The organism is Cytobacillus sp. QJM3NY_8, assembly GCF_056173585.1.
The window spans coordinates 1-172,500 of sequence record NZ_CM149681.1; the positions used below are offsets into that span (position 1 = coordinate 1).

Annotated in this window: 159 protein-coding genes, 16 tRNA genes, 13 rRNA genes, 1 other RNA gene and 3 other annotated features (1 of these 192 only partly in view); of the genes, 178 read left to right on the forward strand and 11 right to left on the reverse strand. The window is 44.6% G+C overall.

The genetic code is table 11. The annotated features are described in order from the left end of the window. The 13 genes from dnaA to rrf (AC0VZ9_RS00065) all read left to right on the forward strand — a co-directional run bounded on the left by dnaA (nucleotide 1) and on the right by rrf (AC0VZ9_RS00065) (nucleotide 16,205). On the forward strand, nucleotides 1-1,347 hold the full coding sequence (gene dnaA / locus AC0VZ9_RS00005) for a chromosomal replication initiator protein DnaA (RefSeq protein WP_009332490.1): 1,347 nt from the start codon (nucleotides 1-3) through the stop codon (nucleotides 1,345-1,347). 176 nt (nucleotides 1,348-1,523) lie between these two features. Next, complete coding sequence (gene dnaN, locus AC0VZ9_RS00010) at nucleotides 1,524-2,660, forward strand: DNA polymerase III subunit beta (RefSeq protein WP_009332491.1); 1,137 nt, start codon at nucleotides 1,524-1,526, stop codon at nucleotides 2,658-2,660. A gap of 253 nt (nucleotides 2,661-2,913) precedes the next feature. Continuing rightward, on the forward strand, nucleotides 2,914-3,123 hold the full coding sequence (gene yaaA / locus AC0VZ9_RS00015; RefSeq protein ID WP_019382471.1) for a S4 domain-containing protein YaaA: 210 nt from the start codon (nucleotides 2,914-2,916) through the stop codon (nucleotides 3,121-3,123). Nucleotides 3,124-3,319: 196 nt separating this feature from the next. After that, nucleotides 3,320-4,438, forward strand: coding sequence for a DNA replication/repair protein RecF (gene recF / locus AC0VZ9_RS00020; RefSeq protein WP_019382470.1), 1,119 nt, complete (start codon nucleotides 3,320-3,322; stop codon nucleotides 4,436-4,438). 9 nt (nucleotides 4,439-4,447) lie between these two features. Beyond that, nucleotides 4,448-4,696 carry an extracellular matrix regulator RemB gene (remB, locus tag AC0VZ9_RS00025; protein ID WP_009332494.1) on the forward strand — a complete coding sequence of 83 codons (249 nt, stop codon included), beginning with the start codon at nucleotides 4,448-4,450 and terminating at the stop codon, nucleotides 4,694-4,696. 135 nt (nucleotides 4,697-4,831) lie between these two features. Continuing rightward, on the forward strand, nucleotides 4,832-6,754 hold the full coding sequence (gene gyrB / locus AC0VZ9_RS00030; protein ID WP_019382469.1) for a DNA topoisomerase (ATP-hydrolyzing) subunit B: 1,923 nt from the start codon (nucleotides 4,832-4,834) through the stop codon (nucleotides 6,752-6,754). Nucleotides 6,755-6,983: 229 nt separating this feature from the next. Then, nucleotides 6,984-9,509 carry a DNA gyrase subunit A gene (gene gyrA / locus AC0VZ9_RS00035; protein WP_009332496.1) on the forward strand — a complete coding sequence of 842 codons (2,526 nt, stop codon included), beginning with the start codon at nucleotides 6,984-6,986 and terminating at the stop codon, nucleotides 9,507-9,509. 87 nt (nucleotides 9,510-9,596) lie between these two features. Next, nucleotides 9,597-10,679 (forward strand): HD-GYP domain-containing protein, encoded by a 1,083-nt coding sequence (locus tag AC0VZ9_RS00040; RefSeq protein WP_475396958.1) that lies wholly within the window; start codon nucleotides 9,597-9,599, stop codon nucleotides 10,677-10,679. A 337-nt stretch (nucleotides 10,680-11,016) separates the two neighbouring features. After that, a 16S ribosomal RNA gene (locus AC0VZ9_RS00045) occupies nucleotides 11,017-12,566 on the forward strand. Nucleotides 12,567-12,655: 89 nt separating this feature from the next. Then, nucleotides 12,656-12,732: transfer RNA gene (locus AC0VZ9_RS00050), tRNA-Ile, on the forward strand. A gap of 11 nt (nucleotides 12,733-12,743) precedes the next feature. Further along, nucleotides 12,744-12,819, forward strand: a tRNA-Ala gene (locus AC0VZ9_RS00055). A 254-nt stretch (nucleotides 12,820-13,073) separates the two neighbouring features. Beyond that, nucleotides 13,074-16,009, forward strand: a 23S ribosomal RNA gene (locus AC0VZ9_RS00060). Nucleotides 16,010-16,088: 79 nt separating this feature from the next. Then, a 5S ribosomal RNA gene (gene rrf, locus AC0VZ9_RS00065) occupies nucleotides 16,089-16,205 on the forward strand. The 16S, 23S and 5S rRNA genes sit together here with 2 tRNA genes alongside, the layout of an rRNA operon. 478 nt (nucleotides 16,206-16,683) lie before the next feature. On the opposite strand, the gene AC0VZ9_RS00070 is transcribed toward rrf (AC0VZ9_RS00065), so the two are convergent. After that, nucleotides 16,684-17,643, reverse strand: a complete 960-nt coding sequence (locus tag AC0VZ9_RS00070; RefSeq protein ID WP_019383450.1) for a YaaC family protein — start codon at nucleotides 17,641-17,643, stop codon at nucleotides 16,684-16,686. 112 nt (nucleotides 17,644-17,755) lie between these two features. Here AC0VZ9_RS00070 and guaB point away from each other — a divergent pair, with 112 nt between their 5' ends. The 6 genes from guaB (at nucleotide 17,756) to AC0VZ9_RS00100 (ending at nucleotide 24,295) form a co-directional block, all read left to right on the forward strand. Beyond that, nucleotides 17,756-19,219: an IMP dehydrogenase gene (gene guaB, locus AC0VZ9_RS00075; protein WP_009336762.1), complete on the forward strand. Its 1,464-nt coding sequence runs from the start codon at nucleotides 17,756-17,758 to the stop codon at nucleotides 19,217-19,219. Nucleotides 19,220-19,549: 330 nt separating this feature from the next. Further along, nucleotides 19,550-20,854: a D-alanyl-D-alanine carboxypeptidase family protein gene (locus AC0VZ9_RS00080; RefSeq protein WP_226280800.1), complete on the forward strand. Its 1,305-nt coding sequence runs from the start codon at nucleotides 19,550-19,552 to the stop codon at nucleotides 20,852-20,854. A gap of 161 nt (nucleotides 20,855-21,015) precedes the next feature. Continuing rightward, entirely contained in the window at nucleotides 21,016-21,897 is an 882-nt protein-coding gene (gene pdxS, locus AC0VZ9_RS00085) for a pyridoxal 5'-phosphate synthase lyase subunit PdxS (RefSeq protein WP_009336764.1), read from the forward strand. Nucleotides 21,898-21,909: 12 nt separating this feature from the next. Continuing rightward, nucleotides 21,910-22,497, forward strand: coding sequence for a pyridoxal 5'-phosphate synthase glutaminase subunit PdxT (gene pdxT / locus AC0VZ9_RS00090; RefSeq protein WP_009336765.1), 588 nt, complete (start codon nucleotides 21,910-21,912; stop codon nucleotides 22,495-22,497). Nucleotides 22,498-22,558: 61 nt separating this feature from the next. After that, nucleotides 22,559-22,783 (forward strand) — a binding site (T-box leader). Nucleotides 22,784-22,835: 52 nt separating this feature from the next. Continuing rightward, entirely contained in the window at nucleotides 22,836-24,113 is a 1,278-nt protein-coding gene (gene serS / locus AC0VZ9_RS00095) for a serine--tRNA ligase (protein WP_071157667.1), read from the forward strand. 89 nt (nucleotides 24,114-24,202) lie between these two features. Further along, nucleotides 24,203-24,295 (forward strand) — tRNA-Ser (locus AC0VZ9_RS00100). A gap of 211 nt (nucleotides 24,296-24,506) precedes the next feature. Here AC0VZ9_RS00100 and AC0VZ9_RS00105 read toward each other — a convergent pair. The 4 genes from AC0VZ9_RS00105 to AC0VZ9_RS00120 all read right to left on the reverse strand — a co-directional run bounded on the left by AC0VZ9_RS00105 (nucleotide 24,507) and on the right by AC0VZ9_RS00120 (nucleotide 27,911). Continuing rightward, nucleotides 24,507-25,175: a deoxynucleoside kinase gene (locus AC0VZ9_RS00105; RefSeq protein ID WP_009336768.1), complete on the reverse strand. Its 669-nt coding sequence runs from the start codon at nucleotides 25,173-25,175 to the stop codon at nucleotides 24,507-24,509. Beyond that, on the reverse strand, nucleotides 25,172-25,813 hold the full coding sequence (locus tag AC0VZ9_RS00110) for a deoxynucleoside kinase (protein ID WP_009336769.1): 642 nt from the start codon (nucleotides 25,811-25,813) through the stop codon (nucleotides 25,172-25,174). The genes AC0VZ9_RS00105 and AC0VZ9_RS00110 overlap by 4 nt, the downstream gene beginning before the upstream one ends. A 189-nt stretch (nucleotides 25,814-26,002) precedes the next feature. Further along, nucleotides 26,003-27,289 carry a LysM peptidoglycan-binding domain-containing protein gene (locus AC0VZ9_RS00115; protein ID WP_009336770.1) on the reverse strand — a complete coding sequence of 429 codons (1,287 nt, stop codon included), beginning with the start codon at nucleotides 27,287-27,289 and terminating at the stop codon, nucleotides 26,003-26,005. A gap of 46 nt (nucleotides 27,290-27,335) precedes the next feature. Continuing rightward, the gene (locus AC0VZ9_RS00120; RefSeq protein WP_009336771.1) at nucleotides 27,336-27,911 is read right to left on the reverse strand and encodes a cysteine hydrolase family protein; all 576 of its coding nucleotides are present in this window, start codon (nucleotides 27,909-27,911) and stop codon (nucleotides 27,336-27,338) included. A 77-nt stretch (nucleotides 27,912-27,988) separates the two neighbouring features. Here AC0VZ9_RS00120 and tadA point away from each other — a divergent pair, with 77 nt between their 5' ends. The 12 genes from tadA to rrf (AC0VZ9_RS00180) all read left to right on the forward strand — a co-directional run bounded on the left by tadA (nucleotide 27,989) and on the right by rrf (AC0VZ9_RS00180) (nucleotide 37,866). Further along, a complete protein-coding gene (tadA, locus tag AC0VZ9_RS00125; protein WP_009336772.1) occupies nucleotides 27,989-28,525 on the forward strand; it encodes a tRNA adenosine(34) deaminase TadA in 537 nt (178 codons plus the stop codon). A 79-nt stretch (nucleotides 28,526-28,604) separates the two neighbouring features. Then, an RNA gene (gene ffs / locus AC0VZ9_RS00130) (signal recognition particle sRNA large type) lies at nucleotides 28,605-28,869 on the forward strand. A gap of 138 nt (nucleotides 28,870-29,007) precedes the next feature. Then, on the forward strand, nucleotides 29,008-30,705 hold the full coding sequence (gene dnaX / locus AC0VZ9_RS00135) for a DNA polymerase III subunit gamma/tau (RefSeq protein ID WP_009336773.1): 1,698 nt from the start codon (nucleotides 29,008-29,010) through the stop codon (nucleotides 30,703-30,705). Between the two features lie 22 nt (nucleotides 30,706-30,727). After that, entirely contained in the window at nucleotides 30,728-31,051 is a 324-nt protein-coding gene (locus AC0VZ9_RS00140) for a YbaB/EbfC family nucleoid-associated protein (RefSeq protein WP_009336774.1), read from the forward strand. 161 nt (nucleotides 31,052-31,212) lie between these two features. Next, complete coding sequence (recR, locus tag AC0VZ9_RS00145; protein WP_009336775.1) at nucleotides 31,213-31,809, forward strand: recombination mediator RecR; 597 nt, start codon at nucleotides 31,213-31,215, stop codon at nucleotides 31,807-31,809. A gap of 17 nt (nucleotides 31,810-31,826) precedes the next feature. Then, nucleotides 31,827-32,045, forward strand: coding sequence for a YaaL family protein (locus tag AC0VZ9_RS00150; RefSeq protein ID WP_009336776.1), 219 nt, complete (start codon nucleotides 31,827-31,829; stop codon nucleotides 32,043-32,045). 121 nt (nucleotides 32,046-32,166) lie between these two features. Then, on the forward strand, nucleotides 32,167-32,430 hold the full coding sequence (locus AC0VZ9_RS00155; protein WP_009336777.1) for a pro-sigmaK processing inhibitor BofA family protein: 264 nt from the start codon (nucleotides 32,167-32,169) through the stop codon (nucleotides 32,428-32,430). A 272-nt stretch (nucleotides 32,431-32,702) separates the two neighbouring features. Then, nucleotides 32,703-34,252 (forward strand): 16S ribosomal RNA (locus AC0VZ9_RS00160). Nucleotides 34,253-34,341: 89 nt separating this feature from the next. Next, a tRNA-Ile gene (locus AC0VZ9_RS00165) sits at nucleotides 34,342-34,418 on the forward strand. Nucleotides 34,419-34,429: 11 nt separating this feature from the next. Beyond that, a tRNA-Ala gene (locus tag AC0VZ9_RS00170) sits at nucleotides 34,430-34,505 on the forward strand. Nucleotides 34,506-34,735: 230 nt separating this feature from the next. Further along, nucleotides 34,736-37,671 (forward strand): 23S ribosomal RNA (locus tag AC0VZ9_RS00175). A 79-nt stretch (nucleotides 37,672-37,750) separates the two neighbouring features. Beyond that, a 5S ribosomal RNA gene (gene rrf, locus AC0VZ9_RS00180) occupies nucleotides 37,751-37,866 on the forward strand. Nucleotides 37,867-38,264: 398 nt separating this feature from the next. On the opposite strand, the gene AC0VZ9_RS00185 is transcribed toward rrf (AC0VZ9_RS00180), so the two are convergent. Further along, on the reverse strand, nucleotides 38,265-38,468 hold the full coding sequence (locus AC0VZ9_RS00185; protein WP_009336685.1) for a sigma factor G inhibitor Gin: 204 nt from the start codon (nucleotides 38,466-38,468) through the stop codon (nucleotides 38,265-38,267). A gap of 266 nt (nucleotides 38,469-38,734) precedes the next feature. Here AC0VZ9_RS00185 and AC0VZ9_RS00190 point away from each other — a divergent pair, with 266 nt between their 5' ends. From AC0VZ9_RS00190 to rsmI, 10 genes are all read left to right on the forward strand, one after another. Then, complete coding sequence (locus AC0VZ9_RS00190) at nucleotides 38,735-40,171, forward strand: aminotransferase class I/II-fold pyridoxal phosphate-dependent enzyme (RefSeq protein WP_217027684.1); 1,437 nt, start codon at nucleotides 38,735-38,737, stop codon at nucleotides 40,169-40,171. Between the two features lie 20 nt (nucleotides 40,172-40,191). Continuing rightward, entirely contained in the window at nucleotides 40,192-40,818 is a 627-nt protein-coding gene (gene tmk / locus AC0VZ9_RS00195; RefSeq protein WP_009336683.1) for a dTMP kinase, read from the forward strand. 165 nt (nucleotides 40,819-40,983) lie between these two features. Further along, on the forward strand, nucleotides 40,984-41,313 hold the full coding sequence (locus tag AC0VZ9_RS00200; protein ID WP_009336682.1) for a cyclic-di-AMP receptor: 330 nt from the start codon (nucleotides 40,984-40,986) through the stop codon (nucleotides 41,311-41,313). A gap of 42 nt (nucleotides 41,314-41,355) precedes the next feature. Then, complete coding sequence (locus tag AC0VZ9_RS00205) at nucleotides 41,356-41,796, forward strand: YaaR family protein (RefSeq protein ID WP_009336681.1); 441 nt, start codon at nucleotides 41,356-41,358, stop codon at nucleotides 41,794-41,796. A gap of 13 nt (nucleotides 41,797-41,809) precedes the next feature. Next, nucleotides 41,810-42,817 (forward strand): DNA polymerase III subunit delta', encoded by a 1,008-nt coding sequence (gene holB / locus AC0VZ9_RS00210; RefSeq protein WP_009336680.1) that lies wholly within the window; start codon nucleotides 41,810-41,812, stop codon nucleotides 42,815-42,817. After that, complete coding sequence (locus tag AC0VZ9_RS00215) at nucleotides 42,810-43,637, forward strand: PSP1 domain-containing protein (RefSeq protein ID WP_009336679.1); 828 nt, start codon at nucleotides 42,810-42,812, stop codon at nucleotides 43,635-43,637. Before holB ends, AC0VZ9_RS00215 begins: the two co-directional genes overlap by 8 nt. Before the next feature lie 12 nt (nucleotides 43,638-43,649). Continuing rightward, on the forward strand, nucleotides 43,650-44,024 hold the full coding sequence (yabA, locus tag AC0VZ9_RS00220; RefSeq protein WP_009336678.1) for a DNA replication initiation control protein YabA: 375 nt from the start codon (nucleotides 43,650-43,652) through the stop codon (nucleotides 44,022-44,024). A gap of 75 nt (nucleotides 44,025-44,099) precedes the next feature. Further along, nucleotides 44,100-44,840, forward strand: a complete 741-nt coding sequence (locus AC0VZ9_RS00225) for a tRNA1(Val) (adenine(37)-N6)-methyltransferase (RefSeq protein WP_009336677.1) — start codon at nucleotides 44,100-44,102, stop codon at nucleotides 44,838-44,840. Further along, entirely contained in the window at nucleotides 44,830-45,114 is a 285-nt protein-coding gene (locus tag AC0VZ9_RS00230; RefSeq protein ID WP_009336676.1) for a GIY-YIG nuclease family protein, read from the forward strand. Before AC0VZ9_RS00225 ends, AC0VZ9_RS00230 begins: the two co-directional genes overlap by 11 nt. Next, nucleotides 45,092-45,970: a 16S rRNA (cytidine(1402)-2'-O)-methyltransferase gene (gene rsmI / locus AC0VZ9_RS00235; RefSeq protein ID WP_009336675.1), complete on the forward strand. Its 879-nt coding sequence runs from the start codon at nucleotides 45,092-45,094 to the stop codon at nucleotides 45,968-45,970. Before AC0VZ9_RS00230 ends, rsmI begins: the two co-directional genes overlap by 23 nt. Nucleotides 45,971-46,011: 41 nt before the next feature. On the opposite strand, the gene AC0VZ9_RS00240 is transcribed toward rsmI, so the two are convergent. Beyond that, a complete protein-coding gene (locus AC0VZ9_RS00240; RefSeq protein WP_009336674.1) occupies nucleotides 46,012-46,296 on the reverse strand; it encodes an AbrB/MazE/SpoVT family DNA-binding domain-containing protein in 285 nt (94 codons plus the stop codon). 710 nt (nucleotides 46,297-47,006) lie between these two features. Between AC0VZ9_RS00240 and metG the strand changes: the two genes are divergently transcribed. The 26 genes from metG to AC0VZ9_RS00370 all read left to right on the forward strand — a co-directional run bounded on the left by metG (nucleotide 47,007) and on the right by AC0VZ9_RS00370 (nucleotide 74,219). Then, nucleotides 47,007-48,971 (forward strand): methionine--tRNA ligase, encoded by a 1,965-nt coding sequence (gene metG, locus AC0VZ9_RS00245; protein WP_475396959.1) that lies wholly within the window; start codon nucleotides 47,007-47,009, stop codon nucleotides 48,969-48,971. Nucleotides 48,972-49,184: 213 nt separating this feature from the next. Continuing rightward, complete coding sequence (locus AC0VZ9_RS00250) at nucleotides 49,185-49,952, forward strand: TatD family hydrolase (RefSeq protein ID WP_206845878.1); 768 nt, start codon at nucleotides 49,185-49,187, stop codon at nucleotides 49,950-49,952. 635 nt (nucleotides 49,953-50,587) lie between these two features. Beyond that, the gene (locus AC0VZ9_RS00255; RefSeq protein WP_026041721.1) at nucleotides 50,588-51,781 is read left to right on the forward strand and encodes a G5 and 3D domain-containing protein; all 1,194 of its coding nucleotides are present in this window, start codon (nucleotides 50,588-50,590) and stop codon (nucleotides 51,779-51,781) included. Nucleotides 51,782-51,990: 209 nt separating this feature from the next. Next, on the forward strand, nucleotides 51,991-52,551 hold the full coding sequence (rnmV, locus tag AC0VZ9_RS00260; RefSeq protein ID WP_019382040.1) for a ribonuclease M5: 561 nt from the start codon (nucleotides 51,991-51,993) through the stop codon (nucleotides 52,549-52,551). Next, nucleotides 52,544-53,422 carry a 16S rRNA (adenine(1518)-N(6)/adenine(1519)-N(6))-dimethyltransferase RsmA gene (gene rsmA / locus AC0VZ9_RS00265; protein WP_009336669.1) on the forward strand — a complete coding sequence of 293 codons (879 nt, stop codon included), beginning with the start codon at nucleotides 52,544-52,546 and terminating at the stop codon, nucleotides 53,420-53,422. Before rnmV ends, rsmA begins: the two co-directional genes overlap by 8 nt. Before the next feature lie 297 nt (nucleotides 53,423-53,719). Continuing rightward, nucleotides 53,720-54,604 carry a sporulation peptidase YabG gene (yabG, locus tag AC0VZ9_RS00270; RefSeq protein ID WP_019382042.1) on the forward strand — a complete coding sequence of 295 codons (885 nt, stop codon included), beginning with the start codon at nucleotides 53,720-53,722 and terminating at the stop codon, nucleotides 54,602-54,604. Nucleotides 54,605-54,922: 318 nt separating this feature from the next. Beyond that, nucleotides 54,923-55,186: a biofilm formation stimulator Veg gene (veg, locus tag AC0VZ9_RS00275; RefSeq protein ID WP_009336667.1), complete on the forward strand. Its 264-nt coding sequence runs from the start codon at nucleotides 54,923-54,925 to the stop codon at nucleotides 55,184-55,186. A gap of 251 nt (nucleotides 55,187-55,437) precedes the next feature. Continuing rightward, nucleotides 55,438-55,611 carry a small, acid-soluble spore protein, alpha/beta type gene (locus AC0VZ9_RS00280; protein ID WP_026041722.1) on the forward strand — a complete coding sequence of 58 codons (174 nt, stop codon included), beginning with the start codon at nucleotides 55,438-55,440 and terminating at the stop codon, nucleotides 55,609-55,611. 305 nt (nucleotides 55,612-55,916) lie between these two features. Further along, nucleotides 55,917-56,786 (forward strand): 4-(cytidine 5'-diphospho)-2-C-methyl-D-erythritol kinase, encoded by an 870-nt coding sequence (gene ispE / locus AC0VZ9_RS00285; RefSeq protein WP_019382044.1) that lies wholly within the window; start codon nucleotides 55,917-55,919, stop codon nucleotides 56,784-56,786. A 59-nt stretch (nucleotides 56,787-56,845) separates the two neighbouring features. Next, a complete protein-coding gene (purR, locus tag AC0VZ9_RS00290) occupies nucleotides 56,846-57,664 on the forward strand; it encodes a pur operon repressor (protein ID WP_009336664.1) in 819 nt (272 codons plus the stop codon). 24 nt (nucleotides 57,665-57,688) lie between these two features. Next, on the forward strand, nucleotides 57,689-58,063 hold the full coding sequence (gene ridA / locus AC0VZ9_RS00295; RefSeq protein WP_009336663.1) for a 2-iminobutanoate/2-iminopropanoate deaminase: 375 nt from the start codon (nucleotides 57,689-57,691) through the stop codon (nucleotides 58,061-58,063). Nucleotides 58,064-58,249: 186 nt separating this feature from the next. Continuing rightward, entirely contained in the window at nucleotides 58,250-58,540 is a 291-nt protein-coding gene (gene spoVG, locus AC0VZ9_RS00300) for a septation regulator SpoVG (protein WP_009336662.1), read from the forward strand. A 272-nt stretch (nucleotides 58,541-58,812) separates the two neighbouring features. Continuing rightward, nucleotides 58,813-60,186: a bifunctional UDP-N-acetylglucosamine diphosphorylase/glucosamine-1-phosphate N-acetyltransferase GlmU gene (glmU, locus tag AC0VZ9_RS00305; RefSeq protein ID WP_475396960.1), complete on the forward strand. Its 1,374-nt coding sequence runs from the start codon at nucleotides 58,813-58,815 to the stop codon at nucleotides 60,184-60,186. Between the two features lie 44 nt (nucleotides 60,187-60,230). Next, nucleotides 60,231-61,187, forward strand: a complete 957-nt coding sequence (locus AC0VZ9_RS00310; protein WP_009336660.1) for a ribose-phosphate diphosphokinase — start codon at nucleotides 60,231-60,233, stop codon at nucleotides 61,185-61,187. A 162-nt stretch (nucleotides 61,188-61,349) separates the two neighbouring features. Beyond that, a complete protein-coding gene (locus AC0VZ9_RS00315; RefSeq protein WP_019382046.1) occupies nucleotides 61,350-62,000 on the forward strand; it encodes a 50S ribosomal protein L25/general stress protein Ctc in 651 nt (216 codons plus the stop codon). A 262-nt stretch (nucleotides 62,001-62,262) separates the two neighbouring features. Then, a complete protein-coding gene (gene pth, locus AC0VZ9_RS00320; RefSeq protein WP_251157483.1) occupies nucleotides 62,263-62,823 on the forward strand; it encodes an aminoacyl-tRNA hydrolase in 561 nt (186 codons plus the stop codon). A gap of 129 nt (nucleotides 62,824-62,952) precedes the next feature. Next, a complete protein-coding gene (locus AC0VZ9_RS00325) occupies nucleotides 62,953-63,183 on the forward strand; it encodes an anti-sigma-F factor Fin family protein (protein WP_217027691.1) in 231 nt (76 codons plus the stop codon). Between the two features lie 479 nt (nucleotides 63,184-63,662). Next, complete coding sequence (gene mfd, locus AC0VZ9_RS00330; protein ID WP_475396961.1) at nucleotides 63,663-67,202, forward strand: transcription-repair coupling factor; 3,540 nt, start codon at nucleotides 63,663-63,665, stop codon at nucleotides 67,200-67,202. 414 nt (nucleotides 67,203-67,616) lie between these two features. Continuing rightward, nucleotides 67,617-68,153: a stage V sporulation protein T gene (spoVT, locus tag AC0VZ9_RS00335; protein ID WP_009336655.1), complete on the forward strand. Its 537-nt coding sequence runs from the start codon at nucleotides 67,617-67,619 to the stop codon at nucleotides 68,151-68,153. A 369-nt stretch (nucleotides 68,154-68,522) separates the two neighbouring features. Continuing rightward, nucleotides 68,523-70,130 carry a putative polysaccharide biosynthesis protein gene (locus tag AC0VZ9_RS00340; RefSeq protein ID WP_475396962.1) on the forward strand — a complete coding sequence of 536 codons (1,608 nt, stop codon included), beginning with the start codon at nucleotides 68,523-68,525 and terminating at the stop codon, nucleotides 70,128-70,130. 8 nt (nucleotides 70,131-70,138) lie between these two features. Beyond that, nucleotides 70,139-71,593 carry a bifunctional methyltransferase/pyrophosphohydrolase YabN gene (gene yabN, locus AC0VZ9_RS00345; RefSeq protein WP_071157154.1) on the forward strand — a complete coding sequence of 485 codons (1,455 nt, stop codon included), beginning with the start codon at nucleotides 70,139-70,141 and terminating at the stop codon, nucleotides 71,591-71,593. A 17-nt stretch (nucleotides 71,594-71,610) separates the two neighbouring features. Beyond that, nucleotides 71,611-71,871 carry an RNA-binding S4 domain-containing protein gene (locus tag AC0VZ9_RS00350; protein WP_251175678.1) on the forward strand — a complete coding sequence of 87 codons (261 nt, stop codon included), beginning with the start codon at nucleotides 71,611-71,613 and terminating at the stop codon, nucleotides 71,869-71,871. Nucleotides 71,872-72,134: 263 nt separating this feature from the next. Then, complete coding sequence (gene yabP, locus AC0VZ9_RS00355; protein WP_009336651.1) at nucleotides 72,135-72,437, forward strand: sporulation protein YabP; 303 nt, start codon at nucleotides 72,135-72,137, stop codon at nucleotides 72,435-72,437. After that, nucleotides 72,434-73,066, forward strand: a complete 633-nt coding sequence (gene yabQ / locus AC0VZ9_RS00360; RefSeq protein ID WP_071157151.1) for a spore cortex biosynthesis protein YabQ — start codon at nucleotides 72,434-72,436, stop codon at nucleotides 73,064-73,066. Before yabP ends, yabQ begins: the two co-directional genes overlap by 4 nt. A gap of 15 nt (nucleotides 73,067-73,081) precedes the next feature. Next, nucleotides 73,082-73,492 carry an FtsB family cell division protein gene (locus AC0VZ9_RS00365; RefSeq protein WP_019382053.1) on the forward strand — a complete coding sequence of 137 codons (411 nt, stop codon included), beginning with the start codon at nucleotides 73,082-73,084 and terminating at the stop codon, nucleotides 73,490-73,492. 271 nt (nucleotides 73,493-73,763) lie between these two features. Next, on the forward strand, nucleotides 73,764-74,219 hold the full coding sequence (locus AC0VZ9_RS00370; protein WP_019382054.1) for a S1 domain-containing RNA-binding protein: 456 nt from the start codon (nucleotides 73,764-73,766) through the stop codon (nucleotides 74,217-74,219). 314 nt (nucleotides 74,220-74,533) lie between these two features. Here the strand turns inward: AC0VZ9_RS00370 and AC0VZ9_RS00375 are convergent. Both AC0VZ9_RS00375 and AC0VZ9_RS00380 read right to left on the reverse strand, forming a co-directional pair. Continuing rightward, nucleotides 74,534-74,605 (reverse strand) — tRNA-Glu (locus AC0VZ9_RS00375). Between the two features lie 61 nt (nucleotides 74,606-74,666). After that, nucleotides 74,667-74,740, reverse strand: a tRNA-Met gene (locus AC0VZ9_RS00380). Nucleotides 74,741-75,096: 356 nt separating this feature from the next. On the opposite strand from AC0VZ9_RS00380, the gene spoIIE reads away from it, so the two are divergent. From spoIIE to AC0VZ9_RS00920, 108 genes are all read left to right on the forward strand, one after another. Then, entirely contained in the window at nucleotides 75,097-77,577 is a 2,481-nt protein-coding gene (gene spoIIE, locus AC0VZ9_RS00385; protein WP_475396963.1) for a stage II sporulation protein E, read from the forward strand. 271 nt (nucleotides 77,578-77,848) lie between these two features. After that, nucleotides 77,849-78,586 carry a VWA domain-containing protein gene (locus tag AC0VZ9_RS00390; protein ID WP_206845852.1) on the forward strand — a complete coding sequence of 246 codons (738 nt, stop codon included), beginning with the start codon at nucleotides 77,849-77,851 and terminating at the stop codon, nucleotides 78,584-78,586. After that, a complete protein-coding gene (locus AC0VZ9_RS00395) occupies nucleotides 78,555-79,532 on the forward strand; it encodes a serine/threonine protein kinase (RefSeq protein WP_475397489.1) in 978 nt (325 codons plus the stop codon). The genes AC0VZ9_RS00390 and AC0VZ9_RS00395 overlap by 32 nt, the downstream gene beginning before the upstream one ends. 212 nt (nucleotides 79,533-79,744) lie before the next feature. After that, a complete protein-coding gene (gene tilS / locus AC0VZ9_RS00400; protein WP_019382056.1) occupies nucleotides 79,745-81,133 on the forward strand; it encodes a tRNA lysidine(34) synthetase TilS in 1,389 nt (462 codons plus the stop codon). 23 nt (nucleotides 81,134-81,156) lie between these two features. Then, complete coding sequence (gene hpt, locus AC0VZ9_RS00405) at nucleotides 81,157-81,702, forward strand: hypoxanthine phosphoribosyltransferase (protein WP_175609168.1); 546 nt, start codon at nucleotides 81,157-81,159, stop codon at nucleotides 81,700-81,702. A 143-nt stretch (nucleotides 81,703-81,845) separates the two neighbouring features. Next, complete coding sequence (ftsH, locus tag AC0VZ9_RS00410; protein WP_009336638.1) at nucleotides 81,846-83,837, forward strand: ATP-dependent zinc metalloprotease FtsH; 1,992 nt, start codon at nucleotides 81,846-81,848, stop codon at nucleotides 83,835-83,837. 413 nt (nucleotides 83,838-84,250) lie between these two features. Beyond that, the gene (locus AC0VZ9_RS00415) at nucleotides 84,251-85,030 is read left to right on the forward strand and encodes a type III pantothenate kinase (RefSeq protein ID WP_026041723.1); all 780 of its coding nucleotides are present in this window, start codon (nucleotides 84,251-84,253) and stop codon (nucleotides 85,028-85,030) included. A 217-nt stretch (nucleotides 85,031-85,247) separates the two neighbouring features. Next, the gene (gene hslO, locus AC0VZ9_RS00420; RefSeq protein ID WP_009336636.1) at nucleotides 85,248-86,126 is read left to right on the forward strand and encodes an Hsp33 family molecular chaperone HslO; all 879 of its coding nucleotides are present in this window, start codon (nucleotides 85,248-85,250) and stop codon (nucleotides 86,124-86,126) included. Between the two features lie 210 nt (nucleotides 86,127-86,336). Next, nucleotides 86,337-87,203, forward strand: a complete 867-nt coding sequence (locus AC0VZ9_RS00425) for a peptidyl-prolyl cis-trans isomerase (protein WP_009336635.1) — start codon at nucleotides 86,337-86,339, stop codon at nucleotides 87,201-87,203. Nucleotides 87,204-87,397: 194 nt separating this feature from the next. Then, nucleotides 87,398-88,327: a cysteine synthase A gene (cysK, locus tag AC0VZ9_RS00430; RefSeq protein ID WP_009336634.1), complete on the forward strand. Its 930-nt coding sequence runs from the start codon at nucleotides 87,398-87,400 to the stop codon at nucleotides 88,325-88,327. A gap of 559 nt (nucleotides 88,328-88,886) precedes the next feature. After that, nucleotides 88,887-90,302, forward strand: a complete 1,416-nt coding sequence (gene pabB, locus AC0VZ9_RS00435) for an aminodeoxychorismate synthase, component I (RefSeq protein ID WP_475396965.1) — start codon at nucleotides 88,887-88,889, stop codon at nucleotides 90,300-90,302. Beyond that, complete coding sequence (pabA, locus tag AC0VZ9_RS00440; protein ID WP_009336632.1) at nucleotides 90,299-90,892, forward strand: aminodeoxychorismate/anthranilate synthase component II; 594 nt, start codon at nucleotides 90,299-90,301, stop codon at nucleotides 90,890-90,892. The genes pabB and pabA overlap by 4 nt, the downstream gene beginning before the upstream one ends. 2 nt (nucleotides 90,893-90,894) lie before the next feature. Continuing rightward, nucleotides 90,895-91,752 carry an aminodeoxychorismate lyase gene (gene pabC / locus AC0VZ9_RS00445; protein WP_475396966.1) on the forward strand — a complete coding sequence of 286 codons (858 nt, stop codon included), beginning with the start codon at nucleotides 90,895-90,897 and terminating at the stop codon, nucleotides 91,750-91,752. Between the two features lie 11 nt (nucleotides 91,753-91,763). Further along, entirely contained in the window at nucleotides 91,764-92,600 is an 837-nt protein-coding gene (folP, locus tag AC0VZ9_RS00450) for a dihydropteroate synthase (RefSeq protein ID WP_009336630.1), read from the forward strand. Next, nucleotides 92,593-92,955, forward strand: a complete 363-nt coding sequence (folB, locus tag AC0VZ9_RS00455; RefSeq protein WP_009336629.1) for a dihydroneopterin aldolase — start codon at nucleotides 92,593-92,595, stop codon at nucleotides 92,953-92,955. The genes folP and folB overlap by 8 nt, the downstream gene beginning before the upstream one ends. Continuing rightward, nucleotides 92,952-93,479 carry a 2-amino-4-hydroxy-6-hydroxymethyldihydropteridine diphosphokinase gene (folK, locus tag AC0VZ9_RS00460; protein ID WP_009336628.1) on the forward strand — a complete coding sequence of 176 codons (528 nt, stop codon included), beginning with the start codon at nucleotides 92,952-92,954 and terminating at the stop codon, nucleotides 93,477-93,479. The genes folB and folK overlap by 4 nt, the downstream gene beginning before the upstream one ends. Then, nucleotides 93,431-93,646 carry a helix-turn-helix domain-containing protein gene (locus AC0VZ9_RS00465; protein WP_009336627.1) on the forward strand — a complete coding sequence of 72 codons (216 nt, stop codon included), beginning with the start codon at nucleotides 93,431-93,433 and terminating at the stop codon, nucleotides 93,644-93,646. Before folK ends, AC0VZ9_RS00465 begins: the two co-directional genes overlap by 49 nt. Nucleotides 93,647-93,682: 36 nt before the next feature. Then, on the forward strand, nucleotides 93,683-94,684 hold the full coding sequence (gene dusB, locus AC0VZ9_RS00470) for a tRNA dihydrouridine synthase DusB (RefSeq protein ID WP_009336626.1): 1,002 nt from the start codon (nucleotides 93,683-93,685) through the stop codon (nucleotides 94,682-94,684). 201 nt (nucleotides 94,685-94,885) lie between these two features. Next, nucleotides 94,886-96,385 carry a lysine--tRNA ligase gene (gene lysS, locus AC0VZ9_RS00475; RefSeq protein WP_475397490.1) on the forward strand — a complete coding sequence of 500 codons (1,500 nt, stop codon included), beginning with the start codon at nucleotides 94,886-94,888 and terminating at the stop codon, nucleotides 96,383-96,385. 386 nt (nucleotides 96,386-96,771) lie between these two features. Beyond that, nucleotides 96,772-98,321, forward strand: a 16S ribosomal RNA gene (locus AC0VZ9_RS00480). A gap of 307 nt (nucleotides 98,322-98,628) precedes the next feature. After that, nucleotides 98,629-101,564, forward strand: a 23S ribosomal RNA gene (locus tag AC0VZ9_RS00485). Nucleotides 101,565-101,642: 78 nt separating this feature from the next. Then, nucleotides 101,643-101,759 (forward strand): 5S ribosomal RNA (gene rrf / locus AC0VZ9_RS00490). Nucleotides 101,760-101,768: 9 nt separating this feature from the next. Beyond that, nucleotides 101,769-101,844 (forward strand) — tRNA-Val (locus tag AC0VZ9_RS00495). Between the two features lie 8 nt (nucleotides 101,845-101,852). Next, nucleotides 101,853-101,928 (forward strand) — tRNA-Thr (locus tag AC0VZ9_RS00500). A 143-nt stretch (nucleotides 101,929-102,071) separates the two neighbouring features. Then, a tRNA-Lys gene (locus tag AC0VZ9_RS00505) sits at nucleotides 102,072-102,147 on the forward strand. 15 nt (nucleotides 102,148-102,162) lie between these two features. After that, nucleotides 102,163-102,247 (forward strand) — tRNA-Leu (locus AC0VZ9_RS00510). Nucleotides 102,248-102,255: 8 nt separating this feature from the next. Then, nucleotides 102,256-102,330, forward strand: a tRNA-Gly gene (locus AC0VZ9_RS00515). Between the two features lie 7 nt (nucleotides 102,331-102,337). Further along, nucleotides 102,338-102,426, forward strand: a tRNA-Leu gene (locus AC0VZ9_RS00520). Nucleotides 102,427-102,441: 15 nt separating this feature from the next. Further along, nucleotides 102,442-102,518 (forward strand) — tRNA-Arg (locus tag AC0VZ9_RS00525). Between the two features lie 5 nt (nucleotides 102,519-102,523). Next, nucleotides 102,524-102,600 (forward strand) — tRNA-Pro (locus AC0VZ9_RS00530). An 8-nt stretch (nucleotides 102,601-102,608) separates the two neighbouring features. Further along, nucleotides 102,609-102,684: transfer RNA gene (locus tag AC0VZ9_RS00535), tRNA-Ala, on the forward strand. A 163-nt stretch (nucleotides 102,685-102,847) separates the two neighbouring features. After that, nucleotides 102,848-104,397, forward strand: a 16S ribosomal RNA gene (locus AC0VZ9_RS00540). Nucleotides 104,398-104,603: 206 nt separating this feature from the next. Next, nucleotides 104,604-107,539, forward strand: a 23S ribosomal RNA gene (locus AC0VZ9_RS00545). Nucleotides 107,540-107,617: 78 nt separating this feature from the next. Continuing rightward, nucleotides 107,618-107,734: ribosomal RNA gene (gene rrf / locus AC0VZ9_RS00550) — 5S ribosomal RNA — on the forward strand. Between the two features lie 509 nt (nucleotides 107,735-108,243). Next, nucleotides 108,244-108,705, forward strand: coding sequence for a CtsR family transcriptional regulator (locus tag AC0VZ9_RS00555; protein ID WP_009336509.1), 462 nt, complete (start codon nucleotides 108,244-108,246; stop codon nucleotides 108,703-108,705). Nucleotides 108,706-108,728: 23 nt separating this feature from the next. Further along, complete coding sequence (locus AC0VZ9_RS00560; protein WP_009336510.1) at nucleotides 108,729-109,277, forward strand: UvrB/UvrC motif-containing protein; 549 nt, start codon at nucleotides 108,729-108,731, stop codon at nucleotides 109,275-109,277. A 2-nt stretch (nucleotides 109,278-109,279) separates the two neighbouring features. Continuing rightward, nucleotides 109,280-110,359, forward strand: a complete 1,080-nt coding sequence (locus AC0VZ9_RS00565) for a protein arginine kinase (RefSeq protein WP_009336512.1) — start codon at nucleotides 109,280-109,282, stop codon at nucleotides 110,357-110,359. 4 nt (nucleotides 110,360-110,363) lie between these two features. Further along, nucleotides 110,364-112,814: an ATP-dependent protease ATP-binding subunit ClpC gene (gene clpC / locus AC0VZ9_RS00570; RefSeq protein WP_071157973.1), complete on the forward strand. Its 2,451-nt coding sequence runs from the start codon at nucleotides 110,364-110,366 to the stop codon at nucleotides 112,812-112,814. A gap of 313 nt (nucleotides 112,815-113,127) precedes the next feature. Then, entirely contained in the window at nucleotides 113,128-114,507 is a 1,380-nt protein-coding gene (gene radA / locus AC0VZ9_RS00575; protein ID WP_009336516.1) for a DNA repair protein RadA, read from the forward strand. A gap of 2 nt (nucleotides 114,508-114,509) precedes the next feature. Then, on the forward strand, nucleotides 114,510-115,583 hold the full coding sequence (disA, locus tag AC0VZ9_RS00580; protein ID WP_009336517.1) for a DNA integrity scanning diadenylate cyclase DisA: 1,074 nt from the start codon (nucleotides 114,510-114,512) through the stop codon (nucleotides 115,581-115,583). 227 nt (nucleotides 115,584-115,810) lie between these two features. After that, entirely contained in the window at nucleotides 115,811-116,899 is a 1,089-nt protein-coding gene (locus AC0VZ9_RS00585; RefSeq protein ID WP_019382775.1) for a PIN/TRAM domain-containing protein, read from the forward strand. Nucleotides 116,900-116,984: 85 nt separating this feature from the next. Next, a complete protein-coding gene (ispD, locus tag AC0VZ9_RS00590; protein ID WP_019382776.1) occupies nucleotides 116,985-117,671 on the forward strand; it encodes a 2-C-methyl-D-erythritol 4-phosphate cytidylyltransferase in 687 nt (228 codons plus the stop codon). A gap of 13 nt (nucleotides 117,672-117,684) precedes the next feature. Continuing rightward, on the forward strand, nucleotides 117,685-118,170 hold the full coding sequence (gene ispF / locus AC0VZ9_RS00595) for a 2-C-methyl-D-erythritol 2,4-cyclodiphosphate synthase (protein WP_009336523.1): 486 nt from the start codon (nucleotides 117,685-117,687) through the stop codon (nucleotides 118,168-118,170). 278 nt (nucleotides 118,171-118,448) lie between these two features. Next, the gene (gene gltX, locus AC0VZ9_RS00600) at nucleotides 118,449-119,906 is read left to right on the forward strand and encodes a glutamate--tRNA ligase (RefSeq protein WP_071157969.1); all 1,458 of its coding nucleotides are present in this window, start codon (nucleotides 118,449-118,451) and stop codon (nucleotides 119,904-119,906) included. Nucleotides 119,907-119,949: 43 nt separating this feature from the next. Continuing rightward, nucleotides 119,950-120,178: a binding site (T-box leader), on the forward strand. A 127-nt stretch (nucleotides 120,179-120,305) separates the two neighbouring features. After that, on the forward strand, nucleotides 120,306-120,974 hold the full coding sequence (cysE, locus tag AC0VZ9_RS00605; RefSeq protein ID WP_009336526.1) for a serine O-acetyltransferase: 669 nt from the start codon (nucleotides 120,306-120,308) through the stop codon (nucleotides 120,972-120,974). Further along, the gene (gene cysS, locus AC0VZ9_RS00610; RefSeq protein ID WP_009336528.1) at nucleotides 120,955-122,358 is read left to right on the forward strand and encodes a cysteine--tRNA ligase; all 1,404 of its coding nucleotides are present in this window, start codon (nucleotides 120,955-120,957) and stop codon (nucleotides 122,356-122,358) included. The genes cysE and cysS overlap by 20 nt, the downstream gene beginning before the upstream one ends. A 3-nt stretch (nucleotides 122,359-122,361) precedes the next feature. After that, entirely contained in the window at nucleotides 122,362-122,787 is a 426-nt protein-coding gene (locus AC0VZ9_RS00615) for a Mini-ribonuclease 3 (RefSeq protein WP_019382778.1), read from the forward strand. After that, entirely contained in the window at nucleotides 122,784-123,527 is a 744-nt protein-coding gene (gene rlmB, locus AC0VZ9_RS00620; protein ID WP_009336532.1) for a 23S rRNA (guanosine(2251)-2'-O)-methyltransferase RlmB, read from the forward strand. Before AC0VZ9_RS00615 ends, rlmB begins: the two co-directional genes overlap by 4 nt. A gap of 2 nt (nucleotides 123,528-123,529) precedes the next feature. Further along, nucleotides 123,530-124,039 (forward strand): NYN domain-containing protein, encoded by a 510-nt coding sequence (locus AC0VZ9_RS00625; RefSeq protein WP_009336534.1) that lies wholly within the window; start codon nucleotides 123,530-123,532, stop codon nucleotides 124,037-124,039. A gap of 70 nt (nucleotides 124,040-124,109) precedes the next feature. After that, nucleotides 124,110-124,766: an RNA polymerase sporulation sigma factor SigH gene (gene sigH / locus AC0VZ9_RS00630; protein WP_009336536.1), complete on the forward strand. Its 657-nt coding sequence runs from the start codon at nucleotides 124,110-124,112 to the stop codon at nucleotides 124,764-124,766. A 99-nt stretch (nucleotides 124,767-124,865) separates the two neighbouring features. Beyond that, the gene (rpmG, locus tag AC0VZ9_RS00635; RefSeq protein WP_009336538.1) at nucleotides 124,866-125,009 is read left to right on the forward strand and encodes a 50S ribosomal protein L33; all 144 of its coding nucleotides are present in this window, start codon (nucleotides 124,866-124,868) and stop codon (nucleotides 125,007-125,009) included. Between the two features lie 135 nt (nucleotides 125,010-125,144). Next, complete coding sequence (secE, locus tag AC0VZ9_RS00640) at nucleotides 125,145-125,327, forward strand: preprotein translocase subunit SecE (RefSeq protein ID WP_009336541.1); 183 nt, start codon at nucleotides 125,145-125,147, stop codon at nucleotides 125,325-125,327. 132 nt (nucleotides 125,328-125,459) lie between these two features. After that, nucleotides 125,460-125,993, forward strand: a complete 534-nt coding sequence (gene nusG, locus AC0VZ9_RS00645) for a transcription termination/antitermination protein NusG (RefSeq protein ID WP_009336543.1) — start codon at nucleotides 125,460-125,462, stop codon at nucleotides 125,991-125,993. Nucleotides 125,994-126,202: 209 nt separating this feature from the next. Beyond that, nucleotides 126,203-126,628 carry a 50S ribosomal protein L11 gene (gene rplK / locus AC0VZ9_RS00650; protein ID WP_009336545.1) on the forward strand — a complete coding sequence of 142 codons (426 nt, stop codon included), beginning with the start codon at nucleotides 126,203-126,205 and terminating at the stop codon, nucleotides 126,626-126,628. A gap of 236 nt (nucleotides 126,629-126,864) precedes the next feature. Beyond that, nucleotides 126,865-127,608 (forward strand): 50S ribosomal protein L1, encoded by a 744-nt coding sequence (gene rplA / locus AC0VZ9_RS00655; protein ID WP_026041788.1) that lies wholly within the window; start codon nucleotides 126,865-126,867, stop codon nucleotides 127,606-127,608. Between the two features lie 50 nt (nucleotides 127,609-127,658). After that, nucleotides 127,659-127,798: a sequence feature (ribosomal protein L10 leader region), on the forward strand. 33 nt (nucleotides 127,799-127,831) lie between these two features. Further along, complete coding sequence (gene rplJ, locus AC0VZ9_RS00660; RefSeq protein WP_009336549.1) at nucleotides 127,832-128,332, forward strand: 50S ribosomal protein L10; 501 nt, start codon at nucleotides 127,832-127,834, stop codon at nucleotides 128,330-128,332. Between the two features lie 57 nt (nucleotides 128,333-128,389). Next, complete coding sequence (rplL, locus tag AC0VZ9_RS00665; protein ID WP_009336551.1) at nucleotides 128,390-128,755, forward strand: 50S ribosomal protein L7/L12; 366 nt, start codon at nucleotides 128,390-128,392, stop codon at nucleotides 128,753-128,755. A gap of 301 nt (nucleotides 128,756-129,056) precedes the next feature. After that, on the forward strand, nucleotides 129,057-129,659 hold the full coding sequence (locus AC0VZ9_RS00670; protein WP_009336553.1) for a class I SAM-dependent methyltransferase: 603 nt from the start codon (nucleotides 129,057-129,059) through the stop codon (nucleotides 129,657-129,659). 373 nt (nucleotides 129,660-130,032) lie between these two features. After that, nucleotides 130,033-133,587, forward strand: coding sequence for a DNA-directed RNA polymerase subunit beta (gene rpoB / locus AC0VZ9_RS00675; RefSeq protein WP_386850234.1), 3,555 nt, complete (start codon nucleotides 130,033-130,035; stop codon nucleotides 133,585-133,587). Between the two features lie 130 nt (nucleotides 133,588-133,717). Continuing rightward, complete coding sequence (gene rpoC, locus AC0VZ9_RS00680) at nucleotides 133,718-137,317, forward strand: DNA-directed RNA polymerase subunit beta' (RefSeq protein WP_019382782.1); 3,600 nt, start codon at nucleotides 133,718-133,720, stop codon at nucleotides 137,315-137,317. Nucleotides 137,318-137,473: 156 nt separating this feature from the next. After that, nucleotides 137,474-137,722 carry a 50S ribosomal protein L7ae-like protein gene (locus AC0VZ9_RS00685; RefSeq protein WP_475396968.1) on the forward strand — a complete coding sequence of 83 codons (249 nt, stop codon included), beginning with the start codon at nucleotides 137,474-137,476 and terminating at the stop codon, nucleotides 137,720-137,722. 103 nt (nucleotides 137,723-137,825) lie between these two features. Further along, nucleotides 137,826-138,248 (forward strand): 30S ribosomal protein S12, encoded by a 423-nt coding sequence (gene rpsL / locus AC0VZ9_RS00690; RefSeq protein ID WP_009336562.1) that lies wholly within the window; start codon nucleotides 137,826-137,828, stop codon nucleotides 138,246-138,248. Between the two features lie 42 nt (nucleotides 138,249-138,290). After that, nucleotides 138,291-138,761, forward strand: coding sequence for a 30S ribosomal protein S7 (rpsG, locus tag AC0VZ9_RS00695; RefSeq protein ID WP_009336565.1), 471 nt, complete (start codon nucleotides 138,291-138,293; stop codon nucleotides 138,759-138,761). Nucleotides 138,762-138,812: 51 nt separating this feature from the next. After that, a complete protein-coding gene (gene fusA / locus AC0VZ9_RS00700) occupies nucleotides 138,813-140,891 on the forward strand; it encodes an elongation factor G (RefSeq protein WP_009336567.1) in 2,079 nt (692 codons plus the stop codon). Nucleotides 140,892-141,010: 119 nt separating this feature from the next. Then, nucleotides 141,011-142,198, forward strand: coding sequence for an elongation factor Tu (gene tuf, locus AC0VZ9_RS00705; protein WP_009336569.1), 1,188 nt, complete (start codon nucleotides 141,011-141,013; stop codon nucleotides 142,196-142,198). Nucleotides 142,199-142,732: 534 nt separating this feature from the next. Beyond that, nucleotides 142,733-143,041, forward strand: a complete 309-nt coding sequence (rpsJ, locus tag AC0VZ9_RS00710; protein ID WP_009336571.1) for a 30S ribosomal protein S10 — start codon at nucleotides 142,733-142,735, stop codon at nucleotides 143,039-143,041. 40 nt (nucleotides 143,042-143,081) lie between these two features. Beyond that, nucleotides 143,082-143,708 carry a 50S ribosomal protein L3 gene (gene rplC, locus AC0VZ9_RS00715; RefSeq protein ID WP_009336573.1) on the forward strand — a complete coding sequence of 209 codons (627 nt, stop codon included), beginning with the start codon at nucleotides 143,082-143,084 and terminating at the stop codon, nucleotides 143,706-143,708. A 28-nt stretch (nucleotides 143,709-143,736) separates the two neighbouring features. After that, nucleotides 143,737-144,360: a 50S ribosomal protein L4 gene (gene rplD / locus AC0VZ9_RS00720; protein WP_009336574.1), complete on the forward strand. Its 624-nt coding sequence runs from the start codon at nucleotides 143,737-143,739 to the stop codon at nucleotides 144,358-144,360. Further along, nucleotides 144,360-144,644 (forward strand): 50S ribosomal protein L23, encoded by a 285-nt coding sequence (rplW, locus tag AC0VZ9_RS00725; RefSeq protein WP_009336576.1) that lies wholly within the window; start codon nucleotides 144,360-144,362, stop codon nucleotides 144,642-144,644. Before rplD ends, rplW begins: the two co-directional genes overlap by 1 nt. Nucleotides 144,645-144,676: 32 nt before the next feature. Then, nucleotides 144,677-145,507 (forward strand): 50S ribosomal protein L2, encoded by an 831-nt coding sequence (gene rplB / locus AC0VZ9_RS00730; protein WP_009336578.1) that lies wholly within the window; start codon nucleotides 144,677-144,679, stop codon nucleotides 145,505-145,507. Nucleotides 145,508-145,567: 60 nt separating this feature from the next. Further along, nucleotides 145,568-145,846: a 30S ribosomal protein S19 gene (gene rpsS / locus AC0VZ9_RS00735; RefSeq protein ID WP_009336580.1), complete on the forward strand. Its 279-nt coding sequence runs from the start codon at nucleotides 145,568-145,570 to the stop codon at nucleotides 145,844-145,846. Nucleotides 145,847-145,864: 18 nt separating this feature from the next. Further along, nucleotides 145,865-146,206 carry a 50S ribosomal protein L22 gene (gene rplV, locus AC0VZ9_RS00740; protein ID WP_009336582.1) on the forward strand — a complete coding sequence of 114 codons (342 nt, stop codon included), beginning with the start codon at nucleotides 145,865-145,867 and terminating at the stop codon, nucleotides 146,204-146,206. Between the two features lie 3 nt (nucleotides 146,207-146,209). After that, nucleotides 146,210-146,866, forward strand: coding sequence for a 30S ribosomal protein S3 (gene rpsC / locus AC0VZ9_RS00745; RefSeq protein WP_009336585.1), 657 nt, complete (start codon nucleotides 146,210-146,212; stop codon nucleotides 146,864-146,866). Between the two features lies 1 nt (nucleotide 146,867). Then, on the forward strand, nucleotides 146,868-147,302 hold the full coding sequence (rplP, locus tag AC0VZ9_RS00750; protein ID WP_009336587.1) for a 50S ribosomal protein L16: 435 nt from the start codon (nucleotides 146,868-146,870) through the stop codon (nucleotides 147,300-147,302). Then, complete coding sequence (rpmC, locus tag AC0VZ9_RS00755) at nucleotides 147,292-147,492, forward strand: 50S ribosomal protein L29 (RefSeq protein WP_009336588.1); 201 nt, start codon at nucleotides 147,292-147,294, stop codon at nucleotides 147,490-147,492. The genes rplP and rpmC overlap by 11 nt, the downstream gene beginning before the upstream one ends. A 21-nt stretch (nucleotides 147,493-147,513) precedes the next feature. Beyond that, nucleotides 147,514-147,777, forward strand: coding sequence for a 30S ribosomal protein S17 (gene rpsQ, locus AC0VZ9_RS00760; RefSeq protein ID WP_009336589.1), 264 nt, complete (start codon nucleotides 147,514-147,516; stop codon nucleotides 147,775-147,777). A 40-nt stretch (nucleotides 147,778-147,817) separates the two neighbouring features. Continuing rightward, nucleotides 147,818-148,186, forward strand: a complete 369-nt coding sequence (rplN, locus tag AC0VZ9_RS00765; protein ID WP_009336590.1) for a 50S ribosomal protein L14 — start codon at nucleotides 147,818-147,820, stop codon at nucleotides 148,184-148,186. 37 nt (nucleotides 148,187-148,223) lie between these two features. Then, nucleotides 148,224-148,535, forward strand: coding sequence for a 50S ribosomal protein L24 (gene rplX, locus AC0VZ9_RS00770; protein ID WP_009336591.1), 312 nt, complete (start codon nucleotides 148,224-148,226; stop codon nucleotides 148,533-148,535). 26 nt (nucleotides 148,536-148,561) lie between these two features. After that, entirely contained in the window at nucleotides 148,562-149,101 is a 540-nt protein-coding gene (rplE, locus tag AC0VZ9_RS00775; RefSeq protein WP_009336592.1) for a 50S ribosomal protein L5, read from the forward strand. Nucleotides 149,102-149,126: 25 nt separating this feature from the next. Beyond that, complete coding sequence (rpsN, locus tag AC0VZ9_RS00780) at nucleotides 149,127-149,312, forward strand: 30S ribosomal protein S14 (RefSeq protein WP_009336593.1); 186 nt, start codon at nucleotides 149,127-149,129, stop codon at nucleotides 149,310-149,312. A 29-nt stretch (nucleotides 149,313-149,341) separates the two neighbouring features. Continuing rightward, complete coding sequence (gene rpsH / locus AC0VZ9_RS00785) at nucleotides 149,342-149,740, forward strand: 30S ribosomal protein S8 (protein ID WP_009336594.1); 399 nt, start codon at nucleotides 149,342-149,344, stop codon at nucleotides 149,738-149,740. A gap of 31 nt (nucleotides 149,741-149,771) precedes the next feature. Beyond that, entirely contained in the window at nucleotides 149,772-150,308 is a 537-nt protein-coding gene (gene rplF, locus AC0VZ9_RS00790; RefSeq protein WP_009336595.1) for a 50S ribosomal protein L6, read from the forward strand. A gap of 32 nt (nucleotides 150,309-150,340) precedes the next feature. Continuing rightward, nucleotides 150,341-150,703, forward strand: coding sequence for a 50S ribosomal protein L18 (rplR, locus tag AC0VZ9_RS00795; RefSeq protein ID WP_009336596.1), 363 nt, complete (start codon nucleotides 150,341-150,343; stop codon nucleotides 150,701-150,703). A gap of 24 nt (nucleotides 150,704-150,727) precedes the next feature. Then, nucleotides 150,728-151,228, forward strand: a complete 501-nt coding sequence (rpsE, locus tag AC0VZ9_RS00800; protein ID WP_009336597.1) for a 30S ribosomal protein S5 — start codon at nucleotides 150,728-150,730, stop codon at nucleotides 151,226-151,228. Nucleotides 151,229-151,241: 13 nt separating this feature from the next. Beyond that, on the forward strand, nucleotides 151,242-151,424 hold the full coding sequence (gene rpmD / locus AC0VZ9_RS00805; protein ID WP_009336598.1) for a 50S ribosomal protein L30: 183 nt from the start codon (nucleotides 151,242-151,244) through the stop codon (nucleotides 151,422-151,424). 32 nt (nucleotides 151,425-151,456) lie between these two features. Beyond that, nucleotides 151,457-151,897, forward strand: coding sequence for a 50S ribosomal protein L15 (gene rplO / locus AC0VZ9_RS00810; RefSeq protein ID WP_009336599.1), 441 nt, complete (start codon nucleotides 151,457-151,459; stop codon nucleotides 151,895-151,897). Beyond that, complete coding sequence (gene secY / locus AC0VZ9_RS00815; protein ID WP_009336600.1) at nucleotides 151,897-153,192, forward strand: preprotein translocase subunit SecY; 1,296 nt, start codon at nucleotides 151,897-151,899, stop codon at nucleotides 153,190-153,192. The genes rplO and secY overlap by 1 nt, the downstream gene beginning before the upstream one ends. Nucleotides 153,193-153,251: 59 nt before the next feature. Continuing rightward, nucleotides 153,252-153,902, forward strand: a complete 651-nt coding sequence (locus tag AC0VZ9_RS00820; protein WP_009336601.1) for an adenylate kinase — start codon at nucleotides 153,252-153,254, stop codon at nucleotides 153,900-153,902. Beyond that, the gene (map, locus tag AC0VZ9_RS00825) at nucleotides 153,899-154,645 is read left to right on the forward strand and encodes a type I methionyl aminopeptidase (RefSeq protein ID WP_009336602.1); all 747 of its coding nucleotides are present in this window, start codon (nucleotides 153,899-153,901) and stop codon (nucleotides 154,643-154,645) included. Before AC0VZ9_RS00820 ends, map begins: the two co-directional genes overlap by 4 nt. A 16-nt stretch (nucleotides 154,646-154,661) precedes the next feature. Next, nucleotides 154,662-154,997: a KOW domain-containing RNA-binding protein gene (locus tag AC0VZ9_RS00830; protein ID WP_009336603.1), complete on the forward strand. Its 336-nt coding sequence runs from the start codon at nucleotides 154,662-154,664 to the stop codon at nucleotides 154,995-154,997. After that, nucleotides 154,975-155,193 carry a translation initiation factor IF-1 gene (gene infA, locus AC0VZ9_RS00835; RefSeq protein WP_009336604.1) on the forward strand — a complete coding sequence of 73 codons (219 nt, stop codon included), beginning with the start codon at nucleotides 154,975-154,977 and terminating at the stop codon, nucleotides 155,191-155,193. The genes AC0VZ9_RS00830 and infA overlap by 23 nt, the downstream gene beginning before the upstream one ends. A gap of 35 nt (nucleotides 155,194-155,228) precedes the next feature. Continuing rightward, nucleotides 155,229-155,342 (forward strand): 50S ribosomal protein L36, encoded by a 114-nt coding sequence (rpmJ, locus tag AC0VZ9_RS00840; protein ID WP_000868344.1) that lies wholly within the window; start codon nucleotides 155,229-155,231, stop codon nucleotides 155,340-155,342. Between the two features lie 23 nt (nucleotides 155,343-155,365). After that, nucleotides 155,366-155,731 (forward strand): 30S ribosomal protein S13, encoded by a 366-nt coding sequence (gene rpsM / locus AC0VZ9_RS00845; protein ID WP_009336605.1) that lies wholly within the window; start codon nucleotides 155,366-155,368, stop codon nucleotides 155,729-155,731. Between the two features lie 21 nt (nucleotides 155,732-155,752). Further along, nucleotides 155,753-156,142 (forward strand): 30S ribosomal protein S11, encoded by a 390-nt coding sequence (gene rpsK, locus AC0VZ9_RS00850; protein WP_009336606.1) that lies wholly within the window; start codon nucleotides 155,753-155,755, stop codon nucleotides 156,140-156,142. Between the two features lie 173 nt (nucleotides 156,143-156,315). Then, nucleotides 156,316-157,260 (forward strand): DNA-directed RNA polymerase subunit alpha, encoded by a 945-nt coding sequence (locus AC0VZ9_RS00855; RefSeq protein WP_009336607.1) that lies wholly within the window; start codon nucleotides 156,316-156,318, stop codon nucleotides 157,258-157,260. A gap of 78 nt (nucleotides 157,261-157,338) precedes the next feature. Beyond that, nucleotides 157,339-157,701, forward strand: coding sequence for a 50S ribosomal protein L17 (gene rplQ / locus AC0VZ9_RS00860; protein WP_009336608.1), 363 nt, complete (start codon nucleotides 157,339-157,341; stop codon nucleotides 157,699-157,701). A gap of 593 nt (nucleotides 157,702-158,294) precedes the next feature. After that, nucleotides 158,295-159,134, forward strand: a complete 840-nt coding sequence (locus tag AC0VZ9_RS00865) for an energy-coupling factor ABC transporter ATP-binding protein (RefSeq protein WP_071157961.1) — start codon at nucleotides 158,295-158,297, stop codon at nucleotides 159,132-159,134. After that, the gene (locus AC0VZ9_RS00870; protein ID WP_071157959.1) at nucleotides 159,110-159,979 is read left to right on the forward strand and encodes an energy-coupling factor ABC transporter ATP-binding protein; all 870 of its coding nucleotides are present in this window, start codon (nucleotides 159,110-159,112) and stop codon (nucleotides 159,977-159,979) included. Before AC0VZ9_RS00865 ends, AC0VZ9_RS00870 begins: the two co-directional genes overlap by 25 nt. After that, nucleotides 159,976-160,773, forward strand: coding sequence for an energy-coupling factor transporter transmembrane component T family protein (locus AC0VZ9_RS00875; protein ID WP_009336611.1), 798 nt, complete (start codon nucleotides 159,976-159,978; stop codon nucleotides 160,771-160,773). Before AC0VZ9_RS00870 ends, AC0VZ9_RS00875 begins: the two co-directional genes overlap by 4 nt. A 12-nt stretch (nucleotides 160,774-160,785) precedes the next feature. Beyond that, nucleotides 160,786-161,523 (forward strand): tRNA pseudouridine(38-40) synthase TruA, encoded by a 738-nt coding sequence (gene truA / locus AC0VZ9_RS00880; RefSeq protein WP_019382786.1) that lies wholly within the window; start codon nucleotides 160,786-160,788, stop codon nucleotides 161,521-161,523. A 234-nt stretch (nucleotides 161,524-161,757) separates the two neighbouring features. Further along, nucleotides 161,758-162,195: a 50S ribosomal protein L13 gene (gene rplM / locus AC0VZ9_RS00885; RefSeq protein ID WP_009336613.1), complete on the forward strand. Its 438-nt coding sequence runs from the start codon at nucleotides 161,758-161,760 to the stop codon at nucleotides 162,193-162,195. A gap of 20 nt (nucleotides 162,196-162,215) precedes the next feature. Continuing rightward, complete coding sequence (gene rpsI / locus AC0VZ9_RS00890; RefSeq protein ID WP_009336614.1) at nucleotides 162,216-162,608, forward strand: 30S ribosomal protein S9; 393 nt, start codon at nucleotides 162,216-162,218, stop codon at nucleotides 162,606-162,608. A gap of 361 nt (nucleotides 162,609-162,969) precedes the next feature. Continuing rightward, a complete protein-coding gene (gene proC, locus AC0VZ9_RS00895; RefSeq protein WP_019382788.1) occupies nucleotides 162,970-163,812 on the forward strand; it encodes a pyrroline-5-carboxylate reductase in 843 nt (280 codons plus the stop codon). Nucleotides 163,813-163,848: 36 nt separating this feature from the next. Continuing rightward, nucleotides 163,849-164,967 carry a glutamate 5-kinase gene (gene proB, locus AC0VZ9_RS00900; protein WP_009336616.1) on the forward strand — a complete coding sequence of 373 codons (1,119 nt, stop codon included), beginning with the start codon at nucleotides 163,849-163,851 and terminating at the stop codon, nucleotides 164,965-164,967. An 18-nt stretch (nucleotides 164,968-164,985) separates the two neighbouring features. Further along, nucleotides 164,986-166,254, forward strand: coding sequence for a glutamate-5-semialdehyde dehydrogenase (locus tag AC0VZ9_RS00905; RefSeq protein ID WP_019382789.1), 1,269 nt, complete (start codon nucleotides 164,986-164,988; stop codon nucleotides 166,252-166,254). Nucleotides 166,255-166,481: 227 nt separating this feature from the next. Continuing rightward, complete coding sequence (locus tag AC0VZ9_RS00910) at nucleotides 166,482-166,925, forward strand: YbaK family protein (protein ID WP_071157943.1); 444 nt, start codon at nucleotides 166,482-166,484, stop codon at nucleotides 166,923-166,925. A 100-nt stretch (nucleotides 166,926-167,025) separates the two neighbouring features. Next, on the forward strand, nucleotides 167,026-167,748 hold the full coding sequence (cwlD, locus tag AC0VZ9_RS00915) for an N-acetylmuramoyl-L-alanine amidase CwlD (RefSeq protein WP_071157975.1): 723 nt from the start codon (nucleotides 167,026-167,028) through the stop codon (nucleotides 167,746-167,748). A 138-nt stretch (nucleotides 167,749-167,886) separates the two neighbouring features. Further along, nucleotides 167,887-168,945, forward strand: a complete 1,059-nt coding sequence (locus tag AC0VZ9_RS00920; RefSeq protein WP_071157941.1) for an Mrp/NBP35 family ATP-binding protein — start codon at nucleotides 167,887-167,889, stop codon at nucleotides 168,943-168,945. Between the two features lie 50 nt (nucleotides 168,946-168,995). Here the strand turns inward: AC0VZ9_RS00920 and gerD are convergent, their stop codons facing one another. Continuing rightward, nucleotides 168,996-169,637: a spore germination lipoprotein GerD gene (gene gerD / locus AC0VZ9_RS00925; RefSeq protein ID WP_217027636.1), complete on the reverse strand. Its 642-nt coding sequence runs from the start codon at nucleotides 169,635-169,637 to the stop codon at nucleotides 168,996-168,998. A 147-nt stretch (nucleotides 169,638-169,784) separates the two neighbouring features. Between gerD and AC0VZ9_RS00930 the strand changes: the two genes are divergently transcribed. Next, on the forward strand, nucleotides 169,785-170,417 hold the full coding sequence (locus tag AC0VZ9_RS00930) for a KinB-signaling pathway activation protein (protein WP_019382795.1): 633 nt from the start codon (nucleotides 169,785-169,787) through the stop codon (nucleotides 170,415-170,417). A 111-nt stretch (nucleotides 170,418-170,528) separates the two neighbouring features. Here the strand turns inward: AC0VZ9_RS00930 and pdaB are convergent, their stop codons facing one another. Continuing rightward, nucleotides 170,529-171,281: a polysaccharide deacetylase family sporulation protein PdaB gene (gene pdaB / locus AC0VZ9_RS00935; protein ID WP_009336623.1), complete on the reverse strand. Its 753-nt coding sequence runs from the start codon at nucleotides 171,279-171,281 to the stop codon at nucleotides 170,529-170,531. A gap of 144 nt (nucleotides 171,282-171,425) precedes the next feature. Between pdaB and AC0VZ9_RS00940 the strand changes: the two genes are divergently transcribed. Both AC0VZ9_RS00940 and AC0VZ9_RS00945 read left to right on the forward strand, forming a co-directional pair. Next, nucleotides 171,426-171,656, forward strand: a complete 231-nt coding sequence (locus AC0VZ9_RS00940; RefSeq protein WP_019382796.1) for a hypothetical protein — start codon at nucleotides 171,426-171,428, stop codon at nucleotides 171,654-171,656. Between the two features lie 265 nt (nucleotides 171,657-171,921). Beyond that, nucleotides 171,922-172,500 (forward strand): 16S ribosomal RNA (locus AC0VZ9_RS00945) (it continues 971 nt past the right edge of the window).

Below are 172,500 nucleotides of genomic sequence, written 5' to 3' on the forward strand. Positions count from 1 at the left end.
TTGGAAAACATTGCGGATCTTTGGAATAATGCTCTGGCCAATATTGAGAAGAAAATCAGCAAACCAAGTTTTGATACATGGCTAAAATCGACAAAAGCGCATTCTCTGCAGGGAGACACTTTAATCGTTAAGGCCCCGAATGAGTTTGCCCGTGACTGGCTTGAAGAGCGTTATTCCCAGCTGATCTCCGGAATTCTTTATGACATTACCGGTGAAGAATTAGGAGTAAAATTCATCATTCCGCAAAATCAAAGTGAAGAAGAAGTCGATCTTCCTCTTCCGCCAAAAAAGAAAAAGCCGGAGGAAGAACAGCCTGAACTGCCATTAACGATGCTGAATCCGAAGTATACATTCGACACGTTTGTCATCGGGTCCGGAAACCGCTTCGCCCACGCAGCTTCACTTGCTGTAGCCGAGGCACCGGCCAAGGCATACAATCCTTTATTTATTTACGGGGGAGTTGGACTCGGAAAAACTCACCTTATGCATGCAATCGGCCATTATGTATTAGATCATAATCCATCAGCTAAAGTCGTATACTTATCTTCCGAGAAATTTACAAATGAATTCATTAACTCGATCCGAGATAACAAAGCGGGTGATTTCCGCGATAAATATCGAAATGTGGATGTTCTTCTTATCGATGATATTCAGTTTTTGGCTGGAAAAGAACAGACGCAGGAAGAATTTTTCCATACTTTTAATACATTGCATGAAGAAAGCAAGCAGATCATCATCTCAAGTGACCGTCCTCCAAAAGAAATTCCGACATTGGAAGACAGGCTTCGCTCCAGATTTGAATGGGGCCTTATTACAGATATAACTCCGCCGGACCTGGAAACGCGAATCGCGATTCTCCGCAAAAAGGCCAAAGCGGAGGGACTTGATATTCCTAATGAGGTTATGCTGTACATTGCCAATCAGATTGATTCCAACATCCGTGAGCTTGAGGGCGCTCTGATTCGTGTAGTAGCTTATTCCTCTTTAATAAATAAAGATATTAATGCAGATCTTGCGGCAGAAGCATTAAAGGATATTATTCCAAGCTCCAAACCGAAGGTCATTACGATCCATGAAATTCAAAGGGTAGTTGGGGAACACTTTAACGTAAAGCTTGAGGACTTTAAGGCGAAGAAACGAACAAAGTCTGTCGCATTCCCCCGTCAGATTGCCATGTATCTCTCAAGGGAATTAACCGACTTTTCTCTTCCAAAAATAGGGGAGGAATTTGGCGGAAGGGACCACACGACCGTCATTCATGCCCATGAAAAAATTTCAAAGATGCTTCAGGCAGATTCACAATTTGAGAAGCAGCTGAAAGAAATCAATGAAATGCTCAAGGTATAATGTGTATAACTTGACCAAACTTACACACAGTCTGTCCACATTTGGATAGGCTGTGTTTCCTTTCAAAAAATGCAGTTATCCACATACTAACAGGCCCTACTAGTACTTCTACTATTTTTTTATAAAAAATATATATATTCAATACGCCATTAAAATATGCTTGGAGGATTTAAAAAATGAGATTTATTATCCAGCGCGACCGTTTGGTCCAAAGCGTCCAGGATGTTATGAAAGCTGTAACAAGCAGAACGACTATTCCCATCTTAACGGGAATTAAAATCGTTGCATCTGAAGAAGGGGTCACATTAACGGGAAGCGACTCTGATATTTCAATCGAATCTTTTATACCTAAAGAAGAAGCCGGAGATGAAATCGTCGAGATCAAACAGGCTGGTGCTATTGTGCTCCAAGCGAAGTTCTTCAGCGAAATCGTTAAGAAGCTACCGACTGACACTGTAGAGATCAGCGTTGAAAACCATTTGCAGACAGTCATCCGTTCAGGTAAATCCGAATTCAATCTTAATGGTCTGGATGCTGAGGAATATCCTCATCTGCCTCAAATCGAGGAAGAGAATGTGTTTAAAATTCCTACAGACTTATTAAAAGCAATGGTTCGCCAAACGGTATTCGCAGTGTCCACCTCAGAAACACGCCCTATCTTGACAGGTGTAAACTGGAAGGTGGAAAACGGGACATTAACCTGTATTGCAACAGATAGTCATAGGCTAGCCCTAAGAAAAGCTCAAATCGAAACAAATGCCAGCGAAAGCTACAATGTAGTCATTCCAGGAAAAAGCTTAAGTGAGTTAAGCAAAATTCTTGATGACAACAATGATTTAATCGATATCGTTATTACCGAAAACCAGGTTCTCTTTAAGGCCGAACATCTGCTGTTCTTCTCAAGGCTGCTGGAAGGAAATTACCCAGATACATCCAGATTGATCCCTTCAGACAGCAAAACAGATGTTATCGTCAATACAAAGGAGTTCCTGCAGGCTATTGACCGTGCATCTTTATTGGCGAAAGAAGGCCGAAACAATGTGGTCAAACTATCAACAATTGATGGCGGTGTAATCGAAATTTCATCCAACACTCCTGAAATTGGAAAAGTTGTCGAAGAAGTGCAGAGCAAATCCATAGAAGGCGAAGAATTAAAAATCTCCTTTAGCGCGAAATTCATGATGGATGCCCTAAAAGCACTTGAAGGCTCTGAAATTACAATCAGCTTCACCGGCGCTATGAGACCATTTATCATCAAACCTTTAAACGATGAATCAATACTGCAATTGATCCTGCCAGTAAGGACGTATTAAGAAAAAAAGCTGCCGGTTGTGCCGGCGGCTTACTTTTTTTGGTGAAGCAGATATCTAAAACTGTCCCCCTGTCTGCAAGAATATTGGCCAATTGCAGGGGAATAATGAAAATAACCAGCTGCAGGCGAGTTTTCTTTGTGTATCTGTGATTTATTTAGTAAAATAGAATATTAGATACCATTCTGAAATTGTTTTGCCAAAGTGCAGAAATCACTGCAGCACTTTAAGTCGGACAATGGAAAAGAGTGAAAATATGACGGAAATTCAAATTGATACAGAATATATTACGCTGGGCCAATTTTTAAAAGCCGCTGATGTGATTCAAACAGGCGGGATGGCCAAATGGTTCCTGAGTGAATACGAAGTCTTCGTCAATGGGGAACAGGATCAAAGACGGGGAAGAAAGCTAAGAACCGGGGATAAAATCGAAATTCCGGATGTGGGTGAATTTACGATCGTCTAGCCCGCTAAGTAAATTAATTAAAAAGTTTATAATTTTGAATTTCGATAACTGTCTAGCTCCGGCGCCTACCCCCTCGAGGTCACAAGCCAATCCTCCCAAAAAGGCAAAGAACGCCTTTTCTAGAGGCTCGTCTTGTGCTTGTCGTGGGTGGCAAGGCGGCTCCGCTTTTCTTATTATCTAAAAGGATGTAGCGTCTATGCATATAGAGCAGTTGCTATTAAAAAATTACCGGAATTACGAAGAGCTTGAAGTTAATTTCGAAAATAAAGTGAATGTAATTTTGGGAGAGAATGCCCAGGGAAAAACAAATGTCATGGAATCGATCTATGTCCTGGCCATGGCAAAGTCCCATCGGACATCAAATGACAAAGATCTTATTCGCTGGGATCAGGAATATGCTAAAATAGAAGGAAGGGTCCAAAAAAGGCAAGGATCCCTGCCCATGCAATTAGTCATCAGCAAAAAAGGCAAAAAAGCCAAATGCAATCATATAGAGCAGCAGAAATTAAGCCAGTATGTCGGCAATATGAATGTTGTGATGTTCGCGCCTGAAGATCTCCACCTTGTGAAAGGGAGCCCTCAAATAAGGCGTCGTTTTATTGATATGGAGATTGGGCAGGTTTCACCTGTCTATTTGCATGATATCAGCCAGTATCAGAAAATCCTCCAGCAGCGCAACCACTACCTGAAAATGCTCCAGATCAAAAAGCAGACCGACCATACCATGCTTGAGATTTTAACAGAGCAATTTATTGAAATGGCTGCAAAGATTGTTTCAAAGCGTTATGAGTTCCTCAGACTCCTCGAGAATTGGGCACAGCCGATTCATGAAGGAATTTCAAGAGGGCTTGAAACCTTGAAAATTGAGTACAAGCCTTCTGCCGAGGTATCAGAAGAACAAGATTTGTCGAAAATGGTTAAAGTATACCAGGATAAATTTGCGAAAGTGAAAAACAGGGAAATAGACCGCGGTGTCACCATGTTTGGACCGCATCGCGATGACCTGATTTTCCATGTGAACGGGCGAGATGTGCAAACATTCGGTTCACAGGGGCAGCAAAGAACGACAGCTTTGTCGGTTAAGCTTGCCGAAATCGAACTGATCCATTCTGAAATTGGAGAATATCCCATTCTGCTGCTGGATGACGTCCTCTCGGAATTGGATGATTATCGCCAATCCCATTTATTAAATACCATTCAAGGAAAAGTACAGACGTTTGTCACTACTACGAGCGTTGATGGAATAGACCACCAGACGCTTAAAGAAGCAGCAGCGTTCAGTGTTGAGGCAGGGAGAATCAAGAAGATTCAGTGAGGTGATCGCATGTACATCCATATAGGTGAAGATGTGTTGGTCCGGGCAAGGGATATTGTCGCCATTATTGATAAAGAAACAGCCCTTGCTTCCGAGTATGCGGAAGAACGTAAGGAGGACCTGGAGGAGTCAGTAGTGAACCTCGCAAAAGGTTCCTATAAATCTGTGGTTGTCACAACAGAAAAGATCTATTTTTCTCCGCTATCCTCAGGTACATTAAAAAAACGATCCCATAAATTAAGTGTTCACGAATTTTAAAGAAATGCAGGACTGCCGGAAGAACTTCCCTGATGGAACGAAAGGCAAGTCAGTGAAAACTACAGTTTGGCTCATCTTAAAGCCAGGCTTTTTTATAGATTAGTGAAATGGAAAGTGTAGGTGACCGATGTGGCAATGGAGCAAAAGGCAGTGCAGGAACAATCCTATGATGAGAATCAGATACAGGTACTGGAAGGTCTGGAAGCAGTTCGGAAGCGTCCGGGAATGTATATCGGTTCAACAAGTGCCAAAGGGCTTCACCATCTTGTTTGGGAAATAGTCGATAATAGTATTGATGAAGCACTGGCAGGCTACTGTTCTGAAATCAATGTGATTATCGAAAAGGATAATAGTATTACGGTAGTGGATAACGGACGCGGTATTCCAGTCGGAATCCACGAAAAAATGGGACGACCGGCAGTAGAAGTCATTATGACGGTTCTGCATGCAGGCGGTAAATTCGGAGGCGGAGGATATAAGGTTTCCGGTGGTCTGCATGGTGTTGGTGCTTCTGTAGTTAATGCTCTCTCAACTGTGCTCGAAGTATTTGTTCATCGTGATGGACAGAAATATTATCAGAAGTTTGAGCGCGGAGTCCCTAGTGCCGATCTGGAAGTGATTGGGGAAACGGATCATACTGGAACAACCATCCATTTTAAGCCGGACAGTGAAATCTTCACTGAAACGCTTGAATATGATTATGAAACACTTGCAAATCGAATCCGTGAATTGGCATTCCTAAACAGAGGATTAAAGATCACGATTGAGGACAAGCGTGAAGAAAACAAGAAAAGTGAATATATGTACGAGGGTGGAATTAAATCGTACGTTGAGCATTTGAACAGAACGAAGGAAGTTCTTCATGAAGAGCCTATCTACATTGATGGTGAACGTGAAGGCATCACTGTTGAAGTATCCATCCAGTATAATGATGGATTTACAAGCAATATCTATTCTTTTGCCAATAATATTCACACCTATGAAGGCGGTACGCATGAATCCGGCTTTAAGACAGCCTTAACAAGGGTTATCAACGACTATGCACGCAAGAATGGCGTCTTTAAAGAGAGTGACGCAAACCTTTCCGGTGAAGATGTCCGTGAAGGCTTAACGGCTATTGTATCCGTTAAACATCCTGATCCTCAGTTTGAAGGGCAGACGAAAACGAAGCTTGGAAACTCAGAGGTGCGTGCAGCAACCGATACAATTTTCTCTGAAGCTCTTGAAAAATTCATGCTCGAAAATCCGACGGTAGCCAGAAAAATTGTCGAAAAAGGGCTTATGGCAGCACGAGCAAGACTGGCCGCCAAAAAAGCAAGGGAGCTTACAAGAAGAAAGAGTGCTCTTGAAGTATCCAGCTTGCCTGGTAAACTCGCTGACTGTTCATCTAAAGATCCTTCTATAAGCGAACTTTATGTGGTTGAGGGTGACTCTGCGGGCGGATCTGCCAAGCAGGGGCGTGACCGTCATTTCCAGGCGATCCTTCCCCTAAGAGGAAAGATCCTGAACGTAGAAAAAGCCCGCCTGGATAAAATCCTGTCCAATAATGAGGTCCGTGCGATTATTACCGCAATCGGAACCGGGATAGGCGAAGATTTTGATATCTCCAGGGCCCGCTATCATAAAATTGTCATCATGACGGATGCAGATGTCGATGGTGCACATATCCGCACGTTATTATTAACGTTCTTTTACCGTTATATGAGGCAGATTATTGAAGCTGGCTATATCTATATTGCCCAGCCGCCTCTTTACAAGATCCAGCAGGGCAAAAAGATTGAATATGCCTATAATGACCGCGAGCTGGATAAGATTCTTGGTGAACTTCCGAGCCAGCCTAAGCCGGGAATTCAGCGTTATAAGGGACTTGGGGAAATGAACCCGGGCCAGCTTTGGGAAACGACAATGAATCCGGAATCAAGAACCCTTCTCCAGGTAAATCTTGAGGATGCCATCGAAGCTGACGAAACGTTTGAAATCCTAATGGGTGACAAAGTAGAGCCTCGCCGGAACTTTATCGAAGAAAATGCGGTTTATGTAAAGAATTTGGATATTTAATTGTAAAAGCAAACCTAAAGCACGGCAGCGCGCCTTCGCTTTCTTTCAGGATAGAGGTTCTCTATCCTGCTTTTACATAATTGGTTTATTCTTTTTATTTAATGCCCCAAGTGCGTCTAATTTATGAAAAAAGCAGAAGCTGTATGGAAAGACCATACAGGTTTCAGCTAAACGAAGTGACAAACGGATGACAGTTCATCCTGCGTCTCTTTAAAGGAGGTTCCTTTAAATGGCCGATACACCGAATTCTCAAGTAAAAGAAATTAATATTAGCCAGGAAATGCGTTCATCATTCCTGGACTATGCCATGAGTGTAATTGTTTCACGTGCCCTTCCGGACGTACGGGATGGTTTAAAGCCGGTTCACCGAAGAATCTTATATGCAATGCATGATTTAGGAATGCATTCTGATAAACCATTTAAAAAATCAGCCCGTATCGTTGGGGAAGTAATCGGTAAATATCACCCGCACGGTGACTCCGCAGTATATGACACGATGGTGCGTATGGCTCAGGATTTCAACTATCGCTATATGCTTGTTGATGGACACGGAAACTTCGGGTCTGTCGATGGTGACGCTGCAGCTGCGATGCGTTATACTGAGGCGCGCATGTCCAAAATCTCTATGGAGCTTTTGCGCGATATTAATAAAGACACGATTGATTACCAGGATAACTATGATGGTGCTGAGAAAGAACCAGTTGTTATGCCTGCGCGTTTCCCAAACCTTCTCGTAAACGGAACGTCTGGAATTGCAGTTGGTATGGCGACCAATATTCCGCCACATCAGCTTGGCGAAGTAATTGATGGAGTCCTTGCCATCAGCCAGGAGCCGGATCTCACTGTTCAGGAACTCATGGAAATCATTCCAGGTCCAGACTTCCCGACTGCCGGTCTCATTCTTGGACGGAGCGGCATCCGCAAAGCTTACGAAACAGGCCGCGGTTCCATTACATTAAGGGCCAAAGTGGAAATTGAGCAGAAGTCCAACGGAAAAGAAGTTATCATTGTTAATGAAATTCCTTACCAAGTGAATAAAGCTAAACTGATTGAAAAAATTGCCGAACTGGTTCGGGATAAACGAATTGATGGCATTACCGACCTGCGTGATGAATCAGATCGAAACGGTATGCGCATTGTGATCGAGGTCCGTAAAGATGCGAATGCCAATGTTCTGCTGAACAACCTTTATAAACAGACGGCTCTGCAGACAAGCTTCGGGATAAACCTGCTTGCGCTTGTAGATGGCCAGCCTAAGGTTCTGAATCTCAAACAGTGTCTGCAGCATTATCTGGATCACCAAAAGGTTGTAATCCGCCGCAGAACAGAATTCGAATTGAAAAAGGCAGAAGCCCGTGCACACATTTTGGAAGGTTTAAGGATTGCCCTTGATCATCTGGATGAAGTAATCAACCTTATCCGCAGTTCTCAAACAACCGATATCGCACGTGAAGGCTTAATGACCAAGTTCAATCTTTCTGAAAAGCAGGCCCAGGCGATCCTAGATATGCGTCTCCAGCGTTTGACTGGCTTAGAGCGCGAAAAGATTGAAGACGAATATTCAAGCCTTGTCGCATTGATTGCCGAATTAAAAGCTATTTTGGCTGATGAAGAAAAAGTATTGGAAATTATCCGAGAAGAGTTAACCGAAGTAAAAGAGAGATTCAACGATAAACGCCGTACAGAAATAGTTGCCGGCGGCATCGAACAAATTGAAGACGAAGATCTAATTCCGCGTGAGAATATTGTTCTTACTTTAACTCATAAGGGATACATCAAGCGTCTTCCTGTCTCCACTTACCGTGCCCAAAAACGCGGAGGGCGGGGAATCCAGGGAATGGGAACCAATGAGGATGACTTTGTTGAACACCTCATTACCACTTCCACACACGATACCATCCTTTTCTTCACGAACAAAGGGAAGGTGTATCGCGCTAAAGGGTATGAAATTCCTGAATTCAGCCGTACTGCGAAAGGAATACCAATCATTAACCTTCTTGGAGTGGACAAAGATGAGTGGGTAAATGCAATTATTCCTGTTGAAGAATTTGCCGATGATTGGTTCCTGTTCTTCACCACTAAACAAGGGATTTCCAAGCGTTCACCATTATCATCCTTTGCCAATATCCGTAATAATGGCTTAATTGCCCTGAATCTTCGCGAAGATGATGAATTGATTTCGGTGCGTCTGACAGATGGCAGCAAGGAGATCATTATTGGAACCAGCCATGGCATGCTGATCCGATTCCCAGAAGAAGATGTTCGTTCAATGGGAAGAACAGCTACTGGTGTTAAAGGAATCAGCTTAAGTGCCGGTGATGAAGTTGTTGGGATGGAAGTCCTTGAGGATGACAGCCAGATCCTGATCGTAACCAAAAACGGTTATGGAAAACGCACTCCTGCCGGAGAATACCGTGTTCAGGGAAGAGGCGGTAAAGGAATCAAGACCTGCAACATCACAGATAAGAACGGAAGCCTCGTTTCCATGAAAGCTGTCACAGGAGAAGAAGACGTTATGCTTATTACAACAGGCGGCGTACTAATCCGAATGGCAGTGAACGATATTTCCACTATGGGAAGAAACACGCAAGGTGTCAGACTCATCCGTATAAATGAAGATGCTGACGAAGCGGTATCCACTGTAGCAAAAGTTGAAAAAGAAGAGGAAAAAGATGAAGAAGAATTAACAAAGCCTCTTGAAGATGCCAATTCACTTCCTGAAGAAGAAGTAAATGGAGATAATAGCGAAGAATAAATTTTAAGGAACACAGATTTGTGTTCCTTTTTTTTGTCCAAATAATGTAAAATGGTATAAAAGACTCATTACATATGGGGTGTAGAAATGGTGCGAGTACCTATACAGGAATTAAGAGAGGGCTGTATTTTAACAGAGGATGTTTTCAGTTTGACGAATCGCCCTATTATCAGCCAAAAAACAGTGCTGACGAAGGAACTGCTGGATATTATGAAAATATTCCTGATTGATGAAGCGGAAGTTGAAACCACCATGGTTAACGGAAAGCCTTTTGCTTCTGCAGGAAGCTTGGAAGAAGCTGAGGAACTGACAGAATCAAATGAATTAGGTTTTTTAAATACATTCTTAACAGGTGTTCAAAACTTCAAAAGAGAATTTGTGTCCTGGCAATCAGGTCTTCCGGTGGATATTGCAAAAATAAGAAATATTATGATTCCGCTGATTGAAAAAATGGAGAAAAGCCCCTCCGGAATCTTCTCCCTGCATCACCTTTCTACGAATGAAGATTATTTATATCAGCATTCTGTAGCCGTGGGAATGATCAGTGCCTTTATAGGGAAAAAACTGAGTTTGAATAAGGGGGAAATTGTCCAGCTTGCCCTGGGAGGCTGCCTGGCAGATGCAGGTATGGCGAAGATAAACCCATCCATCCTGCATAAAAGCACTTCATTAAACTCCGAAGAATTTGAAGAAATAAAAAGGCATTCAACCCTTAGCTTTAAAATGGTTCAGAATATATCTCTATTAAGAGAAAGCACTAAAATCGGCATTATCCAGCACCATGAGCGGCTGGATGGCAGCGGCTATCCGTTTGGAGAACAAAGCAGCAAAATCAATCAGGCTGGGAGAATCATTGCCGCAGCGGATGCATTTCATGCTATGACCTCTCAAAGACTCTACAGACGGAAACAATCTCCATTTAAAGTGCTTGAAATGCTGATTCAGGATAGCTTCGGCAAATATGACATCCCATCCATTCAAGCTCTGGGTTCCGGCATCATGAACTTTTCCATTGGCAGTATGGTGAAGCTCTCAGATGGCCAGACGGCAGAAATACTTTTTATAGAAGGTAAATCACCTACGAGACCGCTTGTGAAACTGGTAGAAACCGGCGAAATAATTCAATTAGAGAAAAACCGCCAGTTATATATTGATGAAGTATTAAAATGACTGCATACCGCGGTCTTTTTTATTTGGCTCTGCTAAGACTCGATGCTGAATACAACAGACAAATTAAACAGACCTTACTTTTGAAAAAAGATATAGATTCTATTAAAAAGTGCTTGCAATTAATAGATAAGAGCTGGTATACTAATTCAAGTCAGCAAGAGATGAACATCATCATTTGATGAGATAAAAAAACTTGTTGACATTGATTATCAGAAATGATATATTAATTAAGTCGCCTCAAGCGGCAGATTGATCTTTGAAAACTGAACGAACAAAAACGTCAACGTTAATTCTTTAGTCTTTTTTGAAAAGACAACTTATGAGCTTAATCAACTCTTATATGGAGAGTTTGATCCTGGCTCAGGACGAACGCTGGCGGCGTGCCTAATACATGCAAGTCGAGCGGACAGATGGGAGCTTGCTCCCTGAAGTCAGCGGCGGACGGGTGAGTAACACGTGGGCAACCTGCCTGTAAGACTGGGATAACTCCGGGAAACCGGGGCTAATACCGGATAATTCTTTCCCTCACATGAGGGAAAGCTGAAAGATGGTTTCGGCTATCACTTACAGATGGGCCCGCGGCGCATTAGCTAGTTGGTGAGGTAACGGCTCACCAAGGCAACGATGCGTAGCCGACCTGAGAGGGTGATCGGCCACACTGGGACTGAGACACGGCCCAGACTCCTACGGGAGGCAGCAGTAGGGAATCTTCCGCAATGGACGAAAGTCTGACGGAGCAACGCCGCGTGAGTGATGAAGGTTTTCGGATCGTAAAACTCTGTTGTTAGGGAAGAACAAGTACCGGAGTAACTGCCGGTACCTTGACGGTACCTAACCAGAAAGCCACGGCTAACTACGTGCCAGCAGCCGCGGTAATACGTAGGTGGCAAGCGTTGTCCGGAATTATTGGGCGTAAAGCGCGCGCAGGCGGTTCCTTAAGTCTGATGTGAAAGCCCCCGGCTCAACCGGGGAGGGTCATTGGAAACTGGGGAACTTGAGTGCAGAAGAGAAGAGTGGAATTCCACGTGTAGCGGTGAAATGCGTAGAGATGTGGAGGAACACCAGTGGCGAAGGCGACTCTTTGGTCTGTAACTGACGCTGAGGCGCGAAAGCGTGGGGAGCAAACAGGATTAGATACCCTGGTAGTCCACGCCGTAAACGATGAGTGCTAAGTGTTAGAGGGTTTCCGCCCTTTAGTGCTGCAGCAAACGCATTAAGCACTCCGCCTGGGGAGTACGGCCGCAAGGCTGAAACTCAAAGGAATTGACGGGGGCCCGCACAAGCGGTGGAGCATGTGGTTTAATTCGAAGCAACGCGAAGAACCTTACCAGGTCTTGACATCTCCTGACAACCCTAGAGATAGGGCGTTCCCCTTCGGGGGACAGGATGACAGGTGGTGCATGGTTGTCGTCAGCTCGTGTCGTGAGATGTTGGGTTAAGTCCCGCAACGAGCGCAACCCTTGATCTTAGTTGCCAGCATTCAGTTGGGCACTCTAAGGTGACTGCCGGTGACAAACCGGAGGAAGGTGGGGATGACGTCAAATCATCATGCCCCTTATGACCTGGGCTACACACGTGCTACAATGGATGGTACAAAGGGCTGCGAGACCGCGAGGTTAAGCGAATCCCATAAAACCATTCTCAGTTCGGATTGCAGGCTGCAACTCGCCTGCATGAAGCCGGAATCGCTAGTAATCGCGGATCAGCATGCCGCGGTGAATACGTTCCCGGGCCTTGTACACACCGCCCGTCACACCACGAGAGTTTGTAACACCCGAAGTCGGTGGGGTAACCTTTTGGAGCCAGCCGCCTAAGGTGGGACAGATGATTGGGGTGAAGTCGTAACAAGGTAGCCGTATCGGAAGGTGCGGCTGGATCACCTCCTTTCTAAGGATATTTACATGAAACGTGACGCGTTTTGTTCGTTCAGTTTTGAGAGTTCAACCTCTCACATTTTAATACTTTACCTATTATGTGGGCCTATAGCTCAGCTGGTTAGAGCGCACGCCTGATAAGCGTGAGGTCGATGGTTCGAGTCCATTTAGGCCCACCATCTCATATAATGGGGCCTTAGCTCAGCTGGGAGAGCGCCTGCTTTGCACGCAGGAGGTCAGCGGTTCGATCCCGCTAGGCTCCACCAACCATAACGAATCCATTCGTTATTTTTTGTTCCTTGAAAACTAGATAATGTTAATGAAGAAGCAATAACCGAGTAATCGCCATCTTAGTTTTTTTCTCTTATTTTGAAAATAAGTAAGAGCACAAACCATGAGGACGATGAGCGGCAAGGAGATCAAGGAAGCGACCGAGTGAGCACCGGAGCGTACTTCAGTACGTGAGGAGCGGAGCGAGAGAGCTGACGCAGAGATCCGCAGTCGATCAGCGGCCGAAGTAGGTTAAGTTAGAAAGGGCGCACGGTGAATGCCTTGGCACTAGGAGCCGATGAAGGACGGTACTAACACCGATATGCTTCGGGGAGCTGTAAGTAAGCTTTGATCCGGAGATTTCCGAATGGGGAAACCCCCTATCCGTAATGGGATAGGATCTTTACCTGAATACATAGGGTATAGAAGGCAGACCCGGGGAACTGAAACATCTAAGTACCCGGAGGAAGAGAAAGCAAACGCGATTCCCTGAGTAGCGGCGAGCGAAACGGGATTAGCCCAAACCAAGAGGCTTGCCTCTTGGGGTTGTAGGACACTCTACACGGAGTTACAAAGGAACGAGGTAAATGAACAGGTCTGGAAAGGCCGGCCAGAGAAGGTAAAAGCCCTGTAGTTGAAACTTCGTTCCCTCCAGAGTGGATCCTGAGTACGGCGGGACACGAGAAATCCCGTCGGAAGCAGGGAGGACCATCTCCCAAGGCTAAATACTCCCTAGTGACCGATAGTGAACCAGTACCGTGAGGGAAAGGTGAAAAGCACCCCGGAAGGGGAGTGAAAGAGATCCTGAAACCGTGTGCCTACAAGTAGTTAGAGCCCGTTAATGGGTGATAGCGTGCCTTTTGTAGAATGAACCGGCGAGTTACGATTACATGCGAGGTTAAGTTGATGAGACGGAGCCGCAGCGAAAGCGAGTCTGAATAGGGCGAATGAGTATGTGGTCGTAGACCCGAAACCAGGTGATCTACCCATGTCCAGGGTGAAGTCCAGGTAACACTGGATGGAGGCCCGAACCCACGCACGTTGAAAAGTGCGGGGATGAGGTGTGGGTAGCGGAGAAATTCCAATCGAACTTGGAGATAGCTGGTTCTCTCCGAAATAGCTTTAGGGCTAGCCTCATGTAGTAAGAGTCTTGGAGGTAGAGCACTGTTTGGACTAGGGGCCCCCATCGGGTTACCGAATTCAGACAAACTCCGAATGCCAAAGACTTATCCATGGGAGTCAGACTGCGAGTGATAAGATCCGTAGTCAAGAGGGAAACAGCCCAGACCACCAGCTAAGGTCCCAAAGTATACGTTAAGTGGAAAAGGATGTGGAGTTGCTTAGACAACCAGGATGTTGGCTTAGAAGCAGCCACCATTTAAAGAGTGCGTAATAGCTCACTGGTCGAGTGACTCCGCGCCGAAAATGTACCGGGGCTAAACGTATCACCGAAGCTGTGGATTGACATCTTACGATGTCAGTGGTAGGAGAGCGTTCTAAGGGCGTTGAAGCCAGACCGCAAGGACTGGTGGAGCGCTTAGAAGTGAGAATGCCGGTATGAGTAGCGAAAGATGGGTGAGAATCCCATCCACCGAATGCCTAAGGTTTCCTGAGGAAGGCTCGTCCGCTCAGGGTTAGTCGGGACCTAAGCCGAGGCTGAAAAGCGTAGGCGATGGACAACAGGTTGATATTCCTGTACCACCTCTTTACCGTTTGAGCAATGGGGGGACGCAGGAGGATAGGGTAAGCACGCTGCTGGATTAGCGTGTCCAAGCAGTTAGGCCGGTAACGAGGCAAATCCCGTTACCACATAGGCTGAGCTGTGACGGCGAGGGAAATTTAGTACCGAAGTTCCTGATTCCACACTGCCAAGAAAAGCCTCTAGCGAGGGAAAAGGTGCCCGTACCGCAAACCGACACAGGTAGGCGAGGAGAGAATCCTAAGGTGAGCGAGAGAACTCTCGTTAAGGAACTCGGCAAAATGACCCCGTAACTTCGGGAGAAGGGGTGCTCATTAGGGTGAATAGCCCTGATGAGCCGCAGTGAATAGGCCCAGGCGACTGTTTAGCAAAAACACAGGTCTCTGCGAAGCCGCAAGGCGAAGTATAGGGGCTGACGCCTGCCCGGTGCTGGAAGGTTAAGAGGAGAGGTTAGCGCAAGCGAAGCTTTGAATCGAAGCCCCAGTAAACGGCGGCCGTAACTATAACGGTCCTAAGGTAGCGAAATTCCTTGTCGGGTAAGTTCCGACCCGCACGAAAGGCGTAACGATCTGGGCACTGTCTCAACGAGAGACTCGGTGAAATTATAGTACCTGTGAAGATGCAGGTTACCCGCGACAGGACGGAAAGACCCCGTGGAGCTTTACTGTAGCCTGATATTGAATTTTGGTACAGCTTGTACAGGATAGGTAGGAGCCTGAGAAGCCGGAGCGCCAGCTTCGGTGGAGGCGTCGGTGGGATACTACCCTGGCTGTATTGAAATTCTAACCCGCGCCCCTTATCGGGGCGGGAGACAGTGTCAGGTGGGCAGTTTGACTGGGGCGGTCGCCTCCTAAAAAGTAACGGAGGCGCCCAAAGGTTCCCTCAGAATGGTTGGAAATCATTCGCAGAGTGTAAAGGCACAAGGGAGCTTGACTGCGAGACCTACAAGTCGAGCAGGGACGAAAGTCGGGCTTAGTGATCCGGTGGTTCCGCATGGAAGGGCCATCGCTCAACGGATAAAAGCTACCCCGGGGATAACAGGCTTATCTCCCCCAAGAGTCCACATCGACGGGGAGGTTTGGCACCTCGATGTCGGCTCATCGCATCCTGGGGCTGTAGTCGGTCCCAAGGGTTGGGCTGTTCGCCCATTAAAGCGGTACGCGAGCTGGGTTCAGAACGTCGTGAGACAGTTCGGTCCCTATCCGTCGTGGGCGCAGGAAATTTGAGAGGAGCTGTCCTTAGTACGAGAGGACCGGGATGGACGCACCGCTGGTGTACCAGTTGTCTTGCCAAAGGCATCGCTGGGTAGCTATGTGCGGAAGGGATAAGTGCTGAAAGCATCTAAGCATGAAGCCCCCCTCGAGATGAGATTTCCCATAGCGTCAAGCTAGTAAGATCCCTGAAAGATGATCAGGTTGATAGGTCAGAGGTGGAAGCGTGGCGACATGTGGAGCTGACTGATACTAATCGATCGAGGACTTAACCAAGTTATATGGTTAATACTCGGCAAATACTTCTTCATACATTATCTAGTTTTGAGGGAACGAAGTTTCTTCAACCAAATAGTCCGGTGGCGATAGCGAGAAGGTCACACCCGTTCCCATACCGAACACGGAAGTTAAGCTTCTCAGCGCCGATGGTAGTTGGGGGCTGTCCCCCTGTGAGAGTAGGACGCTGCCGGGCATATGAAAGAGCACCTGATGGGTGCTCTTTTTTTGTATGTGGATGATTTATTAATCCAAATATCTTCTTACTCATCTTTTTATGAAAAATGCATATATGCGTCATTTCAGCTAAAAAAATGCGCCACTTTCACTCATATATGTGCCAAAATTAAATGATATGCGCCACTCTTTATTCCGCCGTCTGTTTTAAAAGTCAAATCTGTTTTCAGCAAAGATGAAGTGTGCCAAATGTGAAATAAAAATCAAAACATGCGAGATAAAATCGAATTCCTGCTAGTTAAATCAAAAACCTGTTACATAAAATCCAATACATGATGGATCAAATCCGATTCATGCCAGATAAGCCCTACGGAATGCCTCAGATAAATCCCCAGTCTACAAGTAAGCATCCTTCCACTCCGCTATCCCTAAATTGCCCGCAAAAATCAGGTTACACATGCACAAGAAATCCGCGATCACTATCATCTTCCAGCTGCTTAGTGTTTCTTATCAGCCAAATATTGATAAATCAGATATGGCCCCTTTGAGGATGTAATCTGTAGAAAAGTCTGAATAAAAGGATAGTCTTTATTAGGCATCATTTTGATGAGTTCGCTCCACCATTCTGTTTCGTAGCGGGCAATCATGCTTAAATTATACAGCAGCAGGAAATGAATAAGAAGTTCAGGAAAATCAATCAGACCGTCTTTAGCAAGCGGAAAGAAAAACTTTCCGGCATCAAGACTATATCTTAAGGGCTTATAATTATATGTATTCAAGTTTTTTGCAGAAAATTTAAGGTCTAATCCCGCTGACTCCTGAAAGCATATATTAAAGTCTGATTTTGACTGCAGGTATTCAACAAAGCGGGACTCGGTCATATGAAAGCGATCGAGGATCATTCTTGGCAAAATGAATACATCCTTTTCCAGCTCTGCTTCAAGAAAAGTAGTTCGGCCCTCTGTCTGGCTGTACAAATAGTTAAGCTCGGGAATTTGGCCAAATAACTCTCCCATCGTTGTTTTTTCGCCTTCCAAATGTTTCATGTGGAACAATTTTTCTCCCATATAGGGGAAAAGCCCGCTTTTTTGAAATTTCACTTCGTCCTGAAAAAAATTATATTGCTGCTTTTTTCTTTTCCTGGTGGAGACCCCGTGTGCCAAAACAGAAGTGGTTTCCGGATAATTAGGGTCTACTGTCAGAATGCAGGCCTTGACAAGGTGAACAAGTCCATAAAAAAAGAGAATCGGCTTGATAACCAATGGTGCCTTCTCTGCCTGCTCGTAGTATACTTGTCCGTGTTCTAGATAGTATATAAAAGGGTAACTGTTTTCATAGCTCTTTTGTTCAGCCTGATCCAGGTTTTGCTTTTGGTAGCATTTCTTTAAAAATTCCTGTGAAGTGTTCGCAGAAAAGAAGTATAAAAAGGAGTTTTTAAGGTCAAATGAATGTATCACAGTGAAACCTCCGAATCTTTTGAAAAATCCAACATATTAATCCGTCCTTGACAGTATTTTGTCCAATTGATAACCTACTAATAATATTTTCGAGTCCAGGAGGTCAAAAAAGATGTGGGAAACTAAGTTTGCAAAAGAAGGTTTAACTTTTGATGATGTTTTACTGGTTCCATCGAAATCAGAGGTGCTTCCTCGTGATGTCAGCCTTAAAGTAAATTTGACTGAAAAGATTGCACTCAACATTCCAGTAATCAGTGCCGGAATGGATACGGTAACTGAAGCTGAAATGGCGATCGCTATGGCTCGCCAGGGCGGTTTGGGGGTTATCCATAAGAACATGTCCATTGAACAGCAGGCTGATCAGGTGGATAAAGTAAAGCGTTCAGAAAGCGGCGTTATTACTGACCCATTCTTTCTAACTCCAGAACAGCAGGTATTTGACGCAGAGCATTTAATGGGCAAGTACCGGATTTCCGGTGTGCCAATCGTTAATAATAATGAGGAACAAAAGCTTGTCGGCATTCTGACTAACCGTGACCTCCGATTCATTCAGGACTATTCGATAAAAATTTCCGATGTGATGACAAAAGAAAATCTTGTAACAGCTCCAGTTGGTACCACTTTGGATGAGGCAGAAAAAATTCTGCAGCAGCATAAAATTGAAAAATTGCCGCTAGTGGATGATGAAGGTGTTTTAAAAGGTTTAATTACCATTAAGGATATTGAAAAAGTAATTGAGTTTCCAAACTCGGCAAAAGATGAGCGCGGACGCCTGCTGGCAGGTGCAGCGGTCGGCGTAACCGGCGACACGATGAAGCGTGTTGAAATGCTAGTTAAATCACATGTAGATGTCATCGTAGTGGATACAGCACATGGACATTCAAAAGGGGTGCTTGATACCGTACGCGAAATCCGGAACGCTTATCCGGACCTGGCCATTATTGCCGGTAACGTGGCAACAGCTGAAGCGACAAAGGATTTGATTGAAGCAGGCGCAGATATCGTGAAAGTGGGAATCGGGCCTGGATCCATTTGTACAACACGTGTTGTTGCAGGTGTAGGTGTACCGCAAATTACAGCTGTATATGATTGTGCAACAGAAGCACGCAAGCATGGCAAATCAATCATCGCCGATGGCGGAATCAAATATTCAGGAGATATCGTGAAAGCATTGGCAGCAGGCGGACATGCCGTTATGCTTGGAAGCCTTCTTGCAGGAGTTTCTGAAAGCCCTGGCGAAACGGAAATTTTCCAGGGACGCCGATTCAAGGTATACAGAGGAATGGGTTCTGTTGCAGCCATGGAAAAAGGTTCAAAAGACCGTTACTTCCAGGAAGATAATAAAAAGTTTGTTCCAGAGGGAATCGAAGGGCGCATTGCTTATAAAGGGCCATTAGCCGATACCATCTACCAGCTTGTCGGCGGTATCCGTTCTGGCATGGGCTATTGCGGAACAAAGGATCTTCACGACCTCCGTGAAAATGCCCAATTTATTAAAATGACTGGTGCAGGCCTAAGAGAAAGTCATCCTCATGATGTGCAGATCACAAAAGAGGCGCCAAACTACTCACTATAATCAATACAAAGCAGAAGAGGGAAACCTTTTCTGCTTTTTTTTCGTCTCTGATAAAGATGATGGCAGTTTTTTAGCATCCTGCAGCGGAAATCATAGCCAGTTTAACAGAGTCATTTTATCCTAAAATATCCTGGGATCAAACCTAGGAAAATACTAATGCATAACTATGGGACAATCATGCCACGGGGCAGGCAGGAATAGGTAATTACTCTATCTATTCTTTGCACCAGAGTTATGATAAAATAACAAAAGTGTATTAAAACGTTGGAGGGCAGTAAATTGAAGAAAACATTTTACCGTAAGTCTATCGCTGGATTCCTTGCCTTGGTCATGATATTAGGTCTTTTACCTGGTATACATAAAGCTCATGCAGAAGATATCTTAAACATTAATGCAGATGCTGCTATTTTAGTAGATGCAGAGACCGGAAAAATTTTATATCAAAAAAATGCGGATAAAGTACTGGGCATTGCCAGTATGACTAAAATGATGACAGAATACCTGCTTCTTGAAGCCGTTGAAGAAGGCAAAGTGAAGTGGGACCAGGAATATGCAGTAAGTGAATATGTGTGGAAAGTTTCACAGGATCGCAATTTATCAAATGTCCCACTAAGAAGAGACGGAAAATACAATATCCGTGAATTGTATGAAGCAATGGCGATCTACTCTGCAAATGGTGCAACCATCGCAATTGCAGAAACGATTGCCGGTTCTGAGACAAACTTTGTTAAAATGATGAACGAAAAAGCTGCAGAGCTTGGATTAAAGGATTATAAATTTGTCAATTCCAGCGGTTTAAACAACCGTGATTTAAAGGGATCTCCTCCTGCAGGAGGCCCTGAAGAAGAAAACGTGATGTCAGCAAAAGATACAGCGATGCTGGCCAAGGAATTGATTAACCGATTCCCTGAAGTATTGGAAACAGCAAGTACCCCTAGAAAGACGTTCAGAGAGGGTACAGATGATGAAATTAAAATGGAAAACTGGAACTGGATGCTTCCAGAGCTAGTATATGGCTATGAAGGTGCAGATGGCCTTAAAACAGGTACGACTGACTTTGCCGGATACTGCTTTACCGGTACAGCCATGAGAGATGGCAACCGCTACATCAGTGTTGTCATGAACGCTAAAGGTGCGAATGGTCAGGCTACTTACAAATCCAGATTCGATGAAACAAAAAAAATGTTCGACTTTGGTTTCAGCAACTTCACGAAAGAAGAAATCGTTCCTGCCAACTATCAGGTGAAAGGCCAGAAAACAGTGCCTGTTACAAAAGGCAAAGAGGACAAAGTAAAGATTTCTTCTAAAGATGCAATCGAAATGGTTGTAAGAAACGGGGAAAAAGAAAACTATAAGCCTGTTCTTGTTCTTGATAAAGAGAAATTAAATGAAAACGGCGAATTGACAGCTCCTATTAAAAAAGGAGAAAAAATCGGCTATCTAACGATTGAATCGAAAGAGGACGGGAAGATTGAGTTCTTGTCCGATAAAGGCAAAGGCAATATTCAAGTGGATGTCGTAGCCGCTGAAAGTGTTGAAAAAGCAAACTGGTTCGTGCTGACTATGCGCAGCATCGGAGGTTTCTTCGGGGATGTTTGGGGAAGTGTTTCCTCAACTGTAAAAGGTTGGTTTTAAGAAAAAGGGCTTTCCTGTCTTGACAGGAGCCCTTTTTCATTGCATATTTTCAATAGGGAAAATTCCTAGTAAAATAATCTATTTTCCTTTTTTTGAAAAATGATTTTTATCATAATATTTAACCCATCCAAAGCAGATGGTATTTACGAAGGGGGATAAACATGAAGACAGGTACAGATCGTGTTAAACGGGGAATGGCAGAAATGCAAAAAGGCGGCGTTATTATGGACGTTGTTAACGCCGAGCAGGCAAAAATCGCAGAAGAAGCTGGTGCAGTAGCAGTTATGGCACTTGAACGCGTTCCTTCTGATATCCGTGCAGCCGGCGGTGTGGCACGCATGGCAGATCCGCGTATTATGGAAGAAGTAATGGGTGCAGTTTCAATCCCGGTAATGGCAAAAGCGCGTATCGGCCATATTGTAGAAGCTCGTCTGCTTGAAGCGATGGGTGTCGATTACATAGATGAGAGTGAAGTTTTAACTCCTGCTGATGAAGAATACCATCTTAATAAAAGAGACTACACAGTTCCATTCGTTTGCGGATGCCGTGACTTAGGCGAAGCAGCACGCCGTATTGGTGAAGGTGCTTCCATGCTTCGCACAAAGGGTGAGCCTGGAACTGGAAACATCGTTGAAGCTGTCCGCCATATCCGCAAGGTGAATGCACAGGTGCGCAAGGTTGTCGGCATGAACGAAGATGAATTAATGACAGAAGCTAAGCTTCTGGGAGCGCCATATGAGCTTCTTTTGGAAATCAAGAGCCTTGGACGCCTTCCAGTCGTAAACTTCGCAGCAGGCGGCGTTGCAACACCTGCAGATGCAGCTCTAATGATGGAGCTTGGTGCTGATGGAGTGTTCGTAGGATCAGGCATCTTCAAATCTGAAAACCCTGCGAAATTTGCACGTGCCATTGTGGAAGCAACTACACATTACCAGGACTACAAATTAATTGCTGAACTTTCAAAAGAACTAGGCACACCGATGAAGGGAATTGAAATTTCTTCATTGGCTCCTGAAGCTCGTATGCAGGAGCGCGGCTGGTAAGGAGAATTGAACATGATAAAGGTTGGAGTATTAGGGCTGCAGGGCGCGGTCAGAGAGCATGTTCTTTCTGTAGAAGCATCCGGCGCCGAAGCTGTAGTCATCAAACGCAAAGAGCAGCTTGACGAGGTAGACGGGCTTATCTTGCCTGGCGGCGAAAGCACGACCATGAGACGCTTGATTGATAAATATGATTTTATGGACAGCCTTAAGGAGTTTGCGCAATCAGGAAAGCCGATGTTCGGGACATGTGCAGGCTTAATTCTTCTTGCGAATAATATCATTGGCTATGATGAACCGCATATCGGTGTGATGGACGTCCAGGTGGAAAGAAATTCATTTGGCCGCCAGCGCGAAAGCTTCGAGGCGGATGTTGATATTGCCGGAGTGGCAGAAGATTTTGCAGCTGTATTCATTCGTGCACCGCATATTGTGGAGGCTGGAGAGAATGTTGAAATCCTGGCCAAGCACAATGGCCGGATTGTGGCGGCGCGCGAAGGCAGATTCCTCGGATGCTCATTCCATCCGGAACTAACGGATGACCATCGCCTGACAGGCTATTTCGTTGAAATGATCAAAGAGTCCAAGCAATTAACAATTTGAATATTTTGGTTGCAAATGGAACATAATTGTAGTACATTATGAATTACAAAATTCTTATAGCTGAAAAGCAATGAGAGGAACTAGTAACAGGACTTTGTTCTAAAAGAGAGCCGGTGGCTGGTGGAAACCGGTGAATAAACCCTGTGAATCCATCCTCGAGCAAAGCATGGAACACCCGGTACTACTCGGGAAAAGTAAATGCTTTCGGTTAAAACCGTTATGGATTTAAGGTGGAAAGCTCATGCTTTCAACTAGGGTGGCAACGCGGGTAACTCTCGTCCCTTTTTTGGGGACGGGAGTTTTTTGTGTTTTAAACTATTTTCAGGAGGTACTAAAAAATGCTGGACATTAAGTTTTTAAGAGCCAATTTTGAAGAAGTGAAAAACAAGCTTCAGCACCGTGGCGAAGATTTAACCGATCTTGGAAAATTCGAAGATCTGGATGTAAAAAGACGTGAGCTAATTGTAGAAGCAGAACAGCTGAAGAGCAAAAGAAATGAAGTATCCCAGCAGGTGGCTGCCTTAAAGCGCGAAAAGCAGGATGCAGACCATTTAATCGCTGAAATGAGAGAAGTCGGCGATAAAATCAAGGCATTGGATGAGGAGCTCCGTACAGTCGAGGAAGAATTGGACCAATTGCTGCTGAGCATTCCGAACATTCCGCATGAAAGTGTGCCTGTCGGCGAAACAGAAGATGATAATGTGGAAATCCGCAAATGGGGAGAAGTCCGTGAATTTGATTTCGAGCCAAAGCCGCACTGGGATGTTGCGACAGATCTTGATCTCCTTGATTTCGAACGTGCGAGCAAAGTAACAGGCAGCCGCTTTGTATTCTACAAAGGCCTTGGTGCCCGCCTTGAGCGAGCCTTATTCAACTTCATGCTTGATTTGCACACAGACGAGCATGGCTATAAGGAGGTTCTTCCTCCGTACATGGTTAACCGTGCAAGCATGACAGGAACAGGACAGCTTCCGAAATTCGAGGAAGATGCATTCCTAATTGAAAGCGAAGATTATTTTCTGATTCCAACCGCTGAGGTGCCTGTCACCAATATGCATAGGGAAGAGATTCTGAATGCAGACGAGCTTCCGATAAACTATGCGGCATTTAGTGCATGCTTCCGTTCTGAAGCGGGTTCTGCCGGCCGTGACACTCGCGGGCTTATCCGCCAGCACCAGTTTAACAAAGTCGAGCTTGTGAAATTTGTTAAGCCAGAAGAGTCTTATGAGGAACTTGAAAAGCTGACAGGACACGCGGAAAAAGTCCTTCAGATGCTTGGCCTTCCATACCGTGTGATGAGCATGTGTACGGGCGATCTTGGATTCACAGCTGCGAAGAAATACGATATCGAAGTTTGGATTCCAAGCTATAACACGTATAGAGAAATATCTTCTTGCAGTAACTTTGAAGGATTCCAGGCAAGACGTGCAAATATCCGCTTCCGCCGCGAGGCAAAAGGCAAGCCGGAGCATGTGCACACACTGAATGGATCTGGCCTTGCGATCGGCCGCACGGTGGCAGCTATTCTAGAAAATTATCAGCAGGCTGACGGAAGTGTCATCATTCCGGAGGTATTGCGTCCGTATATGGGCAATCGCGAAGTTATAAAGCCTTAATTGAAGAGCGGGTTTTGATCCGCTCTTTTTTTTATAAAAATAATGTTGACATGCCTATTTAGAAATGATATAGTATTTCTTGTCGATGCGGAGGAATACCCAAGTCTGGCTGAAGGGATCGGTCTTGAAAACCGACAGGCGGGTCAAACCGCGCAGGGGTTCGAATCCCCTTTCCTCCTCCATTTTAATTGACATCTAACACGCGCATAAAAATTGGAGATACATAAAACCGCTGATGATCAGCGGTTTTTTTGTTATATAATTTCATTCTGTTGAAATTGACAGATAAAAATATTTTTTGGAGGACCGGGGAAAGAATTTCGTCAGCGATTCTCATTTCTGCTAAGTACTCGGGGCCATTAATCAAACAGCAAAAAACCGCCTAAATGGCGGTTATTTTTTTAATAATTGAGTTTGTCTTAAAAAGTAAGAAATGCGCTCTACAATCGGCTCAATGGATTGCTCATTCTGAATGATGTCATAGTCATTGATATTCAGGCGCAGGACCGGGCATGCGTTAAAGCTGTTAATCCAATTTTCATAGCGCTGGTGCATTTCTTCCCAGTAGGAAATAGGTGTCTGCTGCTCCATCGGACGGCCGCGCTCCTGGATGCGGGAAAGAATATCATCAAGGGATCCTTCCAGATAAATAAGCAAATCAGGGTGCGGGAAATAAGGTGTCATCACCATCGCATCAAATAAGCTGGTGTAAGTTTCGTAATCTACCTTTGACATGGTGCCTTTTTCATAATGCATTCTCGCAAATATGCCGGTGTCTTCATAAATGGATCGGTCCTGAACAAAGCCGCCGCCATATTCGAAGATGCGCTTCTGGTCCTTGAACCGTTCCGCCAGGAAGTATACCTGCAGGTGGAAGCTCCAGCGGTTGAAATCTGCATAGAATTTATCCAGGTAAGGGTTCGTATCAACCTTTTCGAAAGAGGTTCGGAACCCCAGTGCGTCCGCAAGCGCATTGGTCATCGTTGATTTTCCGACTCCGACGGTTCCGGCAATCGTGATCACTGCGTTCGAAGGAATCTCGTATTTTTGCCTTAGATTCATAAGTGTATGCTCCTCTTTTTTAATGATGTCGACAATGTATCGAATATATGCATTAAGTCTGATTCATTTTTCACAAAATCCAGCTGATCTCCATTGAAACGGATCACTGGAATATCCGGGTGCTGCCTCTCGAACTCATTCATAGCCGTTTCATAATCAAGGGATAATTGCTCGAGATATAATGGACTGATATTCTTTTCAATTTCACGGCCCCGCAGCTCGATTCGATCGAGCAGTGTTTCAAGGCTTGCATTGAGATAGATAATGACATTCGGCTTTGGCATATCACCTGTCAGAATGTCATAGATCTTCAAATACTTCTGATACTCATTCTGATTTAATGTGCGCTGGGCAAAAATAAGATTCTTGAAAATATGATAATCAGCCACAACAGGCTTTTTTTGAGCAAGGTAGTGATTGTTGATATCAACCAGCTGTTTGTAGCGGTTGCAGAGGAAAAACATTTCAGTCTGAAAGCTCCATTCCTCAATGTTTTCATAGAATTTACCCAAAAAAGGATTTTCATCAACAATTTCTTTTAAGAGTGCATACTGAAATTTTTCAGAAATCGCTTTAGCGAGAGATGTTTTCCCAACGCCAATCGGCCCCTCTACTGTAATAAAAGGTATTCCCCCCATATTGATCGCCCTCCTGCATTGCTTATTTATCTATAGAAACCATTTATAGGTACGTTCCAAAATGACACAAAGCTTATTTTATCACAGTATGGAGTGGATGGGATATGGAATTTAAGCTGGAAATAAGAAAATAAGAGCATATAGTCTGAAAAATAAAAAAGCTGCCTGTAAGCGGCAGCTGCTGAGAGATCAAGCTCTTTTTGTCACGTTGAAGTTTTCTGTAATCAGAAGCCAATTTTGCGGGAAAGAAAGGCCAAGTTTCCAGTAGCTCATTCCCCGCAGCTTCAGTTCCTTGATTAAATCAAATTTGGCCTGGATGGAGCGGGCATCCTCAAACCAGACCTCGTGCCTTTTGCCGTCAGGTGCTGTGTAATTGAAAAATGGCGCCTGCGCCTGGTAATCATATTGAATGGCTGCATTATTTTCTGCAGCGATTTGTATGGCCTGCTGCGGGCTGACTGCTCTTGCAGTGGTGCCCTGAACAAAAGGAAGCGTCCAGTCATAACCATATAGGTTCTGGCCCATCATAATTTTGGAAGAAGGCATCTCACTAATGGCATATTCTAAAACCTGCCGCACTGGGCCAATCGGGGAAACAGCCATTGCAGGGCCTCCACTGTAGCCCCATTCATAGGTCATGATCACGACAAAATCAACAATCTCCCCATGGGCTTTATAATCATGGGCCTCATACCAGAGGCCTTGCTGTTCTGCACTTGTTTTCGGAGCCAATGCTGTAGAAATCAGCCAGCCTTCCTGCTCGAATCTTGCCTTCGCTTTTCTGAGAAAATTGTTATAGGCTTCCCGGTCAGCGGGGCGCAGAAACTCGAAATCAAAATGAATATCCCTGAAGTCATATTTTTTTGCTGTGGCTGTAATGTTATCCAGGAATTTATTCTGAATCGCCATATCATTTAACAATATCCTGCCGAGTTCATCACTGAACTGATCGTTTTCCTGATTGGTAATAACCATCATCAATACATTATTATTGGCTCTCGCTATGGCCGGGAAATCATTCAGAAGCGGCTCCTTCAAAGAACCATCTCGAAGGGCCTGGAAACTGAAAGGTGCCAGATAGGTCAAATAAGGCGCAGCCTCTCTTGCGCTTTCTACCAGTTCAGGGGCGACTGTATCGCCTCTTGGCTCCACATAGGCATTGAACTCTGCGTTCGTTTTCGGGCGTGGCGGGATATAAAGGCGGAACCCCACCTGCAGCGGCTGGCTCACCGAAATCCCATTGACAGATGCGAGCTGCTGATAAGAAATGCCGAACCTTCTTGAAATTGAGTAAAGGCTGTCTCCGGGCTGAACCCAATAAAAGCGTCCTATTATCGGAATAACAAGTGTCTGGCCGATCACCAGATTATTTGGATTGGGAATTTCATTTGCCTCTATCAGATCTTCAACCGTCGTTCCATATGCCTGGGCAATGCCGAACAAAGACTGGTTTTGCTGAACCACATGAATCTGCAATCTATCTCCCTCCCTGAAAAACACGTCTTAGAACACTACTGCCATTTTATGAAGGAAACATAGAAGAAATGTTATAATTGTTTTCAGAGAAAGAAGATATATTGGCCTTTAATACTTTTTCCATCATCTTTAAGGTATTTTCATTATCGTGGTCATCATTAGAAGCGGTGCAGTCATGCGGTATATGTAAATGATATTCTCTCATATAGGCATCATTGGCCGAAAATAGGACACAGATATTGCCAGCGATGCCTGTCATGACAAGCATATTGACGCCGAGCTGGTGCAGAAGGGTATTTAAGGCAGTGCCATAAAAGGCGGAATGCTTAGGCTTTATTAAAAAATAATCATCCGGCGATGGGTGCATCTCATGAAGGATAGGTGCACTGATAGGATTGCGGCAATGAGTCGTAATTGTATCCAGATCAGCCTGCCAGAGATTATAATGATCATTCACATAAATGACAGGGAGATCCTGCTCATAGAAAGCGGTCTTTAATGTATTGATGGGTTTTGCGATATTCAAAGCTTTGTCAGCAAGGATCCTTCCATGGTGGAAATTAAAGTCGTTAATCATGTCAATAATGATAAGAGCCGGTCTATAGGCTTGCGGATTTTTCATGGTATCGCTCCTTTAAGGTTATTTTTTGTAAAAGGGGCGGCTTTTACACAGATGTTAAGAGAAGGAATGAAGATATAATGAGGCAAGCATCATTCACTGAAGATGAACTGTATATGCAGGAGGCCATTAAAGAAGCAAAGCTGGCGGAAGGTCTGGAAGAAGTTCCAATTGGGGCAGTCATTGTTCTGGAAGGGGAAATCATTGCCCGGGCACATAATCTGAGAGAAGTGAATCAGACTGCGATTGCGCATGCAGAACTGCTTGCCATTGATCAGGCATGCAAAAACCTCGGAACCTGGCGGCTGGAGAATGCTGTTCTTTATGTTACCTTAGAGCCTTGTCCGATGTGTTCGGGATCCATTATTCTCTCGCGCATCAAAAAGGTGGTGTATGGGGCTAAGGATCCAAAGGGAGGCTGTGCCGGGACGCTTATGAATCTATTGCAGGATGAGCGGTTCAATCACCAGAGTGAAGTTGTGCCAGGGGTGTTGGAAGAAGAATGCGGCGAGATGCTTTCGAGCTTTTTCAGAGGGTTGCGAAAGCGCAAGAAAGAAGAGAAAAAAAGAAGGCAATTGCTGCAGATGGAACTTGATACAGGAATTGACAATGGTTAGGCATTGCTTTTTCACCTAAATGTTAGTATACTTATAAATGCGTCGGACAAAGACGCAACTAAATATGGTATCAACTTTGCCGTGCTAGGCGGGGAGGTAGCGGTGCCCTGTACTCGCAATCCGCTCTAGCGAGGCTGAATCCCTTCCCGAGGCTGATGTCCTGTAGGGCCTGCCTTAAGTAAGTGGTGTTGACGCCCGGGTCCTGCGCAATGGGAATCCATGAATCATGTCAGGTCCGGAAGGAAGCAGCATTAAGTGGAAGCTCCCATGTGCCGCAGGGTTGCCTGGGCCGAGCTAACTGCTTAAGTAACGCCTATGGGCGTCAGTCGACGGAAGGTGCACGGCAGTTTATATTGTAAATAAAACTCATCCTTTTGCAGGATGGGTTTTTTGTTGTAATTTATTTCGCTCTAGGTTTTGTAAAAAGGAAAATAGATACGTTATAATAGATAAAGGACTATACATAGGAAGGGGGCGTGTCAGTGAGTTATCAAGCTTTATATCGTGTTTGGCGTCCGCAGCAGTTTATCGATGTCGTCGGACAGGAACATGTGACAAAGACTTTGCAAAACGCCCTGCTTCAGGAGAAGATATCACACGCCTATCTGTTTTCCGGCCCCCGCGGAACAGGTAAAACAAGTGCAGCTAAAATTCTCGCAAAGGCTGTTAACTGCGAGAAGGCTCCGGTTACTGAACCGTGCAATGAGTGTGCTGCCTGCAGAGGCATTACAGACGGTTCTATTCCTGATGTCATTGAAATTGATGCTGCATCCAATAATGGTGTAGAAGAAATCAGGGATATCAGGGACAAAGTGAAATATGCCCCGAACGCTGTAAAGTATAAGGTTTACATCGTCGATGAGGTACATATGCTTTCCATTGGCGCTTTCAATGCCCTGTTAAAGACGCTTGAAGAGCCGCCTAAGCATGTCATATTTATTTTAGCCACTACAGAGCCTCATAAAATTCCACTGACGATAATTTCCCGGTGCCAGCGATTCGATTTTAAACGGATTACGGCTCAGGCGATAACAGGGAGAATGAAGCTGATTGCGGATGAAACAGGTGCAGCATATGAGGACCAGGCACTGCAGATCATTGCGAGAGCCGCAGAAGGCGGTATGCGTGATGCCCTTAGCTTGCTTGACCAGGCAATTTCCTTCAGCCAGGATCGTGTTACAGTTGAAGATGCCCTGTCTGTAACAGGTGCTGTGTCACAAGGGTTTCTGAATAAGCTGGCAAGAGCGGTTAAAGACAGGGATGCCGCATCCGGGCTGGGATTTCTGGAAGAGCTCCTTTTTCAGGGGAAAGATCCAGCCCGTTTTATAGAAGACTTTATCCTGTATTACCGGGATATGCTCTTATATAAAGCAGCTCCAAGGCTGGAGGAATCATTGGAAAGAGTCATGCTTGATGAAGAATTCCAGCAGCTTGCCCAGGAAGTCGAGCCGGAAGAGCTCTATGAACTGATTGAGGTGCTGAACAAAGCCCAGCAGGAAATGCGATGGACCAACCATCCGAGGATTTTCCTGGAGGTGGCGATTGTGAAGCTGTGCCAGCTTGAACAGCGAGAGAAATCAGGACAGTCTGCAGACATCAAGCCGCTGATGCAAAAAATCGAACAGCTTCAGCATGAGCTGGCGGAATTAAAGAAAAACGGCATAGCGGTGAAAGATGATGGAGCTCCTGCTGTACAGAAAAAACCGCAGAGAAGTTCACGTAAAGGATTCCAGGCACCAGTAGGAAAAGTGAATGAAGTCCTGAAGCAGGCAACGAAAAACGACCTGGTGGCTGTAAAAAGCCGCTGGGGTGAAATGCTGAATCTGCTTGTTCAAAACCAGATGCGCTCTCAGGCAGCGCTTCTCAATGAAGCAGAACCTGTTGCCGCATCCGAAACAGCTCTTATCGTAAAGTTCAAATATGAAATCCACTGTCAGATGGCCATGGATAATGCGAAATTCCTGGATACACTGGCGAATGTCATGTTTGAGCTATTAGGCAAGAGATTGCAGCTGGTTGGCATTCCGGATGAACAATGGCAAAGTGTCAGGGAGGATTTCCTGCGCAGCCAGCGTGACGGAGATGAGTCTGGTGAGGGCTTCGGCAGAAATGAGGAAGAGCCCCATGTGGCTGAAGCGGTCAAATTATTTGGCGCTGAACTAATTGAAATTAAAGAATAGAAAATAGCTGGAGGTATGTAAAATGCGCGGTGGAATGGGAAATATGCAAAATATGATGAAACAAATGCAGAAAATGCAAAAGAAGATGGCTCAGGCACAGGAAGAGCTTGGCGAAAAAAGAATTGAAGGAACAGCTGGCGGCGGAATGGTGACTGTCATTGTATCCGGACATAAACAAGTATTAGAAGTAAACATCAAAGAAGAAGTTGTTGATCCGGAAGATATTGATATGCTTCAGGACCTTGTTCTGGCGGCAACGAACGATGCACTGAAAAAAGCGGATGACTTAACAAACGACACAATGGGCCAATTTACTAAAGGAATGAACCTGCCGGGAATGTTTTAATAAAACGTCCTGAACGAGTGCTTTCTTGCATGTTTTATCTATAATAGAGGTATGCACGAAAGAACGGACAGGCTGAGCGCCAGCGAACATAGACTGATGGGAATCTTCATCAGTCAGTCATGCTCGCGGCGCTTTTCCTTTTCATATAGGAGGAATTATACATGCACTATCCTGAACCAATATCAAAGCTGATTGACAGCTTTATGAAATTGCCCGGAATCGGCCCAAAAACGGCTGCGCGTCTGGCGTTTTTTGTTTTAAGTATGAAAGAAGATACTGTGCTGGATTTTGCCAAGGCGCTTGTCAATGCGAAAAGAAATTTATCTTACTGCTCTGTCTGCGGCCATATCACTGATCAGGACCCGTGTTATATTTGTGAGGACCAGAGACGCGACCGGTCAGTAATCTGTGTGGTCCAGGATCCGAAAGATGTTATTGCCATGGAAAAGATGAAGGAATATAACGGACTTTATCATGTCCTTCACGGAGCCATTTCACCGATGGATGGAATAGGGCCGGAAGATATCAATATTCCTGATTTATTGAAAAGGCTTCAGGATGAAACAGTACAGGAAATTATTCTTGCCACCAATCCTAATATCGAAGGGGAAGCAACAGCCATGTATATCTCCCGCCTGATTAAGCCATCCGGCATAAAGGCTACCCGGATTGCCCATGGCCTGCCAGTGGGCGGAGACTTAGAGTATGCTGATGAAGTAACGCTATCAAAAGCATTAGAAGGCAGAAGAGAAGTTTAAGTACGGAGGCGGAATTTATGTTTTTTCGCAGGAAAGGATGGCTTCGAAGCGAGTTTGATGAGAAGCTTTTGGAGCAGCTGAACAGATTGAAAACAGATTGGAACAACCAGAAATCGCTAGTGGAAAAGAGCTTTGATCCATCCCCGGAAGCAATCAGCCAGGCGAAGCTGGCCGAAGCTAAGTACTTTTTTCTTTTCAGGGAAGCTAAAAAGAGAAATGTAAGAGTCAGAATGTAGTTTGTTCCCATTGCGGAAAGAAAATCAATCATTACAAAATACTTGTCCTCCTCCAAGGTCTTTTTTGTACGCGCTAATCATAAATTAGTAGTACAAGTTTCCTGAAAGGAGGATTTTTCTTTTGGACCCTATTGCAGTGATCTCCATTTTAGGAGGGTTAATCTTATTGCTTCTATTTATAGGAGCTCCAGTAAAGCCAGTAAGATTTATAGGGCAGGGAGCCATTAAACTGATCATAGGAGCCCTCTTTCTATTTTTCTTAAATGCATTCGGCAATCAGGCTGGCATACATGTTCCCATAAACCTGGCCACTTCGGCCATTTCCGGATTTCTAGGCATTCCTGGATTGTTTGCACTCGTTGCCATACAGACATGGATTATTTAATTGTACAGCCGTTTAATGCGGCTTTTTTCTTTTTTAATTTTTTTTAGTGATTCTGTTGACAGTTCTTTTTAACGGTGGTAATATATTAAAAGTCGTCACCACGACGCGATAAAAACATCTTAAAAAAGATGTTGACATTGATTCGTGAGAATGATATATTAATAAAGTCGCCTCAAGCGGCGGATTGATCTTTGAAAACTGAACGAACAAAAACGTCAACGTTAATTCTTTAGTCTTTTTTGAAAAGACAACTTATGAGCTTAATCAACTCTTATATGGAGAGTTTGATCCTGGCTCAGGACGAACGCTGGCGGCGTGCCTAATACATGCAAGTCGAGCGGACAGATGGGAGCTTGCTCCCTGAAGTCAGCGGCGGACGGGTGAGTAACACGTGGGCAACCTGCCTGTAAGACTGGGATAACTCCGGGAAACCGGGGCTAATACCGGATAATTCTTTTCCTCACATGAGGGAAAGCTGAAAGATGGTTTCGGCTATCACTTACAGATGGGCCCGCGGCGCATTAGCTAGTTGGTGAGGTAACGGCTCACCAAGGCAACGATGCGTAGCCGACCTGAGAGGGTGATCGGCCACACTGGGACTGAGACACGGCCCAGACTCCTACGGGAGGCAGCAGTAGGGAATCTTCCGCAATGGACGAAAGTCTGACGGAGCAACGCCGCGTGAGTGATGAAGGTTTTCGGATCGTAAAACTCTGTTGTTAGGGAAGAACAAGTACCGGAGTAACTGCCGGTACCTTGACGGTACCTAACCAGAAAGCCACGGCTAACTACGTGCCAGCAGCCGCGGTAATACGTAGGTGGCAAGCGTTGTCCGGAATTATTGGGCGTAAAGCGCGCGCAGGCGGTTCCTTAAGTCTGATGTGAAAGCCCCCGGCTCAACCGGGGAGGGTCATTGGAAACTGGGGAACTTGAGTGCAGAAGAGAAGAGTGGAATTCCACGTGTAGCGGTGAAATGCGTAGAGATGTGGAGGAACACCAGTGGCGAAGGCGACTCTTTGGTCTGTAACTGACGCTGAGGCGCGAAAGCGTGGGGAGCAAACAGGATTAGATACCCTGGTAGTCCACGCCGTAAACGATGAGTGCTAAGTGTTAGAGGGTTTCCGCCCTTTAGTGCTGCAGCAAACGCATTAAGCACTCCGCCTGGGGAGTACGGCCGCAAGGCTGAAACTCAAAGGAATTGACGGGGGCCCGCACAAGCGGTGGAGCATGTGGTTTAATTCGAAGCAACGCGAAGAACCTTACCAGGTCTTGACATCTCCTGACAACCCTAGAGATAGGGCGTTCCCCTTCGGGGGACAGGATGACAGGTGGTGCATGGTTGTCGTCAGCTCGTGTCGTGAGATGTTGGGTTAAGTCCCGCAACGAGCGCAACCCTTGATCTTAGTTGCCAGCATTCAGTTGGGCACTCTAAGGTGACTGCCGGTGACAAACCGGAGGAAGGTGGGGATGACGTCAAATCATCATGCCCCTTATGACCTGGGCTACACACGTGCTACAATGGATGGTACAAAGGGCTGCGAGACCGCGAGGTTAAGCGAATCCCATAAAACCATTCTCAGTTCGGATTGCAGGCTGCAACTCGCCTGCATGAAGCCGGAATCGCTAGTAATCGCGGATCAGCATGCCGCGGTGAATACGTTCCCGGGCCTTGTACACACCGCCCGTCACACCACGAGAGTTTGTAACACCCGAAGTCGGTGGGGTAACCTTTTGGAGCCAGCCGCCTAAGGTGGGACAGATGATTGGGGTGAAGTCGTAACAAGGTAGCCGTATCGGAAGGTGCGGCTGGATCACCTCCTTTCTAAGGATATTTACATGAAACGTGACGCGTTTTGTTCGTTCAGTTTTGAGAGTTCAACCTCTCACATTTTAATACTTTACCTATTATGTGGGCCTATAGCTCAGCTGGTTAGAGCGCACGCCTGATAAGCGTGAGGTCGATGGTTCGAGTCCATTTAGGCCCACCATCTCATATAATGGGGCCTTAGCTCAGCTGGGAGAGCGCCTGCTTTGCACGCAGGAGGTCAGCGGTTCGATCCCGCTAGGCTCCACCAACCATAACGAATCCATTCGTTATTTTTTGTTCCTTGAAAACTAGATAATGTTAATGAAGAAGCAATAACCGAGTAATCGCCATCTTAGTTTTTTTCTCTTATTTTGAAAATAAGTAAGAGCACAAACCATGAGGACGATGAGCGGCAAAAGGAGATCAAGGAAGCGACCGAGTGAGCACCGGAGCGAGAGAGCTGACGCAGAGATCCGCAGTCGATCAGCGGCCGAAGTAGGTTAAGTTAGAAAGGGCGCACGGTGAATGCCTTGGCACTAGGAGCCGATGAAGGACGGTACTAACACCGATATGCTTCGGGGAGCTGTAAGTAAGCTTTGATCCGGAGATTTCCGAATGGGGAAACCCCCTATCCGTAATGGGATAGGATCTTTACCTGAATACATAGGGTATAGAAGGCAGACCCGGGGAACTGAAACATCTAAGTACCCGGAGGAAGAGAAAGCAAACGCGATTCCCTGAGTAGCGGCGAGCGAAACGGGATTAGCCCAAACCAAGAGGCTTGCCTCTTGGGGTTGTAGGACACTCTACACGGAGTTACAAAGGAACGAGGTAAATGAACAGGTCTGGAAAGGCCGGCCAGAGAAGGTAAAAGCCCTGTAGTTGAAACTTCGTTCCCTCCAGAGTGGATCCTGAGTACGGCGGGACACGAGAAATCCCGTCGGAAGCAGGGAGGACCATCTCCCAAGGCTAAATACTCCCTAGTGACCGATAGTGAACCAGTACCGTGAGGGAAAGGTGAAAAGCACCCCGGAAGGGGAGTGAAAGAGATCCTGAAACCGTGTGCCTACAAGTAGTTAGAGCCCGTTAATGGGTGATAGCGTGCCTTTTGTAGAATGAACCGGCGAGTTACGATTACATGCGAGGTTAAGTTGATGAGACGGAGCCGCAGCGAAAGCGAGTCTGAATAGGGCGAATGAGTATGTGGTCGTAGACCCGAAACCAGGTGATCTACCCATGTCCAGGGTGAAGTCCAGGTAACACTGGATGGAGGCCCGAACCCACGCACGTTGAAAAGTGCGGGGATGAGGTGTGGGTAGCGGAGAAATTCCAATCGAACTTGGAGATAGCTGGTTCTCTCCGAAATAGCTTTAGGGCTAGCCTCATGTAGTAAGAGTCTTGGAGGTAGAGCACTGTTTGGACTAGGGGCCCCCATCGGGTTACCGAATTCAGACAAACTCCGAATGCCAAAGACTTATCCATGGGAGTCAGACTGCGAGTGATAAGATCCGTAGTCAAGAGGGAAACAGCCCAGACCACCAGCTAAGGTCCCAAAGTATACGTTAAGTGGAAAAGGATGTGGAGTTGCTTAGACAACCAGGATGTTGGCTTAGAAGCAGCCACCATTTAAAGAGTGCGTAATAGCTCACTGGTCGAGTGACTCCGCGCCGAAAATGTACCGGGGCTAAACGTATCACCGAAGCTGTGGATTGACATCTTACGATGTCAGTGGTAGGAGAGCGTTCTAAGGGCGTTGAAGCCAGACCGCAAGGACTGGTGGAGCGCTTAGAAGTGAGAATGCCGGTATGAGTAGCGAAAGATGGGTGAGAATCCCATCCACCGAATGCCTAAGGTTTCCTGAGGAAGGCTCGTCCGCTCAGGGTTAGTCGGGACCTAAGCCGAGGCTGAAAAGCGTAGGCGATGGACAACAGGTTGATATTCCTGTACCACCTCTTTACCGTTTGAGCAATGGGGGGACGCAGGAGGATAGGGTAAGCACGCTGCTGGATTAGCGTGTCCAAGCAGTTAGGCCGGTAACGAGGCAAATCCCGTTACCACATAGGCTGAGCTGTGACGGCGAGGGAAATTTAGTACCGAAGTTCCTGATTCCACACTGCCAAGAAAAGCCTCTAGCGAGGGAAAAGGTGCCCGTACCGCAAACCGACACAGGTAGGCGAGGAGAGAATCCTAAGGTGAGCGAGAGAACTCTCGTTAAGGAACTCGGCAAAATGACCCCGTAACTTCGGGAGAAGGGGTGCTCATTAGGGTGAATAGCCCTGATGAGCCGCAGTGAATAGGCCCAGGCGACTGTTTAGCAAAAACACAGGTCTCTGCGAAGCCGCAAGGCGAAGTATAGGGGCTGACGCCTGCCCGGTGCTGGAAGGTTAAGAGGAGAGGTTAGCGCAAGCGAAGCTTTGAATCGAAGCCCCAGTAAACGGCGGCCGTAACTATAACGGTCCTAAGGTAGCGAAATTCCTTGTCGGGTAAGTTCCGACCCGCACGAAAGGCGTAACGATCTGGGCACTGTCTCAACGAGAGACTCGGTGAAATTATAGTACCTGTGAAGATGCAGGTTACCCGCGACAGGACGGAAAGACCCCGTGGAGCTTTACTGTAGCCTGATATTGAATTTTGGTACAGCTTGTACAGGATAGGTAGGAGCCTGAGAAGCCGGAGCGCCAGCTTCGGTGGAGGCGTCGGTGGGATACTACCCTGGCTGTATTGAAATTCTAACCCGCGCCCCTTATCGGGGCGGGAGACAGTGTCAGGTGGGCAGTTTGACTGGGGCGGTCGCCTCCTAAAAAGTAACGGAGGCGCCCAAAGGTTCCCTCAGAATGGTTGGAAATCATTCGCAGAGTGTAAAGGCACAAGGGAGCTTGACTGCGAGACCTACAAGTCGAGCAGGGACGAAAGTCGGGCTTAGTGATCCGGTGGTTCCGCATGGAAGGGCCATCGCTCAACGGATAAAAGCTACCCCGGGGATAACAGGCTTATCTCCCCCAAGAGTCCACATCGACGGGGAGGTTTGGCACCTCGATGTCGGCTCATCGCATCCTGGGGCTGTAGTCGGTCCCAAGGGTTGGGCTGTTCGCCCATTAAAGCGGTACGCGAGCTGGGTTCAGAACGTCGTGAGACAGTTCGGTCCCTATCCGTCGTGGGCGCAGGAAATTTGAGAGGAGCCGTCCTTAGTACGAGAGGACCGGGATGGACGCACCGCTGGTGTACCAGTTGTCTTGCCAAAGGCATCGCTGGGTAGCTATGTGCGGAAGGGATAAGTGCTGAAAGCATCTAAGCATGAAGCCCCCCTCGAGATGAGATTTCCCATAGCGTCAAGCTAGTAAGATCCCTGAAAGATGATCAGGTTGATAGGTCAGAGGTGGAAGCGTGGCGACATGTGGAGCTGACTGATACTAATCGATCGAGGACTTAACCAAGTTATATGGTTAATACTCGGCAAATACTTCTTCATACATTATCTAGTTTTGAGGGAACGAAGTTTCTTCAACCAAATAGTCCGGTGGCGATAGCGAGAAGGTCACACCCGTTCCCATACCGAACACGGAAGTTAAGCTTCTCAGCGCCGATGGTAGTTGGGGGCTGTCCCCTGTGAGAGTAGGACGCTGCCGGGCATATGAAAGAGCACCTGATGAGTGCTCTTTTTTTGTATGTGGATGATTTATTGAATCCAAATATCTTCTTACTCATCTTTTTATGAAAAATGCATATATGCGTCACTTCAGCTAAAAAAATGCGCCACTTTCACTCATATATGTGCCAAAATTAAATGATATGCGCCACTCTTTATTCCGCCGTCTGTTTTAAAAGTCAAATCTGTTTTCAGCAAAGATGAATTGTGCCAAATGTGAAATAAAAATCAAAACATGCGAGATAAAATCGAATTCCTGCTAGTTAAAATCAAAAACCTGTTACATAAATCCAATTCATGTCAGATAACACTGAGATTAATGACTCAGCGGCCCAACAAACCGGCAAAAAAATAAAAAGCCCCTATCAAAGGGCTTACATTTCAAGAAAATATCTCCGGCATGGTTATTTTCCGCAGTTTCTTTAAGTAATAATTATATTTTGGATTGCTTGTATCCGTGGTGACTAAATCTTTTTCACAATCTGTGCAGATAAAAGAAGTGTATAGATGTATTCCCCTGGTTTTTGCCTGCTCGCATATGACACATTCTTCCCCTGCATGTTTTTTTGCTAATAGCGAACCCAATCACTCCACCTCCATACACTTATTTTGCCCAGATCAATGTTATTGTATACAATTTTTCGAATATTCATTGGCGGGTTTTTTGAGGTTACTTGATTTATATTGTATGATGGAAATCTAATTTGGGTGTATGTCTATAATGGATTTCTTTCATAAATTTCCTTAATCCTTTATGGACTGGCGCAGATATCAACCTAATGTTTCTTTTATAGCACGCACATACTTGTTTTGTTAAAATAGGAGAAGAATCTTAGGAAAGTGATGAAGATATGAATCACGAACAGACTCCATTATGGGAACAGTTAAAAAAACATGCTTCACATCAGCCTGTATCTTTTCATGTGCCGGGACATAAGAACGGTCAACTTGCAGGCGGTGAGGAAGCAGATTATTTTAAAGATATTTTAAAGCTCGATGCTACTGAGCTTAGCGGACTGGATGATTTGCATTCTCCTGAAGGAGTCATTTTGAAAGCGCAAAAGCTGCTTGCCGATTTGTATGGGGTTCCAAAAAGTTTTTTCCTTGTTAACGGATCCACCTCAGGGAATCTCGCCATGGTCATGTCAGCCGCAAAGGAAAATGAGACTGTACTTGTTCAGCGGAATTGCCATAAGTCCATTCTTAATGGCATTACTTTGGCTAGGGCTAAGCCTGTCTTCTTAGCGCCTGAGTTTAATGAAGAGTGGGGCGTTGCCGGGGGAGTAGCTTTAGAGACCGTTAAAGAGGCAATCAGACAAAATCCGGAAGCAAAAGCGCTAATCTTAACCTATCCCAATTATTACGGAATGGTGTTTAACCTTGAAAGCATTATTGAGTATGCTCATGATCATGGAGTTCCAGTATTGGTGGATGAAGCGCATGGAGCACATTTGATCGGGGGAGATAGTTTTCCCGCTTCGGCCGTTCAGCTTCAGGCAGACCTGGTTGTACAATCGGCACATAAGACTTTGCCTGCTATGACGATGGGGGCTTATCTGCATTTTAATAGCCGTTTTATAAAGGAAGAAAGAGTGTCCAAATATCTGGGGATTCTCCAATCAAGCAGTCCTTCCTATCCCATTATGGCATCTCTTGATTTGGCAAGAGCCTATTTAGCCTCATTCTCGGGAAAGGATGAGGAAGCGCTGCTTGAAAAGGCGGGGCACTTCCGAAAGAATCTAAGTAAAATAAAAGGAATTAAAGTACTGAACTTTGAACATAAAAACGGTGATCCTTTAAAAGTGACCATCCAGTCGGCAGCTGCCCTCAGCGGGTATGAACTGCAGGCTCTCCTGGAGAAGCATGGGATCTTTACGGAAATGGCAGATCCTTATAATGTCCTATTTGTATTGCCTCTTTTGAAAAAAGATATGGATTATCCATTTGAACGGGTTATTCAATGCTTGGAAGAGGAGCTGAAATCATTTGGCCCGGCAGGCCGACATGAAAAAACTCCTTTCAGTAAAAGGCCTGTCTCCGGCCTTGCCCTGGAGCAAAAGGAACAAGACCGATGCACCATTAAAACGGTGGCACTGGAAGAGGCGGTTGGTAAAATATGTGCACAGCAGGTGACTCCATATCCGCCAGGCATCCCGCTTTTATTCCCAGGTGAACTCATCGAAGGGGAAGACATAGCAAGCATAAGATTTCAAATTAAGGCCGGAGCACGGTTTCAAAATGGGGAAAATATAAAAAAAGGCAGCATTAACGTTTATCAGGATCTATAACAGCAGCTGGAGGAAGTAAAATGAAAAAAGGTAAGTTTATTACGGTCGAAGGACCTGAGGGTGCCGGAAAAACAACGATTATAGATATGCTGGCAAGCAATCTGGCAAAGGAAGGCTATCAGGTTCTTCAGACAAGAGAGCCTGGCGGAATTGAGATTGCCGAGCAGATCAGAAGTGTCATACTCGATAAAAATAATACAAAGATGGATCCGCGAACAGAGGCTCTGCTGTATGCGGCAGCCAGAAGGCAGCACCTGGCTGAAAAAGTAAAGCCAGCAATGGATAAGGGATATATCATATTATGTGATCGGTTTATTGATAGTTCTCTTGCTTATCAAGGCTATGCAAGGGGCCTTGGCATTGATGAAGTATACTCTATAAACAGCTTTGCCATCGAAGGCATGATGCCTGAACTGACGCTGTATTTTGATATTGAACCGGAGGCCGGGCTGGATCGAATCAACCAGCATAAAGGAAGGGAAGTGAACCGCCTGGACCTGGAAAAGCTTGATTTCCATCACAAAGTGCGGGAAGGCTATTTGAAGCTAATGGAGCTTTACCCGGAGCGCATCTTTAAAATCGATGCTTCGGGAACATTGGAGGAAGTGTATCAGCAGGCGGAGAGCAAGCTGAAAGAAATAATATAAACATTTGCCTTAAAGATCATATTCTTTAAGGCTTTTTTATAAGCTTGCCAGTCAGTTTTTAAAATAATTTTTCCGGTATTCCCTTAATTTCTGCTTGAAGATAAAATAATTGATATAATAAAAGTAAGATAAAACGGATTAAAAACTTGTAAAGGGGATGGGCTTATGAAATTAATTCTGGCAGTCATTCAGGATCAGGACAGCAATAAGCTAATGAATGCGTTGGTTGACAATAATTTTCGTGCGACAAAATTGGCCAGCACGGGCGGATTTTTGAAATCAGGCAATACAACGTTCATGATTGGGACAGAGGATATCCGTGTGGAGAGAGCCCTGCAGATTATTAAGGAAAATTGCAGAGCAAGAGACCAGCTGGTAGCACCTGTATCGCCAATGGGCGGAAATGCTGATTCTTATGTGCCTTACCCTGTGGAAGTCGAAGTTGGCGGTGCGACTGTATTTGTCCTGCCAGTTGAACAATTCCACCATTTTTAATACATTCAAAGGGAGCTTAATGCCCTTTGCGGAGGATTAGGTATGAAAATTAATCAGGAACTTCGGCTCAAGATGGAAAATGTCCGCAATGAGCAGAAGCAGGCGGCGGGAAACGGCGTGAAATTTTCCGAAATGGTGCAAAAGCAGGACCAGAAAATGCAGGCTTCTCAGCTTCAGGGTCTGTTAAAAGATATAGATGCCGCTGGAGAAAGGCTTGCCCGCTCCAGAACCTTTAAGGATTTAGCCAAATTTAAAACGCTTGTAAAGCGGTTTGTAAAGGAAGCCGTTGACTTTGGGATGGAGCTGAAGCAATCGCACAGCTGGAATCAGCATGGACAGGGCCGTTCTCTGAAAGTGGTAGAAACGGTTGATGAAAAGCTGTCAGAGCTGACGGATGAACTAATGAAAAAAGAAGAATCATCTATCGATATACTGGGGAAAGTCGGCGAGATTAAGGGGCTTTTAATAAATATATATATGTAAGTGAGTGATCATTGTGGGAAAAACGTGGGAACAGCTGGAGGTCATACAGCCAGTTGTATTGAAAATGTTTAAAAATAGCATAGAGAAGGATCGGCTGGCCCACGCCTACTTATTTGAAGGGATGAAAGGAACGGGAAAGCGGGAAGCAAGCATGCTTTTAGCGAAAAGCCGATTCTGTCTTGAACCGCTTGATGGGTATGTTCCATGTGAAACATGTTCAAACTGTAAGAGGATCAACAGCGGCAATCACCCTGATGTTCATATCCTTGAGCCGGACGGGCTTTCTATCAAAAAAAGTCAGATTCAAAGCCTGCAGGAAGAGTTTTCAAAGACCGGGGTGGAATCTAAGCGCAAGCTTTATGTGATTGTACATGCTGATAGAATGACAGTTAACGCTGCCAACAGTTTGCTTAAATTCCTGGAGGAACCCCATGCAGAGACGACCGCTGTGCTTATTACCGAGCAGTCGCAGCAGATGCTTCCTACTATTCTATCCCGCTGCCAGACCATTTCTTTTAAACCATTATCTCCTGCAGAAATGATTCAGCAATTAAAAAATAATGGAGTGGATCCTGCCCAGGCACCATTACTTGCACAAATTACCAATAATTTGGATGAGGCTTTGCAATATAGTTCTGATGATTGGTTTGTACAAGCGCAAAAAATAGTGTTAAAATTATATGAAGTGGTAAAGAAGAATCCGCTAGAGGCGATGGTTGCCCTGCAGGAGGATTGGTTCTTGCACTTTAAAGAAAAAGAGCAGATTGATCGCGGCTTGGATCTATTACTTCTTATTTTTAAAGATTTACTATATATTCAGCTTGGGAAACAAGACCAGGTTGTCCATCTGAACGAACGAAATCGTTTAGAGCAGTTTGCACTGCAATCTTCTACAAAACGTCTGACGGAACAGATGACGGCTGTTTTGGAAGCCAAAAGAAAATTACAGGCAAATATGAATCCGCAGCTGTTGATGGAACAGCTTGTGCTAAAATTGCAGGAGGGATCTTCCTTTGTATGATGTAGTAGGAGTGCGCTTTAAAAAAGCGGGCAAGATTTATTATTTTGATCCCGGAGATCTCTCAATACAAAAGGATGACTTTGTCATTGTCGAAACTGTCCGAGGCGTAGAATACGGAAAAGTGGTAATTGCCCCGAAGCAGGTCGATGAGCATGATGTTGTCCTTCCATTAAAAAAGGTTCTTCGTATTGCAGATCAAAAGGATCGCATGATTGTCGAGGAGAACAAGCAGGCCGCCAAAGAAGCATATGAGGTCTGCTGTGAAAAGGTCCATACACATCAGCTTGATATGAAGCTGGTCGATGTTGAATATACATTTGACCGAAATAAGGTCATTTTCTACTTTACAGCTGATGGCCGGGTTGACTTTCGCGAGCTTGTCAAAGACCTCGCAGCCATCTTCAGGACAAGGATAGAACTTCGCCAGATTGGTGTGAGGGATGAAGCAAAAATGCTGGGCGGAATTGGTCCATGTGGAAGAATGCTCTGCTGTTCCACCTTCCTTGGTGATTTTGATCCAGTATCCATCAAAATGGCAAAGGACCAGAATCTTTCGTTGAACCCAACGAAAATATCAGGTTTGTGCGGACGCTTAATGTGCTGCCTGAAGTATGAAAATGATGAGTACGAAGCAGCAAAAGAACAGCTTCCGGACCTTGGGGAATGGATTCAGACCCCTGATGGAGCTGGAAAAGTGGTAGGCTTGAATATATTGGAGCGTGTTCTGCAGGTTGATGTAAAAGAAGCGGAGCGCGTCCTCGAATATACATTGGATGAAATTTTAAAACAAGGTGCTGTATCAGTTCAGTCCACAGATTAAGAGGTGGAAGTCGTGGATAAAAAAGAAATCTTTGACTCAGTGAGTAATATGGAAACCCAAATTGGAGAGTTATATCAGCAGCTTGGTGAGTTAAAGCAGCATTTGGCAGAAATACTTGAAGAGAATAACTCTTTAAAGCTGGAAAATGAACATTTAAGACGTCATTTAGACATATCAGCGAAAAAGGAAAGTACATCGGCGAAAAAAGGCAAATCAGAGCAGTCTGCCGATGCTGCTGATGATGATAAGGTGATTGATATTGGAGAAGGCTATGATAACCTTGCCCGCCTTTATCAGGAAGGCTTTCACATTTGCAATCTCCATTTCGGCAGCCCTCGAAAAGAGGGAGACTGTCTGTTTTGCTTGTCTTTCCTGAATAAGAAGTAAATTTTAGCCTTCCTGATGATAGGAAGGCTATTTTTCCATAGAGGCAAAGAATCAGAGTAGCATGGAGGATCAAGAATGGATTTTTTAAAAGAAGGGGAGCGGCTGGACTATTTGCTGGCTGAAGATTTGAGAATTATTCAAAGCCCGGCCGTTTTTTCTTTTTCACTGGATGCTGTCCTGCTGGCCAGGTTTGTATATGTACCGATTCAAAAAGGCAATCTCATTGATTTGTGCAGCGGAAATGGTGTGATTCCGCTTTTTTTAAGCACACGAACAAAGGGGGCCATTACAGGCGTCGAGATTCAGGAGCGTTTGCATGATATGGCAGTCAGAAGCATTGAATACAATAAGCTTCAAGGCCGGATTGAGATGATTCGCGGGGATATTAAAGAAATACATCAGGTTTTAGGATATGGGAAATTTGATGTTGTGACCTGCAACCCGCCCTATTTCCCTACTCCTTCCCGGGAAGAAATCAATGAGAATGAACATTTGGCGATAGCCCGCCATGAAATCCTCTGTACACTGGAGGATGCGATTAAAGCATCAAGCGGTCTTGCGAAACAGGGCGGCAAGGTAGCATTTGTACACAGGCCGGGAAGGTTCCTGGACATTGTCACGCTCATGCGCAAGTATAAGCTCGAGCCAAAAAGGGTGCAATTCGTCTACCCGAAGGCCGGAAAAGAAGCGAACACCCTGCTAATTGAGGCAGTAAAAAACGGTAATCCGGATCTGAAAATCCTGCCTCCTTTATTTGTATATAATGAAGAAAATGAATATACACCTGAAATGAGAGAGATTTTATATGGAGAATAGCCATTATTTTTATGTTCTCCATTGCCGTGATGGCAGCTTATATGCAGGATACACTAATGATCTTGAAAAACGGGTGAAGGCCCATAATGAAGGAAAAGGGGCCAAGTATACAAGGGGCAGGGGGCCGGTGGAGCTGGTCTTCTCCCGCCCTTTTTTGGAAAAAGGCGAAGCGATGAGAGCAGAATATGAATTTAAGCAATGGTCCAGGAAAAAGAAGGATGAGTTTTTAATGAAAGAGACGGGTGGTACATATGTGGCAGCAAAAAAGCTTTGAACATGAAGAAACAAAGGGAATTTTATACTTAGTCCCGACTCCGATCGGCAATCTGGAAGATATGAGCTTCCGAGCAGTAAGAATCCTGAAGGAAGCTGACTATATTGCAGCGGAGGACACACGCAATACGAAGAAGCTCTGCAATCATTTTGAAATCGCCACACCCATTATCAGCTATCATGAACATAATAAGGAGGCAAGCGGACAGAAGCTGCTTGAGAAAGTGGCTAATGGCGCAAAGATTGCCCTTGTCAGTGATGCAGGAATGCCTGCGATTTCAGATCCGGGCTTCGATCTTGTAGTGGCGGCGGCTGAAGAAAAGCTGACAGTGGTCCCCCTGCCTGGTGCGAATGCTGCCCTTACCGGACTGATTGCTTCCGGCATTGATACTCAGCCTTTTTATTTCTACGGATTCCTGAACAGGCAGAAGAAACTTAAGAAGCAGGAGCTGGAGAATCTCTCAAAGCTTTCGGCAACCATCATCTTATATGAAGCTCCCCACCGCCTGAAGGAAACTCTCTCGCTGATGTCGGATATTATGGGCAACAGGAATATCGCGTTATGCCGCGAACTGACGAAGAGATATGAAGAATTTATCCGGGGAACTGTAGGGGAAGCAATGGAATGGGCTTCGAACGGCGAGGTAAGAGGAGAATTTGTGATTATTATTGAAGGAACTTCCGAGGCTGTTCAGGATGAAGAAACAGCCTGGTGGGAGAATCTCCCGGTTGAAGATCATGTTAGACATTATATAGAAGAAACTGGACTCTCGAGCAAAGAAGCCATTAAGCAAACGGCAAAAGACCGGGGATTAAATAAGCGGGATGTTTACCATGCTTATCATATTGAGGAATAAAAAAAAAGCTTCTCACACGCGTGAGAAGCTTTTCTTCATTCTTATTTTGCTAATTCAAAAGTGTTTTGAATTTCTTTTAACAGCTGTTCAGCACCGTCACGGCTTAGAATTAATTTGCCGTTAGCTAAAGAGATATTTTCATCAGATACTTCCCCAGTAACTTGGCAAGTCATGTTTGGCTTGTACTTTTTAAGGATGATTCTTTCGTCATCTACGTAGATTTCCAAAGCGTCCTTTTCGGCAATTCCAAGTGTACGTCTTAATTCGATAGGGATAACTACACGGCCAAGCTCATCAACTTTACGAACAATACCTGTGGATTTCATAATAAAAGTCTCCTCTCAAATCTCCAATAATATTTTTCTCTATCTATGTTGTTTCGTCATTATTCGACAAAATCTTTATTACATTTATAATACCAGCCATTCCCATATACGTCAATTACTTTATTTTCAATTAAAATAGAAAATTTTGGGATGCCAATTGAAGCGTTGATATAACAACGTTTTTATAGAAATAAAGAAGGTTTAATATAGAAAGGGGAAAGAACTACTCAAAAAGCAGTAATATGACTCATTTCGACATTTCGACAAAATTCTACAATTATTATACTTTTGCTATAATAATATTCGAAAGTTAATTTCCTTTTTTAGGGATAGAAAATAAAAAAATTTATTTTAAGAAGAATCCTGCCATCCCTTCTGCCTATTGGTTGCACAATTTCAACTTTTTAGGTATATTTTGATGGTATAAGAGGTTATGCTGACGAATATAACTTCTTGTAAAATATCGATATAGCAGGCCCAATAACGGCACGATTTTCTGATTAATACTCTCGTCCAAATTGGGCGGGATTTTTTAAAATTTAAGAAAGTATAACGTTAGACTTCGATAACTATCTAGCTCCGGCGCCTACCCCCTCTAGGTACAAGCCAATCCTCCCAGAAAGGCAAAGAACGCCTTTCCGTGAGGATCGTCTTGTGCTTGTCGGGGGTGGGCAAGGCGCTTGCGCTTTTAAAATGAGGGAGGGAATCTTGTGGAGGACAAATTAAAGACGTTTTATTTAACCACTCCAATTTATTATCCTAGCGGAAATTTACATATAGGACATGCCTATACAACTGTTGCCGGTGATGCGATGGCGCGTTACAAGCGCATGCGCGGCTTTGACGTTATGTACCTGACGGGAACGGATGAACATGGACAGAAGATTCAGGAGAAGGCAGAAGAAAAAGGAGTAACACCGCAGCAGTACGTAGATGAAATTGTCGCCGGTATCCAGGAACTCTGGAAGAAGCTTGATATTTCCTATGATGACTTTATCCGTACTACTCAAGACAGACATAAGCAGATTGTAGAAAAAATTTTCGCTCAGCTTGTGGAACAGGGCGATATTTATCTTGGTGAATATGAGGGATGGTATTGTACGCCATGTGAGTCTTATTACACAGAACGGCAGCTTGTGGATGGAAACTGCCCTGACTGCGGACGTCCAGTTCATAAAGTAAAAGAAGAATCCTATTTCTTTAAGGTAAGCAAGTACGCTGACAGGCTTCTGCAGTATTATGAAGAAAATCCATCTTTTATACAGCCTGAATCCCGCAAGAATGAGATGATCAATAACTTCATTAAACCTGGCCTCGAGGATTTGGCGGTATCCAGGACCACTTTTGACTGGGGAGTGAAAGTGCCGAACAATCCTAAGCATGTTGTTTATGTATGGATCGACGCACTATCAAATTACATCACAGCGCTTGGCTATGGAACCGATGATGATTCCAAGTATCTGAACTATTGGCCTGCTGATGTACACCTGGTAGGGAAGGAAATTGTGCGCTTCCATACGATTTACTGGCCAATCATGCTGATGGCATTGGATCTGCCTCTTCCGAAAAAAGTGTTTGCTCATGGCTGGCTATTGATGAAGGACGGCAAAATGTCCAAATCAAAAGGAAATGTAGTGGATCCTGTTACCCTTATCGACCGGTATGGTCTGGATGCACTTCGCTATTACCTGCTTCGCGAAGTGCCATTCGGCGCAGACGGAGTGTTTACCCCAGAAGGTTTTGTGGAAAGAATCAACTTTGATCTTGCCAATGATTTAGGAAACCTTTTGAATCGGACGATTGCGATGGTTAATAAATATTTTGACGGTGTCATTCCGTCATATAAAGATTCAAACGGAGAGTTTGACCAGCAGCTGCTGCAAATGAACCGTGAGACGGTTTCCAAGTATGAGGAAGCAATGGAAAAAATGGAGTTCTCTGTTGCTCTTTCGGCAGTCTGGCAGCTTGTCAGCAGAACGAATAAATATATAGATGAAACGCAGCCCTGGGCTCTTGCCAAAGAGGAAGAGAAAAGGGAAGATCTTGCGAGTGTGATGGCCCATCTGGCGGAATCCCTGCGCAGAATCGCGGTGCTTCTGCAGCCATTCCTGACACGTACGCCAAAAGAAGTATTCTCACAGCTGAATGTAAACGAAGAAGCATTAACATCTTGGGAAAGCCTTGAAAAATTCGGTCTTATTCCTGAAGGCACAAAGGTATTAAAGGGAGAACCGATTTTCCCTCGCCTGGATATTAATGAAGAAGTTGAGTTCATTAAAACCAAAATGCAGGGATCTGTTCCTAAAGAGGAAGCAAAGCCGGAAGCAAAAGCAGAGGAAAAGCCGGATAGTGAGGAAATCACAATCGATGACTTTATGAAAGTCGATTTAAGAGTGGCTCAGGTCATTCAGGCTGAACCGGTGAAAAAAGCTGATAAGCTCTTAAAATTACAGCTTGATCTTGGCTATGAAAAGCGCCAGGTCGTTTCGGGGATTGCCAAATTCTATAAGCCGGAAGACCTAGTCGGCAGAAAAGTCATCTGCGTCACAAATTTGAAGCCTGTTAAACTTCGCGGTGAGCTTTCAGAAGGAATGATTTTAGCAGGAGGAAAAGACGGAGAACTTTCACTTGCCACAATCGCTGAATCTCTTCCATTGGGTGCAAGGGTAAAATAATATTATTGATTTCTCCTGTTAAACATAAAAAACATAGAAGTGTTAAGCGTATACCGTGGGCATTTCTATGTTTTTTATTTTTGGAAAAAATTATACTTAGAAAGTAATTTCTAGTGAGTTTATTAAATTAACCATTCTGCTAACACATTATTTTTGTTACATTCCTGACATAATAGTAATAGAAAAATAATATGGGAAAAAAGGAGTTTTTTGATGTTTTTCGACACACACGCACACCTTAATGCCGAACAATATAACGAAGATTTACAAGAGGTGATTGACAGGGCCCTTGATGAAGGAATTTCCAACATCGTGGTCGTTGGGTTTGACCGTCCAACGATTGAGAAGGCGATGGAGCTGACTGAGAAATACGATTTCATCTACGCAAGTGTAGGATGGCATCCGGTTGATGCCATCGATATGACAGAGGATGATCTTCAGTGGATCGAAGAGCTTTCCAGCCATCCAAAAGTCGTTGCACTGGGAGAAATGGGCCTGGATTATTATTGGGACAAGTCACCAAAGGATATTCAGCAGGAAGTCTTCCGCAAGCAGATCCGTCTGGCAAAAAAAGTTAAGCTTCCCATCGTTATCCATAACCGTGATGCCACAGCAGATATAGTCGAAATCCTTAAGGAAGAAGGAGCGGGAGAAGTAGGCGGCATCATGCATTGCTTTAGCGGCAGCCCTGAAATTGCCAAAGAGTGTGTAGATATGAACTTTTTTATTTCACTTGGAGGCCCGGTGACATTCAAGAATGCAAAAAAGCCAAAAGAAGTAGCCGATGTGATTCCGCTTGAAAAGCTATTGATTGAAACAGACTGCCCTTACCTTACCCCTCATCCATTTAGAGGAAAACGGAATGAACCTAGCTATGTCAAACTAGTTGCAGAGCAGATAGCTGAAATAAAAGGACTATCGGTAGAGGAAGTTGCACAAGCAACCACAGAAAATGCAAAAAAATTATTCGGCATAAACTGATATCTCTTTTTGTCGAAACCTGTGGGAGCTTGTCCAAATTTTTTCTGATTCTAAAAAGTTCTACATGTCTCTGTCTTCTCATAGGATAACCATGTCGATAAGTCTCTCTTTCCTTTCTCCTGGTTTTTTTGCATAATAGGAAATACGTTTACGAGAGGGCTTGCCATTTACTAGAAAAAGTGCTGTTCTAGCACCCCTGCCGATCGAGCGGAGGGCGTTTGCTGCTAGTTGAGGAGCGTGACAGATAGAGAACCGGCAGTCTGAAGGGTTGAGGAACTTCCGGAATCGCTCCCGGTTGCTGAGCGCCTGATCGGCAGAAAACGAGGGATTACCAAAAAAGATGTAAAAATCCCTAAATCAAAAAAAAGAAGGATTTTTCAGATGAGTGTGGAAAAGTATAAATCCAAGGCAAGCATCATCGAAAACGGGGCATTTGCAAGAAGGCATGCATAGAGAGGAGCTGTCTTTCATACATAGAGATAGAGTGCAGTTCTATGAATTCAGGCAATCATAGCCCGATGCCTGCATTCACCAGCCTTTCGGAAGCTGGAAAATTGAAAGAGTTGACAGTCGGCAAGATACTCTATATAATCACTCCGAGAGAAAAGGAGGCGTTTTTCATCGTGATTCAAAACATGAAAAACCTGTTATCCAAGTCTTTGAGTAAAAAGAAATTGGCCATTTTTTCTGCTAGTTTAGTAGTCTTTGCTGCTGCCTGCGGTTTCATTGCATATGAAACGACAAAGAAAACAGTAGCACTGACGATAGATGGCCAAGAGAAAGTCATCAAAACGCATGCATCAACGATTCAAGATATATTCGATGATCTAGATATTTCACTTCGCTCAGAAGATTATGTGTTTCCCTCGGTAAACACAGAGGTTAAGGACAATACAGAAATTGTCTATGAACCGGCTAAACAGGTGAACGTTGTAACAGATAACGAGAAGAAAACGATTTGGACGGCTGCAAAGACGGTCGGGGACGTTTTAAAAGAACAGAATATTACTCTGACTGAACATGATAAGGTTCAGCCAAAGCCAGAGGATAAAATTAAAAGCAACCTTGAAATTCAAGTAGAGAAAGCATTCGCTTTAACGCTTAATCATGGCGGCAAAGAGAAGCAGGTTTGGTCAACTTCGACTACGGTCGCTGACTTTTTATCACAGCAGGGAATCAAGATCAATGATTTAGACCGTGTTGAACCAAAGTTGGAAGAGACAGTCAAAGCCAATGACATCATAAAAGTCATTCGAGTTGAAAAAGTCACCGATGTAGTGGAAGAACCAATTAATTTCGCAGTTGTGACAAAGAAAGATAATAGCTTGGCTAAAGGCACTGAAAAGGTGATGAATGCTGGAAAAGAAGGCCTTAAGGCGAAAGAATTTGAAGTCGTCCTGGAGAATGGCAAGGAAGTTTCCAGAAAGCTGATCAGTGAAAAGCAAGTGAAAGAAAAGCAGGATAAAGTCGTTGCTGTCGGAACAAAGGTGGCTGCAGCAACACAGGTGGTTTCCCGCGGCACAAGCAGCAAGGCAAGCGGAAAAGAAATATATGTATCGTCAACAGCCTATACGGCCAATTGCAGCGGATGCTCAGGCAAAACTGCTACTGGCTTGGATCTGCGTGCCAATCCGGGTGCAAAGGTCATAGCGGTTGATCCAAGTGTCATTCCCCTTGGAACAAAGGTCTATGTTGAAGGTTATGGCTATGCTGTTGCAGCAGATACAGGCGGCGCCATCCGTGGAAACAAAATCGATGTATTCTTCTCCTCTAAATCAGAAGCTTACAAGTGGGGAAGAAAAACCGTAAAGATTAAAATACTGAACTAATTTTTGTGATGCAGGGGCTTCCCCTGCATTTTTTATTTCAATGCAGAGAAGGTTAATAATTAACATTTTTCATTTCTCAGCTGCATCATATATAATAAGAACTATTCTTTATTACTATATTCTTCTTACATCTATTTAGACGAATTACATTACAGAAATGTTTCAAGTTTTTTTCAATTATTTTATATTTAATTTTTCCTGGAGGAAGTATGAAAATCAAAGAAATTATTGTTGTAGAAGGCAAGGATGATACAGCGGCGATCAAAAGAGCCCTGGATGCCGATACAATTGAAACCAATGGATCTGCCATTAATCAGGAAACCATTGAAAAAATAAAGCTTGCCCAGAAGACCAGAGGGGTAATTGTATTCACAGATCCGGACTTTCCCGGTCAAAAAATCCGGAATACGATCACCAATGATGTACCCGGATGCAAGCATGCCTTTATAGAAAAAGCGGATGCTCTTCATAAGCACGGCAGAGGAGTAGGCGTTGAGCATGCATCGCCTGAAATGATCCGTCAGGCATTACAGGACGCACAGGTTATGCAGGAAACCTATGAAGAAACCATTACCCAGGAAGATCTGGTAACCGCAGGCCTGATTGGCGGAGAGGGCGCCAAGGAAAGAAGAGAAAAGCTTGGCAGACTTCTCAAAATCGGCTACACAAACGGCAAGCAGCTTCATAAGCGCTTAATGATGTTTCAAATCAGCCAGAGAGACTTTGCTGAGGCAATCGAAGCTATTCGCGAGGAGGAACAAAATGCATAAAGATATTGCAACACCAGCCAGAACACGGGCGATTTTGGATAAGTACGGATTTTCTTTTAAGAAAAGCCTGGGACAGAACTTTTTGATCGATACGAATATTCTCCGGAGAATTGTCGATCATGCGGATTTATCGGAAGAATCGGGCGCCATTGAAATAGGCCCTGGAATTGGGGCATTGACTGAACAGCTGGCCCGGAGAAGCAAAAAGGTACTTGCTTTTGAAATTGACCAGCGGCTGCTTCCAATTTTAGAGGAAACTCTATCGCCATATCCCCATGTATCCATCATCAATGAAGATGTATTGAAGGCAGATGTTAAGACAGCAATTGAACAGGAGTTTGAAGGCATTAACGATATTATGGTTGTCGCCAACCTTCCGTATTATGTTACAACGCCGATTATCATGAAATTGCTCGAGGACAAGCTTCCGATCAGAGGAATCGTCTGTATGCTTCAGAAAGAGGTAGCAGACAGAATTTCAGCCCGTCCGGGAACGAAAGAGTACGGCTCACTCTCCATTGCTGTTCAGTACTATACAGAGGCTGAAACGGCCATGATCGTGCCGAAGACGGTCTTTGTTCCGCAGCCGAATGTGGATTCAGCCGTCATCAAACTGACAAAGCGCAAAGAGCCTGCAGTGGCGGTTAAAAGTGAATCCTTCTTTTTTAAGGTGACAAAAGCAAGCTTTGCACAAAGGCGCAAGACTCTGCTGAATAATTTAACAAGCCAGCTTCCTGGAGGAAAACAAAAGAAGGAACATATTCTCTCCGCTCTCGAACAAGCCAATGTCGAGCCGGGCAGAAGAGGGGAAACTCTATCCATTGAAGAATTTGCCCGCTTGAGTGATGCCCTGCTGCCGCATTTTTCATAAAAATGAAGCCCTGCTGAAAACAGCGGGCTTTTTTTTTGCCTCAAATTTTGAACGCCAATAACTGGATAGCACTACAAGGAATGCCTCGTCAGCTTCATCATCATACGAATAAAAGCATAGCTTTTAGGACGAGCACCTGCCCCCCTCGAGGAGTCGGGGGCGGGCAAGGCTTTTCCGCTTTTCTAATTCTACGCACATGTTTATAGACGAATGCATAATTTATGACATAAATAATAAATCACAAACAAGAGACCAGAAGAAGCCCGCGTTTATCCTCGGGCAATTGGAGTGACGACATTGACTATAAATACGATGGATATCGTCGGAAGAATTTCGTATCACTGTGATATTTTATTCCGCGTGATTGATATTAAAGAACAGGGCGGCCAAAAAATGGCCATATTATTCGGAGAAGATATCCGTCTCGTTGCGGATGCTCCCTGTGAGGATTTAATCGTCATTAACCAGGCGCAGCGGATGAAGCTTGAGCAGGAGTATAGGTCGCTTGAGGAACAGTCTTTCCAGCTGATCCGGCAGGACCTGGCTCTTTTAAGAGAGAAGCAGGAGTATGAGGTGACTGACGGCTACAGCAAGACACTTAATTATTTTCAGATACCAGGCAGGGTGCTTCATCTGGATGGTGATCCATCTTATTTAAAGAAATGCTTAAGTGTCTATGAAAAAATAGGAATACCCGTAACTGGAATTCATTGCAGTGAAAAGGAAATGCCGATGAAAATCGGACAGCTCATCGACCATTACAGGCCTGATATCCTGGTTGTAACAGGTCATGATGCCTATTCAAAGTCAAAGGGAAAGAAATCCGATATCAATGCTTATAGGCACTCCAGGGAATTTGTACAGGCGGTGAGGGAAGCGCGGAAAAAAATACCCCACCTTGATCAGCTTGTCATTTTTGCCGGAGCATGCCAGTCCCATTTCGAATCGCTGATCCATGCTGGCGCAAACTTTGCCAGTTCTCCTTCCAGGGTGAATATCCATGCCCTTGACCCCGTATACATTGTTGCGAAAGTCAGCCTTACTCCATTTATGGAAAGAATCAATTTATGGGATATCTTAAGAAATACATTAACAGGTGAAAAGGGACTTGGAGGAATTGAAACCCGGGGAGTCCTGAGAACAGGAATGCCTTACAATGACGATGATCTAAACGAATCCTAATCAGCAGGCCGTTTGTGTATTATAGCGGCTTGTTTTTTTATGTTTTCCCGCAAAAAATTAGAATTTGTTAAGCATTTTTCGAGGAATTTCGCGCATGTGAAATTTGACTATTTCCCAGGTAATGAAATGCAGTCTCATAAGGCTTTCCAAAACTATACATAATCTTTGCCATTTAAGGTAATCCTAAAATTGTTGAAAATTAGAAGAAAAAGTAGAACAAAACATATTGACATTTATTTTTAAACACTGTTATAATTTATATTTTTGTTTGACAGTAATGTGTCAGTGTGATATACTTAACATAGTGAGGTGGACCGAATGGCAAAAACATTATCAGATATTAAAAAAGCTCTTGATTCAAATCTTGGGAAAAGGCTCCTGCTAAAAGCAAATGGCGGGCGCAGAAAGACCATTGAACGCTCAGGGGTTCTGGCAGAAACGTATCCTTCAGTATTTGTGATTGAGTTAGATCAGGATGAAAATGCATTTGAACGGGTATCTTACAGCTATGCAGATGTTTTAACAGAAACGGTTCAAATTACATTCTATGAAGACACATCAGGACAGGTTGCTTTAAGCTAATATATATGACAGCGGGCGGTGAACAAATTGTTTACTGCTTTTTGTTTGCCTATTTTTAAAGCTGTCCCGCGCAAGCAGCCTGCCCCCTTGAGGTGTCGCCGGGGGTGAGCGCCATGGAAGGGCTTCTTTGGATCCTCTCCTCAGGAACAAGCGGTTATTGGCTTGTTCCTGAGGCACTTGCGCTTTTCTTAATGAATAAAAGGTCTTTTTCACATACTATACATACCGCAGTGCGAAAGGGGATGTTAATGTTGGGCAGAAGACGGGGCGTTATGTCAGATGGTTTAAAAGAAGAAATTGCGAAAGAGCTTGGCTTTTATGATGTAGTCCAAAAGGAAGGCTGGGGCGGCATCCGTGCCAAAGATGCCGGCAATATGGTTAAGCGGGCTATCGAAATCGCACAGCAGAACCTTCTTAACAAATAGCATTCGCACAGATTATGTTTAAGCATTAATATGCACTGCGTCAGCCGAAGCCTATGCTTCGGCTTTTCCTTTTATCGAATAGGGTTAACCCTTATATTCCAAGCCACCTGAGCTTTTATGTTTAATTTGTGGTAAAATAGGACAAAAAATGGAGACGCTCTAGAAGAAAAGCACAATACTGCCGCTTATTGCCGTTTAAAATAAAGTCAATACTGAATGTGGTATGGCTTTCCCTGCAGGCCAAAGTGCTTCGCTTGTGGAGCTGGACAGGAGTCCGATTTATAGGAAAGAAGTAGGTGGAAATGTTGAAGGTCATGGTTAAGGCGCCTGCTAAGATCAATTTGTCATTAGATGTTTTACATAAACGGGAAGATGGCTATCATGAAGTGGAAATGATAATGACAACGATTGATTTGGCAGATCGCCTGGAATTAACACTTTTAGATAAAGATGAGATAAAAATTGTCTCTCATAACCGTTTTGTTCCGGATGATCAGCGGAATTTGGCTTATCAGGCTGCACACCTTCTTAAGGAACGGTTTCAAGTGAAAAAAGGTGTGTCCATTACAATAGAAAAAGCAATTCCGGTTGCTGCAGGACTTGCTGGGGGCAGCAGTGATGCAGCGGCAGCTCTAAGAGGCCTTAACAAGCTGTGGGATTTGGGGCTTTCATTGGATGAGCTTGCTGAAATCGGGACGGAAATCGGTTCTGATGTTTCTTTTTGTGTATACGGAGGAACTGCTTTAGCTACTGGAAGAGGGGAAAAGATTCAGCAGCTTCCTGCTCCTCCTACATGCTGGGTCATACTGGCTAAGCCGTTCATCGGCGTATCGACTGCTGATGTTTATAGAAGACTGGACGTAGAGCAGGTACAGCATCCGAATACTGCAGGAATGATCGAAGCGATAAATGCGGGCAGCTATGATGATGTCTGCCGGAACATGGGAAATGTTCTGGAGGATGTAACACTAAATATGCATCCCGAGGTGCTGCAGATAAAAGACCAGATGAAACGATTTGGTGCGGATGCCGTTTTGATGAGCGGCAGCGGACCGACCGTTTTTGGACTTGTGCATCATGATTCAAGAATGCATCGGATTTATAATGGCCTTAGAGGGTTTTGCGATCAGGTTTTTGCGGTCAGAATGCTCGGAGAAAGACATAAGCTTGATTAAATCCGTATATTAATGGTATATTATCGTTAAAATATTCGGATTTAAATGGGGGTTCCACAATGAAATTTCGCAGAAGTGAACGGTTGATAGATATGACCAATTATTTATTGAACCATCCGCGTCAGCTGGTATCCTTAACTTTCTTTTCAGAAAGGTATGGTTCTGCCAAGTCTTCGATAAGTGAAGATCTCACAATCATTAAAGAAACATTTGAACAAAGAGGAATAGGCACTCTGCAAACTGTTTCCGGAGCAGCAGGCGGCGTAAAGTTTCATGTTAAAGTAACAGATGATGAAGCCCGGCCATTTGTAGATGAGCTCTGCAGCTTAATTGCCAGTCCGGAAAGGCTTCTTCCCGGCGGCTATCTTTATATGACTGACATTCTTGGAGATCCTTTAATTGTACAGCGAGCAGGAAGGCTTTTTGCATCAGCCTTCGCGGATAAGCCCGTTGATGTGGTCATGACGGTAGCTACAAAAGGGATTCCGCTTGCTTATGCTGCCGCTAACTATCTCAATGTGCCGGTAGTCATCGTCAGACGGGACAGCAAGGTGACAGAAGGATCCACGGTAAGCATTAACTATGTATCAGGTTCTGCGAAAAGGATTCAGACTATGGTTCTTTCAAAAAGAAGCCTGGCAGAAGGATCCAACGTCTTAATCATTGACGATTTTATGAAAGCTGGCGGAACGGTTAATGGCATGGTCAGCATGCTGGAAGAATTCAAGGCAAACCTCGCTGGGATTGCTGTCCTGGTCGAGGCGGAAAAAGCAGAAGAACGGCTTGTTGATGAGTACCTTTCTCTAGTGCGTCTATCCGATGTTGATGTGAGGGAAAAGAAAATCAATGTAAGTGAAGGCAACTATTTTAAAAAATAATCATATTTTTTAGGGGGAGAATTCATGAAAGTCATTCAAACGAATCAGGCTCCGGCAGCAATTGGGCCATATTCTCAGGGGATTACTGTAAATAACCTATTCTATAGCTCAGGGCAAATTCCGCTTACGGCAGAAGGTGTTATGGTAGATGGGGATGTAAAGGAACAGACGCATCAGGTTTTTAAAAACCTTCAGGCAGTGCTTGAAGAAGCGGGTGCGTCATTAAATACCGTGGTAAAGGCAACGGTGTTTATCAAGGACATGAACGAGTTTGCAGCCATCAATGAAGTATATGGGGAATATTTCAGCACACACAAGCCTGCGCGCTCCTGTGTTGAAGTGGCACGCTTGCCAAAGGATGCATTGGTTGAAATTGAAGTAGTGGCCCTCGTCAAATAAATAACCGCATTTATTTCGCTCGTTCAAGTGAACGGGCGTTTTTTATTACAGAAAAGTGCTTTAACAGACAATGCCTTACTTTGAACAAAATATTCAAAAAATATTTTTTATCTAAGAAGGAGATTCAGTAAATATGTTGAATTTATACAATTAGGATTATATCTTCTCGAAAAGGTGGTGAACAGAATGGAAGTGACAGACGTAAGATTACGCCGCGTTAACACGGATGGACGAATGAGGGCAATCGCATCTATTACGCTGGATCATGAATTTGTTGTTCATGATATTCGTGTAATTGATGGGAATAATGGCTTATTTGTAGCTATGCCGAGCAAACGTACTCCGGATGGGGAGTTTAGAGATATCGCGCACCCGATCAATTCAGGAACGCGCGGTAAAATCCAGGAGGCTGTATTAGCCGAGTACCACCGTTTAGGTGAATTAGAAGTGGAATTTGAAGAAGCCGGTGCTTCCTAAGAAAATATATCAACAAGGGCCTGCTACATAAGTAAGGCTCTTTTTTATTTAGCTGTGAAGAATTAAAGCTCTGAGACCCCCTGTTACAGGCGGTGCTTAGGGCTTTTTTCTATCTTCTTCATTACCCTGTCTGTGAAAATATTAAACCATTTCTTCAGAAAATACCGTTAATGGTAATGACAAATATATGTACTTTGTCATCATTTCTTGAAATAAGAGCCCATTTAAGATATATTCGTTATGGATAAAAAGGTTAAATTGGAGGCCTGTCAATGTCTAATCGATACGCGGTCATTTTAGCCGCAGGCCAGGGGACAAGAATGAAGTCAAAGCTTTACAAAGTCCTTCACCCTGTTTGCGGCAAACCGATGGTTCAACATGTTGTTGATCAAGTTACAAAGCTTAACATAAAAGAAATTGTCACCATTACTGGACATGGAGCGGAAATGGTGGAGCAGCAGCTTGGCTCTAGCAGCAAATATGCTCTTCAGGAGGAGCAGCTTGGCACCGCTCATGCCGTTATGCAGGCTCGCGATATGCTTGAAGGCAAAGAGGGCGTGACGCTCGTAGTCTGCGGAGATACACCGCTCATCAAACATGAAACAATGGAAGCGCTTTTCAAGCATCATGAAGAGCTATCTGCCAAAGCGACTATTTTAACAGCCCATGCGGAAAATCCATTCGGATATGGACGCGTGATCCGAAATGATATGGGGATGGTTGAAAAAATCGTTGAACAGAAAGATGCTTCCGAGGAAGAACGAAAGATAAAAGAAATCAATACTGGGACCTATTGCTTTGATAATAAGGCCTTGTTTGAAGCATTAAACAAAGTTACAAATGATAATGTGCAGGGTGAATACTACCTGCCGGATGTGATTGAGATCCTGAAAAATGAAGGCGAAGTCGTTACGGCTTACCAGACGGCTGATTTTGGCGAAACCCTGGGTGTCAATGACCGGGTAGCCTTATCACAGGCCGAATCCTTCATGAAACAACGGATTAATGAAGAACACATGCGTAACGGCGTTACCATTATCGATCCGTCAAACACGTATATTGGTGCGGATGTGAAAATTGGCTCTGATACAGTTCTTTATCCTGGAACGGTCATTTCCGGCAATACAGTCATCGGTTCTGACTGTGTGATCGGTCCTCATACAGAGATTTCTGATTGCCATATTGGGGAAGGCACAGTGATCCGCCAGTCTGCTGCACATGACAGCCATATTGGTTCACAAGTGAATATTGGGCCGTTTGCTCACATTCGCCCGCAATCAGATATTCATGATGAAGTGAAAATCGGCAACTTTGTTGAAGTGAAGAAGTCTGTTTTTGGAAAAGGAAGCAAAGCCTCTCACCTGAGCTATATTGGCGATGCAGAAGTAGGAAGAGAAGTTAACCTGGGCTGCGGCTCAATCACTGTCAATTATGATGGCAAAAATAAGTACCTGACCAAAATCGAAGATGGTGTTTTCATTGGATGCAACTCCAATCTCGTCGCACCGGTAACGATTGGGGAGGGTGCATATGTGGCAGCAGGATCGACGATTACAGAAGATGTGCCGGGAGAAGCTCTTTCCATTGCCCGTGCACGCCAGGTGAACAAGGAAAACTACACGCAAAAATTAAATATTAAGAAATAAACCGAACTTTCTATATGTAAGAAATAAATCGATGGAGGCCCAAAATGTCAAACCAGTATTTAGATCCAAACTTAAAGGTGTTCAGTTTAAATTCAAACCGCAAGCTAGCTGCAGAAATCGCCAATGTAATTGGTGTGGAGCTTGGTAAATGTTCCGTAACTCGCTTCAGCGACGGCGAAATCCAAATTAACATTGAAGAAAGCATCCGCGGATGCGATGTATATGTAATCCAATCTACAAGCTCTCCTGTTAATGAGCATTTAATGGAGCTTTTAATTATGATCGATGCTCTTAAGCGTGCATCTGCCAAGACCATCAACATTGTAATGCCTTACTATGGCTATGCCCGCCAGGACCGCAAAGCAAGAGCGCGTGAGCCGATTACAGCTAAGCTTGCAGCAAACCTTTTGGAAACTGCTGGTGCAACCCGTGTGATTACACTTGACTTGCATGCGCCGCAAATTCAAGGTTTCTTCGATATTCCGATCGATCATTTAATGGGTGTGCCAATCCTTTCTGATTACTTTAAGAACAAAATGATGGATGGCGACATCGTAATCGTATCCCCAGACCACGGAGGCGTAACACGTGCGCGTAAAATGGCTGATCGCTTAAAAGCGCCGATTGCCATCATTGACAAGCGCCGTCCAAAGCCAAATGTGGCTGAAGTCATGAACATTGTTGGTAACATCGATGGCAAAACTGCCATCTTAATCGACGATATTATTGATACTGCCGGAACCATTACATTAGCAGCAAATGCCCTGATCGAGAACGGTGCATCAGAAGTCTATGCATGCTGTACACACCCGGTTCTATCTGGACCTGCCATCGAAAGAATTGAAAACTCAACAATCAAAGAATTGGTTGTAACAAACTCAATTACTCTTCCAGAAGAGAAGAAAACAGACAAGATTGTCGAACTTTCCGTAGCACCGCTAATAGGTGAAGCAATCATCCGAGTTCATGAAGAGCAATCTGTCAGCACTCTGTTTGATTGATAGGTAATTAAATAACTTTTCCAGGCTTGCTGTAAAGCAAGCCTGGTCTGCGTTCTTTTTAAAAATAGCATATGAAAAAAACAAAAACGTTTAGACTTCCTCATTTTAGGGCATTTTTTTATATAGACGAGAATTTTTCAAAATGAGGAAGGGGACGTATTTATGACAGCTGTATTGCAAGCAAAGGAAAGAAAAGGTTCACGCAACTCCAACTTAACTTCACTGCGAAAAGAAGGTAATATTCCGGCAGTTGTGTATGGTTCAAAACTTCAAAGCCAATCCATCTACTTAAGCGAAGCCGATTTTCTAAAGACGATCAAGGAAGTAGGCAGAAACGGCGTATTTTCATTAGATGTAGATGGCAGCAAACATGAAGTGGTGCTTGGTGACTACCAGTCCAATCCGATTAAAAATGAAATTGTCCATGCCGATTTTCTAGCGGTGGATATGAATAAGGAAATGACAGCCGATGTACGCGTCGTCTTGACTGGAGATGCAGCAGGAGTAAAAGATGGAGGCGTAATGCAGCAATCCATGCATGAAGTCTCTGTTACAGCGACACCGAATAATATTCCACCTTCTGTTGAAGTGGATGTAACAAATCTGCAGGTGAATGAGACCTTAACAGTCGCTGATATCAAGGCAAATCGCGGCTATGAAATCAATAATGAAGATGAAGAGGTTATCGCTTCCATCCTTCCTCCGAGACAGGAAGAAGAAATCAACAGCGGTGAAGAACAGGAAGCTGGTACTCCTGAAAATGAAGAAGGCAGAGAAACAACAGCAAATGAAGATAAAGCAGGTGGAGAATAAGCTCAGGGAAACTATTCTTGCAGGGGCTTGGCAATAATGGCCAGCCCCTGTTTGCATGGCATTAAAATGAATCCGAATGAGACGCGCATTCGGATATGATCAGAAGCAGCAGGGGCAATCGAGTCCCTGGCACAACTTCGACAGAATTCTTCTTATCGAACAACACACTTTCTACTATAATGAAAAAGAGAAATGAAAAAGCTCAGAGCGCACGCCTGGATAAATGCTGGGTTTCTGCGCTTTTCGAATATGGGGTGAGAAAATGAAATTAATTGTAGGGTTGGGGAATCCCGGCAAGCAATATGATAAAACAAGGCACAATATTGGCTTTGATGTGATTGACGTCTTATCGGACCGGCTGAATATTCCTTTGAATCAGGCCAAGCTGAAAGGCGTATTAGGCACAGGTTATGTGAACGGAGAGAAAGTATTTTTGCTAAAACCTCTTACATATATGAATTTATCAGGAGAATCCATCCGGGCTGTTATGGATTATTTCGAGATAAATGATGATGAACTTGTGGTCATTTATGATGATCTGGATCTCCCTGTAGGCAGGATACGTCTCCGTCAAAAAGGGAGCGCAGGAGGCCATAATGGGATCAAATCTACAATCGCGCATCTGGGAACACAGGAATTTAACAGAATCCGAGTTGGCATCGACCGTCCGCCGAGCGGCATGAAGGTGCCTGACTATGTGCTGGGCCGTTTCACGAAAGAAGAACAGGCTATTATGGACGAAACGGCTAAAAAGTGCGCAGATGCCTGTGAGGAATGGTTCAAAAAACCATTTTTACAGGTAATGAACGATTTTAATCAATAATCTTCATATTTTATCAATCTTATCATAGAATAATGTATCTTTTCATTGCCGGCATCATCTTTTGCATGAATAAGTTCCCTTCCTGAGGTCCATACTAGAATCATGGACAGTTTAACGGGAGGGACAGGCATGGCTATTCATTATCATTGCCGTCATTGCGGAACAAAGATTGGTTCAATAGAGAACAGCTCAGTTTATTCAGAGCAGCTTGGTTTCCATAAGCTAAACGATCAGGAACGCCAGGAGATGATCTCCTATGAACAATCAGGAGATATGCATGTAAAAGCGATCTGTGAGGATTGCCAGGAATCACTGGAACGTAATCCGGATTATCATCAGCAGGACTTTATTATTCATTAAAAAGCTTTGGAGACAATCCAAAGCATTTTTCTATTTCTATTTGAGGCAATCATTTTATTTAATAGAAACCGTTCTATAGATTCTTGTTGCATCCATATTTTATTAGTAAGATTAATGAAAGTTAAAATGGATTTTGCAGACTGTCAGTTATCTGGCTCGATGGGCCTGAATTGGCATCTGCTTTTTGGCGGTTGAACTGCCTGGGAAAAGATACTCTTTAAATGTTGAGAACTGTCTAGCTGCAGCGCCTGCCACCTCGAGGTATAAGCAAATCCTCCCAAAAGGCAAAGAACTCCTTTCCGTGAGGCTCGTCTTATGCTTGCCGGGGATGATAGATGATAGGTGCGCTTGCGCTTTTCTAAAAAGATAGAAAGTATAACTTTTAACTTCGAGAACTGTCTAGCTTCAGCACCTACCCCCTCGAGGAGCTTGTCGGGGGTGGGCAAGGCGCTTACGCTTTTCTTATAGGAGGGGCTTTCATGTTAGGTCTTAAAGAGATTATTAGCCGGCAGGATGATGTAAGTTCCATCATGTCTGGCATAGAGGAAGGACTTAGGGAGCAAATGCTTGCCGGATTATCTGGATCAGCACGCACCTTGTTTTTGTCTTCCATATATGAGCAATCGGGAAGGCCGATGCTAGTAGTAACACACAACCTTCTGCAGGCACAGAAGCTATATGATGATATTGTCAATCTGGCTGGGGAATCGGAAGTGTTTTTGTATCCTGCGAATGAGTTGATTGCAGCGGAAATGGGGATTGCCAGCCCGGAATTAAAGGCCCAGCGGATTGAGGCTTTAAATTATTGGAGCAAATATAAAACAGGAATCATGATCGTCCCGATGGCCGGGTTAAGAAAGATTCTCCCGCCTCCAGGCCACTGGCAGAAATACCAGCTGTCTTTAAAAATTGGTGATGAACTGACAGATGAACAATTAAAAAACTTTGTCCGTATGGGCTATGTTCGTTCGGAAATGGTTTCTTCGCCGGGAGAATTCAGCGTCAGGGGCGGAATCATTGATATCTATCCACTGACTGAGGCTGATCCAGTTAGGATTGAGCTATTTGATACAGAAGTTGATTCAATCCGGACTTTTTCTTTGGAGGACCAAAGGTCAAAAGAAAAATTAAACGAGATTTCGATTGGACCAGCAACCGAAATACCTCTGGATTCAGAACACTTCCAGACATTAATTGAAAAACTGGAAAAAGGTTTGGGATCAAGCCTGAAAAAACTGAAAGATGATAAAGCGAAAACACAGCTGGCCCAGAATGTTGGCTATGAATTAGAACAGCTTCGAATGGGGAACAAGCCTGAACACCTTTTCAAATACCTATCGTTTGCCTTTGAGGAAGGAAGTAGTTTAGTAGACTATCTCCCTGCCAATGGCTTAATTTTCATTGACGAAATCAGCCGTGTGCAGGAAATGAATGACTCTCTTGATAAGGAAGAGGCCGAGTGGTATACAAGTCTTTTAGGCGAGGGCCAGATCATTCATGATGTGAAGATTTCACACACCTTAAAAGAGTTTCTGCACCGTTCAAAGCATCCGATTACGTATATGTCGCTGTTCCTGAGACATGTACCGAATACAAATCCGCAAAACATCATTAATGTCACCTGCAAACAGATGCAGAATTTCCATGGACAAATGCATGTGCTGAAAAGCGAGCTGGACAGGTGGAAAAAAGGCAGATATTCAGTCGTATTCCTGGGTCCGGACGAAGAGCGGATTAAAAAGCTGCAAAGAGTGCTTGAAGACTATGAGATTGAAGCGGCATTTGTGAGTGAGGATGACCCGATTTTAACAGGGAAAATTCAAATTACAGAAGGCAGTCTGCAGACCGGATTCGAACTTCCAAGCCAAAAGCTGGCTGTTATTACGGAAGAAGAGCTTTTTAACAAGCGCACAAAAAAGAAAGCCCGCAGGCAAAAGCTTTCAAATGCAGAAAGAATTAAAAGCTATTCCGAACTGAAGGTTGGAGACTATGTCGTTCATGTTAATCACGGGATCGGAAAATACTTAGGGATTGAGACTCTTGAGATTAACGGGGTCCATAAAGATTATCTCCATATCCGCTACCAGGGCAGCGACAAGCTGTATGTGCCAGTAGAGCAGATTGAGCTTGTCCAGAAATATGTCGGCTCCGAAGCAAAAGAGCCAAAAATTTATAAGCTGGGCGGAAACGACTGGAAGCGGGTTAAGAAAAAGGTTCAAACATCTGTTCAGGATATTGCGGATGATCTGATCAAGCTATATGCAGAACGCGAGGCATCAAAAGGCTATGCCTTCAGTCCGGATGGGGATATGCAAAGGGAATTTGAAGCGGCCTTCCCATACCAGGAAACAGAGGACCAGATCCGTTCCATCCATGAAATTAAGAAAGATATGGAGAGGGAGCGCCCGATGGACCGCTTATTATGCGGAGATGTGGGCTATGGGAAAACAGAAGTGGCGATCCGTGCTGCTTTTAAGGCGATTGCGGATGGAAAACAGGTTGCCATCCTCGTTCCGACGACCATACTGGCTCAGCAGCACTATGAAACGATGAGAGAACGATTCCAGGATTACCCGATTGAAATTGGGTTATTAAGCCGATTCAGATCAAAAAAGCAGCAGACAGAAACTCTTAAAGGCTTAAAGGCAGGGACTATTGATGTAGTTGTCGGCACACACCGGATTTTATCAAAAGATATCCAGTATAGAGAATTAGGCCTGCTCATTATTGATGAAGAACAGCGCTTTGGAGTAACACACAAAGAAAAGATCAAGCAGCTTAAGACAAATGTAGATGTCCTTACCCTGACTGCAACGCCAATCCCAAGAACCCTTCATATGTCAATGTTGGGCGTGAGGGATCTATCGGTTATAGAAACACCGCCTGAGAACCGGTTCCCGGTCCAGACTTATGTGATGGAGTATAATGGTGCATTGGTTCGTGAAGCAATTGAAAGGGAATTGGCGAGGGATGGACAGGTCTATTTTCTATATAACCGGGTGGAGGATATAGAACGAAAAGCCGAGGAAATATCCATGCTAGTTCCAGATGCAAGGGTAACATATGCCCATGGGAAAATGACGGAAAATGAGTTAGAATCTGTTATGTTAAGCTTCCTGGAAGGCGAGTCCGATGTTCTCGTCAGCACAACGATCATTGAAACTGGCGTAGATATTCCAAATGTCAACACGCTGATTGTCCATGATGCAGACAAAATGGGTCTGTCCCAGCTTTATCAGCTTAGGGGCCGGGTTGGCCGTTCCAACCGGGTTGCCTACGCATACTTCACGTATCGAAAAGATAAAGTATTAACAGAGGTAGCTGAAAAGCGGCTACAGGCCATAAAGGAATTTACAGAGCTCGGTTCTGGTTTCAAAATTGCCATGCGGGATTTATCAATCCGTGGCGCCGGCAATCTGCTTGGAGCAGAACAGCATGGATTCATCGACTCTGTCGGTTTTGATCTGTATTCGCAAATGCTTAAAGAAGCGATTGAAGAACGGAAAGATAAGCTGGATGGCGTCGAGGCAAAACCGGCTAAGATTGAGATCGACCTGGATGTTGATGCCTATATTCCTGATTTTTACTTGTCTGATGGCCATCAGAAAATAGAAATGTATAAGCGCTTCCGCGGCATTTCTTCGCTTGAGGATGTGGAAGAGCTCCAGGATGAGATGATCGACCGTTTTGGCGAGTATCCGGATGAAGTGGGATATTTATTCCAGATTGCCGAAATGAAGGCATACGGTGAACTTGCCGGAGTCGAGACAGTTAAACAATCCAAACAGGAAGTACTGATTCTTTTATCGGAAAAGGCCAGCGAGCATATAGATGGCCAGAAGATTTTCCAGATCACAAGCAAATACGGCAGAATGATCGGCCTGGGCATGGAAGGAAAGAAACTGAAAGCTGTCCTCCATATTAAAGGCATCAAAACAAATGAATGGCTTAACATTGCATACGAAGTGATCAAAGGAATGCAGGAAGCGAAAAAAGAGCAGGAACATCCAACTGCGTAAATTTATGGAAATATCACTGTCAATAAAATGAAACAATAGAAATGTTTATCTCTTTCTGACGAGGGTAATTTTAAGTTGAAGGATCATTTGGAATGTTTATCCGATTTTGGAATGAATAACATCTATGAGAAAAAGTTTTTGTGCACGTATATAACTTTCCATATGAAAGATACTAAGTTCAAACATGGCGATGCATTCATTTTCTCCCAATTATGGATCATAGCCAAAAGAGGAAAGAGTAAGTGCTGTGCTGGTGTTAGAGTTGTCTAGCTCCAGCGCCTAGCTCCTCGAGTCATAAGTCAAATCACTCCAGAAATCGGGATTTCCTGCGTGATTCGACTTATACTTGTCAGGGCTGAGTAAGGCGCTTCCGCTTTTCTATTAAATCATCAGATGAAAGTGAGGCAACGTTGGATGAAAGCAACAGGTATAGTTCGTCGAATCGATGATTTGGGTCGTGTAGTCATTCCTAAAGAAATCCGCAGAACACTGCGTATTCGTGAGGGGGACCCGCTGGAGATTTTCGTAGATCGTGATGGAGAAGTCATCTTAAAGAAATATTCACCAATCAGTGAACTGAGCGATTTTGCAAAAGAATATGCAGAAGCATTATATGACAGCCTGGGAAATCCAGTGTTAATCTGTGACAGAGATACTTACATTGCTGTTGCAGGAGGTTCTAAAAAGGATTACTTAAACAAAAACATAAGCGATCTTGTTGAAAAAACAATGGAAGAGCGCAGTTCAGTCCTGGTTAACCAGTCAGGCGACATCTCGCTTGTCGATGGGAACACAGAATCTTCCTCCGCTTATACAATCGGCCCAATCATTGCAAACGGCGACCCAATTGGAGCAGTTATCATTTTTGCTAAAGAAGATTCACTGGGCGACGTGGAACAAAAAGCAGTTGAAACAGCAGCAGGCTTCCTGGCCAGACAAATGGAATCATAAAAATGGATACTTAATGAAAGGGGTAGCGGAATGCTGCCTTTTTTCTTTGGGCTCGGGGATGGCGGGTGCGTAAACCGAGTATTCCGCACACAAAGTAAGTGAGTTGCGCCAACTAAAGCAGATTCGCGCACAACCCAAGGATATCCGCCCCAAAATAACGAAAACCGCGCAGAACCGAAAAATTGACGCGCGAAAACAAAGATTTCCCGTGCGCAAGAATAGTGAGCGCGCACAACACAAGGATATCCGCCCGCAAAATAACGAAAACCGCGCAGATGCGAAAAACAACGCGCGCAATCCCGGTAAATCCGCGCACAAAGCCCCAATGTGCTATAATACTTTCGAATTCAATTGGAAGGAGATGGGCAATTGAAGCCCGTTCAGACATCTGGCGATTTGTTTAAAGGAGCGTTTATCCTTACGATCGCTGCCCTGATTACAAAAATTTTGAGTGCTGTTTACCGGGTCCCTTTTCAAAATATCGTTGGGGATGTAGGGTTTTATATATATCAGCAGGTTTATCCATTCTATGGAATCATTATCGTGTTATCTACATATGGATTTCCTGTCATTATTTCAAAGCTTTATGCCGAGCAGGCCGCTCTAAAGAAAGAGAAGGATATTCAGAACTTATTTGCCGTTTCTGCCTTTGTTCTGTCCATAATAGGTTTTATCGGGTTCTCCATTCTGTATTGGGGTTCGGAATGGCTGGCTGTCAGGATGGGCGATCCGCAGCTGGCGATATTACTTAGAGTGGTGGCAGCCATGTTTCTTCTTTTTCCGATTCTGTCCCTGTTCCGGGGATATTTTCAAGGCACAGGAGATATGGTTCCAACCGCAGTCTCCCAGGTAGGAGAACAGCTTGTCAGAGTCATTACCATCCTGCTCGCTGCTTATTTGCTTGTTAAGGGAGGAAATTCCCTATACATGGTGGGAAGCGGGGCCCTTTTTGGAGCCATAACCGGCGGATTTATTGCCATCCTGATTTTAATCACCTTCTTTTATATAAAAGAAAGAAAAAACCTGCCGTCCGCCATTGCCATCGATTTTAGACAAAGCGGCAAGGTGGCCAAAACGATTATCATACAGGGATTTGCCATCTGCATCAGCAGTCTCGTGCTTATTTTCATTCAGCTGGCAGATTCGTTCAATTTATACTCGCTTCTATTAACATCCGGAATTGAAGGAGAGGAAGCGAAGGCGCTGAAAGGTGTGTATGACCGCGGACAGCCGATTATCCAGCTGGGCATTGTTGTGGCAACATCCATGTCCCTGTCGCTGGTGCCGCTCATTTCCAAAGAAAAAATGAGAAATCATCCTGCATTTCTTCATAATAAAATCAGACTTGCCCTTCAAATCGGCATTCTTGTTGGTGCTGCAGCAACGGCTGGCCTATGGAATATCATAACGCCTGCAAATATTATGCTGTTTGAAAACTCGTCGGGATCGGATGTCCTGGCGATTCTTAGTCTGCTGATCTTGCTGAGCAGCCTGATCATCACAATCACAGGAATCCTGCAGGGACTGGGATTTATCTTTTTCCCGGCAGCGGCTATTTTGATGGGATTTGCCGTGAAACTTGGCCTGAACATCCTATTGGTTCCTTCTTACGGCACAGCAGGTGCAGCGGCCGCATCGTGCCTGGCGCTTGCTGCCGTCTTAATTTTTCTTATTGCAAAGCTTCGTTTATATTTGAAGATATCATTGATTTCTCTGCGCTTTTTATTGGTGGCCGGATTTGCTGCTTTGATGATGTCGGTTGTTTTGCAGCTGTATCTTCAGGCCACAGCCATGCTGCCAATACCGGATCCGGGCAGAATGTTTGCCGGATTCCAGGCATTAAGCGGCGTAGCGCTGGGGGCCTTAACGTATTTGTATATCGTATTTAAAGGCAATACTTTTAAAGAGGAAGAGCTTGCTCTGCTTCCGCTTGGAAGCAAACTCATGTTCTTGCTTCCCAAAAAGACTAGGAGATGAATCGCTTTATGAAAAAAATAACCATTCTCGGGCTTGGAGCAGGAGACTTGGATCAGCTTCCTTTTGGCGTATATCGAAAACTTAAACAGGCAGAGGTCTTGTACCTGCGGACAAAGGAGCATCCGGTTCTGCGGGATCTCGAACAAGAAGGGCTGACATATCAGTCTTTTGATCATATCTACGAAAAACATGAGAAATTTGAAGAAGTGTATGAGGAAATTTGTGAATTCCTCCTGGAAGAAGCCCTTGCCAAAGAGATTACATATGGAGTTCCAGGACATCCGCTTGTTGCGGAACGTACGGTGCAGCTTCTCATAGAGCGTGCTCCGCAGAGAGGCATTGAGATTATGATCGAAGGAGGACAAAGCTTCCTTGATCCTTTATTTCAGGCTTTGAAAATTGATCCGATCGAAGGATTTCAGCTTCTGGATGGAACCGATTTAAACAGAGATGAGATCCAGGTGGCCCAGCACGTCATCATTGGACAGGTTTATGACCAGTTTGTTGCGAGCGACGTCAAGCTGACACTGATGGAAAAGCTGCCTTACGATTACGCAGTTTATATTGTAACAGCTGCCGGCAGCAAGGATGAGGTTATTAAACAAGTACAGCTGCATGAACTGGATCATAATATGGAACTGAATAACTTAACTTCTGTATATGTGCCTCCTGTAAAAAATGATGCAGTCCTCTATAAAGATTTTTCAAAACTGCGGAGCATTATTGCGGAACTGCGGGGGCCAAACGGATGCCCATGGGATAAAAAGCAAACTCATGAATCATTGAAGAAATATTTAATTGAAGAAGCCTATGAGCTGATTGAAGCAATCGATAATGAAGATAGCGAGCATATGACAGAAGAACTGGGAGATGTCCTTCTCCAGGTGATGCTGCATGCACAGATTGGCGAAGACGAAGGTTATTTTACCATCGATGATGTGATCGAAGGACTTTCTGAAAAAATGGTCCGACGTCATCCTCATGTCTTTGGTGATGTACAGGCAGAAAATGAAGAAGAGGTGCTTAAAAATTGGCAGAGCATTAAGCAGGAAGAAAAGGGTGAAAAGCAGGAATCCATGATGGATACTGTCCCGAAATCATTCCCGAACTTAATGAGAGCGGCTGAAATTCAGAAAAAAGCAGCAAAAGTCGGTTTTGACTGGAAGGAAGTTGAGCCTGCCTGGGAGAAGGTAAAAGAAGAGATTGCCGAATTCGAGAAGGAAGCCGTGAATTTAAGCCCCGAGATGGAGGCGGAATTTGGCGATATCCTGTTTGCGCTTGTGAATATTGCGCGTTTCTATAAAATTGATGCCGAAGAAGCTGCGAGAAAAACCAATGAAAAATTCATCCGCCGTTTTACTTTTGTGGAAGAACGGGTAATGATGAGCGGCAGTAAATTTGAAGACTTTACACTCGAGCAGCTCGATGAATTCTGGGATGAGGCAAAATCCAAAGGTTACTAATAGAGGAGTGGCAATAGATGAGATTAGATAAATTCTTAAAAGTATCAAGGCTTATAAAAAGAAGAACACTGGCAAAAGAAGTCTCCGATCAGGGAAGGATCTCCATAAATGGACAGCAGGCCAAAGCGAGCTCAACCGTTAAAGTGGGCGATGAACTTCAAATCCGCTTCGGGCAGAAGCTGGTAACGGTCAAAGTGGAGCGCCTGCAGGAAACGACCCGCAAGGAAGAAGCGGCGGAAATGTACTCGATTGTTAAAGAAGAGAAGGTTGAATCGTAAGCATAAGGCCTGCTCCTATGGAGATTGGCCGTTAAACTATCGGTTTCGGCCGATAAAAGAGCGTTGTTGGCCGTTAAATTCCCGTTTTAGGCCGATATAATCTTCATATTGGCCGTTAAATCTTGATTTAGCGTAATTTCATCCGTATCATTTTTCAAATTCAGCAGCGCCTCCGCTTTTCCTATTGGCTTGTTCTATTTTAATTCCCCTTTTCATAAACATGTACAAAAAGGTTGTACTATGCTGATTGCGGGGGATGAATAATGAGTCAATATTATGAGTCAAGTTCAAACAAAACCAATACTCAGGAACACGATGTCATTATGAGAGGCAGAAGACTGCTCGATATTACTGGCGTTAAACAGGTCGAAAGCTTTGATAATGAAGAATTTTTGCTGGAGACGGTGATGGGTTTCCTGGCGATTAGAGGGCAGAACCTGCAGATGAAGAATCTGGATGTGGACAAGGGAATTGTTTCCATCAAGGGGAAGGTATTTGACCTTGTTTATATTGACGATCAGAATGGAGATAAAGCTAAAGGCTTCTTTAGCAAGTTGTTCCGATGACACTGACCACTCAATTTGTGACCATGCTGGCAATGATCGGCATGGGAAGTGTATTTGGGGCTGCCCTTGATACGTATAATCGTTTCCTGCAAAGAACCAGGCGGAAAAGCTGGCTTGTATTTATTAATGATATTCTTTTTTGGCTCGTCCAGGGCCTGGCAATCTTCTATATTTTATTTCTGGTGAATCAAGGCGAGTTAAGGTTTTATATTTTCATTGCTTTGCTGTGCGGTTTTGCCGCTTATCAAAGTTTATTTAAGAAAATGTATCTGCGGGTATTGGAGATATCCATCCGGATGGCGATCTCCATATACCGCTTTTTCGTGAAGACCATTACTTTGCTCATCTATAAGCCCATCCAGGGTCTTATTATGGCGTTAATTGCGATAGCCGTTATGCTTGGAAAAGGACTTTATTCCCTTTTAAAAGTCATACTTCGAGTCTTTTGGTTCATCTTGAAAGTGGTTTTTCTGCCTGTCAAATGGATTTTGTCACTTTTGTGGAAGTTATTGCCGAAAAAGATTAAAAAAACAGTCGAGAAGTTATATAATAAATTGGCAGGATATTTACAGCTGATAAAGAATTATGTTTTAAAATGGATTGCAAAGTGGAAGAAACCTAAAGAGTAAGGAGGGAGTGCGGAAGTGAGTGCCACCAAGAAGAAAAATGTAGCCAAAATGGAAACCAGCTATGTTAAACAGCAGGAAGCAGCAGAGATCAGTGCGGGCCGTAAGAAAAAGCTATTATTTCGCAGATTAGCGGCATTTTTCACACTGGCAGCCGTCGTTTCATTTTTTATGATTTCCACACTCGTTTCGCAGTCTGCTGCTCTGGAAGAAAAAGTGGAAGAGAAAACCCGGCTGGACCAGGAGCTTTCTGACCTTAAGAAAAAGGAAGTCATGCTCGAAGAAGAAATTGTTAAGCTGAATGATGATGAGTATATCGCGAAGCTTGCCCGCAAAGATTACTTCCTATCCGACAATAACGAAATCATTTTTAACCTCCCTGAAGAAGAGACGGAAAAAGAAAAGAAAAAGGAAAAAAAGGCCGATTGACGCTATATTGACACTCTTTTTTTGGTTTCTGTATAATATATAGTAAGTTTGATTTATCGCAGATTAACAGGCAGTCCCCTTCGTTTAAAGTAAGTTAAACCTAATGAAGTTAGTAAAAAGGGAACTGTCTGTAAAGGTCCGGTAAGTTCAACTCCCCATCAGTGAATATGTATGAAAATATAATTCTGTACAGCTGGACTGAGCTGAGGATGTATTTTGCAGCACCTGATGGAAGTTTCACTTTATATCTTTCAAGGAGGCAATTTTTTTAATGTCAATCGAAGTAGGCAGCAAGTTAAAAGGAAAGGTCACAGGCATTACAAAATTCGGAGCATTTGTGGAGCTGCCGGAAGGCTCAACGGGTCTGGTGCACATAAGTGAAGTCGCTGACAAGTATGTAAAAGATATTAATGAGCACCTCAAAGTGGGTGATATGGTTGAAGTGAAAGTCATTAATGTCGAAAAGGACGGCAAGATTGGATTATCCATCAAAAAGGCAAAAGACCGGCCTGAGCGTTCTGAAAGACCTGAAAGAGGCGACAGAAAAGAATTCAGACCTAATTCAAACTCTGGCCGACCTCGCCAAAACCGATCAAACGACCATCGCCCTAAAGAAAACTTTGAAGCCAAAATGGCTCGTTTCCTAAAGGACAGCGAAGATCGTCTGTCATCGCTAAAACGCCATACTGAATCCAAACGCGGAGGAAGAGGCGCTAAACGAGGATAACTTGCTGCTGATTGATCTATATAGCAGGATGGAAAACAAGTCCGATTGGGCTTGTTTTTTTGTGCTGTTTAATGAAGTAATTTCTGATGGAAACTTATTAATAGTGAAATCTTAATGCAGCGCGAAGTGACCGATAATCCGGAAAAGTAACCGATTTATTGAAAATCTGACCGCTAAACATGACAAAGTGACCGATAACTGGAAAGCAATTAAAAAAGGTTCATCAATTACTAGGTAACTGCTGTTCTGAAAGAAGAAAAATTCATCCAAAACCATCAAAAAAACGCCAGCCTAAGGCTGACGCTCTTTTGAAATGACCCGTACGGGATTCGAACCCGTGTTACCGCCGTGAAAGGGCGGTGTCTTAACCGCTTGACCAACGGGCCAGGATAATATTGAATTTTGAGGAGCTTGAGTGGTTTAAGCTCAAACCTCGAATATTTCAGATAGCGGCGGAGGGGATCGAACCCCCGACCTCACGGGTATGAACCGTACGCTCTAGCCAGCTGAGCTACACCGCCATATTTTTATAGATTTATAGATGTGCTCTGAAGCACAAGATTTATAATACAAATTTTTAAAAAGGAAGTCAATAAGATATTTAAAGAAATATGTCGTAAATTTCCCTTGCCTCTTCGTCAATTTCTTCCAAGCTTCTCTTTCCGCGGAAAGCTGTCGTTCCAAGGGTTTGTTTACTTTTTTTGTCAGAACCAAGCGGAACTTCAGAAAGACCAATTTTAAATCTTGTTATCTATCCCCATATATAGTGGAAAACCGTCGAACGAAAAGCCGGGGCTTGTCCGCTATTTTGACAAACTTCTGGAGCGCTGGATTTTATAATTGTCAGCAACGATAAAAATATGGGGAGTGTAGTTTAATGGAAAAGGTAGAAAGGAATGTAATGGAGCCGATCGGGGAAGTGCCCTTCAACAAACCGAAACTGGATTTTGCCAAAGGCTTAAAAAAACTCCACTCGGGGTTGGAGAATTTCTTTCTGAAAAAAGGCTATGTTCTGCTGATCATTGGCTTTTTGCTTGGAAGAGCCTTGATATTGGCGAAGCTTACCCCATTTAGCCTTCCGTTTTTTGCAGCGGTTTATTTCATACGAAGGGATAAGGCGCCCCTGGCCCTAGTGGGATTAATGGCAGGCGCTGCCACATTGTCCATCTCCAATGCTGTATCTGCTTTTGGAATAACCTTCATCTTTTTATTTGCCTTCCGGGTCTCGAAAAAATGGCTGCATAATGAAATCAGGGCACTGCCTTTTTTCGTGTTCTTCACTCTTTTAGGAGGCAAGCTCCTGGAGGCTTTCATTACGAAGGGCCAGCTGACTTTATATGATGGAATGATGGCCGGTATTGAATCAGGCCTTGGTTTCATTCTAACGCTAATTTTCCTGCAGGGTCTGCCGCTGCTTTCGATAAATAAACGCAGACAATCACTGAAAACCGAAGAAATTGTCTGCCTGATCATTATGCTGGCATCTGTCATGACGGGAACGATCGGCTGGACGGTCTATGATCTTTCGGTCGAGCATATTATGTCTCGCTATCTTGTCCTGCTCTTTGCTTTTGTAGCAGGAGCCACCGTCGGTTCTACAGTAGGGGTGGTAACCGGTCTGATCTTCTCCCTTGCGAATATATCGAGCTTTTATCATATGAGTCTGCTGGCCTTCACGGGTCTATTAGGCGGTCTTTTAAAAGAAGGCAGGAAGTTCGGTGTGGCATTCGGCCTTCTGATTGCAACACTCCTGATGGGCATGTATGGAGAAGGAAGCGGAAATCTCATGAAAACTCTGTATGAAACAGGCGCAGCGATTCTCTTATTTTTATTAACTCCGCAGGCTTTAACGATGAAATTGGCCAAGCACATCCCGGGGACGCCTGAATATGCCGCTGAGCAGCAGCATTATATGAGAAAAATGCGCGATGTGACAGCACAGCGTGTTGCCCAGTTCTCAAGCGTCTTCCAAGCCCTTTCCAAAAGCTTCTCCTCTCATAATGAGCCATCTGAATGGGAGGAAGACGGTGATAGGGAAGTGGATTATTTCTTAAGCAATGTAACGGAAAAAACATGCCAGACCTGCTTTAAGAAAGATCATTGCTGGTCAAAGAACTTTAATACAACCTATGACTATATGATGGATATTATGCACGATGTGGACAACAATGAAGGTGCTCTTTCTCCAAAGCTTGCGAGGGATTGGGAAAAGTACTGCACAAGATCGAAAAAAGTGACTGAAGCTGTACAGCAGGAGCTGACTTATTTTAAGGCGAACCAAAAGCTGAAGAAGCAGGTTCAGGAAAGCAGAAGGCTGGTAGCTGATCAGCTGATGGGTGTTTCGGAGGTAATGGGGGATTTTGCGAAAGAAATCCAGCGAGAGCGGGAAAATCATCATAAGCAGGAAGAACAGATTCTTGAAGCACTTCAGGAGTTTGGCATTCATATCGAGCAGGTGGAAATTTACAGCCTGGAGCAGGGAAATGTCGACATTGATATGACCATCCCATATTGCCAGGGGCATGGGGAATGCGAAAAGCTAATTGCACCAATGCTATCTGATATTTTGGGAGAAACGATATTAGTAAATTCAGAGGAATGCGCCGCGTTCCCAAATGGATACTGCCATGTCACATTCCGGTCAGCCAAGGCATTCGTGGTTGAAACGGGCGTTGCACATGCTGCGAAGGACGGCGGTTTAGTATCAGGGGACAGCTATTCCACTATCGAACTGGGCTGCGGAAAGTTTGCGATTGCCATCAGTGATGGAATGGGCAATGGGGAACGGGCTCATGCGGAAAGCCAGGAAACACTTCAGCTCCTGCAGAAAATTCTTCAATCGGGCATTGAAGAGCAGGTCGCCATTAAATCAGTCAATTCCGTTCTTTCTTTAAGGACAACAGACGAAATTTTCTCCACCTTGGATTTGGCTATGATTGATCTGCAGAATGCCGACGCGAAATTTTTGAAAATTGGATCAACTCCAAGCTTTGTAAAGAGAGGCCATAAGGTAATAAAAATTCAGGCCAGCAATCTCCCGATGGGAATCATTCAGGAATTTGATGTAGATGTGGTCAGTGAGCAGCTTAAAGCGGGAGATTTGCTGATCATGATGAGTGATGGCGTTTTTGAAGGGCCGAAGCATGTCGAGAACTTTGATTTGTGGATGAAGCGCAAGGTATCCGAGTTGAAGACGGACGACCCTCAAGAAGTGGCCGATTTAATTATGGAAGAGGTAATCAGGTCAAGATCCGGGAATATTGAAGATGATATGACGGTAGTTGTGTCAAAGGTCAAACACAATACTCCGAAATGGACCAGCATTCCCGTACATGCCATCCGCCAAAAGGCCAACTGATTAATATGCTCATTGCTTAATAACTCAATAAGGTCTCTAAATTAGATAATTGTCCAGCTCAGCACCTGCCCCCTCGAGGTCACAAGCTTATCAAGCTGCGGCTCCCAGGGACGAAAGACTTGCCAATCCCTTCCAGAAGGAAAGAGCACCTTCTTGCAGAGTTCGTCTTATGCTTAGCGGGGGTGAACAAGGTGCTTCCGCATTTCTTAGGTATAAATCCCCTTCTTTCAGTCGAAAATGCTAACAACTCAAATGTGGAGGGGAGATTCAAATGAAAACAGGAACATTGAAGCAAATTTTACTGATAACGGATGGCTGTTCAAATCAGGGTGAGGATCCCGTTGCCATGGCGGCCTTGGCCAAGGAGCAGGGAATAACTGTGAATGTCATCGGAGTCATGGAGCAGGATGTCATTGATGAGCAGGGAATGAATGAAATTGAAGGAATCGCGATGTCAGGAGGCGGTGTCAGTCAGGTTGTCTACTCTCAGCAACTGTCCCAGACGGTACAGATGGTGACGAGAAAAGCCATGACCCAGACCCTTCAGGGAGTTGTGAACAAGGAGCTTCAGCAGATCCTCGGCGGTTCCAAAACAATGGAGGACCTTCCGCCTGATCAGCGCGGCGAGGTGATGGAGGTTGTGGATGAACTGGGTGAGACAGTCGAACTTGAAGTGCTGGTTCTCGTGGATACCAGTGCAAGCATGAAACATAAGCTTCCAACCGTTAAGGAAGCCTTGCTGGATCTTTCTCTAAGCCTTAATGCACGATCTGGTGATAACCGATTTTCCGTATTCGTATTTCCCGGGAAAAAGAAAGATGTCGAAAAACTGCTGGATTGGACGCCAAATCTTGAATCGCTGACCAGCATTTTCTCGAAATTGACAACAGGAGGAATTACGCCTACAGGTCCGGCTATTCATGAGGCCTTAAACCATTTCAAGAAAAAACGTTCATTAAGGAGTCTGCTTTCCCGTGATGATGAATCATTCTTTGAAGAGTCAGTGTAAAGTAAACCCTGGTACTGTAATTGAAGGAAAGTGGCACCGAAACCGATATACCATTATAAAGGAATTAGGGTATGGTGCTAATGGGATTGTTTATCTCGCTAAAAACCAAAATCAGCAGGTTGCTTTGAAAATGAGTGATAACGGGATGTCCATCACGTCTGAAGTGAACGTCCTTAAATCCTTTGCAAAGGTCCAAGGCTCTGCCCTCGGGCCTTCTTTGCTTGATGTGGATGATTGGGATAGGAGAAGCGGAAAGATTTCGTTCTATGTAATGGAATATATACAGGGCCCTGATTTACTGACATTTATCCAGCAAAAAGGATCATCCTGGACCGGTGTTTTAATCGTACAGCTGCTGAACGATCTTGATTCCTTGCATAAAGCGGGCTGGGTTTTCGGTGATTTAAAGCCGGATAATTTGATCGTAACAGGCCCTCCTTCAAAAATACGCACCATAGATGTGGGTGGAACCACCATTCAAGGCAGGGCGATAAAAGAATTTACCGAGTTTTATGATCGCGGCTATTGGGGATTGGGGACCAGAAAGGCTGACCCGGCCTACGATCTCTTTGCTGCAGCCATGATTATAATCAATACAGCATACCCAAAAAGGTTTGCCAAGACAACAGGTGACCTCAAACAGCTCAAAATGATGGTCCGCCAAAAGAAAGAGCTGCTGAAATACGAAGATGTTATTCTAAATGCCCTGCAAGGCCAATATAGCTCGGCTGGTGAAATGAGAAATGATATGCTCCAGCTCACTCGTTCAAATCCTGTGCAAAGGAGCACGGGAAACAGGAACGCCGGACAAAAAGCCCGTCCTCAGCCTGCCAGCAGGCAAGTGTACAGGCAGAAAAAACAGAAAGGGAGCATCTTTGAAACTCTGCTGATTACCCTTATCGTGACGCTTCTTTATTTCTTATATATTTATGGGCAGCTGCTTTAAATTTGAGAAAAATGAAACTTTCTTCTCCCTGATTCGTATAGTAAGCTTAATCCCTTTTGATATTTACCCTTTAAAAATGATATGCTTTTCTATATGAAGGATTACGCTGCCCTTTGCAGGGGTAGTATAAAGTGAAACTTCAATAATAGAGGATGATTTTTTTCTCTGATTGTCAGCGATAAATATATTTCTATCGGATAAGGAAGAAGCCTATGCTCCAAGAGAAAGTGAGTGCTTTCCTTAAGAAAAAGGGATTGGATTTAAATAATAAGAAAATAGTAGTCGGTGTATCGGGAGGACCGGATTCAATCGCCCTGCTTCATTATTTTTGGAACCAGAGACAGCAGCTTCAAATAGAACTAATCGCCGCTCATGTCGATCATATGTTCAGAGGCGAGGAATCTTTTCAGGACGCCATGTTTGTGAAGGATTACTGCAGAAAGAAAGCCATTCCATTTGAAATGGAAAGAGCGAATGTACCGGAGTATATGGAGAAGTCCGGGAAGAGTTCCCAGACAGCTGCAAGGGATTGCCGCTACAGCTTCTATCAAAGAACCGCCAAGAAATATGGGGCAGAGTACATAGCGCTGGGACATCATGGCGATGACCAGGTTGAAACCATATTAATGCGGCTCACAAGGGGAAGCACCGGCAGCGCAAGAGCAGGAATTCCTTTCAAGCGTCCATTTGGCGATTATTTTATCATCCGCCCTTTCCTGTGCTTGAATAGAGCCGAAATCGAAGACTACTGCCTGAAGGAACGCCTGAACCCCCGGCGGGATCCAAGCAATGAAAAAGGCATATACAGCCGCAACCGATTCAGACAGGAAGTGCTCCCATTCCTGAGAAAAGAAAACCCTCAGGTGCATGAGCATTTTCAAAGATTCAGTGAAGATTTGCAAAGTGATGAAGCATATCTGCAGGAATTAACGGTCCACAAAATGAATACAGTAATGAAAAAGAAGGCCAATGAGGAAATTAGTATGGATATCGATGCTTTCGAGGCAATGCCAATGCCTTTACAAAGGAGAGGGATTCAACTAATATTAAACTATCTTTATAAGGAAAGGCCGGCATCGTTATCGGCATCTCATATTGAGAGCATTTTTTCCTTAATGAAAAGTCCTCATCCATCGGGAAATCTAGATTTTCCAGGCGGTTTACATATTGTACGCTCCTACCGGCAATGCCACTTCTTATTCCCGAAGGAACCTGTACAATCCTATCGATATGAAATCTTCGAACCTGCATGCATTAAACTCCCAAACAGCGGATCGATTATCCTTGAATATGCTGACTGTTCTGATGGAATTCTAAACAATGATACCCTGGTATTAGACAGGGAGAGTGTTTCTTTTCCAATCATTATCAGGACTAGGGAAAAGGGAGACCGCATGACGCTTAAAGGAATGCAAGGGTCCCGAAAGATAAAGGACATTTTCATCGATCATAAAGTACCGCTGCATGATCGGAAAACATGGCCAATTGTGACAGATGCACAAGGCAGGATCCTGTGGGTGCCTGGTTTGAAGAAATCACATGATGATAGGCAGCAGCAATCTTGTACCAGCTATATTATTTTAAAATACATAAAGCAATGATCTTCTAGGGGGCACAATAAATGATGAAAAATGATATTGAAAAAGTACTGATTTCGGAAGAGGAGCTGCAGGATAAGATTAAATCCCTTGCTGCTGAACTCACTGAAGAATACCAGGACCGATTCCCGCTTGCCATTGGGGTGTTAAAAGGAGCAATGCCTTTTATGAGCGACCTTTTAAAGCGTGTGGATACATATCTTGAGATGGACTTCATGGATGTTTCAAGCTATGGGAATTCAATGGTTTCTTCAGGAGAAGTGAAAATTCTGAAAGATCTTGATACTTCTGTGGAAGGCAGAGATATTCTGATCATTGAGGATATCATCGACAGCGGCTTGACACTCAGCTATCTTGTTGAGCTGTTCCGCTACAGAAAAGCGAAAAGCATTAAGATTGTAACACTGCTTGACAAGCCAACAGGAAGAAAGGCTGATATCAAAGCTGATTATGTAGGATTTATTGTTCCTGATGAATTCGTAGTCGGCTACGGCCTGGATTACGCGGAAAAATACCGCAATCTTCCATATATTGGAGTCCTGAAGCCGGAAGTATACAGCAACAACGATTAAGGAAATCCTAAGCATTGATCTTGCATTAAAGCCCTTTACTGAAACAAGAATCACCCGGTTTTAAGAAGTCTAATTCCTTGTATTGGCACGATTTTCTATGATACTATACACTATAGTTTGTTTACCGTGGGAGGAGGTAAGGGATGAATCGGATCTTCCGGAATACCATCTTTTATTTATTAATATTTTTAGTCATTATTGGAGTTGTCAGCTTCTTTAACGGCAACAATGAACCAACGGAGCACATCTCTTATAATAAATTTGTTGATCACTTGGAAAGCGGCGACATTACGTCCATTTCCCTTCAGCCTGAGAGAGGTGTATTTGAAGTACGGGGTCAGCTTGAAGGATATGAGGAGGGCAAATACTTCCTGACTTATATCATGAACAATGATAATATCCTTGACCGTGTGGATCAATTAGCCCAGTCTTCAGATGTAGAAGTCATGCCGGCTAAGGAAACAAGCGGATGGGTGACATTCTTTACGTCAATCATTCCTTTCATCATCATCTTCATACTATTCTTCTTCCTGCTGAACCAGGCGCAGGGCGGAGGAAGCCGTGTGATGAACTTCGGCAAAAGCAAAGCCAAGCTTTATGATGAAAGCAAAAAGAAAGTGCGCTTTAAAGATGTTGCAGGCGCCGATGAAGAAAAGCAGGAGCTAGTTGAGGTCGTTGAGTTCCTTAAAGACCCGCGCAAATTTGCTGAATTGGGAGCAAGAATTCCCAAAGGGGTTCTTCTTGTAGGACCTCCAGGAACAGGTAAAACCTTGCTTGCACGGGCGGCAGCCGGTGAAGCGGGCGTTCCGTTCTTCTCCATAAGCGGTTCTGATTTCGTTGAAATGTTCGTAGGTGTGGGTGCTTCCCGTGTCCGTGACTTATTCGAAAATGCGAAAAAGAACGCGCCATGTATTATATTTATCGATGAAATTGATGCTGTAGGGCGCCAGCGTGGTGCCGGCCTAGGCGGCGGACACGATGAACGCGAGCAGACCCTTAACCAGCTTCTAGTTGAAATGGATGGATTTGGAGCAAATGAAGGAATTATCATCATTGCTGCCACAAACCGTCCGGATATCCTTGACCCGGCATTATTGCGTCCGGGACGTTTTGACCGACAGATTACAGTTGACCGCCCAGATGTCAAAGGCCGTGAAGCAGTGCTTAAGGTACATGCCCGCAACAAGCCTTTAGATGAGTCGGTTAACTTAAAGAGCATCGCGATGCGTACACCTGGATTTTCAGGTGCAGACCTTGAAAATCTATTGAATGAAGCAGCGCTTGTAGCGGCCCGCCGCAATAAGAAAAAAGTCGATATGGAAGATATCGATGAAGCAACAGACCGCGTTATTGCAGGACCAGCTAAGAAAAGCCGTGTTATTTCCCAAAAGGAAAGAAACATCGTTGCTTTCCATGAAGCCGGTCATACAGTCATCGGTTTAGTGCTTGATGAAGCTGAAATGGTTCATAAAGTGACAATCGTGCCGCGCGGCCAGGCTGGCGGATACGCAGTGATGCTTCCGAAAGAAGACCGCTACTTCCAGACGAAACCAGAGCTTCTCGACAAAATTGTCGGCTTGCTTGGCGGACGTGTTGCAGAGGAAATCGTGTTCGGCGAAGTGAGTACAGGTGCCCATAATGACTTCCAGCGTGCGACAGGCATTGCCCGCCGCATGGTAACTGAATTTGGAATGAGCGATAAGCTTGGACCATTGCAATTTGGACAGTCTCAGGGCGGCCAGGTCTTCCTTGGACGTGACTTCCATAATGAACAAAACTATTCAGATGCAATCGCCTATGAAATTGATCTTGAAATCCAGCGCATTATCAAGGAATCTTATGAAAGAGCAAGAAAGCTCCTCACAGAAAACCGAGATAAGCTAAATCTGATTGCAAATACATTGCTTGAAGTCGAAACGCTTGATGCGGAACAAATCAAGCATTTATCAGATCATGGCAGACTGCCTGACCGTTCAGTGACTTCTATTTCAACTGATGAAGATGTGAAAGTGAACATCAGCATCAAGAAAGAAGATCCTGCTGAAACAGGCGAAATTCCTGAAACAAGGGAAGGCTCAAGCCCTGCAGAAGCTGACGTGCCTCCTGCCATCGACGAAGAACGCAAAGACAAATAACCAAAAGCGCCTCTAGGGGCGCTTTTTTTTGCGGGAAAAATATCAATTGCCAGACCGGTTGGAATTTCCGATTACACGAAACAATAACAGTTGTGATATGATGTTTTCAGTGTAAAAAAAATATCAGATAAGGCTATTTTCGTAAAGGTTGTTGCTCTCAACTGCAAACTTATTTTAATTTGCTGAGTTGATTGCAGCGGAGGGTGCTTGATCCTCGAAAATGCTTCCGTATTTTCTTTGTGCGGTGCTAATTCAAGGAGTCTTACTCAATGTCCTGCGGGAGAGAAGTGGAAGACCCCGAAGGCTTCATTTTTCCCCGCGAAAAGCAAGTGCCCCGTGCTGAATTCAACGGGCAAAATATAAGTAACAACAATTTATGATAAAAAGTCAATAATCATAAAGTGGTGAGAATGTTGATCTTTGTTTTCGACGTAGGAAATACGAATATCGTTCTGGGTGTCTATGATCAAGATGAATTAAAGCATCATTGGCGAATTGAAACCAACCGGAATAAAACAGAAGATGAATACGGAATGATTGTGAAGTCTCTGTTTGAGCATGTGAATCTTTCCTTTTCAGATATAGATGGCATTATCATTTCCTCTGTAGTGCCTCCAATCATGTTTTCGCTTGAAAGAATGTGCCAGAAATACTTCCATGTTAAGCCCCTTGTCGTGGGTCCTGGAATCAAAACAGGCTTAAACATCAAATATGAAAATCCGAGAGAAGTAGGTGCAGACCGCATCGTCAATGCAATAGCAGCCATTCATGAATATGGAAGCCCGTTAGTCATTGTCGATTTTGGAACAGCCACTACCTATTGCTATATCAATGAAAATAAGCAATATATGGGTGGCGCAATTGCCCCGGGAATTGGAATCTCGACCGAGGCTCTTTACTCACGTGCCGCCAAGCTTCCAAGAATAGAAATTGCCCGTCCTGATCATATTGTCGGGAAGAATACTGTATCTGCCATGCAGGCTGGGATTTTATACGGTTATGTTGGCCAGGTTGAAGGTATAGTAAAAAGAATGAAAGATCAGGCATCGCAAAAACCTACTGTCATTGCCACTGGGGGTCTCGCAGGTTTAATTGCGCAGGAATCGGATATCATTGATGTCGTGGATCCATTTTTAACTTTAAAGGGTTTGCAGATTATTTATAAACGAAATATGGAAACCATAAAAAAATAGGACGTAGCTTAAAAAGCCGCTGACATTATAAGCGGTTTTCTGGAAGATAAGTAAATGTAAACTTTTTGAACTCGAAAATTGTCTAGCTCCAGCGCCTACCCCCTCTAGGTCACTAGCCAATCCTCCCCAAAGGCTAAGAACGTCTTTCGGCGAGGCTCGGCTTGTGCTTGTCGGGGGTGGGCAAGGCGCTTCCGCTTTTCGTAGAAAGGAGAAAAAAATGAGCGATTATTTAGTAAAAGCACTTGCATATGATGGACAAGTCCGTGCCTATGCATCTCGCACTACCGAAACAGTTGGAGAGGGCCAGCGCAGGCATTATACATGGCCAACCGCTTCAGCCGCATTAGGAAGATCCATGACGGCGGGCGTCATGATGGGCGCCATGCTGAAGGGCGATAACAAGCTGACTATCAAAATCGAAGGCGGCGGCCCAATTGGCGCCATCCTTGTAGACAGCAATGCTAAGGGAGAGGTGCGCGGCTATGTAACAAACCCGCAGACGCACTTCGATCTTAATGAGCAGGGCAAGCTTGACGTGCGCCGCGCGGTCGGCACTGAAGGGACGCTGACTGTCGTGAAGGATATTGGAATGAGAGAGCACTTCACAGGACAGGTTCCGCTGATTTCTGGAGAACTTGGAGATGATTTCACATATTACTTTGTTACTTCTGAACAAGTGCCTTCTTCCGTCGGAGTGGGTGTTCTTGTTAATCCTGACAATTCCATTCTTGCTGCTGGGGGATTCATTCTGCAGCTTATGCCGGGAACTGATGAAGAGACGATTACATTAATTGAGAACAGACTGAAAGAAATTCCGCCTGTATCCAAATTAATTCAGCAGGGATTAACGCCTGAAGAGCTACTGGAAACAATCCTTGGCAAAGACAATGTGAAGTTCCTTGAAAAGCTTCCTGTCTCCTTTACTTGTACATGTTCAAAAGAGCGTTTTGCCAATGCGATTATAAGTCTGGGTGAAGAGGAAATTCAGCAGATGATCGATGAAGATGGCCAGGCAGAAGCATCCTGCCATTTCTGCAACGAGAAATACCACTACACTAAAGAAGAACTCGAAGAATTAAAGAACGAAGTAAAGTAATAATTGAAATTGCTAAAGCGTCTGTCTGCCTGCATCTTTTAGGCTCCTGAAAGTAAGGCCGCTGAGGTTCGGATAGCGCGGCTCTTGGGCTAATTGTATTATTAAAATTCATATCTTTGAACTTCGAGAATTGTCTAGCTCCAGCGCCTGCCCCCTCGAGGTGTCGGGTGATGTGCAAGGCGCTTGCGCTTTTCTTAGGGGGAGGAGCACTTGGAAAAGAGACAGCTTTTTATGATTATTGCCGGTTTGGTGCTGCTGAACCTAATCACATTGGCCTTTTTGCTATTTAAAGGCGATGGCAGCGGGGAAGCAGTAGCAAAAGTCGGGGGAGATAAAATCACTCGCCAGGAATGGATGAGTGAGATGGAAACAAAATACGGAAAAAGCACATTAAGTGAATTAATTGATCAGAAGGTCATTGAAGAAGCAGGGGAAAAATACGGGGTGAAGGTCTCTGAAAAGGCTGTAGATCTTGAACTGAAAATGGTCAAGACCATGTACGGCGGCAATTTCACCGATGAGATGAGCGAAGACAAGTGGCGCAGGCAAATCAAAAATAACCTTATTCTTGAAGAACTGCTGACTGCCGATGTCTCCGTCTCTGAAGAAGAAATGAAAAGCTACTATGAGCAAAACAGCAGTCAGTTCCAAGTTCCGGACACTTATCACATCTCTCAGATTATCGTTAAAACAAAAGAAGAAGCGGAACAGACATTGAAGGAGCTGGATGAAGGCTCGAGCTTCTCTGTGCTTGCGATGGAACGGTCGATCGATGAATTTACCGCCAGCCTGGGGGGGAATGCAGGGTATGTCAGTGAAGATGATGAACATATACCGGCAGAAGTCTTTGAACAGGTTAAAACCCTTAAGCCCGGCAAGTGGACCAAGCCGATTAAAACGGAAAATGGATATGCCGTTGTAATGCTCCATGAGCATTTAAAGGGAGAAAATTATTCCTTTAAAGAAGTGAAGAGCATGATTCGCCGCCAGATCGCTCTTGAGCAGATGGATGTTCCTGTCTCTGCAAAGCCCTTTTGGAAAGAAGCAGAGGTCGAGTGGTTTTACGGTGAGCAGTAAATAAAAAGCACGGAGTGATTTCCGTGTTTTTTTCTGTATACATTGAGTATCATGTATAAAAGTGGGTAGTTTAAATATAATGACAAAAGTATGAATTTTCTTTTAAATAGCAATCAAATTCATTGACATTCCCATTGGGAATTGGTAAATTTGTATTAAACCAATAAAAATAGTCGGAAATGAGGAGTGGGGAAATGGTACGTGTAGCAAATTCGATTGCAGACCTTGTTGGCCAGACGCCAATTGTGAAACTAAACCGTTTAGTTGATGATAATAGTGCAGATGTTTATCTGAAATTGGAGTACATGAATCCTGGAAGCAGCGTAAAAGACCGTATTGCCCTGGCAATGATCACTGCCGCAGAGAAAGATGGAAGCCTTAAACCAGGTGATACCATTATTGAACCGACAAGTGGAAATACAGGAATCGGATTAGCGATGATTGCAGCAGCAAAAGGCTATAAAGCGGTTCTTGTCATGCCGGAGACGATGAGTATGGAGCGCCGAAATTTACTTCGTGCTTACGGGGCCGACCTTGTACTCACACCTGGACCGGAAGGAATGGGCGGTGCGATCCGCAAGGCGCAGGAACTGGCAAAGGAAAATGGCTATTTCGTGCCTCAGCAGTTTGAAAACCCTGCGAACCCTGAAATTCACCGTTTAACAACAGGACCTGAAATTACAGAGCAGATGGGCGACCAGCTGGATGCATTCATATCCGGAATCGGTACAGGCGGAACGATTACAGGTGCCGGCCAAGTGCTTAAAGAAAAATATAAAAACATCAAAATTTACGCAGTTGAACCAACCGATTCTCCTGTACTATCAGGCGGAAAGCCGGGTCCTCATAAAATCCAGGGCATTGGAGCAGGATTTGTACCGGATACCCTGGATACAAAGATTTATGATGAAGTGATTCAAATTACAAACGATGAGGCATTTGAATATGCCCGCCGCGCGGCCAAGGAAGAAGGAATCCTAGGAGGCATTTCCTCTGGTGCGGCGATCAGTGCGGCCCTAAAAGTTGCCAAAGAGCTTGGAAAAGGGAAAAAAGTTCTGGCGATTATCCCAAGTAACGGCGAGCGTTATTTAAGTACTCCTTTATACCAATTTGAAGCTGAATAATGATATGACAGCGGTCTCCAATGACCGCTGTTTTTTTGTATGGGGCGACTGCAAAATTGAACGATGTAAATAACTCTGTGGAAGAGTGTCTGCATCTAGCTCCAGCGCCTACCCCCTCGAGGTCACAAGCTTGTCTAGTTTCAGCTCCTTAGGGACTCGAGACATAAGCCAATCCTTTCCAGAAGGAAAGAACACCTTCTTGCAAGGCTCGTCTTATGCTTGTCGTCTCTGGGCAGCCGCCACCACAATTCGGTTTGTCTTGTTTCGGCTCCTGGGGACTCTCAGGTCTAAACCATTTCCTTTCAGAAAAAAGAACCTTCTTACAGGAATCGTCTTTTGCCTGAGGCCCGCAGGACAAGGAAGGCTTCATCAGCATAAACATCGACAGCTTTTTGGAGGATGCGGGTTATGCAGACGTTGCCACAGGACGTGGGCGTTCTTAGTCTGCCATCTTTCGCGGGCAAGGCGCTTCCGCTTTTGTTTCGTATAATAAAAATTATGAAAGCATGCCCTACATCATGTATGATGAAAAAAGAGAAATATATAGGGGTGACAATCATTGAAGCAGCTTCACATCCATGCCAAAAAAATACCTTATACATATAATCGGTTTTTCCGCCAATACCGCTCGCTGTCGGAGGGATTGGCGCATCATGTTCTGCTCGAAAGCGGACGTGGCGGCAGGTACAGTATCGCAGCCTTTGAGCCGGAAGCTATTTTAACAGGCAAAAATTCAGAACTTGAAATTTTGAGAGACGGCGAAAAACAGGTGCTGGAAGGCAACCCCCTTCATTTGATGCAGGAATGGCTTAATCAATATAAAGCAGATAAGCTCGATGAACTTCCTGACTTTCAGGGAGGAGCAATAGGGTTTATCAGCTATGATTACGCGCGTTATATCGAAAAGCTTCCAAATGAGGCTCAAGATGATCTGCAGATACCTGATATTCATTTTTTCATTTATAAAGAATGCTTTGTCTTTGACCATGAAACCAAAGAGCTCTGGCTGATTTTCTTATACGAAAAAGGGGAAGAGCACTCGATTGGGGAATGGGCAGAGAATTGGGAGCAGAGATGGAAGAATGAAAGTGAGGAGCCTTCTGCGAAAGCGGAATACAATCAGGCTGAAAATACACTGGGTGTATCCATGAATGAAGAAGAATTCATGGCTGCCGTCAGGAGTATTCAGGAGTATATTTCACAGGGAGATGTCTTTCAGGTAAATCTCTCGGTACGCCAAAGCCGCCCAATTCATATTCAGGCAATGGAGGTATACGAGCAGCTGAGAGTGTTAAACCCTTCTCCGTACATGGGGTATTTTCACACTCCGGGATACCAGCTTGTAAGCGGATCCCCGGAACTGCTGATTAAGAAAAAAGGAAACACCGTCAGCACGCGGCCGATTGCCGGGACAAGATCCCGCGGGAAGGACCATGAGGAGGACCTCAAACTCGCCAGTGAACTGATTGAAAATGAGAAAGAGCGCGCAGAGCACGTGATGCTGGTCGATCTGGAGCGAAATGACCTTGGAAGAGTCTGCAAATATGGTACCGTTACAGTGGATGAGTTCATGGTCATTGAAAAATACTCACATGTGATGCATATTGTCTCCAATGTAAAAGGAGAGCTGGCAGACGGGAAGAATGCTGTTGATATCATCGACGCTGTATTTCCGGGAGGGACCATTACAGGAGCGCCAAAGGTAAGGACCATGGAAATCATTGAAGAACTTGAACCGGTCACAAGGGGCCCATACACCGGCTCTCTTGGCTGGATCAATTTCAGCGGCGACCTGGAACTGAATATTATCATCCGGACCATGCTTGTTAAAGAAGGACAGGCCCATGTGCAGGCTGGTGCCGGCATTGTTATTGACTCCAATCCTAAAAGTGAATACAAAGAGTCGCTGAAAAAAGCAATTGCTCTTTGGAAAGCAAAAGAACTTGCAGAACAGGCAAAAGGGGATCAGCTATGATTTATATGATCGATAATTACGACTCTTTTACGTATAATCTCGTACAGTATCTCGGTGAATTAGGCGAAGAGCTGGTTGTAAAAAGAAACGATGAAACCTCTATATCTGAAATAGGCAGTTTGCAGCCGAAGTTCCTAATGATCTCTCCGGGGCCGTGCAGCCCGAATGAAGCCGGCATCAGTCTGAAAGCTATTGAAGCTTTTGCAGGCAAAATCCCTGTTTTTGGCGTTTGTCTGGGACATCAATCGATTGCTCAAGTATTCGGTGGTGATGTTGTGCAGGCCGAGCGGCTCATGCATGGAAAAACCTCCGAAATTTTTCATGATGGGAAAACAATTTTTAAGGGCTTGCCCAATCCGTTTCCTGCCACCCGCTACCATTCGCTGATTGTAAAAAAGGAGACTCTGCCAGCTTGCCTTGAGGTCTCGGCCTGGACAGCTGAAGGGGAAATTATGGCCATTCGCCATAAGGAGCTCCCTTTGGAAGGTGTCCAATTCCATCCGGAATCGATTATGACGACGGCCGGAAAGGAACTCCTTCAGAATTTTATTCAGCATTACAAAGCTTTACTGCAGACAGAGGGGATTTAACCTTGTTTATATACATGAATGGTGAAGTTATCATAAAAGAGGAGGCCAGGGTTTCTCCTTTTGATCATGGTTTTTTATATGGTATGGGGCTGTTCGAAACATTCCGTGTCTATAATGGTCATCCCTTTTTGCTGGATGATCATCTGGAACGGCTGAATTGGAGTCTGGAAGTTCTGAATATCAATGCGAGTTATAAAAGAGAACAAGTGCTTGGAGCGCTGGAGATGCTGCTTGAAAGAAACGGTTATAAGAATGCCTATATCCGGATGAATGTGTCAGCGGGAAACGGGGAGATTGGCCTTCAGACAGCTCCGTACACAAACCCGAATACGATTCTTTTCTGCAAACCGCTTTCTTCAAGGAATACGGGCGCAGAAAAGCAGGCAGTGCTGCTGAAGATTCCCCGCAATACACCCGAAGGGGCAGAACGCCTGAAGTCCCATCATTATTTAAATAACATTCTGGCTAAAAAAGAAGCGGGAAACGACCCTGGCATAGAAGGGTTATTTTTGACAAAGGAAGGCTTTTTGGCCGAAGGGGTCACTTCGAATCTATTCTGGATTAATGGAGGCCATTTATTTACGCCCTCGCTTGATACTGGCATACTTAACGGCATTACCCGAAGATTTGTGATGAGGCTTGCAGAGAAACTGGGGATGAATGTCCAGGAAGGCATGTATAGGCCGGAAGCTATAGTTGGGGCAGATGAAGTTTTTATAACGAACTCCATTCAGGAAATTGTACCGATTTGCATGTTTGATGGCCATCCCATGCCAGGGCTTTCCGGCAAGAAAACAAGAGAGCTCCAGATTCACTATGAATACCACTGTGAATACTTATGGAGCAGGAATGAACTGTAGGAGGATTCATAATGTCTAAAACAACAATTCAGTGTGGACCGTATACGTTGGATTACGGAAAGAAAACCATTGTAATGGGGATTTTGAATGCAACGCCAGACTCCTTCTCGGATGGAGGCAAATACAGTCATCAGGATCTGGCAGTCAAGCATGCTCTGGCAATGGTTGAAAATGGAGCGGATATTATTGATGTCGGGGGAGAATCAACCCGTCCGGGATTTGATCCGGTGCCTGAAGACGAAGAGCTGAAGCGTGTTCTTCCTGTCATTGAGGCGATATCAAAGGAAGTAGATGTTCCAATATCAATTGATACCTATAAAGCTGAAGTCGCCAGGCAGGCCATTGGAGCCGGGGCTCATATTATCAATGATGTCTGGGGTGCCAAAGCGGATCCTCAGATGGCTTCCGTCGCGGCGGAAACGGAAGCGCCGATTATCTTAATGCATAACCGCAAAGATATGGAATACACTTCATTTTTCCGTGATGTCTTGAATGATCTGTATGAAAGCATCACGCTTGTAAAGTCAGCCGGTGTTAAGGACGAGAAGATTATCCTTGACCCGGGCATCGGTTTTGCCAAAGACTTAAATTATAACCTGCAAATGATGAGAGATTTGGACAAGCTTGTTGCCGTTGGGTATCCCGTGCTGCTTGGAACATCGAAAAAGCGGATGATCGGAACCATCCTGGACCTTCCGGTAGAAGAAAGAACGGAAGGAACAGGGGCCACAGTTTGCTACGGCATCCAAAAAGGATGTCAGATGATCCGCATCCATGATGTAAAGGAAATGAGCCGAATGGCTAAAATGATGGACGCTTTAATGGGAAAAGGTGAATACAATGGATAAAATCTATGTAAACCGAATGGAGTTTTATGGCTACCACGGTGTTTTTCAGGAAGAAACGAGGCTTGGCCAGCGCTTTGCTGTGGACCTTACCGTGGAAGCAGATCTGAAAAAAGCCGGGGAGACAGATAATCTTGATGACTCCATTAACTATGGCGAGCTGTATGCAGTCTGCAAAGAGGTTGTGGAAGGAAAGCCTTATAAGCTGGTTGAAGCTGTAGCAGAAAAGCTGGCGGCAGAACTTCTTTCGCGTTTTCCGCTGATTCTGCAGCTGACTGTCAAAGTAATCAAGCCTGATCCGCCCATTCCTGGCCACTATCAATCAGTTGCTGTTGAAATTACGAGAGGCAGATCATGAAGAATACCGCTTTTATTGCACTCGGCTCAAACATCGGCAGCCGGTTTGAACACTTGAAGGAAGCCATTGAGCTGATTGATCAGCTTCCGGATACCCAAGTGGTAAATACTTCATCTATTTACGAAACCGACCCGGTTGGGTATGAAGATCAAGAACAATTCTTAAATATGGCGATCCAAATTTCTACAGGATTAAATCCCTTTAAATTGCTGGATGCATGCCTTGATATAGAATTAAAACTTGGGAGAAAAAGGGAAATCCATTGGGGCCCCCGGACAATAGACCTTGACATTTTGCTGTATAATCACGAAAATATTGAAACAGAGAAGCTTATTGTTCCTCATCCTCGGATGCATGAAAGAGCATTTGTCCTTGTTCCTCTTTTAGAGGTTGATTCCAGCATCAGGCTTCCGAAGATGGAGAGGCCCTTAATTTCAATACTGGAAGATATACCTGACAGAGAGGGAGTACGGATATGGAAGCAGAAAAATGGGGAAGACGTATTCGCGCTTTTCGAAAGTTAAAAGGATTTACGCAAGAAGGATTTGCGAGAGAGCTCGGTGTATCGGTTTCGATATTAGGTGAAATTGAAAGAGGAAACCGCATGCCTGCACCGGCTTTAATTGAGCAGATTGCACTGGCGCTTAACATAACACAGGAAGAATTGGCTCCCAGGCAGGAGCACGAATAATATATACGTTTGAATGATTTAAAAGGAGGTGCAATCATGTTCAAAATTGGAGATATCGATCTGAAAAACCGTGTTGTACTGGCTCCGATGGCCGGAGTGTGCAACTCGGCTTTCCGTCTGACTGTAAAAGAATTCGGTGCCGGTCTCGTATGTGCTGAGATGGTCAGCGACAAAGGGATTGTCACTAAAAACGAAAAAACCATGAACATGCTCTATATTGATGAAAGAGAAAAGCCGCTAAGCCTGCAAATTTTCGGAGGCGAAAAAGAAACGCTTGTAGAAGCGGCGAAATTTGTAGATAAAAATACAAATGCAGATATCATCGACATTAACATGGGATGCCCTGTCCCTAAAATCACCAAATGTGATGCAGGTGCCAAGTGGCTCCTTGACCCGGATAAAATTTATGAAATGGTTTCGGTTGTAACGGACGCTGTTGAAAAGCCTGTTACTGTGAAAATGCGCATGGGCTGGGATGAAGATCACATTTATGCTGTAAGAAACGCTCAAGCTGTTGAACGCGCAGGCGGTAAAGCTGTAGCCCTTCATGGACGTACGCGTGTCCAAATGTATGAAGGGAAAGCAAACTGGGATATCATCCGCGAAGTGAAGCAGAGCATTAACATTCCGCTTATCGGAAATGGTGATGTGCAGACACCGGAGGATGCCAAGCGCATGCTGGACGAAACAGGCTGTGACGGTGTCATGATCGGGCGTGCTGCACTAGGAAACCCATGGATGATTTACCGCACAGTCAAATACCTTGAGACAGGTGAATTAATGGGTGAGCCTTCTATACGCGAGAAGATTGATGTGTGCATTCTTCACCTCGACCGCCTGATTTCATTAAAAGGTGAATTTATCGCTGTCCGTGAAATGAGAAAGCATACAGCGTGGTACCTTAAAGGTATCCGCGGCAATGCGAAAGTCCGCAATGCGGTCAACGAATGTGATACGAGAGAAGATCTTGTTACATTGCTGAACGCTTTAGTGATCGATGCAGAAGAAAAGGAAAGAAGCCAGATACAGGCAGGATAAGCTGCGTAAAGTTTGACAGGCAGTCTTTCTTTGCCTATAATACTTTTGATAAAAGGAAACTGCCAGTGCATGAACTGGCAGTTTTTATTCTATTTAAATATTTAGGATGTCTGATTTACTCACTTTGTGTAAAATAATAGAGATATACATTTTTGAAGGATCGCAGAATTGTGCGTACATAAAAAGATTTACAAAATGGAGATGATTTCAGTGAGCCAGAGTCATGAAGAATTAAATGACCAGTTAAAAGTAAGACGCGAGAAAATGAACAGCTTGCGCGAACAGGGAATGGATCCTTTCGGGAAACGTTTCGACCGTTCACACCAAAGCAAAGAATTAATAGAGCAGTACGGTGAGCTTGAAAAAGAAGAAATTGAAGAAAAGAATGTTTCTGTCACTCTGGCAGGCCGTATTATGACAAAGCGCGGAAAAGGGAAAGCTGGATTCGCTCATATACAAGATCTATCAGGACAAATTCAAATCTACATCCGCAAAGATGCAGTTGGGGAAGAGAACTATGCAATCTTCGATTCTGCCGACCTGGGAGATATCATTGGGGTCAGCGGTACGCTCTTTAAAACAAAGGTAGGCGAATTGTCTGTTAAAGCGCAGGAATTTGACCTTCTGACAAAATCCCTGCGTCCTCTTCCGGATAAGTTCCACGGTCTTAAAGACGTTGAGCAGCGTTACCGCCAGCGTTACCTGGATCTAATTATGAGTGAGGAAAGCAAACAGACTTTCATCACGAGAAGCCGCATTATCCAATCCATGCGCCGCTACCTTGACAGTCATGGCTACCTTGAAGTTGAAACACCTATGATGCATTCCATTGCAGGGGGGGCATCTGCACGACCATTTATCACTCATCATAATGCGCTGGATATGGAACTTTATATGCGTATCGCGATTGAGCTTCACCTGAAGCGCCTGATTGTGGGCGGCCTTGAAAAAGTGTATGAAATTGGCCGGGTATTCCGTAATGAAGGTGTATCTACACGGCACAATCCTGAATTCACTATGATTGAATTGTACGAGGCTTATGCTGACTATAGAGATATCATGAGCCTGACAGAAAACCTTATTGCCCACATTGCCCAAGAAGTTCTCGGAACAACTTCTGTGCAATACGGTGAGTATGAAGTGGATCTTAAGCCTGAATGGAAAAGGCTCCATATGGTAGATGCCATTAAGGAATATACAGGGGTAGACTTTTGGAAAGAAACAAGCAAGGAAGAAGCACAGCAGCTAGCCAAAGAACACGGTGTTGAAATCAAAGACAATATGGAGTATGGACATATTGTTAACGAATTCTTCGAGCAGAAGGTTGAAGAGAAATTAATTCAGCCTACATTCATCTATGGCCATCCTGTCGAGATTTCACCGCTTGCGAAGAAAAATGAAGAAGATCCACGCTTTACTGATCGATTTGAATTATTCATTGTAGCCCGAGAGCATGCGAATGCTTTCACTGAGCTGAATGATCCGATTGACCAGCGCGAGCGTTTTGAAGCACAGCTTAAAGAACGTGAAGAGGGCAATGATGAAGCTCATATGATGGATGACGACTTCATTGAAGCTCTTGAATACGGCATGCCGCCAACTGGAGGACTTGGCATCGGAATCGACCGCCTTGTTATGCTGCTGACAAACTCTCCTTCTATTAGAGATGTTCTGTTATTCCCGTTAATGCGCCATCGTTAAAATTAATAAAATCAGGCAGAGTACAGTACGTACTCTGTCTTTTTTTTTGTTTTATATAAAGGATTTGGGGACGTAAAATCTGCATAAATGATACTTTTTCCCGAGCAGAATAATGAGAATATTTTTTCTTTCTTTTTTGCGGATAAAAAAGAAAAAAACATATTGCATGTTGTCCTGCAAGGTGATATATTTATATTCGTTGCTGCGAGACAGCGACTTACAAAAAAGATTTTAAAAAAAGTTATTGACTCAGGTGGTCGAATCTGATAATATAATAAAGTCGCCTTTGAGCGGCGGATTGATCTTTGAAAACTGAACGAACAAAAACGTCAACGTTAAATCTTTAGTCTTTTTTGAAAAGACAACTTATGAGCTTAATCAACTCTTATATGGAGAGTTTGATCCTGGCTCAGGACGAACGCTGGCGGCGTGCCTAATACATGCAAGTCGAGCGGACAGATGGGAGCTTGCTCCCTGAAGTCAGCGGCGGACGGGTGAGTAACACGTGGGCAACCTGCCTGTAAGACTGGGATAACTCCGGGAAACCGGGGCTAATACCGGATAATTCTTTCCCTCACATGAGGGAAAGCTGAAAGATGGTTTCGGCTATCACTTACAGATGGGCCCGCGGCGCATTAGCTAGTTGGTGAGGTAACGGCTCACCAAGGCAACGATGCGTAGCCGACCTGAGAGGGTGATCGGCCACACTGGGACTGAGACACGGCCCAGACTCCTACGGGAGGCAGCAGTAGGGAATCTTCCGCAATGGACGAAAGTCTGACGGAGCAACGCCGCGTGAGTGATGAAGGTTTTCGGATCGTAAAACTCTGTTGTTAGGGAAGAACAAGTACCGGAGTAACTGCCGGTACCTTGACGGTACCTAACCAGAAAGCCACGGCTAACTACGTGCCAGCAGCCGCGGTAATACGTAGGTGGCAAGCGTTGTCCGGAATTATTGGGCGTAAAGCGCGCGCAGGCGGTTCCTTAAGTCTGATGTGAAAGCCCCCGGCTCAACCGGGGAGGGTCATTGGAAACTGGGGAACTTGAGTGCAGAAGAGAAGAGTGGAATTCCACGTGTAGCGGTGAAATGCGTAGAGATGTGGAGGAACACCAGTGGCGAAGGCGACTCTTTGGTCTGTAACTGACGCTGAGGCGCGAAAGCGTGGGGAGCAAACAGGATTAGATACCCTGGTAGTCCACGCCGTAAACGATGAGTGCTAAGTGTTAGAGGGTTTCCGCCCTTTAGTGCTGCAGCAAACGCATTAAGCACTCCGCCTGGGGAGTACGGCCGCAAGGCTGAAACTCAAAGGAATTGACGGGGGCCCGCACAAGCGGTGGAGCATGTGGTTTAATTCGAAGCAACGCGAAGAACCTTACCAGGTCTTGACATCTCCTGACAACCATAGAGATAGGGCGTTCCCCTTCGGGGGACAGGATGACAGGTGGTGCATGGTTGTCGTCAGCTCGTGTCGTGAGATGTTGGGTTAAGTCCCGCAACGAGCGCAACCCTTGATCTTAGTTGCCAGCATTCAGTTGGGCACTCTAAGGTGACTGCCGGTGACAAACCGGAGGAAGGTGGGGATGACGTCAAATCATCATGCCCCTTATGACCTGGGCTACACACGTGCTACAATGGATGGTACAAAGGGCTGCGAGACCGCGAGGTTAAGCGAATCCCATAAAACCATTCTCAGTTCGGATTGCAGGCTGCAACTCGCCTGCATGAAGCCGGAATCGCTAGTAATCGCGGATCAGCATGCCGCGGTGAATACGTTCCCGGGCCTTGTACACACCGCCCGTCACACCACGAGAGTTTGTAACACCCGAAGTCGGTGGGGTAACCTTTTGGAGCCAGCCGCCTAAGGTGGGACAGATGATTGGGGTGAAGTCGTAACAAGGTAGCCGTATCGGAAGGTGCGGCTGGATCACCTCCTTTCTAAGGATATTTACATGAAACGTGACGTGTTTTGTTCGTTCAGTTTTGAGAGTTCAATCTCTCAATGAAAGATTCGTTCTTTGAAAACTAGATAATGTTAATGAAGAAGCAATAACCGAGTAATCGCCATCTTAGTTTTTTTCTCTTATTTTTGTTTTAAAACGAAGTAAGAGCACAAACCATGAGGACGATGAGCGGCAAGGAGATCAAGGAAGCGACCGAGTGAGCACCGGAGCGTACTTCAGTACGTGAGGAGCGGAGCGAGAGAGCTGACGCAGAGATCCGCAGTCGATCAGCGGCCGAAGTAGGTTAAGTTAGAAAGGGCGCACGGTGAATGCCTTGGCACTAGGAGCCGATGAAGGACGGTACTAACACCGATATGCTTCGGGGAGCTGTAAGTAAGCTTTGATCCGGAGATTTCCGAATGGGGAAACCCCCTATCCGTAATGGGATAGGATCTTTACCTGAATACATAGGGTATAGAAGGCAGACCCGGGGAACTGAAACATCTAAGTACCCGGAGGAAGAGAAAGCAAACGCGATTCCCTGAGTAGCGGCGAGCGAAACGGGATTAGCCCAAACCAAGAGGCTTGCCTCTTGGGGTTGTAGGACACTCTACACGGAGTTACAAAGGAACGAGGTAAATGAACAGGTCTGGAAAGGCCGGCCAGAGAAGGTAAAAGCCCTGTAGTTGAAACTTCGTTCCCTCCAGAGTGGATCCTGAGTACGGCGGGACACGAGAAATCCCGTCGGAAGCAGGGAGGACCATCTCCCAAGGCTAAATACTCCCTAGTGACCGATAGTGAACCAGTACCGTGAGGGAAAGGTGAAAAGCACCCCGGAAGGGGAGTGAAAGAGATCCTGAAACCGTGTGCCTACAAGTAGTTAGAGCCCGTTAATGGGTGATAGCGTGCCTTTTGTAGAATGAACCGGCGAGTTACGATTACATGCGAGGTTAAGTTGATGAGACGGAGCCGCAGCGAAAGCGAGTCTGAATAGGGCGAATGAGTATGTGGTCGTAGACCCGAAACCAGGTGATCTACCCATGTCCAGGGTGAAGTCCAGGTAACACTGGATGGAGGCCCGAACCCACGCACGTTGAAAAGTGCGGGGATGAGGTGTGGGTAGCGGAGAAATTCCAATCGAACTTGGAGATAGCTGGTTCTCTCCGAAATAGCTTTAGGGCTAGCCTCATGTAGTAAGAGTCTTGGAGGTAGAGCACTGTTTGGACTAGGGGCCCCCATCGGGTTACCGAATTCAGACAAACTCCGAATGCCAAAGACTTATCCATGGGAGTCAGACTGCGAGTGATAAGATCCGTAGTCAAGAGGGAAACAGCCCAGACCACCAGCTAAGGTCCCAAAGTATACGTTAAGTGGAAAAGGATGTGGAGTTGCTTAGACAACCAGGATGTTGGCTTAGAAGCAGCCACCATTTAAAGAGTGCGTAATAGCTCACTGGTCGAGTGACTCCGCGCCGAAAATGTACCGGGGCTAAACGTATCACCGAAGCTGTGGATTGACATCTTACGATGTCAGTGGTAGGAGAGCGTTCTAAGGGCGTTGAAGCCAGACCGCAAGGACTGGTGGAGCGCTTAGAAGTGAGAATGCCGGTATGAGTAGCGAAAGATGGGTGAGAATCCCATCCACCGAATGCCTAAGGTTTCCTGAGGAAGGCTCGTCCGCTCAGGGTTAGTCGGGACCTAAGCCGAGGCTGAAAAGCGTAGGCGATGGACAACAGGTTGATATTCCTGTACCACCTCTTTACCGTTTGAGCAATGGGGGGACGCAGGAGGATAGGGTAAGCGCGCTGCTGGATTAGCGCGTCCAAGCAGTTAGGCCGGTAACGAGGCAAATCCCGTTACCATACAGGCTGAGCTGTGACGGCGAGGGAAATTTAGTACCGAAGTTCCTGATTCCACACTGCCAAGAAAAGCCTCTAGCGAGGGAAAAGGTGCCCGTACCGCAAACCGACACAGGTAGGCGAGGAGAGAATCCTAAGGTGAGCGAGAGAACTCTCGTTAAGGAACTCGGCAAAATGACCCCGTAACTTCGGGAGAAGGGGTGCTCATTAGGGTGAATAGCCCTGATGAGCCGCAGTGAATAGGCCCAGGCGACTGTTTAGCAAAAACACAGGTCTCTGCGAAGCCGCAAGGCGAAGTATAGGGGCTGACGCCTGCCCGGTGCTGGAAGGTTAAGAGGAGAGGTTAGCGCAAGCGAAGCTTTGAATCGAAGCCCCAGTAAACGGCGGCCGTAACTATAACGGTCCTAAGGTAGCGAAATTCCTTGTCGGGTAAGTTCCGACCCGCACGAAAGGCGTAACGATCTGGGCACTGTCTCAACGAGAGACTCGGTGAAATTATAGTACCTGTGAAGATGCAGGTTACCCGCGACAGGACGGAAAGACCCCGTGGAGCTTTACTGTAGCCTGATATTGAATTTTGGTACAGCTTGTACAGGATAGGTAGGAGCCTGAGAAGCCGGAGCGCCAGCTTCGGTGGAGGCGTCGGTGGGATACTACCCTGGCTGTATTGAAATTCTAACCCGCGCCCCTTATCGGGGCGGGAGACAGTGTCAGGTGGGCAGTTTGACTGGGGCGGTCGCCTCCTAAAAAGTAACGGAGGCGCCCAAAGGTTCCCTCAGAATGGTTGGAAATCATTCGCAGAGTGTAAAGGCACAAGGGAGCTTGACTGCGAGACCTACAAGTCGAGCAGGGACGAAAGTCGGGCTTAGTGATCCGGTGGTTCCGCATGGAAGGGCCATCGCTCAACGGATAAAAGCTACCCCGGGGATAACAGGCTTATCTCCCCCAAGAGTCCACATCGACGGGGAGGTTTGGCACCTCGATGTCGGCTCATCGCATCCTGGGGCTGTAGTCGGTCCCAAGGGTTGGGCTGTTCGCCCATTAAAGCGGTACGCGAGCTGGGTTCAGAACGTCGTGAGACAGTTCGGTCCCTATCCGTCGTGGGCGCAGGAAATTTGAGAGGAGCTGTCCTTAGTACGAGAGGACCGGGATGGACGCACCGCTGGTGTACCAGTTGTCTTGCCAAAGGCATCGCTGGGTAGCTATGTGCGGAAGGGATAAGTGCTGAAAGCATCTAAGCATGAAGCCCCCCTCGAGATGAGATTTCCCATAGCGTCAAGCTAGTAAGATCCCTGAAAGATGATCAGGTTGATAGGTCAGAGGTGGAAGCGTGGCGACATGTGGAGCTGACTGATACTAATCGATCGAGGACTTAACCAAGTCATTGGTGAATACTCGGCAAATACTTCTTCATACATTATCTAGTTTTGAGGGAACGAAGTTTCTTCAATTACATAGTCCGGTGGCGATAGCGAGAAGGTCACACCCGTTCCCATACCGAACACGGAAGTTAAGCTTCTCAGCGCCGATGGTAGTTGGGGGCTGTCCCCCTGTGAGAGTAGGACGCTGCCGGGCGTATATTATGGAGGATTAGCTCAGCTGGGAGAGCATCTGCCTTACAAGCAGAGGGTCGGCGGTTCGATCCCGTCATCCTCCACCATACAACTTGCCGGTGTAGCTCAATTGGTAGAGCAACTGACTTGTAATCAGTAGGTTGGGGGTTCAAGTCCTCTCGCCGGCACCATTTCAACGAGCCATTAGCTCAGTCGGTAGAGCAGATTGCAGCATCAGTGAATTTCTTCATCTGAATAGCAATCTGTGACAAAGCGTTTAGCTTTGGAACATCTGACTGCACATAACAGGCTTTAGGAATTCTCATAAAATTATGAGCCATTAGCTCAGTCGGTAGAGCATCTGACTTTTAATCAGAGGGTCGAAGGTTCGAGTCCTTCATGGCTCACCATTTTAATTTCATATTGCGGGTGTGGCGGAATTGGCAGACGCACCAGACTTAGGATCTGGCGCCGCAAGGCGTGGGGGTTCGACTCCCTTCACCCGCACCATTCTTTAAGCGGAAGTAGTTCAGTGGTAGAACATCACCTTGCCAAGGTGGGGGTCGCGGGTTCGAATCCCGTCTTCCGCTCCATTTTTATGCCGGGGTGGCGGAACTGGCAGACGCACAGGACTTAAAATCCTGCGGTAGGTGACTACCGTACCGGTTCGATTCCGGTCCTCGGCACCATTTTAATTTTATATTGCGCCCGTAGCTCAATTGGATAGAGCGTTTGACTACGGATCAAAAGGTTAGGGGTTCGACTCCTCTCGGGCGCGCCATATTACGGGGAGTAGCTCAGCTTGGTAGAGCACTTGGTTTGGGACCAAGGGGTCGCAGGTTCGAATCCTGTCTTCCCGACCATTAATATTGGGGCCTTAGCTCAGCTGGGAGAGCGCCTGCTTTGCACGCAGGAGGTCAGCGGTTCGATCCCGCTAGGCTCCACCAAAAAAACTTTCAAAAAAAGTTATTGACTCAGGTGTTTAAACCTGATAAGATAATAAAGTCGCCTCAAGCGGCGGATTGATCTTTGAAAACTGAACGAACAAAAACGTCAACGTTAAATCTTTAGTCTTTTTTGAAAAGACAACTTATGAGCTTAATCAACTCTTATATGGAGAGTTTGATCCTGGCTCAGGACGAACGCTGGCGGCGTGCCTAATACATGCAAGTCGAGCGGACAGATGGGAGCTTGCTCCCTGAAGTCAGCGGCGGACGGGTGAGTAACACGTGGGCAACCTGCCTGTAAGACTGGGATAACTCCGGGAAACCGGGGCTAATACCGGATAATTCTTTCCCTCACATGAGGGAAAGCTGAAAGATGGTTTCGGCTATCACTTACAGATGGGCCCGCGGCGCATTAGCTAGTTGGTGAGGTAACGGCTCACCAAGGCAACGATGCGTAGCCGACCTGAGAGGGTGATCGGCCACACTGGGACTGAGACACGGCCCAGACTCCTACGGGAGGCAGCAGTAGGGAATCTTCCGCAATGGACGAAAGTCTGACGGAGCAACGCCGCGTGAGTGATGAAGGTTTTCGGATCGTAAAACTCTGTTGTTAGGGAAGAACAAGTACCGGAGTAACTGCCGGTACCTTGACGGTACCTAACCAGAAAGCCACGGCTAACTACGTGCCAGCAGCCGCGGTAATACGTAGGTGGCAAGCGTTGTCCGGAATTATTGGGCGTAAAGCGCGCGCAGGCGGTTCCTTAAGTCTGATGTGAAAGCCCCCGGCTCAACCGGGGAGGGTCATTGGAAACTGGGGAACTTGAGTGCAGAAGAGAAGAGTGGAATTCCACGTGTAGCGGTGAAATGCGTAGAGATGTGGAGGAACACCAGTGGCGAAGGCGACTCTTTGGTCTGTAACTGACGCTGAGGCGCGAAAGCGTGGGGAGCAAACAGGATTAGATACCCTGGTAGTCCACGCCGTAAACGATGAGTGCTAAGTGTTAGAGGGTTTCCGCCCTTTAGTGCTGCAGCAAACGCATTAAGCACTCCGCCTGGGGAGTACGGCCGCAAGGCTGAAACTCAAAGGAATTGACGGGGGCCCGCACAAGCGGTGGAGCATGTGGTTTAATTCGAAGCAACGCGAAGAACCTTACCAGGTCTTGACATCTCCTGACAACCCTAGAGATAGGGCGTTCCCCTTCGGGGGACAGGATGACAGGTGGTGCATGGTTGTCGTCAGCTCGTGTCGTGAGATGTTGGGTTAAGTCCCGCAACGAGCGCAACCCTTGATCTTAGTTGCCAGCATTCAGTTGGGCACTCTAAGGTGACTGCCGGTGACAAACCGGAGGAAGGTGGGGATGACGTCAAATCATCATGCCCCTTATGACCTGGGCTACACACGTGCTACAATGGATGGTACAAAGGGCTGCGAGACCGCGAGGTTAAGCGAATCCCATAAAACCATTCTCAGTTCGGATTGCAGGCTGCAACTCGCCTGCATGAAGCCGGAATCGCTAGTAATCGCGGATCAGCATGCCGCGGTGAATACGTTCCCGGGCCTTGTACACACCGCCCGTCACACCACGAGAGTTTGTAACACCCGAAGTCGGTGGGGTAACCTTTTGGAGCCAGCCGCCTAAGGTGGGACAGATGATTGGGGTGAAGTCGTAACAAGGTAGCCGTATCGGAAGGTGCGGCTGGATCACCTCCTTTCTAAGGATATTTACATGAAACGTGACGTGTTTTGTTCGTTCAGTTTTGAGAGTTCAATCTCTCAATGAAAGATTCGTTCTTTGAAAACTAGATAATGTTAATGAAGAAGCAATAACCGAGTAATCGCCATTTTAGTAAATTCTCTCTATGTTAAATAGAGTTAAAAACCTTTGATGCTGTTCATCTTCGATGAACCCGTCAAATACGGTTAAGTTAGAAAGGGCGCACGGTGAATGCCTTGGCACTAGGAGCCGATGAAGGACGGTACTAACACCGATATGCTTCGGGGAGCTGTAAGTAAGCTTTGATCCGGAGATTTCCGAATGGGGAAACCCCCTATCCGTAATGGGATAGGATCTTTACCTGAATACATAGGGTATAGAAGGCAGACCCGGGGAACTGAAACATCTAAGTACCCGGAGGAAGAGAAAGCAAACGCGATTCCCTGAGTAGCGGCGAGCGAAACGGGATTAGCCCAAACCAAGAGGCTTGCCTCTTGGGGTTGTAGGACACTCTACACGGAGTTACAAAGGAACGAGGTAAATGAACAGGTCTGGAAAGGCCGGCCAGAGAAGGTAAAAGCCCTGTAGTTGAAACTTCGTTCCCTCCAGAGTGGATCCTGAGTACGGCGGGACACGAGAAATCCCGTCGGAAGCAGGGAGGACCATCTCCCAAGGCTAAATACTCCCTAGTGACCGATAGTGAACCAGTACCGTGAGGGAAAGGTGAAAAGCACCCCGGAAGGGGAGTGAAAGAGATCCTGAAACCGTGTGCCTACAAGTAGTTAGAGCCCGTTAATGGGTGATAGCGTGCCTTTTGTAGAATGAACCGGCGAGTTACGATTACATGCGAGGTTAAGTTGATGAGACGGAGCCGCAGCGAAAGCGAGTCTGAATAGGGCGAATGAGTATGTGGTCGTAGACCCGAAACCAGGTGATCTACCCATGTCCAGGGTGAAGTCCAGGTAACACTGGATGGAGGCCCGAACCCACGCACGTTGAAAAGTGCGGGGATGAGGTGTGGGTAGCGGAGAAATTCCAATCGAACTTGGAGATAGCTGGTTCTCTCCGAAATAGCTTTAGGGCTAGCCTCATGTAGTAAGAGTCTTGGAGGTAGAGCACTGTTTGGACTAGGGGCCCCCATCGGGTTACCGAATTCAGACAAACTCCGAATGCCAAAGACTTATCCATGGGAGTCAGACTGCGAGTGATAAGATCCGTAGTCAAGAGGGAAACAGCCCAGACCACCAGCTAAGGTCCCAAAGTATACGTTAAGTGGAAAAGGATGTGGAGTTGCTTAGACAACCAGGATGTTGGCTTAGAAGCAGCCACCATTTAAAGAGTGCGTAATAGCTCACTGGTCGAGTGACTCCGCGCCGAAAATGTACCGGGGCTAAACGTATCACCGAAGCTGTGGATTGACATCTTACGATGTCAGTGGTAGGAGAGCGTTCTAAGGGCGTTGAAGCCAGACCGCAAGGACTGGTGGAGCGCTTAGAAGTGAGAATGCCGGTATGAGTAGCGAAAGATGGGTGAGAATCCCATCCACCGAATGCCTAAGGTTTCCTGAGGAAGGCTCGTCCGCTCAGGGTTAGTCGGGACCTAAGCCGAGGCTGAAAAGCGTAGGCGATGGACAACAGGTTGATATTCCTGTACCACCTCTTTACCGTTTGAGCAATGGGGGGACGCAGGAGGATAGGGTAAGCACGCTGCTGGATTAGCGTGTCCAAGCAGTTAGGCCGGTAACGAGGCAAATCCCGTTACCACACAGGCTGAGCTGTGACGGCGAGGGAAATTTAGTACCGAAGTTCCTGATTCCACACTGCCAAGAAAAGCCTCTAGCGAGGGAAAAGGTGCCCGTACCGCAAACCGACACAGGTAGGCGAGGAGAGAATCCTAAGGTGAGCGAGAGAACTCTCGTTAAGGAACTCGGCAAAATGACCCCGTAACTTCGGGAGAAGGGGTGCTCATTAGGGTGAATAGCCCTGATGAGCCGCAGTGAATAGGCCCAGGCGACTGTTTAGCAAAAACACAGGTCTCTGCGAAGCCGCAAGGCGAAGTATAGGGGCTGACGCCTGCCCGGTGCTGGAAGGTTAAGAGGAGAGGTTAGCGCAAGCGAAGCTTTGAATCGAAGCCCCAGTAAACGGCGGCCGTAACTATAACGGTCCTAAGGTAGCGAAATTCCTTGTCGGGTAAGTTCCGACCCGCACGAAAGGCGTAACGATCTGGGCACTGTCTCAACGAGAGACTCGGTGAAATTATAGTACCTGTGAAGATGCAGGTTACCCGCGACAGGACGGAAAGACCCCGTGGAGCTTTACTGTAGCCTGATATTGAATTTTGGTACAGCTTGTACAGGATAGGTAGGAGCCTGAGAAGCCGGAGCGCCAGCTTCGGTGGAGGCGTCGGTGGGATACTACCCTGGCTGTATTGAAATTCTAACCCGCGCCCCTTATCGGGGCGGGAGACAGTGTCAGGTGGGCAGTTTGACTGGGGCGGTCGCCTCCTAAAAAGTAACGGAGGCGCCCAAAGGTTCCCTCAGAATGGTTGGAAATCATTCGCAGAGTGTAAAGGCACAAGGGAGCTTGACTGCGAGACCTACAAGTCGAGCAGGGACGAAAGTCGGGCTTAGTGATCCGGTGGTTCCGCATGGAAGGGCCATCGCTCAACGGATAAAAGCTACCCCGGGGATAACAGGCTTATCTCCCCCAAGAGTCCACATCGACGGGGAGGTTTGGCACCTCGATGTCGGCTCATCGCATCCTGGGGCTGTAGTCGGTCCCAAGGGTTGGGCTGTTCGCCCATTAAAGCGGTACGCGAGCTGGGTTCAGAACGTCGTGAGACAGTTCGGTCCCTATCCGTCGTGGGCGCAGGAAATTTGAGAGGAGCTGTCCTTAGTACGAGAGGACCGGGATGGACGCACCGCTGGTGTACCAGTTGTCTTGCCAAAGGCATCGCTGGGTAGCTATGTGCGGAAGGGATAAGTGCTGAAAGCATCTAAGCATGAAGCCCCCCTCGAGATGAGATTTCCCATAGCGTCAAGCTAGTAAGATCCCTGAAAGATGATCAGGTTGATAGGTCAGAGGTGGAAGCGTGGCGACATGTGGAGCTGACTGATACTAATCGATCGAGGACTTAACCAAGTCATTGGTGAATACTCGGCAAATGCTTCTTCATGCATTATCTAGTTTTGAGGGAACGAAGTTTCTTCAATTACATAGTCCGGTGGCGATAGCGAGAAGGTCACACCCGTTCCCATACCGAACACGGAAGTTAAGCTTCTCAGCGCCGATGGTAGTTGGGGGCTGTCCCCCTGTGAGAGTAGGACGCTGCCGGGCATATGAAAGAGCACCTGATGGGTGCTCTTTTTTGTATGTCTGGAGATTTATTGAATACAAATTTCTTATTTGGACTCTGCTTTTTAGTGGGAAATTGAGCTAAATGTGAGTTTACTTCATAAAGCTCAATTCATGCTAGATAAAAGTATCGCTAACTGCATCGCAGCTTCATAGAATCCAGAATCAGGGCATTCAGCAGGTTCATTCAGCCATTCTGCAGGATTCCATCTCTCTATTCCGACCGAACATCAAGCCAGGACAGCTAACCATATCATCTGTCCATCTGGCAATCAAGCGCAAAACACTTCCCAGCCTCCAAAAAAACTTCTCCCATCCAAGCACAAACCCGCCCAATCAAAAATATATTGTTATCGACATTAACTTCCATTTTCAGGTTTGGGAAGTCAAAAAATGGGGGAAAATTATTAATACCCGCCAATTGCAAGAAATTACATAAATCATGTATAATTAATGTCAAATATAGTCAAAGTCAGATAGGGGGAGGCCTGGTGAGGAATATATCCGACATAATTGAAAATTATCTAAAACAGGTTTTAGAGAAGAGCGAAAGGGAAATCGTGGAAATTAAAAGAAGTGAAATTGCTGATAAGTTCCAGTGTGTTCCTTCTCAGATCAATTATGTGATCAACACCCGTTTCACGATTGAGAAAGGCTATGCAGTAGAAAGTAAGCGGGGAGGCGGGGGCTTCATCCGGATTATGAAAGTCCAGTCCTATGACCATGCTGATTTAATTGACCAGTTAATATCATTGGTTCAAAGCAGGATTGCCCAGAGCAGTGCAGAGAATGTCATTTACCGTCTGGTAGAAGAAGAGATTATAACACATAGGGAAGCTAAAATAATGCTTAGTGTTATAGACCGCTCTGTTCTGTATATTGATCTTCCATTCAGGGATGAGCTGAGGGCAAGAATGCTTAAGGCAATGTTAACCACTTTGAAATATAAATAGTAGTGAGCTGGAGAGGTGACGTCATGATTTGTCAGGAATGTAACCAAAGGCCGGCCACGCTGCATTTTACAAAGGTTGTAAATGGCGAGAAAGCAGAGTTTCATCTTTGCGAGAAATGCGCACAGGAAAAAGGTGAAATGTTTATGCTGGGCAGCGGGTCTGGTTTTTCAATAAATAACTTGCTTGCTGGTCTTCTGAATATTCAGCCTGCCTTTCAGGAATCGGGCCAGGACGCTTTTCAGCAGGAGAAAGTCCTGCAGTGTGAACAATGTTCCCTCACCTTTCAGCAGTTTATTAAAGTAGGCCGCTTTGGATGCGCCAACTGCTATGAGACCTTTAAAGATCAATTGAACCCTATTCTTAGAAGGCTACACAGCGGGAATTTCTCACACAGCGGAAAAATTCCTGCGCGAATCGGGGGAACCATTCACTTGCGAAGGAATATTGATGATTTAAAAAACAATTTAAAAGAAATGATTGCCAAAGAAGAGTTTGAAAGAGCGGCAGAATTGAGGGACGAAATAAGGAAATTGGAAAAGCAGCTCAATGCCGATCAAAAGGGAGGGGAGTAAGCTTGTCGCTGGAACGTTTCATGAATCAAGCTATTAGCTCCTGGATGAGTGCGGAAGGTCCTGATTCCGATATTGTATTAAGTTCACGAATCAGGCTTGCCCGCAATATAAAGCAATATAAATTCCCCACTTTATTTTCAAATGAAGAAGCAGAAGCAGTCATTGAAAAAATAAAGGCGAGGGTGGAGCATTCTTCTTTTTCGAAACTTGGGGAAATGGAGCTTTTATTAATGGATCGCCTTCAGCCTCTTCAAAAAAGAGTGCTGATGGAAAAGCATCTGATCAGTCCCCATCTTGCTGAGAATTCAACTTATGGTGCCTGCCTTCTTTCTGAAAATGAAGAAGTCAGCATCATGATTAATGAAGAAGACCATATAAGGATTCAATGCCTGTTTCCGGGGTTTCAGCTTTCTGAAGCCTTAAGTATGGCGAATGAAATTGATGATTGGCTGGAGGAAGAAGCCGATTATGCATTTGATGAAAATATTGGCTTTTTAACAAGCTGTCCCACAAATGTAGGTACAGGGCTCAGGGCATCGGTTATGATGCATTTGCCGGGCCTCGTTCTCACACAGCAAATGAACCGGATTATTCCGGCAATTAACCAGCTTGGTTTAGTTGTTAGAGGAATTTACGGGGAGGGCAGCGAAGCTTTAGGTAACATCTTTCAAGTTTCAAATCAGATCACTCTCGGAAAATCAGAAGAGGATATCGCAGAGGATCTGAAAAGCGTTGTCAGCCAGCTGATTTCTCAGGAAAGATCGGCAAGGGAAGCATTAGCAAAGACTTCTAACATACAATTAGAAGACAGAGTCTTCCGCTCTTATGGCATTTTATCAAATAGCCGGATCATTGAATCAAAGGAAGCAGCACAATGCTTGTCTGATGTTCGCCTGGGGATTGATATGAAGTACATTAAAAACATATCAAAAAATATATTGAATGAGCTGATGATCCTGACACAGCCCGGATTCCTGCAGCAATATGCAGGCGGGCCGCTGAGACCGCATGAACGCGATATCCGCAGGGCTTCATTAATCAGGGAAAGATTAAAAATGGAAGATCAAGAGTTGGGAGGATGAAAATATGATGTTCGGACGATTTACGGAAAGAGCTCAAAAAGTATTGGCTTTAGCACAGGAGGAAGCAATCCGTTTAGGACATAACAACATCGGAACAGAGCATATTCTGCTGGGGCTTGTACGCGAAGGTGAAGGCATTGCTGCAAAAGCTTTGTATGCTTTAGGCCTCGGCTCTGATAAGATCCAAAAAGAGGTTGAGAATTTAATCGGCAGGGGGCAGGATGCTTCCCAGACCATTCACTATACACCGCGTGCCAAGAAAGTTATTGAACTTTCCATGGACGAAGCAAGAAAGCTTGGCCATTCCTATGTAGGAACAGAGCATATCCTGCTTGGCCTGATCCGCGAGGGCGAAGGCGTGGCAGCGAGAGTGTTGAATAACCTAGGAGTCAGCCTCAATAAAGCGCGTCAGCAAGTGCTTCAGCTATTAGGCAGCAATGAGTCCGGCAGCCATCAGGGAGGGTCCGCAGCCAATGCGAACACACCGACACTGGATGGATTGGCACGTGACTTGACTGCTATTGCCAGAGAAGGAAGCCTGGATCCGGTTATTGGGCGAAGCAAAGAAATTCAGCGCGTAATCGAAGTATTAAGCCGCAGGACGAAAAACAACCCGGTTTTGATCGGTGAGCCTGGTGTAGGTAAAACAGCCATTGCAGAAGGCCTGGCACAGCAGATCATTAATAACGAAGTGCCGGAGACTCTTCGTGATAAAAGGGTTATGACGCTTGATATGGGTACAGTTGTAGCTGGAACGAAGTATCGCGGTGAATTTGAAGACCGCCTGAAGAAGGTAATGGATGAAATCAGGCAGGCCGGAAACATTATTTTATTCATTGACGAGCTTCATACATTAATAGGTGCAGGCGGAGCAGAAGGGGCGATAGATGCTTCCAACATCTTAAAGCCTTCTCTGGCACGCGGTGAACTTCAGTGCATAGGTGCAACAACTCTTGATGAATACAGAAAATACATTGAAAAGGATGCGGCACTTGAAAGAAGATTCCAGCCTATTACGGTTGATGAGCCTACTGCGGAAGAATCAGTACAGATTCTTGAAGGTCTTCGTGACCGTTATGAGGCACACCATCGCGTGACGATTACGGATGCAGCCATTCAAGCGGCTGTAAAACTATCAGACCGCTACATCTCAGACCGCTTCCTTCCAGATAAAGCGATTGATTTAATTGACGAAGCGGGTTCGAAGGTAAGACTTCGATCTTATACTACCCCTCCAAACCTGAAAGAGCTGGAGGTTAAACTCGAGGATGTAAGGAAAGAGAAAGATGCTGCCGTTCAAAGTCAGGAATTTGAAAAGGCGGCTTCCTTAAGAGATACAGAGCAGCGCCTGCGCGAACAGCTTGAAGAAACGAAGAAAACATGGAAAGAAAAGCAGGGCAAAGAGAACAGTGAAGTGACGGTTGAGGACATCGCCAATGTTGTGGCCAGCTGGACTGGAATCCCTGTATCGAAGCTGGCCCAAACAGAAACAGAAAAGCTTCTGAACCTGGAAGAAATTCTTCATTCCCGTGTAATCGGACAGGAAGAAGCGGTTAAGGCCATTTCGAAGGCAGTCCGCCGTGCCCGTGCAGGCCTTAAAGATCCGAAGCGCCCGATTGGCTCATTTGTATTCCTTGGGCCGACTGGTGTAGGTAAAACGGAGCTAGCCCGTGCATTAGCAGAAGCGATGTTCGGTGACGAGGATGCGATGATCCGCATCGATATGTCAGAATACATGGAGAAACACTCTACATCCCGTCTGGTAGGTTCACCTCCGGGCTATGTAGGATATGAAGAAGGCGGGCAGTTAACCGAAAAAGTCCGCAGAAAGCCATATTCTGTTGTGCTGCTGGATGAAATTGAAAAGGCACATCCTGATGTATTCAACATCCTTTTACAGGTATTGGAAGACGGAAGATTAACAGACTCTAAGGGCAGAACCGTTGATTTCCGCAATACCGTTCTGATTATGACATCCAATGTAGGTGCTGAAGCACTTAAGCGGAACAAATACGTTGGTTTTAACATCCAGGATGGGGAACAGGATTACAAAGATATGAAAGGAAAAGTAATGGAGGAGATGAAAAAGTCCTTCCGACCGGAATTCCTGAATCGTATCGATGAAATCATCGTTTTCCATGCATTGGAGAAAAGGCATCTTCAGGAAATTGTTTCGCTGATGTCTGACACTTTAACGAAACGATTGAAGGAACAGGATATTACACTGGAATTGACGGATGCAGCCAAAGAAAAAATCTCGGTTGAGGGTTATGATCCTGAGTACGGTGCACGTCCGCTTCGCCGGGCTATTCAAAAGCATATTGAAGACCGCTTATCCGAAGAGCTGTTAAAGGGCACAGTCCTAACCGGGCAATCCGTGGTAATCGATGTAAAGGATGGAGAATTTGTTGTGAAAACGGCTGAACCAAGCGGAACAGCAAATCTTCAGAAATAAGGTTAACGAACCCCTAATAAAGCATCAATAGATTTTACACAGCAAAAAGGTACACGTCCCTGTTATACGTGTACCTTTTTGTACTCTATCAGCCCATTTTTTCATTACAGCCTTAAAAGAGGTTTATTCTGCCGTTTTATGTTAATTTTAAGAGAGAAAGAGATATCAGGACAAAAACATTTTAAGACCCGTTGGAAAAGGGAATAGGAAGTAAACCGTACTTCTGTCATCACTGGTTCTTTCATGCAAGGCCGGTAATATTAAGATTTCCTTTAATACGGCTGGATGAATGTGTACAGAGAGGGGAAGAAGTATGGCTAAAAGAAAAACGAAATTCATGTGCCAGGAATGCGGCTATGAATCACCGAAGTGGATGGGGAAATGTCCGGGATGCGGACAGTGGAATACGATGGTGGAAGAGGTGGAGAAGCCTGCTTCAACGAGAAGGGGCGCTTTTGCTCATTCACAGGGCTCTGCCATAGCGGCGAAAGCTACACCGATTACATCCATTGAAACAGTCAGCGAACCACGCATACATACCGATTTAATAGAATTAAACCGTGTCCTTGGGGGAGGAATCGTTAGAGGTTCCCTTGTTCTTATTGGGGGAGATCCGGGCATCGGGAAATCAACGCTTCTTCTTCAAGTGTCATCACAGCTGGCGAACAGGAAGCATTCTGTTCTTTATATATCAGGGGAAGAATCCATGCGTCAGACGAAGCTGCGTGCTGACCGCTTAGGTGTTTCTTCAGACAATCTGCTTGTTTACTCGGAAACCAGCCTTGATGAAATCAGCAGAACAATTGATTCAGTGAGTCCTGACTTTGTCATTATAGACTCCATTCAGACGATCTTTCATCCTGAAGTGACATCAGCGCCTGGCAGCGTTTCTCAGGTCCGGGAATGTACCGCTGAGCTAATGCGCATCGGCAAAACGAAGGGAATTGCCATTTTTATCGTAGGGCATGTTACAAAGGAAGGGTCCATTGCCGGTCCAAGACTTCTGGAGCATATGGTTGATACGGTTTTGTACTTTGAGGGTGAACGCCATCATACATACCGGATCCTGCGGGCAGTGAAAAACAGATTTGGCTCAACAAACGAGATGGGCATTTTTGAAATGAAGGAATTTGGGCTTGAGGAAGTGGCTAACCCGTCAGAAATTTTCCTGGAAGAGCGGTCACAGGGAGCTGCCGGTTCAACAGTCGTTGCTTCTATGGAAGGAACGAGGCCAGTCCTGGTTGAAATTCAGGCGCTGATTTCTCCAACAAGCTTTGGAAATCCAAGACGAATGGCGACAGGAATTGATCATAACCGGGTTCCGCTCCTGATGGCGGTTTTGGAAAAACGGGTCGGGATGCTCCTGCAAAATCAGGATGCATACTTAAAAGTGGCTGGCGGAGTGAAGCTTGATGAACCGGCTATTGATCTGGCCATTGCTGTGAGTATTGCGTCAAGCTTTCGGGATAAGCCAACAAAGGCAACAGACTGCATCATCGGAGAAGTAGGACTCACAGGAGAGGTCAGGAGAGTATCAAGAATAGAACAAAGAGTGCAGGAGGCAGCCAAGCTGGGTTTTGAGCGGGTTATCCTGCCGGCGAACAATCTTGGCGGCTGGAGCGCACCGGGAGGAATTGAACTAATCGGAGTAAGTTCGGTCGGTGAAGCTCTTAAGGCTGCGTTAGGGGGATAAAGATGGAGACTAAAAAAATGGGCGAAAAAACGATGAGTGAAATCCTTCGGTTCATGGCTCCGGGTACGCCTATCAGGGAAGGGATTGATAATGTTCTTCGCGCTAATACAGGCGGGCTGATTGTATTGGGATCAAAGGAAAAGTTGAGTAACCTTGTTGATGGCGGGTTCCAAATCAATTGCCCATTTTCGCCAAGCTATTTGTATGAACTGGCCAAGATGGATGGAGCCATTATTTTAAATGAAGAAGGGAACAAGATTCTCATTGCTAATGCTCAGCTGGCTCCCGATCCTGGTGTACCTTCAACCGAAACGGGCATGCGGCACCGGACGGCTGAGCGGGTTGCCAGGCAAACAGGCGCATTAGTGATTGCCATTTCCCAGAGACGAAATGTCATTACCCTTTATAAAGGCCATTCACGCTATGCCCTTCGTGATATTGGCGTCATTTTAACTAAGGCGAATGTAGCCGTGCAGACTCTTGAAAAGTATAAGGTCGTTCTTGAACAGAGCATCGGCAACCTTAGTATCCTGGAATTTGAAGAGCTTGTTACATACAGTGACATCCTGCATGTTTTTCATAATATCGAAATGGTTCTGCGCATTAAAAATGAACTGCTCACCTACTTAAGTGAACTGGGTACTGAAGGAAGGCTGATTCGGCTCCAGATGAATGAGCTGCTGATGGAGCTTGAACGAGAAGCAGAATGGATTATAAAAGACTATGCTCAATCCAGGGACATCGACTCAAGGGATGCAATTGTTAAGCTTCAGGAGCTATCAAAAGGGGAAATGCTCGAAGACTCTGTCATTCTTAAGCTTCTTGGCTACAATGGGTATATTCATACGGAAGAATTCAAATGCCCCCGCGGCTACCGCATGCTGAATAAAGTTCCCCGCCTTCCGCCGATTATTATCGACAATCTGATTAACCGGTTTGAAGAATTTCCGAATATCATCACGGCGACAGTAGAGGAGCTCGATGAGGTAGAAGGAATCGGAGAGGTAAGGGCCAGAAAAATTAAAGAAGGACTTAAGCTCATAAAAGAGCAGGTTTTTGCGGACCGTCAGCTATAAAGAGACCATTGAACTATGTAATTAGTTATGCTAAAATGATAAGTTAATTATTTGACAGTTTATTGCCAATGGTGCTACCCTTAAAGTGTGTAGAAGTAAAAATTTAAGCAGTATAAAGACGTTTTTTTACTATCGTGAAATAATTATTAGGGAAAAATTGAAAATCCCCCGGATTCAGGGTTTCAATTTTGTGAATTTGTTTATAATGATTAAAAGGAGGTGACGGAATGTTAAAACGTATTGTACAGGCATGCTTCCTTATTATCGGGGTAACGCTGGGTATATTTTTGATTCCTGACTTATTAAAATTAATCAGTTTAGATGACATTCCTCTTTTAAATAATCCATATGTGTCCGCCATTTTAGGTGCTATTATTTTTTATCTTTTAACTTTTTGGGCGGTTGATCATGTCGTCAATTTCGTGAGATGGGCAGAAGAATCACTGGTAAAAGTACCTATAACAGATATTATTTTTGGAAGTGTCGGCCTGGTTTTTGGATTAGTCATTGCCTTTTTAATCGGATATGCATTAAATGCGATTGAGGTCCCGATTCTGAATACCGTTGCTCCGATTGTTCTGACGCTCCTGTTCGGCTATCTAGGATTTCAGGTGGGCTTTAAAAAGCGGGATGAGCTTTTAAGTTTAATTTCAAGCAAGAAAAAGAAGAGCAGTGAAGAAGAACCCGAACCTGAAGCTGCACCCAAAAACTCACTCAAGATTCTTGATACCAGCGTTATTATCGATGGCCGCATTGCTGATATCTGTCAGACGGGCTTTCTGGAAGGTACGATTGTCATTCCTCAGTTTGTACTCGAAGAGCTTCAGCACATTGCTGATTCTTCAGATGTATTAAAGCGCAACCGCGGCAGACGGGGTCTGGATATACTGAATCGGATCCAAAAAGAGCTTTCGATTAATGTGGAAATCTATGAAGGCGATTTTGAAGAAATCCAAGAGGTGGACAGCAAGCTCGTGAAGCTGGCTAAGCTAACGAATGGCGTCGTTGTGACCAATGACTTTAACTTAAACAAGGTATGTGAACTGCAAAAAGTGGCAGTCCTCAATATTAATGACCTGGCAAATGCCGTCAAACCGGTTGTGCTTCCAGGCGAAGAAATGAAGGTACAGGTTATTAAGGACGGCAAGGAACAGAATCAGGGAATTGCTTATCTGGACGACGGCACGATGATTGTAGTGGAAGAAGGCAGAAATTATATTGGCAAACATATCGATGTTCTTGTCACAAGTGTTCTGCAGACATCAGCCGGACGAATGATCTTTGCAAAACCTAAGCTTCTGGAAAAAGCTTTATAATGTATGATAGAAAGTAGGACAGAATGTGCAGGGAGATTGCTTTCCCTGCCTTTTTCCTGCTTTTTTAAAAGATAGGAGCCATAATATGAATTATCAAGTGATTCTCCCGGCGGCCGGGCAGGGGAAAAGAATGGGAGCCGGAAAGAATAAGCTTCTCCTGGAAATCGGGAATGTCCCTGTGTTTATACATACGTTAAGAGTTTTTGAAAGTGACCCGGAATGCACGGGCATTTATCTGGCAATCAATCCTCAGGATGAGGAAGAAATACGCATTCTGTTAAAAGAGCATCAGATTACGAAAGTGGCCGCTATGGCAGAAGGCGGGCAGGAAAGGCAGCATAGCGTCTATAATGCGGCCAAGGCGGCTTCGGGTGAGCAAGTGGTGCTGGTTCATGACGCTGCCCGCCCTTTTATTACCCGGGATTTACTGCAGCCGCTGGTGAAAGCAGCATGGGAAAAAGGAGCTGCTGTTCTTGCAGTACCGCTGAAGGATACAGTTAAAAAAGCTGACGGAAATTTAATTACAGAAACACTTGAACGTTCCTGCCTGTGGGCTGTTCAAACTCCACAGGCCTTTCGTGTTTCTTCCCTGCTTGAGGCACACCGCAAGGCCGAGGAAGACGGCTTCCTGGGAACAGATGATGCCAGCCTTGTGGAGCGTTTAGGCAATGAAGTGGTGATTGTTCAAGGAAGTTACGATAATATTAAGCTGACTACACCAGAAGATATTTATTTTGCGGAAGCAATTATAAAGAAAAGAAGTCATATATAAAGGAGATTGTATAATGTTTCGGATTGGACAAGGTTTTGATGTTCATCAGTTTGCAGAAGGACGCCCGCTGATTATCGGGGGTATTGAAATACCATATGAGAAAGGGCTGCTGGGGCATTCAGATGCAGATGTCCTGCTGCATACAGTGGCCGATGCCTGCCTTGGAGCAATTGGAGAAGGAGACATTGGTCGGCATTTTCCTGATACTGATCCTGAATTCAAGGATGCCGATTCTGCGAAGCTGCTCGCGCATGTGTGGGGAATCGTAAAAGAAAAAGGGTATGAGCTGGTTAATGCAGACTGCACCATCATTGCCCAGAAGCCGAAAATGGCTCCTCATATCGGGAAAATGCAGGAGCGGATTGCAGAGCTTCTGGAAACCGGGAAAGAAAATATTAATGTGAAAGCAACAACTACAGAAAAGCTTGGATTTACAGGACGGGGGGAGGGAATCGCCTCCCAGGCCGCTGTTTTGCTGAAAAAGAAAGAGAGCCAGTAAAATTACCTTTCAGAAGAAAAACCTGAGTGTTAAAATATAGCTTATTGCAGTCTAATGGGCAGTAAGACTCCCGATTTTGGACTCAAAGGATTCCAAGGGAGATACGCGGGAGTCAAACTGCCCGTATAGGCCCGATTGGTTCAACCAGCAATCAGTAGCGGGAAAGCTGGCTAAATGAGCAAAAAAGTGTTCTATCGTTTGTATCAGCAACAAATCCCCATAGTTGTACCACTGATTGAGTTTCACTTTATCGTTAAGATTTTAAGGAGGCAGTTAGTATGTCAAATGAAATCCGCGTCCGCTATGCTCCGAGTCCGACTGGACATTTGCATATCGGAAATGCAAGAACGGCGCTTTTCAACTATTTGTTTGCAAGAAGCAAAGGCGGGAAATTCATCATCCGCATTGAGGATACAGATAAGAAAAGGAATATTGAAGGCGGCGAAGAAAGCCAGCTTCACTATTTAAAATGGCTTGGCATGGATTGGGACGAGAGCATCGACCAGGAAGGCGAATTTGGCCCATACCGCCAATCTGAAAGAAATCATATCTATGAAACATACTACAAGGAATTGCTCGACAAAGGGCATGCCTATAAATGCTATTGTACGGAAGAGGAACTGGAAGCAGAGCGAGAAGCTCAATCTGCAAAAGGCGATACTCCTGCTTACTCAGGAAAATGCCGTCATCTGACAGAGGATGAAAGAGCTGCACTGGAAGCAGAAGGCAGAAAGCCAAGCATCCGCTTCTTAGTGCCAAAAGGCAGGGAATTGACATTCAATGACATGGTAAAAGGCGAAGTGTCATTCGAATCTGAAGGCTTTGGCGATTTTGTCATTGTCAAAAAGGATGGCACTCCTACTTATAACTTTGCCGTAGCAGTGGATGACCACCTTATGAAAATTTCTCATGTCCTGCGCGGAGATGACCATATCTCCAATACGCCTAAGCAGCAGATGATATACGAAGCATTAGGCTGGGACATTCCGACGTTTGGCCATATGACGCTGATTGTCAATGAAAGCCGCAAAAAACTGAGCAAGCGGGACGAGACAATTATCCAGTTCATTGAGCAGTATGAAGAGCTCGGCTATCTGCCGGAAGCGCTCTTTAACTTTATTGCTCTGCTTGGGTGGTCTCCTGCAGGCGAGGAAGAAATCTTCTCCAAAGAAGAATTCATTGATATTTTTGATGAAAGCAGATTATCAAAATCTCCTGCCCTTTTCGATAAGCAGAAGCTTGAGTGGATGAATAACCAGTACATGAAGAAGCTTGATCAAGACCGTCTGGTGGCCATTTCAGCCCCTCACCTGGTAAAGGCAGGTAAGATCAGTGAAAACTGGAAGCAGGAAAATGAAGATTGGGTTAGAAGCCTGATCACTCTTTATCAGGAAAAAATGAGCTATGGCGCTCAAATTGCTGAGCTTTCAGAACTGTTCTTTACAGAAGAAATGACAGTTGATGAAGAAGCGAAGGAAGTTCTGGCTGAAGAGCAGGTTCCTGAAGTGCTGTCTGCTTTCCTGCAGGAAATTGACAATATGTCAGAGTTCAAAGCGGATGAAATTAAAGCGGCCATGAAGGCTGTGCAAAAATCAACAGGCCACAAGGGCAAGAAACTGTTCATGCCAATCCGTTCAGCTACTACTGGCCAAACCCATGGGCCTGATCTGCCGCAGGCCATCGAGCTTTTAGGAAAAGAAAAAGTAAAAACTCGATTAATGAGCATTATTGGTTAACATCTTGGAGAAAATGTAATATAGTATTAAGTAAATTCTATATCGAAAAGTGTTGAAGAGGAAAAGTAAGAAAAAAGATGCTTTTTAGAGAGAACCATCACCGGCTGAAAGTGGTTTAAGCCTCTCCTTTTTCCGAAGTGCGCCTCAGAGCCTCAATTTGAACGGATGCCCATGTTTCCTAGTAGATTTGAGCGGAACTTATCCGTTAACAAGTTAAAGTTGAGGCTTCTGAAGCCTAAACAGAGTGGAACCGCGCATAAAGCGTCTCTGTCCGATTGTGGCAGAGGCGCTTTTTTATATTTTAAAACCTACTTTTATGGGCAGAGAAATATTATAGGGGAAAAGCTTTAGAAAAATAAAAAAAGAGATCGAGATCTATGTCGGGAGGGGAAATGAACAATGTTTGCAAGAATGAAGGAAGATATCGAAGTGGTATTTGAACAGGATCCGGCAGCAAGAAGTTATTTGGAAGTAGTATTAACATACTCAGGATTGCATGCTGTCTGGTCGCATCGCATAGCCCACGCACTTTTTAAAAGGAAGTTTTATTTTCTTGCAAGAGTTGTTTCCCAGGTCAGCCGCTTTTTCACAGGAATTGAAATTCACCCTGGAGCTAAGATCGGCAGACGCTTTTTTATCGACCATGGCATGGGGGTTGTCATCGGGGAAACTTGTGAAATCGGTGATAATGTAACTGTTTTCCAGGGTGTGACACTTGGGGGAACCGGAAAGGAAAAAGGCAAGCGGCATCCTACAATTAAGGACAACGCGCTGATCGCGACTGGTGCGAAGGTTTTGGGTTCCATTACTATTGGAGAGAATTCTAAGATAGGGGCAGGCTCTGTTGTCCTTCATGAGGTTCCGCCCAATTCAACCGTAGTCGGCATTCCTGGAAGAGTGAAAGTCCGGGATGGAGTAAAAATTAGCAAGGATTTAAATCATTGTGATCTTCCCGATCCAATTGCAGACCGGTTTAAGGAATTGGAGAAGGAGCTGCAGGAATTAAAAGGCGAAGTCGAAACGTTGAGGAAAGAAAGGAGCCAGATTCATGGCCATTCAAATCTATAATACACTTACTCGTCAAAAAGAAGATTTTATTCCCATAGAAGAGGGAAAAGTGAAAATGTATGTGTGCGGTCCTACCGTTTATAACTATATCCATATAGGGAATGCGCGCCCGCCAATTGTATTTGATACTGTGCGCAGATATCTTGAATTCCGCGGCTTCGATGTTCAGTATGTATCCAATTTTACTGATGTGGATGATAAGCTGATCCGCGTAGCCAATGAACTGGGAACGGATGTTCCAAGCATCGCGGAACGATTCATTAATGCCTACTTCGAAGACGTTTCTGCACTGGGCTGCAGAAAGGCTGATGTCCACCCGAGAGTGACAGAAAGCATCGATATCATTATTGAGTTTATCCAGACATTGATTGATAAAGGCTTCGCGTATGAATCAGAAGGGGATGTTTATTACCATACCCGTAAGTTCGATGAGTACGGAAAACTGTCCCATCAGTCCATTGATGAGTTGCGGGTCGGTGCCCGCATTGCGGTCGGCGAAAAGAAACAGGATTCTCTCGACTTTGTTCTTTGGAAAGCAGCGAAGGAAGGGGAAATCGCGTGGGAGAGCCCTTGGGGACAGGGAAGGCCGGGGTGGCATATTGAGTGCTCGGCTATGGCAAGGAAATACCTCGGGGACACAATTGATATTCATGCCGGCGGACAGGATCTGTCTTTCCCGCATCATGAAAATGAGATCGCCCAATCGGAAGCATTGACAGGCAAAACGTTTGCCCGCTATTGGATGCACAATGGCTATATTAATATCGACAACGAAAAAATGTCTAAATCACTGGGGAATTTCGTCCTGGTTCATGACATTATCCAAAAGCATGACCCGCAGGTTCTAAGATTTTTCATGCTGTCCGTACATTACAGACATCCGATTAACTACAGTGATGAGCTTCTTGAAAATACCCGTACAGGGCTCGAGCGCATTAAAACGTCTTATCACAATTTGCAGCATCGCAAAGAAGCAAGTGTGAACCTGACTGATAATAATCAGGAGTGGCTGGATAAAATAACCTCTCTACATGAACAGTTCATTCAAGATATGGATGATGATTTCAATACAGCCAATGCCGTATCTATTTTGTTCGAACTGTCTAAGCTTGCGAATTATTATCTGATGGAGAAAAACACAGCTGTTGAAGTGATTGATGCTTTCACGAAAGAATTCGAAACGCTGTTTGACGTATTGGGCCTTTCTCTTGAAGAAACAAATGCTGACCTTCTGGATGAGGAAATCGAACAGCTGATTGAGCAGAGGCAGCAGGCCAGAAAAGAGCGTAATTTCGAACTGGCAGACAAAATCCGCGATCAGCTGAAAGAGATGAATATTATCCTTGAAGATACACCGCAGGGAATCAGATGGAAAAGAGGCTAAGCAATGCTTCACTATGAAAACAAAATAGATGAAAAACAATTGAATAGTCTTGCCTTGGCGTATATGGGGGATGCGGTATTTGAAACCTATATACGCCACCATCTCCTTCAGAATGGACGGGTTCGGCCCCATTTTCTCCATAAGGAGGCAACCCGATATGTTTCTGCAAAAGCCCAGTCCATAATCATTCATGAATTAATTGACTCTGAACGGCTGACGGAGGAAGAACTGGCAGTAGTCCGCAGGGGGCGAAATGCAAAGTCCGGATCGGTGCCGAAAAATACAGATGTCCAAACATACAGATACAGCACAGCTTTTGAATCTCTTATCGGCTATCTGTTTTTGTCGAAAAGACAGGAGCGGATGGAAGAGCTGATTCTGGAATCCATACATTTAGTTGAGAAAAGGAAAGGAGGAGCGGCAAAGTGAGCCAGGATTTTATCATCGGGAAAAATCCCGTTATTGAAGCATTAAAGTCAGAGAGGGATATTAATAAGATATTCATTGCAGAAGGTTCGCAAAGCGGGCAGATGCAGCAGGTAATCGGTTTGGCGAAGTCCGCCGGGGTACTGGTCCAGTTCGTTCCCAAGAAAAAAATAGATGGGATGGCAGAGGGGAATCATCAGGGTGTTATTGCACAGGTTGCTGCTTATCAATATGCAGAAATCGACGATTTGTTTGCTGCTGCAGAAAAGAAAAATGAAGCAGCTTTCTTCTTGCTGCTGGATGAGATAGAAGATCCCCATAATCTTGGCTCCATCATGAGAACCGCAGATGCAGTCGGGGCGCACGGGATCATTATTCCGAAGAGAAGAGCGGTCGGGCTCACGGCAACAGTAGCCAAAGCCTCAACAGGAGCGATCGAGTATATCCCGGTTGTCCGGGTTACGAATATGGCCAGAACAATTGATGAATTAAAAGAAAGAGGCGTCTGGATTGCCGGTACCGATGCAAAAGGGAAACAAGACTTCCGTCAGATGGATGGAACGATGCCTTTAGGTCTTGTAATTGGAAGCGAAGGTAAAGGGATGGGCCGCCTGATTCGCGATAAATGTGATTTTCTTATTAACCTGCCGATGGCTGGACACGTTACTTCCCTTAACGCATCAGTTGCTGCTGCGCTGCTCATGTATGAGGTTTATCGGAAACGGCACCCGCTTGAGGGATAGAAATGGACATCCTTCTTGTTGATGGATACAACATAATTGGTGCTTGGCCAGAACTCAGGGAGCTCAAAAACAAGGATTTATCGTCAGCAAGAGACCGCCTGATTGAAAAAATGGCCGAGTACCAGGGATATTCCGGGTACAGAGTGATTATCGTGTTTGATGCCCATTATGTAAAGGGCACGGAAAAAAAGTTTAAGGATTCAAAGGTCGAAGTTATTTTTACAAGAAATAATGAGACGGCCGATGAACGCATTGAAAAATTGGCTATTGATCTCAGTAATATTAAAACCCAAATTCATGTGGCAACCTCCGATTTCACAGAGCAATGGGTCATATTTGGCCAGGGAGCTCTAAGAAAATCAGCAAGGGAGCTGCTCAATGAAATGAATTTGATTGAAAGCAGCATCGAAAAAAAAGTAAAAAAAATTCAGCAGAAAAAGCCTGTATCCAAGATACCTCTCAGTGATGAAGTGGCAGAAATTTTTGAAAAATGGCGCAGAGGAGGACAATGAGCGGTTGACGCTTGAAAAATCCGTGCTGTATAATATTTCTAACCATGCTTGTACGGTCGGGGGGATCCTAGTGAGTGCTGACTTCAAGACAATCGACGAAAATCTTATAGACTTTATCCAGCTTGAGGACGAAGAAATAGTTGAGCTCGTGCATAAGGGCGAGAGTGAGGCCCTTGATTATCTGATTCATAAGTACCGCAATTTTGTCCGGGCAAAAGCAAGATCCTATTTTTTGATTGGCGCAGATAAAGAAGATATTGTACAAGAGGGAATGATCGGCTTATACAAGGCGATCCGCGATTTTAAAGAGGACAAGCTGTCTTCATTTAAAGCGTTTGCCGAACTGTGCATCACCAGGCAAATCATAACCGCCATCAAGACAGCGACCCGCCAAAAGCATATTCCGCTGAACTCTTATGTGTCTTTGGACAAGCCCATTTATGATGAGGAATCGGACAGGACGCTTATGGATGTAATCTCTGGGGCGAAGGTTATGGACCCTGAAGAGCTTATTATCAACCAGGAAGAATTTGATCACATTGAAGTGAAAATGTCAGAGCTTCTGAGTGACCTTGAACGAAAGGTGCTTGCCCTTTATTTGGATGGGCAGTCCTATCAGGAAATTTCCGAAGAACTGAACCGCCATGTTAAATCGATTGACAACGCCCTGCAGCGGGTGAAAAGAAAGCTGGAAAGATATTTGGAAGTGCGTGAATTTTCCCTATAGACAGAATATCCCAACACCTTGCTTTTTTTGCAGTTATTGACATGTTTTGGGGTGCGTGTTAAAGTTTTAAGGGCGTAATGTGACTTAGTAGGTGGAAATATGACTAAAAAGGTAATTTTGGCTTGCTCTGTATGTGGTTCCAGAAATTATTCCACTGCGGGCAAAAATGATTCTGCAAGGCTGGAACTGAAGAAGTTCTGCAGCACATGCAGCGCTCATACGATCCATAAAGAAACAAAGTGATTATATAGATAAGAAGTTTGCTCTTTTAATAGCAGAAGCCTGAGCGTTTTATGCAGACTGGAAGATTGGTCTGATTTTGAAGCCGCTTTCGCTTCTTGTTAAAGGGTACATCTCTTGAAAGTTGGGGGTTACGAAATGCAGCGCATCGTGAATTTTTTCCGTGAAGTTGGCCGGGAAATGAAAAAGGTCAGCTGGCCTAAACGCAAAGAGCTGACAAACTATACTGTTACCGTTCTTGCCACGGTTACGTTCTTCGCTCTGTTTTTTGCGGTGATTGACCTGGGAATTTCTGAATTGATTCGTTTAATTCTTGAATAACCCCTGAGTTTCCATGGTATAATGGAGAATAACACAGGAAACATTTGCAAAGCCCGGAAACGGGTTTTTTAATTTGGTCAAAAATAATAAATTGTTGAATACAGGGAGGGAAGGACGAACAAGTCCTCGTAAATGGAAAAGAATTGGTATGTTGTTCACACGTACTCCGGCTATGAAAATAAAGTCAAAGCCAATCTGGAGAAACGTGTTGAATCAATGGGTATGCAAGATAAGATCTTCCGCGTGGTAGTTCCGGAAGAAGAAGAAACAGAATTGAAAAACGGCAAGAAAAAAGTAGTGAAGCGCAAAGTCTTCCCTGGTTATGTACTAGTAGAAATCGTGATGACGGATGATTCCTGGTATGTAGTAAGAAATACTCCGGGTGTAACTGGATTCGTAGGTTCAGCAGGTTCTGGCTCAAAGCCGACTCCACTATTGCCGGAAGAAGTTACGAACATCCTTAAGCATATGGGTGTTGAAGAAGCACGCTTTGATATCAACTTTGAGATCGGTGAAACAGTTCAGGTGAAAGAAGGTCCGTTTGCGAACTTCACAGGCACCATTGAAGATATTGATAAAGATAAGGCGAAGATTAAAGTGCTTGTCAACATGTTTGGCCGTGACACTCCGGTTGAACTAGATTTTTCACAGATTGAAAAACTGTAAGAAGCAGTCTGCTGAAAGTACTTTTATATATCTTTGTAAAAAAACTTGAAATTGCCTTTGAAAAGTGATAATATTTCAAAGGTCAGTATGTCTCGGACAAAGAGACTGGACAATTGTTAAAAGTTCTTTATCTTAATATAAAGACTATAAGTTGAGTGGGAGGGAATTTTCCCTATTACCACATCACGGACTTTAAGGAGGTGTGTCTCGTGGCTAAAAAAGTAATCAAACTTGTAAAGCTGCAAATCCCTGCAGGTAAAGCAAACCCTGCACCACCAGTAGGACCGGCACTAGGTCAAGCAGGTGTTAACATCATGGGATTCTGTAAGGAATTTAACGCTCGCACAGCTGAACAAGCTGGCTTAATCATTCCTGTTGAAATCACGGTTTTTGAAGACCGTTCATTTACATTTATTACGAAAACTCCTCCTGCTGCAGTTCTTCTTAAGAAAGCGGCTGGAATCGAGTCTGGTTCTGGTGAACCAAACCGTAATAAAGTAGCAACAGTCAAGCGTGACAAGGTACGCGAGATTGCTGAAACAAAGATGCCTGATCTAAACGCTGCTAGTGTAGAAGCTGCAATGCGTATGGTTGAAGGTACTGCACGCAGCATGGGTATCGTTATCGAGGACTAATCCATGCACGAAGCAGATTTAGGGATGAGGTTGCGACGCTGAATTTTGTTTCACTCGCAACCTTTGTTCTGTCTAGAGCAGGCGCCTTTGACCGAGGCGCCTCCGCTTTTAGTGTCTAGCTGCGGCGCCTAGCCCCTCGAGTCATAAGCTAATCCTCCCGGAAAGGTAAAGATCACCTTTCAGTGAGGCTCGTCTTATGCTTGTCGGGGCTGACCGAGGCGCCTCCGCTTTTACTCGTGGGAGGTTATTCCGCTAAAACCACAATCAAGGAGGAAATAAAAATGGCTAAAAAAGGTAAGAAATACGCAGAAGCTGTGAAGCTTGTTGATTCTTCAAAAGCTTACCCAATTGCTGAGGCGATTGAACTTGCGAAGAAAACTAATTTTGCAAAATTTGATGCAACTGTTGAGGTAGCATTCCGTCTGGGAGTTGACCCTAAGAAAGCTGACCAGCAAATCCGTGGAGCAGTTGTTCTTCCAAACGGAACTGGTAAAACTCAGCGCGTTCTTGTTTTCGCTAAGGGTGAAAAAGCGAAAGAAGCAGAAGCTGCTGGAGCAGATTTCGTAGGTGATTCTGAATACATCAACAAAATCAGCCAAGGCTGGTTCGACTTTGATGTAATCGTTGCTACACCTGACATGATGGGTGAAGTTGGTAAACTTGGCCGCGTATTAGGACCTAAAGGCTTAATGCCAAACCCTAAGACTGGCACAGTTACTTTTGACGTTCAAAAAGCAGTTAACGAAATCAAAGCAGGTAAAGTTGAATACCGTGTTGACAAAGCTGGTAACATCCACGTGCCAATCGGTAAAGTATCTTTCGAAGACGAAAAGCTTGTTGAAAACTTCAACACTATTTTCGATACAATGATGAAAGTGAAGCCTGCTGCTGCTAAAGGAACTTACATGAAGAACGTTTCTGTTACTTCTACTATGGGACCTGGCGTAAAAGTAGATCCTTCATCTGTTGCAGTAAAATAATAACAATTGACATTCTAAAATACATGCTGTAATATGTATTTTGTTGTTAAAATATAATAACATTTGTGCCGTAGACAGCAGGTGCTTAATTGCTTAATTTCCTGCCGAGGTATTACGATAGAATTGCTTTTTCTTGCTATTGTATACTTCCTCCATGTCTGCAAAGTCGTGGAGGTTTTTTATTGGACGGTATGAATGTAGAAATTCTACAGGAGGTGTAAGGATGAGCAGCGTTATCGAACAAAAGAAACAAATCGTAGAAGAAATTGCTGATAAGCTTAAATCAAGTTTATCAACAGTTGTTGTTGACTACCGTGGTCTTACTGTTGCTGAAGTTACTGAACTTCGTAAACAGCTTCGTGAAGCTGGCGTGGAATTCAAAGTATACAAGAATTCAATGACTCGCCGTGCTGCTGAAGCTGCTGAACTTTCGGGTTTAAACGAAGCTTTAACTGGACCTAACGCAATCGCGTTCAGCACAGAAGATGTAGTTGCTCCAGCGAAAATCCTTAATGATTTCGCGAAAAAGCATGAAGCACTTGAAATTAAAGCAGGTGTAATCGAAGGAAATGTCGCTTCAGTAGAAGATATCAAAGCTCTTGCTGAACTACCATCACGCGAAGGCTTGCTTTCTATGCTACTCAGCGTACTTCAAGCACCTATCCGCAATCTTGCTCTTGCTGCAAAAGCTGTTGCAGATCAAAAAGAAGAACAAGGCGCGTAAGTTGATTTTAGCGTTAAACTAATAGATTCAAACCAAAAATAAGGAGGAAACATAATCATGACTAAAGAACAAATCATTGAAGCAGTTAAAAATATGACTGTTTTAGAACTTAACGACTTAGTAAAAGCTATCGAAGAAGAATTTGGTGTAACTGCTGCTGCTCCTGTAGCTGTAATGGGCGGAGCTGCTGGTGGAGACGCTGCTGCTGAGAAAACTGAATTTGACGTTGTTCTTGCTTCTGCAGGCGACCAAAAAATCAAAGTTATCAAAGTGGTACGTGAAATCACAGGTCTTGGACTTAAAGAAGCAAAAGAACTTGTTGACAACACTCCAAAAGCTCTTAAAGAAGGCGTTTCTAAAGAAGAAGCTGAAGAAGTTAAAGCTAAGCTTGAAGAAGTTGGAGCTGGCGTTGAAGTTAAGTAATAACATTTATGAAAAGTCCGCTGCTTAAGCGGGCTTTTTGTTTTGCTGTAAAATCTATAACTTTAATCTGAAGGTACTGTCCAGCTAAACAAGGAACGCTTCGTCAGCTTTATCATCGTACGACTAAAAGCATCGTGTTACGGAGGAGCCTGTTCCCTCGAGGTGTCGGGGAAGGGAAGGGCGCTTCTGCTTTTCTGTTTACTTTTTGCTTTTTGATGGGCAATCCTATATAATTCCTTCGAAACCACTTAATTGTGATTCTCCTATTTTCTTCTTATATATTCTCCCTGGAGGTGATTTCATGTCTGAACACTACTATTCCCAAACGCAAAAAGTTGAAAGCAGCCCTAAAACCTGGAGTTATACTCTAAAGGAGTATCCATTCCGATTTAAAACAGATAATGGTGTTTTTTCAAAGGGTGAAGTGGATTTTGGTTCAAGGTTATTAATTGAGACTTTTGAAGAGCCGGAAGCTGAAGGTAACATTCTTGATGTAGGCTGCGGATACGGGCCCATTGGGCTGACTGCAGCAAAGCTGATGCCTGAACGGACAGTTCATATGGTTGATGTAAATGAGAGGGCGCTTGGACTTGCGAAAGAAAATGCTGAATTGAACGGCATTAAAAATGTGCAAATCTATGAAAGTGACCGCCTTGAAAATACAAAAGGAAATAAGTTTGCGGCCATTCTGACAAACCCGCCGATCCGCGCCGGGAAAAAGGTTGTTCATGATATATTTGAACAAAGTTTTCATTCGCTGATTTCTGGAGGTGAGCTATGGGTTGTCATCCAGAAAAAGCAGGGTGCACCATCTGCCATAGATAAACTGACAGAGTTATTCGGTGAAGTAGAGACAGCAGAAAAGAAAAAAGGCTATTTTATTTTAAGAGCAAAAAAAGATTGACTTGACTTTTTTGCTATGATAGTATTGTAAAATGCCAACATATTATATTTCTATTTATAACTAAATTTATCTAATAGTTGTATAAATTTGGTTTTAATGGAAAAGCTAACAAAATAATAGTCGTATTGTGAAAATGTGGTTTTTGAAGTGAAAACCCTTTTTCTTTTTGTCTTATAAGAATGGAGGTTTGGCTTATGTCCCTGTACTTTTTCGGGAAAAGTCCAGCTTCTAAGCCAGTTCGCTGGCGGCACTTTGCGCCATCGGTTCCGGCTCTTTTGCTTGTTGCCGATAGGCAGGCGCTCTATAGCTTTTCTTATAAGATGATATAAATTGCTATTAGCAACAATAACGCTTGATTTGAGGGGTGAATCAGTTGACAGGTCAACTAGTTCAGTATGGACGACACCGCCAACGTAGAAGTTACGCACGAATCAGTGAAGTTTTAGAATTACCAAATCTAATCGAAATCCAAACCTCTTCTTATCAATGGTTTCTTGATGAGGGTTTACGAGAAATGTTCCATGATATTTCTCCGATTGAAGACTTTACTGGTAATTTGTCGCTTGAATTTATTGATTACAGCCTTGGCGAACCAAAATATTCCGTTGAGGAATCGAAAGAACGAGATGTTACATATTCTGCACCTTTACGTGTGAAAGTGCGTCTTGTAAACAAAGAAACAGGCGAAGTTAAAGACCAGGATGTCTTTATGGGTGACTTCCCGCTTATGACAGAGACAGGTACGTTCGTTATTAACGGAGCGGAACGTGTCATTGTATCCCAGTTAGTACGTTCACCGAGCGTATATTTCAGTGGAAAGCTTGATAAAAACGGGAAAAAAGGCTTTACAGCAACCGTAATCCCGAACCGCGGCGCTTGGCTTGAGTATGAAACAGATGCCAAAGACGTCGTATACGTCAGAATAGATCGTACTCGGAAACTGCCCGTTACGGTTCTTTTGCGTGCACTTGGGTTCGGCTCTGATCAAGAGATCATCGATTTGATTGGAGACAACGAGTACATTCGCAACACTCTTGAAAAAGATAATACTGAAAGTACAGAGAAAGCGCTGCTTGAAATTTATGAGCGCCTTCGTCCGGGCGAACCGCCAACGGTTGAAAATGCGAAAAGCTTGCTTGTCTCAAGATTTTTCGATCCAAAGCGCTATGACCTGGCGAATGTTGGACGCTATAAGATCAATAAGAAGCTTCATATCAAAAATCGCCTGTTCGGTCAAAAACTGGCTGAAACGCTTGTGGATCCAGAAACTGGCGAAATCATTGCGGAAAAAGGCGTTACGCTTGACCGCCGCACTTTAGACCGGATCCTTCCTAACCTGGAGAAGGATATCGGCTTTAAAACCGTAAGCCTTTTAGGCGGAGTTGTAGATGATGAAGTGCTGCTTCAGTCTATTAAGATTTACGCGCCTAATGAAGATGGCGAAAAAGTCATCAATGTAATTGGCAATGCTTATGTTGAAGAAGCAGTGAAAAACATTTCACCTTCTGACATCATTGCTTCAATCAGTTATTTCTTTAACCTTCTGCACTCTGTAGGAGATACAGATGATATCGACCATCTTGGAAACAGACGTCTTCGTTCAGTCGGAGAACTATTGCAGAACCAGTTCCGCATCGGTCTTTCCCGTATGGAGCGTGTGGTCCGCGAGAGAATGTCCATCCAGGATACAAATACCATTACGCCTCAGCAGCTGATTAATATCCGTCCTGTTATTGCGTCAATTAAAGAGTTCTTTGGAAGCTCGCAGTTGTCCCAGTTCATGGACCAGACAAATCCGCTCGCTGAACTGACACATAAACGCCGTCTTTCTGCGTTAGGACCTGGTGGTCTGACACGTGAACGTGCCGGCTTCGAAGTACGTGACGTTCACTACTCTCACTATGGCCGTATGTGTCCGATTGAAACGCCGGAGGGACCAAACATCGGTTTGATTAACTCCTTATCTTCATTTGCGAAGGTAAACCGTTTCGGATTTATCGAAACACCGTATCGCCGAATTGACCCTGAGACCGGAAAAGTTACATCCCGCATCGACTATCTGACAGCTGATGAAGAGGATAACTATGTAGTGGCCCAGGCGAATGCACTTCTTGGTGAAGATGGCTCATTCCTTGACGAAGAAGTAGTTGCCCGTTTCAAAGGTGAAAACACAGTTGTGAAGCGAGACCGTGTTGACTACATGGATGTATCGCCTAAACAGGTAGTTTCTGCTGCGACGGCATGTATCCCATTCCTGGAAAACGATGACTCCAACCGTGCCCTGATGGGAGCGAACATGCAGCGTCAGGCTGTGCCTTTGATGCAGCCGGAAGCGCCAAGAGTTGGTACTGGTATGGAATATGTATCAGGTAAAGACTCAGGTGCTGCAGTCATCTGTAAGCATGAGGGGATCGTTGAGCACGTAGAAGCTCGCGAAGTTTGGGTTCGCCGCATTCAAAACGTGGATGGCCAGGAAGTTAAAGGCGATCTTGATAAATACAGAATGCTTAAATTCATCCGTTCCAACCAGGGAACTTGCTACAACCAGCGCCCAATCGTTGCTGTAGGCAACCGTGTAACTAAAGGAGAAATCCTTGCTGACGGACCTTCCATGGAACTTGGTGAATTAGCGCTTGGACGCAACGTTCTCGTCGCGTTTATGACATGGGATGGATATAACTACGAGGATGCGATCATTATGAGTGAGCGCCTCGTAAAAGATGATGTTTATACATCTATCCATATTGAAGAATATGAATCAGAATCACGCGATACAAAGCTTGGACCTGAAGAGATCACAAGAGATATCCCTAACGTTGGGGAAGATGCACTGCGCAATCTGGACGAACGCGGAATTATCCGCACAGGTGCGGAAGTAAAAGATGGCGACCTTCTTGTTGGTAAAGTAACTCCTAAAGGGGTAACGGAACTAACAGCTGAAGAACGGCTATTGCACGCAATCTTTGGTGAAAAAGCTCGTGAAGTCCGCGATACTTCCCTTCGTGTGCCACACGGCGGCGGCGGTATCGTACTCGATGTTAAAGTATTTAACAGAGAAGATGGAGATGAGCTTCCTCCAGGTGTTAACCAGCTTGTGCGTGTATATATCGTTCAGAAGCGTAAAATCTCTGAAGGTGACAAGATGGCCGGACGCCACGGTAACAAAGGTGTTATCTCCCGTATTTTACCGGAAGAAGACATGCCTTACCTGCCGGATGGCACCCCAGTAGACATCATGTTAAACCCTCTCGGGGTTCCATCGCGTATGAACATCGGACAGGTGCTTGAGCTTCACCTTGGTATGGCTGCCAGAGCATTGGGCATTCACGTAGCATCTCCTGTATTTGATGGTGCCCGCGAGGAAGATGTATGGGCAACGATCGAAGAAGCAGGCATGGCGCGTGATGCTAAGACTGTCCTTTATGATGGACGTTCAGGCGAGCCGTTTGACAATCGCGTATCAGTAGGTGTCATGTATATGATCAAACTGGCGCACATGGTTGACGATAAGCTCCATGCCCGTTCAACAGGACCTTACTCTCTTGTTACGCAGCAGCCATTGGGCGGTAAAGCTCAGTTTGGCGGACAGCGTTTCGGTGAGATGGAGGTTTGGGCACTTGAAGCATATGGTGCTGCCTATACACTTCAGGAAATCTTAACGGTTAAGTCCGATGACGTCGTTGGACGTGTTAAGACTTACGAATCAATCGTCAAAGGCGAGAATGTTCCTGAACCGGGCGTACCGGAATCATTCAAGGTACTAATCAAAGAACTTCAAAGTTTAGGTATGGATGTTAAGATCCTTTCTGGCGATGAAGAAGAAATTGAAATGCGCGACCTGGAAGATGAAGATGATGTTCAGCAGGCTGAATCATTGACAATCGCTCCGGAAACGCAAAATGAAGAACAGGTAGTTACGAAAGAATAATTTAATATAAATCCTTAATCCCTGGGCGCTCCGCCCTAAATGGCGGAGGCTGCTGGGGATATTATTGGCACTTTTGCTGCTGTTTGAGCAATAAGGGTAAAACCCGGAGATCAAAAGGGAGGTAGGCCCCTTGCTAGATGTAAATAATTTCGAGTATATGAAAATAGGTCTTGCTTCACCGGATAAGATACGTTCTTGGTCACATGGTGAGGTTAAGAAGCCTGAAACGATCAACTATCGTACATTAAAACCAGAAAAAGACGGTTTATTCTGCGAACGCATTTTCGGACCGACAAAAGACTGGGAATGTCACTGCGGAAAGTATAAGCGTGTTCGATACAAAGGCGTTGTCTGTGATCGATGCGGCGTTGAAGTAACACGTGCAAAAGTGCGCCGTGAAAGAATGGGCCACATTGAACTTGCAGCCCCTGTATCCCACATTTGGTACTTCAAAGGCATCCCAAGCCGTATGGGTCTTGTGCTGGACATGTCTCCGCGTGCACTTGAGGAAGTTATTTACTTCGCTTCTTATGTTGTAACGGATCCTGGCGATACGGCTCTTGAAAAGAAGCAGCTGCTTTCCGAAAAAGAATACCGTGCATACCGTGAAAAGTATGGAAACAAGTTCCAGGCATCCATGGGTGCTGAATCCATTAAGAAACTTCTTTCTGACATAGACCTCAACAAAGAAGTAGATACCCTTAAAGAGGAACTGAAAACTGCCCAGGGCCAGCGACGCACTCGTGCTATCAAGCGCCTGGAAGTTCTTGAAGCTTTCCGTGGCTCCGGAAATGAACCATCCTGGATGATTCTTGACGTTCTTCCGGTTATTCCTCCGGAACTTCGTCCGATGGTACAGCTGGATGGCGGACGTTTTGCCACTTCCGACTTAAATGATCTGTACCGCCGTGTAATCAACCGCAACAACCGCCTAAAGCGTCTATTGGACCTTGGTGCTCCAAGCATTATTGTTCAAAACGAAAAGCGCATGCTTCAGGAAGCAGTAGATGCGCTAATCGATAACGGCCGCCGCGGAAGACCGGTAACAGGACCAGGAAACCGTCCGTTAAAATCCCTGTCGCATATGCTTAAAGGGAAGCAGGGGCGTTTCCGCCAAAACTTGCTTGGTAAGCGTGTTGACTATTCTGGACGATCGGTTATCGTCGTAGGACCAAACTTAAAAATGTACCAGTGCGGACTTCCCAAAGAAATGGCATTGGAATTATTCAAGCCATTCGTTATGAAGGAATTGGTGGAAAAAGGCTTAGCCCACAACATCAAGTCTGCAAAACGCAAGATCGAAAGAGTGCAGCCGGAAGTTTGGGATGTTCTTGAAAGTGTCATTAAAGAGCACCCTGTATTGCTTAACCGTGCCCCAACTCTTCACAGACTGGGCATTCAGGCATTTGAACCGACATTGGTGGAAGGACGCGCTATTCGTCTTCATCCGCTTGTGTGTACTGCATACAACGCAGACTTTGACGGTGACCAAATGGCTGTTCACGTGCCGCTTTCAGCAGAAGCACAGGCAGAAGCCCGCCTGCTGATGCTTGCAGCACAGAACATCCTGAACCCGAAAGACGGTAAGCCAGTTGTTACTCCTTCACAGGATATGGTATTAGGTAACTATTACTTGACACTTGAAAGAGCCGGCGCTGTCGGAGAAGGCATGATCTTCAATGATACAAGTGAAGCACTGCTTGCCTATCAGAACGGCTATGTTCATTTGCATACAAGAGTAGCTGTCCATGCTGGATCCTTGAATAACCAGACATTCACCGAAGAACAAAATAAAAAGCTTTTATTAACTACGGTTGGTAAGCTTGTTTTCAACGAGATTCTGCCTGAGACATTCCCATACATCAACGAGCCTACAAAAGAAAACCTTGAGATTGAAACTCCTGAGAAATACTTTGTAGAGCCTGCTACTGATGTAGCTGCTGTTATCAAGGAAATGCCTCTAGTAGATCCGTTTAAGAAAAAGATCCTTGGAAACATCATTGCGGAAGTCTTCAAACGCTTTAAAATCACTGAAACGTCTAAAATGCTTGACCGCATGAAAAATCTTGGATTCAGATACTCCACAAAAGCCGGCATCACGGTTGGTGTAGCTGACATCGTGGTATTGGGCGAGAAGCAGGAAATTATCCACGAAGCACAAAGCAAGGTTGATAATGTCATGAAACAGTTCAGACGCGGACTTATTACCGAAGATGAGCGTTATGATCGTGTTATTTCAATCTGGAGTGCAGCGAAGGATAATATCCAGGCAAAATTGATGAAGTCATTGGATAAATCCAACCCAATCTTCATGATGAGTGACTCCGGTGCCCGTGGTAACGCATCCAACTTCACTCAGTTAGCTGGTATGCGCGGACTCATGGCCAACCCGGCTGGACGTATCATTGAATTACCGATTAAATCAAGTTTCCGTGAAGGTTTAACAGTACTCGAGTACTTTATTTCTACACACGGTGCCCGTAAAGGACTTGCCGATACAGCCCTTAAAACAGCTGACTCAGGTTACCTGACTCGCCGTCTGGTAGACGTAGCACAGGATGTCATCGTTCGTGATGATGATTGTGGAACTGACCGCGGATTGCTGATCGCATCTCTTAAAGATGGTACTGAAGTCATTGAAGCGCTTGAAGAGCGTCTGATTGGCCGTTATGCAAGAAGAAATATCAAACATCCTGAGACAAATGAAGTGATTGTAGCTGAAAACGGATTGATCACTGAAGATATTGCAGTTGAAATTGTTTCAGCCGGCATCGAAAAAGTATGGATCCGTTCCGCGTTCACATGCAACACACGTCATGGGGTTTGTAAAAAGTGCTACGGCCGCAACCTGGCAACCGGACAAGAGGTTGAAGTTGGTGAAGCAGTAGGTATCATCGCTGCCCAATCCATCGGTGAACCAGGTACACAGTTAACAATGCGTACGTTCCATACCGGTGGGGTAGCAGGAGACGATATCACTCAAGGTTTACCGCGTATCCAGGAAATCTTCGAAGCGCGTAACCCTAAAGGTCAGGCAGTCATTTCTGAAATTGATGGTGTGGTAGTTGGCATCAATGAAGGCCGTGACCGCCAGCATGAGATTGTTGTTCAGGGTGAAGTGGAGTCCAAGACGTATACAGCACCTTATACAGCCCGCTTAAAAGTAGCTGTAAACGATGAAGTAGTACGTGGACAGGAATTGACTGAAGGTTCTATTGACCCTAAAGAGTTAATTAAAGTAAAAGATGTAACAGCTGTTCAAGAATACTTGCTGCGTGAAGTTCAGAAGGTATACCGCATGCAGGGTGTTGAAATTGGCGATAAGCACATCGAGGTAATGGTACGCCAGATGCTTCGCAAAGTGCGTGTAATTGATGCAGCAGAAACAGATGTACTGCCAGGTACTCTGCTTGATATCCATCAATTTACAGATGCCAACGAAAAAGCCCTTCTTGCTGGCAAAATGCCTGCAACAGGACGTCCGGTTCTCCTTGGTATCACAAAAGCATCTCTTGAAACAGATTCATTCTTATCAGCAGCATCCTTCCAGGAGACGACAAGAGTTCTTACCGATGCAGCGATTAAAGGCAAGCGCGATGAGCTTCTTGGCCTGAAAGAGAATGTAATTATTGGTAAGCTTGTCCCTGCCGGAACAGGAATGCAGCGCTATAGAAGAGCAGAGCCTTATACAAATGAGGAAACTGCTGAAAATACTGTTACTGTAGAATAACTTTATTATTGCGGTGCTTGCTTATTTACCAGCAAGTACCGCATTTTAAAATGAATAAATAAAATAAAATTCATTTTGCTTGTTGACATCGAAAAATGAAGATGGTACTATAGCAAAGGTGCTCCTATTCACCGGATACTTTGGAGGATGTCGTAAATGTCTTATGATAAAGTATTGCAGGCTAAAAGTTTTATTGTAGGAACAAAGCAAACAGTCAAAGCTCTCAAACAGGGAACAATTGATGAAGTCGTAGTCGCCAGTGATGCTGATCCTAGGGTTACAGCTAAAGTGGTTAGTACAGCGAATGAGATGAACGTTCCGATTGTGTATGTTGATTCGATGAAAAAGCTCGGTAAAGCATGCGGAATCGAAGTTGGGGCAGCAGCTGTTGCCATATCTTTTTAAAAACTGTTTTTGTAGATTGCTATCTGCAAGAACTTTGTTTTTGCATCAAAATGAACCACCTGGATGTGTGGGCTTAAACAAATTCGAAGGGAGGAAAAATCAAATGCCTACTATTAACCAATTAGTGCGCAAGCCTCGTCAAACTAAGTCAGAGAAGTCAAATTCACCAGCTCTTAACAAAGGCTACAACAGCTTCAAGAAAGCTCAAACAAACGTAGCTTCACCTCAAAAGCGTGGTGTTTGTACTCGTGTTGGTACAATGACTCCAAAGAAACCGAACTCTGCATTACGTAAATATGCTCGTGTTCGTTTAACAAACGGTATCGAGGTTAATGCTTACATTCCTGGTATCGGACACAACCTTCAAGAGCACAGTGTTGTTCTTATCCGTGGAGGACGTGTAAAAGACTTACCGGGTGTACGTTACCACATCGTGCGCGGCGCTTTAGATACTGCTGGTGTTAACAACCGTATGCAAGGCCGTTCTAAATACGGTGCTAAGCGTCCAAAAGCAGCTAAAAAATAATTCTGAATAATAGACAACCATCTTTGAAAGGAGGAACAATCCATGCCACGTAAAGGTCCTGTAGCAAAAAGAGACGTATTGCCGGATCCGATTTACAACTCAAAGCTAGTTAGCCGTCTGATCAACAAAATGATGATCGATGGTAAGAGAGGTAAATCTCAAGCTATTCTTTACTCTGCGTTCGATATCATCAGCGAGCGCACTGGCAAAGAGCCAATGGAAGTTTTCGATCAGGCACTTAAAAACATCATGCCTGTACTTGAAGTAAGAGCACGCCGTGTAGGTGGAGCTAACTACCAAGTACCAGTTGAGGTGCGTCCTGACCGCCGTACTACTCTTGGTCTTCGCTGGTTAGTAAACTATGCGCGTCTTCGCGGTGAAAAGACTATGGAAGAGCGTTTAGCTAACGAAATCCTAGATGCAGCTAACAACACTGGTGCATCTGTTAAGAAGCGTGAAGATACACACAAAATGGCAGAAGCGAACAAAGCGTTTGCTCACTACCGCTGGTAAGATATACAGCTTAACTAAAATAACACTCATACTAGGAAGGAGAAAGACCCAATGGCTAGAGAGTTCTCCTTAGAAAATACTCGCAATATCGGTATCATGGCTCACATTGATGCCGGTAAAACAACAACAACTGAGCGTGTACTTTACTACACTGGCCGTATCCACAAAATCGGTGAAACACACGAAGGTGCTTCACAGATGGACTGGATGGAGCAGGAGCAAGAGCGTGGAATCACAATCACTTCTGCTGCAACAACTGCACAGTGGAAAGGCCACCGCGTAAACATCATTGACACTCCTGGACACGTAGACTTCACAGTTGAAGTTGAGCGTTCACTTCGTGTTCTTGATGGTGCGGTTGCGGTACTTGATGCACAGTCAGGAGTTGAGCCTCAAACTGAAACAGTTTGGCGCCAGGCAACTACTTACGGAGTACCACGTGTGGTATTCGTAAACAAAATGGATAAAATCGGTGCTGACTTCTTATATTCATTGAAGACACTTCATGATCGTCTGCAAGCTAATGCGGCAGCTATCCAATTACCGATTGGTGCTGAAGACCAATTCGAAGGAATCATCGATCTTATCACAATGAAAGCTACGTTCTACGGTAATGACCTTGGTACTGATATCGAAGAGCGTGATATCCCAGAAGAATACATGGATCAAGCTGAAGAATACCGTGAAAAGCTAATTGAAGCGGTAGCTGAACTTGATGAAGAATTAATGGAGAAATACCTTGGCGGTGAGGAAATCACTAACGAAGAGCTAAAAGCAGCTATTCGTCAAGGTACAGTAAACGTTGAGTTCTATCCTGTAATCTGTGGTTCTGCTTTCAAAAATAAAGGTGTACAAAAAATGCTAGATGCAGTAATCGATTATCTTCCTTCTCCATTAGATGTACCAGCTATCAAAGGTACACTTCCAGATTCGGAAGAAGAGGTTACTCGTCCTTCTAGCGATGATGCACCTTTCTCAGCTCTTGCATTTAAAGTTATGACTGACCCTTATGTCGGTAAACTTACATTCTTCCGTGTTTACTCTGGAACATTGAACTCAGGTTCATATGTACAGAACTCTACTAAAGGGAAGCGCGAGCGTGTAGGTCGTATCCTGCAAATGCACGCTAACTCTCGTGAAGAGATCTCGGTAGTTCACGCTGGAGATATCGCAGCAGCTGTTGGTCTTAAAGATACTAGCACTGGAGATACACTATGTGATGAAAAGAATCTTGTTATTCTTGAGTCTATGGAGTTCCCAGAACCAGTTATCTCATTATCTATCGAGCCGAAATCCAAGGCTGACCAAGATAAGATGACTACTGCTCTGCAAAAACTTCAAGAAGAAGATCCTACATTCCGAGCGCATACTGACCAGGAAACTGGACAGGTTATTATCGCTGGTATGGGTGAGCTTCACCTTGATATTCTAGTTGACCGTATGAAGCGTGAATTTAAAGTGGAAGCAAACGTAGGTGCACCTCAGGTTGCATACCGCGAAACTTTCCGTTCTTCAGCTCAGGTTGAAGGTAAATTCGCCCGTCAATCCGGTGGACGCGGACAATTCGGTCATGTATGGATCGAATTTGCTCCAAATGAAGAAGGTAAAGGCTTCGAATTCGAAAATGGCATTGTCGGTGGTGTTGTTCCACGTGAATACATCCCTGCAGTTCAAGCTGGTCTTGAAGATGCCCTTGAAAGAGGAGTGCTTGCTGGTTTCCCATTAGTAGATATCAAAGCTAGATTATTTGATGGTTCTTACCATGATGTCGACTCTTCTGAAATGGCATTTAAAATTGCTGCCTCTATGGCACTTAAAAATGCAGCGTCAAAATGTAATCCTGTAATTCTTGAGCCGGTTATGAAAGTTGAAGTAGTAATCCCTGAAGAATACATGGGTGATATCATGGGTGATGTTACATCACGCCGTGGACGCGTTGAAGGTATGGAAGCTCGCGGTAATGCACAAGTAGTTCGTGCGATGGTTCCACTATCAGAAATGTTTGGTTACGCAACTGCATTGCGTTCTAATACGCAGGGCCGTGGTACATTCTCAATGCACTTCGACCACTATGAAGAAGTACCTAAATCAATTTCTGAAGAAATCATCAAAAAAAATAAAGGTGAATAATTGATTTTACCTTTTTAATAAAGTATAACTACTATTGTAGGCAAAAAGCGCTGTGGGAAGGGAAACCTCTCCACAGCAAAAATTACTTAACTTTTATAATCTGAAGGAGGATTTTTCAAATGGCAAAAGCTAAATTCGACCGTTCAAAACCCCATGTTAACATCGGTACAATCGGACACGTTGACCATGGTAAAACTACTTTAACTGCAGCTATCACAACTGTTCTTTCTAAAAAAGGCGGCGGTGAAGCACGCGGATACGATCAAATCGACGCAGCTCCAGAAGAGCGCGAGCGTGGAATCACAATCTCAACTGCACACGTTGAGTACGAAACTGAAAACCGTCACTATGCACACGTTGACTGCCCAGGTCACGCTGACTATGTTAAAAACATGATCACTGGTGCTGCTCAAATGGACGGCGGTATCCTAGTAGTATCCGCTGCTGACGGCCCAATGCCACAAACTCGTGAGCACATCCTTCTTTCTCGTCAGGTTGGTGTACCTTTCCTTGTTGTATTCATGAACAAGTGTGACATGGTTGACGATGAAGAACTACTTGAATTAGTAGAAATGGAAGTTCGTGACCTTCTTTCTGAGTACGAATTCCCTGGTGATGATATCCCAGTAATCAAAGGTTCTGCTCTTAAAGCTCTTGAAGGTGAAGCTGAGTGGGAAGCTAAAATCGAAGAGCTTATGGCTGCTGTTGATGAGTACATCCCAACTCCAACTCGTGACACTGACAAGCCATTCATGATGCCTGTTGAGGATGTATTCTCAATCACTGGCCGTGGTACTGTTGCTACAGGACGTGTTGAGCGTGGACAAGTTAAAGTCGGTGACGTTATTGAAATCATCGGTCTTGCTGAAGAGCCAAAATCAACTACTGTAACTGGTGTAGAAATGTTCCGTAAGCTTCTTGACTATGCTGAAGCTGGAGACAACATTGGTGCCCTTCTTCGTGGTGTAGCACGTGAAGATATCCAACGTGGACAAGTACTTGCTAAGCCAGGTTCTATCACTCCACACACTAAGTTCAAAGCTGAAGTATACGTTCTTTCAAAAGAAGAAGGTGGACGTCACACTCCATTCTTCACAAACTACCGTCCTCAGTTCTACTTCCGTACAACTGATGTAACTGGTATCTGTAATCTTCCTGAAGGCGTAGAAATGGTTATGCCTGGAGATAACATCGAAATGACTGTAGAACTAATTGCTCCAATCGCTATCGAAGAAGGTACTAAGTTCTCTATCCGTGAGGGTGGACGTACTGTAGGCGCTGGCGTAGTTGCTACAATCCAAGAGTAATTGCAATAGATAAAAACAGATGGGTGACAACCCATCTGTTTTTTTTTTGTGTTTTTGCGTCGGGCAAAATATCAGCATAGTTTCTTTGACAGTATGAAACTTTGTACTCCTGCTGAGATAGAGATCGAATTTACTAAATCGCTTCAATGCTAACCATCAAGATTCTGCAGCTTAAACAACCAAAGCTCATCAAAAGTATCCTATTATATACACTACTTTCTTCTATATATAATCACCTATTCTAACTACATCATTTGACAGTTCCCATGGACCTAAAGCAAATATTTAGACTTCTTCCTATCCTATTGAAAACTTTGTAATCTGCAGTTATAATAGTAAAAGTGTGCGAAACATAAAGAAATAACATATACATGTTGCATTTCATTTATTGTTTCTGTATAATAGACAATGTTGGTCTTTGACTGCGATGATGTGAAAGGTTGCTGACACACCCGGCCGCTTTGCCATGGCGAGTGTGTGGGAAATTTTCACGGAGAATGTCTATATTAAAATAGGCGAAAAGGAGGGAAAATAATGGCAAAACAAAAAATTCGTATTCGTTTAAAAGCGTATGATCACAGAATTCTTGATCAATCAGCAGAAAAGATTGTTGAGACTGCAAAACGTTCTGGTGCGGCTGTTTCAGGTCCGATTCCATTACCAACTGAAAAGTCTATTTACACAATCCTTCGTGCGGTTCACAAGTACAAAGATTCTCGTGAGCAGTTCGAAATGCGTACGCATAAACGTCTAATCGACATCGTTAACCCAACACCACAAACGGTTGATTCTCTAATGCGTTTAGACTTACCGTCCGGTGTAGATATCGAAATCAAACTTTAATCAATAAATAATCATAAGAAAATTAGGAGGTGTGACTGAAATGACCAAAGGAATCTTAGGAAGAAAGATTGGTATGACTCAAGTATTTGCTGAAAACGGTGATCTTATCCCGGTAACAGTTGTTGAGGCAGCTCCAAACGTTGTTCTTCAAATGAAGTCAGTTGAAACTGATGGATATGAAGCGATCCAGCTTGGATTTGAAGATAAGCGCGAAAAGCTATCCAACAAACCTGAAAAAGGCCATGTTGCTAAAGCAAACACTGCTCCTAAGCGCTTCGTACGCGAATTCCGCGGAGCTGATTTAGGACAATATGAAGTTGGTCAAGAAGTCAAAGTTGATATATTCGCAGAAGGCGAAACTGTTGATGTAACAGGAATCTCAAAGGGTAAAGGTTTCCAGGGTGCCATCAAGCGCCACGGACAATCTCGCGGGCCTATGGCTCACGGTTCTCGTTACCACCGTCGCCCTGGTTCAATGGGTCCTGTAGCTCCAAACCGTGTATTTAAAGGTAAACTATTACCTGGACGTATGGGCGGAGAGCAAATCACTGTACAAAACCTTGAAATCGTTAAAGTTGATGCTGAGCGCAACTTGCTATTGATCAAAGGTAACGTACCTGGTGCTAGAAAAGCATTAGTAAAAATCAAAAGTGCGGTAAAAGCATAATAATTAAACCGGAAAGGAGGAAAACAGAATGCCGAAAGTAGCATTGTTTAACCAAAGCGGATCTAAAGTTGGTGATATCGAACTTAATGATGCGATCTTTGGTATCGAGCCTAACCAGCACGTATTATTCGAAGCTATTGTTATGCAAAGAGCTTCTTTACGTCAAGGGACTCATAAAACTAAAATTCGTTCTGAAGTAGCGGGCGGAGGACGCAAGCCATGGCGCCAAAAAGGCACAGGCCGTGCACGTCAAGGTTCTATCCGTTCACCACAATGGCGCGGAGGCGGTACTGTATTTGGTCCTGTACCACGCAGCTACAGCTACAAACTACCTAAAAAGGTTCGCCGTCTGGCAATCAAATCTGCGTTATCTTCTAAAGTGTTAGAAGAAAACATCCTAGTATTAGAAGGCCTTGCTTTCGAAACTCCTAAAACAAAAGACTTCAAAGGTGTATTAACTGGTCTTTCTGTTGATTCAAAAGCACTTATCGTAACTGCTGACCTAGATGAGAACGTAGCATTATCTGCTCGCAACATCCCTGGTGTAACAGTTGTGTCTGCTTCTGGAATCACTGTTTTAGATGTTTTAAACCATGATAAGCTTATCATGACGAAAGCAGCGGTTGAAAAAGTAGAGGAGGTGCTTGCATAATGGATGCACGCGAAATCATTAAGCGCCCCGTAATCACTGAACGTTCTACTGATATTATGGCTGATAAAAAATATACGTTCGAAGTTGACGTACGAGCTAACAAAACTCAAGTTAAGGACGCTGTAGAGCAAATCTTTGGCGTTAAAGTTGAGAAAGTTAACATCATGAACTACAAAGGTAAGTTCAAGCGTATGGGCAAATTTGGCGGTTACACTAACAAACGCCGTAAAGCGATCGTTAAATTAACAGCTGAAAGTCAAGAAATCGAGCTATTTGAAGCTTAAAACTACTATAACTAGAAGAGGAGGGAAACGAAATGGCGATTAAAAAGTATAAACCTACCTCTAATGGTCGTCGCGGCATGACGGTATCTGATTTCGCAGAAATCACGACTAACAAACCAGAAAAGTCTTTACTTGCTCCTGTTAAGAGAAAAGGCGGCCGTAACAACCAAGGTAAGTTGACAGTTCGTCATCAAGGCGGCGGTCATAAACGTCAATATCGTATCATCGATTTCAAACGTAACAAAGATGGCATTCCAGGACGCGTTGCCACAATCGAGTATGATCCAAACCGCTCTGCAAATATTGCACTAATTAACTATGTGGATGGAGAAAAGCGTTACATCCTTGCTCCTAAGAATTTACAAGTGGGCATGGAAGTAATGTCAGGTCCTGAAGCGGATATCAAAGTGGGTAATGCACTTCCACTAGCTAATATTCCAGTGGGTACTGTAATCCACAACATCGAATTAAAACCTGGTAAAGGCGGACAATTAGTACGTTCTGCTGGTACTTCTGCACAAGTTCTTGGTAAAGAAGGAAAGTATGTATTAGTTCGTTTGAACTCTGGTGAAGTTCGCATGATTCTTGCTGAGTGCCGCGCAACTGTAGGTCAGGTTGGCAACGAGCAGCACGAGCTTATTAACATTGGTAAAGCAGGTCGTTCACGCTGGTTAGGCAAGCGCCCAACTGTACGTGGATCTGTAATGAACCCTAACGATCACCCGCACGGTGGTGGTGAAGGACGTGCGCCAATCGGACGTAAGTCTCCAATGACTCCTTGGGGCAAACCAACACTTGGTTACAAGACACGCAAGAAAAACAACAAATCAGACAAATTTATCGTACGTCGTCGTAAAAAATAACGGGATTGTACTACGGTTCCAAATAAGAACCGTAGAGCAATCACGAAGGGAGGTTCAATCATGGGTCGCAGCTTAAAAAAAGGACCTTTTGTTGATGAACATTTAATGACAAAGATCGAAAAGCTTAACGAAACAGAAAGCAAGCAAGTTACTAAAACTTGGTCTCGCCGTTCTACGATCTTCCCACAATTCATCGGACACACAATCGCAGTTTATGATGGTCGTAAACATGTGCCTGTATACATCACTGAAGACATGGTAGGCCACAAGCTTGGAGAATTCGCTCCAACTCGTGCGTACAAAGGCCATGGCAATGATGATAAGAAAACAAGACGTTAATGAGAGGAGGGCATTCTAATGCAAGCTAAAGCTGTTGCAAGAACAGTTCGTATTGCTCCTCGTAAAGCTCGTTTAGTCGTAGATTTAATTCGAGGAAAGCAAGTAGGCGAAGCAGTAGCGATTTTGAACCTTACACCTAAAGCTGCTTCTCCAATCGTAGAGAAAGTTTTAAAATCTGCACTAGCTAACGCTGAGCACAACTACGAAATGGACGTTAACAATCTGGTAGTTGCTCAAGCATTCGTAGACGAAGGACCAACTTTAAAACGTTTCCGTCCTCGCGCTATGGGCCGTGCAAGCCAAATCAACAAGCGCACTAGTCATATTACTATCGTTTTATCAGAAAAGAAGGAGGGATAATCAGTGGGTCAAAAAGTAAATCCAGTCGGTTTGCGTGTCGGTGTCATCCGTGATTGGGAGTCAAAATGGTACGCAGGCAAAGACTATGCTGATCTTTTACACGAAGACCTTAAGGTTCGTGAGTACATCACAAAGCGTTTAAGCGATGCTTCTGTTTCTAAAGTAGAAATCGAACGTGCTGCTAATCGCCTGAACATCACTATCCACACTGCGAAACCAGGAATGGTTATCGGTAAAGGTGGTACTGAGGTTGAAGCACTTCGCAAGTCACTTAACTCATTAACTGGCAAGCGTGTTCATATCAACATTCTAGAAATTAAAAGAGCAGACATTGATGCGAAATTGGTTGCGGAAAACATTGCTCGTCAATTAGAAAACCGCGTATCTTTCCGTCGTGCTCAAAAACAAACTATTCAACGTGCAATGCGCGCTGGCGCTAAGGGTATCAAAACAATGGTATCTGGTCGTTTAGGCGGTGCTGATATCGCTCGTTCAGAATCATACAGCGAAGGAACAGTTCCACTTCATACTCTTCGTGCTGATATCGATTATGCTACAGCTGAAGCTGATACAACTTACGGTAAATTGGGCGTAAAAGTATGGATCTATCGTGGAGAGGTCCTTCCTACTAAGAAGAAAACTGGGGAAGGAGGCAAATAATATGTTATTGCCAAAGCGCGTTAAATATCGTCGTGTACACCGCGGAAAAATGCGTGGTCAATCAAAAGGCGGAACTGAAGTAAACTTCGGTGAATATGGTCTTCAAGCTCTTGAAGCTTCTTGGATCACTAACCGTCAAATTGAATCTGCACGTATCGCAATGACTCGTTACATGAAACGTGGCGGTAAGGTTTGGATTCAAATTTTCCCGCATAAGCCTTACACTGCAAAGCCTCTAGAAGTCCGCATGGGTTCCGGTAAAGGTGCTCCAGAAGGATGGGTTGCAGTTGTTAAGCCTGGTAAAGTAATGTTCGAAATCGCTGGTGTATCTGAAGAGATCGCTCGTGAAGCATTACGTCTTGCATCACACAAACTTCCAGTTAAGTGCAAGTTTGTAAAACGAGAAGAAATTGGTGGTGAATCAAATGAAAGCTAATGAAATTCGTGACCTTACCACTGCCGAAATTGAACAAAAAGTAAAATCATTAAAAGAAGAGCTTTTCAACCTTCGCTTTCAATTGGCGACTGGACAACTTGAAAACACAGCTCGCATTCGTGAAGTACGCAAAGCGATTGCCCGCATGAAAACTGTTATTCGTGAAAGAGAAATCGGCTTTAGCAAGTGATATTGAGAGGAGGTTCGCACAATGAGTGAACGCAACCAACGCAAAGTTTACACTGGACGCGTCGTTTCTGACAAAATGGATAAGACAGTAACGGTTCTTGTCGAAACTTACAAAAAGCATCCACTTTACGGTAAACGCGTTAAGTACTCTAAAAAGTTCAAAGCTCATGATGAGCAAAACCAAGCAAAAACTGGCGATATCGTTCGTATTATGGAAACTCGTCCACTATCTGCGACTAAACGCTTCCGTCTTGTAGAAGTAGTTGAAAAAGCAGTTATTATCTAATTGTTCGGAATAAGGTTTATCCCGAAGGGAGGTTACACACATGATTCAACAAGAATCACGTTTAAAAGTTGCTGACAACTCTGGTGCTCGTGAAGTACTTACAATTAAAGTTCTTGGTGGCTCTGGCCGCAAGACTGCTAACATCGGTGATGTTATCGTTTGTACAGTGAAACAAGCAACACCAGGTGGCGTTGTTAAAAAAGGTGATGTTGTTAAAGCGGTAGTTGTTCGTACTAAGAGCGGTGTACGCCGTAATGACGGTACTTACATTCGTTTCGATGAAAACGCATGTGTAATTATTCGTGATGACAAAGGACCACGCGGAACTCGTATCTTCGGACCAGTTGCCCGTGAACTACGTGAAAACAACTTCATGAAAATTGTATCTTTAGCTCCAGAAGTATTATAAATAACAAATTAAATTGCCTTTAAGGAGGTGCGCACAGATGCATGTGAAAAAAGGTGACAAAGTTATGGTCATCTCTGGTAAGGATAAAGGCAAAACGGGCGTTATTCTTGCAGCGTTCCCTAAACAAAGCCGAGTGCTTGTTGAAGGAGTTAACATTGTAAAGAAACACTCTAAGCCTTCTCAGATGAACCCGCAGGGCGGAATCATCAGCCAAGAGGCACCTGTTCATGTATCAAACGTTATGCCTGTCGATCCTAAATCTGGTGAACCAACTCGTGTAGGCTATAAAACGGTTGATGGCAAAAAAGTACGTGTTGCAAAAAAATCCGGTGAAGTTCTAGATAAATAGTTTAAAGAAGAAGGGAGGTACAATGGATGAACCGCCTAAAAGAAAAGCATTCAAAAGAAATTACTCCTGCTCTAATGAGCAAGTTTAACTATAAATCAGTTATGCAAGCACCTAAGCTTGAAAAAATCGTTATCAACATGGGTGTTGGTGACGCTGTTCAAAACGCTAAAGCACTAGATAAAGCTGTTGAGGAATTAACATTGATTACTGGTCAAAAGCCGGTTATCACTCGCGCTAAGAAATCTATCGCTGGCTTCCGTCTTCGTGAAGGTATGCCAATCGGTGCGAAAGTTACTCTTCGTGGAGAGCGCATGTATGAGTTCTTTGATAAGTTAGTATCTGTATCTCTTCCACGTGTACGTGACTTCCGCGGTATCTCTAAGAAGTCATTTGACGGCCGTGGTAACTATACTCTAGGTGTCAAAGAACAGTTGATCTTCCCTGAGATTGATTACGATAAAGTAAGCAAAGTTCGTGGTATGGATATCGTTATCGTAACTACAGCTAACACTGATGAAGAAGCTCGTGAACTTTTAACTCAATTTGGAATGCCATTCCAAAAGTAATCGCTAAATAGAGGGAGGCGAAAACGTGGCTAAAAAGTCAATGATTGCGAAGCAAAAACGCACGCCTAAACACAAGGTACAGGAGTACACTCGCTGCGAACGCTGCGGACGTCCACATTCTGTATACCGTAAATTTAAGCTTTGTCGTATTTGTTTCCGTGAATTAGCATATAAAGGACAAATTCCTGGCGTGAAAAAAGCTAGCTGGTAAACCCCAAGTATGGGAAGGAGGTAAAAACAATGGTCATGACAGATCCAATTGCAGACTTGCTAACTCGCATCCGTAATGCGAACATGGTTCGTCACGAAAAATTAGAAGTTCCTGCTTCTAACATCAAGAAGGAAATTGCTGAGATCTTAAAGCGTGAAGGTTTTGTACGTGATGTTGAGCTTATCGAGGATAACAAGCAAGGCATCATCCGCATTTTCTTAAAATACGGTTCAAACAACGAACGCGTTATCACTGGTCTTAAGCGTATCAGTAAGCCTGGTCTTCGTGTATACGCAAAGGCTGATGAAGTACCTCGCGTACTTAACGGTCTTGGAATCGCACTAGTTTCTACTTCTCAAGGAGTTCTTACAGACAAAGAAGCTCGCGCTAAACAAGTCGGCGGAGAAGTATTAGCATACGTTTGGTAATAGAGTTTTTCATGAATGGAGGTGCAATTAAATGTCTCGTATAGGTAAAAAACCAATCGAAATTCCATCTGGTGTTACTGTTACTATCGACAATAACACTGTTACTGTGAAGGGTCCTAAAGGTGAACTTTCCCGTTCATTCAACCAGGATATCGAAATCAAGGTGGAGGAGAACGTAATCAACGTTTCCCGTCCATCTGAAGCGAAAGAACACCGCGCATTGCACGGAACAACTCGCGCACTTCTAGCTAACATGGTTGAAGGTGTGTCAAAAGGATTCGAAAGAGGACTAGAGCTTATCGGTGTCGGTTACCGTGCTCAAAAACAAGGCAAAAAGCTTGTTTTAAACGTTGGTTACTCTCATCCTGTTGAAATCGAGCCTGAAGAAGGTATTGAAGTTGAAGTGCCATCTAACACAAAGATCATTGTTAAAGGTACTAGCAAAGAGCGTGTTGGTGCATTGGCTGCCAACATCCGTGATGTTCGTCCTCCAGAGCCTTACAAAGGTAAAGGTATCCGCTATGAAGGCGAATATGTTCGTCGTAAAGAAGGTAAAACTGGTAAGTAATGCCGCTTAGGTAAACGAAAGGAGTGACCGAAATGATTACGAAGGCTGATAAAAATGCAGTTCGTAAGAAAAGACATGCTCGTGTGCGTGCGAAACTTTCTGGAACTGCGGCTCGTCCTCGTTTAAATGTGTATCGTTCAAACAAGCACATTTATGCTCAACTTATTGATGATGTAAACGGAGTTACTGTAGCAAGTGCTTCTACACAAGATAAAGAAGTAAACCTTGATGCAACTGGCAACGTTGATGCAGCAGTTAAGGTCGGAGAATTAGTTGCAAAGCGCGCAGTCGAAAAAGGCGTTAAAGCTGTCGTTTTCGATCGTGGTGGCTATCTATATCATGGACGTGTTAAAGCATTAGCTGATGCAGCACGTGAAAATGGTTTAGAATTTTAATAGACAAAGGAGGGACACAAAAAGATGCGTCGTATTGATCCAAACAAACTTGAACTTGAAGAGCGCGTAGTTACGGTTAATCGTGTAGCAAAGGTTGTTAAAGGTGGACGTCGTTTTCGTTTCTCTGCTCTTGTAGTAGTAGGTGACAAAAACGGTCACGTTGGCTTTGGTACAGGTAAAGCACAGGAAGTTCCTGAAGCAATCCGCAAAGCTATTGAAGATGCTAAGAAAAACTTAGTCGAAGTACCTATGGTTGGAACTACAATTCCTCACCAGGTAATCGGTCACTTCGGTGCTGGAGAAATCCTTCTTAAGCCTGCTTCTGAAGGTACGGGAGTAATCGCCGGAGGTCCAGTTCGTGCGGTTCTAGAATTAGCTGGTGTTGGTGATATCTTATCTAAATCTTTAGGTACTAACACACCAATCAACATGGTTCGCGCCACTTTGAACGGTTTAACTCAATTAAAACGTGCTGAGGACGTAGCGAAATTACGTGGTAAATCAGTAGAAGAACTGTTAGGATAAGGAGGGATATCAAATGGCGAATAAACTAGAAGTAACCCTCACTCGCAGCGTGATTGGTCGCCCGCAAGACCAGCGCGAAACAGTTAAGGCTCTTGGCTTACGCAAAATGCACCAAACAGTTGAGCATCAAGATAATCCTGCTATCCGCGGAATGATCAACAAAGTTGCTCACCTTGTTGTGGTAAAAGAAAAATAATTCTATTCTTCTACAAATAAGGAGGTGCCAACATGAAACTTCATGAATTAAAGCCTGCAGAAGGTTCTCGTCAAGAACGCAAACGCAAAGGCCGTGGTATCGGTTCCGGTAATGGTAAAACTGCTGGTAAGGGTCATAAAGGTCAAAACGCTCGTTCTGGCGGCGGTGTCCGTCCTGGATTCGAGGGTGGTCAAACACCTTTATTCCAACGCTTGCCTAAGCGCGGTTTCACTAACATCAACCGTAAAGAATACGCGGTTGTGAACCTTGATGCTTTAAACCGTTTCGAAGATGGAGCAGAAGTAACTCCTGAGCTTCTTATCGAAACTGGAGTAGTAAGCAACGAAAAAGCAGGAATCAAGATTCTTGCAAAAGGCAAAGTTGAGAAAAAGCTTACAGTTAAAGCTCATAAATTCTCCTCTGCTGCAAAGGAAGCTATCGAAGCTGCCGGCGGTCAAACTGAGGTGATTTAATGTTTCAGACAATCTCCAATTTTATGCGTGTGGGTGATATAAGACGAAAGATTATTTTCACCCTTTTAATGCTGATCGTATTTCGCATCGGTACATTTATCCCTGTACCGGGCGTAAATGCAGATCTATTAAAAGCCCAGGATGAACTTAATGTATTCGGTGTTCTGAATACATTCGGCGGCGGGGCGCTCCTGAACTTCTCAATCCTTGCGATGGGCATCATGCCGTACATTACGGCATCCATCATTGTGCAGCTTCTGCAGATGGATGTTGTTCCTAAGTTTACGGAATGGTCTAAGCAGGGTGAGGTTGGACGCCGTAAGTTAGCTCAGTTTACCCGTTACTTTACTATCGTGCTTGGTTTTATCCAGGCTCTCGGTATGTCTTATGGGTTTAATAACCTAGCAGGCGGAATGCTGATTGAAAATCCGGGAATTACTTCTTATCTATTGATTGCTGTAGTATTGACTGCCGGAACTGCATTTCTAATGTGGCTTGGCGAGCAGATTACATCAAAAGGCGTAGGCAATGGTATTTCCATCATTATCTTTGCTGGTATCGCAGCTGGTATTCCTTCAACGGTTAACCAGATTTATGCTCAGCAGTTTGAAAATGCTGGAGAGCAGCTATTCCTTCGCATTGTGACAGTCGTGCTTATCCTGGTTGCAGTCATCGCTATTGTTGTGGGAACGATCTTTATCCAACAGGCATTAAGAAAAATTCCTATTCAATATGCTAAGCGCGTAACAGCAGGGAAAAATTCTGCTGGCGGACAATCAACTCATCTTCCGTTAAAAGTTAATGCAGCTGGTGTAATTCCAGTAATCTTTGCGATTTCTTTCATCATTACGCCAAGAACCATTGCAGGTTTCTTTGAGCAGAATGATGTGACGCTTTGGATTCAAAGAATATTTGACTACACGTCTCCAATCGGAATGGTCATTTATAGTGCATTAATCATTGCTTTTACTTATTTCTATGCTTTCATTCAGGTGAATCCGGAGCAAGTTGCGGAAAACCTGAAGAAGCAGGGCGGTTATATCCCGGGCATCCGTCCAGGAAATAACACGCAGGAATATTTGACTCGCGTCTTATATCGTTTAACATTGGTCGGTGCGCTCTTCCTGACGGTCATTTCTATCCTGCCGGTATTCTTCATTAATATCGCTGGATTACCTGAATCTGCGCAAATTGGAGGCACAAGTCTGCTAATCGTTGTCGGTGTTGCACTTGAAACGATGAAGCAGCTTGAAGCACAGCTGGTTAAGCGTCATTATAAAGGTTTCATTAAATAATTTGGGTGTAGGGAGCGTCTCGTTCCCTTATACCATTTAGAGACTAGGGGGAAATTGACGTGAATTTAGTTTTAATGGGGCTCCCTGGTGCCGGAAAAGGTACACAAGCCGAGAAGATCGTCCAAAAATACGGCATCCCTCATATCTCTACTGGAGATATGTTCCGTGCGGCTATTAAAGACGAAACGGACCTAGGCCTTAAAGCAAAATCATTCATGGATAAAGGCGAGCTTGTTCCTGATGAAGTAACAATCGGCATTGTCCGTGAACGTTTAAGCAAGGATGATTGTGAAAAAGGCTTTTTGCTGGATGGCTTCCCAAGAACGGTTGCCCAAGCAGATGCCCTTGAAAACATCCTTTCTGATTTAAACAAGAAAATTGATTATGTCATAAATATTGATGTTGATCAGAGCATTCTAATGGAACGTCTTACCGGACGCCGCATCTGTAAAGACTGCGGAGCTACTTATCACTTAGTATTCAATCCGCCAGCGAAGGACGGAGTGTGCGATCGCTGCGGCGGTGAGCTGTATCAGCGTGCTGATGATAATGAAGCTACTGTTCAGAATAGACTTGACGTTAATATTAAACAAACAAAACCGTTGCTTGATTTCTACGAAACGAAAGGTTATCTGCGCAATATTGATGGTCAGCAAGATATTAATAAAGTATTTTCTGATCTTGATGCTTTGCTCGGGGGCTTACAATGATCATTTGCAAAACCCCGCGTGAACTTGATATAATGCGTGAGGCCGGCAGGATCGTAGCACTTACACACCAGGAACTGAAGAAACATATTGTACCCGGAATCACAACCCGCGAATTAGATGATATTGCTGACCAGTTTATCCGTAAACACGATGCAATCCCGTCTTTTAAAGGGTATAATGGTTTCCGCGGCAGCATTTGTGCTTCAGTTAACGATGAACTTGTTCATGGGATCCCTGGTGATCGAGTTTTAAATAACGGTGATATAATCAGCATTGATATCGGTGCTAAATATAACGGTTATCATGGTGACTCAGCCTGGACTTATGCTATTGGCCAAATTGATGAGGAATCCGAGCGTCTGATGGATGTGACAGAGGAATCGTTATATAAGGGCCTTGAAGAAGCAAAACCGGGTGAGCGCTTGTCGAACATCTCCCATGCTATCCAAACGTATGCGGAATCTAATGGCTTTTCCATTGTACGCGAGTATGTCGGCCATGGTGTAGGGCAAGACTTACATGAGGATCCCCAAATTCCTCATTATGGACCGCCTAACAGAGGGCCGCGCTTAAAGCCGGGTATGGTACTTGCTATTGAACCTATGGTGAATGCAGGAAGTCGTTATGTTAAAACCTTAACCGATAACTGGACAGTTGTAACGGTTGACGGTAAAAGGTGTGCACATTTTGAGCACACAATAGCGATCACTGAAACCGGTTATGAAATATTAACAAAAGCCTAAGGTGCAGGTGATTCCATTGGTTGGTTCTGATACGAATCCGCAGCCTGGTCAAATTGTTTTGATCAAAAGCGGGCGCGATGCTGGTCAATATGCTATAATTATAAGGTTGATGGATGAAAGGTTTGTTATGCTTGCTGACGGCGGCAGGAAGAAATTCGATTGCCCGAAGAAAAAGAACATTCAGCATCTGCAATTGCTTAATTATATCTCTCCAGAAGTTCAGACCAGTCTCGAGGAGACCGGCCGTGTAACAAACGGAAAGTTGCGCTTTGCGCTTGCAAAGTATGTAAATGAATTCGTATATGATATGAAGAAGGGAGTATCGTTCAATGGCGAAAGACGATGTAATTGAAATAGAAGGCACAGTTGTTGATACTTTGCCAAATGCAATGTTTAAGGTAGAATTAGAAAATGGTCATACAGTGCTAGCTCATGTATCCGGTAAGATCCGTATGCACTTCATCCGCATTTTACCTGGAGATAAAGTAACAGTTGAGCTATCTCCATATGATTTAACACGCGGTAGAATCACATATCGTTTTAAATAATCATTGCACTCCGTACTATTAAGGAGGTTAGGATAATGAAAGTAAGACCATCAGTTAAACCAATCTGCGAAAAGTGTAAAGTTATCCGCAGACGTGGAAAAGTAATGGTTATCTGTGAAAACCCTAAACATAAACAAAAACAAGGTTAAATTGAAGGAGGTGCGCTTATACAATGGCACGTATTGCTGGTGTAGATGTTCCACGTGAAAAACGTGTAGTAATCTCATTAACTTATATCTTTGGTATTGGTAAATCTACAGCTCAAAAAGTTTTGGCTGAAGCTGGTGTTTCTGAAGACACTCGTGTTCGTGATCTTACAGAAGATGAACTTAACAAAATCCGTGACATCATTGACAAATTGAAAGTTGAAGGTGACCTTCGCCGTGAAGTATCACTTAACATCAAACGTCTAATGGAGATCGGAAGCTATCGCGGTCTACGTCATCGCCGTGGTTTACCGGTTCGCGGACAAAACACAAAAAACAACGCTCGTACTCGCAAAGGTCCTCGTAAGACTGTTGCGAACAAGAAGAAATAATCGGTAAAGGAGGTACTTTAAATGGCTCGTAAAACTAATACACGTAAGCGTCGTGTGAAAAAGAATATTGAACAAGGTATTGCACATATCCGTTCTACTTTCAATAACACAATCGTAACTATCACTGATGTTCATGGAAATGCTGTTTCCTGGTCAAGTGCTGGAGCTCTTGGATTCAAAGGTTCTCGTAAATCTACTCCATTCGCAGCGCAAATGGCAGCTGAAACTGCAGCTAAAACTTCTCAGGAACACGGTATGAAATCTCTTGAAGTAACTGTTAAAGGACCTGGTGCAGGACGTGAAGCTGCTATCCGTGCTCTTCAAGCTGCTGGTCTAGAAGTTACTGCTATCAGAGACGTAACTCCAGTTCCTCATAACGGATGTCGTCCACCAAAACGCCGCCGTGTATAATTTTTCTGTATAGATTTTGTATCCTTGTCTATAATGGGATATGATACTAATTTTTTAGTTATACAGAACAATTATTCCAGTTGTTGTGCACAAAACGGGAACGTATACATGGGGGAATTTCGGTTAGAGATTGCTAGCCGGGGTTTCGACGTTTTGAAGGAGGGTATATTTTGATGATCGAAATAGAAAAACCAAAAATCGAAACGGTTGAGATCAGCGATGATGCCAAGTACGGCAAGTTCGTCGTCGAGCCACTTGAGCGTGGATATGGTACAACTTTGGGTAACTCCTTACGTCGTATCCTTTTATCCTCACTCCCAGGTGCCGCTGTCACATCGATCCAAATTGATGGGGTACTTCATGAGTTCTCAACAATTGAAGGCGTCGTAGAAGATGTAACATCTATCATTTTAAACATTAAAAAACTAGCACTTAAAATCTACTCTGATGAAGAAAAAACATTGGAAATCGATGTTCAGGGTGAAGGTGTAGTGAAGGCAGCTGACGTAACTCATGACAGCGATGTTGAAATCCTTAATCCGGATCTTCATATTGCTACTCTAGGTTCAAATGCCCACCTGCGCATGCGTTTAACTGCAAGACGCGGACGAGGGTATACACCAGCTGACCAAAACAAGAGAGAAGATCAGCCAATCGGTGTGATTCCGATCGATTCCATCTACACTCCAGTATCTCGCATTTCTTATCAGGTAGAGAATACACGTGTGGGTCAAATGACTAACTATGATAAGTTAACATTCGATGTTTGGACTGACGGAAGTACAGGTCCTCAAGATGCGGTTGCACTTGGAGCGAAGATCTTAACTGAGCATTTGAATATCTTTGTCGGTTTAACTGATGAAGCTCAAAATGCCGAAATCATGGTTGAAAAAGAAGAAGACCAAAAAGAGAAAGTACTTGAGATGACAATTGAAGAACTTGATTTATCTGTACGTTCTTACAACTGCTTAAAGCGTGCTGGCATCAATACTGTTCAGGAATTAGCCAATAAGACTGAAGAGGATATGATGAAGGTCCGTAATCTGGGCAGAAAGTCACTTGAGGAAGTAAAACATAAATTAGAAGATCTTGGACTGGGCTTACGCAAAGACGATTGATTGATGTAAATTGATTCATCATCTTTATATGTTTGCTTTCAGCAGATTGAATGACTTCAACAAAGGAGGGAAACTTTCATGGGATACAGAAAGTTAGGACGCACTAGCTCACAACGTAAAGCTATGCTGCGTGACTTAGCAACAGATCTAATCATCAATGAGCGCATCGAAACAACTGAAGCTCGTGCAAAAGAACTTCGTTCAGTTGTTGAGAAAATGATCACTCTTGGAAAGCGCGGCGACTTGCATGCACGCCGTCAAGCAGCTGCTTTTGTTCGCAATGAGGTAGCTAACGCTGAAACTGACCAGGATGCAGTTCAAAAATTATTCAGCGACATCGCAACTCGTTATGAAGAGCGCCAAGGCGGATACACTCGTATTATGAAACTTGGACCTCGTCGTGGAGACGGTGCGCCAATGGTAATCATCGAGTTAGTATAATTTTTTAAGGAAAGGGCGCGGGACGGTTTCATTGAACTTGTTCTTTGCCCTTTTTCTATAAAAGCGGCTGTTTCCTTAATATGTTAGGAACGCCTATTTCAGGCCAAAAACGAGCGTTACGATGAGCATGTACAGCTATTATACAGGGATGGATGACCAATAGATTCCCCATTACCTGGTACACTGTCTTGTCTAGCTCATGCACCTCTTCCGGAAAGAAGATTTGCGCCCGGCAGTTTACTGCCTGACGGAAAGAGGTGCAGGCTTTTTTAAATTTAGTATGTTCATAAACCATAAGGAAATCGAGGTCTCTGAACAGTCATACTATAGCAAGAACCAACCACCATACTGCGTCAGTATGAGCTTTTAATAGGGAGGCATAATAGGCATCCAATAAGCTTAGATAGCAGAAATCCAGATTTTCTTGTGTATTACAAGTGTGGGAGAATGGTATCATTCAACGCTTGCTATCCGGTAACATAACCTATTATCGAACTATTTAAAGCTCGCCAAAAATGGCGGGTTTTTTCATTAGGATAAAAATATTAGAGCAGAGCTGAAATAGAGAAGCAGAGCTGAGAGGAGGACTTCACATGAACGAGCCGCTGGTAGAATTGAAAAATGTTTCGTTTAAATACGATGCAGAGGCTGGATATGCGCTGCACAATGTCTCTTTCAATATATGGAAAGGGGAATGGCTTGCTATTGTTGGCCATAATGGTTCCGGGAAATCAACACTAGCCAAACTTCTGAATGGCCTGCACTTTCCTCTGGAAGGCAGTATTACAGTAGGAGGAATTCCATTGACCGAAGAGACAGTCTGGGAAACCAGAAAGAAGATCGGCATGGTTTTTCAGAATCCGGATAACCAGTTTGTCGGAACGACCGTACAGGATGATGTGGCTTTTGGTTTAGAAAACCATGGAATTGAAAGAAATGACATGGTTCAGCGTGTTGCGCAATCACTGGAGAAAGTCAAAATGGAACAATTTCTTAATCAAGAGCCGCACCATCTTTCTGGCGGCCAGAAACAAAGGGTGGCCATTGCCGGCGTCATCGCCCTAAGGCCGGACATTATAATTCTGGACGAGTCAACCTCCATGCTTGATCCACGAGGGCGTGAAGAGGTGCTTGAAACCGTCAGAGAGCTGAAGCAGGACTATCATATGACAGTCATCTCCATCACACATGATTTGGAGGAAGCTGCAAAGGCTGATCGCATCGTGGTTATGAACAGAGGACAGTTATATCGGGAAGGCACACCTGAGGAAATCTTTCAAATGGATGAAGAGCTTGTAAAGCTGGGCCTGGATATTCCTTTTCCTGTGAAGCTAAGCAAGATATTAAGAGAAAAAGGCTTGCCGTTATCAAGGCATTATTTATCTGAAGAAGAGTTGGTGGAAGAATTATGGACATCTCACTCCAAAATGTAGAATACCGGTATCAGGTCAATACGCCATTTGAACGCCTCGCGATAAAGGATGTTTCCATTGATATTCCATCAGGCACGTTTCTGGCAATTATCGGTCATACGGGATCAGGCAAATCGACTGTCCTCCAGCATTTAAATGCCCTGCTTAAACCGACAGAAGGCCAGGTAGTGATTGGAGAGCGTCTGATCACCTCGCATAAGAAACAAAAAAACCTGAAGGAAATCCGCCAAAGGGTCGGCATCGTGTTTCAATTTCCTGAGCATCAGCTGTTTGAGGAAACGGTCGAGAAAGATATATGCTTTGGTCCGATGAACTTCGGAGTGTCAGAAGAGGAAGCCAAAAAAAGAGCAAGAGCAGCCATAAGCCAGGTTGGCCTGCCGGAGGAAATTTTACACAAGTCCCCATTTGACCTGTCAGGCGGCCAAATGAGACGGGTGGCGATAGCCGGAGTACTGGCAATGGAGCCTGATGTCATTGTCCTGGATGAGCCTACTGCAGGGCTTGACCCGCGGGGAAGAAAAGAAATCATGGATATGTTCTACAGCCTGCATGGTACAAGAGGGCTATCGACAGTGCTCGTGACACATAGCATGGAGGACGCCTCCCGCTATGCTGATCAGATTGTCATCATGCACAACGGTGAAGTGTACAGAAAGGGAACGCCTAAAGAAATCTTTTCTTCTCCGGAAGGCTTGCTTAAGCTTGGCCTCGATGTTCCGGAGGTTGTCCGTTTTCAGCTGAAAATGGAAGAATCACTTAACATCCGTTTATCTAAGACATGTCTGACCATGGATGAGCTGACGGATGAGATTGCTGCTGCGATGAAAAGGGGGACGCCAAAATGATGGATAAAATGATCTTTGGGCGCTATGTTCCGGCAGAGTCTGTCCTGCACAGGATGGATCCCCGTTCTAAGCTAGTCCTTATTTTCTTATTCGTGTGCATTGTCTTCCTGGCAAATAATATGCTGACATACGGCTTACTTACGGTTTACACCTTTTTGATGATTGCTTTATCGAAGGTTCCGATCCGGTTTATCTATACAGGGTTAAAGCCGGTCCTTCTGCTTGTTATTTTTACATTATTCCTCCACTTGTTTTTGACAAAAGAGGGTGAAGTCCTCTTCCGTTTTGGATGGATTACAATCTATGAAGAAGGTTTGAGACAGGGGATTTTCATATCATTGCGCTTCTTCCTGCTCATTCTGATGACTTCCATTCTGACTTTGACAACGACTCCGATTGAAATAACGGATGGTCTGGAAAGCCTGCTGGCTCCATTGAATAAAATCAAGTTTCCGGTGCATGAACTGGCATTAATGATGTCGATTTCTCTTCGCTTTATCCCGACACTTATGCAGGAAACGGATAAAATCATGAAAGCTCAGACAGCCAGGGGAGTCGATTTTTCAAGCGGCCCGATTAAAGAACGTATCAAAGCCATTATTCCTCTCTTAATCCCTTTGTTTGTCAGTTCGTTCAAACGGGCTGAGGAGCTTGCTGTAGCGATGGAGTCACGCGGCTATAGAGGCGGGGAAGGCAGAACGAAATACAGGCAGCTTAACTGGGGTCTGAAGGATACGGCAATGCTGGCAATGCTTGCAGCCCTGACTCTGGTGTTAATCCTGCTGAGGACGTAATGAGGTGACCCTATGCAAAGATTTAAATGTAATATAACGTATGACGGCACCCATTTTGCAGGCTATCAGGTGCAGCCTGGCAAGCGGACTGTTCAAGGAGAGCTGGAGAGGGCCTTAAAGAAGCTTCATAAAGGAGAAGACATCAAGGTCACAGCCTCAGGCAGAACCGATGCGGGTGTCCATGCAAGGGGCCAGGTGATCCATTTCGATTCCCCTTTGAATATTCCTATTGGAAAATGGGAAATCGCCCTTAATTCCCTGCTGCCGGATGAGGTGGCCATAGTGGGGGCTGAGACAGTGCCTGATGACTTTCATGTCCGTTTTGATGCGAAAGGGAAGGAATATCGGTACTTCGTGCATCGCTCATCCAGGAGAGACCCTTTTAAACGACATTATGCCTATCATTACCCCTATCCCTTAAATACGGATGCAATCAAACAAGCGGCTGCGGATTTAATAGGGACACATGATTTTACAAGCTTCTGCTCCGCTAAGACGGAAGTGGAGGATAAGGTCAGGGAACTACAGGAGATAGAGGTGCAGGAAAAAGAGGATATGCTCATCTTCCGCTTTAGAGGCACCGGATTCTTATATAATATGGTCCGCATCCTGGCCGGCACACTACTTGAAGTTGGCTCAGGGGAAAGAGACCCCGATTCCATGCCTTCTGTTCTTAAAGAAAAAAACAGATCAGCTGCAGGGAAAACAGCGCCTCCTCAAGGTTTATATTTGTGGAAAGTTTTTTATTAAAATTTTGGAAAAAACAATTGAAGAACCGCGAGGGCGCGTTGTAAAGCCAAACTCATATAAAAAAAGAGTTTAAAACAACTAAACCAGGTGTAACATTCGCTTGACATTGGACTGTCAAAGTTATATTATAGCATATGGTATTATTATTAAAACCACGATAAGCCCCGGAACTTATTGTGTCGAATAGATAAACCAAAAAAATGATTATGAATGGAATTATTAGGAGGGAAACTGATGCGTACAACGTTTATGGCGAATTCAAACAATATCGAACGTAAATGGTACGTGATTGATGCTGAAGGCAAAACTCTTGGTCGTCTTGCTAGTGAAGTTGCATCAATTCTACGTGGTAAACATAAACCAACTTATACACCACATGTTGATACTGGTGATCATGTAATTCTTATCAATGCTTCAAAAATCGAACTTACTGGGAAAAAGCTTACTGACAAGATCTACTATCGTCACAGCATGCACCCAGGCGGTCTAAAAACAAGAACTGCTCTTGAAATGCGTACAAACTACCCTGAGAGAATGCTTGAGCTTGCAATCAAAGGCATGCTTCCAAAGAACTCTCTTGGTCGTCAAATGTTCAAGAAATTACACGTATATGCTGGTAGCGAACATAAGCACCAAGCACAACAACCTGAAGTTTACGAACTTCGTGGATAATTTTTAGGGAGGTTATTAACTTGGCACAGGTTCAATATATTGGTACTGGTCGTCGTAAGAGCTCCGTTGCACGTGTTCGTTTAGTTCCAGGCGACGGTAAAATCATCATCAATGGTCGTGAAATCACAGATTACATTCCTTTTGCAGCTTTACGTGAAGTTGTAAAACAGCCGCTTGTAGCTACTGAAACTGTTAACAGCTACGACATTCTTGTAAATGTAAACGGCGGTGGATACACTGGTCAAGCTGGCGCAATCCGCCACGGCATCGCTCGTGCATTGCTTCAAGCAGATCCAGAATTCCGTCCAACATTAAAGCGCGCAGGACTATTAACTCGTGACGCACGTATGAAAGAGCGTAAGAAATACGGTCTTAAAGGTGCTCGTCGTGCTCCTCAGTTCTCAAAGCGTTAATATTTGCTTATCAAAGCTCTCAGCCATTTTGGCTGGGAGTTTTTTTATTTCTTATTTTATTTATTTGCAGCTTTTTTATTCGGCACAGCTCAGCCAGTTGGCCAGGCTTTGTGTTTGTGCACTTTTAAGAAATGGGAAAATATATTTTTGCAAATATGGGCCTGAGAGGGGATTATTCACGCTGAGGGAGCCTCAGCGAATCTTAGGCAGCATATGTTAGCGTTTTCATTCACTATCTCGCCCATATCCTCCCGTCTTTCCCTAATACCCTTGAATATGTATTTAAGCATGTTACGATAGATAACGTTGATAAAATACGAACGGTTATACGAACAGTTTGTTCATTTAAAGGAGGATGTCCATGTTAGCCAATAAAACAATTGCTTTTTTAGGAGCAGGGTCAATGGCTGAATCAATGATCTCGGGAGTGATGACAGCTGGGGAAATATCACCCGATCGAGTATTTGTAACGAATAGGAGCAATGCAGACAGACTGGAAGAGATTCATGATAAGTACGGTGTGAGTGCGATGCCCCAAAGCGAGCTTCCATTTGAGGAGATTGATTTATTCATTTTAGCCATGAAACCAAAAGGTGCAGAGGAAGCTCTGCGTTCGATTAAAGATAAATTAAATCCCGGCCAGGTAATTCTTTCTGTTTTGGCAGGCATTACAACTGAGTTCATGGAAGACCATTTAAATCCGGGACAGCAGGTTGTGCGTGTGATGCCAAATACTTCGAGCATGATTCAGGAATCTGCGACGGCTGTCGTGGCAGGCAAGAATACCAGCATGGCCAATGTAGAATTGGTTAAGGAATTGCTGGAATGCATGGGGGAAGTGTATATCATTGATGAAGACCAGATGGATGTTTTTACGGGATTAGCCGGAAGCGGTCCTGCTTACTTCTATTATCTGATGGAAAATATGGAGCGGGTAGGGGTGCAAAAAGGCATGGATGAAGAGACTGTACGAAAAATTGTCGCCCAGACGATTTTTGGAGCAGCTAAGATGGTGCTTGAAAAGGATGAAGCTCCAACTTCTCTTAGAGAGAAAGTGACCTCGCCAAATGGCACAACTGCTTCAGGGCTCGAAGCTTTAAGGAGATACAATGGAGGAGAAGCTATCACACAGGCAGTGGAGCATGCCGCCAAACGTTCAAAGGAGATCAGCGAAGAATTGGAAGGCGCCCTTGTCACTTCCTAAGGGAAATGGGATTTATAAGTTCACAGGAGGTATTGGATGTTGAGTAAAGAAAAGCAGATAAAAAGAGTTGTTATTAAGATCGGAAGCAGCTCACTAACAAGCATGCATGGGGAGATCAGCCGCAGAAAGCTTGAAAAATTTGCAGAGCAAATTGTCGAGCTGAAGGATGCTGGCTATGAAACAGCTGTCGTGTCATCAGGTGCTGTAGCTGCAGGCTACCGGAAGCTCGGCTGCCTTAACCGTCCTTCTTCCCTTCCGGAAAAACAGGCTGCTGCTTCAATTGGCCAGGGCTTATTAATGGAATCTTACTCAGAACTCTTTTTATCTCACGGGTATGTCGCTTCACAAATCTTAATTACCAGAAGCGATTTCTCCGATGAAAAGCGTTATGGCAACATGCATAACACCATGAATGTGCTGCTGGAGCGCGGAATCATCCCGATTATAAATGAAAATGACACGGTTACAGTCGACCGTTTGCGATTCGGGGACAATGATACCCTGGCGGCAAAAGTGGCAGGTCTGATCGATGCTGATTTATTGATTATTTTATCAGACGTTGACGGCCTCTATGACTGCAACCCCAATGACAATCCTGGTGCAAGTCTTCTGGAGAGGGTTCACAGCATTACACCTGAAATTGAAGCTGCTGCAGGAGGATCTGGAAGTGCTGTAGGAACAGGCGGCATGAAGTCAAAAATCCAGGCAGTGAAAATTGCCATGGCTGCGGGAATTGATTCTTTTTTAGGAAAAGCAGGTACGGAAAATATCTTAATGGAAGCTGTGGAAGGCAGGGCGAAAGGAACCTACTTCAAGCCGGAACCGGATGCATTCAATCTGGATAACCAGAAACAGTGGATTGCATTTCACTCAGGCCCTGAAGGCAAGGTGACCATCAGCTCTCATGGGATAGAGGCGATTGTGGATCATCAGGAAAACCTTTATCTCTCTGATATTCAGGAAGTAAAAGGGCGATTTAAAAATGGCGCAGTTGTCCGCATTCTGGATGAAGAGGGAAAAGAAATCGGCCTCGGCCGCATTAATTATTCAAACGAACAGTTAAATGACCATACAGCAGATGAAGAGCTGGAACCGGCCATTGCTCAAGAAACGTTTGTATGTTCCCGCGACTTTAAGCTGCCGGCACTTGTTTAAACTAATAGGAGGGATTCAATGACTACTGCATCAGCAGTAAAGACAAATAATGTAGAAGAACAGGCGAAAAAAGCCAGGAAGGCTGCCAAAACATTAAGTATTTTAACAACGGAAGAAAAGAACGAAGCACTCCATACAGTTGCAGATGATTTGGAGACTGGATATGAATCAATTCTTGCAGCCAATATGGCCGATTTAAAAAACGGCAAGGAAAATGGATTTGAAGAGGCATATATGGACCGGCTGTCATTGACTAAAGAGCGGGTTTTTGAATTTGCAGCTGGCCTTCGCCAGGTAGCTGAACTTCCCGATCCGGTTGGAGACGTCATGTCTGGATGGACTTTGGATAATGGGCTGAAGGTTGAAGAGGTCCGGGTTCCGCTGGGTGTCATCGGCATGATTTATGAAGCAAGACCCAATGTAACAGCAGATGCAGCAGGTCTGGCTTTAAAGTCAGGAAATGCCATTGTCCTAAAAGGCGGATCATCAGCCCTTAATTCGAATCAGGCTATAGTGGAGATCATTCATGGTGCTCTTGAAAAAACGAAAATACCTAAAGAGGCTGTTCAATTTATTGCCACAGCAGACAGAGAAGCGGCAATGCAGCTGTTTACAATGAAAGAGCATATTGATGTCTTAATTCCAAGAGGCGGCGCATCCCTTATTAAGGCAGTGGTTGAGAATGCAACAGTGCCTGTTCTTGAAACAGGGGTGGGAAACTGCCATATCTATGTAGATAAGGAAGCGAATCCTGAAAAAGCAATCAATATCCTGGTTAATGCCAAAACAGACCGTCCGGCTGTCTGCAACGCAGCAGAAACGCTGATTGTACATGAAGCATGGCTTAACCAGCATAAAGATTTGCTTGCAGAAGCTCTGAAAAAGCACGGTATAACAGTACATGGAGATAAGGCTGCGGCAAAAGCTTTGCCTAATGTTGTGCCAGCGGGCGAGAGCGATTGGGCAAATGAATATTTAAGCCTGGATTTGGCGGTAAAAACCGTTGATAGCCTTGAACAGGCCATTGATCATATTGACCGATATGGAACAAAGCATTCTGAGGCGATCATTACGGAAAATGGTGAAACAGCCAAAAGATTCATGCAGCTGACAGATGCTGCAGCATTGTACCATAATGCCTCGACCAGATTCACGGATGGAGGGGCTCTTGGCTTCGGTGCTGAAATCGGCATATCCACACAGAAGCTCCATGCGAGAGGCCCAATGGGACTGCCGGCATTAACAACCCGAAAATATCTCATGTCCGGAAATGGACAGATCCGATAAAAAGCGTATTTAAAAGCATCAGCTCCGGCTGGTGCTTTGCGTAAAAAATAAGAATTTATTCCTGTATTAGATACTTGTCTGACTATAGGAAGAGGCGATTTTAATAGGGGTTCCTTTAAGCGGGCTCCTTTCGCTTTTCTGATAAAAAATTGGCAGCCGATTCGCGGTTGCTTTTTGCATTTCTCTCCCTCTGCAGATAAAGACTATCCTCAAGGGGTGAGAAAGCAGTGACTGTCATAACAACGTTTAAAGAGAAAAAAAGAGAAAAGCAGATCAAATATGAAAAATCCGTCCTTCGGGAAATTTCGATAAAAGCTTTAAAAGAGAAGGTACAGCAATTTTTTGGTTCTTCCAGATTTGTCTCCGGTCTGATGATGAATGCCGGAATTGAGGAGGCATGCTTTGATGTTGCGATTGAAGCCTATTTGCTGGGGGCCAACTACAGCCGTTTTGGGCTCTATGGCGAATCGCTGGATCAGGTCCGCCATAGATGTGAAAAAGAGTATAAGCATTTAGTGGACACACTATATAACTTTTTCCTTTATTGGGGTCATGGTTCGGAAGCGGTAATGAGCGAATCCCTTTATTATATGTGTGAGCAATATGTAAGCAGCTGGTGGTCGGAAGGATTCAATAAAGGGGAGAGAAGGCATAAATTGCGTCTCCACTGAAAAGTACAATGTAAAAAGGGGTGTCCTGATCAAAGTTCTAGATCTCCATCTTGTCCCATATATTGAAATGAGGATAAGCAGGGGGGACTGATTGGGACATATGAAGAAAAAATTAAAAATAGGCGGGTTTGCGATCGGGCTTATCGTCCTTTTTCTAATTTTGCAATATGACTTTACGGATGATGATTCCTGGGAATCGTGGAATCTTCCTTTAACAGGAAAGATTATCTTGCTTGATCCCGGCCATGGCGGTCCGGATGGCGGGGCAGGCGATGAAGGTGCACTCGAGAAGGATATCGCATTGGATGTATCATTAAAAGTAAGGGATTACCTTCAGGAGCAGGGAGCGCTTGTGCTGATGACGAGGGAGGAAGACAGAGACCTTGCACCAGAGGGAACCAGGGGTTACAGCCGGAGGAAAGTAGAAGACCTGAAGAAACGGCTTGAAATGATCAATACTTCTAATTCTGATTTTTATGTCAGCATTCATTTAAATTCAATTCCTTCCCCCAGATGGAGCGGAGCGCAGACATTCTATGCACCGGCGATTAAGGAAAATGCCAAAGCGGCAAAGTTCATACAGGACGAACTCCGCCGCAACCTGGAGAATACCAAGCGGAATTCGAAGCCTTTAAACAATGTTTTTATTTTAAAATACGCCAAAAAGCCAGGTGTCCTAGTAGAAGTTGGGTTCTTATCAAATCCGGGGGAACGGGCCAATCTGAAAACTGATGAATATCAGGATAAAATTGCTGCCTCCATTTACAATGGAATCATGCGCTACTATACCAATGAAAAAGAACTGACCGAAACATGGGAATGAAAAGGCGCTTAAAAAGTGCCTTTTCTTTTTAGATGCAGGGAAATAGTGAATGTATCCCTGGTGTGATAGAATTAACAGTATAGAATATTCAATATGTTATACTAAATTGGAAACGAATTCAGAAGGCGGGTGCAATGTATGTTAACTGAACAGAAAGTCAAAGAAGCTTTAAACGGCTTAAAGGAACCATTTATACATAGAACATTGGGCGAACTTAACGCCATTGAAGAAATTAAAATCAAGGAAGAAAAGAACCATGTCAGCGTCAAGATTCAAATTGCCAAGACAGGTACAGCTGAACAGCTTCAGCTTCAGACTCAAATCGTCAATCTTCTAAAAGAGGCAGGAGCGGAAACCGTTGGCATACGCTTCAGCGAGCTTCCGGATGAAGTGCTTTCACAATATAGAGAGGCAGCGGCTGAAGAAGACAAAGGCCTGCTTTCTTCTGGAAATAAAACTGAGTTTATTGCGATTGCCAGCGGAAAAGGCGGAGTCGGCAAATCCACCGTATCTGTAAACCTGGCAGTATCCCTGGCCCGTTTAGGAAAAAAGGTCGGTCTGATCGATGCCGATATTTATGGATTCAGCGTACCGGATATGATGGGCATTACAAAGCGCCCCGTAGTCAGAGGAGAAAGGATTCTGCCGGTTGAGCGCTTTGGAGTAAAGGTGATTTCAATGGGATTCTTTGTAGAAGATAATGCACCAATTATCTGGAGAGGCCCAATGCTTGGCAAAATGCTGAACAGCTTCTTCAATGAAGTAGAATGGGGCGAATTGGATTACCTTCTTCTTGATTTGCCGCCGGGAACAGGAGATGTGGCCCTGGATGTGCACACAATGCTCCCTTCCTGCAAGGAAATCGTTGTGACAACTCCGCATCCTACAGCTGCGTTTGTCGCTGCGAGGGCGGGTGCTATGGCACTTCGTACTGAGCATGAAATCCTGGGTGTTATTGAGAACATGGCCTATTTCGAGAGCCAATTGACTGGTGAAAGAGAGCACGTATTTGGTCAAGGCGGCGGTGAAAAGCTTGCTGAGGAACTGCGGACAGAAGTGCTGGGCCAGCTGCCTCTTCAGCAGCCTGATTGGAATGAAGAAGACTTCGCACCGTCCATTTATGATGAAGAACATAAGCTCGGACAGATTTATACAGATATCGCCCGCAAAGTTATCCAATCAATTGAAAGCAAGTAATGAAAGAAACCTCTTCCGAATTGGAAGAGGTTTTCTTTTTAAAGGTGGAGTTATGCTCCGCCTCCCTGGCCGCCACCGCCGCCGCCTTGGTCTGCACCCTGGCCGCCGCCTTCACCGCCGCTTTCTTCACCGCCTTGCTGACCGCTTTTCGTTTCCTCTGCTGCTTTCAGAAGGATGTCCTGAATTTTTGCTTTAAAAAGCGGGCTTTCAAATGTCTCGGTCATTACTTTCTGTATATGCTCCCGATATTCCTTGCTTTTAAGGACATCCGTAACTTCTTTTTCGAGTTCGGGATCTTTAAGTACTTCTATCATCATTCCCCGATATTCAGGGTCTTTCATTAGATCTTTTAATAGCTGTTCATTTTCTTTCTGCATACTTTTTGCCATGCTTTCGGCAAACTTTGGATCATCAAAGGACTTCTTCCAAAACTCTGTACCTTTATCAGAGGTTAAGGTTTTTTCAATGGTATCGGCTACTACCTTTTGGTCCATGACCATCTTTTGCTGCATTTTTTCATCAGCCATCAATTCTTCGAGCGCCTTTTTTCCTTCATCGGTCTTTAATATATCTACAACCATTTTTTTAGTCTGCTCATAATCCATTTGGCCGTTGCCCGTTTCACCTTGGCCGCAGCCTGATATGAAAAACACTAGCGCTAATGGAAGGAGCAAACGGAATTTTTTTATCATGATGAAGCTCCTTTCAGAGGTGTCCTTACCTTTAGAATGAAGAAATTCAGCAAATATTATGCGCTGGAAATACAATGCCTAGATTTTTCAAACTTTGGTTGGTACAATCATAAAGAATGAATTTATTTATTATGGGGGAAAAATAAATTGACTAGCCGTAATTGGGTAAAGCTTTTTATATCAACTCTTTTAGTTGGAGGATTAACTACTGGAGTTGTCGGATTTATTGTGCGCTGGGATGAATTTGCGCCTATTTTTACTGACTTCGATTTCCTTGAGATTCTGTCGGTATTCTTCTGGCTTATAGGTGTAGGATTAATCTTCAGCATCATTAGCCAAATGGGCTTCTTTGCATATTTGACGGTACACCGCTTCGGGTTGGGGATTTTTAAAGGATTGTGGAATCCTATTCAGATTGTCCTGATTTTATTTGCTTTGTTTGACTTGGTTTACTTCCGCTATAAGGCTTTTGCGGGAGGGGGAGACAGCATGCTTCCGTATATTGGCGTAGCGGCTTTTCTTCTTATAGTCGCACTTGTGGTTGCTGCAATTAAAGCAAAGCAGACCAATCAGCATGCATTTATTCCTGCAGTATTTTTTATGGTGGTTGTAACCGCCATTGAGTGGGTGCCGGTCTTAAGGGTAAATGAGGAAAGCTGGCTATATTTAATGCTGTTCCCATTACTAGTCTGCAACACCTACCAGCTGCTTATCCTTCATAAATTAAATGAGGATTCTCAAAAACAAAGAAGCAATCTAGCTCAAAAGCCATCCAAATAATGGATGGCTTTTGTTTTAAGTATAGAATTTTGAATGTCGATAACTGTCTGGCGCAAGCATCCTGCCCTCTCGTCTTGTGCTTATCGGGGGTGGGCAAGGCGCTTCGCTTATCTATTTTATTTCACTTGTCTTCGTCTCAGCATTAGCAATCATTTCAGAAACGGAAACGAATTTGAGTCCCTTGGCTTTTACATCATTTAAAATGAGCGGAAGGGCTTTGGCTGTTTGTTTTGCAGAATCGGACGCATGCAGAAGTACAATGTCTCCTTTTTTAGCTTTTGATACATTTTCTGCAATCCTCTCTGCACCCGGATTGGTCCAATCCTTTGAATCAACACTCCAATGGACAACAGTGTAGCCCATTCTTTCAGCGACCTTTAACGTTTTCTGGTCAAAATGTCCAGTTGGGGCGCGCACAAGCTTAATGTCTTTAATATTCAGCTTTCTAAATGCTTCCTGTGCTTTTGCGAGGTCTCTTCTGATCTTGTCTTCTTCTAGCTCTGTATAATCTTCATAGCCATAGCCCAGAATCCCAATTTCGTAACCTTCTTTGACGATTCTTGAAACTAAATCCGGATGTCGTTCGGCCCAGGAACCAGCCAGAAAAAAGGTCGCCGCTTTAACATTCTCTTCTTTGAGAATATCCAGTATGGGTTCTGCTTTTACATCCCCCCATCCAATATTAAAGGTGAGGGCTAAATCCTTTTCCCCTTTGTATATCGCTTTAGGCCCGTCTTTGGCTGAAAAAGCAGGCAAATGGACAATGCTCTGCATATAGAGGAACCAAGCTGTGAAAAATGCTGCAATGACAACCAGCGAAACTTGTTTTAAAGACTTACCATTCAATACATAAAAAAAGTTCATAACAATTCACCTCGTCCGATACCTTCCTAATCCATACCTATGCTGAACTTGTCTCTTCCATGTATAAAAAATTCACTCATAATAAATCCTAAATGGAAAAATACTACAGAAAACAAATTGAATAATACAATGGAGGCAATCAAAATGATTGGAATGCTATTAAACCAAAAAGAGCTGAAAGAAATCGAGTACCTCATTAAGCGGGAAATGGACGAAATATTATTCGATTTAAAAGATGACAGGATCGACCATATTGTCAAAAGAGCTATGGAAGAACGATATAAAATCTTATTTTCTTTATTTCAGCGTATGGCAACGCCAGCAGACTGCCTTAAATACATGCGTTCAAGACAGCATCGGGAAAATAAGGGATAATAGATATTTCTTTTCTTATTAAAAAAATATAAAAAGCTGTTGACTTGTTATTGGTATCTTGGTATATTAATAAACGTCGCTGATGACGGAAAGCACCAATAAAAAACAACTTAAAAAAAGTTGTTGACGTCGATGCTGACACGTGATATATTAAGAAAGTCGCTTCTGAGCGGCGGATTGATCTTTGAAAACTGAACGAACAAAAACGTCAACGTTAATTCTTTAGTCTTTTTTGAAAAGACAATTTATGAGCTTAATCAACTCTTATATGGAGAGTTTGATCCTGGCTCAGGACGAACGCTGGCGGCGTGCCTAATACATGCAAGTCGAGCGGACAGATGGGAGCTTGCTCCCTGAAGTCAGCGGCGGACGGGTGAGTAACACGTGGGCAACCTGCCTGTAAGACTGGGATAACTCCGGGAAACCGGGGCTAATACCGGATAATTCTTTTCCTCACATGAGGGAAAGCTGAAAGATGGTTTCGGCTATCACTTACAGATGGGCCCGCGGCGCATTAGCTAGTTGGTGAGGTAACGGCTCACCAAGGCAACGATGCGTAGCCGACCTGAGAGGGTGATCGGCCACACTGGGACTGAGACACGGCCCAGACTCCTACGGGAGGCAGCAGTAGGGAATCTTCCGCAATGGACGAAAGTCTGACGGAGCAACGCCGCGTGAGTGATGAAGGTTTTCGGATCGTAAAACTCTGTTGTTAGGGAAGAACAAGTACCGGAGTAACTGCCGGTACCTTGACGGTACCTAACCAGAAAGCCACGGCTAACTACGTGCCAGCAGCCGCGGTAATACGTAGGTGGCAAGCGTTGTCCGGAATTATTGGGCGTAA

Coding starts and splice junctions, on each gene's coding strand:
- dnaN (WP_009332491.1), top strand. CDS start 1,524: ATGAGATTTATTATCCAGCGCGACCGTTTGGTCCAAAGCGTCCAGGAT.
- yaaA (WP_019382471.1), top strand. CDS start 2,914: ATGACGGAAATTCAAATTGATACAGAATATATTACGCTGGGCCAATTT.
- recF (WP_019382470.1), top strand. CDS start 3,320: ATGCATATAGAGCAGTTGCTATTAAAAAATTACCGGAATTACGAAGAG.
- remB (WP_009332494.1), top strand. CDS start 4,448: ATGTACATCCATATAGGTGAAGATGTGTTGGTCCGGGCAAGGGATATT.
- gyrB (WP_019382469.1), top strand. CDS start 4,832: ATGGAGCAAAAGGCAGTGCAGGAACAATCCTATGATGAGAATCAGATA.
- gyrA (WP_009332496.1), top strand. CDS start 6,984: ATGGCCGATACACCGAATTCTCAAGTAAAAGAAATTAATATTAGCCAG.
- AC0VZ9_RS00040 (WP_475396958.1), top strand. CDS start 9,597: ATGGTGCGAGTACCTATACAGGAATTAAGAGAGGGCTGTATTTTAACA.
- guaB (WP_009336762.1), top strand. CDS start 17,756: ATGTGGGAAACTAAGTTTGCAAAAGAAGGTTTAACTTTTGATGATGTT.
- AC0VZ9_RS00080 (WP_226280800.1), top strand. CDS start 19,550: ATGATATTAGGTCTTTTACCTGGTATACATAAAGCTCATGCAGAAGAT.
- pdxS (WP_009336764.1), top strand. CDS start 21,016: ATGAAGACAGGTACAGATCGTGTTAAACGGGGAATGGCAGAAATGCAA.
- pdxT (WP_009336765.1), top strand. CDS start 21,910: ATGATAAAGGTTGGAGTATTAGGGCTGCAGGGCGCGGTCAGAGAGCAT.
- serS (WP_071157667.1), top strand. CDS start 22,836: ATGCTGGACATTAAGTTTTTAAGAGCCAATTTTGAAGAAGTGAAAAAC.
- AC0VZ9_RS00105 (WP_009336768.1), bottom strand. CDS start 25,175: ATGAATCTAAGGCAAAAATACGAGATTCCTTCGAACGCAGTGATCACG.
- AC0VZ9_RS00110 (WP_009336769.1), bottom strand. CDS start 25,813: ATGGGGGGAATACCTTTTATTACAGTAGAGGGGCCGATTGGCGTTGGG.
- AC0VZ9_RS00120 (WP_009336771.1), bottom strand. CDS start 27,911: ATGAAAAATCCGCAAGCCTATAGACCGGCTCTTATCATTATTGACATG.
- tadA (WP_009336772.1), top strand. CDS start 27,989: ATGAGGCAAGCATCATTCACTGAAGATGAACTGTATATGCAGGAGGCC.
- AC0VZ9_RS00140 (WP_009336774.1), top strand. CDS start 30,728: ATGCGCGGTGGAATGGGAAATATGCAAAATATGATGAAACAAATGCAG.
- recR (WP_009336775.1), top strand. CDS start 31,213: ATGCACTATCCTGAACCAATATCAAAGCTGATTGACAGCTTTATGAAA.
- AC0VZ9_RS00150 (WP_009336776.1), top strand. CDS start 31,827: ATGTTTTTTCGCAGGAAAGGATGGCTTCGAAGCGAGTTTGATGAGAAG.
- AC0VZ9_RS00190 (WP_217027684.1), top strand. CDS start 38,735: ATGAATCACGAACAGACTCCATTATGGGAACAGTTAAAAAAACATGCT.
- tmk (WP_009336683.1), top strand. CDS start 40,192: ATGAAAAAAGGTAAGTTTATTACGGTCGAAGGACCTGAGGGTGCCGGA.
- AC0VZ9_RS00200 (WP_009336682.1), top strand. CDS start 40,984: ATGAAATTAATTCTGGCAGTCATTCAGGATCAGGACAGCAATAAGCTA.
- AC0VZ9_RS00205 (WP_009336681.1), top strand. CDS start 41,356: ATGAAAATTAATCAGGAACTTCGGCTCAAGATGGAAAATGTCCGCAAT.
- AC0VZ9_RS00225 (WP_009336677.1), top strand. CDS start 44,100: ATGGATTTTTTAAAAGAAGGGGAGCGGCTGGACTATTTGCTGGCTGAA.
- AC0VZ9_RS00230 (WP_009336676.1), top strand. CDS start 44,830: ATGGAGAATAGCCATTATTTTTATGTTCTCCATTGCCGTGATGGCAGC.
- rsmI (WP_009336675.1), top strand. CDS start 45,092: ATGTGGCAGCAAAAAAGCTTTGAACATGAAGAAACAAAGGGAATTTTA.
- AC0VZ9_RS00240 (WP_009336674.1), bottom strand. CDS start 46,296: ATGAAATCCACAGGTATTGTTCGTAAAGTTGATGAGCTTGGCCGTGTA.
- AC0VZ9_RS00250 (WP_206845878.1), top strand. CDS start 49,185: ATGTTTTTCGACACACACGCACACCTTAATGCCGAACAATATAACGAA.
- AC0VZ9_RS00255 (WP_026041721.1), top strand. CDS start 50,588: ATGAAAAACCTGTTATCCAAGTCTTTGAGTAAAAAGAAATTGGCCATT.
- rnmV (WP_019382040.1), top strand. CDS start 51,991: ATGAAAATCAAAGAAATTATTGTTGTAGAAGGCAAGGATGATACAGCG.
- rsmA (WP_009336669.1), top strand. CDS start 52,544: ATGCATAAAGATATTGCAACACCAGCCAGAACACGGGCGATTTTGGAT.
- veg (WP_009336667.1), top strand. CDS start 54,923: ATGGCAAAAACATTATCAGATATTAAAAAAGCTCTTGATTCAAATCTT.
- purR (WP_009336664.1), top strand. CDS start 56,846: ATGAAATTTCGCAGAAGTGAACGGTTGATAGATATGACCAATTATTTA.
- ridA (WP_009336663.1), top strand. CDS start 57,689: ATGAAAGTCATTCAAACGAATCAGGCTCCGGCAGCAATTGGGCCATAT.
- spoVG (WP_009336662.1), top strand. CDS start 58,250: ATGGAAGTGACAGACGTAAGATTACGCCGCGTTAACACGGATGGACGA.
- glmU (WP_475396960.1), top strand. CDS start 58,813: ATGTCTAATCGATACGCGGTCATTTTAGCCGCAGGCCAGGGGACAAGA.
- AC0VZ9_RS00310 (WP_009336660.1), top strand. CDS start 60,231: ATGTCAAACCAGTATTTAGATCCAAACTTAAAGGTGTTCAGTTTAAAT.
- AC0VZ9_RS00315 (WP_019382046.1), top strand. CDS start 61,350: ATGACAGCTGTATTGCAAGCAAAGGAAAGAAAAGGTTCACGCAACTCC.
- pth (WP_251157483.1), top strand. CDS start 62,263: ATGAAATTAATTGTAGGGTTGGGGAATCCCGGCAAGCAATATGATAAA.
- AC0VZ9_RS00325 (WP_217027691.1), top strand. CDS start 62,953: ATGGCTATTCATTATCATTGCCGTCATTGCGGAACAAAGATTGGTTCA.
- mfd (WP_475396961.1), top strand. CDS start 63,663: ATGTTAGGTCTTAAAGAGATTATTAGCCGGCAGGATGATGTAAGTTCC.
- spoVT (WP_009336655.1), top strand. CDS start 67,617: ATGAAAGCAACAGGTATAGTTCGTCGAATCGATGATTTGGGTCGTGTA.
- yabN (WP_071157154.1), top strand. CDS start 70,139: ATGAAAAAAATAACCATTCTCGGGCTTGGAGCAGGAGACTTGGATCAG.
- AC0VZ9_RS00350 (WP_251175678.1), top strand. CDS start 71,611: ATGAGATTAGATAAATTCTTAAAAGTATCAAGGCTTATAAAAAGAAGA.
- yabP (WP_009336651.1), top strand. CDS start 72,135: ATGAGTCAATATTATGAGTCAAGTTCAAACAAAACCAATACTCAGGAA.
- yabQ (WP_071157151.1), top strand. CDS start 72,434: ATGACACTGACCACTCAATTTGTGACCATGCTGGCAATGATCGGCATG.
- AC0VZ9_RS00370 (WP_019382054.1), top strand. CDS start 73,764: ATGTCAATCGAAGTAGGCAGCAAGTTAAAAGGAAAGGTCACAGGCATT.
- spoIIE (WP_475396963.1), top strand. CDS start 75,097: ATGGAAAAGGTAGAAAGGAATGTAATGGAGCCGATCGGGGAAGTGCCC.
- AC0VZ9_RS00390 (WP_206845852.1), top strand. CDS start 77,849: ATGAAAACAGGAACATTGAAGCAAATTTTACTGATAACGGATGGCTGT.
- AC0VZ9_RS00395 (WP_475397489.1), top strand. CDS start 78,555: ATGATGAATCATTCTTTGAAGAGTCAGTGTAAAGTAAACCCTGGTACT.
- tilS (WP_019382056.1), top strand. CDS start 79,745: ATGCTCCAAGAGAAAGTGAGTGCTTTCCTTAAGAAAAAGGGATTGGAT.
- hpt (WP_175609168.1), top strand. CDS start 81,157: ATGAAAAATGATATTGAAAAAGTACTGATTTCGGAAGAGGAGCTGCAG.
- ftsH (WP_009336638.1), top strand. CDS start 81,846: ATGAATCGGATCTTCCGGAATACCATCTTTTATTTATTAATATTTTTA.
- hslO (WP_009336636.1), top strand. CDS start 85,248: ATGAGCGATTATTTAGTAAAAGCACTTGCATATGATGGACAAGTCCGT.
- cysK (WP_009336634.1), top strand. CDS start 87,398: ATGGTACGTGTAGCAAATTCGATTGCAGACCTTGTTGGCCAGACGCCA.
- pabA (WP_009336632.1), top strand. CDS start 90,299: ATGATTTATATGATCGATAATTACGACTCTTTTACGTATAATCTCGTA.
- folP (WP_009336630.1), top strand. CDS start 91,764: ATGTCTAAAACAACAATTCAGTGTGGACCGTATACGTTGGATTACGGA.
- folB (WP_009336629.1), top strand. CDS start 92,593: ATGGATAAAATCTATGTAAACCGAATGGAGTTTTATGGCTACCACGGT.
- folK (WP_009336628.1), top strand. CDS start 92,952: ATGAAGAATACCGCTTTTATTGCACTCGGCTCAAACATCGGCAGCCGG.
- AC0VZ9_RS00465 (WP_009336627.1), top strand. CDS start 93,431: ATGGAAGCAGAAAAATGGGGAAGACGTATTCGCGCTTTTCGAAAGTTA.
- dusB (WP_009336626.1), top strand. CDS start 93,683: ATGTTCAAAATTGGAGATATCGATCTGAAAAACCGTGTTGTACTGGCT.
- lysS (WP_475397490.1), top strand. CDS start 94,886: ATGATTTCAGTGAGCCAGAGTCATGAAGAATTAAATGACCAGTTAAAA.
- AC0VZ9_RS00560 (WP_009336510.1), top strand. CDS start 108,729: ATGATTTGTCAGGAATGTAACCAAAGGCCGGCCACGCTGCATTTTACA.
- clpC (WP_071157973.1), top strand. CDS start 110,364: ATGATGTTCGGACGATTTACGGAAAGAGCTCAAAAAGTATTGGCTTTA.
- radA (WP_009336516.1), top strand. CDS start 113,128: ATGGCTAAAAGAAAAACGAAATTCATGTGCCAGGAATGCGGCTATGAA.
- disA (WP_009336517.1), top strand. CDS start 114,510: ATGGAGACTAAAAAAATGGGCGAAAAAACGATGAGTGAAATCCTTCGG.
- AC0VZ9_RS00585 (WP_019382775.1), top strand. CDS start 115,811: ATGTTAAAACGTATTGTACAGGCATGCTTCCTTATTATCGGGGTAACG.
- ispD (WP_019382776.1), top strand. CDS start 116,985: ATGAATTATCAAGTGATTCTCCCGGCGGCCGGGCAGGGGAAAAGAATG.
- ispF (WP_009336523.1), top strand. CDS start 117,685: ATGTTTCGGATTGGACAAGGTTTTGATGTTCATCAGTTTGCAGAAGGA.
- gltX (WP_071157969.1), top strand. CDS start 118,449: ATGTCAAATGAAATCCGCGTCCGCTATGCTCCGAGTCCGACTGGACAT.
- cysE (WP_009336526.1), top strand. CDS start 120,306: ATGTTTGCAAGAATGAAGGAAGATATCGAAGTGGTATTTGAACAGGAT.
- cysS (WP_009336528.1), top strand. CDS start 120,955: ATGGCCATTCAAATCTATAATACACTTACTCGTCAAAAAGAAGATTTT.
- AC0VZ9_RS00615 (WP_019382778.1), top strand. CDS start 122,362: ATGCTTCACTATGAAAACAAAATAGATGAAAAACAATTGAATAGTCTT.
- AC0VZ9_RS00625 (WP_009336534.1), top strand. CDS start 123,530: ATGGACATCCTTCTTGTTGATGGATACAACATAATTGGTGCTTGGCCA.
- rpmG (WP_009336538.1), top strand. CDS start 124,866: ATGACTAAAAAGGTAATTTTGGCTTGCTCTGTATGTGGTTCCAGAAAT.
- secE (WP_009336541.1), top strand. CDS start 125,145: ATGCAGCGCATCGTGAATTTTTTCCGTGAAGTTGGCCGGGAAATGAAA.
- nusG (WP_009336543.1), top strand. CDS start 125,460: ATGGAAAAGAATTGGTATGTTGTTCACACGTACTCCGGCTATGAAAAT.
- rplJ (WP_009336549.1), top strand. CDS start 127,832: ATGAGCAGCGTTATCGAACAAAAGAAACAAATCGTAGAAGAAATTGCT.
- rplL (WP_009336551.1), top strand. CDS start 128,390: ATGACTAAAGAACAAATCATTGAAGCAGTTAAAAATATGACTGTTTTA.
- AC0VZ9_RS00670 (WP_009336553.1), top strand. CDS start 129,057: ATGTCTGAACACTACTATTCCCAAACGCAAAAAGTTGAAAGCAGCCCT.
- AC0VZ9_RS00685 (WP_475396968.1), top strand. CDS start 137,474: ATGTCTTATGATAAAGTATTGCAGGCTAAAAGTTTTATTGTAGGAACA.
- rpsL (WP_009336562.1), top strand. CDS start 137,826: ATGCCTACTATTAACCAATTAGTGCGCAAGCCTCGTCAAACTAAGTCA.
- rpsG (WP_009336565.1), top strand. CDS start 138,291: ATGCCACGTAAAGGTCCTGTAGCAAAAAGAGACGTATTGCCGGATCCG.
- fusA (WP_009336567.1), top strand. CDS start 138,813: ATGGCTAGAGAGTTCTCCTTAGAAAATACTCGCAATATCGGTATCATG.
- tuf (WP_009336569.1), top strand. CDS start 141,011: ATGGCAAAAGCTAAATTCGACCGTTCAAAACCCCATGTTAACATCGGT.
- rpsJ (WP_009336571.1), top strand. CDS start 142,733: ATGGCAAAACAAAAAATTCGTATTCGTTTAAAAGCGTATGATCACAGA.
- rplC (WP_009336573.1), top strand. CDS start 143,082: ATGACCAAAGGAATCTTAGGAAGAAAGATTGGTATGACTCAAGTATTT.
- rplD (WP_009336574.1), top strand. CDS start 143,737: ATGCCGAAAGTAGCATTGTTTAACCAAAGCGGATCTAAAGTTGGTGAT.
- rplW (WP_009336576.1), top strand. CDS start 144,360: ATGGATGCACGCGAAATCATTAAGCGCCCCGTAATCACTGAACGTTCT.
- rplB (WP_009336578.1), top strand. CDS start 144,677: ATGGCGATTAAAAAGTATAAACCTACCTCTAATGGTCGTCGCGGCATG.
- rpsS (WP_009336580.1), top strand. CDS start 145,568: ATGGGTCGCAGCTTAAAAAAAGGACCTTTTGTTGATGAACATTTAATG.
- rplV (WP_009336582.1), top strand. CDS start 145,865: ATGCAAGCTAAAGCTGTTGCAAGAACAGTTCGTATTGCTCCTCGTAAA.
- rplP (WP_009336587.1), top strand. CDS start 146,868: ATGTTATTGCCAAAGCGCGTTAAATATCGTCGTGTACACCGCGGAAAA.
- rpmC (WP_009336588.1), top strand. CDS start 147,292: ATGAAAGCTAATGAAATTCGTGACCTTACCACTGCCGAAATTGAACAA.
- rpsQ (WP_009336589.1), top strand. CDS start 147,514: ATGAGTGAACGCAACCAACGCAAAGTTTACACTGGACGCGTCGTTTCT.
- rplN (WP_009336590.1), top strand. CDS start 147,818: ATGATTCAACAAGAATCACGTTTAAAAGTTGCTGACAACTCTGGTGCT.
- rplX (WP_009336591.1), top strand. CDS start 148,224: ATGCATGTGAAAAAAGGTGACAAAGTTATGGTCATCTCTGGTAAGGAT.
- rplE (WP_009336592.1), top strand. CDS start 148,562: ATGAACCGCCTAAAAGAAAAGCATTCAAAAGAAATTACTCCTGCTCTA.
- rpsH (WP_009336594.1), top strand. CDS start 149,342: ATGGTCATGACAGATCCAATTGCAGACTTGCTAACTCGCATCCGTAAT.
- rplF (WP_009336595.1), top strand. CDS start 149,772: ATGTCTCGTATAGGTAAAAAACCAATCGAAATTCCATCTGGTGTTACT.
- rplR (WP_009336596.1), top strand. CDS start 150,341: ATGATTACGAAGGCTGATAAAAATGCAGTTCGTAAGAAAAGACATGCT.
- rpsE (WP_009336597.1), top strand. CDS start 150,728: ATGCGTCGTATTGATCCAAACAAACTTGAACTTGAAGAGCGCGTAGTT.
- rpmD (WP_009336598.1), top strand. CDS start 151,242: ATGGCGAATAAACTAGAAGTAACCCTCACTCGCAGCGTGATTGGTCGC.
- rplO (WP_009336599.1), top strand. CDS start 151,457: ATGAAACTTCATGAATTAAAGCCTGCAGAAGGTTCTCGTCAAGAACGC.
- secY (WP_009336600.1), top strand. CDS start 151,897: ATGTTTCAGACAATCTCCAATTTTATGCGTGTGGGTGATATAAGACGA.
- map (WP_009336602.1), top strand. CDS start 153,899: ATGATCATTTGCAAAACCCCGCGTGAACTTGATATAATGCGTGAGGCC.
- infA (WP_009336604.1), top strand. CDS start 154,975: ATGGCGAAAGACGATGTAATTGAAATAGAAGGCACAGTTGTTGATACT.
- rpmJ (WP_000868344.1), top strand. CDS start 155,229: ATGAAAGTAAGACCATCAGTTAAACCAATCTGCGAAAAGTGTAAAGTT.
- rpsM (WP_009336605.1), top strand. CDS start 155,366: ATGGCACGTATTGCTGGTGTAGATGTTCCACGTGAAAAACGTGTAGTA.
- rpsK (WP_009336606.1), top strand. CDS start 155,753: ATGGCTCGTAAAACTAATACACGTAAGCGTCGTGTGAAAAAGAATATT.
- AC0VZ9_RS00855 (WP_009336607.1), top strand. CDS start 156,316: ATGATCGAAATAGAAAAACCAAAAATCGAAACGGTTGAGATCAGCGAT.
- rplQ (WP_009336608.1), top strand. CDS start 157,339: ATGGGATACAGAAAGTTAGGACGCACTAGCTCACAACGTAAAGCTATG.
- AC0VZ9_RS00865 (WP_071157961.1), top strand. CDS start 158,295: ATGAACGAGCCGCTGGTAGAATTGAAAAATGTTTCGTTTAAATACGAT.
- AC0VZ9_RS00870 (WP_071157959.1), top strand. CDS start 159,110: ATGGACATCTCACTCCAAAATGTAGAATACCGGTATCAGGTCAATACG.
- AC0VZ9_RS00875 (WP_009336611.1), top strand. CDS start 159,976: ATGATGGATAAAATGATCTTTGGGCGCTATGTTCCGGCAGAGTCTGTC.
- truA (WP_019382786.1), top strand. CDS start 160,786: ATGCAAAGATTTAAATGTAATATAACGTATGACGGCACCCATTTTGCA.
- rplM (WP_009336613.1), top strand. CDS start 161,758: ATGCGTACAACGTTTATGGCGAATTCAAACAATATCGAACGTAAATGG.
- proC (WP_019382788.1), top strand. CDS start 162,970: ATGTTAGCCAATAAAACAATTGCTTTTTTAGGAGCAGGGTCAATGGCT.
- proB (WP_009336616.1), top strand. CDS start 163,849: ATGTTGAGTAAAGAAAAGCAGATAAAAAGAGTTGTTATTAAGATCGGA.
- AC0VZ9_RS00905 (WP_019382789.1), top strand. CDS start 164,986: ATGACTACTGCATCAGCAGTAAAGACAAATAATGTAGAAGAACAGGCG.
- cwlD (WP_071157975.1), top strand. CDS start 167,026: ATGAAGAAAAAATTAAAAATAGGCGGGTTTGCGATCGGGCTTATCGTC.
- AC0VZ9_RS00920 (WP_071157941.1), top strand. CDS start 167,887: ATGTTAACTGAACAGAAAGTCAAAGAAGCTTTAAACGGCTTAAAGGAA.
- gerD (WP_217027636.1), bottom strand. CDS start 169,637: ATGATAAAAAAATTCCGTTTGCTCCTTCCATTAGCGCTAGTGTTTTTC.
- pdaB (WP_009336623.1), bottom strand. CDS start 171,281: ATGAACTTTTTTTATGTATTGAATGGTAAGTCTTTAAAACAAGTTTCG.
- AC0VZ9_RS00940 (WP_019382796.1), top strand. CDS start 171,426: ATGATTGGAATGCTATTAAACCAAAAAGAGCTGAAAGAAATCGAGTAC.